Origin of the sequence: Actinacidiphila glaucinigra (assembly GCF_035918135.1) — a bacterium.
GTDB lineage: Bacteria > Actinomycetota > Actinomycetes > Streptomycetales > Streptomycetaceae > Actinacidiphila > Actinacidiphila glaucinigra.
In genome coordinates this window covers 1,141,742-1,369,623 of record NZ_CP109144.1, presented here as the reverse complement: position 1 = coordinate 1,369,623, position 227,882 = coordinate 1,141,742, and the positions used below count along the sequence as shown (strand labels likewise).

The 227,882-nt window shown below is 72.5% G+C and carries 199 protein-coding genes and 4 pseudogenes (1 of these 203 cut by a window edge); 120 read left to right on the top strand and 83 right to left on the bottom strand.

Annotated features, from left to right (window positions below):
* Positions 1-40: 40 nt before the first annotated feature.
* The 4 genes from asnB to OIE69_RS05965 all read left to right on the top strand — a co-directional run bounded on the left by asnB (position 41) and on the right by OIE69_RS05965 (position 3,792).
* Positions 41-1,885, top strand: coding sequence for an asparagine synthase (glutamine-hydrolyzing) (gene asnB / locus OIE69_RS05980; RefSeq protein WP_326570887.1), 1,845 nt, complete (start codon positions 41-43; stop codon positions 1,883-1,885).
* Positions 1,886-1,915: 30 nt separating this feature from the next.
* On the top strand, positions 1,916-2,344 hold the full coding sequence (locus OIE69_RS05975) for a MarR family winged helix-turn-helix transcriptional regulator (protein ID WP_326570886.1): 429 nt from the start codon (positions 1,916-1,918) through the stop codon (positions 2,342-2,344).
* A 160-nt stretch (positions 2,345-2,504) separates the two neighbouring features.
* Positions 2,505-3,077: a TetR/AcrR family transcriptional regulator gene (locus OIE69_RS05970; RefSeq protein WP_326570885.1), complete on the top strand. Its 573-nt coding sequence runs from the start codon at positions 2,505-2,507 to the stop codon at positions 3,075-3,077.
* 115 nt (positions 3,078-3,192) lie between these two features.
* Positions 3,193-3,792, top strand: coding sequence for a hypothetical protein (locus OIE69_RS05965; protein ID WP_326570884.1), 600 nt, complete (start codon positions 3,193-3,195; stop codon positions 3,790-3,792).
* Between the two features lie 12 nt (positions 3,793-3,804).
* On the opposite strand, the gene OIE69_RS05960 is transcribed toward OIE69_RS05965, so the two are convergent.
* Positions 3,805-6,618, bottom strand: coding sequence for a helix-turn-helix transcriptional regulator (locus tag OIE69_RS05960; protein ID WP_326570883.1), 2,814 nt, complete (start codon positions 6,616-6,618; stop codon positions 3,805-3,807).
* A gap of 242 nt (positions 6,619-6,860) precedes the next feature.
* On the opposite strand from OIE69_RS05960, the gene OIE69_RS05955 reads away from it, so the two are divergent.
* Entirely contained in the window at positions 6,861-8,060 is a 1,200-nt protein-coding gene (locus OIE69_RS05955) for an epoxide hydrolase family protein (RefSeq protein ID WP_326570882.1), read from the top strand.
* Between the two features lie 83 nt (positions 8,061-8,143).
* On the top strand, positions 8,144-8,332 hold the full coding sequence (locus OIE69_RS05950) for a bleomycin resistance protein (RefSeq protein WP_326570881.1): 189 nt from the start codon (positions 8,144-8,146) through the stop codon (positions 8,330-8,332).
* 17 nt (positions 8,333-8,349) lie between these two features.
* Here the strand turns inward: OIE69_RS05950 and OIE69_RS05945 are convergent, their stop codons facing one another.
* Positions 8,350-8,997 carry a DsbA family oxidoreductase gene (locus tag OIE69_RS05945; protein WP_326570880.1) on the bottom strand — a complete coding sequence of 216 codons (648 nt, stop codon included), beginning with the start codon at positions 8,995-8,997 and terminating at the stop codon, positions 8,350-8,352.
* 90 nt (positions 8,998-9,087) lie between these two features.
* Entirely contained in the window at positions 9,088-9,966 is an 879-nt protein-coding gene (locus OIE69_RS05940; protein WP_326570879.1) for an alpha/beta fold hydrolase, read from the bottom strand.
* 136 nt (positions 9,967-10,102) lie between these two features.
* Between OIE69_RS05940 and OIE69_RS05935 the strand changes: the two genes are divergently transcribed.
* Complete coding sequence (locus OIE69_RS05935) at positions 10,103-12,106, top strand: BTAD domain-containing putative transcriptional regulator (RefSeq protein ID WP_326570878.1); 2,004 nt, start codon at positions 10,103-10,105, stop codon at positions 12,104-12,106.
* Between the two features lie 75 nt (positions 12,107-12,181).
* Here the strand turns inward: OIE69_RS05935 and OIE69_RS05930 are convergent, their stop codons facing one another.
* The 3 genes from OIE69_RS05930 to OIE69_RS05920 all read right to left on the bottom strand — a co-directional run bounded on the left by OIE69_RS05930 (position 12,182) and on the right by OIE69_RS05920 (position 18,903).
* The gene (locus OIE69_RS05930; protein WP_326570877.1) at positions 12,182-12,385 is read right to left on the bottom strand and encodes a cold-shock protein; all 204 of its coding nucleotides are present in this window, start codon (positions 12,383-12,385) and stop codon (positions 12,182-12,184) included.
* A 241-nt stretch (positions 12,386-12,626) separates the two neighbouring features.
* Positions 12,627-16,595 carry a S8 family serine peptidase gene (locus OIE69_RS05925; RefSeq protein WP_326570876.1) on the bottom strand — a complete coding sequence of 1,323 codons (3,969 nt, stop codon included), beginning with the start codon at positions 16,593-16,595 and terminating at the stop codon, positions 12,627-12,629.
* Positions 16,596-16,764: 169 nt separating this feature from the next.
* Positions 16,765-18,903 (bottom strand): alpha-galactosidase, encoded by a 2,139-nt coding sequence (locus tag OIE69_RS05920; RefSeq protein ID WP_326570875.1) that lies wholly within the window; start codon positions 18,901-18,903, stop codon positions 16,765-16,767.
* A 179-nt stretch (positions 18,904-19,082) separates the two neighbouring features.
* Here OIE69_RS05920 and OIE69_RS05915 point away from each other — a divergent pair, with 179 nt between their 5' ends.
* From OIE69_RS05915 to OIE69_RS05895, 5 genes are all read left to right on the top strand, one after another.
* Positions 19,083-20,258 (top strand): ROK family transcriptional regulator, encoded by a 1,176-nt coding sequence (locus OIE69_RS05915; protein ID WP_326570874.1) that lies wholly within the window; start codon positions 19,083-19,085, stop codon positions 20,256-20,258.
* Positions 20,259-20,266: 8 nt separating this feature from the next.
* A complete protein-coding gene (locus OIE69_RS05910) occupies positions 20,267-21,580 on the top strand; it encodes an ABC transporter substrate-binding protein (RefSeq protein WP_326570873.1) in 1,314 nt (437 codons plus the stop codon).
* Positions 21,581-21,600: 20 nt separating this feature from the next.
* Positions 21,601-22,569, top strand: a complete 969-nt coding sequence (locus tag OIE69_RS05905; protein WP_326570872.1) for a carbohydrate ABC transporter permease — start codon at positions 21,601-21,603, stop codon at positions 22,567-22,569.
* On the top strand, positions 22,566-23,492 hold the full coding sequence (locus OIE69_RS05900; RefSeq protein ID WP_392567464.1) for a carbohydrate ABC transporter permease: 927 nt from the start codon (positions 22,566-22,568) through the stop codon (positions 23,490-23,492). Before OIE69_RS05905 ends, OIE69_RS05900 begins: the two co-directional genes overlap by 4 nt.
* 65 nt (positions 23,493-23,557) lie before the next feature.
* Positions 23,558-25,384 carry an alpha-galactosidase D gene (locus OIE69_RS05895; RefSeq protein WP_326570871.1) on the top strand — a complete coding sequence of 609 codons (1,827 nt, stop codon included), beginning with the start codon at positions 23,558-23,560 and terminating at the stop codon, positions 25,382-25,384.
* Positions 25,385-25,608: 224 nt separating this feature from the next.
* On the opposite strand, the gene OIE69_RS05890 is transcribed toward OIE69_RS05895, so the two are convergent.
* The 5 genes from OIE69_RS05890 to OIE69_RS05875 all read right to left on the bottom strand — a co-directional run bounded on the left by OIE69_RS05890 (position 25,609) and on the right by OIE69_RS05875 (position 28,680).
* On the bottom strand, positions 25,609-26,895 hold the full coding sequence (locus OIE69_RS05890) for an ATP-binding protein (RefSeq protein ID WP_326570870.1): 1,287 nt from the start codon (positions 26,893-26,895) through the stop codon (positions 25,609-25,611).
* A 45-nt stretch (positions 26,896-26,940) separates the two neighbouring features.
* Positions 26,941-27,315 (bottom strand): ArsR/SmtB family transcription factor, encoded by a 375-nt coding sequence (locus OIE69_RS05885; RefSeq protein WP_018563681.1) that lies wholly within the window; start codon positions 27,313-27,315, stop codon positions 26,941-26,943.
* A 200-nt stretch (positions 27,316-27,515) separates the two neighbouring features.
* Positions 27,516-27,890: a roadblock/LC7 domain-containing protein gene (locus tag OIE69_RS05880; protein WP_018563682.1), complete on the bottom strand. Its 375-nt coding sequence runs from the start codon at positions 27,888-27,890 to the stop codon at positions 27,516-27,518.
* The gene (locus OIE69_RS44740) at positions 27,854-28,525 is read right to left on the bottom strand and encodes a phosphotransferase (protein ID WP_392567463.1); all 672 of its coding nucleotides are present in this window, start codon (positions 28,523-28,525) and stop codon (positions 27,854-27,856) included. Before OIE69_RS44740 ends, OIE69_RS05880 begins: the two co-directional genes overlap by 37 nt.
* 14 nt (positions 28,526-28,539) lie before the next feature.
* Positions 28,540-28,680 carry a hypothetical protein gene (locus tag OIE69_RS05875; protein WP_326570869.1) on the bottom strand — a complete coding sequence of 47 codons (141 nt, stop codon included), beginning with the start codon at positions 28,678-28,680 and terminating at the stop codon, positions 28,540-28,542.
* A gap of 108 nt (positions 28,681-28,788) precedes the next feature.
* On the opposite strand from OIE69_RS05875, the gene OIE69_RS05870 reads away from it, so the two are divergent.
* Positions 28,789-29,481, top strand: a complete 693-nt coding sequence (locus tag OIE69_RS05870) for a hypothetical protein (RefSeq protein ID WP_326570868.1) — start codon at positions 28,789-28,791, stop codon at positions 29,479-29,481.
* A 7-nt stretch (positions 29,482-29,488) separates the two neighbouring features.
* On the opposite strand, the gene OIE69_RS05865 is transcribed toward OIE69_RS05870, so the two are convergent.
* Positions 29,489-30,403 carry a LysR family transcriptional regulator gene (locus OIE69_RS05865; RefSeq protein WP_326570867.1) on the bottom strand — a complete coding sequence of 305 codons (915 nt, stop codon included), beginning with the start codon at positions 30,401-30,403 and terminating at the stop codon, positions 29,489-29,491.
* 103 nt (positions 30,404-30,506) lie between these two features.
* Between OIE69_RS05865 and OIE69_RS05860 the strand changes: the two are divergent.
* A pseudogene (locus OIE69_RS05860) lies at positions 30,507-31,322 on the top strand (DMT family transporter); the annotation flags it as partial.
* A 78-nt stretch (positions 31,323-31,400) separates the two neighbouring features.
* On the opposite strand, the gene OIE69_RS44735 reads toward OIE69_RS05860, so the two are convergent.
* Both OIE69_RS44735 and OIE69_RS05855 read right to left on the bottom strand, forming a co-directional pair.
* A complete protein-coding gene (locus tag OIE69_RS44735) occupies positions 31,401-32,027 on the bottom strand; it encodes a hypothetical protein (protein ID WP_392567462.1) in 627 nt (208 codons plus the stop codon).
* 208 nt (positions 32,028-32,235) lie between these two features.
* Positions 32,236-33,390 carry an ROK family transcriptional regulator gene (locus OIE69_RS05855; RefSeq protein ID WP_326570866.1) on the bottom strand — a complete coding sequence of 385 codons (1,155 nt, stop codon included), beginning with the start codon at positions 33,388-33,390 and terminating at the stop codon, positions 32,236-32,238.
* A 420-nt stretch (positions 33,391-33,810) separates the two neighbouring features.
* On the opposite strand from OIE69_RS05855, the gene OIE69_RS05850 reads away from it, so the two are divergent.
* The 7 genes from OIE69_RS05850 to OIE69_RS05820 all read left to right on the top strand — a co-directional run bounded on the left by OIE69_RS05850 (position 33,811) and on the right by OIE69_RS05820 (position 45,029).
* Positions 33,811-35,889, top strand: coding sequence for a fibronectin type III domain-containing protein (locus tag OIE69_RS05850; protein WP_326570865.1), 2,079 nt, complete (start codon positions 33,811-33,813; stop codon positions 35,887-35,889).
* 85 nt (positions 35,890-35,974) lie between these two features.
* Complete coding sequence (locus tag OIE69_RS05845) at positions 35,975-37,018, top strand: carbohydrate ABC transporter permease (protein WP_326570864.1); 1,044 nt, start codon at positions 35,975-35,977, stop codon at positions 37,016-37,018.
* Between the two features lie 12 nt (positions 37,019-37,030).
* On the top strand, positions 37,031-37,957 hold the full coding sequence (locus OIE69_RS05840; protein WP_326570863.1) for a carbohydrate ABC transporter permease: 927 nt from the start codon (positions 37,031-37,033) through the stop codon (positions 37,955-37,957).
* A 28-nt stretch (positions 37,958-37,985) separates the two neighbouring features.
* On the top strand, positions 37,986-40,409 hold the full coding sequence (locus OIE69_RS05835) for a glycosyl hydrolase family 95 catalytic domain-containing protein (RefSeq protein ID WP_326570862.1): 2,424 nt from the start codon (positions 37,986-37,988) through the stop codon (positions 40,407-40,409).
* The gene (locus OIE69_RS05830) at positions 40,403-41,416 is read left to right on the top strand and encodes an acetylxylan esterase (protein ID WP_326570861.1); all 1,014 of its coding nucleotides are present in this window, start codon (positions 40,403-40,405) and stop codon (positions 41,414-41,416) included. The genes OIE69_RS05835 and OIE69_RS05830 overlap by 7 nt, the downstream gene beginning before the upstream one ends.
* Positions 41,413-42,762, top strand: coding sequence for an ABC transporter substrate-binding protein (locus OIE69_RS05825; protein ID WP_326570860.1), 1,350 nt, complete (start codon positions 41,413-41,415; stop codon positions 42,760-42,762). Before OIE69_RS05830 ends, OIE69_RS05825 begins: the two co-directional genes overlap by 4 nt.
* Positions 42,763-42,848: 86 nt before the next feature.
* Positions 42,849-45,029, top strand: a complete 2,181-nt coding sequence (locus OIE69_RS05820) for an alpha-galactosidase (RefSeq protein ID WP_326570859.1) — start codon at positions 42,849-42,851, stop codon at positions 45,027-45,029.
* A 41-nt stretch (positions 45,030-45,070) separates the two neighbouring features.
* Here the strand turns inward: OIE69_RS05820 and OIE69_RS05815 are convergent, their stop codons facing one another.
* Both OIE69_RS05815 and OIE69_RS05810 read right to left on the bottom strand, forming a co-directional pair.
* On the bottom strand, positions 45,071-45,703 hold the full coding sequence (locus OIE69_RS05815) for a hypothetical protein (protein WP_326570858.1): 633 nt from the start codon (positions 45,701-45,703) through the stop codon (positions 45,071-45,073).
* Between the two features lie 85 nt (positions 45,704-45,788).
* Positions 45,789-46,079: a LuxR C-terminal-related transcriptional regulator gene (locus OIE69_RS05810; protein ID WP_326570857.1), complete on the bottom strand. Its 291-nt coding sequence runs from the start codon at positions 46,077-46,079 to the stop codon at positions 45,789-45,791.
* Between OIE69_RS05810 and OIE69_RS05805 the strand changes: the two genes are divergently transcribed.
* Positions 46,074-47,126, top strand: a complete 1,053-nt coding sequence (locus tag OIE69_RS05805; protein WP_326570856.1) for a hypothetical protein — start codon at positions 46,074-46,076, stop codon at positions 47,124-47,126. The two genes, OIE69_RS05810 and OIE69_RS05805, sit on opposite strands and share 6 nt — an antisense overlap.
* A 76-nt stretch (positions 47,127-47,202) precedes the next feature.
* Here the strand turns inward: OIE69_RS05805 and OIE69_RS05800 are convergent, their stop codons facing one another.
* On the bottom strand, positions 47,203-47,997 hold the full coding sequence (locus tag OIE69_RS05800; RefSeq protein WP_326570855.1) for a hypothetical protein: 795 nt from the start codon (positions 47,995-47,997) through the stop codon (positions 47,203-47,205).
* Positions 47,998-48,190: 193 nt separating this feature from the next.
* Entirely contained in the window at positions 48,191-51,928 is a 3,738-nt protein-coding gene (locus OIE69_RS05795; RefSeq protein ID WP_326570854.1) for a S8 family serine peptidase, read from the bottom strand.
* A gap of 160 nt (positions 51,929-52,088) precedes the next feature.
* Here OIE69_RS05795 and OIE69_RS05790 point away from each other — a divergent pair, with 160 nt between their 5' ends.
* Positions 52,089-52,814, top strand: a complete 726-nt coding sequence (locus OIE69_RS05790) for a calcium-binding protein (protein ID WP_326570853.1) — start codon at positions 52,089-52,091, stop codon at positions 52,812-52,814.
* Here OIE69_RS05790 and OIE69_RS05785 read toward each other — a convergent pair.
* Positions 52,703-53,353 carry a TetR/AcrR family transcriptional regulator gene (locus tag OIE69_RS05785; protein WP_326570852.1) on the bottom strand — a complete coding sequence of 217 codons (651 nt, stop codon included), beginning with the start codon at positions 53,351-53,353 and terminating at the stop codon, positions 52,703-52,705. The genes OIE69_RS05790 and OIE69_RS05785 overlap by 112 nt on opposite strands.
* Before the next feature lie 110 nt (positions 53,354-53,463).
* Here OIE69_RS05785 and OIE69_RS05780 point away from each other — a divergent pair, with 110 nt between their 5' ends.
* From OIE69_RS05780 to OIE69_RS05770, 3 genes are all read left to right on the top strand, one after another.
* Positions 53,464-54,024: an NAD(P)H-dependent oxidoreductase gene (locus OIE69_RS05780; RefSeq protein ID WP_326570851.1), complete on the top strand. Its 561-nt coding sequence runs from the start codon at positions 53,464-53,466 to the stop codon at positions 54,022-54,024.
* A 65-nt stretch (positions 54,025-54,089) separates the two neighbouring features.
* Positions 54,090-54,608: a hypothetical protein gene (locus OIE69_RS05775; RefSeq protein ID WP_326570850.1), complete on the top strand. Its 519-nt coding sequence runs from the start codon at positions 54,090-54,092 to the stop codon at positions 54,606-54,608.
* Between the two features lie 189 nt (positions 54,609-54,797).
* Positions 54,798-55,172 (top strand): hypothetical protein, encoded by a 375-nt coding sequence (locus tag OIE69_RS05770; RefSeq protein WP_326570849.1) that lies wholly within the window; start codon positions 54,798-54,800, stop codon positions 55,170-55,172.
* A gap of 388 nt (positions 55,173-55,560) precedes the next feature.
* Here OIE69_RS05770 and OIE69_RS05765 read toward each other — a convergent pair whose 3' ends face one another.
* The 4 genes from OIE69_RS05765 to OIE69_RS05750 form a co-directional block, all read right to left on the bottom strand.
* Entirely contained in the window at positions 55,561-56,100 is a 540-nt protein-coding gene (locus tag OIE69_RS05765) for a hypothetical protein (protein WP_326570848.1), read from the bottom strand.
* 86 nt (positions 56,101-56,186) lie between these two features.
* Positions 56,187-58,163, bottom strand: a complete 1,977-nt coding sequence (locus tag OIE69_RS05760; protein ID WP_326570847.1) for a hypothetical protein — start codon at positions 58,161-58,163, stop codon at positions 56,187-56,189.
* Entirely contained in the window at positions 58,160-59,323 is a 1,164-nt protein-coding gene (locus OIE69_RS05755) for a 5'-methylthioadenosine/S-adenosylhomocysteine nucleosidase family protein (RefSeq protein WP_326570846.1), read from the bottom strand. The genes OIE69_RS05760 and OIE69_RS05755 overlap by 4 nt, the downstream gene beginning before the upstream one ends.
* A complete protein-coding gene (locus OIE69_RS05750) occupies positions 59,324-60,067 on the bottom strand; it encodes an NUDIX hydrolase (RefSeq protein ID WP_326570845.1) in 744 nt (247 codons plus the stop codon).
* Positions 60,068-60,541: 474 nt separating this feature from the next.
* Here OIE69_RS05750 and OIE69_RS05745 point away from each other — a divergent pair.
* Positions 60,542-60,637, top strand: a pseudogene (locus tag OIE69_RS05745) (SDR family NAD(P)-dependent oxidoreductase); the annotation flags it as partial.
* Between the two features lie 504 nt (positions 60,638-61,141).
* Here the strand turns inward: OIE69_RS05745 and OIE69_RS05740 are convergent.
* Positions 61,142-64,858 (bottom strand): S8 family serine peptidase, encoded by a 3,717-nt coding sequence (locus tag OIE69_RS05740; RefSeq protein WP_326570844.1) that lies wholly within the window; start codon positions 64,856-64,858, stop codon positions 61,142-61,144.
* Positions 64,859-65,238: 380 nt separating this feature from the next.
* Here OIE69_RS05740 and OIE69_RS05735 point away from each other — a divergent pair, with 380 nt between their 5' ends.
* Entirely contained in the window at positions 65,239-65,388 is a 150-nt protein-coding gene (locus OIE69_RS05735; RefSeq protein WP_326570843.1) for a DUF1427 family protein, read from the top strand.
* Positions 65,385-65,606 carry a DUF1427 family protein gene (locus OIE69_RS05730; RefSeq protein ID WP_326570842.1) on the top strand — a complete coding sequence of 74 codons (222 nt, stop codon included), beginning with the start codon at positions 65,385-65,387 and terminating at the stop codon, positions 65,604-65,606. Before OIE69_RS05735 ends, OIE69_RS05730 begins: the two co-directional genes overlap by 4 nt.
* Here the strand turns inward: OIE69_RS05730 and OIE69_RS05725 are convergent.
* The gene (locus tag OIE69_RS05725) at positions 65,596-66,771 is read right to left on the bottom strand and encodes a helix-turn-helix domain-containing protein (protein WP_326570841.1); all 1,176 of its coding nucleotides are present in this window, start codon (positions 66,769-66,771) and stop codon (positions 65,596-65,598) included. The two genes, OIE69_RS05730 and OIE69_RS05725, sit on opposite strands and share 11 nt — an antisense overlap.
* Positions 66,772-66,954: 183 nt before the next feature.
* Here OIE69_RS05725 and OIE69_RS05720 point away from each other — a divergent pair, with 183 nt between their 5' ends.
* The 3 genes from OIE69_RS05720 to OIE69_RS05710 all read left to right on the top strand — a co-directional run bounded on the left by OIE69_RS05720 (position 66,955) and on the right by OIE69_RS05710 (position 72,317).
* Entirely contained in the window at positions 66,955-68,742 is a 1,788-nt protein-coding gene (locus tag OIE69_RS05720) for an FAD-binding dehydrogenase (RefSeq protein ID WP_326570840.1), read from the top strand.
* Between the two features lie 267 nt (positions 68,743-69,009).
* A complete protein-coding gene (locus OIE69_RS05715; RefSeq protein WP_326570839.1) occupies positions 69,010-71,277 on the top strand; it encodes a M4 family metallopeptidase in 2,268 nt (755 codons plus the stop codon).
* Positions 71,278-71,390: 113 nt separating this feature from the next.
* A complete protein-coding gene (locus tag OIE69_RS05710) occupies positions 71,391-72,317 on the top strand; it encodes an aminoglycoside phosphotransferase family protein (protein WP_326570838.1) in 927 nt (308 codons plus the stop codon).
* A 52-nt stretch (positions 72,318-72,369) separates the two neighbouring features.
* Here the strand turns inward: OIE69_RS05710 and OIE69_RS05705 are convergent, their stop codons facing one another.
* On the bottom strand, positions 72,370-72,945 hold the full coding sequence (locus OIE69_RS05705) for a class I SAM-dependent methyltransferase (RefSeq protein ID WP_326570837.1): 576 nt from the start codon (positions 72,943-72,945) through the stop codon (positions 72,370-72,372).
* A gap of 204 nt (positions 72,946-73,149) precedes the next feature.
* Positions 73,150-73,527: a VOC family protein gene (locus OIE69_RS05700; protein ID WP_326570836.1), complete on the bottom strand. Its 378-nt coding sequence runs from the start codon at positions 73,525-73,527 to the stop codon at positions 73,150-73,152.
* 121 nt (positions 73,528-73,648) lie between these two features.
* Here OIE69_RS05700 and OIE69_RS05695 point away from each other — a divergent pair, with 121 nt between their 5' ends.
* A complete protein-coding gene (locus OIE69_RS05695; protein ID WP_326570835.1) occupies positions 73,649-74,116 on the top strand; it encodes a hypothetical protein in 468 nt (155 codons plus the stop codon).
* Positions 74,117-74,136: 20 nt separating this feature from the next.
* Here the strand turns inward: OIE69_RS05695 and OIE69_RS05690 are convergent, their stop codons facing one another.
* Positions 74,137-74,781, bottom strand: a complete 645-nt coding sequence (locus OIE69_RS05690) for a LysE family translocator (RefSeq protein ID WP_326570834.1) — start codon at positions 74,779-74,781, stop codon at positions 74,137-74,139.
* Positions 74,782-74,873: 92 nt separating this feature from the next.
* Positions 74,874-77,891, bottom strand: a complete 3,018-nt coding sequence (locus tag OIE69_RS05685) for a glycosyl hydrolase (protein WP_326570833.1) — start codon at positions 77,889-77,891, stop codon at positions 74,874-74,876.
* A 731-nt stretch (positions 77,892-78,622) separates the two neighbouring features.
* On the opposite strand from OIE69_RS05685, the gene OIE69_RS05680 reads away from it, so the two are divergent.
* The 7 genes from OIE69_RS05680 to OIE69_RS05650 all read left to right on the top strand — a co-directional run bounded on the left by OIE69_RS05680 (position 78,623) and on the right by OIE69_RS05650 (position 86,139).
* Positions 78,623-79,219, top strand: a complete 597-nt coding sequence (locus OIE69_RS05680) for an MBL fold metallo-hydrolase (RefSeq protein ID WP_326570832.1) — start codon at positions 78,623-78,625, stop codon at positions 79,217-79,219.
* A gap of 105 nt (positions 79,220-79,324) precedes the next feature.
* Positions 79,325-79,885: a GNAT family N-acetyltransferase gene (locus OIE69_RS05675; RefSeq protein ID WP_326570831.1), complete on the top strand. Its 561-nt coding sequence runs from the start codon at positions 79,325-79,327 to the stop codon at positions 79,883-79,885.
* Positions 79,886-79,941: 56 nt separating this feature from the next.
* Positions 79,942-80,319, top strand: a complete 378-nt coding sequence (locus tag OIE69_RS05670) for a cupin domain-containing protein (RefSeq protein WP_326570830.1) — start codon at positions 79,942-79,944, stop codon at positions 80,317-80,319.
* Between the two features lie 228 nt (positions 80,320-80,547).
* The gene (locus OIE69_RS05665) at positions 80,548-81,159 is read left to right on the top strand and encodes a DUF6461 domain-containing protein (RefSeq protein ID WP_326570829.1); all 612 of its coding nucleotides are present in this window, start codon (positions 80,548-80,550) and stop codon (positions 81,157-81,159) included.
* A 578-nt stretch (positions 81,160-81,737) separates the two neighbouring features.
* Positions 81,738-84,101: a M4 family metallopeptidase gene (locus OIE69_RS05660; protein WP_326570828.1), complete on the top strand. Its 2,364-nt coding sequence runs from the start codon at positions 81,738-81,740 to the stop codon at positions 84,099-84,101.
* 208 nt (positions 84,102-84,309) lie between these two features.
* The gene (locus OIE69_RS05655; protein ID WP_326570827.1) at positions 84,310-85,170 is read left to right on the top strand and encodes a helix-turn-helix transcriptional regulator; all 861 of its coding nucleotides are present in this window, start codon (positions 84,310-84,312) and stop codon (positions 85,168-85,170) included.
* Between the two features lie 135 nt (positions 85,171-85,305).
* On the top strand, positions 85,306-86,139 hold the full coding sequence (locus OIE69_RS05650) for an oxidoreductase (RefSeq protein WP_326570826.1): 834 nt from the start codon (positions 85,306-85,308) through the stop codon (positions 86,137-86,139).
* An 88-nt stretch (positions 86,140-86,227) separates the two neighbouring features.
* Here OIE69_RS05650 and OIE69_RS05645 read toward each other — a convergent pair whose 3' ends face one another.
* The 4 genes from OIE69_RS05645 to OIE69_RS05630 are packed head-to-tail and all read right to left on the bottom strand — an operon-like array spanning position 86,228 to position 91,408.
* A complete protein-coding gene (locus tag OIE69_RS05645; protein WP_326570825.1) occupies positions 86,228-88,183 on the bottom strand; it encodes an amylo-alpha-1,6-glucosidase in 1,956 nt (651 codons plus the stop codon).
* Positions 88,180-89,550 carry an MGH1-like glycoside hydrolase domain-containing protein gene (locus tag OIE69_RS05640; RefSeq protein ID WP_326570824.1) on the bottom strand — a complete coding sequence of 457 codons (1,371 nt, stop codon included), beginning with the start codon at positions 89,548-89,550 and terminating at the stop codon, positions 88,180-88,182. The genes OIE69_RS05645 and OIE69_RS05640 overlap by 4 nt, the downstream gene beginning before the upstream one ends.
* Positions 89,547-90,347, bottom strand: a complete 801-nt coding sequence (locus tag OIE69_RS05635) for a sugar phosphate isomerase/epimerase family protein (protein ID WP_326570823.1) — start codon at positions 90,345-90,347, stop codon at positions 89,547-89,549. Before OIE69_RS05635 ends, OIE69_RS05640 begins: the two co-directional genes overlap by 4 nt.
* Before the next feature lie 14 nt (positions 90,348-90,361).
* Positions 90,362-91,408 (bottom strand): zinc-dependent alcohol dehydrogenase, encoded by a 1,047-nt coding sequence (locus tag OIE69_RS05630; protein WP_326570822.1) that lies wholly within the window; start codon positions 91,406-91,408, stop codon positions 90,362-90,364.
* A gap of 152 nt (positions 91,409-91,560) precedes the next feature.
* Between OIE69_RS05630 and OIE69_RS05625 the strand changes: the two genes are divergently transcribed.
* The 10 genes from OIE69_RS05625 to OIE69_RS05580 all read left to right on the top strand — a co-directional run bounded on the left by OIE69_RS05625 (position 91,561) and on the right by OIE69_RS05580 (position 100,669).
* Positions 91,561-92,961 carry an ABC transporter substrate-binding protein gene (locus OIE69_RS05625; RefSeq protein ID WP_326570821.1) on the top strand — a complete coding sequence of 467 codons (1,401 nt, stop codon included), beginning with the start codon at positions 91,561-91,563 and terminating at the stop codon, positions 92,959-92,961.
* 34 nt (positions 92,962-92,995) lie between these two features.
* A complete protein-coding gene (locus OIE69_RS05620; protein WP_326570820.1) occupies positions 92,996-94,003 on the top strand; it encodes a carbohydrate ABC transporter permease in 1,008 nt (335 codons plus the stop codon).
* The gene (locus OIE69_RS05615; protein ID WP_326570819.1) at positions 94,003-94,872 is read left to right on the top strand and encodes a carbohydrate ABC transporter permease; all 870 of its coding nucleotides are present in this window, start codon (positions 94,003-94,005) and stop codon (positions 94,870-94,872) included. Before OIE69_RS05620 ends, OIE69_RS05615 begins: the two co-directional genes overlap by 1 nt.
* Positions 94,873-94,907: 35 nt before the next feature.
* Positions 94,908-96,122 (top strand): ROK family transcriptional regulator, encoded by a 1,215-nt coding sequence (locus OIE69_RS05610; RefSeq protein WP_326570818.1) that lies wholly within the window; start codon positions 94,908-94,910, stop codon positions 96,120-96,122.
* The gene (locus OIE69_RS05605; RefSeq protein ID WP_326570817.1) at positions 96,119-96,991 is read left to right on the top strand and encodes a Gfo/Idh/MocA family protein; all 873 of its coding nucleotides are present in this window, start codon (positions 96,119-96,121) and stop codon (positions 96,989-96,991) included. Before OIE69_RS05610 ends, OIE69_RS05605 begins: the two co-directional genes overlap by 4 nt.
* A 70-nt stretch (positions 96,992-97,061) precedes the next feature.
* Positions 97,062-97,961 carry an NAD-dependent epimerase/dehydratase family protein gene (locus OIE69_RS05600; protein WP_326570816.1) on the top strand — a complete coding sequence of 300 codons (900 nt, stop codon included), beginning with the start codon at positions 97,062-97,064 and terminating at the stop codon, positions 97,959-97,961.
* Between the two features lie 102 nt (positions 97,962-98,063).
* On the top strand, positions 98,064-98,939 hold the full coding sequence (locus OIE69_RS05595; RefSeq protein ID WP_326570815.1) for a LysR family transcriptional regulator: 876 nt from the start codon (positions 98,064-98,066) through the stop codon (positions 98,937-98,939).
* Positions 98,940-99,043: 104 nt separating this feature from the next.
* Positions 99,044-99,397, top strand: coding sequence for a WhiB family transcriptional regulator (locus OIE69_RS05590; protein ID WP_326570814.1), 354 nt, complete (start codon positions 99,044-99,046; stop codon positions 99,395-99,397).
* A gap of 428 nt (positions 99,398-99,825) precedes the next feature.
* Positions 99,826-100,158: a hypothetical protein gene (locus OIE69_RS05585; RefSeq protein ID WP_326570813.1), complete on the top strand. Its 333-nt coding sequence runs from the start codon at positions 99,826-99,828 to the stop codon at positions 100,156-100,158.
* Positions 100,159-100,228: 70 nt separating this feature from the next.
* A complete protein-coding gene (locus OIE69_RS05580; protein ID WP_326570812.1) occupies positions 100,229-100,669 on the top strand; it encodes a hypothetical protein in 441 nt (146 codons plus the stop codon).
* A 49-nt stretch (positions 100,670-100,718) separates the two neighbouring features.
* Here OIE69_RS05580 and OIE69_RS05575 read toward each other — a convergent pair whose 3' ends face one another.
* Positions 100,719-101,144 (bottom strand): nuclear transport factor 2 family protein, encoded by a 426-nt coding sequence (locus tag OIE69_RS05575; protein WP_326570811.1) that lies wholly within the window; start codon positions 101,142-101,144, stop codon positions 100,719-100,721.
* 323 nt (positions 101,145-101,467) lie between these two features.
* Positions 101,468-102,269 (bottom strand): annotated as a pseudogene (locus tag OIE69_RS05570) (alpha/beta fold hydrolase).
* A 252-nt stretch (positions 102,270-102,521) separates the two neighbouring features.
* Here OIE69_RS05570 and OIE69_RS05565 point away from each other — a divergent pair.
* From OIE69_RS05565 to OIE69_RS05470, 20 genes are all read left to right on the top strand, one after another.
* Positions 102,522-103,703 carry an ROK family transcriptional regulator gene (locus OIE69_RS05565; protein WP_326580992.1) on the top strand — a complete coding sequence of 394 codons (1,182 nt, stop codon included), beginning with the start codon at positions 102,522-102,524 and terminating at the stop codon, positions 103,701-103,703.
* A gap of 292 nt (positions 103,704-103,995) precedes the next feature.
* Positions 103,996-105,177, top strand: a complete 1,182-nt coding sequence (locus OIE69_RS05560; RefSeq protein ID WP_326570810.1) for an ROK family protein — start codon at positions 103,996-103,998, stop codon at positions 105,175-105,177.
* Positions 105,178-105,278: 101 nt separating this feature from the next.
* Entirely contained in the window at positions 105,279-106,823 is a 1,545-nt protein-coding gene (locus OIE69_RS05555; RefSeq protein ID WP_392567461.1) for a sugar ABC transporter ATP-binding protein, read from the top strand.
* Entirely contained in the window at positions 106,820-107,857 is a 1,038-nt protein-coding gene (locus OIE69_RS05550; protein WP_326570808.1) for an ABC transporter permease, read from the top strand. Before OIE69_RS05555 ends, OIE69_RS05550 begins: the two co-directional genes overlap by 4 nt.
* 77 nt (positions 107,858-107,934) lie before the next feature.
* Positions 107,935-108,981: a substrate-binding domain-containing protein gene (locus tag OIE69_RS05545; RefSeq protein WP_326570807.1), complete on the top strand. Its 1,047-nt coding sequence runs from the start codon at positions 107,935-107,937 to the stop codon at positions 108,979-108,981.
* A gap of 49 nt (positions 108,982-109,030) precedes the next feature.
* Positions 109,031-110,245: a Gfo/Idh/MocA family protein gene (locus OIE69_RS05540; protein ID WP_392567460.1), complete on the top strand. Its 1,215-nt coding sequence runs from the start codon at positions 109,031-109,033 to the stop codon at positions 110,243-110,245.
* A gap of 28 nt (positions 110,246-110,273) precedes the next feature.
* Positions 110,274-111,278, top strand: coding sequence for a sugar phosphate isomerase/epimerase family protein (locus OIE69_RS05535; protein ID WP_326570806.1), 1,005 nt, complete (start codon positions 110,274-110,276; stop codon positions 111,276-111,278).
* Between the two features lie 298 nt (positions 111,279-111,576).
* Complete coding sequence (locus OIE69_RS05530; RefSeq protein ID WP_326570805.1) at positions 111,577-115,296, top strand: ThuA domain-containing protein; 3,720 nt, start codon at positions 111,577-111,579, stop codon at positions 115,294-115,296.
* Positions 115,297-115,390: 94 nt separating this feature from the next.
* Entirely contained in the window at positions 115,391-116,545 is a 1,155-nt protein-coding gene (locus OIE69_RS05525) for an inositol-3-phosphate synthase (RefSeq protein ID WP_326570804.1), read from the top strand.
* Positions 116,542-117,762 (top strand): SCO3242 family prenyltransferase, encoded by a 1,221-nt coding sequence (locus OIE69_RS05520; RefSeq protein WP_326570803.1) that lies wholly within the window; start codon positions 116,542-116,544, stop codon positions 117,760-117,762. The genes OIE69_RS05525 and OIE69_RS05520 overlap by 4 nt, the downstream gene beginning before the upstream one ends.
* Positions 117,759-118,616 (top strand): sugar phosphate isomerase/epimerase family protein, encoded by an 858-nt coding sequence (locus OIE69_RS05515; RefSeq protein ID WP_326570802.1) that lies wholly within the window; start codon positions 117,759-117,761, stop codon positions 118,614-118,616. The genes OIE69_RS05520 and OIE69_RS05515 overlap by 4 nt, the downstream gene beginning before the upstream one ends.
* Complete coding sequence (locus OIE69_RS05510; protein WP_326570801.1) at positions 118,613-119,248, top strand: EboA domain-containing protein; 636 nt, start codon at positions 118,613-118,615, stop codon at positions 119,246-119,248. The genes OIE69_RS05515 and OIE69_RS05510 overlap by 4 nt, the downstream gene beginning before the upstream one ends.
* The gene (locus tag OIE69_RS05505; protein ID WP_326570800.1) at positions 119,248-120,096 is read left to right on the top strand and encodes a TatD family hydrolase; all 849 of its coding nucleotides are present in this window, start codon (positions 119,248-119,250) and stop codon (positions 120,094-120,096) included. The genes OIE69_RS05510 and OIE69_RS05505 overlap by 1 nt, the downstream gene beginning before the upstream one ends.
* Positions 120,097-120,109: 13 nt before the next feature.
* The gene (gene eboE / locus OIE69_RS05500) at positions 120,110-121,279 is read left to right on the top strand and encodes a metabolite traffic protein EboE (RefSeq protein ID WP_326570799.1); all 1,170 of its coding nucleotides are present in this window, start codon (positions 120,110-120,112) and stop codon (positions 121,277-121,279) included.
* A complete protein-coding gene (locus OIE69_RS05495; protein WP_326570798.1) occupies positions 121,276-122,664 on the top strand; it encodes a nucleotide pyrophosphatase/phosphodiesterase family protein in 1,389 nt (462 codons plus the stop codon). Before eboE ends, OIE69_RS05495 begins: the two co-directional genes overlap by 4 nt.
* A 34-nt stretch (positions 122,665-122,698) precedes the next feature.
* Positions 122,699-123,742, top strand: coding sequence for a sugar phosphate isomerase/epimerase family protein (locus tag OIE69_RS05490; protein ID WP_326570797.1), 1,044 nt, complete (start codon positions 122,699-122,701; stop codon positions 123,740-123,742).
* Positions 123,743-124,310: 568 nt separating this feature from the next.
* The gene (locus OIE69_RS05485) at positions 124,311-124,547 is read left to right on the top strand and encodes a hypothetical protein (RefSeq protein ID WP_326570796.1); all 237 of its coding nucleotides are present in this window, start codon (positions 124,311-124,313) and stop codon (positions 124,545-124,547) included.
* Between the two features lie 236 nt (positions 124,548-124,783).
* Positions 124,784-125,527 carry an SDR family oxidoreductase gene (locus OIE69_RS05480; protein ID WP_326570795.1) on the top strand — a complete coding sequence of 248 codons (744 nt, stop codon included), beginning with the start codon at positions 124,784-124,786 and terminating at the stop codon, positions 125,525-125,527.
* 200 nt (positions 125,528-125,727) lie between these two features.
* On the top strand, positions 125,728-126,633 hold the full coding sequence (locus OIE69_RS05475) for an SDR family NAD(P)-dependent oxidoreductase (protein ID WP_326570794.1): 906 nt from the start codon (positions 125,728-125,730) through the stop codon (positions 126,631-126,633).
* A gap of 146 nt (positions 126,634-126,779) precedes the next feature.
* Entirely contained in the window at positions 126,780-127,115 is a 336-nt protein-coding gene (locus OIE69_RS05470; protein ID WP_326570793.1) for a nuclear transport factor 2 family protein, read from the top strand.
* A 134-nt stretch (positions 127,116-127,249) separates the two neighbouring features.
* Here OIE69_RS05470 and OIE69_RS05465 read toward each other — a convergent pair whose 3' ends face one another.
* The 3 genes from OIE69_RS05465 to OIE69_RS05455 form a co-directional block, all read right to left on the bottom strand.
* Complete coding sequence (locus OIE69_RS05465) at positions 127,250-127,954, bottom strand: TetR/AcrR family transcriptional regulator (protein WP_326570792.1); 705 nt, start codon at positions 127,952-127,954, stop codon at positions 127,250-127,252.
* 109 nt (positions 127,955-128,063) lie between these two features.
* Complete coding sequence (locus OIE69_RS05460; protein ID WP_326570791.1) at positions 128,064-129,209, bottom strand: alpha/beta hydrolase; 1,146 nt, start codon at positions 129,207-129,209, stop codon at positions 128,064-128,066.
* Positions 129,210-129,347: 138 nt separating this feature from the next.
* Complete coding sequence (locus OIE69_RS05455) at positions 129,348-129,692, bottom strand: tetratricopeptide repeat protein (protein WP_326570790.1); 345 nt, start codon at positions 129,690-129,692, stop codon at positions 129,348-129,350.
* Positions 129,693-130,082: 390 nt separating this feature from the next.
* On the opposite strand from OIE69_RS05455, the gene OIE69_RS05450 reads away from it, so the two are divergent.
* Positions 130,083-130,550, top strand: coding sequence for a hypothetical protein (locus tag OIE69_RS05450; protein ID WP_326570789.1), 468 nt, complete (start codon positions 130,083-130,085; stop codon positions 130,548-130,550).
* A gap of 195 nt (positions 130,551-130,745) precedes the next feature.
* Positions 130,746-131,474, top strand: coding sequence for a ferritin-like domain-containing protein (locus OIE69_RS05445; RefSeq protein ID WP_326570788.1), 729 nt, complete (start codon positions 130,746-130,748; stop codon positions 131,472-131,474).
* Between the two features lie 135 nt (positions 131,475-131,609).
* On the opposite strand, the gene OIE69_RS05440 is transcribed toward OIE69_RS05445, so the two are convergent.
* Positions 131,610-131,951, bottom strand: coding sequence for a hypothetical protein (locus OIE69_RS05440; protein ID WP_326570787.1), 342 nt, complete (start codon positions 131,949-131,951; stop codon positions 131,610-131,612).
* Positions 131,952-132,671: 720 nt separating this feature from the next.
* On the opposite strand from OIE69_RS05440, the gene OIE69_RS05435 reads away from it, so the two are divergent.
* The 5 genes from OIE69_RS05435 to OIE69_RS05415 all read left to right on the top strand — a co-directional run bounded on the left by OIE69_RS05435 (position 132,672) and on the right by OIE69_RS05415 (position 139,193).
* Positions 132,672-133,967, top strand: coding sequence for an ABC transporter substrate-binding protein (locus OIE69_RS05435; protein ID WP_326570786.1), 1,296 nt, complete (start codon positions 132,672-132,674; stop codon positions 133,965-133,967).
* Entirely contained in the window at positions 133,964-134,866 is a 903-nt protein-coding gene (locus tag OIE69_RS05430) for a carbohydrate ABC transporter permease (RefSeq protein WP_326570785.1), read from the top strand. The genes OIE69_RS05435 and OIE69_RS05430 overlap by 4 nt, the downstream gene beginning before the upstream one ends.
* Before the next feature lie 32 nt (positions 134,867-134,898).
* Entirely contained in the window at positions 134,899-135,684 is a 786-nt protein-coding gene (locus OIE69_RS05425; RefSeq protein ID WP_326580988.1) for a carbohydrate ABC transporter permease, read from the top strand.
* Positions 135,685-135,854: 170 nt separating this feature from the next.
* Entirely contained in the window at positions 135,855-138,131 is a 2,277-nt protein-coding gene (gene yicI / locus OIE69_RS05420; RefSeq protein ID WP_326570784.1) for an alpha-xylosidase, read from the top strand.
* A gap of 42 nt (positions 138,132-138,173) precedes the next feature.
* A complete protein-coding gene (locus tag OIE69_RS05415; RefSeq protein ID WP_326570783.1) occupies positions 138,174-139,193 on the top strand; it encodes a LacI family DNA-binding transcriptional regulator in 1,020 nt (339 codons plus the stop codon).
* Between the two features lie 16 nt (positions 139,194-139,209).
* Here OIE69_RS05415 and OIE69_RS05410 read toward each other — a convergent pair whose 3' ends face one another.
* From OIE69_RS05410 to OIE69_RS05400, 3 genes are read right to left on the bottom strand one after another with little or no spacing between them, the layout of a single operon-like run.
* On the bottom strand, positions 139,210-141,570 hold the full coding sequence (locus OIE69_RS05410; RefSeq protein WP_326570782.1) for an ABC transporter permease: 2,361 nt from the start codon (positions 141,568-141,570) through the stop codon (positions 139,210-139,212).
* The gene (locus OIE69_RS05405; RefSeq protein WP_326570781.1) at positions 141,567-142,253 is read right to left on the bottom strand and encodes an ABC transporter ATP-binding protein; all 687 of its coding nucleotides are present in this window, start codon (positions 142,251-142,253) and stop codon (positions 141,567-141,569) included. The genes OIE69_RS05410 and OIE69_RS05405 overlap by 4 nt, the downstream gene beginning before the upstream one ends.
* Positions 142,250-142,774, bottom strand: coding sequence for a PadR family transcriptional regulator (locus OIE69_RS05400; RefSeq protein ID WP_089223863.1), 525 nt, complete (start codon positions 142,772-142,774; stop codon positions 142,250-142,252). Before OIE69_RS05400 ends, OIE69_RS05405 begins: the two co-directional genes overlap by 4 nt.
* Before the next feature lie 116 nt (positions 142,775-142,890).
* On the opposite strand from OIE69_RS05400, the gene OIE69_RS05395 reads away from it, so the two are divergent.
* Positions 142,891-143,727, top strand: coding sequence for a polysaccharide deacetylase family protein (locus tag OIE69_RS05395; protein WP_392567459.1), 837 nt, complete (start codon positions 142,891-142,893; stop codon positions 143,725-143,727).
* Between the two features lie 99 nt (positions 143,728-143,826).
* Complete coding sequence (locus tag OIE69_RS05390; RefSeq protein ID WP_326570780.1) at positions 143,827-144,147, top strand: hypothetical protein; 321 nt, start codon at positions 143,827-143,829, stop codon at positions 144,145-144,147.
* Between the two features lie 15 nt (positions 144,148-144,162).
* On the opposite strand, the gene OIE69_RS05385 is transcribed toward OIE69_RS05390, so the two are convergent.
* Positions 144,163-146,301 carry a SpoIIE family protein phosphatase gene (locus tag OIE69_RS05385; RefSeq protein ID WP_326570779.1) on the bottom strand — a complete coding sequence of 713 codons (2,139 nt, stop codon included), beginning with the start codon at positions 146,299-146,301 and terminating at the stop codon, positions 144,163-144,165.
* Positions 146,302-146,502: 201 nt separating this feature from the next.
* Between OIE69_RS05385 and OIE69_RS05380 the strand changes: the two genes are divergently transcribed.
* Positions 146,503-147,573, top strand: coding sequence for a TDT family transporter (locus OIE69_RS05380; protein ID WP_326570778.1), 1,071 nt, complete (start codon positions 146,503-146,505; stop codon positions 147,571-147,573).
* A 25-nt stretch (positions 147,574-147,598) separates the two neighbouring features.
* On the opposite strand, the gene OIE69_RS05375 is transcribed toward OIE69_RS05380, so the two are convergent.
* Together OIE69_RS05375 and OIE69_RS05370 are read right to left on the bottom strand one after the other, a co-directional pair.
* Complete coding sequence (locus OIE69_RS05375) at positions 147,599-148,456, bottom strand: alpha/beta fold hydrolase (protein ID WP_326570777.1); 858 nt, start codon at positions 148,454-148,456, stop codon at positions 147,599-147,601.
* Between the two features lie 121 nt (positions 148,457-148,577).
* A complete protein-coding gene (locus OIE69_RS05370; protein WP_326570776.1) occupies positions 148,578-149,951 on the bottom strand; it encodes an FAD-dependent oxidoreductase in 1,374 nt (457 codons plus the stop codon).
* Positions 149,952-150,022: 71 nt separating this feature from the next.
* On the opposite strand from OIE69_RS05370, the gene OIE69_RS05365 reads away from it, so the two are divergent.
* A complete protein-coding gene (locus OIE69_RS05365) occupies positions 150,023-151,000 on the top strand; it encodes an AraC family transcriptional regulator (RefSeq protein ID WP_326570775.1) in 978 nt (325 codons plus the stop codon).
* A 4-nt stretch (positions 151,001-151,004) separates the two neighbouring features.
* Here the strand turns inward: OIE69_RS05365 and OIE69_RS05360 are convergent, their stop codons facing one another.
* Positions 151,005-151,328 (bottom strand): hypothetical protein, encoded by a 324-nt coding sequence (locus OIE69_RS05360; protein WP_326570774.1) that lies wholly within the window; start codon positions 151,326-151,328, stop codon positions 151,005-151,007.
* 131 nt (positions 151,329-151,459) lie between these two features.
* Between OIE69_RS05360 and OIE69_RS05355 the strand changes: the two genes are divergently transcribed.
* From OIE69_RS05355 to tpg, 3 genes are read left to right on the top strand one after another with little or no spacing between them, the layout of a single operon-like run.
* Positions 151,460-151,816, top strand: a complete 357-nt coding sequence (locus tag OIE69_RS05355) for a hypothetical protein (protein ID WP_326570773.1) — start codon at positions 151,460-151,462, stop codon at positions 151,814-151,816.
* A 24-nt stretch (positions 151,817-151,840) separates the two neighbouring features.
* On the top strand, positions 151,841-153,907 hold the full coding sequence (gene tap, locus OIE69_RS05350; protein WP_326570772.1) for a telomere-associated protein Tap: 2,067 nt from the start codon (positions 151,841-151,843) through the stop codon (positions 153,905-153,907).
* Between the two features lie 15 nt (positions 153,908-153,922).
* The gene (tpg, locus tag OIE69_RS05345) at positions 153,923-154,471 is read left to right on the top strand and encodes a telomere-protecting terminal protein Tpg (RefSeq protein ID WP_392567651.1); all 549 of its coding nucleotides are present in this window, start codon (positions 153,923-153,925) and stop codon (positions 154,469-154,471) included.
* On the opposite strand, the gene OIE69_RS05340 is transcribed toward tpg, so the two are convergent.
* From OIE69_RS05340 to OIE69_RS05330, 3 genes are all read right to left on the bottom strand, one after another.
* A complete protein-coding gene (locus OIE69_RS05340) occupies positions 154,450-155,007 on the bottom strand; it encodes an AAA family ATPase (protein WP_326570770.1) in 558 nt (185 codons plus the stop codon). The two genes, tpg and OIE69_RS05340, sit on opposite strands and share 22 nt — an antisense overlap.
* Positions 155,008-155,158: 151 nt before the next feature.
* On the bottom strand, positions 155,159-155,737 hold the full coding sequence (locus OIE69_RS05335; protein WP_326570769.1) for a GNAT family N-acetyltransferase: 579 nt from the start codon (positions 155,735-155,737) through the stop codon (positions 155,159-155,161).
* Between the two features lie 153 nt (positions 155,738-155,890).
* Positions 155,891-156,994, bottom strand: a complete 1,104-nt coding sequence (locus tag OIE69_RS05330) for an NADH:flavin oxidoreductase/NADH oxidase (RefSeq protein WP_326570768.1) — start codon at positions 156,992-156,994, stop codon at positions 155,891-155,893.
* 346 nt (positions 156,995-157,340) lie between these two features.
* Between OIE69_RS05330 and OIE69_RS05325 the strand changes: the two genes are divergently transcribed.
* Both OIE69_RS05325 and OIE69_RS05320 read left to right on the top strand, forming a co-directional pair.
* Positions 157,341-158,351: an aldo/keto reductase gene (locus OIE69_RS05325; protein ID WP_326570767.1), complete on the top strand. Its 1,011-nt coding sequence runs from the start codon at positions 157,341-157,343 to the stop codon at positions 158,349-158,351.
* A gap of 52 nt (positions 158,352-158,403) precedes the next feature.
* Entirely contained in the window at positions 158,404-158,823 is a 420-nt protein-coding gene (locus tag OIE69_RS05320; protein WP_326570766.1) for an SRPBCC family protein, read from the top strand.
* Positions 158,824-158,895: 72 nt separating this feature from the next.
* Here OIE69_RS05320 and OIE69_RS05315 read toward each other — a convergent pair whose 3' ends face one another.
* Positions 158,896-161,238: an FdhF/YdeP family oxidoreductase gene (locus OIE69_RS05315; RefSeq protein ID WP_326570765.1), complete on the bottom strand. Its 2,343-nt coding sequence runs from the start codon at positions 161,236-161,238 to the stop codon at positions 158,896-158,898.
* A gap of 145 nt (positions 161,239-161,383) precedes the next feature.
* On the opposite strand from OIE69_RS05315, the gene OIE69_RS05310 reads away from it, so the two are divergent.
* The gene (locus OIE69_RS05310) at positions 161,384-161,722 is read left to right on the top strand and encodes a putative quinol monooxygenase (protein WP_326570764.1); all 339 of its coding nucleotides are present in this window, start codon (positions 161,384-161,386) and stop codon (positions 161,720-161,722) included.
* Between the two features lie 13 nt (positions 161,723-161,735).
* On the opposite strand, the gene OIE69_RS05305 is transcribed toward OIE69_RS05310, so the two are convergent.
* Positions 161,736-162,530 carry an SDR family NAD(P)-dependent oxidoreductase gene (locus OIE69_RS05305; protein ID WP_326570763.1) on the bottom strand — a complete coding sequence of 265 codons (795 nt, stop codon included), beginning with the start codon at positions 162,528-162,530 and terminating at the stop codon, positions 161,736-161,738.
* 191 nt (positions 162,531-162,721) lie between these two features.
* Here OIE69_RS05305 and OIE69_RS05300 point away from each other — a divergent pair, with 191 nt between their 5' ends.
* Positions 162,722-163,114 (top strand): hypothetical protein, encoded by a 393-nt coding sequence (locus OIE69_RS05300; RefSeq protein WP_326570762.1) that lies wholly within the window; start codon positions 162,722-162,724, stop codon positions 163,112-163,114.
* A 39-nt stretch (positions 163,115-163,153) separates the two neighbouring features.
* Complete coding sequence (locus OIE69_RS05295) at positions 163,154-164,017, top strand: alpha/beta fold hydrolase (protein WP_326570761.1); 864 nt, start codon at positions 163,154-163,156, stop codon at positions 164,015-164,017.
* Positions 164,018-164,103: 86 nt separating this feature from the next.
* Here the strand turns inward: OIE69_RS05295 and OIE69_RS05290 are convergent, their stop codons facing one another.
* Entirely contained in the window at positions 164,104-164,931 is an 828-nt protein-coding gene (locus OIE69_RS05290) for an aldo/keto reductase (RefSeq protein ID WP_326570760.1), read from the bottom strand.
* A 170-nt stretch (positions 164,932-165,101) separates the two neighbouring features.
* Positions 165,102-165,572: a MarR family winged helix-turn-helix transcriptional regulator gene (locus tag OIE69_RS05285; RefSeq protein WP_326570759.1), complete on the bottom strand. Its 471-nt coding sequence runs from the start codon at positions 165,570-165,572 to the stop codon at positions 165,102-165,104.
* A 160-nt stretch (positions 165,573-165,732) separates the two neighbouring features.
* Between OIE69_RS05285 and OIE69_RS05280 the strand changes: the two genes are divergently transcribed.
* Complete coding sequence (locus OIE69_RS05280; protein ID WP_326570758.1) at positions 165,733-166,947, top strand: MFS transporter; 1,215 nt, start codon at positions 165,733-165,735, stop codon at positions 166,945-166,947.
* Positions 166,948-167,009: 62 nt separating this feature from the next.
* On the top strand, positions 167,010-167,999 hold the full coding sequence (locus OIE69_RS05275) for an LLM class oxidoreductase (RefSeq protein ID WP_326570757.1): 990 nt from the start codon (positions 167,010-167,012) through the stop codon (positions 167,997-167,999).
* Positions 168,000-168,038: 39 nt separating this feature from the next.
* On the opposite strand, the gene OIE69_RS05270 is transcribed toward OIE69_RS05275, so the two are convergent.
* The 5 genes from OIE69_RS05270 to OIE69_RS05250 all read right to left on the bottom strand — a co-directional run bounded on the left by OIE69_RS05270 (position 168,039) and on the right by OIE69_RS05250 (position 173,203).
* The gene (locus OIE69_RS05270; protein WP_326570756.1) at positions 168,039-170,378 is read right to left on the bottom strand and encodes a glycoside hydrolase family 65 protein; all 2,340 of its coding nucleotides are present in this window, start codon (positions 170,376-170,378) and stop codon (positions 168,039-168,041) included.
* Positions 170,375-171,118, bottom strand: a complete 744-nt coding sequence (locus OIE69_RS05265) for an HAD family hydrolase (protein ID WP_326570755.1) — start codon at positions 171,116-171,118, stop codon at positions 170,375-170,377. The genes OIE69_RS05270 and OIE69_RS05265 overlap by 4 nt, the downstream gene beginning before the upstream one ends.
* A gap of 269 nt (positions 171,119-171,387) precedes the next feature.
* Positions 171,388-171,906 (bottom strand): YrhB domain-containing protein, encoded by a 519-nt coding sequence (locus OIE69_RS05260; RefSeq protein ID WP_326570754.1) that lies wholly within the window; start codon positions 171,904-171,906, stop codon positions 171,388-171,390.
* A gap of 97 nt (positions 171,907-172,003) precedes the next feature.
* The gene (locus OIE69_RS05255; protein WP_326570753.1) at positions 172,004-172,360 is read right to left on the bottom strand and encodes an SRPBCC family protein; all 357 of its coding nucleotides are present in this window, start codon (positions 172,358-172,360) and stop codon (positions 172,004-172,006) included.
* A gap of 201 nt (positions 172,361-172,561) precedes the next feature.
* Positions 172,562-173,203, bottom strand: coding sequence for a TetR family transcriptional regulator (locus OIE69_RS05250; protein WP_326570752.1), 642 nt, complete (start codon positions 173,201-173,203; stop codon positions 172,562-172,564).
* A gap of 123 nt (positions 173,204-173,326) precedes the next feature.
* On the opposite strand from OIE69_RS05250, the gene OIE69_RS05245 reads away from it, so the two are divergent.
* Complete coding sequence (locus OIE69_RS05245; protein WP_326570751.1) at positions 173,327-174,076, top strand: SDR family NAD(P)-dependent oxidoreductase; 750 nt, start codon at positions 173,327-173,329, stop codon at positions 174,074-174,076.
* Between the two features lie 88 nt (positions 174,077-174,164).
* On the opposite strand, the gene OIE69_RS05240 is transcribed toward OIE69_RS05245, so the two are convergent.
* A complete protein-coding gene (locus OIE69_RS05240) occupies positions 174,165-174,857 on the bottom strand; it encodes a FadR/GntR family transcriptional regulator (RefSeq protein ID WP_326570750.1) in 693 nt (230 codons plus the stop codon).
* Between the two features lie 195 nt (positions 174,858-175,052).
* On the opposite strand from OIE69_RS05240, the gene OIE69_RS05235 reads away from it, so the two are divergent.
* The 5 genes from OIE69_RS05235 (at position 175,053) to OIE69_RS05215 (ending at position 180,088) form a co-directional block, all read left to right on the top strand.
* Positions 175,053-175,646, top strand: coding sequence for a hypothetical protein (locus OIE69_RS05235; RefSeq protein WP_326570749.1), 594 nt, complete (start codon positions 175,053-175,055; stop codon positions 175,644-175,646).
* Positions 175,647-175,648: 2 nt separating this feature from the next.
* Positions 175,649-176,311 (top strand): DUF5987 family protein, encoded by a 663-nt coding sequence (locus OIE69_RS05230; RefSeq protein WP_326570748.1) that lies wholly within the window; start codon positions 175,649-175,651, stop codon positions 176,309-176,311.
* Positions 176,308-177,957 (top strand): GMC family oxidoreductase, encoded by a 1,650-nt coding sequence (locus OIE69_RS05225; RefSeq protein ID WP_326570747.1) that lies wholly within the window; start codon positions 176,308-176,310, stop codon positions 177,955-177,957. The genes OIE69_RS05230 and OIE69_RS05225 overlap by 4 nt, the downstream gene beginning before the upstream one ends.
* Before the next feature lie 34 nt (positions 177,958-177,991).
* Entirely contained in the window at positions 177,992-178,936 is a 945-nt protein-coding gene (locus OIE69_RS05220; RefSeq protein WP_326570746.1) for a MerR family transcriptional regulator, read from the top strand.
* A 174-nt stretch (positions 178,937-179,110) separates the two neighbouring features.
* Positions 179,111-180,088: an ABC transporter permease gene (locus tag OIE69_RS05215; RefSeq protein ID WP_326570745.1), complete on the top strand. Its 978-nt coding sequence runs from the start codon at positions 179,111-179,113 to the stop codon at positions 180,086-180,088.
* 19 nt (positions 180,089-180,107) lie between these two features.
* Here OIE69_RS05215 and OIE69_RS05210 read toward each other — a convergent pair whose 3' ends face one another.
* On the bottom strand, positions 180,108-180,902 hold the full coding sequence (locus OIE69_RS05210) for an SDR family NAD(P)-dependent oxidoreductase (protein ID WP_326570744.1): 795 nt from the start codon (positions 180,900-180,902) through the stop codon (positions 180,108-180,110).
* Between the two features lie 55 nt (positions 180,903-180,957).
* Between OIE69_RS05210 and OIE69_RS05205 the strand changes: the two genes are divergently transcribed.
* Both OIE69_RS05205 and OIE69_RS05200 read left to right on the top strand, forming a co-directional pair.
* Positions 180,958-182,364, top strand: coding sequence for an amidase (locus OIE69_RS05205; RefSeq protein WP_326570743.1), 1,407 nt, complete (start codon positions 180,958-180,960; stop codon positions 182,362-182,364).
* A 5-nt stretch (positions 182,365-182,369) separates the two neighbouring features.
* Positions 182,370-182,939, top strand: coding sequence for a TetR/AcrR family transcriptional regulator (locus OIE69_RS05200; RefSeq protein WP_018563802.1), 570 nt, complete (start codon positions 182,370-182,372; stop codon positions 182,937-182,939).
* A 12-nt stretch (positions 182,940-182,951) separates the two neighbouring features.
* Here OIE69_RS05200 and OIE69_RS05195 read toward each other — a convergent pair whose 3' ends face one another.
* Positions 182,952-183,512, bottom strand: a complete 561-nt coding sequence (locus OIE69_RS05195; protein WP_326570742.1) for an ester cyclase — start codon at positions 183,510-183,512, stop codon at positions 182,952-182,954.
* 131 nt (positions 183,513-183,643) lie between these two features.
* Between OIE69_RS05195 and OIE69_RS05190 the strand changes: the two genes are divergently transcribed.
* The 4 genes and pseudogenes from OIE69_RS05190 to OIE69_RS05175 all read left to right on the top strand — a co-directional run bounded on the left by OIE69_RS05190 (position 183,644) and on the right by OIE69_RS05175 (position 185,648).
* Positions 183,644-184,258, top strand: coding sequence for a TetR family transcriptional regulator (locus tag OIE69_RS05190; protein WP_326570741.1), 615 nt, complete (start codon positions 183,644-183,646; stop codon positions 184,256-184,258).
* Between the two features lie 148 nt (positions 184,259-184,406).
* The gene (locus OIE69_RS05185; protein WP_143681557.1) at positions 184,407-184,676 is read left to right on the top strand and encodes a hypothetical protein; all 270 of its coding nucleotides are present in this window, start codon (positions 184,407-184,409) and stop codon (positions 184,674-184,676) included.
* A gap of 209 nt (positions 184,677-184,885) precedes the next feature.
* On the top strand, positions 184,886-185,032 hold the full coding sequence (locus OIE69_RS05180) for a hypothetical protein (protein ID WP_326570740.1): 147 nt from the start codon (positions 184,886-184,888) through the stop codon (positions 185,030-185,032).
* Between the two features lie 48 nt (positions 185,033-185,080).
* Positions 185,081-185,648: pseudogene (locus tag OIE69_RS05175) on the top strand (chloramphenicol phosphotransferase CPT family protein).
* Here OIE69_RS05175 and OIE69_RS05170 read toward each other — a convergent pair.
* Together OIE69_RS05170 and OIE69_RS05165 are read right to left on the bottom strand one after the other, a co-directional pair.
* The gene (locus OIE69_RS05170; RefSeq protein ID WP_326570739.1) at positions 185,638-186,477 is read right to left on the bottom strand and encodes a helix-turn-helix transcriptional regulator; all 840 of its coding nucleotides are present in this window, start codon (positions 186,475-186,477) and stop codon (positions 185,638-185,640) included. The pseudogene OIE69_RS05175 and the gene OIE69_RS05170 overlap by 11 nt on opposite strands.
* Before the next feature lie 255 nt (positions 186,478-186,732).
* Positions 186,733-187,125 (bottom strand): SRPBCC family protein, encoded by a 393-nt coding sequence (locus OIE69_RS05165; protein ID WP_326570738.1) that lies wholly within the window; start codon positions 187,123-187,125, stop codon positions 186,733-186,735.
* A gap of 172 nt (positions 187,126-187,297) precedes the next feature.
* Between OIE69_RS05165 and OIE69_RS05160 the strand changes: the two genes are divergently transcribed.
* A complete protein-coding gene (locus OIE69_RS05160) occupies positions 187,298-188,278 on the top strand; it encodes a D-cysteine desulfhydrase family protein (protein WP_326570737.1) in 981 nt (326 codons plus the stop codon).
* A gap of 13 nt (positions 188,279-188,291) precedes the next feature.
* Here the strand turns inward: OIE69_RS05160 and OIE69_RS05155 are convergent, their stop codons facing one another.
* Both OIE69_RS05155 and OIE69_RS05150 read right to left on the bottom strand, forming a co-directional pair.
* On the bottom strand, positions 188,292-189,050 hold the full coding sequence (locus OIE69_RS05155; protein ID WP_326570736.1) for an alpha/beta hydrolase: 759 nt from the start codon (positions 189,048-189,050) through the stop codon (positions 188,292-188,294).
* Positions 189,047-190,210, bottom strand: a complete 1,164-nt coding sequence (locus tag OIE69_RS05150; protein WP_392567650.1) for an MFS transporter — start codon at positions 190,208-190,210, stop codon at positions 189,047-189,049. Before OIE69_RS05150 ends, OIE69_RS05155 begins: the two co-directional genes overlap by 4 nt.
* Before the next feature lie 99 nt (positions 190,211-190,309).
* Between OIE69_RS05150 and OIE69_RS05145 the strand changes: the two genes are divergently transcribed.
* Both OIE69_RS05145 and OIE69_RS05140 read left to right on the top strand, forming a co-directional pair.
* On the top strand, positions 190,310-191,068 hold the full coding sequence (locus OIE69_RS05145; protein ID WP_326570734.1) for a DeoR/GlpR family DNA-binding transcription regulator: 759 nt from the start codon (positions 190,310-190,312) through the stop codon (positions 191,066-191,068).
* A gap of 4 nt (positions 191,069-191,072) precedes the next feature.
* Positions 191,073-191,738: an HAD family hydrolase gene (locus tag OIE69_RS05140; RefSeq protein ID WP_326570733.1), complete on the top strand. Its 666-nt coding sequence runs from the start codon at positions 191,073-191,075 to the stop codon at positions 191,736-191,738.
* Between the two features lie 63 nt (positions 191,739-191,801).
* On the opposite strand, the gene OIE69_RS05135 is transcribed toward OIE69_RS05140, so the two are convergent.
* From OIE69_RS05135 to OIE69_RS05125, 3 genes are all read right to left on the bottom strand, one after another.
* Entirely contained in the window at positions 191,802-192,239 is a 438-nt protein-coding gene (locus OIE69_RS05135) for a Fur family transcriptional regulator (protein ID WP_326570732.1), read from the bottom strand.
* 130 nt (positions 192,240-192,369) lie between these two features.
* Positions 192,370-192,579, bottom strand: a complete 210-nt coding sequence (locus tag OIE69_RS05130) for a DUF2180 family protein (protein ID WP_179279760.1) — start codon at positions 192,577-192,579, stop codon at positions 192,370-192,372.
* Between the two features lie 195 nt (positions 192,580-192,774).
* Positions 192,775-193,263: a carboxymuconolactone decarboxylase family protein gene (locus tag OIE69_RS05125; RefSeq protein WP_089223813.1), complete on the bottom strand. Its 489-nt coding sequence runs from the start codon at positions 193,261-193,263 to the stop codon at positions 192,775-192,777.
* Between the two features lie 125 nt (positions 193,264-193,388).
* Between OIE69_RS05125 and OIE69_RS05120 the strand changes: the two genes are divergently transcribed.
* Entirely contained in the window at positions 193,389-194,315 is a 927-nt protein-coding gene (locus OIE69_RS05120) for a pirin family protein (protein WP_326570731.1), read from the top strand.
* 55 nt (positions 194,316-194,370) lie between these two features.
* Here the strand turns inward: OIE69_RS05120 and OIE69_RS05115 are convergent, their stop codons facing one another.
* The gene (locus OIE69_RS05115) at positions 194,371-195,222 is read right to left on the bottom strand and encodes a formate/nitrite transporter family protein (protein ID WP_326570730.1); all 852 of its coding nucleotides are present in this window, start codon (positions 195,220-195,222) and stop codon (positions 194,371-194,373) included.
* Positions 195,223-195,751: 529 nt separating this feature from the next.
* Here OIE69_RS05115 and OIE69_RS05110 point away from each other — a divergent pair.
* Positions 195,752-196,567 (top strand): IclR family transcriptional regulator domain-containing protein, encoded by an 816-nt coding sequence (locus tag OIE69_RS05110; protein ID WP_326570729.1) that lies wholly within the window; start codon positions 195,752-195,754, stop codon positions 196,565-196,567.
* Positions 196,568-196,660: 93 nt separating this feature from the next.
* Here OIE69_RS05110 and OIE69_RS05105 read toward each other — a convergent pair whose 3' ends face one another.
* The 3 genes from OIE69_RS05105 to OIE69_RS05095 are packed head-to-tail and all read right to left on the bottom strand — an operon-like array spanning position 196,661 to position 199,534.
* Positions 196,661-197,518 (bottom strand): dioxygenase family protein, encoded by an 858-nt coding sequence (locus OIE69_RS05105; protein WP_326570728.1) that lies wholly within the window; start codon positions 197,516-197,518, stop codon positions 196,661-196,663.
* Between the two features lie 2 nt (positions 197,519-197,520).
* Entirely contained in the window at positions 197,521-198,351 is an 831-nt protein-coding gene (locus OIE69_RS05100) for a citryl-CoA lyase (protein WP_326570727.1), read from the bottom strand.
* Positions 198,344-199,534, bottom strand: coding sequence for a CaiB/BaiF CoA transferase family protein (locus tag OIE69_RS05095; RefSeq protein ID WP_326570726.1), 1,191 nt, complete (start codon positions 199,532-199,534; stop codon positions 198,344-198,346). The genes OIE69_RS05100 and OIE69_RS05095 overlap by 8 nt, the downstream gene beginning before the upstream one ends.
* 255 nt (positions 199,535-199,789) lie before the next feature.
* On the opposite strand from OIE69_RS05095, the gene OIE69_RS05090 reads away from it, so the two are divergent.
* From OIE69_RS05090 to OIE69_RS05075, 4 genes are all read left to right on the top strand, one after another.
* Positions 199,790-201,241, top strand: coding sequence for an amidohydrolase family protein (locus OIE69_RS05090; RefSeq protein WP_326570725.1), 1,452 nt, complete (start codon positions 199,790-199,792; stop codon positions 201,239-201,241).
* A gap of 72 nt (positions 201,242-201,313) precedes the next feature.
* Positions 201,314-201,841 carry a DoxX family protein gene (locus OIE69_RS05085; protein WP_326570724.1) on the top strand — a complete coding sequence of 176 codons (528 nt, stop codon included), beginning with the start codon at positions 201,314-201,316 and terminating at the stop codon, positions 201,839-201,841.
* 107 nt (positions 201,842-201,948) lie between these two features.
* Positions 201,949-203,166 (top strand): phospholipase D-like domain-containing protein, encoded by a 1,218-nt coding sequence (locus OIE69_RS05080; protein ID WP_326570723.1) that lies wholly within the window; start codon positions 201,949-201,951, stop codon positions 203,164-203,166.
* A gap of 220 nt (positions 203,167-203,386) precedes the next feature.
* Positions 203,387-204,850, top strand: coding sequence for an amidase family protein (locus tag OIE69_RS05075; protein WP_326570722.1), 1,464 nt, complete (start codon positions 203,387-203,389; stop codon positions 204,848-204,850).
* Positions 204,851-204,898: 48 nt separating this feature from the next.
* Here the strand turns inward: OIE69_RS05075 and OIE69_RS05070 are convergent, their stop codons facing one another.
* A complete protein-coding gene (locus OIE69_RS05070; protein WP_326570721.1) occupies positions 204,899-206,560 on the bottom strand; it encodes an ABC-F family ATP-binding cassette domain-containing protein in 1,662 nt (553 codons plus the stop codon).
* A gap of 377 nt (positions 206,561-206,937) precedes the next feature.
* Here OIE69_RS05070 and OIE69_RS05065 point away from each other — a divergent pair, with 377 nt between their 5' ends.
* Complete coding sequence (locus OIE69_RS05065; RefSeq protein WP_326570720.1) at positions 206,938-207,978, top strand: serine/threonine-protein kinase; 1,041 nt, start codon at positions 206,938-206,940, stop codon at positions 207,976-207,978.
* 4 nt (positions 207,979-207,982) lie between these two features.
* Here the strand turns inward: OIE69_RS05065 and OIE69_RS05060 are convergent, their stop codons facing one another.
* Complete coding sequence (locus OIE69_RS05060; protein ID WP_326570719.1) at positions 207,983-209,149, bottom strand: right-handed parallel beta-helix repeat-containing protein; 1,167 nt, start codon at positions 209,147-209,149, stop codon at positions 207,983-207,985.
* A gap of 236 nt (positions 209,150-209,385) precedes the next feature.
* On the opposite strand from OIE69_RS05060, the gene OIE69_RS05055 reads away from it, so the two are divergent.
* A complete protein-coding gene (locus OIE69_RS05055) occupies positions 209,386-209,796 on the top strand; it encodes a DUF3662 domain-containing protein (protein WP_326570718.1) in 411 nt (136 codons plus the stop codon).
* Here OIE69_RS05055 and OIE69_RS44730 read toward each other — a convergent pair.
* The gene (locus OIE69_RS44730) at positions 209,678-210,187 is read right to left on the bottom strand and encodes a winged helix-turn-helix transcriptional regulator (protein WP_392567649.1); all 510 of its coding nucleotides are present in this window, start codon (positions 210,185-210,187) and stop codon (positions 209,678-209,680) included. The two genes, OIE69_RS05055 and OIE69_RS44730, sit on opposite strands and share 119 nt — an antisense overlap.
* 175 nt (positions 210,188-210,362) lie before the next feature.
* Positions 210,363-211,082 (bottom strand): SDR family oxidoreductase, encoded by a 720-nt coding sequence (locus tag OIE69_RS05050; protein WP_326570717.1) that lies wholly within the window; start codon positions 211,080-211,082, stop codon positions 210,363-210,365.
* A 119-nt stretch (positions 211,083-211,201) separates the two neighbouring features.
* On the opposite strand from OIE69_RS05050, the gene OIE69_RS05045 reads away from it, so the two are divergent.
* The 6 genes from OIE69_RS05045 to OIE69_RS05020 all read left to right on the top strand — a co-directional run bounded on the left by OIE69_RS05045 (position 211,202) and on the right by OIE69_RS05020 (position 219,864).
* Complete coding sequence (locus tag OIE69_RS05045; protein ID WP_326570716.1) at positions 211,202-211,750, top strand: GNAT family N-acetyltransferase; 549 nt, start codon at positions 211,202-211,204, stop codon at positions 211,748-211,750.
* A 58-nt stretch (positions 211,751-211,808) separates the two neighbouring features.
* Positions 211,809-212,774: a WGR domain-containing protein gene (locus OIE69_RS05040; RefSeq protein WP_326570715.1), complete on the top strand. Its 966-nt coding sequence runs from the start codon at positions 211,809-211,811 to the stop codon at positions 212,772-212,774.
* A 74-nt stretch (positions 212,775-212,848) separates the two neighbouring features.
* Positions 212,849-215,233 carry a SpoIIE family protein phosphatase gene (locus tag OIE69_RS05035; protein ID WP_326570714.1) on the top strand — a complete coding sequence of 795 codons (2,385 nt, stop codon included), beginning with the start codon at positions 212,849-212,851 and terminating at the stop codon, positions 215,231-215,233.
* 317 nt (positions 215,234-215,550) lie between these two features.
* Positions 215,551-217,845: an FdhF/YdeP family oxidoreductase gene (locus OIE69_RS05030; protein WP_326570713.1), complete on the top strand. Its 2,295-nt coding sequence runs from the start codon at positions 215,551-215,553 to the stop codon at positions 217,843-217,845.
* On the top strand, positions 217,833-218,672 hold the full coding sequence (fdhD, locus tag OIE69_RS05025) for a formate dehydrogenase accessory sulfurtransferase FdhD (RefSeq protein WP_326570712.1): 840 nt from the start codon (positions 217,833-217,835) through the stop codon (positions 218,670-218,672). Before OIE69_RS05030 ends, fdhD begins: the two co-directional genes overlap by 13 nt.
* Before the next feature lie 274 nt (positions 218,673-218,946).
* Positions 218,947-219,864 (top strand): LysR family transcriptional regulator, encoded by a 918-nt coding sequence (locus OIE69_RS05020; RefSeq protein WP_326570711.1) that lies wholly within the window; start codon positions 218,947-218,949, stop codon positions 219,862-219,864.
* Between the two features lie 98 nt (positions 219,865-219,962).
* Here OIE69_RS05020 and OIE69_RS05015 read toward each other — a convergent pair whose 3' ends face one another.
* The 7 genes from OIE69_RS05015 to OIE69_RS04985 all read right to left on the bottom strand — a co-directional run.
* Entirely contained in the window at positions 219,963-221,627 is a 1,665-nt protein-coding gene (locus OIE69_RS05015; protein WP_326570710.1) for a glycoside hydrolase family 13 protein, read from the bottom strand.
* Positions 221,624-222,820, bottom strand: a complete 1,197-nt coding sequence (locus OIE69_RS05010; protein WP_326570709.1) for a Gfo/Idh/MocA family protein — start codon at positions 222,818-222,820, stop codon at positions 221,624-221,626. The genes OIE69_RS05015 and OIE69_RS05010 overlap by 4 nt, the downstream gene beginning before the upstream one ends.
* A complete protein-coding gene (locus OIE69_RS05005) occupies positions 222,817-223,833 on the bottom strand; it encodes a glycoside hydrolase family 130 protein (RefSeq protein ID WP_326580984.1) in 1,017 nt (338 codons plus the stop codon). Before OIE69_RS05005 ends, OIE69_RS05010 begins: the two co-directional genes overlap by 4 nt.
* A 97-nt stretch (positions 223,834-223,930) precedes the next feature.
* Positions 223,931-224,824 (bottom strand): carbohydrate ABC transporter permease, encoded by an 894-nt coding sequence (locus tag OIE69_RS05000; RefSeq protein ID WP_326570708.1) that lies wholly within the window; start codon positions 224,822-224,824, stop codon positions 223,931-223,933.
* 1 nt (position 224,825) lies between these two features.
* On the bottom strand, positions 224,826-225,788 hold the full coding sequence (locus OIE69_RS04995; RefSeq protein WP_326570707.1) for a carbohydrate ABC transporter permease: 963 nt from the start codon (positions 225,786-225,788) through the stop codon (positions 224,826-224,828).
* A 9-nt stretch (positions 225,789-225,797) separates the two neighbouring features.
* Positions 225,798-227,069 carry an extracellular solute-binding protein gene (locus OIE69_RS04990; protein ID WP_326570706.1) on the bottom strand — a complete coding sequence of 424 codons (1,272 nt, stop codon included), beginning with the start codon at positions 227,067-227,069 and terminating at the stop codon, positions 225,798-225,800.
* Positions 227,070-227,197: 128 nt separating this feature from the next.
* Positions 227,198-227,882, bottom strand: partial view of a LacI family DNA-binding transcriptional regulator gene (locus OIE69_RS04985; RefSeq protein WP_326570705.1) — the 3' portion only. Its footprint extends 347 nt past the window's final position; 685 of the gene's 1,032 nt are visible here — the last part of the coding sequence; its start codon lies off the right edge, out of view; its stop codon occupies positions 227,198-227,200.

Here is a 227,882-nt window from a genome sequence, read left to right as displayed (position 1 = left end):
GGACGACGGTCGGGCACAGCTTGAGCCCGGAGGCATACGCATGTGCGGAATCGCCGGATGGATCTCGTTCCGCAGGGACCTGCGGAACGAGCAGGCAACAGTCGACGCGATGACCGAGACGATGGCCTGCCGCGGGCCTGACGACCGCGGCACCTGGGTGGACGGGCCCGCCGCGCTCGGACACCGAAGGCTCGCGATCATCGACCTGCCGGGCGGCCGGCAGCCGATGAGCGCCGAGGCACCCGAGGGCGGCGCGGTGGCGATGGTGTACTCGGGCGAGGCCTACAACTTCGCCGAACTGCGCGAGGAACTGACCGCGCGCGGCCACCGCTTCACCACCACCTCCGACACCGAAGTGGTGCTCCGCGGCTACCTGGAGTGGGGTGAGGGCGTCGCCGAACGGCTCAACGGCATGTACGCCTTCGCCATCTGGGACAGCCGTGAGCAGAAGCTCGTGATGATCCGCGACCGGATGGGGATCAAGCCGTTCTACTTCTACCCGACCGACGACGGCGTGCTGTTCGGGTCCGAGCCCAAGGCGATCCTGGCCAACCCCCTCGTCCCGCGCCGCGTGACCCTGGACGGGCTGCGGGAGCTCTTCGCCTTCGTCAAGACTCCCGGTCACGCGATCTGGGACGGCATGCGCGAGGTCGAGCCCGGCACGGTGGTCACCGTCGGGCGGGGCGGCATCCGCACCCACGTCTACTGGTCGCTGCGGACCGAGCCGCACACCGACGACAAGGAGACCTCGATCGCGCGCGTGCGCGAGCTGCTCGAGGACATCGTGCGCCGCCAGCTCGTCTCCGACGTGCCGCGCTGCACCCTGCTCTCCGGCGGCCTGGACTCCTCGGCGATGACCGCGCTCGCGGCGCGGCAGCTCGGCGAACAGGGCGAGAGGGTGCGCAGTTTCGCGGTCGACTTCGTCGGCCAGACCGAGCACTTCGTCCCCGACAGCCTGCGCGGGACGCCCGACACCCCGTTCGTCCACGACGTCGCCGAGCTGTGCGGGACGGAGCACCAGGACATCGTCCTCGACTCCGACCAGCTCGCCGATCCCGAGGTGCGGGCGAGGGTGATCCGCGCCCGCGACATCCCGGCCGGGCTCGGGGACATGGACTCCTCGCTCTACCTGCTGTTCAAGGCCATCCGGCAGCACTCCACCGTCGCCCTCTCGGGCGAGTCCGCGGACGAGGTCTTCGGCGGCTACCGCCAGTTCTTCGACGAGGAGGCCCGCAGGGCCGACACCTTCCCCTGGCTGGTGCGGTTCTCGACCGAGTTCGGCGACGACGGCAACATCCTCACCGACCAGGTGGCCAAGGCCCTGGACCTGGAGGGGTACGTCCACGACGGCTACCGGCGCGCGGTCGCCGGGGTCGATCGCCTCGACGGCGAGAGCGACTTCGAGTACCGGATGCGCGTCATCAGCCACCTGCACCTCACCCGCTTCGTGCGCATCCTCCTCGACCGCAAGGACCGGGCGAGCATGGCCAACGGGCTGGAGGTCAGGGTCCCGTTCTGCGACCACCGACTGGTCCAGTACGTCTACAACGCGCCCTGGTCGCTGAAGTCCTTCGACGGCAGGGAGAAGAGCCTGCTGCGCGAGGCCACCGCCGACGTGCTGCCCCGTTCCGTCTACGACCGGGTCAAGAGCCCCTATCCCTCCACCCAGGACCCGAAGTACTTCGTCGCGCTCCAGGAGAACGCCAAGGACCTGCTGGCCAAGCCCACGCACCCGGTGTTCGACCTGGTCAGCCGGACCTGGCTGGAGGACGCGGTGAGGACCGACACCCCGGTCAGCACCCACGCCGCCCGGCACGGCCTGGAACGCGCCCTCGACCTGGCGCTGTGGATGGACCTGTACGCGCCGACGATCGGGATTCCCTGACCCGACGCGGACGAAGCGAGGGGGCGGACGATGGCGGCGGTCGGCGAGGACGACGCCCTGGAATTCGTGGTCTCCCTGCACCGCCTGGTGCGGCTGCTGCGCCGGGCCCGCCCGGAGCCGCGGGTGCAGCCGACCCCGCTCATCGTCCTCGCCCTGCTCAACCAGTACGGCCCCTGCCGTGTCGGCGTCCTCGCCGGGCGGGCCGCGTGCACCCAGCCCACGATCACCGCCGCGGTGGGCCGGCTGGAGGCGGGCGGGCAGGTCCGCCGCGAACCCGACCCGGCCGACGGCCGTGCCACCCGGGTGGTCATGACCGCGCGGGGGAGGCGGGAACTCGTCCGGATGGCCCGCGGCGAGGCAGAGGCCCTCGCCGCGCGCCTCGCCACCCTGCCGCCGGAGGACGTGCGCAAGGTCCTCGAGGCGGGCCGGGTGCTGCGGCGCCTCACGGACTGCGACTGACACCCGGACGCGACTGACACCGGGACGCCGCGGCCACGCGCCACCGACCTGGCCGATCACCGCGGGTGACGGGCGATGGGCCTGGAGTACGCTCCCGGCGGGAGCACCCTCGCGGCGGGGCGGGCTCCACCGCACCCGACGACGCGATGGGGGAGGCCCCGTGACCGGTACGGACGCCCGCCGGCGCGCGGACGCGCTCCGGAACCGGGAGCACATCCTGCGGGTGGCCCGGGACACCTTCGCCGAATCGGGTACCGCCTCGCTCAACACCATCGCCAAGCGCGCGGGCGTCGGCGCGGGCACGCTGTACCGGCACTTCCCGAGCCGCGAGGCCCTCGTCCTGGCCGTCTACCGGCACGACGTCCAGCGCCTGATCGACTCCGTCGACGACGTCCTCGCCGCGCACTGCCCGTTGGAGGCGTTCCGCACCTGGTTCACGGCCGTCGCCGACTGCGTCCGCGACAGGCACGGACTCGGCGAGGCCCTGCACGGCGCGGCGGCCCAGGACACCGTCGTCCACGAGACCCGCGGCCGTGTCGTCGGCGCCGTCGGTACGCTGCTGCGCGCCTGCGAGGCGGACGGCAGCGTCCGCCCCGGGCTCGCCCCGGAGGACGTGCTCCTGCTGATGGGCTTCCTCTGGCGCGTCGGAGGCGACACCCTCGGCCGGGAACTGGACCGGGACCGCCGCGTCACCGACCTCGTGGTCAACGGTCTGCGGACCGCGGGCCGTTGACGAGCCGGGGCGCCGTGCGCGTGCCCGTCCCGCGATCACGGGCCCGGAGGGTCCGCTCCTTGATCGGCCGAGGCTAGTCTGTGCGCGTCCGGATGTCAGGGGTGGGGAGTCGGGTGTGGCCGAGATGACGGACCGTCGCCGGTGGGCGGCGGCGGTGGTGCTGGTCGGAGTCGCCGGGGTGCTGATCCTCGGCGCGTGGACCGGGCAGCGGGAGCGGCGCCGCTCGGGCGGGCTGCTGCTCGCGGCCCGACTCCTGGACCATCCCATGGTGTTCGCCGTCGCAGTGGGAGCGACCCTGACCGCGGCGCTGCTCCTCGCGGTGCGGGGCGCCATCCTGCGTTCCCTGATCCTGGTGGCGGGCGTCTTCGGCACCCTGGTGGTGACGCCGGCGGCCGGCCTGTTCGCATTCCCCGGCGGGCGGGAGAGCATGCGCGCCGGGGCGCCCGACCGCCCCGACCGGCACCTGGTGGTCGAGGAGGGAGGGGCCATGATCGACCCGCTGTGGTGGGTCTACGTCGACGACGGGTCCGGACTGACGACGCGCCGCTGGCACGTCGGCTTCGTCAACGGCGACTACTACGCCCTGCGCGCGGCGGAGTGGGACGGGCCGGACCGGGTCCGCCTGACGGTGGACACCGGCGAACGGGACGAGGTCCACGTGGTCGGACTCTCCCCGTCCGACGGCAGACCCCACCGCATGGTGGACAGGGGCTGACGAGCCCGCGGCTCAGACCCACTGCCCGGTCGCCGTCCCCCCGGGGGACAGCGCCGTGCGCAACTGCCGCCGCCCGGAGACACCGAGCTTGGTGAAGACGTTGCCGAGGTGCCACTCCACCGTGCGCGGACTGATGAACAACTGGGCGGCGATCTCGCAGTTGGTGTGCCCGTCCTTCGCCAGCCCCGCGATCTGGGACTCCTGGCCGGTCAGCCGGTACCGGTCCGCCGTGCCGACCGTCCGCTTGCGTACGGTCTCGCCGGTCGCCAGCAGCTCGCGGTGGGCGCGTTCGGCGAAGCCGTCCGCCTTGAGAGCGCTGAACACCTCGTGGGCGGCCCTCAGTTGGGTGCGGGCTTCCTGGCGGCGGTTGCGGCGGCGCAGCCACTCGCCGTACAGCAGCCGGGCGCGGGCCAGGTGCACCGCGATGCGGCAGCGGCCGAGGTGGTCGACCGCCTCCCGGTAGAACGCGTCGGCGGCGTGGTCGTCGTCGCTCAGCAGCGCGCGTGCGCAGGCCTCGGTACCCAGCGCCCACTCGGTGCCGCTGGCGCGGGTGCGTTCGCGGAGCCGTTCCAGCGCGGTGGCCGCCGCCTCGGGCCGGCCGCTGCGGGCGGCCGCCTCGATCAGCTCGAAGAGCGTCCACCCCAGGAAGCCCAGGTCCTCGTAACGGCAGGCGCGCGTCGCCGCCTGCAGCGCGGCGTCGTAGCGGCCGAGTCCGTTGTAGAGCACGGCGGTCGAGTACTCGGCGAGACCGAGGGCACGGCCCTCCCCGCGGTCGCCCACCTCCCGGATGTGGTGCTCGATCAGGTCCAGTGCCCGGGACTCCTGCCCCCGCCAGGCGGCGAGCAGGAGCGAGGTGTACATCATCGGCACACTGCCCGTCGCCTCCGAGATTGCCGCCGCCTCGTCGATCAGGGCCTGCGCGGTGTCGAACTCGCCGGCGTGCACGTGGAAGCACGCCTGGAAACTGAGCGCCATCGGGAGGACGGCGAGTGCTCCTCCCGCGCGGGCGATGCACACCGCTCCGGACGCCAGTTCGCGCCACGCGTCGTCGTCCCACAGCTCCAGCGCGAGGGGTTCGGGCGTCACCGGACAGGCCAGCCAGAGCCAGCGCCGGTCGCCGTCCGCGTGGACGGCTCCGGAGCGCAGCTCCTGGCGGACGTGGCCCAGCGCGTCCCTGAGGGCGTCCACGCTCGCCGCGAAGCCGTCGAGGACCAGAGCGGCCACGCTGTCCAGGAGCACGTCGAGCGTCCGCGGCACCGGGGGCGCGGGCGCCGCGCGGGCCTCCGCCGCGATCTCGCGCAGCCCGGGCCCCTCGCCGAGGCCGCCCGCGAAGATCGCCGCGCCGACCGCCTCGAGCAGCGTGTCCCGGGCCAGGGCACGGTCGAGCGGCTCCAGCCGGCGCGCCGCGTCGAGCAGGAGCCGCGGCGCGGCACTCCCGCGCACCTGCGAGAACTCCAGGCGGGCCCGCAGCCGCTCCAGCCGGGCGCGCTGCAGTGCGTCGAGCGGGCCGGCCTCGGCGGACGCCAGCAGGGTGCGGGCCCGGTCGACCCCGCCGGCGTCGATGGCGGCCTGGGCGGCGGCCAGGGCACGGCCGGCGCGGCGCGCGGGATCGGGGGTGAGCTCGACCGCCTGGCGCAGGAACGCGGCAGCGGCGGCGGCCCCTCCCCGGTCCTGTGCCCGGCACGCCGAACGTTCCAGGTCGAAGGCGACGCTCTCGTCGGGCCGCGCGGCGGCGTGGGCGCGGTGCCACGCCCGGCGATCGGGATCGAGGCGGGGATCGGTGGCCTCGGCCAGCGCGTGGTGCGCCGCCCGGCGCTCCGGCGCCGGCGTCCGCCGGTAGACGGCCGAGCGTGCCAGGGGGTGGGGGAAACGCACAGTGGCGCCGAACTCGACCAGCTCCGAGGCCTCCGCCGGCCCCGCGGCGTCCGCCGGTATGCCCTGCGCGGCGGCCGCGCGCCACAGCAGCGACGCGTCGCCGGTCGGCTCGGCCGCGGCGGTCAGCAGCAGTCGGCGGCTGTCCCGCGGCAGCGACAGGAACCGCTGGTGGAACACGCTCTCCACGTGGCCCGCCGCCGCACGCCTGCCCGGGAGCCAGAAGCCGCCCGCCAGTTCTGACGGGGTGAGCGTGCTCGGCAGGTGGAGCAGGACCATCGGGTTGCCGTGGGCTTCGGCGACGATCCGGTCCCGCACCAGCGGGTCGAGCGGCACGCGCACGGCCGACGCCAGCAGGGCGCGTGCGTCGGGTTCGCTGAGCCCCTTCACGGCCAGCTCGGGGAGTCCGGCCAGCTCCCGGTCGTCGTCGGGCTCGCGTACGGCCAGGACCAGGGCCACCGATTCGGCCATCAGCCGCCTGGCGACGAAGGCCAGCACCTGCCGGGACCCGTCGTCGAGCCACTGGGCGTCGTCGACGAAACACGCCAGCGGCCGCTCCTCCGCGGCCCCGGCCAGCAGGCTCAGTACGGCCAGGCCCACCAGGAACCGGTTGGGTGCGGTTCCCTCCCGCAGCCCGAACGCGACGGACAGGGCGTCCCGCTGCGGTCCGGGCAGCCCGTCGATTCGGTCCAGCAGGGGTGCGCACAACTGGTGGAGGCTGGCGAACGGCAGCTCCATCTCCGCCTCGACGCCCGCGATGGCGGCGGTGCGGAATCCGGCGGCGTGGGCCGCCGCGTGGTCGAGGAGCGCGGTCTTGCCGATCCCCGGTTCGCCGCGTACGACCAGGACAGCGCTGGTGCCCGACCGTGCCGTGGCCAGGACCCTCTCGAGCGCGGCCAGTTCCTGCTCCCGGCCCCGCAGCCCGAGCTGTGCGTCGATCGCGGGCACACCCATGGGTCGATCTTCCTGATCTCGCGCCTGACGTGGTCATTTTAGTCCATTCGCACCTTTCGGGTGGGTTGTTCCGGGCTGCGATCACCCGGGGACGGCCGTGGTGCCCCGGGGTGCGCTGCCGTCCCCCGGGGTGCGGCCCCGGGGCGATCCCCGGGGGTTTCCCCGGGGCGATGCCCACCCCTTGCGGGTCACTTTGGGTGAGCCGGCGACGCGGTGTCGCCGCAGACAACGAGGAGCCCCAGATGTCCTTCACTCCGCAGAACCCGGAGATCCGTCCGTTCACGTTCGAGTTCTCCGATGCGGAACTCGCTGACCTGCGCGCGCGCATCGAGGCGGCGCGCTTCCCCGAGAAGGAGACCGTCGGCGACCAGTCGCAGGGCACCCAGCTCGCCACGATCAAGGAACTCGCCCGCTACTGGGCCACGGAGTACGACTGGCGCAAGGTCGAGGCGAAGCTGAAGGCCCTGCCGCACTTCATCACCGAGATCGACGGGCTGGACATCCACTTCATCCACGTCCGCTCGAAGCACGCGGACGCCCTGCCGGTGATCGTGACGCACGGCTGGCCGGGCTCGATCGTCGAGCAGCTGAAGATCGTCGAGCCGCTCACCGACCCGACGGCCCACGGCGGCGACGCCTCCGACGCCTTCCACGTGGTGATCCCCTCGATGCCGGGCTACGGCTTCTCCGGCAAGCCCACCGCCAAGGGCTGGGGACCGGAGCGCATAGCTGCCGCCTGGGGCGAGCTGATGAAGCGCCTCGGCTACACCGAGTACGTCGCGCAGGGCGGCGACTGGGGCGCGGTCGTCACCGACCTCATGGGCGTGCAGGAGCCCGAGGGCCTGGTCGGCATCCACACCAACATGCCGAAGGTGATCCCGCCCGCCATCGAGGAGGCGATCGTGGCCGGCAACCCGCTGCCGTCCGACGTGGTCCTCGCCAACGACGAGGAGAAGGCCGCCGTCGAGCAGCTCGACTTCGTGTACCGGCATGTCTACTACGCGTACATGATGGGCTCGCGCCCGCAGTCGCTGACGGCCCTGGCGGACTCCCCGGTGGGCCTGGCGGCCTTCCTGCTCGACCACGACAAGGCCAGCCTGGAGCTGATCACCCGCTCCTTCAACGGCGTGAGCGAGGGCCTGTCCCGCGACGACGTCCTGGACAACATCACCCTGTTCTGGCTGACCAACACGGCGGTCTCCGCGGCACGTCTGTACGGGGAGAACACGACTCCGTTCTTCGGCGCGAAGGGCGTCAAGCTTCCCGTCGCCGTCAGCGTCTTCCCGGACGAGCTCTACCAGGCCCCCAGGAGCTGGGCCGAGCAGGCCTACCCGAACCTCGTCCACTACAACCGGCTCCCCAAGGGCGGGCACTTCGCCGCCTGGGAGCAGCCGGAGCTGTTCGTGAACGAGGTCCGCACGGGCTTCCGCCCGATGCGCTAGTCGCCCCGGGTTGCGGAATCCCACCGTTCGCGCGGACGGTGGGATTCCGGGCCCATGGGCCCCGCGACAGAGGAGGTGCCGCCATGGACGTCCCGACGCTGGCCGGGCTCCTGCACGAGACCGAGGACCGCCACGGCGCGTACGAGGCGACCGCGCCGGAGCACCACTGGTGGGACTGGTACGCCGCCTACCTGTTCGCCCGTGAGCAGGGCCGCACCCCGGACGAGGCCGCCCGGGAGGCCGCGGCCCACATGAAGGCGCTGCTGAAGTAGGCGGCCGCCGTCCCGGCTCAGGACGTGAGCGCCTCGGCCCAGTCCCGGAACCACTCCCGGGGCCGCAGCCCGGCGATCCCGTGCCGGCCGGAGACCCAGGTGGGCGTGGAGTGGACGCCGTACCGCGCGGCGAGCGACTTCGACGCGGCCAGCGCGCCGGTCATCGCCGGGGAGTCCCATGCCGCGCGCAGTCCGTCCGCGTCGCCGCCGGCCTCGGCCGCGAGGGAGAGCAGCAGTTCCCGGGACTCGATGTCGAGGCCGTCGGCGAAGTTCGCCGCGAAAACGGCGGCGGCGAAGCGGCAGGCGGCCTCCGGGGCGGTGCCGGCGAGCCACTCGTGGGCCGCCAGCGCCGGGCGGGAGCAGCGGATGCGGTCCGTCCAGCGCAGCGGGAGGCCGGCGGCCTCGGCCTCCCGGGCGAGGAGGGCGTAGCCCGGGCCGGTGCGCGGAGCGGCCGGTATGCCGCCGGGTCCGATCTCGGGGTGGATCTGCAGCGCGTGCCCGACCACGTGGACCCCGTGCTCCCGGAGGATCCGGGAGCGGTCCTGGGCGACGTAGCAGTAGGGGCAGATGAAGTCGAACCAGTGCTCGGCGGTCGCGATGCGCGGCGGCGAGCCGGTCCCGGGGGCGAGGGCGGCAGGCATCCGGTTCTCCTCGATGGGGTTCACGCGTTTCGTTACGATAGATACCTGTAACGAAGCGCTCCCCCGCGTTCTTCCCGGAACCGGCGCGCGAGTGCGTGCAGAGGTCAGGAGAGGTCAGGAGGCGACGAGCGTGCGCAGCGCCGTCGCGACGAGTTCCGGGTCCTCCTCCGCCATGAAGTGGCCGCAGCCGACCGTGGTGTGCGTCAGGTTCGGCGCCCAGGCCTGCCAGAGGGCGCGGGCGTCGTAGCCGAGGGCGGCACCCCAGTCCTGCTGGAGGACCGCGACCGGCATCCGCAGCCGCCGCCCCGCGGCCCGGTCGGCGCGGTCGTGGTCGATGTCGACCGTCGCCGAGGCGCGGTAGTCGGCCACGATCGAGGGGACGGCCGCGCGGCACGCGTCGAGGTACGCGGCGCGCACCGCGGGCGGGACGGCGTCCGGGGACGGGTTCCACACGTCGAGGAAGTGGCCGAAGAAGGCGTCGGGGGCGGCGGCGATCAACTCCTCGGGCAGGCCCGGAGGCTGGGCCATCAGATAGAGGTGGAAGGCGACCGCCGCGCCGGCGCCGCGCAGGACGTCCCACATGTCCAGGGTCGGCAGCACATCGAGACAGGCCAGCCGGCTGACCGCGTCGGGATGGTCGAGCCCGGTGCGGAAGGCGACCAGGGCGCCGCGGTCGTGGCCGGCGAGCGCGAAGCGGTCGTGACCGAGCGCGCGGGCCAGCGCGACGACGTCCGCGGCCATGGTGCGCTTGGCGTACGTGGCGGGTCCCGCGGCGGCCGGCTTGTCGCTGGCACCGTAACCCCGTAGGTCGGGGCAGATCACGGTGTGGTCGGCGGCCAGGTCGGCGGCGACGTGCCGCCACATGAGATGGGTCTGCGGGAAGCCGTGCAGCAGCACGAGGGGGCTCCCCGAGCCGCCGACGGCGACGTTGAGGGCGACGCCGTCGGCGACGGGGACGCGGTGGTGGGTGAAGCCGGGGACGAACGGTGTCATGGTGCGTTCTCTCGTTCCGTGGTCGGGGGAGTCGGGTGCCTGCCGGCGGCGGACGTCCCGAGCCTCCCGCCCGCGAATCAGCAACCGGTCAGCGCGTACCGTGGCAGCGGGGACGACGGCCGGAGAGGTGGGCAGGGTGCGGGTCGCGTTCGGTGTGCTCGGGCCGGTCGTCGCCTGGGACGGCGACGGTCGCGCGCTCGCGCTCAGGGGACCGCGGCACCGGGAGGTGCTGGCGAGGCTGGTTGTGGCACGCCGCCGCGTCGTGCCGGTGAACCGCCTGGTGGCGGATCTGTGGGACGAGCCGCCGGCCGGTGCCGTCGGGGCCGTGCAGACCTTCGTCGGCGCGCTGCGCCGCGAGCTGGAACCGGGGCGGCCGCCCCGGGCACCCGCCCGGCTCCTGGTCACCGCGGGCACCGGGTACGCCCTGCGGGCGGACCCGGACAGCGTGGACGCCTGGCGGTTCGAGGCCGCCGTCGACGCCGCCGCGGCTCTGCCGCCCGCGCCGGCGCTGGCACGGCTCGGCGAGGCACTGGAACTGTGGCGCGGCCCCTCGTACGGCGAGTACGCCCACCGGGAGTGGGCCCGCGGCGAGCGCTCCCGCCTCGCCGAACTCCGGTTGCGGGCCGTGGAGCGGCGTGCCGAGGCCCGGTTGCGACTCGGCCTGGCCGCCGAGGCGGTGCCCGACCTGGACGCGCACCTGACCGAGCACCCGTGGCGTGAGGACGCCTGGCGGCTCCTGGCGCTCGCGCTGTACCGCTCGGGCCGCCAGGGGGACGCGCTCGCCGTGCTGCGCAGGGCCCGGGCGATGCTGGCCCAGGGCCTGGGGCTCGACCCCGGACCGGCGCTGCGCCGCCTGGAGGCGGACGTACTCGCGCAGGACCCGCGCCTGGACCCCCAGGCGCCCCCGCCCGCCGACCCGGGCGACGCGGCCGCCGGCGTGTGGACGCGGGCGGCCGAGGCGTACGACCGCACCGTCGCCGCCGGGGCCCGCGCACGGCTGGAGTCGACGGTCGGCCTGCTGCGCAATCTCGCGCTGACCGGGGGCGGCGGCCTGGAAGCCGCCCGCGAACACCGCCTGGCGGCCGTCACCGCGGCGGAGGAGACCGGCGACCCGGAACTGACCGCCCGGGTGATCGGCGCGTACGACGTGCCCGCGATCTGGACCCGCGGCGACGACCCGGAACAGGCCCGGCGTATCGTCGCCGCGGCCGAGCGCACCCTGGCCGCACTGCCCGCCGACGCCGCGCACGAGACGGCCCGCTGCCGGCTGCTGGCCACGATCGCGGTGGAGACCCGCGGCATCCGCACCCCGCGCGGACCGCTGGCGGCGCGGCAGGCCGAGGAGGCGGCCCGCCGGCTCGACGACCCGGCGCTCCTCGCGTTCGCCCTCAACGGGGTGTTCATGCAGACGTGCACCCGGGCGGGCCTCGCCCCGCGCAGGGACGCGGTCGGCGCCGAACTGGTGGCGCTGGCCCGGCGGCACGGCCTGACGACGTACGAGGTGCTCGGGCACCTGATCCGCCTCCAGGCCCGCAGCGCCCTCGCCGACTTCCCCGCGGCCGACCTGCACGCCGCCGCGGTCGACGTCCTCGCCGAACGCCACGAACTGCCCCTGGCGGGCGTCTTCACCCAGTGGTACCGCGCGCTGCGTACGGCCGCCTCCGGGGGCGGGGGCGCCTCGCGGGCCGAAGCCGCCTACCGGGCCGCCGCGGCGCGGCTGGAGGGCGCCGGGATGCCGGGCGTCGAACGGGGCCTGCTCCCGCTCGCGCTGCTCTGCCTCGACCTGGCCGACGGCGCCGTCCCGGCGGCGCGGCTCGCCGAGCGCGTGGACCCGGCCGCGGACTGGGGGCCGTACCGGCCGTGGGCGGACCCCTTCGCCCTGCTGCGCGCCGGCCGCCGCGCCGAGGCCCTGGCGGCCCTGCGGGCGCTGCCCGAGCCACCCCCCGACCTGCTGTACGAGGCGCTGTGCTGTCTGCAGAGCGTGCTCGCCGTCGAGCTCGGCGATCGCGAGGTCCTCGAGGCACTCCACGCCCGCCTGCTCCCCGCCGCCGGCCAACTCGCGGGAGCCGGCAGCGGTCTGCTCACCGCGGGCCCGGTGGACCGCCACCTGGGCGCCGTCGCGGCGGCGCTCGCCCGGTAGACCCGGCGCCCGCGCCGCCCCCAAGAGGAAGGGCCGGCACCCCGAGAGGTGCCGGCCCCGTACATCCCCGGTGGATCAGATGGGGAGGATGTTCTCCGCCTGCGGGCCCTTCTGGCCCTGCGTGACGTCGAAGCTCACCTTCTGGCCCTCCTGGAGCTCACGGAAGCCCTGGGTGGCGATGTTGGAGTAGTGAGCGAAGACGTCGGCGCCGCCGCCGTCCTGCTCGATGAAGCCGAAGCCCTTTTCCGAGTTGAACCACTTCACGGTGCCGGTCGCCATGGGAATCTCCTTTGGGAGCAGTACATGAAGGCCGCACTTTGCGACCTCCCGTCGCCGCATTGACCCCTCCGGAAGGACCGGAAAACAAAAGTGCACCTGTCGGTTACATCCCGGCAGGTGCACGTAAAGTTCATGGGTACCAAAACTGCAACGCGCTTAACCTAGCACAGGTGTCACCTCGCGACCGTGGAGGCCGGGTCCGCCGGTTGTATGCGGCGGACCCGGCCCCGTCGGCCCTCGGTCAGTAGGTGAACCGCTGGAGCCCGTTGGCCCAGGGGTTCACCAGGAAGACCGTGCGCGTGTCGGGGTCGAGGAACAGCCCGCGCCGGCTGGTGAAGTCGAAGTTGCTGGTGCTGAGCGTGGAGTTGACGAGGTTGGCGACGGGGTGCCGGGCGAGCACCCTGCCCGTGTCGGGGTCGACGACGGTGATCTCGCTCAGGGCGTTGTTGTCGCCGGTGGTGGCCTCCTCGTAGAGATGGGCGACGAGGGCGACGTGGTGCCGGGTGTCGAGCACCGGCCACATGACGCCCCGGGTGCCCAGGTCGGCCGGGGCGGCGGTGGCCAGGGACTTCTGGTCGGCCGAACGCCAGGTGCTGGTGGGGAACTCGCCCGTGGTGTAGCTGGGGGTGGCCGGCCCGGCTGCGACGTAGACCCGGTCGCCCCTGCCGTCGGGCAGGAGCCCGGCGGTGCAGGCCGGCATGGTCGTCAGCGGCGACACCTTGCGGGTGCCGGGGTCGACCGACACGGCCCAGTAGGGCACGCGTCCGGACAGGCAGGGCCCCATGGTGCCGGTGGTGGCCGCGAAGAACGTGCCGGTCGACGCGTCGACGGAGACGTTGCCGAAGGTGCGCCCCGGGCTGTCCGCGTTGAGCGGGATCGGCGCGGAGACCTTGCCGGTGGCCATGTCGACGGTCCACAGCGACGCCACGCCCGAGACCCCGTCGAAGGTCGTCACGGCCGCCCGGTGACGGGCCGGGTCGACGGCTCCGCCCTGGAAGTACACCGACGTCGAGCCGGTGCCCGGGTCGAGCGTGCTGAGCTTCACGCGCCCACCGGTCGCGGTGTCGCGCAGGTCGACCTCGGGGAGCACGCCGCCGTCGAACGGCCGGTGGCCGATGAGGGTGTGTCCCGTGCCGGGGTCGGCCCCCAGCACCTCCTGCATCATCGAGGTGCCGGTCTCACGGGACACCGTGGTGCCGAGGGTGCCCTCGGAGAGCGAGTACGCGGTGGTGGCGGAGCTCTCCAGGTGGATCCAGCCGTCGTCGCCCTCGGCGAAGTCGTCGGTGGACAGCAGGGCCTTGCCGCCGCTCACCTCGATGTTCTCCAGGGTGCCGGAGACCGTGTCGCCGTCGAGGTACTGCACGAACGACGTGGGCGACGCCTGCCCCACGGGCTTGCCGGCCCGGGTGGGGAGGATCCGGACCGGGTACTGCAGTCCGGTCGGCAGACCGAGTGCCCTCAGGTCGAGCACGGTCCGGCCCTTCACCGACGGCAGGGGCCGGAAGAGGGTGGAGGCGTGGTCGACGCCGTTGTCGTCACGGCCGCTGCCGTTCTGGTTGGTGGCGGTGTTGAGCGCCCCGTACAGGGTGGGGGCCGGGGTGAGGAACTCGATGGCCGCGCCGTCGGCGTGCCGCACCGAGGAGGCGTCCCAGGAGACCGTCAGCCTCGGCTCCGGGCGGCTCAGCTCGATGGTGTGGGCCGTGGCGGAACTCCCCCGCCCCAGCAGCAGTGCCTGCGGCCGCTGGTCCGCGCCGGGCCCGACGCGCAGGGCGCGGAAGTCCCCGAAGACCTGGCCGTCGTAGAGCGTGACGCCGATGCCGTAGAGCCCGGCGCCACCCGGTCCGAAGGCGGAGGCGGGGATGGTCACCGTGCCCTTGGTGCCGGTGAGCGGGGTGCGCCACTGGGCACGCCACTTGTCGCTGGTCGTGAAGGGCGTCCAGTGGCCGACCGAGGAGAGCACCAGCTCGGGGGCGGTCGCGTCCCGCAGGCCGGTGAGGTCGTAGTGCACGGTGACGGGCTTGCCCAGCGGGGACGAGCCGGGCGCGGTCGGAGCCTTGGGCTGCACATACGTGCCGTCGGCCGCGCCGAAGGTGAGCCGCCGGCCGGTCGAGGCCACCACCTTGCTCCCGGAGAGCGCCTCGAACGTCACCTGCAGGGTGCGCGGTTCGCCGGAGGCGAGGGGCAGGCCGGCGGCGGCCAGCAGCTCGCGGGGCAGGACGCGCAGGCTCGGGCCCGCGGAGGGGATCGTGCCCTTGTCGCCGACGCGCAGACGGTATGTCAGCTTCCGGTGGGCGCCGGTGAGGTCGAGACCGAACGTGATGGGCGAGACCGCGTTCTGCCCGGACGGATTGCCCCAGGCGTCGGCGGGGCCCGCCAGGTCGATGGCGGAGGGGTCGGTGGCCTCGACGAAGGCGGTGGTCGGGCTCACCGACAGCAGTTGGCGCTCGGCGACGGACAGCCGCACCGCGGCCGGGGTGAGGTCGTGGCGCTCGGCGAGCACCTTCTCCACCGCCGCGGTCACGTCCAGTTGCGGGCCCATGCGCAGTTCCCGGTCGGCCTGCGGAGGCTGGGCGATCGGGCGGCCGGTGTCGACCAGCAGCTTCCTGACCTCACGCGGGCTGAGCCTCTGCCCGGTCGCCTCGGCGGCCGCCAGCACGTTGGCCGCCGCGGCGGCGATCATCGGGGCGGAGGCCGAGGTGCCGCCGTTGAGCACCACGCCCGGTCCGTCGGGTGTGTGGATCAGCGAGGGCAGGTTGTCGCCGGGCGCCGCCAGGTCGATCCGCGTGCCGAACCCCGAGGAGTAGCCGGCGGACCCGTTGTACCGGGTCGTCGGGTAGACGGCGGTGCGTACGTCGTCCGAGCTCAGGGTGTCGTCGACGGTGGTGCCGCCGGCGGCGATCACCCCGGTGTCGCGGACCAGGGTGGGGGTGGTGGTGGGGGCGACGTCGTCGATGGACGTCTGCGCGCGGCCGTTCGACGTCAGGTCGGTCGGGGTGCTGCCGCCGTCCGGGCCGACCGACACGGGCAGGCCCAGGCGGGTGCCGTCGTTGGACGAGACGACCACGACGATCCCCGAGTCCACGATCGAGCGCAGGGTGTCCCTGATCTCCGGGTCGTCCTCCAGCCACCGCGAGGGGAAGCCGATCGAGCCGTCCGTGCCGAATCCGAGGCTCGCGGTGATGACGTCCGGCCGGGGCTTCTGGGCGGCCGCGGCTCGCAGCGCGGCCGCGATGCCCACGGCGGAGGGCTCCTCGGGGATCACGAGCCGGTACTGCGCGCCCGGCGCGATGCCCAGCAGGTCCGTGGCGCCGCTCCCGGTGGCCTCCGGGCGCTGCCGGTCGTGCGGCAGCGGGGCCATCATCGAGAAGTCCAGGAGCACTTCGGCGAGGTTGGGGTCCTGGCCCTCGATGGCGCCGGCCGGGTCGAGGCGGCCCTTGTTGTCGCTGGTGTAGGTCGGTATCAGCGGCAGGGAGGGGAAGTCCAGATAGCGCTTGCCGTCGCGGAGCACCGTGGTCGGGCCGTTGAGGCGCACGTACTCGTCGCCCGCGTCGGCCATGCCCTGGTCGGTGAGGTCGCCCAGCGACACATTGGTGACGATCTGGCCCTCGCCCGGCAGCGCGCGCAGATATGTGGCGGTGTCCTGGAAGGCACCGACCGCGTTGACGCCGCCGGCGTTGAGGTACGACTGGAAGGACGTCGTCAGGCCCTCGTTGGCGGGCAGGTCCTTGGCGGCGGTGGAGGGAGCGGTGGTGCGGGCCGCCGCCCGGTCGCCGATGCCGTCGACGGCCGCGAGGACGTCCTTCGGGAGCGGCACGGCACCGGAGTTCATCGTGCGGGGCCGGACCGCGGAGCCGGGGCCGGTGGACGCGCCCACGCTGTACGGCGTCAGCGCGGCGGCGTCGGCCCGGCGCCGGAGGATCTCGGCCGAGGGGGTCAGCGGGTCGCCGAACGCGCTGCGGCCCTTGCCGGCCGCCACGGGGAAGGCCCGGGTGGTGCCGTCCTTGCGGGTCAGGGTGCCTGAGCCGTCGTCGGACCAGCGCAGCACCGAACCGTCGGAGAGGGTGAGGGAGTGTGCCGCGGGGGCCGCGTGGGCCGCGGACCGGGACGCAGGGGCGTCCGGGTCCGCGGCGTGGGCGACGGAAGGCGCGGCGATCGTGGACAGCAGGGCGGCGAGCGCCGTGAAGCGTGCTCGTCTGAAGCGGTGGGACATGCAACGCCCTTCGGGATCGGGTGAGGAACGTGCAGAGGGCCGGCGGGTCTTCGGGACGGGCGGACGGAGCTCACCTTGACGGTGTCACGTCACGTCGGACAAGCTCCGGCAGCTGCGGGTTTGTGCAGTTGCCCACATGCGCGGGGCGTGCCGTGGCCCGGCCGGGCGGTCACGCGCCGTCCCGCTCCGCGAGGCGGACCAGGTGCACCGCCGAGCTGGCCCAGTCCCCGGGCGGCAGGTCGAGTGAGAGCCCGTACCCGCCGAGCACGGTCGCGTGGTGCACGGTCCCCGTGCGCGTGTCGCGGTAGCGGGCCCCCGGCGTGAGACCGCCCAGCCGCACCGGTCCCCGCGGGCCGCCGTGCCGCTGGACGCACTGCCAGGCGAGCACCAGCGCCTCGCTCCCGTCGTGCGCGGCGTACTCCACCACGGTGGGGCCCTCGTCCCCGGGTCCGCGCAGGCGGTGCAGCGCGCCGTGCTGGACGAGGTGCCGGACCCGCTTGTACCCGGCCACCAGCTCGGCGCCTTCGGCCAGTTCCTCCTCGGACCAGCGGGTGAGGTCACCGCCGATGCCCAGCAGCCCGGCCGTCGCGACGTGGAAACGGAAGCGCAGCGGCACCGTGCGGTGCGTCAGCTGGTTGGGCACGTCGGTCACCCAGGCGGCCATCGTCCGCGCGGGGTAGACCTGGCCGTAGCCGTGCTGGATGGCCACGCGGTCGGCGGCGTCGGTGTTGTCCGAGGGCCACGCCTGGTCGGTGCGGGAGAGGATGCCGAGGTCCACCCGGCCCCCGCCGCCGCTGCAGGACTCGATCCGCAACTGCGGGTGGTCGGCGCGGAGCCGGTCGATCACCCCGTAGAGGTTGTGCACGTACCGCGTCCACAGCCGGTCCGCGCCGTCGTCGCGGCCGGGCCAGCCGGCCTCGCTGAAGGCGCGGTTCATGTCCCACTTGAGGAAGTCCACGCCGTTCTTCGCGACGAGCCGGGTGAGCCAGTCGTACGCCCAGTCGGCGACGTCCTGCCGCGCGAAGTTGAGGACCAGCTGGTTGCGCAGCTCGGTCCGGGTCCGGTCCGGCACGTGCAGCACCCAGTCCGGGTGCTCGCGGTACAGGTCGCTGTCGGGGTTGACCATCTCCGGCTCCACCCACAGGCCGAAGCGCATCCCGAGCCGGTGCACCTCGTCGGAGAGGGGGGCGAGCCCGGAGGGGAAGCGGTCGGCGGCCGGGACCCAGTCGCCCAGTCCCGCACGGTCGTCGCGCCGTGCCCCGAACCATCCGTCGTCGACGACGTACAGCTCCACGCCGAGCGCGGCGGCCCGGGCGGCGAGCGCCGTCTGGCCGGGTTCGTCGACGTCGAAGCCGGTGGCCTCCCAGGAGTTGTAGAGCACCGGCGCCGTCTCCCACGGGTGCGGCAGGACATGGGCCAGGGTGTGGGCGTGCCAGGCGCGGCTCGCGGCGCCGAAGCCACCGTCGGTGCACGCGGCGGCGAAGCCCGGCGTGGTGAACTCCTCGCCGGGGGCGAGCGGCACGCTCGTACCGTCGTGCCCGGCGCCCCCGGTGAAGCCGGCCCGGCCGTCGGGGGTCCGCTGCGCGGTGATCCGCCAACTGCCGCTCCAGGCCAGGGCGGCGCTCCACACCCGGCCGTGCGTCTCGGTGGCGTCGCCCGCGTCGAGCATCACCCAGGGGTTGGCGTGGTGACTGGTGATGCCGCGGCGGCTGGTCAGCACGGTCTCGCCGTACGGCAGCCGGTCCCGGCGCAGTTGGCTCTCCGCGGACCACTGGCCGGTCACGTGGCTGAGCCGGTAGTCGGGCAGGGGCGGCAGGCTCCACGCGGCGGAGTCGGCCCGGAGCACGGTGAGGCTCCGGTCGCCCGCGTTGCGCAGGACGGTGTACCGCTCGATGACGTCGCTGTCGTCGTGCACGCGGTACCGCAGGGTGACCTCCAGCGGGTGGACGCGGTCGCGGAACCGCAGTGACAACTCGGCCGCGCCGGGCGCGGGTTCGTGTACGTCGTGTCCCACCGGCCGCCACTCGAAGGCCCGGGTCCCGTCGTCGAAGCGGACCTGGAGCGACGGCGGCCCGAAGCGGGCCCCGCCGTCGACGGGGAGCTCCTCGCCCACCGGGGACCGGCCCTCGAAGCTGCTCGCGTCCGGCCCCGCGGGGACGGCGAGTTCCGCCGCCTCCTCGAGGGTCAGCCGCGGACCCCAGGCGACGTGGCAGGGGGCACCGGTGGCGTCGATGCGCAGCGCGTACGACGTGCGCGGGGTGCTCAGCAGCCAGATCCCGGTGTCCGGGGCATGGGAGATCACGGGCATGGGTCCTCACGTTCGGGTGGTGCCAGGGGACAGACGGCAGCCAATCCTTACCTTGGATCAGATGTCAACACCCACCATGGTCCGGGCTTTTCCAGCTGGCAGGGCCTCATAGGGGCAACTTCAGAGGAACCTTGATTCTTTTATTGACAGCAGAAAAGAACCCACCTAGGTTCCCGGCCATGCGCTCGATCCTGCCGGGGGAGGCGTTCCCGGCCCACACGCCGGCCGCCTCCCAGATCTTCACCACCGTCCTGTGCCACGGTCCGCTCACCCGCACCGAGGTCGCCAAGCGTGCCGGGCTGTCCGCGGCCGCGGTCACCAAGGCGGTCCGGCCGTTGATCGAGGCCGGTTACCTCGTCGAGGACGTGGACGAGGAGGCGCGTCCCTCCTTGGGGCGGCCGGCCAACCCCGTGCGGGTGGACGGCGGCCGGGCGCTGTTCATCGGCCTCAAGATCACCGGTGACGAGATCATCGGCGTGCTGACCGACCTGTGCTGCCGGATCCGCGCCTCCCGCCATGTGCCGCTGCCCGCCCCCGACCCCCGGGCCGTCCTGGAGTCGGCGGCGGCCCTGGTGCACGAACTGCTGGCGGAGGCCGACGGTTTCGGCGTCCCCGTCAGCGGCATGGGCATCGCGGTCTCCGGTGACGTGGACCGGGCCGGCGGCGCGGTGCGCTACTCGCCGTTCCTCGACTGGCGCGACATCCCGCTGGCCGAGCTGGCGGAGATGACCACGGGCCTGCCCGTCACCGTCGACAACGACGTCAGGGCGCTCACCGTCGCCGAGCAGTGGTTCGGCGCGGGGGTGGGCCTGTCCGACTTCGCCGTGGTGACGGTCGGCGCGGGCATCGGCTGCGGTCTCGTCGTGCACGGGCGGGTGGTCTCGGGCGCCTACGGGGTGGCCGGTGAGATCGGGCATCTGTCCATCGACCCGGCGGGACCGCTGTGCCACTGCGGCAACCGCGGCTGCGTGGAGGCGATCGCGGCCGACCCCGCCATCGTCCGCGCCGTCCGTGAGGCGACGGGCATCCCCGTGGCCGACGCCGCCGAGGCGCTGAGGCTGGCCCACGGGGGCGACCCGGGGGCCAGGGAGGTGTACGCGCGGGCCGGTGAGGCGATCGGCCGGGCCATCGGTTCGGTGGCCAACCTCTTCGGCCCCGAGCGAGTGATCATCTCGGGCGAGGGCCTGGTGGCCCACGACCTGTTCGCCGACCAGATCCTCGAGGCGTTCGCCTCCTCCGCCTTCGGCACCGCCGGGCAGTGCGACCTGCGGACGCGGCCGCTGCCCTTCGAGGAGTGGGCGCGCGGGGCCGCGGCCACCGCGATCCAGTCCTTCATCAGATCAGACACGTACTAGGAGTAGCGATGACGCTGCAGAGCCGCACCGTCCTGACCGCGCCTCAGCCCAGCCGCCGCACCATGGTCGGCGGGCTGTTCGGGCTCGGCGCCGCGGCGCTTGCCGCCCCCCTCCTCACCGCCTGCGGCGGGGGAGCGGCGGCCGACCCCAAGACGGTGACCTTCGGGTCCAACGGGGCCGACGCCACGCCCAAGTCCGCCTACGCGGCGGTGACCAAGGCCTTCGCCAAGGAGAGCGGCCTGACGGTCAAGACCAACACCGTCGACCACGACAGCTTCCAGAAGAGCATCTCCAGCTATCTGCAGGGCACCCCGGACGACGTCTTCACCTGGTTCGCCGGCTACCGCATGCAGTACTTCGCCAAGAAGGGCCTCGCCACCCCCCTCGACGACGTGTGGGAGAAGATAGGCGGCGGCTTCAGCGAGGCCACCAAGCAGCTCTCCCGCGGCGAGGACGGCAAGTTCTACTTCGTCCCGCTGTACAACTACCCCTGGGGTGTCTTCTACCGGAAGAGCCTCTTCCAGGAGCGCGGCTACACCGTTCCGCGCACCTGGTCCGAGTTCACCGCCCTCGCCAAGCGGATGAAGAAGGACGGCCTCTCCCCGATCGCCTCCGGCTACGGCGGCGGCGACGCCTGGAGCATCCTCGGCGCCTTCGACTACCTCAACCTGCGGGCCAACGGCTACGAGTTCCACATGTCCCTGATGCGGGGCGAGGTGTCCTGGACCGACAAGCGCGCCGCCACCACCCTCGACCTCTGGCGCGAGATCAGCCCGTACTACCAGCAGGGCGCCGGCGGACGCTCGTGGCAGGACGCGGCCCAGTCCCTGCTGGACAAGAAGTCCGGCATGGCGGTCATCGGCCTCTTCCTGGGCCAGCAGGTCTCCGACGAGGCGCTCCGCGCCGACATCGACTTCTTCCCCTTCCCCGAGATCGACCCGGCCAACGGGCAGGACGCCGTCGAGGCGCCCACGGACGGCTTCATGCTCAGCCGCCGTCCCAAGAACGAGAAGGGCGCCAAGAAGCTCCTGGAGTTCCTCGGCGGCGCCAAGGCCGAGGGCCTCTACATGGGCGTCGACCCCAGCAACGTGGCCGTCCACGCGCAGGCCGACACCGGCTCCTACAACCCGCTGCAGAAGAAGTCCGCGGAACTCATCGCCTCCGCCAAGCACATCACCCAGTTCGCCGACCGCGACAGCGACCCCGGCTTCATCTCCACGGTCGTCCTGCCCGGACTCACCCAGTGGCTCGGCCACCCGGACGACGGCGCCGCCCTGCTGAAGCGCATCGAGTCGCAGCGCTCGCGCTTCTTCACCTCCTGACCGGACCGGGAAGGTTCACCGTGCCCTCCGCGTCCCCCACCGCACCCCCCGCACCCGCGCCGCGGGCCCCCGCCACCGGGGCGTCCCGCCGCCGCCCCCGCCGGCTCGGTCCCGGTGACCGGCTCTTCCTGGCCGTCGTCATCGGCGTGCCGCTGCTCGCCCTGCTGGTCTTCGTCTGGCTGCCGGCACTGGCCTCCATGGGCCTGTCCTTCACCAGCTGGGACGGCATCTACCTGTCCGACATCCACTGGGTCGGGCTCGACAACTACCACCAGATCCTCACCAACTACCCGCCGTTCTGGCCGGCGGTGCGGCACAACGTCATCTGGCTGCTCTTCACCGCGCTGCTGCCCACCCCGTTCGGGATCTTCCTCGCCTACCAGCTCGACCGGAAGCTCCGCTTCACCCGGGTCTACCAGACGGCGATCTTCCTGCCGATGGTGCTCTCCCTGGCGGTCGTCGGCCTCATCTGGGAGATCATCTACAACCCCGACACGGGCCTGCTGGACGGCATCCTGGCCGCGGCGGCCCCCGGCCACCACGTCGACTGGCTGGGGGACCCCGACCTCAACCTGTGGGCCGTCCTGGTCGCCTCGGCCTGGCGGCACACCGGCTACATCATGATCCTCTACCTGGCCGGGCTGAAGGGCTTCGACCCGGCCCTGAAGGAGGCCGCCGCCCTCGACGGCGCCAACGGCCGCCAGACCTTCCTGAAGGTGGTCTTCCCCGCCCTCAAGCCCGTCAACGTCATCATCCTGGTCGTCACCGTCATGGAGTCCCTGAGGGCCTTCGACGTCGTCTACGTCCTCGGCGGCGGCGTCGGCAGCAAGCCCGGCATGGAACTGCTGTCCCTGCTGATCACCGACAACATCATCGGCGAGTCCAGCCACATCGGTTACGGCTCCGCCCTCGCGGTCGTCCTGCTCCTGGTCTCCCTCGCCGCCATCGGGACCTTCCTCGTCCAGAACTTCCGCAAGGAGGACCGGTGACCACGACCGCCACCCCGCCCGTCACCCCGGCCCGCCCCCGCGACGAACCGCCGTACGGCGGTGCCGTGTCCAAGCCCCCGCGGCAGACCGGCCGGCACCTGATGCTCGCCACGATCGCGCTGCTGTGGCTGCTGCCGCTGCTGTGGGCCGTCTACACCTCGCTGCGCCCCTACGCGGACACCAGCAAGCACGGCTACCTGTCCTGGCCGCGCGGCATCAGCCTGCAGAACTACACCGACGCCTGGAACCAGTCCGGCATGCCGCACTTCTTCTGGAACTCGGTCCTCATCACCGTCCCGTCCGTCCTGGGCACCCTGCTGTTCTCCGCGGCGGTCGCCTTCTTCGTCTCCCGCTTCGACTTCCGCTGGAACATCGTCCTGCTGATGCTCTTCACCGCGGGCAACCTGCTGCCCGCGCAGGTGCTCATCACCCCGCTCTACCGGCTCTACCTGCTGGTCCCGCTGCCTGCGTGGATGAGCGACTCGCTGCTCCTGTACAACTCGACGTGGGGCATCATCGCCATCCACATCGCCTACCAGTGCGGCTTCTGCACCTTCGTGCTGAGCAACTACATGAAGACGATCCCGGGGGAGATCTCCGAGGCGGCCCTCGTCGACGGCGCCCAGGTGTGGCGGCAGTTCTTCCAGATCATCCTGCCGCTGTGCCGGCCGGCCTTCGCCGCGCTGGCCACCCTGGAGTCCATCTGGATCTACAACGACTTCTTCTGGCCGCTCGCGCTCATCGAGACGGGCGACAAGCGCCCCATCACCTCAGCCCTGGCCAACCTGCAGGGCCAGTACTTCACCAACCCCAACCTCATCGCCGCCGGCGCGCTGATGACCGCCGTCCCCACCCTGCTCGTGTACTTCGCGCTCCAGCGGCAGTTCATCAGCGGTCTGACCATCGGCTCGGGCAAGGGCTGACGCCCGGCGCCCGGAACACCCCGCACCGCACCCGCCGTACCCCCCACCCCCAGGAGGCCCGACCCATGCGGTCACCCTCGCGCTCCACCCTGCCCTCGACCGCCGTCAGGACCCTGCTCGTCCTGGCCCTCACCGCCGGAGTGTTGGCGGCCGTACCGGCGGCCGGGGCGACCGGCCCGGACACCGCGCCCACCGCGACCGCGGCCACCGCTCACCAGGCCGCCGCCAAGCCCTACATGGGCTGGTCGAGCTGGAGCATGCAGTCCTCGAAGTACCCCGGTCTCAACCCCACCGGCGACTACAGCTACCTGACGGAGGCGAACGTCCTCAAGCAGGCCGACGCCATGGCCGCCAAGCTGAAGAAGTACGGCTACGACTACGTCAACCTGGACGCCGGCTGGTGGCGCGACCAGTCCTGGAAGCCCGAGTTCGACGCGTACGGCCGCCAGACCCCCGACCCCGAGCGCTTCCCGCGCGGCATGAAGGCGGTCGCCGACCACGTCCACGCCAAGGGCCTCAAGGCCGGCATCTACCTGCCCGTCGGCCTGGAGAAGGAGGGGTACGGCGACGGGAAGGTGCCGATCTGGAACACCACCGACTGCACCACCGCCGACATCGTCTACGACGACCTGCGCACCACCAACGGCTGGGACAGCTCCTACAAGATCGACTTCTCGAACCCGTGCGCGCAGAAGTACGTGGACTCCCAGGCGCGGATGATCGCCGACTGGGGCTACGACTTCCTGAAGATCGACGGCGTCGGCCCCGGCTCCTTCAAGAGCGGCGACAACTACGACAACCGCGCCGACATCGCCGCCTGGCAGAAGGCCATCGCCGCCACCGGCCGTCCCATCCACCTCGAACTGTCCTGGTCGCTGGACATCGGCCACGTCGCCGACTGGAAGAAGTACTCCGACGGCTGGCGCATCGACACCGACGTCGAGTGCTACTGCGACACCCTCGTCTCCTGGGAGAACTCGGTCGACGACCGCTTCGACGACGCCGCCGCCTGGAGCCGGCACGGCGGCCCCGGCGGGTGGAACGACCTGGACTCCCTCGACGTGGGCAACGGGGAGATGGACGGCCTCACCAAGGCCGAGCGGCAGAGCTACATGACGCTGTGGGCCATCGCCAAGTCCCCGCTGTACACCGGTGACGACCTCACCCGCCTCGACGACTACGGGCTCTCCCTGCTGACCAACCGCGAGGTCATCGCCCTCAACCAGTCGAGCACCCCGCCGGCCCGCCCCGTCACCCCCGCCGACGACCGGCAGGTCTGGGCCGCGAAGAACGCCGACGGCAGCTACACCGTCGCCCTGTTCAACCTCGCCGGCAGCCCCGCGGCCGTGACCGCAGACTGGACCTCGCTCGGCTTCTCCGGCCGCGCCTCCGTCCGCGACGTGTGGAGCCACGAGGACCTCGGCTCGTACAAGGACAAGGTCACCAAGTCCCTCCCGGCCCACGGCTCGCGCCTGTTCACCGTCACCCCGCACGGACCCGCCCAGCGCACCACCGGCTACGAGGCGGAGGCCGCCGGCAACACCCTGGCCGGCAACGCCTCCCTCGCCGACTGCTCCGCCTGCTCCGGCGGCCGCAAGGCCGGCAACCTCTACCTCGGTGGCTCGCTCACCTTCAACGACGTCGTGGTGAAGAAGCCCGGCACCTACCTGGTCAAGGTCGCCTACGTGAGCGGTGACATCCGCACCGTCCAGGTCTCCGCCAACGGCAATGGCGCCACGGGCCACCGGTTCCCCTCCACGGGCGACTGGGGCACCGTCGAGACCGTCAGCCTCCCCGTCACGCTCAAGGCGGGTGCCAACACCATCACCTTCGACAGCGGCACCTCGTACGCCCCGGACATCGACCGGATCGACGTGCCCAAGCAGTCCTGACACCCCGTGGGGCCCGGCACGCGCCGGGCCCCACGGCGGCCGGAAGCTATGACGGGCCGGCAGACACGGACGGGGGAGCGCGTATCTGCCGACCCACGATCACCATAGGGCCCCTCGGGGGGCGGCCGCCCGCTCATCGCGGATGTCCGCCGGTTTCGGCCACGAACCCGGCGGGAACGGCCGCCCCCCGTCGCTCGCCCCCCCTCAGCCGGGCTCCGCATGCCTCACACGCGGGCTGCGGAGCGCAGGTCGTGGTCGAAGGCGCGGATGTCCTCCGTCGTGAGGGTGGCGCGGGTGCGGGCGACGGCCTGCAGATAGTCCTCGGTGCGGTGCGTCAGGTCCGCGGTGCTGCGGGGGTCCGTCGCCAGGTGCCGCTCGAAGGCGGTCTGCGCGGCGGCCTGGGCCGCGTACTCGATGTCCGCCGGCGTGAAGCGGTCGCTGGCCTCGACCAGGGCGTCCAGGTCGATGTCCGCCACCCGGTCCGGCCCGATGTAGCGGACCCAGATGGCCCGGCGGGCCGCGGGGTCCGGCGGGCCGACCGGGATCAGGAAGTCGAAACGGCCGGGCCGCAGGAAGGCCGGGTCCAGCGAGCGCACCGCGTTGGTCGCGCAGATCAGCAGCCGGCGCTCGCCGCGCCGGAACTGCGGGATGAGCTTGAGGAGCTCGTTGGTCACCCGGTGGGCCAGGGTGGAAGGGTCCTGCCGCTCCGAGGCGATCTCCTCCGCCTCGTCGAAGAAGAGCACCACCTGCTCCAGGTGCTCGACCCGGGCGAAGAGCCGCCGCAGCCCGTCCGCCACGCCGTGCGCGTCCTCGGCCAGCTGGTACGGGAGCACCTCGATGAACGGCCACGCCAACCGGGACGCCACGGCCTTGGCGAACGTCGTCTTGCCCGTGCCCGGCGGACCGAAGAGGACCACGGCACGCGGCGGCACCAGGTGGTAGCGCTCCGCGACCCCCGGGTTCTCCAGCGGAAGCACCAGCCGCCGCTCGATGAGCGTCTTCTCCGCGGCCATGCCCGCGATGCGGTCCCACAGTCCTTGCTCCGGGACCGCCCCGCCGAGCTGGTCGAGCAGAGTGTCCTGCGCGGAGTCGGCCGACAGCAGCTTCTCGAAGTAGCCGAGCCCGGGGCGGAAGGAGTACCCGGAGTTCCGGAACGCCTGCTCACCGACCTCGCCCTCGGGCAGCAGCGCCCCGATCCGGCGCATCCCCGCCTGGCCCAGGCTGTCCTCCAGGGCGGCCAGCAGCGCCGAGCCCATCCCGTGGTGCCGCCACTGCCGGGCAATGGCGAGCCGCAGCACCCAGGCGCGCTCCTGGGCCGTCGAGGACACCGCGGCCCCCACGACCCGGTCGCCGACCATCGCCACCACGGCGGGCGCTCCCGCGCGCAGCGCGCCGACCACCTCCGCCAGGGTTACCGCGGGGTCCTCGGTCGTGTCGCGCGACTCCTCCCAGATGCGCACGACCTGGTCGAGGTCGCCTTCCTCCAGATCACGAACCCGCCAAGGCGTCATGGCGCTCACCTCCCGACCATTCTGGCCCAACCGGCGCCGGAACGCTCAGCCGGCGGGGTGGCTGACGTGCTCGTCCGCGTGCGCGGGCGGGGCGTCGGCCTGGCGGAGTTCCGCGAGCAGCTCGGTCTGGCCCGCGAGGAGTTCGGTGAGGATGCGGCGGGCCGCGCGCAGGAGTTCGGCGACGTCGCCGCCGGCGAGGGCGTAGCTGACGGTGGAGCCCTCGCGAATCGACACCACGATGCCGGACCGGCGCAGCACCGCGAGCTGCTGGGACAGGTTCGACGGTTCGATCTCGATCTCGTTCAGCAGGTCCCGAACCGGCACCGGACCGTTCTGGAGCAGCTCCAGGACCCTGATCCGCACGGGATGCCCGAGCATGCGGAAGAACTCCGCCTTGGCCTGGTACAGGGGTACCTGCATCGTCTGATAGCTCCTGCCCTGATTCCGACGGCCCTTCCCGCACCCGCCGGCGGCGGCTCCCGCTGCCACCGGCGCGACGCTGCGTCCAATCCTTCCCCCTCCGGGGCCCGTGCACCGCCGTGCTTGTGCGGATCAGGATGTGCCGAATTGAAGGAATCTTCAATTCCCGGGCGCACGGAGCCCCGAGGAAGGACCGGCGGCTACAACTCGAGGTCGGCCTCGATGCGCCTGAGGCGGTGCCGGGCCATCGCCAGGTTGGCGTTGCGCCGGTCGAGCACCAGGTAGAGGAACAGGCCGTTGCCGTCACGGCTCTTGAGCAGCCGGATCAGGTGGTACTGCGTGCCCATGGTGATCAGGACGTCCTCGATCTCCTCCTTGAGGCCCAGTTCCTTCATCGTCCGGGCCTTGGCGCGGATCACGTCGGTGTTGCCGGCGGCCGCGACGGTCAGGTCGAGGTCCTTGCCGCCACCGATCGTGCCCAGCGCCATGCCGCTGGTGTAGTCGACCAGGGCAGCACCCACGCTGCCCTCGATCGACGTCATCGTCTCCTTGAGGGAGGTCTCCACATTCGCCATCGGCGTTCGCTCCTTGCCGTCGCTATCCAGGCGTCCGCGCGTCCGTGCGCCGCCGCCCCGGTTGGTGACGGTGAAGCTACTGAAAGTGACGGGACCGGTGGGGGAATCGCCGATGCCGGCAAGCGGCCCGGCGGCCCCCGGTAGGATGCGCCGCCGCCTCGGGCCAGCGTCCCCTGCCGGCGGGCAGCTCGCCCAGGACGTGCCGGGCGATCGACGCCATCCGCTCGTGGGTGCCCCGGTAGTGCCGCAGCTCCATCAGCGCGATCGGCAGCGCCCGGCCGCGACCGCGCCCAGGTCGCGTCGTCGGTGCCCAGCGCCGCGCGGTCGCGGGCCGCGAGGGGCTCGCCGCGGTACGCGGGCGGGGCGCCGGCGGGGCCGACGTGCTGCAGGGCGGCGACGAACGCCGCCAAGTCCCCCGCGAGCGCGGCGGGCTCGGCGAGACGGCCCACGGCCGGGTTCTCGCCCTCCAGCCGGCCGTACACCGACCACGCCCAGGGGCAGCCGTCGACGGGAGCCCTCTTGCCCAGGGGCGCGGGGGCGGACGCGGGGAGCCCCGGCGCGAGCCGCGGCAGCCACCGGTGCTCCTTGTCGACGTCGCTCGCGGCACCCGCGGTCCCGGGCAGCCGCACGACCATGTCCGTTCCGGCCGTTACACGGCGTTGGAGGTGCCGGCCGACCCGGTGGGGGTGAGGGGGAGGTCCGCCCAGTGGGGGAACCGCGCCTGCGGCAGCCGGCGTACCAGGGCCGTGTCGGTCCCGGCCCCGTCGCCGTTCGGGGTGCGTGGGGGCATGTCCGCCTTCCGAAGTGGTTCCGCGGGACCGTGATGAGCGGACAGGGAGTGTGCGCGGCAACGCATCTCCGCGTGCCTCGGAGCCCCGGGTGCGGTGCTGCCGGGGCCATGGGCTTGGATGTGCGCGTGACCGTTCACGACGTGGCCCCGCTGCTGCCCTCCATCACCGAACTGCGCGACCACTGCCGCGCCCTGGCGATGCTCGACGCGATCCTGAGCCCCGACTGGGAGTCGCGTCACCACTCCTTCGACGCCGCGTGGGACACGGACGAGGAGATGGCCTCCCTGCGCAACGGCTCGGGCGACGAGTACGCGATCGTGTTCTGCGGCGCCGGGGCGTTCGTGCGCGGCTTCGACCACGAGTCCCCGGTGAGCCCCTACGGGTCGGAGGACCACGAGCCCTGGCCGGGTGTCGTCGACGAGGTCCCCGAGGCCTTCCGTCCGTACGTCGAGGAGCCGGCGTTCTGCGACGAGGACGGCGTGCCGGTCGCGACCGTCTGCCTGTGGCGCGGTACCGGCGACGAGGCGTGGCGGCACGGCTCCGTCGACCTGCCGGAGGGCCGCGAGGACGCCGACGGCGCGTCGTACCTGTTCGCGCTGCTGACCGACCGTTCCCCCGAGGCGTTCCGCGCTTTCGCCGAGGACTACCACGGGATGCCGGTCGACCTGGACGCCGTACGCCATGTCCACGCGCTGCGCCCGCTCACCCCGGAGGTCGTCGCGAAACTCAACCCGGAGGTCACACTGGAGGAGCTGGCCGAGGACGTCGCGGGCATCGGCTATCCGCAGAGCGCGGTCTGACGGCTGATCAGGATCGGGCGGGGCCGGCGGCGCCCCGCGCGACGTCCCGCAGCGCGTCGAGCAGCCCCCGCACCGGGGGCTGCCGCAGCGACGCCTCCCGCACGGCGGCGTGGACCGCCCGTACGGGCTCCGGGCCGCGTACCTTCCGCACGACGACCCCGGGATGGTGGTGCGCCAGTGCGGCCAGCGGCAACAGGCTCACCCCCAGCCCGGCGGCCACGAACCCCTGGGCGGTGGCGTAGTCCTCGCTCTGCACCACCACGTCGGGGCTGAAGCCGGCCGCGGCGCACGCCTGGAGGATCAGTTCCAGGCACGAGCCGTCCGGGGACTCGCTGCCCACCCACGGCTCACCGGCGAGGTCGTTGAGCTCGAGCACCCGCTTCGCGGCGAGGCGGTGGCCCTTGGGGAGGACCGCCCGGTAGGGGTCGTCCCGCAGATGCACCAGGCGCAGTCCCTCACGGCCCTGACCGCGCGGCCGCACCACGATCGCCAGGTCCGCGCGGCCCTTCTCCACCTCCGGCAGCGGATCGCCGGGGTCGACCAGGCCGAGGTCGATCCGTACCCCCGGGTGCTCGCGGCGCAGGCGCGCGACCGCGGGGGCCACCAGGTCGGCTCCCGCCGTCGGGAAGTAACGCACCGTCAGTGTGCCCGTGCGGCCCTCGCGCAGATCGGCCAGCGCCGTCTCGGCCTCGGCGACCTCCCTGCCGATACGGCCTGCGTACTCGGTGAGCAGCAGCCCTGCGGGCGTCGGCTGCACCCCGCGCCCGACCCGTTCGAGCAGCGGGATCCCGGCCTGTCTCTCCAGGACGGCGATCTGCTGGCTGACTGCCGAGGGGGTGTAGCCGAGGTGGGTGGCGGCCGCGGTGACCGACCCGCTGGTGACCACCGCCCGGAGGACCTGCATGCGGCGTACATCGAGCATGTAGGTCAGCTTAACGGTAGTTGTGTGAACCTTCGCTTGTGGTACCAGGACGCCGTGGAGGAGCGTCGGGGGGGACGGTGACGCGCGACGAGGGGAGACCGGGGTGTCCGTGGTGTCCGGTGGTGGGGGCGGTGCGAGGGCGCTGCTGCGCCTGGGGGTACTGGCGCTGCTGTGGGGGTCGACCTTCCTGTGGATCAAGATCGCGCTGGAGGGTCTGCCGCCCGCCTGGGTCACCTTCCTGCGCTGCGCTTTCGGTGCGGCCCTGCTGCTCGTACTCGCCCTGCGCGCGGGTCTGCGCCTGCCGCGGGGGCGGGCGCTGTGGGGCCGCCTCACGGTGGCGGCCCTGCTGTGCAACGCCGCACCCTTCCTCCTCTTCAGCGTCGGCGAGCAGAGCGTCGACTCCGGCGTCGCGGGCGTCCTCAACGCGACGACGCCGCTGTGGTCGCTGCTCATCGGTCTGGCCCTGGGCACGGAACGGGGCATCCGAGGACCCCGCCTCGGCGGGCTCCTCGCCGGCTTCGCGGGCGTCCTCCTGATCTTCGCCCCCTGGCACCGGTCGGGCCTCGTGAGCTGGGGCGCCCTGGCGCTGGTGGGCGCGGCGGCGAGCTACGCGCTGGCCTTCGCCTACATGGGGCGCAGGCTCGCCGCCGCGGGTACGGGCACGCTCCCGCTCGCCGCCGCGCAGTTGACCGCCGCGACCGCGCTGAGCGTGCCCGCCCTGTTCGTCACCGGCACCGGCGGGATCGCGGTGACGCTCCGTTCGTCCGTGGCGGTCCTCGTCCTCGGCGTCCTGTGCACGGGTGTCACCTTCCACCTGACGGTGCGCATCGTCGCGGACGAGGGACCGACCGACGCGGCCACCGTCGGCTACCTCCTCCCCGTCGTGTCCGTGGGGCTCGGCGCGCTCGTCCTCGACGAGCCGGTGGGCGGACGGGTGGTGGCCGGCATGCTCGTCGTCCTCGCCGGGGTCGGGCTCACACGGGTGCGCGGACTTCGGCTACCGCGGCGGCGGCATGTCGACGGCCCGGGCGAGCGCGCCGACGAGCGCGGGGGCGTGTTCGGGCAGCCGCACGGCGGCCCAGTCGGCGGCGGCACCGAGGAAACCCGCCAGATCCCGCTCGGCGCCGGCGACCCCGCGGCGCAGCACATCGACGGCGACCTCGAACGCCGGGCTGTCGTCCCGCCCGGCGTCGACGGTCAACCGGACGACGTCTCCGTGCCGTTCGGCGAGCGGTGAGGGGTCGTGGCCGAGCCACGCGTGGCCGCTGCCGTCGAGGAGGTCGAGCCATGCCTCCCGCCACTCCTCCAGGCCGCTGCAGCAGCCCGGCAGCAACGCCGCCCCGGTGGTGTCGGTGACCCGCAGTCCGCCCGGCGCCTGGACGTCCTCCGCGTCGAGCAGCGCCCGCACGAAGTGCCCGACGTGATCCACGGACCGGGTGGGCGCGGCCTCGTCGTCCGCCTGCCCCTGGTTGTACGCGGCGACGGTCATCACGGCCGCGCCGACCTCTGCCGTCGACAGGGCGCCGTGGAGCGGCATGAAGGTGAACGGCTTCCACTCCGCCACCGGCCAGAGGGCGAAGCCGTCCGCCCCTTCGATCTCCAGCACGGGCTGCACGACGATCACCGCCCGAGTCTGCACCCGGGCGCGGCGCGGCCGCCTCCCGTTTTTCGCGGGTCGCGTGCGTCGGGGGAAACGAAGCGGCGGGCTGCTGCCCGGCGTGAGTTGCCCGCGGCACCCCGGGCTCGGGGAGGGCCGTCCGGCACCCGGTCCTCGTGACGCGGGTCCCGGCGGCGACCGGCCCTCCGGAGGAGGGCAGTTCACACCGGGGAGGTCACTTCGCGGGGGCGAAGACCCGCTGCGCGGCGACGGCCGCGCCGCCGCGCGCCCACTCCTCGAAGGGCAGCGGACGCACGACGAGGTCGCAGTCCGCCGCGGCGCCGAAGGCGTGGTCGGCGAAGGTCTGCCGGATCTGGTCGGCGAACAGGTCGTAGGAGGCCGCGCCCTCGCCGGAGATGATGATGCGTTCCGGGCCGATGAGGTTGGCCACCGAGGCCATCGCCAGGCCCATCACGTGCCCGGCGCGGGAGAAGACCGCGCGGACGGCGGCGTTGTCGGCGTGGGCCAGCCGCACCGCCTCCTCCATCGTGAGCGCGGGGTCGCCGGTGGCCTGCCGGGCCTGTTCGGTGATGGCGTGCGTGGAGGCGACGGTCTCCACACACCCGGTGTTGCCGCAGGTGCAGGTGCGGTCGGTGCCGCCCACCGGCAGGTGCCCCACCTCGCCGGACACCCCGTGGGCCCCGGACACCACCCGGCCGCCGATGGACAGCCCGCAGCCGATGCCCGCGCCGACCGTGACCAGGGCGAACGAGGACAGTCCCACCCCGGCGCCGAACCACTGCTCGGCGACGGTCAGCGCGCGCACGTCGTTCTCGATCACGGTCGGGATGCCGGACGCCGACTCCACCAGCTGCGCGAGCGGCACTCGGCGCCAGTCGAGGAACGGCGAGTACTGCACGGTGCCGGTCTGCCCGTCCACGTCCCCGGAGAGCGTCACGCCGACGCTGTGGACGGCGTCGTCCCGCTCCGCCCCCGCGGCGGCGCGCAGTTGCCCGACGAGCCGGGCGATCGCCAGCACCACGGTCCCGACGTCGCGGGAGTCCAGCGGGGCGCGCCGGGAGGCGAGCGGCCGGGCGGTCAGGTCGGTGAGCACGCCGATGAGTTCGTCGCCGGTCACCTTCACGCCGACGAACCGCGCGCGGTCGGCGCGTACGGCCATCGGCGTCGCGGGGCGGCCGCTGGCCCGCTCGCCGGCCGGTCTGCCGAGTTCGGTGATCCAGCCGTCGGCCAGCAGAGGAGTGGCGGCCTTGGTCACCGCGCCCGCCGACAGCCCCGTGCGCCGCCCGATCTCGGCCCGGGTGAGGGAGCCGTGGACGAGCAGGGTCTGGAAGACCAGGACGGCGGCGGGGGGCTGGTCGGCGAGGCTCATGCCCGGGACCATACCTTTCCAAGGGAAAGTAAGGAAGAGGCCTACTCATCCCATCTTTGGGTGGGGGTGAAGGGATTCCGAGGCGGATTTTCCGGCGAGGGCTGCCATCCGGCGGATCAGACATCCGATTTTTGCCGCCGAATATGTTGACGCTGGAAGGAAAGCCTGGCTACATTCGCCGCACTCCTCGCCCGGAGCGGACGAAGTGCCCCGGCGAGGAGCGTGACCGGAGCCTCCCCCGGTCGCGGCACGCCCGCCCTCGGTGGTGTTCCGGGACGACCGCCACCGGGGGACCCCCTTGCCTCCCGTACCCCCTGCCCACTCGAAGCGGACGCCGTCGCGCCGGGATGGAGTGCCCCCATGGCCCCTTCAGCTGTACTCGCACGTCTCAGATGGCCCGTGACGCCCAGGCGCGGCGGCATGCGCAGGGCCGCCGTGCCCGCGCTCGTCGCCACCGCGCTCGCCACGGCCCTCGCCGTACCCGCCGCGGCGTCGCCCGCCGCGCCGCCCGCGTCCTCCGCCTCCTCTGCGTCCCCGGCGGAGGCCGCGGGCTCCGAGGCAGCCCCCGTGGTGGCCGCCAAGCCCTACATGGGCTGGAGCAGCTGGAGCCTGGAGTCCACCAACTTCCCCGGCTACGGCGGCTCCTGGCTCACCGAACCGCACGTGCTGCAGCAGGCCGACATCCTCGCCTCCAAGCTGAAGCGGCACGGCTACGAGTACGTCAACATCGACGCCGGCTGGAACGTCGGCAGCGAGACGAACAAGAGCCTCTCCGACGAGTACGGCCGGCCCGTCGCGGACCCCGTCAAGTTCCCGCACGGCATGAAGTGGCTCGGCGACCGACTGCACGCCAAGGGCCTGAAGTTCGGGCTCTACCTGGCGGTCGGCCTGTACATCGACACGTACAACGACGGCAGGACGCCGATCCACGGCGCGCCCGGGTGCACGACCAAGGACATCGTCTACCCCGACCTGCGCAAGACCAGCGGCTGGGACAACGTCTCCTACCAGCTGAACTTCGCCAGCCCGTGCACCGAGAAGTACATCCAGTCCGTGGCCGACCAACTGGCCGGCTGGGGAGTGGACTTCCTGAAGATCGACGGTGTCGGCCCCGGCTCCAACCAGGGCGACGCGGCACACGACAACGTCCCCGACATCAAGACCTGGCACGCCGCGCTGGAGCGGACGGGCCGGCCCATCCAGTTCGTCCTGTCCTGGTCGCTCAGCCACGACAAGGTGGACGTCTGGAAGGAGAACTCCAACGGCTGGCGCGTGGACACCGACGTCGAGTGCTACTGCGACACCCTGGTGACCTGGAACAACTCGGTCAAGCAGCGGTGGAACGACGTCGTCCCCTGGATCGACGACGCCGGGCCGGGGCACTGGAACAACCTCGACTCCCTCGACGTCGGCGCGGGCCCGCTCGACGGCCTCAACGAGGTCGAGCGGCAGAGCTACATGACGCTGTGGGCCATCGAGAGCGCCCCGCTCTACATCGGCGACGACCTCACCAAGCTCGACGCGTACGGCCTGTCGCTGCTCACCAACGACGAGGTCATCGCCGTCGACCAGGCCGGCAACCCCGCCAGGCCGCTCAGCCAGGACACCCCGCAGCAGGTCTGGTACGCCCGCAACGCCGACGGCAGTTACACGGTGGCCCTGTTCAACCTCGGCAAGGGCTACTCCGACGTGACCGCCGACTGGAGCGAGCTGGGCATCAGCGGCAAGCCCGCCGTCCGCGACCTGTGGAGCCGCAAGAACCTGGGGACGGTCAGCGACGGCTTCACCGACAACCTGCCGCCGCACGGCTCCCGGCTGCTGCGCGTCACCCCGGCGAAGACGACCGGAAAGCCCGGTGTCCCGCTCGGCGTTCGCGCCACCGCCTCCACGGCCGGCAGCGTCTCGCTCGCCTGGGACGCGGTGAACACCGGCACCGCCACCACCGGTTACGAGGTGTACGCCGACGGCGCCAGGGTCGCCACGGTCGACGGCACCTCCGCCACCGTCACCGGCCTGCACGCCGCCACCGGCTACGCGTTCACCGTCGTCGCCCACGACGCCAGGGGCCGTACGTCCGCACCGGCCAACGCCGTCTCCCTGACCACGCCCGCCGCCGACGGGCCCACCGCCTACGAGGCCGAGGCGTCCGGGAACCCCCGCACCGGCAACGCGAGCGTCGGCGACTGCTCCCGCTGCTCCGGCGGCAAGAAGGTCGGCAACCTGGGCGTCGACGCCTCCGTGACGATCAAGGACGTGACGGCGCCGAAGGACGGCACCTACCTGATGACCGTGGACTTCACCGACGGTTCCTCGGGCCGCACGGCCGTGGTCACCGTCAACGGCACCGCCTTCCAGCTGCCGCTGCACGGTGGCAACGACAACGACTGGGGCCGCCCGCGGTCGGTCACCGTGCCCGTCCGGCTGAAGGCCGGGGCCAACACGATCGCCTTCGGCAACCCGTCCGACTACGTGTCCGACGTCGACCGGATCACCGTCTGACCGACGGCCGGCCCGGCAGCGGGCCACCGTCCCACCCGTTCGACCCGACGCACGAGAAGGCCCGACGCACGAGAAGGAGAGTGCCGTGGTGGTCACATCGCAGGGCAGCCACACGACGCCGGTGGTACCACCGACCGGCGCAGCCGGTACGGGGGCCACCACGGCCTCTTCCAGCCCGAGGACCCGCGGACCCCTGAAGGTCCGCACGAACACCGGCGGCCCCCGGCCCCGGCGCGTGACAGCGACCCGGTCCGCGGCGGCCCGGCGGCGGGACCTGCCGGTCGCGCTGCTGCTGATCCTGCCCGCCGTGGTCGGGTTCGCGATCTTCTACGCCTACCCGACCCTGCGCGGCATCTACCTGGGCTTCACCGAGTTCCACGTCCTCACCCCGCCGCGCTGGGTGGGACTGGCCAACTTCCGCGAGATGGCCGGTGACGGGGTCTTCTGGCACTCCCTCCTCGTCACCCTCTGGTTCGTGGCCCTCTCCGTCGTCTTCGGCACCCTGATCTCCCTGGTGACCGCGGTGGTGCTGCACCGCGTCACCGACTCCTCGCTGCTGCGCGGCGTGATGCTGCTGCCGTTCCTGATCTCCAACGTGATCGCCGCGCTGGTGTGGCAGTGGATGCTCGACCCGCACCTCGGGGTCGTCAACATCGTGCTCGACCACCTGATCGGCCACCCGGTGCTCTTCCTCGGCAGCGGCCCCTGGGCGATCCCCTCGCTCGCCGCGATCAGCGTCTGGAAGTGGATGGGCTACTACTCCCTGCTGATCTTCGCCGGGCTGCAGACCATCCCGTCCACGATCTACGAGGCCGGCCGGGTGGACGGCGCGAGCGAGTTCCAGATGTTCCGCCGCCTCACCGTGCCGCTGCTGCGGCCGATCCTCGTGATGGTGGTCGTCCTGACGGTGATCAACGCCTTCCAGGTCTTCGACATCGTCGCCGTCACCACCAGGGGCGGCCCCGCCAACGCCTCGAACGTGCTGCAGATGTACATCTACGACAAGGCCTTCCGCCAGTTCGACTTCGGCTACGCGGCGACGATGTCGCTGGCCCTGTTCGCCCTGCTCATCACGGTCACCTTCACCCAGCTCCGGCTCGCGCGGGCCGACGAATCCGACCTGAACTGAAGGAGGCCCCCGATGACGCTCCCCCTCGCTCCCCGCACGACGAGCGTGCGGCGCCCCCGCACGCGCAAGGCGACCCCCGGCCGGATCGTGGCCTGGGCCTACCTCGGCCTCGTCTCGCTGATCACGCTCTTCCCCTTCTACTGGATCGTGCGCACCGCGCTGTCCAACAACTACCGGCTCGCCACCGACCCCTCCTCGCCGCTGCCCGTCGGCTTCACCTTCGGCGCCTTCAAACGGGCGCTGGGCCTGGCCTCCACCGCCGAGGCCCAGGCCCAGGGCGGCTCGGGCGCGTCCCTCGACATCGCGCTCTACCTGCGCAACTCGGTGATCTACGCATCGGTGCAGACCGTGCTCATCGTGCTGTTCTCCGCCTGCGCGGCCTACGCCTTCTCACGACTGCACTGGCGCGGCCGCAACCTGGTGTTCGGCGTCCTCATCAGCGCGCTGATGGTGCCGAGCGTCTTCACGCTGCTGCCGAACTTCGTGTTCATCAAGGACCTCGGCCTCACCAACACCTTCGCCGGACTCATCCTGCCCGGCGGGCTCTTCCAGGCGTTCACGGTGTTCTTCCTGCGCCAGTTCATGCTCGGCCTGAGCAGCGAGATCGAGGAGGCCGCGATCATCGACGGCGCGGGACCGCTGCGGATCCTCTACCGCATCGTCCTGCCGATGTCGGCGGCGCCGATCGCGACCGTGTCGCTGCTGATGTTCGTCAACGCCTGGAACGACTACATGTGGCCGCTGCTGGTCACCAACGACGCCGGGGTGCAGCCGCTGACGCTCGCGCTCGGTGTGTTCAAGCAGTCCTCGCCCCAGGCCGCCCCCGACTGGGCCGGGCTGATGGCCGCCTCCCTCATCGCGGCGCTGCCGATGCTGCTGCTCTTCCTCGCCTTCGGCAAGCGGATCGTCAACTCCATCGGCTTCTCCGGGCTCAAGTGACCGAGCACGCGCACCAGGACGGCACCCCATGAACCCCACTGACCTGCTGCTCGGCTGGCCCGCGCCCGCGGCCGACTGGAACGAGGCCGCCCCGGTCGGCAACGGCCGACTCGGCGCGATGGTCTTCGGCGGGACCCACCGTGCCCGGATCCAGATCAACGACTCCACCGTGTGGTCCGGCACCCCCGGCGGACCGGCGAAGGCGCTCGCCGACGTCGTCGCCGCCGGCGCCGGCCCGCGGCGGCTCGCGGAGGTCCGCGACGCGCTCCGCGCCGGCGACCCGCACCGCGCCGAGGAACTCCTGATGGCCTTCGAGGGCCCGTACAGCCAGGAGTACCTGCCCTACGCCGACCTGTGGCTGACGGTGTCCGGGGCGCAGGACGCCACGTACCGGGGCCGCACCCTCAACCTCGACAGCGGGATCGCCGAGGACGCCTTCGACCTGTCCTCCGGGGCCTCGGTCCGCCGCCGGACCTGGGCCGGCGCCGCCGACGGGACCCTGTGCACCGACCTGGCCGCGCGGGGCGGCACCGTGGACCTGCGCCTGGAACTCACCACCCCCCTCCGGGAGGTGCACCGCACCGCCGGCCCCGAAGGGGTCGTCATCGGCGTGGAGATCCCCGTCGACGGGGCACCCGCCCACGAACCGGACGTCCCGGAACCGCTGCGGTACGCCGACGGCCCCGTCGACGGTTACGACCCCTTCGGCGCGCTCGCCCTGCGCGTGGCCACCGACGGAGAGGCCACCGCCGACGGGGGAGTGCTGTGCGTCACCGGCGCCACCCGGCTCCTCGCGGTCGTGGCGAGCTCCACCGAGGCGCTGCGCCACTGGCGGGGCCTCGACGCCCCGGCCGGCCGCGCGGCGCACCTCGAAGCGGCCGCCGACAGCGCCGCCCGGGTCGTGGAACACGGCACCGACGACCTGCTCAAGGAGCACGAGGCCGACCTGCGCGCACTCCTCGGCGGCACCTCGCTGCGGATCGGACCGCGCCGCCCGGGCACCCACGACGTCGCCCGCGACATCCTCTCCGGCGACGACGAACTCCTCACCGCGACCGTGCTGTTCCAGCTCGGCCGCTACCTCCTGGCCGCCGCCTCCCGCCCCCACGCCGGACCGCCCGCCAACCTCCAGGGCATCTGGAACGCCGACCTGCGCCCCGCCTGGTCGTCCAACTACACGATCAACATCAACACCCAGATGAACTACTGGGGCGCGGAGGCCGCCGGCCTCGGCCCCTGCCACGAGCCGCTGTTCGACCTCCTCGACCGCGTCGCCGCGCACGGCCGGGACGTCGCCGGGCAGCTGTACGGCGCCCGCGGCTGGGTCGCCCACCACAACACCGACATGTGGGGGTGGGCGCTGCCCGTCGGCATGGGCCGCGGAGCCGCGTCCTGGGCGATCTGGCAGATGGGCGGCGCCTGGCTCGCCCAGCACCTGTGGGACCACTGGGAGTTCACCCAGGACACCGCCTTCCTGCGTGAACGCGCCTGGCCGCTGCTCAGCGGCTGCGCCGCGTTCCTGCTCGACTGGCTGGTGGACGACGGCACGGGGCGGCTGGGCACCCTCCCCTCCACCTCGCCGGAGAACCACTACCTCACCCCCGACGGCTCCATGGCCTCGCTCACCCGCTCCTCCACGATGGACACGGCACTCACCCGGGCCGTCCTCGAACGCACCCTGCGCGCCGCCGCGCTCCTCGGCATCGACACCCCGCTGAGCGGCCGCATCACCGCCACCCTGCCGCGCCTGCACCCGCCCCGGATCGCCGCGGGCGGCTGGCTGCGGGAATGGGCCGACGACCTCCCCGAGCAGGACCCCCACCACCGCCACCTCTCCCAGCTGGTCACCGTCCACCCGCTCGGCCAGATCGACCCCGACGGCACCCCGGAACTCGCGGCCGCCGCGGCGGCCCTGCTGGACAGACGCGGTCCCGGCGCGATGGGGTGGTCATGGGCCTGGAAGATCGCGCTGCGCGCCCGGCTGCGCGACGCCACGACGGCCCGTTCGCTCCTCCTCGAGGCGACCCGCCCGTTCGAGGGCGACCCGGACACCGACGCGCCCGTCGACGGCTCGGAGTGGGGCGGCCTGCTCCCCAACCTGTTCTCCACCCACCCGCCGTTCCAGATCGACGGCAACTACGGCCTCATGGCCGCGCTCACCGAGATGGTGCTGCAGAGCCACGCCGGCACCGTCCACCTGCTGCCCGCGCTCCCCGCGCAGTGGCGCGAGGGCGAGGCCACCGACCTGCGCTGCCGCGGCGGCCTGGCGGCCGACCTCACCTGGCACGACGGCGCCCTCACCTCCGTGACGGTGCGCCGTCATGCCGGGGACGACACCGAGCCGGTGACCGTCCGCCACCGCGACCGCACCACCCGGGTACGCGTCGCCACCGGCACCGCCGTCACCCTCGACGCCGACCTCACCCCGCGCGAGGAGGCCCGGCCGTGCTGACCGAGGACGACGTCCCCGAACTGTGGGCCTACCGCAGCGCATACCGCGAACCCGCCGACTTCGACGCCTTCTGGAAGGAAACCCTGGAGGCCGCCCGCGTCCACGAACCACGGCTCGAACTCACCCCGGTCGACACCGACCTGGAGACCGTGGACGTCTACGACGCCGTCTTCCCCGGCTTCGGCGGCCACCCTGTCCACGGCTGGCTGCGGCTGCCGCGCCACCGAAACGGCCCGCTGCCCGCGGTCGTGCAGTTCCACGGCTACGGCAGCGGACGTGGGGCCCCCGTCGAGGACCTGCTGTGGGCCTCCGCCGGCTACGCCCACCTGCTGGTGGACACCCGCGGTCAGGGCGGCGCCTGGGCGGGCGGCGGCGCCACCGCGGACCCGGTCGGCAGCGGCCCCTCGCACCCCGGGTTCCTCACCCGCGGCATCGAGGACAGGGACACGTACGTCTACCGCCGGGTCTTCACCGACGCCGTGCGCGCCGTCGAGGCCCTGCGCACCTCGCCGCACGCCGACCCCGACCGGGTCGCGGTGACCGGCCCCAGCCAGGGCGGCGGCATCGCCCTGGCGGTCGCCGGCCTCGTCCCCGGACTGCGCGCCGCGCACTTCCAGGCGCCGTTCCTGTGCGACATCCGGCAGGCCGCCCGGCTCACCGGCGAGCAGCCGTACGCCGAGCTCATCGGCTACCTCGGCGCCCGCCGGGACCGGGTCGAGCAGACCTTCCGGACCCTCGGCTACTTCGACGGACTCGCCTTCGCCCGCCGCGCCACCGCGCCCGCCTGGTTCTCCGCCGGGCTGCGCGACAAGGTCTGCCCGCCGGCCACCACGCTCGCCGCGTACCACCGCTACGGCGGGCCGAGGCAGATGCGGCTGTGGGAGTTCAACGGCCACGACGCCGGCGGCCCCGAGGACCTGGTCATCGCCCTGAGCGCCTTCCGCGCGCTCCTCAAGACGTCGTCCCACCACCCTCACCAGGAACCGTCCCGAAAGAAGGAATCATGAGAATGCGCAGAGTCGTCGCCCTCGGGGCCACGCTCACCCTCGCCGCGGTGCTGTCCGCCTGCTCCTCCGGCTCGGACACCGCGGGCGGTTCGCAGACCGTCAACTGGTGGACCTGGGACGACAAGCAGGCCGCCGCGTACAAGACCTGCGCCGCGGACTTCGAGAAGGCCAACCCCGGCACGACCGTCAAGATCTCGCAGTACAACGTCGACGACTACTTCACCAAGCTGACCGCGGGCTTCGTCGCGGGCAGCGCCCCCGACGCCTTCCAGAACAGCGTGCAGTTCTTCCAGGCGTACGCCGGCCAGAACCAGTTGCTGCCGATGGACGACTTCATCGCCAAGGACACGTTCGACCTGTCCCGCTTCTCCGTCGGCGTGAACGCCTGGAAGTTCACCGACGGCAAGCAGTACGCGCTGCCGCTGGACTGGGCCGCGGCCGGTCTCTACTACGACCAGGACGCCCTGACCAAGGCCGGCTACAGCAAGGCCGACGTCGAGTCCGTGACGTGGAACCCCGACGACGGCGGCGAGTTCGGCAAGATGATCGCCCACCTCACCGTGGACGAGAAGGGGCGCCGCGGCGACGAGCCCGGCTTCGACAAGGGCCACGTCAAGACCTTCGGCTTCGGCCAGATCGCCGCGAAGGACTTCATCGGGCAGACCTCCTGGAGCCCGTTCGCCTCCAGCACCGGGTGGCGGCTCGGCGACAAGGAGAGCTGGCCGACGGTCTTCAACTACAGCGACCCCCGCCTGGTGAAGACGCTGAAGTGGGCGCGCTCCCTGACGGAGAAGGGGTACGCGCCCAAGCTCGGCGAGTTCACCTCCAGCGTCAGCGACGTCGACCTGCTCTCCTCCCACCGGGTCGCCATGGAGATCGGCGGTTCCTGGTCCGCCTCGACCTTCGCCAAGATCCCCGGCGTCAAGACCGGCGTCGCGGCGCCCCCGTACGGCCCCGACGGCAAGACCCGCGCCGTGATGAGCAACTCCAACGGCAACAACATCTGGGCGGGCACCAAGCACCCCGAACTGACCTGGAAGTGGGTGTCCTACATGGGCTCCGAGGCCTGCCAGTCCAAGGCCTCCCGCACCGGCACGTTCTTCCCGTCCATCCCCGCCTCCATGGACGCCGCGACGAAGGCACTGGCCGCCGACGGGGTCGACCTGTCGGTCTTCACGAGCATGCTGAAGGACAAGGTCCTGTACCCGTCCCCGGTCTACGGCAACGGCGCCGCGGTGCAGGACGCGCTGAACCCGCTGTTCGAAGGCTACTTCGCCGGGCAGAAGGACGACTCCGTCTTCGCGGACATGGAGAAGCAGAGCAAGACCCTCCTCGCGAAGAACTGAGCCACCGCAAGCGAACCGAGCCGCCGCCGCCGGACCCGCCCCCATCCCGGGCCGTCCGGCGGCGGGGCACCACCGAAAGGACCCCCATGGCAGACACCACCGCGCGGATCGTCCCGCTGCGCGCGGCCGGCACCGCGTTCGTCGTCGAACTCACCGAGCCGGTGCCCAGGGTGCTCCACTGGGGGGCCGACCTCGGGCCGCTGTCCGCCGACGACCTGGCCGCCCTCAGCCTGACCGCCGAGGCAGCGGTCCTCAACAACTCCCTCGACGCGCCCCGCCGATTCACCGTCTGGCCCACCGAGGCGGACGGCTGGGCCGGCACCCCCGCGCACCAGGGGCACCTCGACGGCGGTGCCGCAGCCCCCCGGCTGACCACGACGGGCACCTCCGTCCGGCAGGACGCCGAGGGCGGCCAACTGGTCGTCTCCCTCACCGACGCCGCCGCGGGGCTCGACATCACGATCACCTACCGGCTGGAACCCTCCGGCGTTCTCGCCGTCCACAGCGAGATCACCCGGCAGCCGGCCGCGGACCCTGCCCCCTACGACCTCGCGCAGGTCACCGCGGTGCTCCCGCTGCCCCGCCGGGCCGGCGAGATCCTCGACTTCACCGGCAAGTGGAGCCGCGAACGATCCCCGCAACGCCGCCCGCTCGCCCACGGCACCTACGCCCGCGACGTCCGGCGCGGCAAGCCCGGCCTGGACTCGCCGTACCTCGTCGCCGTCGGTGTGCCCGGCTTCGGCTTCCGCGAGGGCGAGGTCTGGGGCCTGCACGTCGCCTGGAGCGGCGACCAGCGCTATCTCGTCGAGCAACTGCCCGAGGGCGCGGGCGTCCACGCCGCCGTGCTCGGCGGCGGGGAACTGCTGCGCGCCGGCGAGGTCCGGCTCGCACCCGGCGACACCCACCGCACGCCCGTCTGCCACTACGCATGGTCCGGCGCCGGCCTCGACGGGCTCGCCGACCGCTTCCACACCCTGCTCCGGGACCGCCCCGGTCATCCGCGCCGCCCGCGCCCGGTCATCCTCAACAGCTGGGAGGCCGTCTACTTCGACCACGCCCCGGAACGCCTCCTGCGGCTCGCCGACCGTGCGGCCGAGGCCGGCGTGGAGCGCTTCGTCCTGGACGACGGCTGGTTCCGCGGCCGCCGCTCCGACCGCGCGGGGCTCGGCGACTGGACGGTCGACCGGGAGGTGTGGCCCGACGGGCTGACGCCGCTCGCCGACCATGTGCGCTCCCTGGGCATGGAGTTCGGCCTGTGGGTCGAACCCGAGATGGTCAACCTCGACTCGGACCTGGCCCGGCAGCACCCGGAGTGGGTCCTCGCCCCCGGGCGCGGCGCCGGTCCCGCGGCCCGGCAGCAGCACGTCCTCGACCTCTCCCACCCCGGCGTCGTCGCCCACCTGCTCGGGGCACTGGACGCTTTGATCGGGGAGTACGGCATCGCCTACCTCAAGTGGGACCACAACCGCGAGGTGCACGAGGCCGTCAACGGCCCGGCCGACCGCCCGGTGGCGCATGCCCAGGTCGAGGCGCTCTACCGCCTGCTGGACACCCTCCGGCAGCGCCACCCCGCCCTGGAGATCGAGAGTTGCGCCAGCGGCGGAGGCCGCGTCGACCTGGGCATCCTCGCCAGGACCGACCGCGTGTGGGCCTCCGACTGCAACGACCCGGTGGAACGGCAGTCCATCCAGCGCTGGACGGGCCAACTGCTCCCCCCGGAACTCGTCGGCGCCCACGTGGGCGCCAACCCCAGCCACACCACCGGACGCGTCAGCTCCGACACCTTCCGCCTGGCCACCGCGCTCTTCGGCCACCCCGGCATCGAGCAGGACATCACCCGCTGCACGCCGGAGGAGTTGGCCCGGCTCGCCGCGTGGACCGCCCTGTACCGCGAGATGCGCCCCCTGCTGCACGGCGGACGCACCGTCCGCGCCGACCTCCCGGGCGACGCGACGCTGCTGCACGGCGTCGTCGCCCACGACGGCACGGCCGCGCTCTACTGCTGGGCCCGCGTGGCGACCTCCCCCGAGGGCCAGCCGGGCCGGACACCGCTGCCCGGCCTCGACCCCGCCCTCCGCTACCGCGTACGCGTCCGCACCGACATCGGCCTGCCGTCCTTCCACCAGAGGAGCGGCCCGGCCTGGCTCACCGAGGCGGTCGACGACCGCCTCACCCTCCCCGGCACCCTCCTCACCGCCGCGGGCCTGCCGATGCCGCAGCTCAACCCCGAACAGGCCCTGCTGATCGAGCTGCGCCAGGCCGACTGACCCGCCCCGAGCCCCGGATCGCTTCGCCCACGCCGGGCCCCCTACTCCTCCTCGGCGTCACCGGGCCCCGCCGCGGCCTGGCGGCCGAGCCAGTACAGGGCCGTGTCGACGTCGCGGGCGGTCCAGCCGTCCGCGTCGGGGCCGGAGCGGACGAGGAGGTCGTCGAGGAGGTCCATGTAGCGGCCGTAGCGGCCCGGTGCCGGCGTCAACTGGTAGCCCAGCCGCTCCAGGCCGAACTGCGCACGGCGGTCGTAGACGGCCATCCGGTCCGGCGCGGCCGCGGTGAGCAGTGCCGAGGCCAGTGCGTCGCCGTTGCGGCAGCCGGGCAGGGGGAGCAGGGCCCTGCGGCCCTCGCGGGCGGCCGCGCCGCGCGGGGCCTGCGGGTCGCGGACCGCGTCCACGGCTCCGGACGTGACGGCCCGGACCTCCGCGTCGCGCAGGTTCATCAGCTCGACGACCCACGCGGTGCTCGCCTGCAGCCGCTTCCACACCACCAGCGCGGCGATGTCCGTCTTGCCGAGGCTTCCGGTGTCCCGCGCGCGCTCCGCGACCTCCGTCAGCACCTCGTCGTACGCGGCCGGGACGGCGGCGCGGTACGCCTCGCGGGCGGCGGAAAGGGTGGACCAGACCCCGTCGGGGAGCGGGGTGAGGGCGGCGGTCGCGGATGCGTTCATACGCCGATGGTGACCCGTCTCGGCCCGCTCCGTGTGCACTTGACCGCTTGTGATCGGTTCCGGTGTGATGTGCCGTCAGGAAGGATCAGATCCAGCCACGCGCGTGGGCCTCCGCCCCGGCCTGGAAGCGCGTGCTCGCGTCCAGCCGTGCCATGAGCGCCGCGATGCGGCGTGTCGCCGTCCGTGTGCTCAACCCCAGCTGACGGGCGATCGCCTGGTCCTTGAGTCCGGCACGGAGCATCGTCAGCAGCGCGACCTCCTCCGTGGTGGGACCCTCCTCTCCGGCCGCCCGGGCCGGTGCGCCGATCGGTTCGGCCCGGGCCCAGTACGCCTCGTACAGCTCGATGAGGGCGTCCAGCAGACCGGACGGGTGCACGACGGCGAGGCTGTCGCGCAGGGCGCCGGTGAGGTGCGGCCGGCGGGCATGTTCGAGCCGGGCCTGGTCTACGACTCCACCGAGAAGGACTGGCTGGGCTACCTGGAGGGCCTGGGCGTCGACACCGGCAGCGGGGTGAAGGCCGTGGACCCCAGCGACCTCAACTACCCGTCGATCGCCATCGGCCGGATGGTCGGCTCGCAGACCGTGACCCGTACCGTCACCGCCGTGACGCCGGGCACCTACCGGGCCTCGATCTCGGTGCCCGGGGTGAAGGCCACCGTCCACCCGTCCGTACTGCACTTCAGCAGGGCGGGCCAGAAGGCCAGGTTCACCGTCAGCTTCGAGCTGACGACCGGGCGGTCCGGCGAGACCGTCACCGGTGACCTCACCTGGCGGCACGGCCGCACCGGCGTGCGCAGCCCGGTCGTCCTGACCCCGTGGAGCCTGATCGCCCCCGACCAGGTCTCCGGCACCGCGGGCAGCGGCAGCGTCTCCTTCGAGGTGACGCCGGGCACCACCTCGCTCGCACTGACCCCGCGCGGCCCGGTCGCGGGCACTCCCGTCCGCAACGCGGTGTCCACCGACAAGCCCGAGCAGGACTTCACCTTCACCGTGCCGGAGGGCACGCAGGCCGGGCAGTTCTTCGTCACGCCCGACAACCCCGAGGCCCGCCTCAGCCTGCTGCTCGCCTACGACCCGGGCGACGGCCAGGACCCGTACATCGTCGGTGACCTCGCCCTCGACCAGACGCGGCCGGTGGTGAGCCTGCCGAGCATGAAGGCCGGGAAGTACCTGGCCATCGTCATGACGCTGGGCAGCCAGCCGGAGCTGACGGACTTCCCGTTCTCCTTCCAGACCAACCTGATCGGCCCGGACAGCACTCCGACGCAGGGCACGTTCACGGTGACACCGCGCAACCCCGCCACGAAGCCCGGCGTCCCGCTGACGCTGACCGCCTCGTGGAGCGGCGTCCCGTCCGACCGTCCCGCGACCGCCTACATCGGTTACCCCAACGCCGCGGGCACCCTCGTCACCATCGGCTGACGGGCCCCACGCGACGGTGCCGGCCCCCTCGGTGACGAGGGGGCCGGCACCGTCTTCGTCATGGGGCCCGGCCGGATCAGGGACGTACGGTCCCCGGCTCCGAGCCCGCGCTCGGCAGGCCTTCCGGCGCCCGGGGCGACCCCGCCGTGGGCGAGGCGTCGCCGTCGGATTCGCCGCGGAGCGCCGCCCCGGCGAAAGCCGCCGCCGAGGCGAGAAGGAGCAGCGCCAACGGCCCCCAGACCGCCGGGATGGACCACATCGGCCAGTCGGCGGCGGCCTGCACCCAGAGCACCACGATGGCCGCGGCGCCCATGGCGACGCCGTGCCACCGCACGGTCCTCGCCGCACTCGCGTGCCGCGGTCCCGGCACGAAGAGCGACCACAGCGCCCCGGCGAGCGCCATCAGGCCGAACGAGAGGCCGGCGAGCGCGCCGCCGAGGCGGTCCTCGGGCCATTCCAGAGGACCGTCGCTCGTCTTCTGCCATGTTCCCGCGGCGTTCCGTACCTCGATGACCTGCCCCCGCCAGATCAGCCCGACGACCTTGTCGTCCGGCTCCAGCTGTGACACCACCGGGCCGGTCCGACGGAAGGTCACATGCCACTGCTCACCGGACGGCAGCAACAGATCCGCCTCGGGCGACTCCCGCTTACCGCTGTGCGCGTCCGCCGACCGCACGGTGAACCGCTGGTCCCACCGGCAGTCCGACACCTTGAGAGGTGCGGAGACACACCGCGGCGCGGCACGGAACTCGCGCTCCCGCTCCAGCGCCCCGCGTGTCTGGAAGACCATCACCACCCCGATGACCAGCGCCACCACGGCCACCAGCAGCCATAGACCGGTCGGTGACTTCCGCTCTTCCGCCGATCCCACTGTCTCTCCTCACCCCCGGGCGACCCCCGCACGCCCATCCGATCATGCCGCGCCGGGCGTCTCCCAGGCCCGCTGCCGGCAGCGGCCGACCCGTCCGGCCTGCCGGGTCGGGGCAATGAGGGGGGCGCCGTGAACAGCGGCGCGGCCGGCCCCTCCGTGCGGAGGGACCGGCCGCGCTGTGTGCGGACGCGGATCAGGCCAGGCCGGTCGCCCGGATCACCGTCTGCGTCACCGTGTTGCCCCGCTTGTCCGAGGCGCGCACGCGCAGCGACAGGAACTCGGCCCGCCGCGGCGCGTCCAGGCGGACGCGGGCGGCGCCGTCCTCCGCGCCGCGCAGCGAGAGCCGGTGCCACGTCCGGCCGTCGTCGTACGAGACCTCCACCGCGTCGGTGCTGACCCGTCCGGCCGACACGCCCGGCAACGGGGAGGCGCTCACCGTGAGTTCGGCGTCGCGCCGCGCGGTGCCGCCCGCATCGGTGCGGATCCCGTAGTCGAGCTGCAGGAGCGGGAGCACCTGCGGGTCGTCCGTGCCCGGCGTCGCCGAGGAGAAGCCCCACTCGGTGCGGGTCGCGGTGGAGTACGGGTACCCCTCCGTCCGCTCGGTGGACGTCACCAGCCGGTACCGGCCCGACGCCGCCGGGACGTCGCCGCCCAGCCAGCCGCCCTCGGTGCGGGTGACCAGGTCGCCGCCCCGGTAGAGCTCGTTCACCTGCGAAGTGGTGCCCGGACCGACCACACCCGCGTGGTCGCGGCCGCCGTCACCCCAGGCCGGGATGGTGACGTCGAGGACGTCACCGTTGCGCTGCGGCAGCCACTGGCTCTCGTTCATCCGCGGGTGCTCCACAGGCCCGAACCACTGGACGTCGGTGGTGCGCCCCGCCGGGTAGCCGACCAGCCCGGAGAACTGGATCGAGCGGATGCCGTTGGCGGCCTCCTCCATCCAGGTCGCCTCGCCCGACGGGGTGACCCAGTCGGTGCGCTCGGCGCCGGCGGACGACAGTCGGGTGCCGCCGACCTTGACGCCCAGGTAGGGCTGGATGTCGTAGCGGAACTCGTCGACCTCCGTGCCGGGTTCGTTGCGGAACCCGACGTCGACCCGGGCCAGCCGGTGCTCGGCCGGCGCGTAGCGCTGGGTCTGCGGGATCGTCCCGTGCCAGGTGTGCACCAGGTCGTACAGGTAGTCCGTCTCGGCGTGGCCGACGACCCGCATCGGCACCGAGCCGGAACGGCTGTCCTGGATGCGGCCGATCAGGGTCTCGCCCTCGGTGCGGGAGATGCCCGCGATGACGAGGGCGGTGCGGCGCACGGGCTCGCGCAGCCGGCCGTCCAGGTCGTTCACCACGACCAGCAGGGCGACGCCCGCCTTCTGCGCGTCGGTGATCTGGTCGTCGTCCCCCGTGTAGCGGACCACGGCCACCTTGCCCTTGGCGCCGGCGGCCGTGTACTCGGCCGCGGTGCCCTTGCCGGCGAAGACCGCGGGCAGGGTCCTGGTGCCCTCGGCGGGACGGCCGGAACCGGGCTGCAGCCACAGGTCGTCGAAGACCTGGTCGCCGGAGGAGAGCGCCAGCAGCGGCTGCTGCATGCGCCAGCGGACCGTGTACGCCAGGTCGCCGCCGGAGGCCTTCGGCATGGGGAGCGCCCACACGCTGTCGAAGCCGTCGCCGACCGTCGCGGTGTCCGTGATCGCCGGGGAGCCGTCCTTGAAGGACTGGTTGAAGTCCATGCGGATGTCGCTGTCCGTGGAGGTCTTCGGCGTGACGACCTCGGTCCTGCGCAGCTTCGTGCCGTCCAGCGTCGTGTCGGTGTCGGCGTTGCCGACCACGACGCCGGTCCTGGCCAGCAGCGCCCGCCCGTAGGAGGACTCGCCGTGGACGCCGCGCACGGCGCCCCAGGTCCAGACGGTGTAGGTGCCCGGCGGGACGACGGTGTCGAGCACGCCGTCGAGGTCGGTGTAGAGGGCCTGCGCGTACTCGTCGCCCTTGCGCTGGTACATCACCAGGCCGACCATCGGGTCGCCGGCGCGGTCGGTGACGTGGACGCGCAGGTGGTGGTACTCGTCACGGGTGCTGACCGCGAGCAGGGTGCGCGTGACGGCCTTGCCGTCGACGACGCCCTCGACGTGCCCGGTGAAGCGGGATCCCGCCGGGGCCCGGTCGAGAGTGGTGGTCACGGTGGTGGACGCGGTGCCGTGCGCGGGGACGGTGACCTGACGGTCCGCCACCGTGAACAGGCCCTCGGGTGCGTCCGCCGCGTCCAGGCGCGGAGTCACGGTGACCGCGGTGTCAGCGGAGTTGGCCCATTCCACGGTGCGGGTCACGGTCTCGCCGGCCGCGCCGCCCGGGGGGTGGATGCCGGCGTCGGCGGTGGCGGTGGCCACGAGCGTGCTGCTGGTGGCGGCCACCGCGTCGACGCGGCCGTTGCCGCCGGAGTCCGCGGGGATGTCCGGCGTCGCCACGGAGGTCGAGACCAGGGCGTCCTTGATCCGGGCCCCGTTCCAGTCGGGGTGCCTGGCCGCGACCAGGGCGGCGACGCCCGCGACGTGCGGGGTGGCCATCGACGTGCCGCTGAGGGTGGCGTACGAACCGGTGCCGAAGGGCGCCCACTGCGAGCGGGCGGCCAGGATGTCGACGCCGGGGGCGGTGATCTCCGGCTTCATCGCGTCGTCCCGGAAACGGGGGCCGCGGCTGGAGAAGTCGGCTATGGCGTCGGAGGAGTCGACGGCGCCGACGGTGAGCGCGGCGTCCGCGGCGCCGGGCGCCGCCACGGTGCCCTCGTACGGGCCGGAGTTGCCGGCGGCTATGGTGAACAGCGTGCCGGTCTCGGCGCTGAGTTCGTTCACCGCCTGGCTCATCGGGTCGGTGCCGTCGGTGGGCTGGTCGCTGCCGAGGCTCATGCTGACCACGCGGGCCTTGGCCTCGCGGGCGGCCCACTCCATGCCGCTGATGATCCAGGAGTCGGAACCGCTGCCGGCGTTGCTGAGGACCTTGCCCACGTGCAGCCGCACGCCGGGGGCGACGCCCTTCTCCTTGCCGTCGGACGCGGCGCCGCTGCCGGCGATGGTGGACGCCACGTGGGTGCCGTGGCCGTGGTGGTCGTCGACGTCCTCGTCGGGCACGAAGCTGCGGGAGTCGGTGACGACGCCGTCGAGGTCGGGGTGCCCCGGGTCGTAGCCCGTGTCGAGGACCGCGACGTCCACACCCTGGCCCGTGTCGCCGCCGGCCCACACGTCGGGGGCGCCGATCTGCGCGACGCTGTCCGCGAGGTCGGCCTTGACCTTGCCGTCCAGCCACACCTTGCGCACGCCGCCGGTGAGGGCGAGGCCGCCGGCCTTCGCCTTCGCGGCCGGCTGCGCCGCTGCCGGGCCGGTCAGGTCGGCCCAGAACTCCGTCGCCTGGTCGTGGTCCTGGGTGGTGGCGGTGCTGTCGATGCTGGTCAGCGCCCGTGCGCCGGTGGCCCCCTCGGGGAGGGAGGGCGCCGCGAGCCTGCGGCGGGCGTCGGAGGAGTAGGTCAGGATGACGGGCAGGCCCTTGGACCGCGCGTCGTCGTAACCGTCCGCGATGAGGCGCGTGACGTTGAAGAGGTCGGTGTCCAGCAGTCCGGCCGCCACGTACCGCTCGGCGGCGAACGGGTAGACGTAGGTGTCGCCTTGCTGCGTGGTGATGCGGGCGTCCGCGCGGTGGCCCCGGGGGCCCTCCACGGTCACGGAGGCGCGGCCGCCCCCGCCGGGCGTGACGGTGACCCGGTCGCCGGTGATGAGGGTGACGGTGCGCGGGGTGGAGCCGGCCGGGGCTCCGCCGGTCACGGTCACGCTGTCCGACGGGGAGCCGGCGGCGGCGTGGTCGCTGGCAGCCGCCGGTGGGATCGCCATCAGCACGGCCGCGACACCCGCGACGATCGGCAGGCCTGTTCGGCCTGGGAAGAGCGGTCTCACAGGGGATCCTTCACGTTAGATCCATCCAATGTCCGCCGCATGCTAGCGAGTTAAACGATTCAACGGGGCGGTGAACGAGAGTCGAACGGTGGCGTCTTTCCGCCCGCTGTCGGGATCACGACAGGGTGGGAATCCCGGGCCGTACGAACCCCCGCTGGACATGGGACTTCGTACCGGTCGATTGCGGGACCGTCTTCCGTGGATGCCCGGTCCTGCGTTCACCTTCACCGTGACCGCCTCCGAGACGGCCCCCGCGCAAACGGCGCAACAGGCCTTCACGCTGACGGTCTCCGCGGTGACATGCGCCACCGGCACCCCGACCGTCACCGGGACCAACGGCGCGAACGTCCTCCTCGGCACCCCCGGCGATGACGTGATCTTCGCCCTGGGCGGCAACGACGTCGTGGACGGCCGCGGCGGCAACGACCTGATCTGCGGAGGCGCCGGCAACGACACCCTGACCGGCGGCGCCGGCGACGACCGCGTCGAAGGCGGTGACGGAAACGACGCCCTGACCGGCGACACCGGAAACGACGCCCTCTTCGGCGACGCCGGCAACGACGCCCTCTCGGGTGGTCCCGGCACCACACCAACGACGGCGGACCCGGCGTCGACGTCTGCGTCAACCCGGCCACCGGTCCCGGCTGCAATCCCTGACCGCCCACCGCCCGCCGCCACGGCGGCGGGCCGGACGTCCGCGACGATCCGGGGAGGGCTCAACGGGGCTGACGGGCCGGGTATCGCACAGCGGCGCGGTGGCGTCCGGCGGCGGCGCTACCGCGGTGTGCCGAGGCGGTCGACGAGGTCGTGCCAGCCGGCGTCCAGCCGCTCGACGGGCATGCCGCGGGACGTGAGCAGGTACTCGACGAGCACGGTGTCGAGATAGCCCTGCAGGGTGTGCCCGGTCAGTTCGACGTCACCGGGGGCGCCCACCTGCCGGAGCAGCAGCGTCAGATGAGTGAGCCTGACCTGGTACGCCGGGTTGTAGCGGCGGCTCTGCTCCCGGTGCGCGGCCATGTACAGGTCGCGATGCGCGTGCTCGTGGCGGATCACGGCCGGGCCGAAGGCGCGCAGTCGCTCCAGCGGCGGGGCGTCCGGCCCCAGGGGCGGCGGGCCCGTGAGGAAGGCGGCCTGGATCTGCTGCTCGATGTGGTCGAGCAGCGACAGCATCAGCCCCGCGCGGTCGCCGAAGCGACGGAAGACCGTCCCCTTGCCGACCTCGGCCGCGGCGGCGACGGCCTCCATGGTGACGTTCGCCGTTCCGCGCTCGGCGGCGAGTTCGGCCGCCACCTCCAGCAGGCGCCTGCGGTTCCGCGCGGCGTCGGCGCGCAGCCGCGGCGGCTGGCCCGTCGGTGTGAGCGTGAGGTCCGCGGGTCCGGCGGAAGCGTCGCGCACGGGGAAGACGGCGCGGGGCGGCTCGGTCATGGCCACAGCGTAGCGGCGGGAATGAAAGTGGACCGTAGTCCGTTTAGCTGCTACAACTTCAACCGGACCACGGTCCGCTTTCAGTTTCCTAGCAGGCAGGGAGATCGCCCATGTCCGTCCGCATCCTCGCCCTGGTCGGCAGCCTCCGCGCCGGCTCGCACAACCGCCAGCTCGCCGAGGCCGCCATGAAGCACGCCCCCGAGGGCGTCGAGATCACGCTCTACGAGGGTCTGGCGGAGGTCCCCTTCTACAACGAGGACATCGACGTCGAGGGCACGGTGCCGGAGGCCGCCGCCCGCCTGCGGGCCACCGCCGCCGCGACCGACGCGTTCCTGCTCTTCTCGCCCGAGTACAACGGCACCATCCCGGCCGTCCTCAAGAACGCCATCGACTGGCTGTCGCGCCCCCACGGCGCCGGCGCCCTGTCCGGCAAGCCGGTCGCCGTGGTCGGCACCGCCTACGGCCAGTACGGCGGCGTGTGGGCGCAGGACGAGGCCCGCAAGGCCGCCGGCATCGCCGGTGCCGCGGTCCTCACGGACGTCAAGCTCTCCATCCCGGGCTCCGTGATCCGCTTCGCCGAGACCCACCCGGCCGACGACACCGAGGTCGTCGAGGGCCTGACCCGGGTCATCGACCAGCTCACCCGGGCAGGCGCCGCCGCCGCGGCCTGACCCCTTCTGCGCCGGGACCCCGAGGGCCGTCGCCCCCGGGGTCCCGGCGTTTCCCGTGTTACGGCGTGCCCGGGACCGGAGACCCGGTCGAGGACCTGCGGGCGGCATGGGACCTGCAGATCCGCTTCGGGCTGGGACAGCCGGCGTACTACACCCTGGTCTACGCGCGGGCCCGGCCCGGCCACCTGCCGCTCGCAGGCCGGCGGGCGGTGACCGAGCTGCAGAGCATGATCGCGCGAGTCGGAGCGGCCGGAAGGCTCCGCCTGAGCGTCGAGCGCGCCACGGCCGTCCTGCACGCCGCGGGGGTGGGGACGATCCTCACGATGTTCAGCACCCCGGCCGAGTCGAGGGACCTCGAAATCGCGGACGCGACCCGCGACCTGGTGATCGCCTCGATCACCGCACCTGTTGCCGCACACCCCACGCATCTGAGGCAGGAGGAGCAGGACGACACCGCGACCGCGGCAATGGCGCTGCGCGCCGCGCTCGCCCGGCGCGACACCTCGGCCCTGAGCGCGGCGGAGAAGGCCCTGTTGATCGACTGGCTCAACCGCTTGGCCGACGTGAAGCCAGCCCCCGGCTGAACAAGCCGCCGCCTCGGCGCCGGAGAGGGTTCCTGTGACCCATCAGGGTGGTGCGGTCGGAGCTGACTCCGCGTGGTGGAGAATCCATGCATGCGCACCTTCTCTGGCCATCCCGAGCCACGCCGTGTCTCACCGGGAGAGTATCCATGGTGGGACCGGGCTCTCGCTCTTCTCAACCGGGACCTGGCGGTGACCCTGCCCCAGCGGAAGCCCCTCCAGCTGATGATCGATCCGGACCAACCGGAGCACGTGTACGTCGCCATGGACAACGGCGAGTGGCACGCCACTTACCTGCTTCCGGACTCGACCGACGAGCCCGCTTCCGTGCTGGCAACCGTCGCCGAAGCCGCGCAGGACACTGTCACCGAGTGTCTGTGGCTGGCGCGGCCGCTGTGCCCCGAACACGGCCTGGGCATGCATCTGCGGGATGCGAACGGGCGCCTATCCTGGTGGTGCGCGGGAGACCGGCAGGGTGGGGACGGTCATGTCCTTGGGGACGTAGGCCTGCTTGACATGGTCGTTCCTGCGCCTCGCCCCGAAGGCAAGCGGAACCGGGCGGATTGACGTCCCACTGCGGCACCGGTGGGAGCGCGATGCGCTGCGGCTGATGCGAGCCGGTGGTCATTGAGAAGCCATCTCAATTGGCTGGTTCGGATCCTTGAGCGGCTGGTGCTGGATGAGACGTGGGCCTTGTTTCAGCGGGTGGTATCGCCCGCACTGACCGGGCCGCAAGGCGGTGGCTGGCGACGGCACGGGGCCACGGGCGGTCGCTCCCGGCGGCCCGAACGACGGTTCGGGTAACCGCCGCGAAGCGCCCGACCCCCTACGCGGCCATACGCCGACGCCGACGCCTCGGCGAATACCAACACGGAGCCTTGACTGCGCAGATGAGGATTTCGGCAAGGGCAGTGTTGGCGGTTAATTGAACGTAAAGCGGGGTGGCAGAGCAGCACTACGGCTCCGCATAGCGCAGAAACTGCCAGCCCAGTACGGCCAGGGCAAGTGTCTGTGCGAGGGAGGCGGTCACCAGGAGAGGCTGGACGCCGGGAGAGCACCAGAATGCGGTCACGCAGATCATCGGCAAGGCCAAGTACGTGAATAGATCCACAGCAGTCTGTAGTCGCTTGCGCGTGGTGCGGCTCGCATCGTCGCGGTGGTAGATCTCCCAGCCGAACACTCCATCGTGGGCGCCGCTGAGCTCGGCGAGCCGCGGTCCTAGCTGGTCGCGAATGTAGCAGCCGATCGCCGAGATCTTCTCGTCATTGACCAGGTAGGCCCAGCCCAGGACTAGGCAGACCACGGGGACGGCGAGCAGCAGTTGGGTCTGCGTGCTCTGGACGGTGATCGCCAGGACCGTAGTGACCGCGGCGAGTGTGAAGTAGAGCAGATTGTCACGGAATCCTATCCGGGTCTTCTGCTCCTCCTTGATGCGGTCGTACTCGGCCAGCAGCAGTCTGCTCTCGCTGATGTCTTCTGTGGAGGCCATGGCCATTCCTAGGCTCGAGTCCTGGCTGGGCTGGTGAGCGGGCGGGCAGGATCCGGCCTTCGTCCCCTACCCGCCTCGAAGGCGCCGAAGGCTCAGTCGGCAGCGCGGAAGGACGGCAGGTTGTTGGGGTTGTTTCGTTCGATCCAACCCTTTCCGTCTGCGGCAATTCCTTCCAGGAGGCGGAAGGTGTGAATGAAACCAGCCGCATTCAGATTGATTTCGGCGATTTCTTGGGCGTTTTCGTCCGGCGTCAGTTGATGGATGTCGGCGTCTTTGACGCGAATGTTCCTGGCCGGCCCGTTGGTGAGGACGAGCTCCAGGTCGTCTCCGGCGTGGGTGCGTTCTGTGACCTGCACGGAGGACAATGCGTCGAACCGATAGTTACTTCGCTGTCCGTTCCCGCGTTTCGCGTCGGTGAAGTCGAATTCCGCGCTGATTTCACGAACGCCATTTAGTGTGACCAGAAAAAGACGGAAGCTGTTGCGCGAGTATCGCCAAGGACCACCCTTCGTACGCCCTCGCTTATAGGGACGTGCGGGTGTCACCAGGATCGTGTGGGTGATCAGGTCGCGCCAGGTGAGCTGATAGTGGCGGAGTGCTTCGTCAACGAACAGCGTCTTGTCGTAGGTGAGCCAGATCTCCATTTCCAACTCACTGGGTCGCATGGTGTACAGAAACGACTTCCAGCTCTGGTACGCGACTTGCCGCGCGGTCATCTTCTCTTGATATTCCCGGGTTTCCTCGGCCAGTCGGTGCTCTTCACTCCGGGCCTCCAGCCACGAGGACGCAGCCGCGTGGCCGGACCAGACTGCACCAACTACGGCCAGGATGGCCAGCAGTATCTGCGTCGCGTCGCCGCCTGAGGCCACTGTTCCGAGTAGGGCCAGAGCCGTGATGCCGAGAGTGATGAGGGCGACCACGCTCACCGCCTCCGCCACCCCCGGCGTCTGGTTCTGGTGGCGGCGACCGAACAGAAGACCTTTGTGGTGGCGGTCTCGGGCATCCTCAGCGAGATAGCGGATCAGCCAGTTGACCCGATCCACGCTGATTCGGCTCTCGCGGTAGAGAAGCGCGATCTCGGCGGCGAGGCTGTTGCGGATGTGGACGGTATGACCGAGCCATAGGTTCGGGGCGAATCCGTGGGGCACGCAGGTGCTGAAGTAGTGGTCGAATGCATGACGGACGCGGTTGGTGAACCCGTCCCCGGTAGAGGCGGGATCGTTCGTTTGCGGAATGTGGAACAAACGGTTCTTGGCCTTCAGCTGATGTGCTTGGTACCACCATCGGCGGCCGAAGTGCGCCGCGGTCACGCCCGCACCGAGCGCCACCACTACCTCGATGACCGCCGCAGCCGGCTGCGCAACCAGTGCCAGGATCCAGAGGAATGCAGTGGCAACGACGAAAACGAACGCCCGGAGTGGGAGGGCTGCCTGGGCGGCAGCAGCGGTGCTCGGACGGGGCGGCAGGGCCCGTGGCCCGATGGGGTCGGGTTCGAAATAGGCCCAGACCCGTTGGACCCGGTTGTTGCTGAAGCGAGCTGTCTCGGCCCGATCGCGGTGCTCGGCCCAGAGGCTGTCCTTCAGTCCTCCTGTGAGTACGAGGTCGAGGTGGTGGAGGATTGCGTCACGCTGGCGAGGTGACAGGGCTCGTAACCGCTCCAGTACGCGTCCAGTTCCGCTATCCGCGGGCATCGCCAGCAGTTCGAAAGTGATGTGCAGGGCGTCTTGCCACGGCCCTTCGGCGTAGGTCCGTACGAGCCCGGAGGCGTGGTGGAGCCGCTGGAGTTCTTCGGTGCTGAGATCGTGGTAGGCGCGTGCGCTGAGCATGGCGAGCACCCAGTGGAAACGGACCTCCGCGTTGTCGTGTCCGTGGGCGATCGCGTCACTGATCATGTCGCGAGCACGACTCGGGACGCCTTCCTCCAGGAACCGCACACCGACCTTGTACTTTTCCTGAGGCGACGCATCCGGGTGGAGGATGGAAACGTTGGCGTTGTGTACGACTTCGGCCTGAATTCCGACGATGGAGTCGTCTGCGGAATTGTACGTGGCACTGCTGCCGTCGTTCATGACAAGTCACCCGCCGCAACAACCAGTGGTGCCAGCCTGGCCACCAGTTCGGGAGACTCTGCGATCAGACCGCGTAACCTCTTGAGCGCCATGGTCGTTCTCTTGGGCGATTCGGGAGTGTTCTCCCTTGCCGCCTGGCGGGCAAAGGCCAGCTCGGCCAGTGCCTCTCGGTAGGTGTCGTCGTCGAGGGCGCGCTCGGCGTGGTGCCGCTGAAGGTGCGCACGGAAACCGTCTAGTTCCGCGATCAGGTCCGCCGGACTGGTCACCTTCGGGGCCGCGTTTAAGTAGATGCTGCTCTCCTTGACTGAGCCGGCCATGACGCCAACGGTGCTGTTATGGGCGGTGTTGCTGACGTGCTTTTTGGGTCTGTCTGCCGTATGATATTTGTCTGCCTGAGACATTGCGATCTGCTCCTGTTCTTCCACCAGTTCCACGGACAGCCGTGTGGCGAATGCCGCCGCGTTCGCCGCGGCCCGTGGTTGCCAGTTGCGGTCCTTCGTGCTGTTCTTCGTGCCGTCCGCTCGGTCGCTGATTCCCCGGATGATGGCCACCGGTGCCCCGTTGAGATGACCGGCCTGCGCCACACCGGCGGCCTCCATCTCGATCGCGAGCGCATCGTTGTAGTGCTGCCGGATCCACCGCGCCTCGTCCGAAATCTTCGAATTCTGTACGATTTCGCCAGCGGCGATCGCGCCGAAGCGTACCTGTGGCGCGCGCCCATGACCGGGGGCGTTATCGGCCCAGTCGTTCACGCGAGCCAGATGCGACCCGAGTTGGCTGATACCGTGCGCCGTCTCCCACACCCGGGGACGGGCTTTGAGCCCGTCGTCCTCGCTGGTTCCGCCGTGGTACGCGTACACGTGTGTCGCCATCACCACGTCGCCCAGCCTGGCGCTGTCCCACAGCGCGCCGGCGACGCCGACGAACAACACGGCTGCCGGCGAGAACTCCTGTATCGCGCGCTCGGCGATCACCGCCGCGGAATGGTTCCCCTTGTTCGTCAGACCGAGCGCGACACGACATGAAGTGCCCTGCACGGTTCCCACTTCGAACAGCGTCCCACGCTCATGACGGTGCACCTCTGGGTCGGACAGTTTCCGGCGCACGGCCTGGTACTCGAGGTTGAGGGCGGTGAGAATTACCACCAGGTCCTTCGGCATCTATGCTCCTTCATCTCTCGTGTCCTCTTCCGTCCTGGACGGCGCAGGCCGGATCAGTGGGGGGGATAACACCGTCTTCGGTCCAGTCCGGTACAACCGCGCGGGCCGTCCTCCCGTGGCCCTATGTCCCGACCCGGCGGGGATAATGAATCCTTTTACGGCCTGGACTTTCCGGTAGAAATTACGTGTGTCGAGCTCGGTGCCCCAAACCGCCTCGTACACCTGCTGCAACTCGGCTATGGTGAAGAGATCTCCGCAGAATGCCGTGGCCAGCGCCGAGAATTCGAGCTTGGTGCGCGCGCGCTCGATTCCGTCCGTCACGATCCGGCGGTGATCGAAGGCCAGTTTTACCTCACCGGACAGGACGGCTTCTGCGGGAACCCACGCAGCATCCACGGCATCCGTTCCCGCGACCGGTTCGGGGAGTCCCGGCGCGATCGCCAAGTGGGCCACGGAAACGACTCGTCCTCGTGGGTCACGGCCCGTGTTCCCGTAGGTGGCCAACTGTTCAAGGTGCACCAACCCGGCAACCAGGGCAGTTTCCTCACTCAACTCACGGTGGGCGGCGTCCAGGATCTCCTCACCAGCGTGATTGAGGAATCCGCCAGGCAGAGCCAGCATGCCTTGAAAAGGATCTTCGCCCCGCTCCACGAGTAGGACGCACAGTTGCCCCTCGCGCAGCGTCAGGATCACGAGATCGACCGTCAGTAACACAGGCGTGGGTGACCACACGTCAGCTTGCATGTCCGGTACGGTACTTCAGTTCTTGTCGTTTTGACAAGAAGGGTGATGTGAGGGCCGCAGGTGCTGTATGGCGGAGGCGCTCCAGATTGTGAACTCGTCGTCCACTCCGCAGCCCGGAGTGGGCCGACCGCCGGTTGGTTCGGTGTTGCCTCGAAGCGGCTCGGGTGTCGACGTCCCAGGAAGGTGCGGGGGGCTGCTTGGTCTGCCGGTCAGGCGGACGGGGGTGCGTCCACGTCGGTGAGGTAGAAGAAGGCGATGTCCTCGCCCTGTACGGATCCAAAAGTCCCGTACGTGCTCTGAGCTGGGCTTTTGTCGTCCGTCGTGATGTTTTTCAGATAGCGTGCGGTAGTTCGTGGATGCGTCCGCCAACTGAGCCGGCTGTAGACCCAGGGCTTCGGCTCCATCGTCGGCATCGGTTCCGGGGCGAGCAACGTCGGAGCGCCGGGTTCCACCGGGTAATACGCGGCCAAGCATGCTGTCGTCGGTCTGACCTGGGCGGCCGCGCTGGATTACGGCCCGGATGGCATCCGGGTTTATGCCTTGGTCGTCGGCCTGGTCAACACCCCGTGATTGCCGAGGGGTGCTTGGCGGAGGTGATGGCGGCCCGGATGGCTGTCCATTCGATCGGGAGGATCGGCGAGCCGGAGGGGATCGCGGATGCCGTCCTGCAGCTGTCTTCCGGCAAGTTCAGCGTTGTCGCCAGCGCAGCCGTATCGGTCGACGGCAGATACAGGGCCCGCTGATCGAGAGGAGGTCATCGGCCGTGCTCGTGGTCTCCTCCGATCACATCGGGTTGTCCGTCGCTAACCATGAGCGGCACGCAAGCGCGATCGGGCCCGGCGGACGCCGGTACCGGCGTCCGCCGGGCCCGATGCCGGCTCTGACGTCAATCTGGTGAGCGCTTTTGCCGCACTGGCCGGGGTTGAGCTGATCCTCGTCACAACAGCGCAGCTCGCCTGGGTACTTCGGTCATGACCTCACCGGCGACGGCCCGGGCAGCCGGACTGGGACCTCTCACGGTGCGGGCGGGCCGTGGACGGCCCGCCCGCACCGGTGGGGATGTGACGCCTTCCGTCAGCGCAGGCCGAAGGCCCGGTTCACGGTCTGGGTGACCGCGTTGCCCGCGGAGTCGTGCGCACGCGCACGCAGCGAGACGAACCGGGCCTGCTTCGGGGCGGACAGCTTGAAGCGGCCGTCGTGCCCGCAGGCGGTCTTCCGCCAGGTGCGTCCGTCGTCGTAGGAGACCTCCAGCGAGACGGCCGAGAGGGTGCCCGCGCCCACCGCGCCCGGCAGGTGGGCGGCCGTCACGGACAGCGTGTCGTTCCGGGCGGCCCTGCCCTCCTCGTCCGTGGCGACGCGGTAGTCGATCTGCGGCAGCGGCAGCACCGCGGCGTCGTCGCCCGACGGCGCCTTGGACGTGAACTCCCACTCGGTGTGCGTGGCGGAGGAGTAGGGGCTCACCGACGCGTCACGGCTCGCGTCCAGCACCAGGCGGTAGGGCAGCTTGCCCGCGGCCGGGGCCGTGCCGCCCATGCTGGTGTTGGTCGTGCTCTGCCCGAGGCGCGTGCCGCCCTGGTAGAGCGTCAGCGTCTGCTGCGTGCGGTCGTAGTCCATCGACATGCCGACGTGGTCCGCGCCGCCCCAGGCGGGGATGTCGAAGGCCAGCCAACTCCCGCTGCGGGTGGGCAGCTTGTAGTTGTTGTTGAGGAACGGCCGCTCGACGGGCTTGAACCACTGCTGGGTGTGCCGGCTGCCCGCCCGGTACGTGGTGCGCGGCTCGATCTCGTACATCAGGCCGTCGACGTACGCCTCCTGGCCCCAGGAGTACCCGGGTCCGGTGGAGACCCAGTCGACCCGCCGGGAGTTCACCGGCTCCCGCATCGTCAGGCCGAGGCCCCAGTTGGAGTACACGGGCCAGTCGAAGCGGAACTCGCCGCCGCCCTTGGCCGGGTCGGGGCTGTCGAAGGTGACGTCGACCCGGGCCAGGTTCTTCGTGCCTCCCTTGACGACGAGCCGGCCCGGGATCTCGTTGTGCCACGTCCACATGAGGTCGTAGACGTACGGGCTGACCGGCTGAGAGCCGACCTTCAGCACGGCGCCCCGCGCCGACGCGCGGCGCATGAGCCGCTCGCCCTCGTCGGTGCTGAGCAGCGCGACGTCGACGGCGGCGGGCGGGAGGAAGGGGTCGCCGGTGTAGCTCCGCAGCTGGCGTCCCGGCTGGTCGTTCACGACGAGCAGGAGCCTGGCACCGGCCGCGACCGCCGCCGCGGCCTGCTCCGCGTCGCCCACGTTCCCGTTGCGGCGCACGACCACGGCCTTGCCGCGCGCGGAAAGGCCGGCGTAGTCCGCGCTCGCGCCTTCACCGGCGGCCACCAGCGGGAACGAGTAGTGGCCCTGGGGGAGTGCGGTGACGTCCTCCTGCCGCAGGACGTCGGTGAACTCGTCGTCGCCGGTCGTCACGGACAGGGCGGGCTGCTCCTTGCGCCAGCGGGCGCCGAGGTGGAAGTCGCCGTGGGTGACCTTGTGCGTGGTGGGCTGGGCCCAGAGGCTGTCGTAGCTGGTCTGGGTCTCCATGTAGTCGCGCCATGTGCCGCCGCCCATCGCGCGGTTGTACTCCAGGCGCTGGTACGTCGCCTCGGTCGGCTGCGGTGTCGTCATGTCGACGCGCTGGAGCTTCGTCGCGTCCAGCGTCACCGTCCGGTCGCGGTCCATGACGACCTCGGGGTCGCCGAGCAGCGCCATGCCCATCGAATGCGCGCCGTGCACCCCGCGCACGTCCTTGAAGGACAGCACCGAGTAGACGTCGTCCGGGATCCAGGTCTCCAGCCGCCCGGTCTGGTCGACGAGGTAGAACGCCGGGTCGAAGTCGCCGGAGCGCAGCACCTCGACGACGCCGGACATGGGCTTGCCGTCGCCGTCCTTGAGGACCATGGTCAGCTTGTGGGCGGCGTCGCCCAGCGACACCGCCGTGTGGGTGACGGCCTTCCCCGCCGTGTCGGCCGCGACGACCTGACCGGACCAGCGGCCGTTGCCCGTCACCTTCGAACCGTCGATGGCGACGGTGACCTCGGCGGTGCCGTGCGCCGGCACGACGACCCGCGACGCGGACAGCGCGAACAGCCCCGCGGGGGCGTTCGGGGCCTCGACGGACAGGGCGAGCGTCACCGCGGAGTCACCGGTGTTGGTGTACGTGACCGGGCGCCGGACCGCGGCCGTGCCGCCGCCCGCCTCCGCCTGGCCGGTGAACGCGGTCGCCGAGGCGAACACGCCGGCGCCGAGCGCCGAAGGGACGTCCACCCGGCCGCTGCCCGCCTGGAACGCGTCGTACTGCGGGGTGCGCTTCGAGCTGCTCACCAGCAGGTCCTTGAGCTGCGCGCCGGTCAGCCCGGGACGCGCCGCCGCGAGCAGGGCCGCCGCGCCCGCGACGTGCGGCGTGGCCATCGAGGTGCCGCTGAGCGTCTGGTAGCTGCCCTCGCCCTCCGGCGCGTACTGCGAGCGGGCGGCCAGGACGTCGACGCCCGGGGCGGTGATCTCCGGCTTGAGGCCGCCGTCGCCGACGCGCGGACCCTGGCTGGAGAACCAGGCCATGTCGTCGGAGGAGTCGACGGCTCCGACGGTGAGGGCGGCGTCCGCCGCGCCCGGTCCGCCGATGCTGCCGGGCGTGCCCATGTTGCCCGCGGCGATCACGAACAGCGCCCCGGTCTGCGCGCTCAGGCGGTCGACCGCGGCGCTGAGGGGGTCCGTGCCGTCGGAGGGGTTCTCGGAGCCCAGGCTCATGCTCACGATGTCCGCGTCCTGGTCGACCGCGGCCCACTCCATGCCCGCCAGCACCCAGGAGTCCTGGCCGGAGCCCGTGTCGGCCAGCACCTTGCCGACGTGGAGGTCCGCGCCGGGGGCGACACCCTTCTCCTTGCCGTCGGAGGCGGCGCCGGTGCCGGCGATGGTGGAGGCGACGTGGGTGCCGTGCCCGTTGCGGTCGGTCACGTCCTGGTCCGGGACGAAGCTGCGCGCGGCCGTGATCCGGCCCGACAGGTCGGGGTGCCCGGTGTCGACGCCGGTGTCGAGGACGGCGACGTCGACGCCCTTGCCCGTGTCGCCGGCCGACCACGCCTGCGGGGCGCCGATCTGGGCGGTGGTGTCGGCGAGATCGGCCTCGACCTTGCCGTCGAGCCAGATGCGGGCGATCCCCGAGCCGAAGGACGGGGCGGTGCCGGCGCCGGCCTTGGCGGCCCGCGCGCCGGCCCCGGACGCGGACACGGAGGTGACGGACCGCCAGAAGTCGGCGGAGAGGTCCCGGTCCTCGGTGAGGGCCGCGCCCTGGACGCTGCTGAGGTCCCTGACCCGGGTGGCGCCCCGGGGCGTCGTGGAACGCAGGCCCGCGGAGGCGCTGTCGTAGGAGACGATCAGCGGCAGGTGGTCGCGGTGCGCGTCGTCGTAGCCGTCCGCGACGAGCTTGCTGATGTTGAACAGACGCCGGTCCAGCGTGCCCGCCGCCACGTAGGGGAGGGCCGACTCGGGATAGACGTACAGGTCGCCGCGCGACTCCATGATGTGCGCGCGGGCCTTGGCCCCGTCGGCGCCGCGCAACTCGACGGTGCCTCCGGTGGCTCCGGACTGCCGGGTGATAACGATGTCACCGGTGATCAGGGTGACCGTGTGAACGCCCGGGGGGACGTTGCCCCGCGGCGCCGGGGCGTCGGACCCGGTGCTCGCGGGCGCGGCGGCGTGGGCGGCGGAGAGTGCGGCGGGCTGTGCCAATGACAGGAGGGCGGCGCCGGCGGCGGCGAACACGCCCCAGCGTCCTGGTGATGGTCTCAAGGGATTCCCTGGCAGTTCCGTCGGGCCGGGTCGGCCCGGAAACGGTTAGGACTGCCCCGGTGGGGGCGGTGGCATCCTGGCCCCAAATTCGTGGATGGAGGCCGGGCATGCACGGTGATCTTCGCCACGTCCGCTGTGCCACCGGGCGGGTTTGGGCCCGTCAACCCCGCTCCCACGTGCGGGAGTTGTCCGTCGCGCCGGTGGCGCGGCGCACGGGTTCCGCCCGGCCGGGCGCCGGAGCGCGAGCGGCTCGCCGCGGTCGCCCCGGCGTCGCGCTGCGTCGTCCGGCAGCACCCGTACTGCTAGAAAGGGGAGGAAATTCGTATACAGGGCAAAGAGGAAAGGGGGCGGGCGTGGACTACGCCGCGTCCTTCGGAGCCGGCCTGGTCGTCGGCATCATGTACGGCCTGCTCAGGGTGCCTTCCCCCGCGCCGCCGTTCGTCTGCCTCGTCGGCCTGGCAGGCATCCTGGTCGGATACTCCGTGCCCGGGTGGTTCGCGTGAGGACCCTGCTCTCCCGGTGTCTCCTCGCCTTCTCCGTGGGAGCACTGGCGGGTGTCCTGTACTGGCTGATGGGCGTCCTGGCGCCGGCCCCGCCGTGGGTCTCGCTCGCCGGTCTGCTCGGCATCCTCGCCGGTGAGGTGGCGACCCGGCACCTGCTGACGCGCTACCGGAAGCCGCCCGCCGACCCGGCGGAAGGGGCGCCCCCGGCTACTCCCTGAGGGGCGCTCCCCGGTCCGGACCCAGCCACGTCGTCAGGGCCCACCACCAGTGGAGGGCGTCCAGCGGGCCCGCGGTGGCGTCCGCGGGTGGCTCACCGGTGATCTGCCGGAGCCGGCCGAGCCGGTAGCGCACGGTGTTGGGGTGGGTGAACAGCGCCGCCGCCGTCTGGTCCAGGCGTCGCCCGTGTTCCAGGAACGCCAGCGCGGTGAGGGCGAGTTGGCGGTGGAAGGCGTCCGCCGGATCGAGGGTGCCCAGGAGCTCGCCGGCCAGGAACGAGCCCAGCAGCGGTTGTTCGGCGGTGGCGATCTCACCGGCGAAGTCCGTCAGCTCCCGCACCCCGCGCCGTCCACGCCGGCCCCCGGCGGTCACCGCGCGGACGCAGAGCCGGTGGACGGGGGGCAGTTGGTCCAGCGGAACGGCGGGGGAGAGGACGACCAGCCCGCCCGCCGCCTCCGGCCCGAACTCCCCGCTCGCCGGCATCCGCGGCAGCAGGCCCGCCGGCCGTCCCTCGACCCGAGCGGCGATCCCGCGCAGCGCGGCGATCGCGTCCGCGAGGCGGCGGGCGCCGGCGGCGTCGTGGCCGTCCGCGACGAGGCAGTGGTACCGGCCGCCGGGCCGCAGGCCGGCCCGCGCCAGGTCCCCGGCGGCCGGTGGCACGCCGCCGGTCAGGATCCTGCGCAGCAGCCGCGCCCGCAGGCCGTCGGACGCGGACGGCAGTTCCTGCTCGGCCGTGCGGTAGCCGTTGATCACATGGCGTTCGACGGCGTCGCCGTACTCCTTGAGCCGCAGGACGGCGGAGAGCAGCAGGCCGTCGGGCACGCCGGCCGACCTGCTGCGGTCGACGGCGATCTCCACCGTGCGGGTCAGGGCCGCCTGGACGCCGCGCAGCACCGAGGTGATGGGGACGCCCTGCTCGGCCCGGTCGGTGCCGAGCAGCAGCGCGGCGGCGAAGTCCTGCCCGTCCACGCCGCCGAACGTGCCGAGCCACGGGCCGGCCGCCGCGACGATGGCCGTGACGTGCCGCAGGGTCTCCGCCTCGCCGAGCCGGGCGACGTCGGGGGAGTGGGTCCGCGCGGCGTGGACGAGCTGGCCCCGTACGCCGGCGTCGCCGGCCATGTCCCGCAGGATCCCGGCGACGGGCTCGGGCTGGTGGGTGACCGTCAAGAGCCCCGCCCCTTCCGCGACCGAACGCTGTGGCCGGGCGACAACCGGGTGCGCGCGCATTGGCGGCCGGCCACTACCGCGTTGTCATGACCACCTGATTACCTGTCGGCTACCGAAGGTAACAGCAAGGTCATCCGGGCAACACCCTTCGCGCATCCCCCCGCACCCTCCGGAAGGCACGCCATGGAGACAGTGACAGACCCCGCCATGCCCAGCCGGCGCCGTGTCCTGACGGCGGCGGGAGGTGTGCTCGCCGGAGCCACCGCACTGGCGCAGGCCGTCCCGGCCCACGCCGCCGCCTCCCAGGACGCCGACGTGATCGTCATCGGCCACGGTCTGGCGGGCCTGGTCGCGACCGCCGAACTGGCCGACAAGGGGCGCAAGGTGCTCCTGCTCGACCAGGAACCGGAGACCAACCTGGGCGGCCAGGCGTTTTGGTCCTTCGGCGGGCTGTTCCTCGTCGACTCGGCCGAGCAGCGGCTGATGGGCATCAAGGACTCCCGCGACCTGGCGTGGCAGGACTGGCAGGGTGCGGCCGGCTTCGACCGCGACGTCGCCGACCTCCGAGGCCAGGACCACTGGGCCCACAAGTGGGCGGAGGCCTACGTGGACTTCGCCGCGGGGGAGAAGCGGTCCTGGCTCCACCAGCAGGGCGTGCGCTGGTTCCCGATCGTCGGCTGGGCCGAGCGGGGCGGCGGCCTCGCGGACGGCCACGGCAACTCGGTGCCCCGGTTCCACGTCACCTGGGGGACCGGCCCGGCCGTCGTCGAGCCCTTCGAGAAGCGGGTGCGGGCCGCGGCCGCCAGGGGGCTGGTGAGCTTCAGGTTCCGGCACCGCGTCGACGAGCTCGTGCGCACCGGCGGCGCCGTCACCGGGGTCCGCGGAGCCGTCCTGGAGCCGAGCAACGCCCCCCGCGGCACCCGCAGTTCGCGGACCGTCGTCGGCGACTTCGAGCTGCGCGCCGCGGTGGTGATCGTGACCTCGGGCGGCATCGGCGCCGACCACGACCTGGTGCGGCAGAGCTGGCCGGCGCGGCTCGGCGCGCCGCCGAAGAACATGATCTCCGGGGTGCCCGAGCACGTCGACGGCCGCATGCTCGCCATCACCGAGCGGGCCGGCGGGCGGATCGTCAACCCGGACCGCATGTGGCACTACACCGAGGGTCTGCAGAACTACGCCCCGATCTGGGCCAAGCACGGCATCCGCATCCTCCCCGGCCCCTCCTCACTGTGGCTGGACGCCACCGGCAGGCGCTTCTCCGCCCCCGACCTCCCCGGGTACGACACCCTCAGCACGCTCAAGGCGATCACCGACACCGGGTACGACTACTCCTGGTTCGTCACCACCCAGAAGATCCTGGCGAAGGAGTTCGCCCTCTCCGGCTCCGAGCAGAACCCGGACCTCACCAACAAGGACATCCCGCTCACCCTCTCCCGGCTGTGGCAGACCCCGGAGCCCATCGAGCGGTTCAAGAAGAACGGCGCCGACTTCGTGGTCTCCTCCTCGCTGCCCGCCCTCGTGGCCGGGATGAACCGGCTCACCGGCGAGGACCTCATCGACCTGGCCGACCTCAAGCGGCAGATCGACGCCCGGGACCGCGAGATCGACAACCCGTACACCAAGGACGTCCAGGTGATGGGGATCCGCAACGCCCTCGCCTACCCGGGCGACTTCCTCAGCCGCACCGCCACGGCGCACAAGATCATGGACCCGGCCGCGGGACCACTGGTCGCGGTGCGCCTGAACATCCTCACCCGCAAGACGCTCGGCGGTCTCCAGACCGACCTGTCCGGCCGGGTACTGGACGCGGACGGGGCGCCGGTGCCGGGTCTGTACGCCGCCGGCGAGGTCGCCGGTTTCGGCGGCGGCGGGGTCCACGGCTACCGCTCCCTGGAGGGCACGTTCCTCGGCGGCTGCCTCTTCTCCGGCCGCCAGGCCGGCCGTGCGGCGGCGGCCGCGACGGCGACCTGACGGGCGCTCCGTCCGCGGCGGGCCGGCGCCGGCCGGCCCGCCGCCCTCGCGCGACCGGCGTCCGGTGGCTGCCGGCTGCTCGACCGCTGATCGATTTCGGACAAGATTTGATGCCGCCATGACAAATGCATCGCCCTGCTGTCACGCTGTGTCGACACCCGCGCACGGACAGCGTCATCCCGCACTGCGAGCTCCGCCCCGACCGGCCCACCCCGCCGGCGGGACCGCACGGCCACCGTCAGCCGACCGCCGCAGGAGGAGAACCCCTTGTCCCACTTACGCACCCTGCCCCGTCACGCCAGGGCCGGCGTCGTCGCCCTGACCGCCGTCGCCGCACTCCTCGGCGCGGCCCTTCCCTCGGGCCAGGCGCTCGCCGCCGGCCGGGAACGGGGCAGCACGACGATCGTCGCATCCCCCCACACCGGTGCGTTCCCCGCGCGCCTCTCCCCGTCCGCCCGAGCCTCGCTGATCCGCGAGGCCGCCTCCGCGGCGCCCGTGACCGCCACGGCGCTGCGCCTCGGGCAGCAGGAAGGACTCGTCGTCAAGGACGTCGTCAAGGACGCCGACGGCACCGTGCACACACGCTACGAACGCACCTACGCGGGACTGCCCGTGCTCGGCGGCGACCTCGTCGTCCACCGTGACGGCAGCCGGCTGACCCAGGACCGCGCCACCGACGCGACGCTGGCCGTGCCGAGCACGCGGCCCGCGGTGGCCGCGGCCACCGCGGGGAGGAAGGCCCTCGCCGCCACGCCCCGGGCCGGCAAGCCCCGTTCGGCGGGTGACCCACGGCTCGTGGTCTGGGCCGCGACGGGCAGGCCGGTCCTGGCCTGGGAGACCGTGGTCGCCGCCACCCAGCCCGACGGCACCCCCAGCGAACTGCGTGTCGTCAGCGACGCCCGCACGGGCAAGGAGCTCTCCCGCTCCGAGGGCGTCAAGACCGGCACCGGCACCGGCGCCTTCGTCGGCACCGTCCCCCTGGGCACCACCGAGACAGGCGGCGCCTACCAGCTCAAGGACGGCACCCGCGGCGGCCACTACACCACCGACCTGAACAACACGACGACCTCCGGCACCGGCACCCTCTTCACCGACGCCGACGACGTCTGGGGCGACGGCACCGTCGCCAACCGCCAGTCCGCGGGCGTGGACGCGCACTTCGGCGCCGGCGCCACCTGGGACTACTACCAGGACACCTTCGGCCGGAACGGCATCTACAACGACGGCGACGGGCGCTACAGCCGCACCCACTACGGCAGCAACTACGTCAACGCCTACTGGAGCGACACCTGCCGCTGCATGACCTACGGTGACGGATCGGGCAACACCCACCCCCTGACCGCCATCGACGTGGCCGGGCACGAGATGAGCCACGGCGTCACCAGCGCCACCGCCGACCTCGACTACAGCGGGGAGTCGGGCGGCCTGAACGAGGCCACCTCCGACATCTTCGGCACCATGGTGGAGTTCCACGCGAACCTCGCGGCCGACACCCCCGACTACCTCATCGGCGAAGAGATCGACATCAACGGCGACGGCACCCCGCTGCGCTACATGGACAAGCCCTCCAGGGACGGCGACTCGCACGACTACTGGTCGTCCTCGCTCGGCGGCGTCGACGTCCACTACTCGTCGGGCCCGGCCAACCACTTCTTCTACCTGCTCGCCGAGGGCAGCGGCCCGAAGACGGTCAACGGCGTCGCCTACGACAGCCCGACCTACGACGGCGTCCCCGTGCCCGGCATCGGCGCCGACGCCGCCGCCGCGATCTGGTACCGCGCGCTGACCACGTACATGACCTCGACCACCGACTACGCCGGAGCCCGCACCGCCACCCTCCAGGCCGCGGCCGACCTCTTCGGTGCGTCCAGCCCGGCGTACGTCACCGTCGCCAACACCTGGGCGGCCGTCAACGTCGGCCGGCGCATCGTCGACGGCATCGACCTCATCCCGCCCGGCGACCAGATCAGCGGCGTCGGCCAGACGGTGTCCCTGCAGATCGAGGCGACCACGAGCAACGCCGGCGCCACCCTGGAGTACGGGGCCACCGGCCTGCCCTACGGTGTGAGCGTCGACCGCGACACCGGCCTGATCTCCGGCACCCCCGGCTCCACCGGTACGCACGAGGTCACGGTCACCGTCACCGACAGCACCGGCGACACGGCCTCCGCCGACTTCACCTGGACGGTCGCCCACGTCTACGGCAACAGCACCCGCGTCGACATCCCCGACGCCGGGGCCGCCGTCGAGTCGCCGATCACCGTGACCGGCCGCGGCGGCCACGCGTCCGCGGTCGCCCAGGTCCATGTGAAGATCGTCCACACCTGGCGCGGCGACCTCGTCGTCGACCTCGTCGGGCCCGGCGGCAGCACCTACTCGCTGCTCGACCGCACCGGCGGGTCCGCCGACAACGTCGACCAGACCTTCACGGTCGACGTCTCCGCCGAGACCATCGACGGCACCTGGAAGCTCCGGGTCCGGGACGCGGTCGCGCTCGACACCGGCTACATCGAGAACTGGACCATCACCCCGTAGCGGACCACACTCCGCTCCGCCGGCGGGCCGGGCCACCCCCCTCCCGGCCCGCCGGCGCCCCACACCCCGATAATCCGTTGCCCCCGGCCGACACGGCGGGTGATCATCGCCGGATGCTCACCACCCCGCCCGACGGCCGCGCCGGAATCGACGCCTCACTGGTCACGCGCCTTCTCGCGGCGCAGTTCCCGCAGTGGGGCCACCTGCCCGTCACCCCGGTGGCGGCCGACGGCTGGGACAACCGCACCTACCGCCTCGGCCACGCCATGACCGTCCGCCTGCCCACCGCCGAGGGGTACGTCCCCGCGGTCGCCAAGGAGCACGAGTGGCTGCCGCGCCTGGCGCCCTCGCTCCCCGTGGCCGTCCCGTCCGTCCTCGGCGTGGGCGCCCCGGGCGAGGGCTACCCCTACCCCTGGTCCGTACGCGGCTGGCTGCCCGGTGAGACGGCGGCCCCCGAACGCATCGCCGACCTCGCCCGGTTCGCCGGCGCCGTGGGCGAGTTCCTCCTCGCCCTTCAGAGCTGCGACCCCAGCGGCGGCCCGGCCGCCGGCCCGCACAGCTGGTACCGGGGCGCGTCGCCCGCCCACTACGACGAGGAAACCCGCCGCTGCCTGGCCCTCCTCGAAGGCCACGTCGACACCGCCCGCGCCCGCGCGGTCTGGGACGCCGCCCTCGCCGCCCGATGGCACGGCCGACCCGTCTGGTTCCACGGCGACATCGCCTCCGGAAACCTCCTCGTCAACAGTGGCGAACTCAGCGCCGTCATCGACTTCGGCACCTCCGGCGTCGGCGACCCCGCCTGCGATCTGGTCATCGCCTGGACGATGTTCTCCGGCGACAGCCGCGAGGCGTTCCGCCGCACCGTCCGCCAGGACGCCGCCACCTGGGCCCGCGCCCGCGGCTGGGCCCTGTGGAAGTCCCTGCTGGTGCTCTCCGATTCCCTCACCACCGACCCGGCCCGCGCCGAGGTCGACCGGCGCGTCATCGCCGAAGTCCTCGACGACCACGACCGGTTCGCGCGTGCGGTTGCGGCGGGGTGAGAGTGCTCCTGCCCGCGCTCGGCGCCGGGCCGGCTGCGCCCGGCGCTTCGGCTCACCCGGGAGGCCGGCGCAGCACGAGCACGGCGAGTCCCTCGGCGTCGAAGCGGTCCACCGAGGCCCACCCCTCGACGAGGGCGCCGATCTCGTCCTCGTCCAGGGCGATGCCCCTCCGCTCCTCGGGGGTGTTCACGGCCAGGGGCGTGATCACCACCAGGGCGCCCGCGGGCCGGAGCCGGGCGGTGAGACGGCGCAGTACGCGGCTGCGATCACGCAGGACCGCGACGACCAGGCGCAGCGTGACGAGGTCGTAGCCGGATTCGTCCAGCTCGGCGGGGACTTCGCGTTCGACGTCGCCGTACAACCAGCGCACGCCCTCGAAGGCCGCATGCCCGCGCGCTCTGGCCCGCTCCAGAGCGCTCTCGGCGAAGTCGACCCCGTCCACCGCGTAGCCGAGTTCCGCCAGGTGCAGGGCCAACTCGCCCGTGCCGCAGCCCACGTCCAGCGCCCGGGACCCGCTCCCGGGCGGAACGTGCTCGGCGAGCAGGTCGCGTTCCGATGCGGTGAGTCCACGGAAGTCCCGCCCCGCGGCGTAGTGCTCGTCCCATACCGTCCGGCTCGTGGAGGCCAACGGATCGCTCCTGTCGCGTGGGGTGACGGGCCGGCCGGGCAGGCCGCTCCACCGGACTCAACGAGCGGGCCCGGCGCGACGACCGCGCCTCTTTCGGCCGTCATGAGGACGTTGCCGCGCCAGGGGCACGGCGCTTCGCCGCGCACCGAACCTTGGTGCGCGCGTGCTCCGCCCGAGGCGACGATGGCCGAAACGCCGGCCGGCTCAGCCCGCGCGTTCCGCCGCGCTCCGCTCCACGCAGAACTCGTTGCCCTCAGGGTCGGCGAGCACCACCCAGCCCGTGCCGTCCGGCCGGCGCCGGTCGTCGACCTGCGTCGCGCCGAGCAGCAGGAGGCGCTCGACCTCCTCGTCGCGGGTGCGGTCCTGCGGCTGGACGTCCAGGTGCACGCGGTTCTTGACGGTCTTGGCGTCCGGCACGGTCACGAAGAGCAGACCGGGGCCGCCGTCGACCTCGATCAGGGCCTCCTCGTCACCGGGATGGTCGTCCTCGTGGAGCGGGCGGTCCAGGACGAGGGACCAGAAGCTCGCCAGACGGTGGGCGTCGGCGCAGTCGATCGTGATGTGGCGCATCGCGGAGGTCATGGGGCGGATTCTGGTCCACCGCGCGGGACCGGGGCAACGCGGGTCGTGTCGGAGGCGCCGGGTAGCGTTCCCCGTGTTCCCCCGTGCCGTTCCGCGAGTCCGGAAGCAGGTAGCGACAGCCGTGAGCGACGACGTCCTGTCGGTCATACCGACCGACCCACGCCGGCAGCCCGGTCGTGCCGCCGCGGAGCGCGCAGCCGCCCTGGTCGCCTCGCTGGAACCCGGGGATCCCGACGGCGCCGACGTCGAGATCGAGATCAGCTGGTACGACACCGTCACCCCGGTCGTCTGCGGGAGCAACCTGGCGGCCATCGGCTGCCCGTTGTGCGGCGGCTCCGTGGACACGCAGTGGTGGGCCGACCTGCTGGAAGCGCACGCTGACGAGGGCTTCGAGACCCTGGCGGTCGACGTCCCGTGCTGCGGCGGCGCCACCTCGCTGGACGCACTGCGCTACGACTGGCCGTGCGGGTTCGCACGCTTCGAGATCGCCGTGTGGAACCCCGCACGCGACTGGTTCGGCGCGCACGAACTGGCCGCCCTCGGCGAGGCGCTCGGCCACCCCGTACGGCAGATCAGGGCGCGCGTCTGAGCCGTCCGGGTGCCGGACCCTCAGTCCGTGCGGCCCGTCGCGGCGACCGTGACGCCGAGGCCGATCATCGCCAGCCCTCCGGCGCCGCCGATCGCGGAGAGGCGGCGGTCGGAGCGGCCCAGCCACACACGGGCGGCGGAGGCGGTCAGCCCCCACAGGGTGTCGCTGACGAGGCCGATGCCCATGGGGACGAGGCCCAGGAGCAGCATCTGCGCGGGCAGCGCCCCGGCGGAGTGGTCCACGAACTGGGGGAGCACGGCGGCGAAGAAGACGATGCCCTTGGGGTTGGTGACCCCGACCGCCAGGCCGTCCGCGACGGTCCGCAGGTCACCGCGGGCCGGCCGCTCGGGGCCGTCCATGGCGCCCACCGTGAGTTCCCGGCGGTGCCGGAACGCTTTCACGCCGAGGAACACCAGGTAGGCGGCCCCGGCCAGTTTCACCGTGAGGAAGAGCGTCAGGGACCGCTCGAACAGCGAGCCCAGGCCGAACGCCACGGCCACCACCAGCAGGTACGAGCCGATGAAGTTGCCCAGCACCGACGCGAGGGCGGTGCGCCGGCCGTGCGCCAGCGCGCGGCCGATGACGAAGAGCACGCTGGGCCCCGGGACGACGATGACGAGCAGGGACATCGCCGCGAACGCGAGCAGCCGGTCCGTGGACACCATGGTCCATCACCTCCGCGGCCATTGAACCAGGTGCCCGGGTTCCCCCGCCGGTCGTGCGGCGACCGGCGGGGGATCCGGGCGGGCCGGGACGCTCAGTCCCGGTCCACCACGGCCTCGCCGTACGGGACCAGCCGGACCGGCCCGACGAGCCCGGTGCGCTGCGAGGCGGCACCGCCGTACACGGACGGGTCGCTGACGCGCAGCCGGTTGATCAGCGGGGTGGCCACCTCGACCTCGATCGTGTTGGTGCCGCGGCGCAGCAGCCCGCCGAGGTCCACCACGGGGTTGATGTGGCTGGTGACCGGAGCCGGACGCCCGTTGACGCTGACCCGGAAGGTGTCGGTCACCTCGCCGAGGTCGAGCACGGCGCCGAACCCGCCGCTCCAGGAACCGTCGAGTTCGACGGTGGTGCGGTAACGGCCGATTCCCGCGGCGTCCGTGAGGTCCGGGACGGCGTTCCACGGAGCCAGCGCGTCGAGGGCGATCCGGTGCCGTACGACGGTGGTGCGGTCGGGGTCCGCGCCGGGTCGCCAGTCCTCGGCGTCCAGCGTCCAGGAGGTGAGCTCGCGCGGCGCGGGCACCTCCCGGACCACGGTGCCGACCGAGCCACCGCGCGACAGCCCCGTGGTGTAGGTGCCCGCCGCGCGGGCGCGCAGGACGAGCCGCCCGTCGTCGAAGCGCACGTCGTCCGCGTCCGTGGCGACGGCGTGCGTGCGGCCGGGCCTGCCGTGGAACCGTCCCGGCGGTGCGAAGGCCACGACCATCGACTCGGACGGCTGCAGGGCCACCCGGAAGGTGAACAGGTCGCCGTCCTGTGCGTACAGCGCCAGCGGCCGGGCCTCACCCGTCCACGGGTCCAGCAGGTAGGGCACCGCGCCCGAGCGGGTGCGGCGCACCGTGACGGCGTGGTCGATCGCGGCGACGGGCGGCTTCACGGTCTCGGCGTGCTTGCCGTTGACGAGGTAGAACCAGTCGACGCCCTCGTCGAAGCGGTGCATCGTCAGCAGCGTCGAGGGCACGGCGTGGCTCACGTCGGGCACCAGAGCGAGGTCCGCGAGCGCCTGGCCCACCGCGGTCTTGTCGGTGACCTGCCGGACCCGCGGCTGCGCCAGCAACTCGGAGACGAGGGAGCGGAGCTGCTGCAGTAGGGAGTCGTCCGCCACGCCGGGCGTCGTGACCGTCTTCCAGTCGCCGAGCAGGACGATCGGCAGGCCCGCTCGCGTCAGGCGCAGCAGGTGGCGCGCGTCCGCGAGCGTGAGGGTGACCGCCGAGCCGGAGAAGAAGTCGCCCTCGACGAACAGCGCGCGGTAGGCCGGGCCGTCGGGGGCCAGCCGGCCGTCGCGGACCTTGGCGGACGGCAGGTCCAGCAGGGGTCCGCTGACGAACTGGTGGGTCCAGCCGAGCGGCACGCCCGTCGAGGTGAACCAGGAGGCGCCGATCCCCGTCGCGGTGTACCCGGTCTGCCGGAAGACGGCGACGTCGATCCGGGAGGTGCCGCGCTGCATTGCGTGGTGCACCCGGGACAGGTACCCGGACACGTCGCCGACGTGCCGCCAGGTCGGGTGCCGCGGTCCCCATGACTCGCCGTAGCCGACGGTGCCGTTGTAGGGGGTGAAGGCCGCGTAGCCGGGCCACTTCACCCCGGGGAGCGTGGCGTAGGAGAAGCCGTGCACGACCGTCTGGTTGACGCCGGCCGCGTAGGCGCCGCCCATGGTGCGCAGGAACTTCTCCCACGTGGTGCTGTACGCGGAGCCGGTGTAGGCGCCGGACTCGCAGGACAGCACCGTGTGGCCCGCCATGTCCCGGCCGCCGGCCAGGCAGCGGTAGTCGTCGAGGTTCTTGAAGCCCAGCGACTCGCCCTCGGGGATGTCGAGCAGGGCTGCGGACTTGATCGCGTCGGTCTGCAGGCCGTACGGCTGGGCGCGCATCCCCAGGCCCAGCGCGTGCGCCCAGTCGCGGAGCGCCGTGAGGTGGTGGGTGTTGTACAGGTCGCTGACGGTGTCCCAGAAGTCGTGCCGTATCTGGCGGGTCGCGACGGCGTCGTAGACGTAGACCTGGTTGCCGCCGCTCATCGCTATCGCGGGGAGGACGGGCAGCAGCGGATAGCCGTTGCGCTTCTCGAAGGCGGCGGGGAGCCCCGGGGTCCAGGGCAGCGCCTTGGTCTCGATCTCCAGGGAGTCCTCGAACAGGACGCCGCCGGCGCTCTTGAGGAGCCGCCGGATGTCCTTGGTGAGGAGGTTGCGCTCCCAGAAGCCGGTGACCGCCGCGGTGCCGGCGGCGCTGAAGTGGTCCACGACGTACGCGGTGGGCGAGGTGTGCGGGCCGCCCTCGGGAGTCTGCCCGGTGCCGCGCTGCCAGAAGGCGGTCAGCACCCAGTCGCCCTCGGCGGGGGCGGTCCAGTCCACGGCGCCGTCGACGACCTGCGCGGTGAGGTCCCGGACGCTCGCCCGGTCCAGGCCGGTCTCCTTGCGGGTGGCGTTCTCGGGGGCGATCCGGGTGGCCAGCACGCCCAGCAGCCGCTGCCGGGTGACCCCGGACGCGGGGGCCGCGGAAGGCGGCGGCACGGGGCCCGAGTAGGCCGTGCCGGCAGCCACGGTGACGGCGCCGAGGGCGAGTTCCTGCACCGCGGCCTCGCTGTCGGGGGTGATCCCGGGGACGGCGGCGGGCCAGCTGGGGCCGACCGTGAGGTCGATGGTGACGCCCCGGCGGCGGGCCTGGTCCAGGGCGGCGTGGACGCCGGCCACCCAGGCGGGGCTGCCCCAGCCGTGGTGCTCGGTGTCCAGGACGGAGGTGTCCTTCACGCTGTGGTGGACGGCCGCGATCTCGGCGCCGCCGAACCCGGCGTCGGCGATCTGGTCGACCTCGCGTCTGATCTCGTCGGGGTCCACCAGCCCGTCCGGCCACCACCAGCGGAACTTGGGCCGCACCGCGCTGCCCGGCTCGGCGAACGCGCCGGCCGCACCGCCCGCGCCCGCGGCCCCGGTCCGCGCCTCGGCGGCGGCGGGCAGCGCGGGGGCGAGGGCCGCCGCGGTGCCCGCGACGGCGGTGGCGATCAGGAGGCTGCGGCGGGAAACCCCGCCGCCCTCGGGGCGGTTGCTGTCGTCGTGCATGGTTCCGTAGCTCCCCGGAGTGAGAGGTGGAGGTGCTTTTCATCCCGGAGTGATCAGTGCCGAGATGCAACGCGCTGACGTATTGAACCGTTTCAATCCTCGCGGAGGCTACAGCGAGTTCCCGGGCAAGGGCAAGGTCCCGGCGGGCATGAACCCCGACGGGTGTGGTCGGGACGCCGTGCGTGGCAATGGGGAGCGAGGGTGCCGGCGGCTCGCGCCGGGGTCTCGCGGCGCGTGTGGGCCGTGAGATGAGAACGTTTCAGAGAGGATTCCGTCGGAGGCGGCCCGAGGCCGCCGGGAAGGGGGGCGCGCGATCCGTCGCGCGGCCGCGTCACCCGACGTACGGGACGCCTGGCGCCCCGTTCCCACATTTCCACCGTTAGCGCACAGGGGGCCTTGCCACAAGGCCCCCAGGCGCCCGGGCCCGGTCCGTCGCCGGCGCCGTCCGCACGGACGGCGCGCGGACCGCCGCCCAGCGTCTGGTCGAGGCGGCCTAGCGCGGCGCGCCTCCTCGGGACCGGGGGCGCCCCCAACGGCCGTGCCTCCGCCCGCCCCTCGCGGCGGGCGGGGGCGAGGCGTCCGCCGACGAGAGGGGAAGGCCCTTCACGAGTGCCGCCCGTCGAAGAGGTCCCGCTCGTCGGCCAACGCCATGCCGGCGGCGAGCCGGTCACCGCTCCCCTCGGACGGCGGCCCACTGCCCGCGGCGATGCGCGGGCGCTACGTTCGGGGCCATGCGGATCACGAAGTACACCCACGCCTGCGTGCGCATCGAGCACGAGGGGCGCGTGCTCGTCATCGATCCCGGGACGTGGAGCGAGCCGGCCGCGCTGACCGGGGCGGACGCCGTGCTGGTCACGCACGAGCACATCGACCACGTCGACGTCCTCCGCCTGGCCGGGCTCGGCGTGCCGGTCCATGCCCCCGCCGGGGCGGACATCCCTCGGCTGGAGACGATCCGGGTCACCGCCGGCTCGGAGTTCACCGCCGGGGGCTTCCGCGTGCGCGCGGTGGGCGGCCGCCACGCGCCCATCCACGCCGGCCGGCCCGACTGCGCGAACCTCGGCTACGTGGTCGACGACGCCGCCTACCACCCCGGTGACGCTCTGCACCTGCCCGGGCAGCCGGTCGAGACGCTGATGGTCCCGCTCCAGGCCTCCTGGCTGAATACGGCCGAGGCGATCGACTTCGTCAACGCCGTGGCTCCGCGGCGGGCGTTCGGGATCCACGACGGCCAGATCAACGAACGCGGTCTCAGCAGTGTCAACGGGTGGCTCGCGGAACAGACCGACCACGGCTACCGGTACCTGCGGACCGGCCGATCGCTCTGACCGCGTCGCCGGCGGAGACGCACGGGTGGCCCGCGCATGGCCCACGGGTGAACGCCGTTCGCCGGGAGTCGGTACGGGGTGGGTCCGGCGCACTACGATCGCGCGATGGCTGACGACACCTTCCTCGCCCACGGTCCCCGGGTGGCCATCCGGCGGATCACCGTACGGGACCACGCGGAGATCGACGCGCTCGCCCGGGCCAGCGCCGCACTGCACGTGCCCTGGGTGCCCCGGTGGGAGCACACCCCCGATTCCTTCGCCGCCTACGTGGAGCGCTTCGACCACCCGACGCACAAGGGCTTCGTGATCTGCCTCCACGAGACGGGCGCCATCGTCGGCGGGGTCAACATCAACAACATCGTCAGGGGCACCATTCAGAGTGGCTCCCTGGGCTACGCCGCGTACGCGCCGACCACGGGTCGCGGCTACATGACGGAGGGGCTGCGGCTCCTGATGGCGTACGCCTTCGACGACCTCGGCCTGCACCGGCTGGAGGCCAACATCCAGCCCGCGAACGTCGCGTCGATCAGACTGGTGGAGCGGCTGGGCTTCGAGCGCGAGGGGTACTCCCCCCGCTTCCAGTACCTGGACGGCGCCTGGCGGGGCCACGAACGGTGGGCCGTGACGGCGGAGACGGCGCTCGGAGACCCCCGCGGCAGCGAGTGAGGCGGCACCCCGCCGGCCGGACGGGACGGCCGGGCCGCGGTGTTAGCGTCCCGGTCATGGACGACAGCGTTTACGTGGGAAATGCCGGTGAGGACGCGCCGCTCGACCGGGGCTGGCTGCTGGGGCACTTCAAGGAGGCCGGCGACCCCCGGCACAGTGACGCGGTGGAGATCAAGTGGGGCGTCCACCCGGCGGGGGACGAGCGCGGCGAGTGGGTGCGGGGCGAGGAGCGGACCGCGCTGCAGGTGCTCGTCAGCGGGCGGTTCCGGGTCGAGTTCCCGGGGCGGTCGGTGGTGCTGGCCCGTCAGGGGGACTACGTCGTGTGGGGCAAGGGCGTGGACCACTCGTGGGTGGCGGAGGAGGACTCGACGGTGCTGACCGTCCGCTGGCCGTCCGTGGCCGGGTACGCGGTCCCGGCCGCCGAGGAAGCGTAGGGCTTGTCCCGACGGGTCGGTCGTGCCGCCCTCGGGACCTTCCCGGCGACCGGCTCCGCTTCGCCCGGGCCCCTGGCTGGATCGACATGGACGCCGGGGGCTCCTGTCCCGGAAGGTCGGCTGCGCGGTGCCCCTGCTCAACGCCGCGGACGCCGCGGGCGGCGGACCCGGCGTGCGGCTCATGCCTCGGGGAGCGGCCCTGTCAGTGGCCCCTGCGATGCTGCGCACATGACCGACATGACCACCGCCGCCGGCTACGCATGGTTCCGTGAGCAGTACGAGGAGCTGATGGAGGCGTACTGCATCACACTGGTCCGAGGACTTGCTCCCGAGGAGCTGCTCGGGGCCCTCGGAGTCGAGTCCGCGTCGCGGATCGCGGGTGTGGCCGGGCTGTGTGAACCGTCGTACCGACTGGGCGGCGATGACGAGCTGTTCGTGGGCGCCGCTTCCCTCGACCGCTGGTCACTGATGGTCGAGTGCAACGGCTATCTGGGTGTCACCGATGAGGCGATGCTTCCGTTGTCACGCGGGCGCACAGTGGTCTCGCACTTCCGCAACGTCAATGCCGTGGACCATTTCTGCTGGTACCAGGACGGCGCGGTTCGCCTGCATTTCGAACCGCTCCTCCCCTACCACCGCGATGGGACTCATCCGGACGAACTGGTCGCGGCCATGCGGGAGTCGGGTTTCGACCTCAGCGATGCGGACGACCGGGACTTCGACGAGTGCAACGAAGCCGCCTCTGCGCTGGCTCACCGCATCACGGGTGTCCGTCCGGCGCCGGAGCTCTTCGCGTCCGCGGAATTCGTCTGCGGACTCGCCCCGGTGCCCCGCACGTAGCTTCGATCCACCGGAGCCGGCGGTCGGCCCGTCGGCTTCTCCCCCGTCCGCCCGGCCCTGCGTTCCTCGTAAGCGCGGGTCCCGTCCGGCCGCGTCATCATCAACAGGGCTGACTGCGGCACGAGTTGACTACGACGATCGGAATCCGGGACCGCCACTCGGCCCCGTGGACACTGGCTCGAAATTTTCGCCGCCGCCGCCGAATTGAGCCGCCCGATGTCGGTAGCGGCCTCATCGACACCGCAGTGATCAGGGAAAAGACCCTCAGATCCGCATCATTGGGGCGGCGAGGGGTGTCCGCCGCCGTGGCTGAATCTTTTCGGTCGCCACCGTCACCTCACTGTTGCCGCACAGTAAATCCGCACGTGGTCGGCACCGCGTGGGACCGCTCCCACGGTGCGCACTCGACCGACTTTCGGACAATGATCTCCGCAGTGATGACAGCGGACGAACATGCTGAAACGATCCACCACGTCGCGCGAGCATCACTCGCACGTCACCTCGCGGAGGCCTCATCGGCCTCCAATGTTCCCGTCCCCAGCGGCCGTTCGAACGGCCGCTCACAAGGAGCTCCACGAGTGACGAACCATCCCGCTGTCACGGGTGCCAGTTCACCGCAGAATCCCTCTCCCAACCGCCGTGCGCACGGCGCACGCAGCCGTGTCGCGGCGACCGCCGCGGTCACGCTCGCCGCACTGCTGACCCCCCTCCTCCCGGCCACCGGCGCCGTCGCAGCGTCCGAGGGGGACGGGACGGCGCCGCGCAGGATCGTGGCGGAATCCCGTCCCGAGGCGCGCGCCGTCGCCCTGTCCGCCGCGCAGCGCAAGCAGCTGCTCAAGGCGGCGTCCGACGGACGCGCCACGACCGCCCGCGCCCTCCGGCTGGGCGGCAAGGAGGCGCTGATACCCAAGGACGTCATCAAGGACGCCGACGGCACGGTGCACACGCGCTACGAGCGCACCTACGCGGGCCTCCCCGTCATCGGCGGCGACCTGGTGGTCCACGAGCGGGCGGGCGGCCGCACCGTCAGCAAGGCGTCGTCGGCGCCCGTCGCGGTGCCCAGCACGAAGGCCGCCGTCAGCGCCGCCAAGGCGCAGAAGTCCGCCCTCGCCGCGGCCAAGAGCGAGCGGACCCAGGCCCCGGCCGCCGACGGCGCCCCCCGCCTGGTCGTCTTCCTCGGCGACGGCAAGCCGACCCTGGCCTGGCAGTCGCACGTCACCGGCACCCAGAAGGACGGCACCCCCAGCCGGCTGAACGTCGTCACCGACGCCGCGACCGGCAAGGAGCTCCAGAGCGTCGAGGAGATCCGCTCGGGCACCGGCAACAGCCAGTACAGCGGGCAGGTGCAGATCGGCACCGTGAACAACGGCGGCGTCTACGAGCTGACCGACCCGGAGCGCGGCGGGCACAAGACCTACGACCTGACCGGCGTGGGCGGCATCGGCAACCTGGTCACCGACGACGACGACGTCTGGGGCGACGGCACGCTCGCCGACCGCCAGACCGCCGCCGTGGACGCCGCCTACGGCCAGCGCGAGACCTGGGACTTCTACAAGGAGCGCTTCGGCCGCAACGGCATCGCCGACAACGGCGTCGGGGCCTTCTCCCGCGTCCACTACGGCGACAACTACGCCAACGCCTTCTGGGACGACGGCTGCTTCTGCATGACGTACGGCGACGGCCGCGGCAACGAGCACCCGCTCACCGAACTCGACATCGCCGCCCATGAGATGACCCACGGCGTCACCTTCGCCACCGCCAACCTCACCTACACCGGGGAGTCCGGCGGCCTCAACGAGGCGACCAGCGACATCATGGCCACGGCCGTGGAGTTCTCCGCCGACAACCCCGCCGACGTCCCCGACTACATGATGGGCGAACTCGCCGACGTCCGCGGCACCGGCAAGCCGCTGCGCTACATGGACCAGCCGTCCAAGGACGCCGACCCCGTCAAGGGCACGTCGCTGGACTACTGGACGCCGCAGCTGAAGAAGGAGGACGTCCACCACAGCTCCGGCCCGGCGAACCACTTCTTCTACCTCCTCTCCGAGGGCAGCGGCAAGAAGACCATCAACGGCGTCGCCTACGACAGCCCGACCTACGACGGCCTGCCGGTCGCCGGCATCGGCCGGGACAACGCGACGGACATCTGGTACCGGGCGCTGACCACCTACATGACGAGCAGCACCGACTACGCCGGGGCCCGCACCGCCACCCTCCAGGCGGCCGCCGACCTGTTCGGGCAGGGCAGCGAGACCTACGAGGCCGTCGGCAACGCCTGGGCGGCGGTCAACGTCGGCGCCCGCTACGTCAACCACATCGCCGTCGTGACGCCCTCCAGCCGTCCCGTGGCCGTCGGTCAGCCGATGACCCGTCAGATCGAGGCCGTCGGCTCCAGCCCCGGGCGGCTGGTCTACTCCGCGCACAAGCTCCCCAAGGGCCTGTCCATCAACGCGCGTACCGGTCTGATCAGCGGCACCCCGAAGAAGGCCGGCACCTACGAGACGGCCGTCACCGTCGAGAACACCGCGCAGCACAAGGCCAAGCGCACGGTGCGCTTCGACTGGCCCGTCCTGGCCTCCGGCGGGCGCTTCTTCGTCAACCCGGCCCGCTACGACATCCCCAACTGGAAGACGATCGAGTCCCCGCTGATCGTGACCGGCCGCAAGGGCAAGGCGTCCAGCGACCTCAAGGTGACGATCGACCTCGTCCACCCGTGGGTCGGCGGCCAGATCGCCACCCTGGTCGCCGAGAACGGTACGGAGATCCCGGTGAAGCCCTGGTACTGGGACACCGGCGAGGGCGAGGTGCACGCCACGTACACCGTGGACGCCTCGGCGGTCCCCGCCAACGGCACCTGGAAGCTGCGGGTCACCGACAACACCCCCGGCATCTTCACCGTCGACCCCGGCTATCTCGACCGCTGGAGCCTGACCTTCTGACCCACCCGGCGCAGCCGGTGCCGCTCCGGCACCGGCTGCGCCGCCGTTCCACCAGGCCGATCCGGAAGGCACGGTTCGCTCGACCGGGTCCGCACCGTCGCCGGGCGCGCGGAGGCAGGTCCGAAGGAGGACCGCCCGCACAAGGCCGTGCCCGAGGGCTTGCGGCCGTGGCTCCCCGGTACGGTCCCACAGCGTCGATAATCGACATATGAGTCAGCGGAACGCTTCGAACACCACACTGGGTGACTTCCTGCGCGCGTGCCGTGCCCGGGTGAACCCCGGGGACGTGGGCCTGCAGGACGACGGGCGGCACCGCCGGGTCCCGGGGCTCAGGCGGGAGGAGCTGGCGCAGCTGGCGAACGTGAGCGTGGACTACGTGGTGCGCCTGGAGCAGGGCCGCACGGTGCACGTCTCGACGGCGGTGCTGGAGTCGCTCGCGCGGGCGCTGCGGCTGCGGCCCGACGAGCGCGCCTACCTGCTGCGGGTCGCCGCGGCCGGCGCCGCACCGCTCGCCTCCGCGCCCGGCCGCATCCGGCCGCAGACGCAGGCCCTGCTCGACGGTCTGCAGGAGTACCCGGCCCTGCTGCTGAGCCACCGGCTGGACGTCCTGGGCTGGAACGCGCTGGGCGCGGCGCTGCTCACCGACTTCTCGGCCGTCCCCGAACCGCAGCGCAACCTGGTGCGCATGGCGTTCCTGGACCCCGCCTTCCGCGAGCTGTACGTCGACTGGCGGACCGTCGCCCGCGAGTGCGTCGCCTACCTCCGCATGGGCACGGCGCGCGACCCGCAGGACCCGCGGCTGGGGGCGCTGGTGAAGGAACTCGCGGACGCCGACGCCGACTTCCGCCGCTGGTGGTCGGACCACCGGGTGCGGACCCGGGCGGCCGGCGAGAAGACCTTCCGGCACCCGGTGGCCGGCACCATGACGCTGGACTTCCAGAGCCTCGTCGTGGGCGACGACCCGGACCAGACCGTGTTCGTCTACACCGCGCAGCCCGGAACCCCGGCCCACGAGGCGCTGCGCTTCCTGGCCACCTGGTCGGCGAGCCCCGCGGCCGCCCGCCCGTGACCGGATCCGGCTGGTACTGCCGGTCCCAGGCAGGCGTCTCCTACGGTTGATCCTTCTCTGGTCCGCCCTCCGCCGGGCGCGGACGCTGGGACACGTCGACAGAACGACCCCCAGTGATCATGAGGAGCACATCACATGACGACGTGGTTCATCACCGGCGCATCCCGCGGGTTCGGCCTGGAAATCGCCCGGCAGGCCCTCGAGCGGGGCGACAACGTCGTGGCCACCGCCCGCACCCCCCGCGCCGTGGAGGACGCGCTCGCGGCCCACGCCGACCGGCTGCTGGCCGTACCGCTCGACGTGAACGACGAGGAGCAGACCCGGGCCGCCGTCGAGGCGGCGGTCGAGCGCTTCGGCACCATCGACGTCCTCGTCAACAACGCCGGCCGGGGCCTGCTCGGCGCGGTGGAGGAGACCAGCGACGCCGAGGCGCGCGCGGTGTTCGACACGAACGTCTTCGGACTGCTGACGGTGACCCGTGCCGTCCTGCCCGTCATGAGGGCCCGGCGCTCGGGCCGGATCGTCAACCTCAGCTCCGTCGGCGGCTTCGTCGGGTGGGCGGGCTGGGGCCTGTACTGCGCGACCAAGTTCTCCGTGGAGGCGGTGACCGAGTCGCTGCGGCTGGAGCTCGCGCCGCTCGGCATCCAGGCGACGGCCGTCGAGCCCGGCCCGTTCCGTACGGACTTCCTGGACTCCTCCTCCCTGCACCGCACCGAGCGGGTCATCGAGGACTACCGGGAGAGCGCGGGCGGCATGCGCGACTGGGCCGACAACAGCAACCACGCCCAGGACGGCGACCCGGTGAAGGCGGCGGCCGCCATCATCGCCGTCGCCGACGCGCAGGAGATGCCGGCCCGGATCCCGCTGGGCAAGGCCAGCGTCGCCGACGTGGAGGGCAAGCTCGCCGGTGTGGCCCGTGACGTCGAGACCTGGCGGGACCTCGCCCTGTCCACCGACTTCACCTCGTGACCCCGGCCGGGTCCGCGGCCTGGTGAAGGCCCCGGGTCCCCCGCCGTCACGGCGGGGGACCCGGGGCCCTTGGTGTGCCCGGCCCCCCTCAGCGCACCGCCTCGGGGCCGCCGTTGAGCGCGGTGAGCAGTGCCAGCGGCGTGGCCGCCGCCCAGGCCTGGGGCGAGCAGGAGTGCGGGTACGGCACGGGGACCGGGTGCTCGTCCCGTCCGTAGCCGGCCATCACCTCCGGCAGGCGCCAGTCGTGCGCGGCGGCCGCCTGGACCAGCCCGTGGGCGATCTCCGAGGCCTCCTCCGCCAGACCGCTGCGCGCCAGACCGAGGACGACGATCGCGTTGTCGTGCGGCCAGATGCTGCCGCGGTGGTACGACAGCGGGTGGTACGGGGCCTGGCCCGCCGCGAGCGTGCGCACCCCCCAGCCGGAGAAGAAGTCGGGCTGCAGCAGCCTCCGGCCCACCGTCCGCGCGTCGGCCGGGTCGAGGATGCCGGACCACAGCAGGTGCCCGGCGTCCGAGGCGAGCGCGTCCACCTGCCGGTTCTCACCGTCCAGCGCGAGGGCGGGGAAGTCCCGGCCGCTCATCCAGAAGTCCCGGCGGAACCGCTCCCGCAGGTCCGCCGCGGCCTTCTCGAGCCGGTCCGCCTCCTCGGCGTCGCCCCAGACCCCACGGGCCAGGCGCGCGGTGCGGATCAGTGCGTCGTAGGCGTAGCCCTGGACCTCGGCGACGGCGAGCGCGCCCTCGGGCCGGCGGCCGTCGGCGAAGCAGATCGCGCCCTCGGAGTCCTTCCAGTTCTGGTGCGCCAGCCCGCCGCGCGCGGCGTCGGAGGTGTAGCGGAGGTAGCCGCCCGCGCCCAGCCCGCCGTCGCGGAACATCCACTCCACCGCGGCACGCGCGTGCGGCTCCAGGCGCCGTGCGAGCCCGGGGTCGCCGGTCGCGGCGCTGTGGGCCTCCAGCAGCACCAGGAACAGCGGCGTGGCGTCGACACTGCCGTAGTAGCGGCCGTACGGCACCTGCCGGAAGTGGGCGAGCTCGCCGTGCCGGACCTCGTGCACGATCCTGCCCGGCTGCTCGAGACGGGCCGCGTCGTGACGGGTGCCCTGGGTCGCGGCGAGGGCGAGGAGCGTGTCCGCGGCCAGCTCCGGCCGGTACGGCAGCGCGAACAGCGAGGTCAGCAGGGAGTCACGGCCGAAGAGGGTGAGGAACCAGGGGATGCCGGCCGCGGGTACCAGCAGCGGCTCGCCCGCCGGGCCCGTCGCCGGCACGCGCAGCCGTGCCAGGTCGGCCAGGCCCGCCGTGCAGGCGCGCGCGAGCTCGTCCCAGTTGGTGAGCGAACGCGGCCGCGGGCGCGCCTGGACGAAGCCGTCCTCCTCGGCGGCATGCCGGTTGCGCACCGACATCGGGTCCGGGGGAGCGGCCGGTTCCGCGGCGCCGTGGGGCACCGCCCGGACACTGAGGGCGAGTTCGGCCGTACCGTGGCCGGGCAGCGACAGGCGCCAGGTCAGCAGGCGCGCGGTGCCGGCCGGCTCCAGCGGGCGGACGGCGGCGGGGGCGGGGGAGGCGGTGACGGTGGTGCGGGCGTCCCAGTCCTCGCCGCGCCGGTAGCGGAAGGTGACACCGTCCGGGCGGTCCTCGGCGGTGCGCCGGCCGTCGGCCTTGTCGTAGCGCCGGTGGTCGCCCCGCAGCTCGAACTGGTCCGCGAAGTCCGCGTCCACCTCCAGCGCGATCTCCACCGTGGCCGGTTCCGCGCGGTTGCTGACCACGCGGACGCGCTCGGTGAGCGCGCCCGCCTCGACGGCCTGCCTGCGGAAGAGCGAGTACGCCGGCGGTTCGTCCCGGCCGCCCTCCGGGGTGAGCACGAAACCGTCGTCGGAGGAGGTCAGCAGGGACGGTACGACACCGTCCGCGGTGAGCCGCCAGCGGCTCAGGTGGCGGGCGTCGCGGAGGAAGAGGCCGTCCGGGGTGTCGCCGCGGCGTCCCGTGATGTCGCCGGAGCGGCTGGTGGAGGCGAAGGTGCCGCGGTGGACCAGCAGACGTTCGACGCTCATCGGGCGGGCTCTCCTTGCGGTGTCCGGTGCAGCAGGTCCAGGGCCAGGGCTGCCGTCCAGCTGAAGCGGCGGATGCCGCGGCCCTGGCCGCTGTGCGGTTCGACGTACTCGGCGAAGCCGGTGCGAAGGGCGTCGTCGAGTGCCTGCTCGCGCAGGGCGTCGGCCGCCGGGGCCGCGCCGTGCTGCCGCAGTCCGCGGTGGACCAGCCAGGCGGTGTTGAACCAACTGGGGCCCCGCCAGTAGCGGTTGCCGTCGTACTCCGGGGCGGTGAGATCGTAGCTCGGTACCAGGTGCACCCGGCCGAGACCGAAGCGCTCGCCCTGCGCCGTCGCGATCAGCGACCGCGCGACGGCCTCCGGGAGGCCGGGCACGATCAGCGGCACCAGCCCCGCGACGCTGTGGCCGCCGACGGCCTCGCCGGTCGTCAGGTCACGGGCGAGGAAGATGCCCGCGGCGGGGTCCCACAGCCGCTCGACCAGGGCGGCCGTGGCCTCGGCAGCCTTGCGGCGGTGCGGTGCGGGGTCCGCGCCGGCCGCCGCGGCGATCTCGGCGAGGGCGTGCTCGGAGGCGATGAACAGGGCGTTGAAGCAGGGGTCCTCGAGGGCGAAGGCGTGCGGGGCGCGCGCGTCGTCGTAGCCGTGGTCGCGGTAGTCGGCGGCGAGCCGGACGTAGCGCCCGTAGTCGAGGTCGGTGGGGCGGTCGGCGGCCGAGCTGTGGTCGAGGTCCGCCCTGCGGAAGGACTCCGGCGCCGCCGGCTCGACCCGGGCGAGCGCCGCGTCCCACACCGGGCTGTTGTCCAGGCCCGGCTCCCAGGGGTGCACCACGGCCGCCAGTCCGCCGCCGCCCAGGTCGCGCGAGGCGGCGAGGTAGCGGTGCCAGGCGGCCAGCCGGGGGTACATCCGCCGCAGGAAGCCGCGGCGCCGGGACTCGGCCGGGTCCGCGAGGTGGACCTGCCAGGCGGCGAGGGCGTGCACCGGCGGCTGGACGATGCCGGAGGTCTCGATGTCCGCGGGCGCGCCCGAGGCGGCACCCGCGCCCGAACTGCGCCAGAAGTCGGGGCTCGGGAAGTACGCGTCCAGGGGCACCGAGGGGTTGAAGACGATGTGCGGCACACGGCCGTCGCGCCACTGAGCCCCCAGCAGGGTCTCCAGTTCCCGCTGGGCCCGGCGCGGGGCCAGCCGGGCCAGCCCGATGGCGATGAAGGCGGAGTCCCAGCTCCACTGGTGCGGATAGAGGGTGCGCGAGGGGACGGTCGCCGCGCCCGTCCAGTTGGACAGCAGGACGCGGGCGGCGGCCCGGCGCAGCGCGGCGTCCCGGTCCACTTCGCGGCCCGGGGACCGCAGGGCCGGTTCGAGGACGGCCGTCATCCGGCGGCCCGGTGCAGGAAGGCGGGCACGGAGCGCACGGCGTCGACGGGGTCGCCGGTGAGACGGCACTCGGCGGCGAGGTAGCCGTCGTACCCGGCGGCGTCCAGCGCCCCGAGCCAGGCGGGCCAGTCCAGGTGGCCGGCGCCGGGCTGGAAGCGGTTGGAGTCGCTGACCTGGGCGTGGCCGATCAGCGGTGCCACGGCCAGAATGGCCGCCGCCGGATCGGTCTCCTCGATGTTCATGTGGTAGCTGTCGATCCCGATGCGCACCGAGTCCAGACCGACGGTGCGGATCAGCTCGGCGGCCTGCTCCAGCCGGTTGACCATGTGGTCCTCGTAGCGGTTGAGGGGCTCCAGGAAGAGCGTGACACCCTCGGCGCGGGCGTGCTCGCCCAGTTCCGTCAGTCCCTTCAGGAGCACCTCGCGGTCCTCCTCCTCGCTGCGCGGCGGCTCGAAGGGCGGCAGCCGGCGGGAGAACATGCCGTACGAGGCGGGCGTCTGGGCACCCAGCCCGCCGAGTTCGGCGATGACGCTGAGCTGCGACTTCATCTGGGCCACGGCGTCGCGGCGCAGGTCGGGGTCGAAGGCGCCGAAGAAGTGCAGCATGTCGACGCAGACGGTCGGCATGACGACACCGTCGGCCTGGGCCCTGCGCAGCTCGGGGAGCCGGTCGCGGAAGTGGAAGTCGCCCTTCCCGCGCAGTTCGATGGCGTCGTAGCCGGCCTCCTGGGCGAACTCCCACTTCTGCTGGAGGGTGTCACCGGGCAGCAGCTGTTCCTGGCAAGCGGTCTTGAACATGATCGAGGGGCCTCTCAGAACTCCAGGACGACCTGGAGCGCGTCGGCGGGACGCTCATCCAGCAGGACGTAGGCTTCGGCCGCGTCGGCGACCGGGACGACATGACTGACGAGGGACCGGACGTCGACGCGGCCCTCGGCGACCAGCCGCAGGAAGGTCTGCTGCAGGCGCTCGACGGTCCAGCGCCCGCTGAGCTGCGGCGGGACCCCGCCGATCTGGGAGCAGATCAGCTGGACGCGGTTGTGGTGGAACTCGTCGCCGAGTCGCAGGCCCACGCCGTCGCCCTGGTAGAAGCCGGAGGCCACGACCCGGCCGCCGACCGCGACCGAGCGCAGGGCGTCGTGCAGGGCCGGGTAGGCGCCGCTGATCTCGATGGCGACGTCGGCGCCGCGGCCGTCGGTGGCGGCGCGGATCCGTTCGGCGACCGCGTCCGTGCGGGCGTTGAGCGTGGTCGTCGCGCCGTACTCGCCGGCCTTGTCGAGGCGGACGTCGAGCGCGTCGACGGCGGTGACGCGGGCGCCGTTCAGCTGGGCGAGGCGCGTGGTGAGCAGCCCGATGACGCCCTGGCCGAAGACGGCGACGTCCTCGCCGAGGTGGACGTCGGCGCCGAGGACGGCGTTGTACGCGATCGCGCCGACGCGGGCGAAGGCGCCGGCCAGCGGCTCCAGACCGGCCGGGAGCACGTGCCCGACCATGCGCTCGGCGGGTACGACGCCCTCGCTGCGGTGGCCCCAGATGCCCCAGACGAGGTCGCCGACGGCGGGCATGCCGGGTACGTCCGTGAGTTCGGGTGAGACTTCCGTCACCTCGCCGACCTCGGAGTACCCCCAGCCGGCCACGGGGTACTCGATGCCCGCCGCGCCGTCGCGGAACAGACGCGCCTCCGGGTCCCAGGTGCGGGTCAGGTACGGGTTGGTGCCGCGGTACGCGGTGAGTTCGGTGCCCGCCGAGATGCCGGAGTAGCGGGTTCGCACGCGCAGATGGCCAGGGGGCAGGGGGACTGACTCGCTCGGGGCGACCTCCACCTGACGGGGGCCGGTGAACTGGACTACGCGTTCCACAGGGGACTCCGGAAAGATCGGTTATGCGGTCCGTTCAGCCATCGAAGGCTGACTTACGTCGAAGATATCCGAGACTTAAGTCTTGTCAACAAGCAAAAGTGGTGCTCTGATGCAACGCGTACGTAACGCAAGGCTGACGATGAGGACGGTTGATGCGCATGTGGTCCCGACGGTCGAGGGCGCTGGCGAGCGGCTTGGCCGCCGTAGTGGGAATCGGGGTGATGTCCGGCTGCGCGGCGCAGGACAACGGGAAACCCGACAACAAGATCACCGTCTGGAGCCTGGAGAACCTCACCGACCGCGTGGAGGCGACGAAGAAGACCATCGCCGCCTTCGAGAAGGAGTCCGGGGTCGAGGTGAACCTGGTCGGGGTCGACGAGGGCCAGCTGCCGCAGCTGATCATGTCGGCCGCCGCCGCGGGCACCCTTCCCGACGTCATCGGGGGCATACCCCTCGCGCCGGTCTGGCAGATGTACAGCAACGGCCTGCTGAACACCGACGCCACGAAGAAGATCGTCGACGATCTGGGCTCCGGTACCTTCAACGCCAACGCCCTCAAGCTGACCGGCGACGGCGCCACCCGCCTCGGCGTGCCCAGCGACGCCTGGATGCAGATCCTCGTCTACCGCAAGGACCTCTTCGCCAAGGCAGGTCTCGCCGCCCCCGACAGCTACGACGCGATGCTCAAGGCCGCGCGCAAGCTCAACAGAGGCGGCACCAGCGGCATCTCGCTCTCCACCGACCCCAGCGACGTCTTCACGCAGCAGAGCTTCGAGGACATCGCCCTCGCCAACGGCTGCGAACTCGCCGACGCCAAGGGCGACGTCACCCTCGACAGCCCGCAGTGCGACCGCGCCTTCGACGCCTACGACAAGCTCGCCGGCGACTACGGCGCCCCCGGCACCCAGACCGTGGACACCACCAGGGCCGTCTACTTCGCCGGCCGGTCCTCCATGATCGTCTGGTCCACCTTCCTCCTCGACGAGCTGGCCGGCCTGCGAGGCGACGCACTGCCCAGCTGCGCCCAGTGCAAGAAGGACCCGCAGTACCTCTCCGACAACAGCGGGATCGTCACGGCGCTGAGCGGTCCCGACGCCGCCAAGCCCGCCCAGTTCGGCGAGGTCTCCTCCTGGGTGGTGACCAGGACCGCGGAGACCGCGGCCTCGGAGAAGTTCATCGAGTACATGATGGGCGACGGCTACCAGGGCTGGTTCGGCATGGCCCCCGAGGGCAAGATCCCCGTCCGGGCCGGAACCGCCGACGACCCGCAGAAGTACCTCAAGGCCTGGCGGGCCAGCGACATGGGCGTGGACACCAAGAAGTCCATGGAAGAGGTCTTCTCCCCGCAGCTGCTCGACGAACTCGCCGCCGGGGTCAGCAACATGAAGCGCTGGGGCATCACCCAGGGCCAGGGCGCACTCGTGGGCGCCACCATCGGCGAACTGCCCATCCCCAAGGCGGTGGGCGACATGACCACCGGCCAGACCTCCCCCCAGGAGGCGGCCGAGGAGGCCGACGAGGAAGTCGCGTCCCTGCAGAAGTCCCTCCAGTGAGCCGCCCCCGGCCTCGTCCTTCAAGGAAGCAGTGATGAGCACCGCACAGAGCACACAGCAGCGGAGAACGCCGGAGGCGGACACCGCGAACACCAAGTCCCAGCGCCCGCTGACCCTGGCCCAGCGGGAGAACCGCGCCGGACTCGCCTTCGTCTCGCCCACCCTGCTGGTGGTCCTGGTCGTCGTGGTCCTGCCGATCGCCTGGACCGTCCTGCTGGCCTTCCAGCACGCCCGGCTGGTCGACATCCAGGGCATGGGCTTCCTGTCCAACTGGACGTGGAGCAACTTCAGCGAGGTCTTCACCTCGCCCGGCTTCTGGACCTCGCTGTGGACCACCCTGGTCTACACCGTCGGCGCCACCGCCGGCTCCATCGTCCTCGGCCTGATCGCGGCACTCGCGCTGCGCCGCCCCTTCCGCGGCCGGGCCCTGCTGCGCGGCACCATGCTGCTGCCCTACGTCGCGCCCGTCGTCGCCGTGACCTTCGTCTGGGAGATCGCGCTCAGCCCGCAGTTCGGCGTCGTCAACGAGGTGGGCACCAAGCTGTTCGGCTGGGACGAGCCGGTCGCCTTCCTGTCCACCAGGTCCCAGGAGATATCCCTGCTCGGCTGGCACGTCCATGTGCCGCTGGCCCTGCTCACCGTGATCGCCTTCGAGACCTGGCGCTACTTCCCCTTCGCCTTCCTCTTCCTGATGGCCCGGCTGCAGGCCGTCCCGGAGGGACTGGAGGAGGCCGCCGTGGTCGACGGTGCCACCCTCACCCAGCGGTTCCGGCACATCCTGCTGCCCCAGCTGATGCCGGTCATCGCCCTGCTGTCGGTGCTGCGCTTCATCCTCACCTTCAACAAGTTCGACGACATCTACCTGCTCACCGGCGGCGGCTCGGGCACCGACGTGGTCGCGGTGCGCGTCTACGACTTCCTCACGGCCCGCTACGACGTGGGCGCGGCCGCGGCCCAGGCCCTCGTCCTCGCCGCGATCCTCGCCGTGCTGCTCGGCATCTACTTCAAGTTCTTCGCCAAGAAGGTTCAGGAGGAGGCGTGATGGCCAGTCGCGCACAGATCGAGGACCGCACCTTCGGGGTCCTTCGCTGGGTGGTGATCGCCGGACTCGCGGTCATCACGATCTTCCCCTTCTACTACATGCTGCTGCTCTCGGTGAAGCCGATCGACCAGCTGCTGCTCGACCCCGGCAAACTGTGGGTCGGCACCTCCGAGTTCACCCTCGACACCTACCGCACCGTCCTCAAGTCGGTGGACGACGGCGGCCAGGGCTTCCTGCGGATGCTCGGCAACTCCGCCCTGGTGGCGCTCGGCTCCATGCTGCTGACCCTGCTGGTGTCCGTCCCCGGCGCCTACGCCATCACCCGGCTCAGGTTCCTCGGCGGGCGGCAGGTCAGCGCGCTGTTCCTGGCCGTCTACCTCTTCCCGGCGACGCTGCTCGCGGTGCCGCTGTTCGTCATCTTCGCCCGGATCGGCCTGCAAGGCAGCCTGTTCGGCCTCGCGATCGTCTACATCGCGCAGACCGTGCCGGTGTCCATCTACATGCTCAAGAACTACTTCATCACCATCCCGGAGAGCATCGAGGAGGCCGCCGCCCTCGACGGCGCCTCACGGCTGCAGACCGTGCGCAAGGTCGTACTGCCGCTGGCCGCACCCTCGCTGATGGCCACCGGGCTGTACGTCTTCATGATCGCCTGGAACGAGTTCCTCTTCGCGCTGCTGTTCCTCGCCGCCGACCCGGACAAGTGGACGGTGTCGCTGGGGCTGCAGCAGCTCGCCAACGGCATCGAGGTGCCGAAGACCGTCCTCATGGCAGGCTCCGTCGTGCTGACGATTCCCGTGGTACTCCTTTTCTACGCGGCCGAACGGCTCCTCACCGAGGGCCTGACCAGCGGCGCGGACAAGAGCTGAGCACCATGGCCCGACACGAGGGGGAGCGAGGACGGATGGCTACGCCCTGGAGCACCGCCGGACACCTGCTGGAACTGATCAGGACCGGGCAGGCGACCACCCGTGGGGAGCTCCAGCGCGTGACGGGCCTGTCCCGCTCCACCGTCGGGCAGCGGCTGGACCAGCTCTTCGCCGCGGGCTGGCTGCGCACCGTACCCGGCCGGCAGTCCACCGGCGGACGGCCCTCCACCCACCTGCAGTTCGACTCCGGGCACGCCGCCGTGCTCGCCGCCGACCTGGACACCACCAGCGCCCGCGCCGCGGTGCAGGACCTGTCCGGGCGGGTACTCGCCGAGCACACCGGGGAGTTGCTGCTCGACCAGGGCCCTGACCGGGTGCTGGACGAGCTCGGCCGCTGGTTCGCCAAGCTCGTCGTCGCCGCCGGCGTCCCGGCGGCGACGGTGTGCGGTGTCGGCCTGTCGGTGCCCGGTCCCGTCGACTGGACCACCGGCGTGGTGGTCCGGCCGCCGATCATGCCCGGCTGGGACGGGTACCCCGTGCCGGCCCGGATGCAGGAGGAGCTCGCCCGCCACGCCGGACTGCCCGCCTCGGTGCCGGTCCTCGTCGACAACGACGCCAACCTGATGGCCCTGGGCGAACAGCGCGACTCCTGGCGCGACTGCTCGGCCTTCGTCCTCGTCAAGGTGTCCACCGGCATCGGCGCGGGCGTCGTCATCGACGGCACCGCCTTCCGCGGGATCGACGGCGGCGCAGGCGACCTCGGGCACATCCGTCTGCACGACGCGTCCGACGCCCTGTGCATGTGCGGGTCCCACGGCTGCCTCGCCGCCGTCGCCAGCGGCCGCGCGCTGGCCGGACAGCTCAGCGCCCTCGGCGTGCCGGCCGGCTCCGCCGCGCAGGTGCGCGAGCACCTCGACGCCGGCCACCCCGACGCGGTGCGTCTGGCCCGCGAGGCCGGCAGGCGCTGCGGCGAGGTGCTGGTCACGGTCGTGACCCTGCTCAACCCCGGTGTCCTGATGATCGCCGGGGACCTCGCCGAGACCCACTTCGTCACCGGGGTGCGCGAACTGCTCTACCAGCGCGCGCTGCCCCGGGCCACCCGCAACCTGCAGGTCGTGACCTCCCGGCTCGGTGACCGCGCCGCCCTCGCCGGCGCCACCGCCATGGTGGTCGAGCACCTCTACGCCCCGGACCAGGCCAACGAACGGCTGGCCGCCGCGGCCCCAACCGACCTTGGAGCACAACCGTGAACACCCCCGCCCCCGTCGAGGTCGGACTGATCGGCGCAGGCCCCTGGGCCCGCGCCATGCACGCGCGGATCCTGGCCGCCGGACCCGAGACCCGGCTCACCGCCGTCTGGGCCCGCCGGACCGAGGCCGCCCGCGAGATCGCCGACACCTACGGCGCGGTGACGGCCGGCAGCCCGGAGGAACTCTTCGACCGCTGCGAGGCCGTGGCCTTCGCCGTGCCGCCCGCCGTCCAGGCCGAACTCGCCGTACGGGCCGCCAAGGCCGGCAAGGCCCTGCTGCTGGAGAAGCCTCTCGGCCCCGACCTGGCCTCGGCACGCGCGGTCGCCGACGCCGTCGCGGAGGCCGGCGTCGTCTCCCAGATGGTGCTGACCAAGCGCTACCAGGCCGAGACCCGCGACTTCCTGCGGCGGGCACGGGAGGCCGAGGTCACCGGCGCGCGGTCCTGCTACCTGCACGGGGCCTTCCTCGGCGGGGAGTTCGCCACCGGCTGGCGCCTGGAGCAGGGCGCCCTGCTCGACCTCGGCCCGCACCTCATCGACCTCCTCGACGCGGCCGTCGGCCCCATCACCTCGATCCGCGCCACCGGCGACCCCCGGCGATGGGTGGAGGTCACCTGCGAGCACGAGAACGGGGCGGTGAGCCAGGCCTCCCTCTCCGGCAGCGTCCGGCTGCCGAAGCCCCGCACCCGGATCGAACTCCTCGGCCCCGGCGGGGAGCTCGTCTACGACACCTCCGTCATCGACCACGAGGAGGGCTGGCCCGTCCTGCGCGCCGAATTCGCCGCCGCCGTCCGGTCCGGCCGCCCGGGCGAGCTCGACGCGCGACGCGGACTGCGCCTGCAGGAACTCATCGACGCGGCCCTGCGCTGATACCCGGCGGGTATCACAGAGCGCGGAACAGGTCTTGGACGCGGCGCCCGCCCGGCCCGAAGACTCGGAGGTGTCACACGACACCACGAGAGAGGCGAGCGTCATGAAGGTCTTCCTCACCGGAGGCTCCGGCTACATCGGGCGGGCCACCATCGAGGCCCTGGTGCGCCGGGGGATCCAGGTCGCGGCCCTCGCGCGCAGCGAGGAATCGGCCCGGGTCCTCCGCGAGCTCGGAGCCGCACCCGTGCCGGGGGCCCTGACCGAGACGGACGTGCTGCGGGCCGCCGCCCGCGCCGCCGACGGGGTCATCCACATGGGCCAGCACTACGGTCCCGACACCGCCGAGGTCGACCGGGCGGCGGCCGAGGCGCTGCAGGACGGCGCCGGGCCGCGCCCGTACGTGCACACCGGCGGGGTGTGGGTCTACGGCGACACCGACGGGGTGGCCGACGAGGACGCCCCGCTGTCGCCGCCCCCCATCACCGCCTGGCGGACGGAGAACGAGAAGCGCGTCCTCGCCCGGGCCGGGACCGGCGAACGGCCCGTCGTGGTCATGCCCGGCCTGGTCCACGGCCGCTCCGGCGGGCTCGTCGAGATGTTCTACGCGGCCCCGGGCCGGGAGACCGGATCCGTGCCCTGCGTCGGCGACGGCGCCAACCACTGGTCGACCGTGCACGTCGACGACGTCGCCGAGCTGTACGTACTGGCCCTGAACGCCGCGCCCGGCTCGGTGTACGCGGGGGTCGGCGACCTCCACCCGACCCAGGCGGAGATCGCCCACGCGGTGAGCCGGGCGATCGGCCGCCCCGGAGCGGTCCGGCACCTGACGGAGGCGGAGGCCGAGGAGCGGATGGGCCCCATCGCCGAGGCCTTCGCCCTCGACCAGCGGCTCACCGGTGCCCGGGCCCGCCGGGAGCTGGGCTGGCGGCCCACCCGGTTCGACCTGCCGGCCGACCTCGCCCGCCCGTGAGCCCGCCCGTGAGTCCGCCCCTGAACCCGCCCCGCTGAGAAGCATGGGCCGGGCGGATACGCTCGGATGTGTCCGTCCCGTCGGGGATGCGAGGAGGGACCCGTGGACCTGGATCTCCGCAAGCTGCGGTACTTCGTCGCGGTGGCCGAGGAACTGCACTTCGGCAGGGCGGCGGAGCGCCTGCACATCGCGCAGCCCGTGCTGTCACGGCAGATCAGGGTGCTGGAGGACGAACTCGCGGTGCGGCTGTTCTCCCGCGACCGCCGCAGCACCGAGCTGACCGCGGCCGGCGCACAACTCCTCGCCGACGCAGTACCGCTCCTGGCGGCCGCCGACGCGACCCGGCGGCGCGTCGCCCGAGCGGCCCGGGGCGTGGCCTCCTTCACCGTGGGGTTCATGCCCGGACTGATCGTCACGGGTGCCGTGCGGGAGCTCTCCCGCCGGCACCCGGAGCTGTCGGTCGAGGTCGTCAGGACGAGCTGGGACGACCAGACGGAGGTGATCCTCGACGGACGCGTCGACGTCGGCTACGTCAGGATGCCCGTCGACACCCGGGGGCTGGCGACCCGCAGCCTCCTCGCGGAACCCCGCGTCGCGGTCCTGCCCGCGGACCACCCCTACGCCGGCAAGCCCGCCCTCGGCATCGCGGACCTGGCCGGCGAACACCTCCTGCAGGACCCCGCCGCCGTGCCCGAGTGGCGGGACATCGCCCGGGAGCTCGCCGACCCGCGGCAGCGGCCGGCCGTCCCGGGCTTCCGTTCCGTCGAGGAGAAGCTCGAGAGCGTGGCGGCCGGCCGCGGCGTCGTCGTGCTGCCGCTGTCCACCGCGACCTACTACACCCGCGCCGACATCGCCCATGTCGAGATCGAGGACATCGGCCCCAACCGGGTGTTCCTGGCCTGGGACGGCAGCCGGCACGACCCGCTCCTCGAGGAGTTCGCCGACATCGCGGTCGCCTGCGCCGAGTCGCCCGCCTGACCGCTGAACGGTTTCCGCACCCCGTCCGTACTGAGGGCACGGGGACGAGAGGAGAAGCCCCGCGCGAAGGCGCGACGGGGCGGCGGAGCGGGAGAGAGACGCCGATGAATCTTGACGTGGTGGGGGAGCCGGGGCCGACGGGCGTCACCGGCGAGGCCGACGTCTGGGTGGAGAACTGGGGAGCGCAGGCCATGTGCCGGATGGAGGACCCGGACGTGCTGTTCGTCCAGGGTGCCGCCCAGAAGCGCGTCAAGGCCGTGTGCGGCGGTTGCCCCGTGCGCACCGAGTGCCTGGCCGACGCACTCGACAACCGTACCGAGTTCGGGATCTGGGGCGGTATGACGGAGCGTGAGCGCCGCGCGCTGTTGCGCCGCCGCCCCACCGTCACGTCCTGGCGCACCCTGCTGCGGACGGCGCGTCAGGCCTACGAGCGGGGGCCGCGGCGGGCCTCGGCCTGAACGCGCCGCACACCGGAGGCGGCAGGGACCCAACACCGTTGTCGGACCATGCTGTTACGGTCACCGGCCATGGCAGCAGACGATGGAATCGCGTGGATCGGCGGGCGCTGGCCGGATTCCGACGACCCCCTCCTGGGGGTGCAGGCCGGTCTCGTGTTCGCGGAGGACGTCGCGCCGCAGGACCTGGCGGTGGTCTTCGGCGCCGTCCCCTGGGAGATCCCCGAGCCCGTCGGTGCCGAGGCCAAGGCCATCCACGACCGGACCCACCCCCGTATCCGGGTCCCCGACGAATCCCGCCTCACCGTCTACGGGAAGGAAGGGGACTGGTCCTTCCTCGCCGGGGGCTTCGACTACCTGATCCACTTCCGGGAAGACTTCGCGCTGCCGCGGGGAACGGGCCGGGCCGTCCTCCTCTACAACATCGCCGCATGGGCATGTACTGCATGGCCTGCTTCGAGGGCGGCCGCCGGGTGTGGAACGGCGAGATCCACGGCCGCTTCGGTGGCGCGGCCGAACCGGAGGGCGGACACTACTTCGACCACGCGCCGGAGATGTCCTTCCTCAACTGGGCCATGCACGACGCGGGATGCCGACCCGAGGTCCGCCATGCCGCCGGGCGTCCGCTCTTCGAGAACGAAGGCCGGATCACCGACTGGCGGGAGCGGTTCCTCAAGGGCCTGGAGATCGCCTTCGGGATCTCCGTGTGCCAGGAGGCCTTCGATGCGGGCCGGTACCCGCTGGCCTCTGTGTACGAGTCCTGATCACTGCCGGGCCGCCCCGCCCCGACGAGCCGGATGCAACCGGGGCCGGGCGATCGGGCATCATGGGCCGGTGAGCACCATCGTCGAGTTCTTCGTGGCGCCGAGTCACGAGACCGCGGCCACGGTCGTGGTCGGCGGCCCGGGCAGGGCTTTCGAATCGCTGAAGTACGGCAACTTCGACGCCGAGGAAGCGCTGATCGAATGGGAGGGCATCGTCACGGGCCGGAGCTTCGGCGAGCTCGTCGACGCCGGTGTGCCCGAAGCCGTTGCCGGCGCCGGCGACTGGGAAGGTCCCGTCGTCCTCGCCGTTTCCCGAACCCTTCAGGGCGCACTCGCCGCCGCCGGTGCGTCCCGGCTCGCCGAGATCGGCGAAGCGTGGATCCGGGAGCGGGCGGCGGACGGGGAGGAGTTCGACCACGAGATCGTGACCGAGATCCTGGGCGGTCTCGCCCGGCTGGCTCGCGGCATCGGCGGGCGAGACGGTTACCGCCTGTACTGCTGGACGGAGTAGGGGCGCGGACGGCACCGTCGATCAACGCCCGCTCGATCAAGGGCCTGTGTCAGTCCGACGCGCCGGGGCCGTCGATCGCCGTGGCGATGGGCCCGCCCTCGCCGTAGGCGTCGAACCCGACGATCCTGCCCTCCTCGACCGTGAAGACGTGCACGACCGCGGAGTCGAAGGGCCCGCCGGTCCCGTGGCCCACGCCCTGCGTCCGTCCCACGGCGACGACCTGGCCGCCCTCCTCGAAGAGCCGGTCGGTCTCGATGCGGCTCTCGATCATGTGGAACGTCTTCTTGAAGAACGCCGCGAAACCGGCGAGTCCCGGGTCCGCGCCCCCGCCGGGCAGCGCGTCCGTCACCCGGATCCGGATTCCCGGGGAGGCGATGGCCGCCAGCGTTTCCCGGTCGGACCGCAGCATGGCGTCGTACATCGCCTCGGCGACCTCCTGTGGGGCCGCGCTCCCGGATCCGGGTGTCTCGGGCATGGCGATCTCCTGAGGTGATTCAAGGATCAACTGTTGGGAAGGTTGTCGGATCGTAGGCGAGCATAGGGGAGTCGGGGGTTCCTTCGCCGGGTGGTCCGAACGGCGGAATCCGGCGGCTTCCGGAGACGTCCCGCGGTCAGCTCGGGGCGTGCCACATGTCAGGACCGAACACCTCGTGGCGGATCGCCGCGGGAGCCATCCCGCCCTGTACCAGCCCGGGCCGCAGTGCCCTGGTGAAGGAGGTGGGGCCGCACCGATAGGCGCGCGTCCCGGGTGCCGCCTCCACCTGGGACAGGTCGGGCGCCCTCTTCGGGTGGGGTCCGTCAGCCGAGCGCGTCGAGGAAGGCGGCCATCGCCTGGCGCAGCGCGTCCGGGCGCTCCAGGTGGACGTCGTGGCCCGCCCCGGGGACGCCGACGGCCACCGCCCGCGGCTGCCGGCGGCACATCTCCTCGGCCTCCTCGGCCCCGATGATCCCCTTCTCGGCGAGCACGACCAGCGTCGGGCACCGCAGCGCGTCCCACTCCTGCCAGAAGGCCCGCTCCGCGTTCTCCCGCAGGGACGCCACCATGACGTCGCGGTCGAAGCGCGGCCACCAGCCGTCCTCGCGCCGCTCCAGGCCCTCCGCCCAGCCCCTGCCGACCGGGCCGCCGCCGAGGAACGCGGCGGCGGACTCCACCGAGGGGAAGGGCACCGGCCAGGAGTCCAGCCACGCCCCGATGTCCGCGGGAACACCCGGGTTCGGTCCGCCGGGTCCCGCCTCGACCAGCACCAGGGCGCTGACCAGATCCGGGCGGGCCGCGGCCGTTCAGTATCGCGGTGTGGCCGCCGAGCGACTGGCCCACCAGGATCACCGGCCCGGTGCCCGACCGCGTGATGACGGCCACCGCGTCCTCCACGTAGGCCGCCCGGGAGACATCCCCGGGACGCCGCTCGGAGGCGCCGTGCCCCCGCTGGTCCACGGCGACCACGCGATGACGCGGGCTCAGCCACCGCGCGGTGTCGTCCCACTCGCCCGCGTGGCCGGCCAGGCCGTGCAGCAGGACCACCGACGGCCCCGGACCGGGCCGGTCCCGGCACTCGAGCCGTACGCCGTCGCGGACCACCGTCATCCGGGACCACGTCATCACGAACCCCCCTTCCCCCCGGCACGGCCGGCCCGCGCCGCGTCCTGTCGTCCCGCACCCTGCCGGACGGGGTGGGCGCCCGCAAACGGCGCCCCGCCGCTCGCCCGGAGAGGCGGCCTCCGGGTGCCTTTCGGCGGTTTCTTCCCGGCCGCCCACCCCGGTGGTACGGTCCGGTCCAGTCGTGGCCCCGTCCGGAGGGTGACGAGACGCACCCGAGGGTGACCGGCGAGGGAGAAGCGCGACGTGAGACGGATGACGGCCCGTCCGGCGAACGGGCATCAGGCGCGGGTGCTGCGCCTGCTGCGCGATGCGGGTCCGCTGTCGCGGGCCGTGCTCGGCGACCAGGTGGAGCTCTCCCGGTCCAAGCTGGCGGTCGAGGTCGACCGCCTGCTGGAGACGGGTCTCGTGGTCCCCGACGGACTCGCCGCCTCCCGTGGCGGACGGCCCTCCCACAATGTGCGCCTCGCCCCCTCGCTGCGCTTCCTGGGCGTGGACATCGGCGCCACCTCGGTCGACGTCGCGGTCACCAACGCCGAGTTGGAGGTGCTCGGCCACCGTGCCGCGCGGTACGACGTGCGCGAGGGACCGGTCGCGGTGTTCGAGCAGGTGCTGGCGATGGCGGCCGACCTGCGTGACGCCGGCGCCGCGGAGAGCTTCGACGGCGCGGGGATCGGGGTGCCGGGACCGGTGCGCTTTCCCGACGGCGTGCCGGTCGCCCCGCCGATCATGCCCGGCTGGGACGGGTTCCCCGTCCGGGAGGCGATGAGCCAGGAACTCGGCTGCCCCGTCCTGGTCGACAACGACGTGAACCTGATGGCGCTGGGGGAGCAGCACGCCGGGGTCGCCCGTTCCGTGCGGGACTTCCTCTTCGTCAAGATCGGGACCGGGATCGGCTGCGGCATCGTCGTGGGCGGACAGGTCTACCGCGGGGTCACCGGCAGCGCCGGGGACATCGGGCACATCCAGGTGGTGCCGGGCGGGCTCTCCTGCGCCTGCGGCAACCACGGCTGCCTCGAGGCCTACTTCGGCGGCAGCGCCCTGTCCCGGGACGCGGCCGCCACGGCGGCTGCGGGTGAATCGGCGGCGCTCGCCGACCGGTTGGCCTCGGCGGGGACGCTGACCTCCGCCGACGTGGCGGCCGCCGCGGCGTCCGGGGACGGCGCGGCCCTCGACCTCATCCGGCAGGGCGGCAACCGCACGGGACAGGTCATCGCGGGCCTGGTGAGCTTCTTCAACCCCGGACTCGTCGTGATCGGCGGCGGGCTCACCGGCCTGGGTCACGCCCTCCTGGCGAGCATCCGCAGCCAGGTGTACGGCCAGTCGCTGCCGCTGGCCACCGGCAACCTGCCGATCGTCCTCAGTGAACTCGGCCCGACCGCGGGAGTGGTCGGCGCCACCCGTCTGATCAGCGACCACGTCTTCTCGCCGGTGTGACCCCCGGCGGGCACGACCCGCCAGTACGCGGCAGTTCCCCTCCGTTCGCCCCGCCGTTGCCATGAGTTCGGCGTCGACCGTGTCCACGGCCCTTGTACGCCAGGTGAGTTGGCCCGCGTCCCGACTTTGTCCTGGAACCGGAAAAAGACCTTGCCGATTCATGCGCAACTTCTTCCCCCACTGGGCGGGCGCTGCTACTTTCCCATCGAAAGCCTGACGGAGCGGGACCGGCCGACGCCGGTCCGGTATCCCCATGCCGACGGCCGGGGGAGGTGAGGGACACGTGAGACGCATGACAGCTCGACCCGCCAACGCGCACCAGGCGCGGCTCCTGCGGCTGCTCCGTGACGGCGGACCCAACTCCCGTGCCCAGATGGGGGACCAGATCGACCTGTCCCGTTCCAAGCTCGCCGTCGAGGTCGACCGGCTGCTGGAGACGGGCCTCGTCGTGGCGGACGGCCTGGCCGCCTCGCGCGGCGGGCGGCGTTCGCACAACATCAGGCTCGCACCGGGCCTGCGCTTCCTCGGCGTCGACATCGGCGCCACCTCGGTCGACGTCGCGGTCACCAACGCCGAGCTGGAGGTGCTCGGCCACCTCAACCACCCGATGGACGTCCGCGAGGGACCGGTCGCCGTCTTCGAGCGGATCCTGGAGATGGCCGCCAAACTCCGGGCCGCCGGCCTCGCCGAGGGCTTCGACGGGGCGGGCATCGGGGTGCCGGGGCCGGTGCGCTTTCCCGAGGGCGTTCCCGTCGCCCCGCCGATCATGCCCGGCTGGGACGGCTTCCCGGTCCGCGAGGCGCTCAGCCAGGAACTGGGCTGCCCCGTCATGGTCGACAACGACGTGAACCTGATGGCCATGGGGGAGCAGCACGCCGGCGTCGCCCGATCCGTCGGCGACTTCCTCTGCGTCAAGATCGGCACCGGCATCGGCTGCGGCATCGTCGTCGGCGGTGAGGTGCACCGCGGTGTGACGGGCAGTGCCGGCGACATCGGCCACATCCGGGTCGAGGCCGACGGACGCGCCTGCGCCTGCGGCAACAAGGGCTGCCTGGAAGCCCACTTCAGCGGCGCCGCGCTCGCCCAGGACGCCCTGGAGGCGGCCAGGGCGGGGCGGTCCTCGGCCCTCGCGGCCCGGCTCGAGGCGGCCGGGCAGCTCTCCGCCGTCGACGTCGCCGCGGCGGCCGCGGTCGGCGACGCGGCGGCACTGGAACTCATCCGCGAGGGGGGCAACCGCCTCGGGCAGGTCATCGCCGGACTCGTCAGCTTCTTCAACCCCGCACTGGTCGTGATCGGCGGCGGCGTCACCGGTCTCGGCCACACGCTGCTCGCCAGCATCCGCAGTCAGGTCTACCGCCAGTCGCTGCCGCTCGCGACCGGCAACCTGCCCATCGTCCTGGGTGAACTGGGCCCCACCGCCGGCGTGATCGGCGCGGCCCGGCTCATCAGCGACCACGTGTTCTCCCCGGCCTGATCCCCCCACCGGCCAAGGCTCCACCGGCACCACGGCACCACCGGCTCCACCTGCACGCTTTGCACGCGCACGTGTCACCCGCACCCGCCGAGGGGATCGTCATGGCACCTGAACCACCGGCACAGCCGCCCCCGACAGCGCCTCCGCTGCTCACCATGTCCGGCATCACCAAGTCGTTCCCCGGCGTCCGCGCCCTGGACGGCGTCGACCTGGACGTCCAGGCCGGGGAGGTGCACTGCCTCCTCGGCCAGAACGGCGCGGGGAAGTCCACCCTCATCAAGGTTCTCGCCGGGGCCCACCAGCCCGACGACGGGGAGATCACCTGGAGCGGGGAGCCGGTGTCGCTGAGGTCGCCGATCGCCGCCATGCGGCTCGGCATCGCCACCATCTACCAGGAACTCGACCTGGTCGAGGGGCTGTCCGTCGCCGAGAACGTCTTCCTGGGCCACGAACCGACCACCGCCGGCTTCGTCGTGCGCGGACGCGACGCCCGCCGTGAGGCCGCCGTGCTGCTGCGCCGGCTCGGCCATGCCGAGATCGACCCCGCCCGCCGCGTCGGCGACCTCTCGGCCGCCCAGCAGCAGATCGTCTCGATGGCCCGGGCGCTCTCCCACGACGTGCGCCTCATCGTCATGGACGAGCCGTCCGCCGCGCTGGACCCCGAGGAGACGGACAACCTGCTGCGCATCGTCGGGCAGTTGACCGCCGACGGCGTCGCGGTCGTCTACATCTCCCACCGGCTGGAGGAGATCCGCCGCGTGGGCGACCGGGTCACCGTCCTGAAGGACGGCCGCGCGGTCGCCGGCGGGCTCCCCGCCAAGTCCATGCCCACGCGGGACATCGTCGCGCTCATGACGGGCCGTGACGTGGAGTACGTCTTCCCCCGGCGCCCCACGGGGCCGCGTTCCGGCGACCCCGTCCTCCGGGTCGAAGGGCTCGCCCGGGACGGCGAGTTCGCAGCGGTCGACCTGGAGGTGCGCCCGGGCGAGATCGTCGGGCTCGCCGGACTCGTGGGCTCCGGACGGTCGGAGATCCTCGAGACGCTCTACGGCGCCAGGAAGCCCACCGCCGGCCGGGTCACCGTCGACGGCCGGCTCCTCAAGCCCGGCAGCGTCCGCTCGGCCGTCCGCGCGGGGCTGGGGCTGGCGCCGGAGGAGCGCAAGGCGCAGGCACTGCTGATGCTGGAGTCCGTCACGCGCAACGTGTCGGTGTCCACGCTCGACCGCTTCTCCCGGGCCGGCTGGCTCGACCGCAGGGAGGAACGGCGGGCCGCCCGGGAGTCCACCCGGTCGCTTTCCCTGCGGCCCGACAACCCCGACGCCCGGGTGCGCACCCTGTCCGGGGGCAACCAGCAGAAGGCCGTCCTGGCCCGCTGGCTGCTGCGCGGCTGCCGGGTCCTGCTGCTCGACGAGCCGACCCGGGGCGTCGACGTGGGCGCCCGCGCCGAGCTGTACGCGGTGATCCGCCGGCTCGCCGACGACGGGCTCGCCGTACTCCTCGTCTCCAGCGAGGTCCCCGAGGTCCTGGGGCTCGCGGACCGGGTGCTGGTGCTCCGCGAGGGACGCGTCGTGCACGCGGCGCCCGCGACGGAGCTGGACGAACACCGCGTACTCGACCTAGTCATGGAAGGGAGCCCGAGCCGATGACGCAGCCCGCATCCGAGGCCCCGCAGGCACCGACGCCGCCCGTGGACGTACCTCCCGTCACGAAGGGCGGTGGCCGGCGCCCGGCGCTGGGGCTCCGCGCCGACGTCCGCAACCTGTCCCTGCTCGGCGTCCTCGCCGCCCTCGTCCTCGTCGGGGGCATCACGCAGCCCGACAGCTTCCTGGACGTCTCCAACCTCCAACTGGTGCTCACCCAGGCGTCCGTCATCGGTGTCGTCACCGTCGGCATGACCTTCGTTATCACCAGCGGGGGCATCGACCTGTCCGTCGGCGCGATCGTGGCGCTCGCCTCCGTGTGGGCGACGACGCTCGCCACCCAGGAGTACGGCTTCGCGGGCATCCTCTTCACCGCGATCGTCGTCGGCGTCGGCTGCGGGCTGGTCAACGGGGTGCTCATCGCCTACGGCGGCATGGTGCCGTTCATCGCGACCCTCGCCATGCTCGCCTCGGCACGCGGGCTCGCCCTGTACCTCACCGACGGCAAGACGCAGATCGTCACCGTGAACTCGGTGCTCGACCTCGGCCTTCCCGCCAGCTACGTCCTCGGCATCCCGCCGCTGGTGCTGGTCTTCGCCGGGGTCACCGTCATCGGCTGGCTGGTGCTGAACCGGACGACGTTCGGGCGCAGGACCGTGGCCGTCGGCGGCAACGCGGAGGCGGCTCGCCTCGCCGGCATCGACGTCCGCCGCCAGCGGCTCTACCTGTACCTGCTGTCCGGGCTGTGCTGCGGCATCGCGGCCTTCATGCTGATCATCCTGTCCGGCTCGGGCCAGAACACCAACGGCAACCTCTACGAACTCGACGCCATCGCCGCGGCGATCATCGGCGGCACGCTGCTCAGCGGCGGCCGCGGCACGATCGTCGGCTCCGTCCTCGGCGTCCTGGTGTTCATCACCATCCAGAACATCTTCGCCCTCAACAACCTGGAGAGCGCCGTCCAGCAGATCGCCAAGGGAGCGATCATCGTGGCCGCCGTCCTGGTCCAGCGCAGCACTGTGCGCAACGGCGACGGCTGACCCAGTCCGTCGCGCCCGGCTCCACCCGACAACCCGCACGCGCCCCGCACCGCCCTATCCCGAAGGGTTTCACCGTCATGCCACGAATCCCGGTCACCAGCCGCAGAGGACTGCTCTTCGGCGCCGCCGCCGTCTCCGCCGGAGCGGCCCTCACCGCCTGCACCAGCAACGAGCCGAAGAAGGCCGGCACGGCCGCCACCACGGCGGCGGCCGCCGACGACAAGCCCGGCACACCGGTCACGATCGGCTTCGCCGGCCCGCAGGCCGACCACGGCTGGCTCAACGCCATCAACCAGAACGCCAAGGACCGTGCCGCGAAGTACTCCGAGGTGACGCTGGAGATCACCGAGGGCTCCAACGACACCGCCGCCCAGATCGGGCAGATCCAGACGCTGATCAACAAGAAGGTCGACGTCCTGGTCATCCTGCCGGCCGACGGCAAGGCCCTCACCCAGGTGGGTCTGCAGGCCATGAAGGCCGGCATCCCGGTGATCAACCTGGACCGGGTCTTCGCCTCCCCGCAGGCGTACCGCTGCTGGATCGGCGGCGACAACTACGGCATGGGGCTCAACGCCGGCCGCTACATCGGCGAACAGCTCAAGGACAAGCCCGACGCCAAGGTCGTCGAGCTCGCCGGCATCGACAACCTGGAGCTGACCCGGCAGCGCACCCAGGGCTTCGACGACGCCCTGGAGAACTACCCCAACATCAAGAAGGTGGCCCGGCAGGCCGCCGAGTTCACCGTCGAGACCGGCCAGGCCAAGATGGCCCAGCTGCTGCAGGCGCAGAAGCAGTTCGACGCGCTGTGGAACCACGACGACGACCAGGGCGTCGGTGCCCTGCGCGCCATCGCGCAGGCGGGCCGCGACGACTTCTTCATGGTCGGCGGCGCCGGGTCCAAGTCGGCGATGGACGCCATCAAGGCCGACAACGGCGTGCTGAAGGCCACCGTCCTCTACCCGCCCACCATGGCCGCCTCCGCCATCGACCTGGCCCGTGCGCTCGGCCAGAAGAAGGGCGTCGGAGGGATGTCGGAGCTGGAGATCCCCGCGTCGATCACCCTGTACTCGGCCGTCGTCACCAAGGAGAACGTCGACGAGTACCTGCCGACGGGCTTCATCTAACAGATGCGCCCCGCCCGTCCGATCCGAGCAACCGACGAGGAGCAACGGCATGGCTGATATGGCCGGCAAGGAAGACAGTGAGGCAGGGGCCGCTTCGCCGGCGCTCGGCATCGGCATGGTCGGCTACGCCTTCATGGGCGCCACCCACTCCCACGCGTGGCGCACCGTGGGCCACGTGTTCGACCTGCCGATGAGGCCCGTCCTGGCCGCGATCGGGGGTCGGGACGCGGGCGCCGTCCGGGCCGCGGCCGCCCGGCACGGCTGGGCGGCCGCGGAGACGGACTGGCGGGCACTGGTGGACCGGGACGACGTCCAACTGGTGGACGTGTGCACACCCGGCGACAGCCATGCCGAGATCGCCGTCGCGGCGCTCGAGGCGGGCAAGCACGTGCTGTGCGAGAAGCCGCTGGCCAATTCGGTCGCCGAGGCCGAGGCCATGGCCGCGGCGGCCGAGCGGGCGGCCGCCCGCGGCCAGGTGGCCATGGTCGGCTTCAACTACCGGCGGGTGCCCGCGGTCGCGTACGCCCGGCGGCTCATCGCGGACGGGAGGGTCGGCACGATCCGCCACGTGCGGGTGACCTACCTCCAGGACTGGCTCGTGGACCCGGACTTCCCGCTGACCTGGCGGCTCAAGCGCGAGCACGCGGGCTCCGGGGCGCTCGGGGACCTCGGCGCGCACGCCGTCGACCTCGCCCAGTATCTGGCGGGGGAGGTCCTGGTGGGTGTCTCGGCGCTCACCGAGACCTTCGTCCGGGACCGGCCCGAGCTGGACGGCGCCTCGTCGGGGCTGTCGGGCTCCGGGAGCGCGCGCCGGGGGCCGGTGACGGTCGACGACGCGGCGGTGTTCACCGGGCGGCTCACCTCGGGGGCGCTCGCCTCGTTCGAGGCCACCCGGATGGCGTCGGGGCGCAAGAACGCCCTGCGGCTGGAGATCAACGGCGAGCGCGGCTCGCTCGCCTTCGACCTGGAGCGGCTGAACGAGCTGTCGTTCCACGACCACACGGAGTCCGCCGAAACGGCCGGCTTCCGGCGGATCCTGGTGACCGAGCCGGGCCATCCGTACCTGGAGGCGTGGTGGCCGCCCGGCCACGCGCTCGGCTACGAGCACACCTTCACCCACCAGGCGCGCGACCTCGTCGTCGGCATCGCCGAGGGGGCCGCCCCGGCGCCGTCGTTCGCCGACGGCCTGCAGGTGCAGCGCGTCCTGGCGGCGGTGGAGGAGAGCGCCGAGAAGAACGCCGTCTACACCCCCGTCCCCTCCTGACCACGCCCGCATCGAGGAGGCCCTCGCCGTGCCACGACCCTTCACACTCTTCACCGGCCAGTGGGCCGACCTGCCCCTGGAGGAGGTCTGCCGACTCGCCCGCGACTTCGGTTACGACGGGCTCGAACTCGCCTGCTGGGGCGACCACTTCGAGGTCGACAAGGCTCTCGCCGATCCCGCCTACCTGGACGGGCGGCGGGCGCTGCTCGACAAGTACGGACTGAAGTGCTGGGCGGTCTCCAACCACCTGGTCGGACAGGCCGTCTGCGACAACCCGATCGACGAGCGCCACAAGGGGATCCTGCCCGCCCGCATCTGGGGCGACGGTGAGCCGGAGGGCGTGCGGCAGCGCGCCGCGCGCGAGTTGGCCGACACCGCGCGCGCCGCGGCGGCCTTCGGGGTGCGCACCGTCATCGGCTTCACCGGCTCGTCGATCTGGCACCTGGTCGCCATGTTCCCGCCGGTCCCGGAGCGGATGATCGAGCGCGGCTTCGAGGACTTCGCCGAGCGGTGGAACCCCGTGCTGGACGTCTTCGACGCCGAAGGGGTCCGCTTCGCCCATGAGGTCCACCCGGCCGAGATCGCCTACGACTACTGGACCACGCACCGCGCGCTGGAGGCCGTCGGCCACCGGGCGGCGTTCGGGCTGAACTTCGATCCGAGCCACTTCGTGTGGCAGGACCTCGACCCCGTCGGGTTCCTGTGGGACTTCAAGGACCGCATCTACCACGTCGACTGCAAGGAGGCCCGCAAGCGCCTCGACGGCCGCAACGGGCGCATGGGCTCCCACCTGCCGTGGGGCGACCCGCGGCGCGGCTGGGACTTCGTCTCGGCCGGGCACGGCGACGTGCCGTGGGAGGACGTGTTCCGGATGCTGCGGTCGATCGGATACGACGGCCCGATCTCGGTCGAGTGGGAGGACGCCGGGATGGACCGCCTCGCCGGCGCACCGGAAGCGCTTTCCCTCCTGAAGCGCTATGACTTCGACCCGCCGGCGGCGTCCTTCGACGCCGCGTTCGGAGGCAACGACTAGGGCGTCGCCGCAGGTCACAGCCAGCAGTCCGCAGCCCGGCGGCCACCGCCGCCGGGCCAGTCGGGCTGCCCGGGCACGCCTTTGTCCTGATCCTGGAGAAAGTTCAACTTAACTGCCGCACAAGGGCTTTCGGTCCCGGACGAACCCGGCTACCGTCCCTGAGGTGTACAGGACACGGGCCTGAAACACGAGGCCGGTCCTGACGTGGCACCCCCGACCAGCGTGACGGCGCACGCCGGTCCCCGGATCTTCCGCACGGCAGCTGCATCCGCCCGTACGACCTTCCCGGAGGACACACGTGCACAGAAAACGGCCCGGAGCACCCAGAACCCGATTCCGGCAGGGACTCGCGCTCCTCACCGGCGGCCTCCTCGCCGCCACGTCCCTCGTCGTCTCCGCCCCCTTAGGCGCCTCGGCCCAGCCTCTCGATACGGAGCCCGCGGCCGCGGCGGCGGAGGAGTTCCAGCAGGTCACCCTCGCCAAGGGTGAGCCCGAGACCGGCGAGCCGATGTCGCTCGCGGTCCTGCCCGACCGCAGCGTGCTGCACACCTCGCGCGACGGCGAGCTGCGCAGGACCGACGCCGCCGGCGACACCACCGTGATCGGCACCGTCCCCGTCTACACGCACGACGAGGAGGGCCTCCAGGGCGTCGGCATCGACCCGGACTTCAGCGAGAACCGGGCGATCTTCCTCTACTACGCGCCCCCGCTCGACACCCCCGCGGGCGACGCCCCCGAGCAGGGGACCGCCGAGGACTTCGCCAAGTTCGACGGTGTCAACCGGCTCTCGCGCTTCACGCTCAACGCCGACTGGACCCTGAACAACGCCAGCGAGAAGAAGGTCCTCGACGTCGCCGCGACCCGCGGCATCTGCTGCCACGTCGGCGGTGACATCGACTTCGACGCGCAGGGGAACCTGTACCTGTCCACCGGCGACGACTCCAACCCCTTCGCCTCCGACGGCTTCGCGCCCATCGACGACCGGCCGGGCCGCAACCCCGCTTACGACGCGCGCCGCACCTCGGGCAACACCAACGACCTGCGCGGCAAGCTGCTGCGCGTCAAGGTCGCCGACGACGGGTCGTACACGATCCCCGACGGCAACCTCTTCGCCCCGGGCACGGACAAGACCCGTCCCGAGATCTACGCCATGGGCTTCCGCAACCCGTTCCGCTTCAGCATCGACAAGCAGACCGGCATCGCCTACGTCGGCGACTACGGCCCCGACGCCGGTGCGGCCGACCCGAAGCGCGGCCCCGGCGGCCAGGTCGAGTTCGCCCGCGTGACGAAGGCCGGCAACTTCGGCTGGCCCTTCTGCACCGGTGACAACGACCCGTACGTCGACTACGACTTCGCGACCGGGCAGTCCGGCGAGACCTTCGACTGCGCCGCCCCGAAGAACGAGTCCCCGTACAACACGGGCCTGACCGACCTGCCGCCCGCGCAGGCCGCGTGGATCCCCTACGACGGCGGCTCCGTGCCCGAGTTCGGCTCCGGCTCCGAGTCCCCGATGGGCGGCCCGGTCTACCGCTACGACCCCGAGCTCGACTCCCCGGTGAAGTTCCCCGAGGCCTACGACGGCGACTTCTTCGCCGGCGAGTTCGGGCGCCGCTGGATCAAGCGCATCGAGCAGGGCGAGGACGGCACCGTCCAGTCCATCAACAACGTCCCGTGGACCGGGACGCAGATCATGGACATGGCCTTCGGCCCGGACGGCGCGCTGTACGTCCTCGACTACGGCACCGCGTGGTTCGGCGGTGACGAGCACTCCGCCCTCTACCGGATCGAGAACGCCACCGACGGCCGCTCCCCGAGCGCCGAGGCGTCCGTCAACAAGACCTCGGGCACCGCGCCGCTGAAGGTCGCCTTCTCCTCGGCCGGGACCATCGACCCCGACGGCGACACGCTCACCTACAGCTGGGACTTCGGCGACGGCGGCACCTCCACCGCTGCCGACCCGGCGCACACCTACCGCAAGAACGGCACCTACACCGCGACCCTCACCGTGAAGGACCCGACCGGGCGCACCGCGTCCGCGAGCGTCCAGGTCGTCGTCGGCAACACCGCGCCCAAGGTGACGCTGGAACTGCCCGCCGAGGGAGCCCTGTTCAGCTTCGGCGACGAGATCCCGTTCAAGGTGACCGTCACCGACCCCGAGGACGGGACCGTCGACTGCTCCAAGGTCAAGGTCACCTACATCCTCGGCCACGACAGCCACGGTCACCCCGTGACCTCCGCCAACGGCTGCTCCGGTGCCATCAAGACCTCCGCCGACGGCGGCCACGACCCCAACGCCAACATCTTCGGCGTCTTCGACGCCGAGTACACCGACGGCGGAGGCGGCGGCCAGGAGGCGCTCACCAGCCACGACCAGGCGCAGCTGCAGCCGCGCCACCGGCAGGCCGAGCACTTCACCTCCTCGTCCGGCGTCGACCTCTTCGACAAGGCCGAGGCCCACGGCGGCCGTACCGTCGGCAACATCGACAACGACGACTGGATCTCCTTCAAGCCCTACAACCTCACCGGCTCCGTCCGGCTGACCGCCCGGGTCTCCTCCGGCGGCGCGGGCGGCTTCCTCGAGGTGCGCACCGGCTCGGCGACCGGCCCGATCCTGGGCTCCGCCCCCGTCCCGGTCACCGGCAGCTGGGAGAGCTTCCAGGAGATCGACGTACCGCTGCGCGCCGTGCCGAAGAAGACCACCGAGCTCTTCCTGGTCTTCAAGGGCGGCTCCGGAGCGCTCTACGACCTCGACGACTTCGAGCTCTCCAACGTCCCGGCCGACCGCGCCGCCAAGCGCGTCCTGGTCTTCTCCAGGACCGCCGGGTTCCGCCACGACTCCATTCCCACCGGCGTCGCCGCGCTGAAGGAGCTCGGCGCCACCGCCAACATCACCGTCGACTCCACCGAGGAGCCGCGCCAGTTCACCAGCAACAACCTGGCGCGCTACGACGCGGTGGTCTTCATGTCGACCACCGGTGACGTCCTCAACGCCGAGCAGCAGCAGGCGTTCGAGAACTACGTCAAGGGCGGGGGCGCCTACATGGGCGTCCACGCCGCCGCCGACACCGAGTACGACTGGCCCTTCTACGGTGGTCTCGTCGGCGCCTACTTCCAGGGGCACCCGCAGATCCAGAAGGCCACCGTCCGCGCCGAGGACCACGACCACCCGGCCACCGCGCACCTCGGCGAGGCCGGCTGGGAGCGCACGGACGAGTGGTACAACTACCGCACCAACCCGCGCGGCCAGGCCCGCATCCTCGCCACCCTGGACGAGACCACCTACCAGGGCGGCACGATGAAGGGCGACCACCCCATCGCGTGGTGCCAGACCTACCAGTCCGGCCGCTCCTTCTACACCGGTGGCGGCCACACCAAGGAGTCCTACGCCGAGCCGGCCTTCCGCCAGCACCTGCTGGGCGGACTGCGCTACGCCGTCGGACAGGTCAAGGCCGACTGCAAGCCGCAGACGGGCTACCGCGACCTGTTCAACGGGCACACCTCGGAGGGCTGGAAGCAGGCGGGCCCCGGCAAGTTCAACGTCGTCGACGGTGAACTGCGCACCGAGGGCGGCATGGGCCTGCTGTGGTACCAGGCCAAGGAGTTCGGCGCGTACTCGCTGAAGTTCGACTGGAAGATGGACGGCGACGACAACTCCGGCGTCTTCGTGGGCTTCCCGGCCTCCGACGACCCCTGGTCCGCGGTGGACAAGGGCTACGAGATCCAGATCGACGCCTCCGACGCCCCCGACCGGACCACCGGCTCCGTCTACAGCTTCAAGTCGGCCAACCTCAAGGCCCGCGACCAGGTGCTGCGTCCCCCGGGCCAGTGGAACAGCTACGAGATCAAGGTCCAGGGTGAACGGCTGCAGGTCTTCCTCAACGGAGTGAAGATCAACGACTTCACCAACACCGATCCGGTCCGCAGCCTGAAGGACGGCTACATCGGCCTGCAGAACCACGGGGCCGACGACCAGGTGTCCTTCCGGAACATCCAGATCAAGGAACTGCCCTCCTCGTAGGGCGGGTCCTGCCGGCACCCACGAGCCGGCGGCGGGCGGGGAGACGCCGTGCCCCCGCCCGCCGCCCCCCACCACTCGCACCAGGGAGGCAGCCGTGACGAACCCGCCCGCCCCGGCACCGGCATCGGACAACCAGTCGCCCCCGCGCACCGGAGTGTGGCTCATCGGAGCCCGCGGCTCCGTCGCCACCACCGCCGTCGCAGGATGCGCGGCGGTCACCGCCGGGCTCCACCCCGCGACGGGCATGGTGAGCGAGACGGCACCCTTCGCCCCGGCGGCACTCCCACCGCTGCCGTCCCTGGTCTTCGGCGGCCACGACACGGCCGCCTGCCCGCTCGGCAAACGGGCGGAACAGCTCGCGGAGGGCGGCGTGCTGCCGCACGGCCTGCCCGCCGCGCTCCACGCCGAACTCGCCGCCGCGGACCGGGAGATCCGCACCGGCGGCCCGCTCCCCGGCGACACCCGCGGCGACGAGGAGCTGATCGCGGCCTTCGCCGCGGACATCACCGCCTTCACCCGGCGCCACGACCTGGCCCGGACGGTCGTCGTCAACGTCGCCTCCACCGAGCCCGTGCCCGAGCCCGGGAGCGACCGCCTGCCGGCGAGCTCCCTCTACGCGGCGGCGGCGATCGAGGCCGGCTGCGCCTACGTGAACTTCACCCCCTCCACGGGGATACGGACCCGGGCCCTCGCCGAGGCGGCCGTCGCCCGCGGCCTCCCCCACGCGGGCCGGGACGGCAAGACCGGGCAGACCCTGCTGCGTTCCGTCCTCGCCCCGATGTTCGTGCAACGCGCCCTGTCGGTGCGGGCCTGGTCCGGCACCAACCTGCTCGGCGGCGGCGACGGCGCGGTCCTCGCCGACCCCGCGGCGGCCGCGGCGAAGAACGCGGGAAAGGAACGCGTCCTCGCCGACGCCCTCGGCGCCGCCCCCGAGGGCGAGGTGCACATCGACGACGTCCCGGCCCTCGGCGACTGGAAGACGGCCTGGGACCACATCGCCTTCGACGGATTCCTCGGCACCCGCATGGTGCTGCAGACCACCTGGCAGGGCTGCGACTCCGCCCTCGCCGCCCCGCTCGTCATCGACCTCGCCCGCTTCGCGGCGCGCGCCCACGAGGCCGGGCTGAGCGGTCCCCTCCCCGAACTGGGCTTCTACTTCAAGGACCCCGACCCGGGCGCCCCCGCCTCGCTCTCCGATCAGTACGGCGAGCTGCTGGCCTTCGCCGCCCGGCTGGGGGAGTCCCGGTGAGGGCTCCGGGAGCGCGGCGGCTGCGCGCCCTCGCCTTCGTGGCGGCCCTCGGCGCCGTGACGGCGTTCGCCGCACGCCGCCCGCCGCGCGGCGCGGCGCAGGAGGCCGTCCCGCGGAACGGGGCGCGTGGCATCCACCGGCCCGGGGCGGCGGAGGGGGCCGCCCCGGGCGGGTGCGGAAGCGGCGGTCAGGCCGACGCCGCCGGGGACACGGAGGGCTCCGAGGCGGAACGGCCCGCTCTCGGCACGCGGCTGTGGGACTGGGCCGAACTCTTCCGCGTCTCCGCCCTGTTCACCGTTCCGGGCGACGCCCTTGCGGGCGCCGCCGCGACCGGACGGGGGCCCGGTCGCGGCACATTCCTCGCCATCGGTACCTCGCTGTGCCTCTACCACGCCGGCATGGCGCTCAACGACTGGGCCGACCGCGACGAGGACGCCGTCGACCGCCCCCACCGCCCCCTCCCGTCGGGCCGGATCAGCCCGGCCGCCGCCCTGACGGCCGCCGGAGCCCTCACCGCGACCGGCCTGGCCCTCGCCGCCCGCGCGGGACGCGCCCCGCTCGCCCTCGCCACCACCCTCGCGGCGACGGTCTGGGCGTACGACCTGCGTCTGAAGCACACGGCAGCGGGCCCGGCCGCCATGGCCACGGCACGCGCCCTCGACCTGGTGCTCGGCGCGACGGCCACCCACCCCCGGGCACTGGCCGCGGCGCTGCCCCACGCCGCCCTGCTCGGTGCGCACACCTACGCGGTCACCACCGTCTCGCGCAACGAGACGCGGGGCGGCGCCGGCACCGCACCGCTCGCCGCGCTGGTCACGACCACGGCGATCGCCGCCGTCACCACCGACGCCGCCCGTTCGCTGCGCCGGCTGCGGGCGTCCGGACGCCCGCCGGCGGCCACCACCCGGCACGGGGCGGGCGGTGGCCGCCGTGCGCGACCGGTGGCACCGCCGACAGGGCGGCCACCGGACCTGCCCCACGCCATGACGGCACTGGCCTCCGCCGTCTACGCAGGCACCGCGCTCACCCCCTACCTGCACGCGGCTCTCAACCCGTCACCACCCCTCACCCAGCGCGCGGTGGGCGGCGGGATCCGCGCCATGATCCCGCTGCAGGCCGCCCTGGCGGCCCGATCCGGCTCGGGTGCCTCCGCGGTGGCCGTCCTCGCCCTCGGCCCCGTCGCCCGCCGGATCGCCAGGAAGGTGAGCCCCACATGAGCCTGCGCCTCGGATACGGGACCAACGGCCTCACCGACCTGCGTCTCGACGACGCCCTCGCCCTCCTCGCCGACCTCGGCTACGACGGCGTCGGACTCACCCTCGACCACATGCACCTCGACCCCCTCGAACCCGACCTCGGCCCCCGCACCCAACGCCTCGCGCAACGGCTGTCCGCCCTCGGCCTCGAGGTCACCGTCGAGACCGGCGCCCGCTACGTCCTCGACCCGCGCCGCAAGCACGGCCCCTCCCTCCTCGACCCGGACCCCGACGCCCGGGCCGCCCGCACCCGGCTGCTCGTGCGGGCCGTCCGGGTCGCCGCGGACCTCGGGGCCCACGCCGTGCACTGCTTCAGCGGGATCACGCCCGCCGGCACCTCGTCCGCCACCGCCTGGCAGCGGCTCCAGGACGCCCTCGCACCCGTCCTGGACGCGGCGTCCACCGCCGGGATCCCCCTCGCGGTCGAGCCCGAGCCCGGTCACCTCCTGGCGTGCCTCGACGACTTCCACCACCTGCGCGGCCTGCTCGGCGACCCCGAACCGCTCGGACTCACCCTCGACATCGGCCACTGCCAGTGCGTGGAACCGGAGTCCCCCGCCGACTGCGTCAAGCAGGCCGCGCCCTGGCTGCGCCACGTCCAGATCGAGGACATGCGCCGCGGCGTCCACGAACACCTCCCCTTCGGCGACGGGGAGATCGACTTCCCGCCCGTCCTCCGGGCCCTGGCGGACAGCGGCTACGAGGGCCTGACCGTCGTCGAACTTCCCCGCCACTCGCACGCCGGACCCGAGCTCGCCCGTACCTCCCTCGACTTCCTGCGCTCCCACACCCCCACGAACGGAGCCACGGCATGACGACACCCACCCGCGAGGTACTCCACGACCGGCTCGGCGACGCCGCCCGCGCCTGGCTCGACGCGGCCCTCGCCGAAGCCGGAGCCGCCCCTGGCGGCGCCACGGACGACGACACCCCCACCGCACCCTCCTCCCCGCCCGCCTGGGAACAGCACTTCGCCTCCGCGGGCCGCCACTGCGGCCAGGAGCACGCCGACTCCGCCCGTGTGCTGCTCCTGCGGGAGGCCCGCGCCGACGCCGCCACACTGACCCGCCTGTACCGGCAGGGCACCGCCGCGGAGCGCCGCGCCGTCCTCCTCGCGCTGCCCCACCTCGAGCCGGCCCCCGCCGACGGGGTGCCCCTCGTCGAGGACGCCCTGCGCACCAACGACACGCGGCTGGTCGCCGCCGCCGTCGGCCCGTACGCCGCAGAGCACCTCGATCCGCACACCTGGCGCCACGCCCTCCTCAAGTGCCTGTTCACCGGGGTGCCGGTGGACGCCGCCGCCCGGCTCGGGCAGCGGGCGCACGGCGACGCGGAACTGGCCCGCATGCTCGGCGACTACGCGGCGGAACGCACCGCCGCGGGCCGGTCCGTCCCCGCGGACCTCCACCACGTCCTCGCCCTGACGTCCCGGACGGAGGAGTCCTGATGCGCATCTTCGACCCCCACATCCACATGACCTCCCGCACCACGGACGACTACGAGGCGATGTACGCCGCCGGTGTCCGCGCCCTGGTCGAACCCTCCTTCTGGCTCGGTCAGCCCCGTACCTCTCCCGAGTCCTTCTTCGACTACTTCGACTCCCTCCTGGGCTGGGAACCCTTCCGCGCCGCGCAGTACGGCATCGCCCACCACTGCACCGTCGCCCTGAACCCCAAGGAGGCCAACGACCCGCGCTGCCTCCCCGTCCTCGACGCGCTGCCGCGCTTCCTCGTCAAGGACAACGTCGTCGCCGTCGGCGAGATCGGCTACGACTCGATGACCCCGGCCGAGGACACCGCACTCGCCACCCAGCTCCAGCTCGCCGCCGACCACGGACTGCCCGCCCTCGTCCACACCCCGCACCGCGACAAGCTCACCGGGATGCGCCGCACCATCGACGTCGTCCGCGAGTCGGCGCTCGACCCCGAGCTCGTCCTGCTCGACCACCTGAACGAGACCACGGTCAAGGAGGCCGCCGACAGCGGCTGCTGGCTCGGCTTCTCGATCTACCCCGACACCAAGATGGACGAGGACCGCATGGTCGCCGTGCTGAAGACCCACGGCACCGAGAAGATGCTGGTCAACTCGGCAGCCGACTGGGGCAAGAGCGACCCCCTCAAGACCCGCAGCACCGCCGACGCGATGCTCGCCGCGGGATTCACCGACGACGACGTCGACCAGGTCCTGTGGCGCAACCCCGTCGTCTTCTACGGCCGCAGCGGCAGGCTGCAGCTCGACGCCGCCGCCCCGGGGGACCTGCACGAGGGCAACTCCATCCTCCGCGGCGGGGAATGAGGAGGCGGGACCCATGCGCTTCCGGCACCCCGACGGCTCGGTCGTCCACCTGGCCTACTGCACCAACGTCCATCCCGCGGAGACGCTCGAGGGAGTCCTCTCCCAGCTCCGCGACCACTGCGAACCCGTCCGCAAGCGGCTGGGCCGGGACCGCCTCGGCATCGGGCTCTGGCTCGCCAAGGACGCCGCACACGCCCTCCACACCGATCCGGCGGCACTGCGCGGGCTGCGTACCGCCCTCGACCGCCGCGGCCTCGAGGTCGTCACCCTCAACGGCTTCCCCTACCAGGGCTTCGGGGCCGCCGAGGTCAAGTACCGGGTCTACCGCCCGGACTGGACCGAACCGGAACGGCTCGCCTACACCAGCGGCCTCGCCGACCTCCTCGCCGCCCTGCTCCCCGCCGACGTCACCGAGGGGTCGATCTCGACCCTTCCGCTCGCCTGGCGGACCCTCTGGAACGACCGTGCCGCGCGGACCGCCCGCAGCGCCCTCACCACCCTCGCCGGGCGGCTTGACGCGCTGGCCGAACTCACCGGGAAATCGATCAGGATCGCCCTGGAACCCGAACCCGGCTGCATCGTGGAGACCACCGCGGACGCGATCGAGCCCCTCGCCGCGATCGCGCACCCGCGCATCGGCGTGTGCGTCGACACCTGCCACCTCGCCACCTCCTTCGAAGAACCCGCCGCCGCGCTGGACGCGCTCACCGCGGCGGGCATCACCATTCCCAAGGTCCAGCTCTCCGCCGCCCTGCACGCCGAACACCCGCACCTGCAGGACGTACGCGACGCGCTCGCCGCCTTCTCCGAACCCCGCTTCCTCCACCAGACCCGCGCCCGCACCGCCGGCGGCCTGCACGGCACCGACGACCTGCACCAGGCGCTCACCGAGGGCCCACTCCCCACCGGCGCCCCCTGGCGCGCCCACTTCCACGTGCCGCTGCACGCACCGCCCGCGCCTCCGCTCACCTCCACCGTCCCGGTCCTGAAAGACGCCCTCGCCCGCCTCGTCGGCGGTCCGGCCCCACTGACCCACCACCTCGAGGTCGAGACCTACACCTGGCAGGCCCTTCCCGCCGAGCTGCGCCCGCGTACCCGCGCCCAGCTCGCCGACGGCATCGCCGCGGAACTCGGCCTCGCCCGCGACCTCCTCCACGACCTCGGCCTGAAGGAACTCCCATGACCGACACCGCCGGGCCGGCCCCCCTCCTCGTCCTGGACGTCGTCGGCCTCACCCCCCGTCTCCTGGACCACATGCCGCGCCTGAAACGCCTCGCCGACACCGGTTCACAGGCCCCGCTCGGCACCGTCCTCCCCGCGGTGACCTGCGCCGCCCAGTCCACCTTCCTCACCGGTGCGCCGCCCGCCGGACACGGCATCGTCGGCAACGGCTGGTACTTCCGCGAACTCGGCGACGTCCTGCTGTGGCGCCAGCACAACGGTCTCGTCGCCGGCGACAAGCTGTGGGACACCGCCCGCCGCGCGCACCCGGGCTACACCGTGGCCAACATCTGCTGGTGGTACGCCATGGGCGCCGACACCGATGTCACGGTCACCCCGCGCCCCGTCTACTACGCCGACGGCCGCAAGGAGCCCGACTGCTACACCCGGCCCCCCGAGCTCCACGACGAGCTCACCGACGCCTTCGGAACCTTCCCCCTCTTCCACTTCTGGGGTCCCGGCGCCGACATCGTCTCCAGCCGCTGGATCGTCGACGCCACCCGGCACATCCTGCGCACCCGCGCTCCCGACCTCGCCCTCTGCTACCTCCCGCACCTCGACTACGACCTGCAGCGCTTCGGCCCGGACGACCCCCGATCCCGTCGCGCGGCCACCGAACTGGACGAGGCACTCGCCCCGCTCCTGGACGACGCCCGCCGGGAGGGCCGGACGGTGGTGGCGCTCTCCGAGTACGCCATCACGCCGGTCAGCCGGGCCGTGGACATCAACCGCGAGCTGCGGCGCGCCGGGCTGCTGGAAGTCCACACCCAGGACGGCATGGAGTACCTCGACGCGATGGCCTCCCGCGCGTTCGCGGTCGCCGACCACCAGATCGCCCATGTGTACGTGCGCCGTCCCGAGGACCTCGAGGCCACCCGCAAGGTCCTCGCCACCCTGCCCGGAATCGCCGAACTCCTCGACGACGAGGGCAAGAAGCGACACGGCCTCGACCATCCGCGCTCCGGCGAGCTCGTCGCCGTCGCGGACCCGGACGCCTGGTTCACGTACTACTACTGGCTCGACGACGACAGGGCACCCGACTTCGCCCGGCTCGTCGAGATCCACCGCAAGCCCGGCTACGACCCCGTCGAGCTGTTCATGGACCCCGAGGACCCCTACGTCCGCGTCAAGGCCGCCACGGCCCTGGCCCGCAAGAAGCTCGGCATGCGCTACCGCATGGCGGTCGTGCCGCTCGACCCCTCGCCTATTCGCGGCAGCCACGGCCGCCTCCCGGCGAGCGACGAGGAAGGTCCGCTCATCATCTGCTCCGTCCCCCGTGCCGTCGGCGGCCGCGTCGCGGCCACCGAAGTGAAGTCCCTGCTCCTGCGCCTGGCAGGACTCCACTGAACCACACGTCACCGACGCCAAGGAGTTATCCACAATGACCAGCACGCGTCGTACCTCCGACCCGGAGCTCAGCCGCAAGCTCAGCAGACGCGGCATGCTCGGCGTCGCCGCCGGCGCCACCGCCGCCGCGCTCCTCGGCGCGACCGCCCCCACGGCCGCCGCCCACGGCAAGAGCCACGGCAAGGGTCACGGCCGCCCCGTCCTGCCCCCCGGCCGCCTCGGCATACAGCTGTACTCGCTGCGCGACAAGGTCTCCACCCTCGGCTTCGCCCCCGTCTTCGCCGAACTCGAGAAGTACGGATACGACGAGATCGAGTACGCCGGCTACACCCAGGGCTCCGCGGGCGCGATCACCCTCGCCCAGCTGCGCCGCCTCGCCCGCGACCACGGACTGCGCGCCATCGGCAGCCATGTCGGCTACTACAACGACGGCGACCCGGGCGCCTACACCTTCGCGCAGAACCTGACGAAGGTCCTCGACGACGCCCAGGCGCTCGGGCTGAAGCACATCGGTACCGCGTCCGGCCCCTGGCGGTACGGCAGCACCGTCGACGGCTGGAAGCGCTGCGCCGAGGAGTTCAACGAGTACGGCGCCGCCGCCAAGGCCCGCGGCATGAAGTTCTACCAGCACAACCACGCCGAGGAGTTCTCCTTCGCGACCGACCGCCCGAACGTGCGGCTGTACGACGTCCTCCTCGCGGAGACCGACCCCGACCTGGTCTTCCTGGAGATGGACATCTACTGGGCCTACGCCGGCCAGTTCCGCTTCTCCAAGCGGGTGGACGGCACCCCCGCCCCCTTCGACCCGCTGCGCTACGTCCTGAAGCAGCCCGACCGCTACCCCCTCTTCCACGTCAAGGACGGTGATCGCGACGAGACCACCCGCGACGGCTACCGCATGGTCGACGTCGGGGACGGCGACATCGACTACCAGCGGTTCATCTCGGCCGTGACGCGCACGCACGGCGGGCGCCTCGACCACCACTGGCAGACCGAGCACGACACGCCGACCGATTCCCTCAGCTTCGCGCGCAGGTCGAGCGCGTACCTGCACTCGCTGCGCGAGAAGGACTGCTGACGCCGTGTCGGTGACGATCTGACGCTTCGTCCGGCGCGTCGTCCGCGTGCCGTAGGGGCCCCGTACCCGCCGCTCGGGCGGGCCGGGGCCCTTCGTCTTCCCGAGAGGGGCCGGGCTTGCGCGTCGCCGTGACTTCGTGCAGTCCTGCGGCCGCGGCGATGCGCGAGCCCATGACCAGGGGCGGAGCCGTTCCCATCCGCTCCGGGCCCGCGGTCGGCTCGGTCGTCCCGGGGGATGGGTGGCCGCGTTGGCGTACGTTGTCGGTGACGAGGATTCACCCGTCGGGAGGTCCGGACGTGACGGTTCGTGATTACGGTGCGTGGTGGAGTGATTGAGGCCCCGTCGGGCCCGTGATCATCAGGAATTCGGCGCTGTGCACGCCGTCCTCAGTCCACCGTTCGCCGTATCTGACGCGGCGTCGCGTGACGGAGCGTGACGGGATTCCGTCGTGCGGCGCGGATGTCCGCGACGCACGCTCTCCATGTCGGAACCTTGCGGACGCCGCCACGGTGCCCGCCGAGACAGGAGAGTCAGTATGCGCGTTTCCCGTTTTGTGGCCGCTGCCGGTGTGGCCTCTGTCGTTCTGCTGGGTGGTGCCACTGCTGCCGGCGCCGCCACCCCGGACCTCGCCACCGCCAAGGGAACCCACGTCACGGGCGACCACGGTCGCGGCGGCTACGACCGTGGTCACGGTGGCCGCGGCCACAACCGTGACTTCTACCGCTTCGACCGCGGCTTCTTCGGCTCGTACCTCTTCGGGCCCTACCTCTTCGACCCCTTCTTCTTCGGCGGTCGCTTCCGCTGACCTCCGGCCGGCCTGAACGCCCACGCGTGACGGCCGTCGATTCCCGGGCCGCCGCCCCCGTCAGGGGGGTGGCGGCCCCGTCGTGTGCGGGATGGCGCACATCGCGGACTCTGTGTGAACGGCGCTAACGGAATCACGTTATCGCCGCTTGCGTTTCCGGCGATAACGTGGCACTGTTATCGACGGAAGCGGGGCGACGGAAGGAGCCGCCCCTCTCGCGTGATCAGGAGACCGCAATGACCGACACCACCACCGCCCGCCGCGTCGCGATCGTCACGGGCGGCTCCCGCGGCATCGGCCGCGAGGTCGCGCTGCGCCTGGCCGCCGACGGCCAGGCGGTCGTCATCGCCTACGCCGGCAACCAGGCCGACGCCGACGCGACCGTCGCGCAGATCGCCGCCGAGGGCGGTTCCGCCCTCGCGGTACGGGCCGACGTCGCCGACGAGAAGGCGGTCCTGGCGCTCTTCGACGCCGCGGAGCAGGAGTTCGGCGGTGTGGACGTGGTGGTCAACTCGGCCGGCCTCATGATCCTGAACACCGTGGCGGACTTCGACCTCGACGCCCTGGACCGCATGCACCGCACCAACATCCGCGGCACCTTCGTGGTCAACCAGCAGGCCGCCCGCAGGCTCCGCGAGGGCGGTGCCGTGATCAACGTGTCCTCGTCCCAGACCCGGATCGCCACGCCGACCTACGCCGCGTACGCCGCGTCGAAGGGCGCGGTCGAGGCCGTCAGCCTGATCCTGGCCCGGGAGCTGCGCGGCCGCGACATCACCGTGAACGCCGTCGCACCCGGCCCGGTCGCCACCGATCTGTTCCTGAACGGCAAGGACGAGGCGACCATAGAGCGGTTCGCGAAGATGAACCCCCTCGAGCGCCTCGGGTCCCCCGAGGACATCGCCGCGGTCGTCTCCTTCCTGGCCGGGCCCGGTCGCTGGATCAACGGCCAGACGATCTTCGCCAACGGCGGAGTGGCCTGACCCGCGGGCCGCACCTCGCGCGGCCCCTGCCGGGTGCCGAGCCGCGGGCCCACCCGCCGGGCACCGGTCGCCCGGCCCCTCCGCACCCCGAGCAGCACCCTGCCTCCCGGCAGATCCCGTACCTCGCGCCACCCACCCGATCCGTGACCCGGACACCACCTGAACCGGGAGCGGCCCCCAACAGCCCAAGGAGCTCCGAAATGTCCCCCGTGTCTTCCGTCGTCCTGGTCACCGGTGCGAGCTCCGGATTCGGCGCGCTCGCCGCCCACGCCCTCGCCTCCGCGGGTCACACCGTCTACGCGAGCATGCGCGACATATCCGGCCGCAACGCCGAACGCGCGGCGGACGTACGCGAACGGGCCGCCCGCGAGGGCATCGACCTGCGGGTCGTCGAACTCGACGTGCTCTCGCAGGACAGCGCGGACCGCGCCGTCGCCACCGTTCTGCGCGAGGCCGGCCGGCTGGACGTCCTGGTCCACAACGCGGGCCACATGGTGCTCGGCCCCACCGAGGCCTTCACCCCGGAGGAGATGGCCGCCGTCTACGACACCAACGTTCTGGGCACCCAGCGGGTGAACCGCGCGGCCCTGCCGCACCTGCGGGCCCAGGGGCACGGCCTGCTGCTCTGGGTCGGGTCCAGCAGCACCCGCGGTGGCACCCCGCCCTACCTGGCCCCGTACTTCGCCGCGAAGGCGGCCATGGACGCCGTCGCGGTCAGCTATGCCGCAGAGCTCGCCCGCTTCGGCATCGACACCTCCATCGTCGTTCCCGGCGCCTTCACCTCCGGCACGAACCACTTCGTCAACGCGGGGCACCCGGCCGACACCGGCACCGTCGCGGCCTACCAGACCCGCTACGAGGGCCTGACCGAGCAGGTCGGCCGCGCCCTGGCGGCCATCACCCCCGAGGACGCCGACGTCGCCGAGGTGGCACGCGAGATCGTCCGCGTCGTCGGGCTCCCCGCGGGCAAGCGGCCCTTCCGGACCCACATCGACCCCGCCGACGACGGCTCGGAGGCCGTCTCCGTGGTCGCCGACCGGATCCGTGAGGACTTCTACCACCGGATCGGCCTGGACGACCTGCTCGGCCCCCGCGCGCAGGCCTGACGCAGGCCCGCAGCCACGGCCGGCTGATCCCACGGCTGCCCGGCCCCATGACTGCCGGACCCCACAGGCGTCCGGCCACCGGCCTCCGGGCGCGCCGGCCCCTTCGGGGGCCGGTGCGCCGCCCGACACCGCCAAGGAGAACCGCCATGACCGCTTCCGAGTTTCCCGAGCTTCCCGAGCCCGTGCGGCGCGCCGTCGCCGCGGCGAACGCCCACGACACCGAGGCCTTCCTCGACCAGTTCACCGAGCACGGCGCGGTGGACGACTGGGGCCGCCGCTTCGAGGGCCGCGAGGCCGTCGAGGGGTGGAGCGACCGCGAGTTCATCGGCGTCAAGGTCTCCCTGAAGATCACCGGAGTGACCCGGCGCGGGGTCCAGGTGATCGTCTCCACCCGGGTCGGCGGCGACGGTTTCAACGGCCCGTCGGACTTCGCCTTCACGGTCGAGGGCGACAGGATCGCCCTGATGAGGATCACCGGCTGACCCGCCGGCGGCCGGGACGCCGAAACGCCCGGTGGGGAACCGTCGCACGACGGTTCCCCACCGGGCGTTTCCGCGCAGGGAGAGGGGACAGCCGCAAGGCGCCGCGGCAGGGCCACGGCCCCGCGCGCGGCGGCTCAGGCGGAGTGCGTGATGCGGTCCAGCAGCTCGTTCAGCAGGATGCGTTCACCGGGTGTGAGGATCTCCTCGATCTCGGGGAGCACGGCCTTGAAGGCGACGGTACGGGTGATCGTCCGGCGCTCCTCCCCGGCGGCGTCCTCGGGCCGCGCGGTGGTGATGGCGGCGAGAATGGCCTCGCGCGTCCGCGGTGACAGCTCCGGGTCGCGAGCCCCGGGCAGCGTGGCGATCAGCGTCAGGACGACCCCGCAGCCGGCCGAGTGGATCATCAGCATGGCGCGTTCCACGTCGACGCTCAGCCGGCCCGCCTCGGCGACCCGGGTCACCAGGCCGCGCAGGACGTTGAAGGACTCCGTCACGGCCGCCGGCTCGGCCCCGGGCCTGGGCTGACCGAACATCAGCTGGTATATCTCCGGGTTGGCCACACCGAACTCGATGTGCAGGTCCCAGCCCCAGCGCAGGTCCTCGACGGGATCGTCGGCCCGCGTCCGGTCGGTCTTGCGGTGCAGGTAGTCGGCGAAGCCCTCCGCCGCGACGGCGTCGAGCAGGCCCTGCATGTCGCCGAACTGCCGGTAGATGGTCGGCGGCTGAACGGCCGCCGCCTTGCTGACCGACCGGGTCGAGACCGCGTCGCGGCCGCCCTCGGCGAGCAGGCTGGCGGCAGCGGACATGATCCGCTCTCTGGTGGTCGCCCTCTCATCCATGAATCAACGATAACAGAAAAATGTTACCAAGGGAAACTTACCTGCCGAAAGGCCGTGAAGGGGCGGTGGGATGTGCCCGCCGCCCCTCCCCGTCCGGTGTGCCGAAGCCTCACTTGGCGGGGCCGGAATCCGCCCCGTGCAGCGCCTCGCGGAGCGCCGCGGTGACCTCGGCCACCGCCTTCTTGTTGGACTCCGTGTCGCGGAGGGCGTTGAGCATCATGAAGTCGTGCGTGATCTTGGGGTAGTGCGTCAACCGGACGGGCACACCGGCCTCCCGCAGTTTCTGCGCGTACGCGGTGCCCTCGTCGTAGAGCACGTCCGAGTCCGTGATCATCAAGGCCGGCGGCAGGCCGCGCAGCTGGTCGACCGTGGCGCGCAGCGGCGCTGCCAGCGGGTTCTGCCGGTCCTTCAGGTGGGGGGCGTACGCGTCCCAGAACCACTTCATCGCGGGTTTGGCGAGCCAGCAGTTCTCCGCGAAGCGGTTGTAGGAGGCGGTGTCGAAGTTCGCGTCCGTGACCGGGTACAGCATCACCTGGCGCCGGAAGTCGGGCCCCCCGCGCTGCTTGGCCATCATCGCCACGGCGGCGGTCATGTCGCCGCCCACGGAGTCGCCGGCGACGGCCAGCCGTGAGGGGTCGACGCCGATCCGGCCGCCGTTGTCGGCGACCCATTTGGCCACGGTGTAGGCCTGCTCGATCGGCACGGGGAACTGCGCCTCGGGAGAGGGGGTGTAGTCGACGAAGACCACCGCCGCCTGCGCGCCGTTGGCGAGCTCGCGCACCAGGCGCTCATGGGTCTTGAAGTTGCCCAGCACCCAGCCGCCGCCGTGGATGTAGACGATCCCGGGCAGGTCCCCCTTGGCGCCCTCGGGCCGTACGACGTGCACCGACACCGGGCCGGTCGGGCCGCCGGGCACCGTCCGCTCGCTGATCTGCGCCGGGAGCATCTCCACCGGACCCGCCTGCAGCTTGTCCAGCACGCCCCGGGCAGCCGTGTAGGAGAGCGTGTACAGCGGCGGGCCGTCCGCTGCCGCAAGCTGGTCGAGGAAGTCCTGGGCCTGTGGGTCGAGCTGCACCGGCGGGTTGCCGCAGGGCACCTTCGGCGCGGGCGTGTCCGCGGGCACCGCGTGGTCGACGCGCGCGGCGTTCGTCGTCTTCTCCCCGCAGGCGGTGAGGCTCGCGGCGGCCGCGAGGAGAACTGCGACGGCGTAGCGAGCCTTGCGTCGCGTTATGGACCGGACGTGCGGACAGGTCATTGCGGTCTCCGAACCGTGGTCGGTCATTGGCCCCCACGTGAGCAGCCTGCGGAGGCGGTACGGTCCGGACAACCGGGGATGGGCCGGGGGAGTGGCCCGCGGGCGCCGGGCGCCGCGCGGCCCTGCCGGGCCCGGGGGTCAGACGACGACGAGGTCCCAGGCCGTCATCGCGTCGGCGAGCCGCAGGTGGGGGGCCGCTTCCGCGAGCCGGCCCTGCCGCTCGAGCGTGCGACCGAGGAGGAGGTGGGCGTGCGCGTCCTGCGGCTCGGCGCGCAGGAGGTCGCGCAGCTCCGCCTCCGCCCGCGAGAGCTGCGCGGAGAAGTAGTACGACCTGGCCAGCAGCATGCGCACCGCCATGTTGCGGGGTGCCACGTCCACGATGGACGCGAGCGTCCGGGCCGCGGCGGCGTAGCGCTGCCGGTTGAAGAAGAGCACGGCGCGCTTGAACGTCTCCGTGGTCGGACTGCTCATCTCGGTGCCCACTGCTGCATCACCTCGGCGGAATGGCGATCTCGTTGTCAGGGCTTTCAACCGGGGCAAGTGTCGGATTTGTTCCGCGGTGCCCTCTTGATCTGGTCGCACTTCTCCGTACCCGACCGATCGCTGAGCGTGCTGGTCGGGCCTGAACGTGGCCCGGCCGGGTTGCGCGCCTCACCCTCCTGGAGGAACGTGACTTCGAGGCCGCACGGCCGCGCACCCGAGGACTCCGTGCCGTCCTCCGGCCTCCTCCGCCCCTCCACTCCCGCTCCGCGCCGGCCCGCCGGGACGCCCCGGCAGTCCTGCCTCCGGTCCCGCGGCCGTCGCGGCGGCACTCAGGACCGCACCCTCGCCCCCGACCGCCACCACCCCCGGCGGCCAGGAAGGCAGACCGAGATGCCACTCCTCCGCACCCTCGCCCTGACCGCCGCCTCCGCCGCCCTCGCGACCGTGGTCGCGGCCGCCCCCGCTTCGGCAGCCGCCGGTGTCCCGGCGGCGCTGGCCGCCCCCCGCGCGGCCGCTCCGACCTACGCCACGGTCCTGGTCACCTGCTTCGGCCGGGGGCTCGTCATGCCTCCCGACTTCCTGCTGGCCTGCGGGGACGGGAACGACCGGCTGGGCGGCCTGTACTGGTCGCACTGGGGCAGCGACTCGGCCGTGGGCACCGGTTACGAGGAGGCCAACGACTGCGACCCGTACTGCGCGGCGGGCCACTTCCACACCTTCCCGGTCAAGATCACGCTCTCCGACAGCAAGCCCTGGCCCGGGGACCCGGGCCTGCGGCACTTCACCAAGCTCACGATCAGCTACCCCGACACCGAGCCGTCCTGGCCGCACGACCCGGTCCGCGAGCTGTGGGACTGAGGGGCCGCGGGACCGTGTGACGGGAACGGCCCGCGGCCTTTCACGCGTCCTCCCCATCCGGGACACGAGGGAACGTGCCCCACGGAGGCGGGGAGGGACAGGACCGCGAGCGGATTCGCCGGGTGGACGGAGCGCTTCGAGGAGGAACGGGACCGACGGCGTGCGACGGGTGATCCCGGGTGGGCACGGGGAGCGGTGCTGCACGAGGCGGTACGCGCGAGCGTGCAGCGCTTCCAGGCCGGTGAGGACGGTGATGGGGCGCACCTGATCGCCAAGGCGGACGCGGCGGGGGACCGCGACTACGCGCAAGCGGTGCGGCTGTTCGTCGCCGAGGAGCAGAACCATGCCCGGTTGCTCGCCCGGCTGCTGGCCGCGGCCGGCGCGTCCACCATCGACGGCCACTGGACGGACCGGGCCTTCGTCGCCGTGCGCCGCCTGCTGGGGCTGCGTCTGGAGCTGCTGGTGCTGATGGTCGCCGAGGAGGTCGCGCTGCGCTACTACCGGGCCCTGAGGGAGGGTGCGGACGACCCGCTCACACGCGAGGTCGCGGGCCGGATCCTCGCCGACGAGCAGCGGCACGTGCCCTTCCACTGCGAGCGCCTGCGGGCGTCACTCGCGGCCCTGCCCGCGCCTTCGCGCCGTGTCGCGACGGCTGGATGGCGTGTGGCCGTGGCGGGGGCCGCGGTCCTGGTGGCGGTGGACCACGGCCGGGCGCTGCGCGTGCTGGGCGTGGGGCGGGCGCGGTTCGTCGCCGACGCGGTGGCGTCGTCGGCAGCCGCCGCCTCCGCGATGCTGCGCGAGCCCGCCGCGCCGGACCCGGGGGCGGGCGATGGCACGCCGGCGGCCCCCGCGTCACGGGGGCCGCTGGTGGTTCTGCGGGATACGCGGTGGTCCTTGCCGGGTCGGGCGGACCGCAGGACCTGACGGCCCTGGTCGGCCCCGCCTGCCGGATCGACGGCCCACACCGTGGGCCGTCACCGTCCGAGCCCGGGGGCCGGACGGCGGCGGTCTCGGTGGGGACGTCATCGGACGGGCCGGCAGGGCGCCGGCCCGACGACCTCAGCGGTAGAAGCCTCCGTAGAAGCCGGAACCGTAGAAGCCGGGGTAGAAGCCGTAATAGCCGCCGTAACCGCCATAGCCACCGTAACCGCCATAGCCGCCGTAACCGCCGTAACCGCCGTAACCGCCCCAGCCGTAACCGTTCCCCCAGCCCCAGCCGCCGTGTCCGCCACCCCAGCCGCCGTGTCCGCCGCCCCCGCCGCCGCCGTGGTCGACGACGGACTGCGCAGTGGCGGGTGCTGTCTGTGGCGTCGCCGCGCTGGCCGCGGTGGCTCCGGCGAAGGCGAGCAGGGGCGCCACCACAGCGGCGGCGGCGATCCTGCGGATGGTAAGCGTGCGCATGACTCCCCCTTCGGGGATCTGGACTTCGGGTCGCGGTCCGCGCGGAGCCGACCGCCGCCACGCGGGAACGTGCGTGATCCCGGCGCGGATGGGGGTGCGGACGCCTGGGCGCGGACGCACCTCACGGACGTGGAACGCCGGAACAGATGTCTGTAGTTGAAGACGTCCCTATATGAACGGTAGGCGCGTTTTGCGCCGCACGTCAAAGGAATCCGACAAAAAGTGCATATTGGTATCTTTTGCTCGACCGTGACGCCCCCTCAACCGTGTGTGCCGCGAAGGTTCCGTTGCGTCAGCGATGACCCAACCGAGCTTCGAGGCGCGGCGGTTGAAGCCGCGATGCGGCTCCCTCCGGCCAGAATCCTCCGTGGCCGCAGAGGCTGTCGTGGCACATGCGACGGAAGGTGCCATTGATGCCTATGGGGCGTAAAGGGAAATTCCGTCGAAATGCGGAAGCCCGCAAGTCCGCTTCGCCGTCAAGCGCTTGCGTCCCGCACGGGACACCGCTGCGTCCATGCGTCGTCACTCCGGGCATCCGTCGCACGTCACGCAGCCGTCAAGCGTCGGTAACGCTTCAAAAATCGCTGGTCGGCAATTTGTTAACACCATTGACATATCCGCGCCCGCTGCATACGGTCCTGCGTCGAAGCGCTTCGACGCGTCGCATCGAAACCATTCGATGGACGCCTCATTCGTTCGGCCCAGGTGGAGGTCACTTCAATGTTGAAGGTGCGCAGACCGCTGGCTCTCGCAGCAGCTGCCCTTGCGGGCGCCATGCTCATCACTTCGTGCGGTAGCTCGGACAGCGGTGCGGAGGGCGACGGCAAGACGCTGAAGCTCTGGCACTACGAAGCTCCGAACAGTGCCATGGGTATCGCCTGGAACCAGGCGATAGAGGAGTTCAAGAAGTCCCACCCCGGCGTCAAGGTCGAGTTCGAGGCGAAGGGCTTCGAGCAGATCCAGAAGACCGCCTCGATGGTGCTCAACTCCAGCAACGCCCCTGACCTCATGGAGTACAACAAGGGCAACGCCACGGCCGGCCTGCTGGCCAAGCAGGGCCTGCTCACCGACCTCACCCCGCAGGTCACCAAGTACGGCTGGGACAAGCTGCTCAGCCCCAGCGTCACCACCACCAGCCGCTACGACGCCAAGGGCGTCATGGGCTCCGGTAACTGGTACGGCATCCCGAACTTCGGTGAGTACACGATGGTGTACTACAACAAGGACCTCTTCGCGAAGAACGGCGTGAAGGTCCCGACCACGTTCAACGAGTTCGAGCAGGCCCTCGCCGCCTTCAAGGCAAAGGGCGTCACCCCGCTCGCCAACGGCGGCGCCGAGTACCCGGCCCACCAGTACCTGTACCAGCTGGCCCTGACCAAGGCCGACCGCAGCTGGGTGGACTCCTTCGAGCTCTACAAGGGCAAGGCGGACTTCCACGACGCCGCCTGGACGTACGCCGCGAACACCCTGTCGGACTGGGTGAAGAAGGGCTACATCGCCAAGACGACCAGCGGCGCCAAGGCCGAGGACGCCGGCGTCTCCTTCATCGGCGCCAAGTCCCCGATCTTCTTCTCGGGCAGCTGGTGGTACGGCCGCTTCCGCGACGAGAACAAGTTCAAGTGGGGCTCGTTCCTCTTCCCTGAGTCCAAGATGACCCTCGGCTCGGGCGGCAACCTCTGGGTCGTCCCGAAGAACGCCAAGAACAAGCAGCTGGCCTACGACTTCATTGACATCACGATGAAGAAGGGGATCCAGAACACCCTCGGCAACAACGGCGGCGTGCCCGTCGCGGCCGAGCCCTCGGCGATCACCGACCCCAGCTCCAAGGAGCTGATCGAGAACTTCAACAAGGTCTCGTCCCAGGACGGTCTCGCCTTCTACCCGGACTGGCCGGTCCCCGGCTTCTACGACGTGCTGGTCTCGGCCACCCAGAAGCTGATCACCGGCAGCGGCACCCCGGACCAGGTCCTGGACGAACTGCAGAAGGCCTATGACGCGGGTGCGCCCACGTCATGAGTGCCCGACCCCTCCGGCTGCGCAATCCCTACGCGCTGTACTTGATCCCGGGTGTCATCGCCTTCCTGGCCGTCGTGATCGTGCCGTTCGCGATGAACATCTACTTCAGCTTCACGCACTGGCAGGGCGTCGGCTCGCCCACCTGGGCGGGGCTGGAGAACTACCGGGAGCTGATGAAGGACTCGCGGTTCTGGGAGTCCTTCCGGCACAGCGTCGCCATGGTCCTGGCGATGGCGGTGATCCCCACCGCCGTCGGCCTCGTGGTGGCCGCGGCGCTGTTCGACTTCATCGGCAAGCACTTCGGTTCGAAGCTGGCCAGCGTGCTGCGTGCCTGCTTCTACCTGCCCCAGGTCCTGCCCATCACCGTCGCGGGCATCGTCTGGAGCTGGATCCTGGCCCCCGAGAACGGCTCGCTCAACGAGCTGCTGAAGGCGGTCGGCCTGGGTTCGCTCCAGCAGGACTGGCTGGGTGACCCGAAGTTCGCGCTCTACAGCGTGATGGCCGTCATGGTCTGGGTGCAGCTGGGGTTCCCCGTCGTGATCTTCATGGCGGGACTCCAGCGGGTCGATCCCTCGCTCTACGAGGCGGCCGAGCTGGACGGGACGAACTGGTGGCAGCGTTTCTGGCACGTGACGCTGCCACAGATCCGCCCCGAGATCTACGTGGTGATGCTGTGGTGCACCATCGCGGCCCTCAAGGTCTTCGGCGCGGTCTACGTCCTCACCAAGGGCGGACCCGCCGACTCGACCATCGTCCCGTCCTACTTCTCCTTCTCGACCTTCTTCGAGAAGACAGACGTCGGCTACGGCTCGGCGATCGCGACGGTCCTCACCCTGATCATCCTTGCGCTGACCACGGTCGGCCTCCGCTTCCAGACCCGATCGGAGGACGCACAGTGAAGGCGCTCAAGCGCTACCCCGTGCTGGTGGCCATGATCCTCGGCGCGATCTTCATGGTGCTGCCGCTCCTGATCGTGCTCATCAACGCGCTGAAGTCGCCCGCCGACTACTCCGCGCACGGCCCGCTCTCGCTGCCCCACGGCCTCCACCTGGACGGCCTGACGGACTTCTGGACCCGGGTCAACTTCGGGCACACGCTGCTCAACTCGATCGTGATCTCGGGCTCGGTGGCCGTGTTCGGCGTCATCCTCTCGGTGCTGAACGCCTACGCGATCGGCATCGGGAGGATCAAGGGCAAGGCGTACTTCCTGGCCTTCTTCGTGCTGGCCAACGTGCTGCCGCAGGAGGCCCTGGTCTACCCGCTGTACTACCTGTCCAAGCAGGTGGGGCTGTACGACACCAGGCTGAGCCTGATCATCGTCTTCAGCGTCGTGCAGGCGGCCTTCGGTACCTACCTCCTCTCCTCCGTGCTCGGGGCCTTCCCGAAGGAGATCATCGAGGCGGCCAGGATCGACGGCGCGAACAGCTGGCAGATCCTGTGGCGGATGGTGGTCCCGGTCAGCCGGCCCACCCTCGGCGTCCTGCTGGTGTTCTTCTTCATCTGGACCTGGAACGAGTTCCTGCTGCCGCTGGTCATGCTGCCGTCGAACGACAACCAGACCGTCTCGGTGGCGCTCGGCGTGCTCCAGGGCCAGCGACTGATGGACGCGACGATGACCAACGCGGCCGGCCTGCTCGGCGCGCTGCCCGCCATCGTCTTCTTCCTCCTCTTCCAGCGGACGCTCACCCGCGGCATCGCCGTCGGCGCCGTGAAGTGACCCGCGCCCGGACCACCGTGTCCGCGGCCCTCCACCCGGGCGGGTGACGTTCGCCCCGTTCCGCCCACGGCTCTGCCTCCCCCCTGCACGGGCAGGAGGCAGAGCCGGTCCCACCTGCTCCCACACGTACCGAGAACGCCGGTGGCCGCCCACCGGGAAAGGCATCGACCATGAAGTTCACCAACGGGTACTGGCTGCTGCGCGAAGGCGTCACGGCGGCGTATCCGGCCGAGGTCCTCGATGCCGTCCCGGGTCCCGGAACGCTTCGGGTCCACGCGCCCACCCAGCACATCCGGCACCGAGGCGACCTGCTCAAGGGCCCGCTCATCACCGTCGACTGCACCGCGCCGATGCCCGGTGTCATCGGCGTGCGCATCACCCACTTCGAGGGCGACGTCGAGACCGGGCCGCACTTCGAGCTGCGCCACGAGCCGCACGAGCCCGTCGTGTCCGTCGACGAGGAGCAGGCCGTCCTCACCTCCGGCGACCTGAGCGTCCGCTTCCGCCTCGACGGCGAGTGGCAAATGGAGTTCCAGGCCGACGGGCGCACCCTCACCAGCAGCGACGTCAAGGCCATGGCGCTGATGGAGACCGCCGAGGGCGAGCACCACGTCCGAGAGCAGCTCCGGCTGGCCGTCGGCACGTCCGTCTACGGCCTCGGCGAGCGCTTCGGCCCGCTGGTCAAGAACGGCCAGACCGTCGACATCTGGAACGCCGACGGCGGCACGAGCAGCGAACAGTCCTACAAGAACATCCCCTTCTACATGACCGACGCCGGCTACGGCGTCTTCGTCGACGACCCCGGAAAGGTCTCCTTCGAGGTCGCCTCCGAGCAGGTCTCGCGCGTCCAGTTCAGCGCCGAGCGCCAGCAGTTGCAGTACTACGTCATCCACGGCCCCACGCCGAAGGAGATCCTGCGCAAGTACACCGCGCTCACCGGCCGGCCCGCACTCCCGCCCGCCTGGTCGTTCGGGCTGTGGCTGACCACCTCCTTCACCACCTCCTACGACGAGCAGACCGTCACCGGGTTCGTCGACGGGATGGCCGAGCGCGACCTGCCGCTGTCGGCCTTCCACTTCGACTGCTTCTGGATGCGCGAGTTCAACTGGTGCGACTTCGAGTGGGACCCGCGCGTCTTCCCCGACCCCGAGGGGATGCTGCGGCGCCTGAAGGAGCGTGACCTGCACATCTGCGTGTGGATCAACCCCTACATCGCCCAGCGCTCCCCGCTCTTCGCCGAGGGCAAGGCGGCCGGCTACCTCCTCAAGCGCCCCGACGGCGGCGTCTGGCAGTGGGACCTGTGGCAGCCCGGCATGGCCCTGGTCGACTTCACCAACCCCGACGCCTGCGCCTGGTACGCCTCCAAGCTCGAAGCCCTCCTCGACCAGGGCGTCGACTGCTTCAAGACCGACTTCGGCGAGCGCGTGCCCACCGATGTCGCCTGGTTCGACGGCTCCGACCCGGAGCGCATGCACAACTACTACACGCAGCTGTACAACAAGACCGTCTTCGACGTGCTGCGCAAGCACCGCGGCGAAGGCGAGGCGGTGCTCTTCGCCCGCTCCGCCACGGCCGGCGGCCAGCAGTTCCCCGTGCACTGGGGCGGCGACTGCGAGTCCACGTACGAGTCGATGGCGGAGTCCCTGCGCGGCGGCCTCTCCCTGGGGCTGTCCGGCTTCGGCTACTGGAGCCACGACATCGGCGGCTTCGAGGGTCTGCCCGACGCCGGACTCTTCAAGCGCTGGACCGCCTTCGGCATGCTCTCCTCCCACAGCCGGCTGCACGGCTCCTCCTCCTACCGCGTGCCGTGGCTGTTCGACGAGGAGGCGGTGGACGTCCTCCGCCACTTCACCAAGCTCAAGCTCGGCCTCATGCCCTACCTCTACGGTGCCGCGCACCAGGCGCACACCGAGGGCGTCCCGATGATGCGCGCCATGGTGCTGGAGTTCCCCGACGACCCGGGCTGCGCCTCGCTGGAGCGCCAGTACATGCTCGGCGGGGACCTGCTCGTCGCGCCGGTGTTCTCCGAGGACGGTGAGGTGTCGTACTACGTGCCCGAGGGCACCTGGACCCACTTCACGACCGGCGAGAAGGTCACCGGCCCGCGCTGGGTGCGCGAGACCCACGACTACCTCAGCGTCCCGCTGCTGGCCCGGCCCGGTTCCGTGATCCCGGTCGGCTCGGTCGACGACCGTCCCGACTACGTGTGGGCGGACGACGTGACGGTCCGGGTCTTCGAGCCGGCCGACGGCTCCCGCACGACCGTGCGGATCCCCCGCGAGGACGGTACGGCCGCGGCCGAGATCACCGTCGTGCGCGAGGGATCCACGCTGCGGGCCGAGACCTCCGACGCGTCCCTGCCGTGGGGCGTCGAGGTCGCCGGCGGTCCCTCCGCGCGTGCGGCGGCCGGTACGGCCGTCCTCACCCTGGAGCTCTCCGGCTCCTGAGGGCGGTCCAGGCACAGCACGCACATAGGGGAAGGGAGTTGCATGGTCAAGATCACTGACGTCGCGCGGCACGCCAACGTGTCGCCGAGCACCGTCAGCTACGCCCTCAGCGGCAAACGGCCGATCTCCCCGGAGACCCGGCGGCGCATCGAGGACAGCATCCGTGAACTGGGCTACCGGCCGCACGCCGGTGCCCGGTCCCTGGCCAGCAGCAGGTCACGGGTGATCGGCCTCGTGCTGCCCCTCCGGAAGGGCATCCACGTGCCCGTGGTCATGCAATTCGCCACCTCCGTGCTGACCGCCGCCCGGGAGCACGACCACGATGTCCTCCTCCTCACGCAGAACGAGGGGGAGGAGGGCATCAACCGGGTCGCCCAGAGCGCGATGGCGGACGCCTTCATCATCATGGACGTCGAGACGGACGACCGGCGGCTGCCCCTGCTGCGCGTTCTCGACAAGCCGTCCGTGCTGATCGGTTTCCCCTCGGACACCGCCGGGCTGACCTGTGTCGACCTGGACTTCGCGGGCGCCGGCGAGGCGTGCGTCGAGCACCTCGCCGGGCTCGGCCACCGCACCGTGGCCCTCGTCGGCTCGCCCCCGGAGGTCTACGTACGCGGCACCGGCTTCGCCCGCCGGGTCGCCGCGGGGTTCACGGCCGCCGCCGACCGCCTCGGCCTGCGTTCGTCCGTCCACCCCTGCCCCGAGACGCCGGCGGCCGCACGGGCCATGGCCGAGCAACTGCTGCGCGAGCAGCCGGGGCTCACCGGGGTCGTCGTCCACAACGAGCCGATAACCCAGCCTCTGATCTCCGCGTTCCAGGCCATGGGACTGCGCGTCCCGGAGGATCTCTCCGTCGCCGCGATCTGCCCCGACGAGACCGCCGAGCAGGCACCCGTGCCGATCACGTCGGTCTCGATCCCCTCCGTCGAGATCGGCACCAGCGCGGTGGAGCTCCTGATGGCCAAGCTCGCCGGCCGCGACGACGTCCCGGAGACGACCGTGCTCTCCGCGCTCCTGACCCCCCGGGCCACCACCGCCCCGCCGGCGGTCGCGGCCCCCTGACCTGCTCCACCCGGCGTCACTCGGTGCGCAGCCCGTCCGGGCGCATCATGCGGACCAGGGCGGGAAGGCTGAGCGCGGTCACCAGCAGGACGACGGCCGCGCTGACACCGGTCATGGCGGCGACGTCGGCCCAGTCGACCGTGACGGGCGCGCCGACCATGCGGAGCAGCACCGCGCCCAGGGTCAGTCCCACCACGCACGCGAGGGCGAGGCCGAGACCGACGGGGAGGGCGGTCTGCCACAGCACCGACAGGCTGAGGGTGCTGCGGCGGGTGCCGAAGGCCACCAGGGTGGACAGCAGCTTCCTGCGCTCGCGCAACTGCTCAAGCTGGGAGACGAGCAGGCTCGCGCCGATCAGCAGGAGGACGCAGCAGCTGCCGACGAACACCCCGGTGCGGACCGAGGAGTAGCGCGCGGACGCGGTGTGGGTGACGTACTCCCGGGCGTCGGCCAGCGGGTCGACCGCCGCCACCGTGTTGCGCACGATCTCGGGCGCGTCCGGGACGGAGCGGTCGAGCGAGACGTAGACCCGGCCCGTGACCGCCCGGGCGGCGGCCGCGGGGAGGGCTTCGGGGGTGACCAGGACACCGCCGCGCGCGTAGCCGCTGGGATCGGCGCGCGTGTGGGCCTTCTTCAGGCCGGGCGGCAGGCGCCAGGCGACCGCGAGACCCGCCGAGCCGGCGGAGCCGGGGTCGACGTACACCACGCGCCCGGGCTTCGCCGTGCGGAGGGTGTCCTCGTCGTATGACCGGTCCTGGACGACGAAGACGTCACCGTCGCGGCAGGCGGACACTCTGGCGACCTCGCGCAGCGCGTCGCAGGTGCCCACGGTCAGTTCGAGGAACCGCTCCGGCTCCTGGGCGCGTTCGCCGAGCACCCCCACGGACAGCGGGGTCGCCCGGGCCGCGGCGTCGCCCGCGGTGAGCCGCCGGGCGGCGTCGGCGGGGGAGTCGGCCGCCGGGAGGTAGACCTCCATCTGGGCCCGGGAGAGGTCGTTGCCGGTGCTGCGGGTGTACGAGCCGTCGACCCCCGCGAAGAGCATGTGCAGCGCGATCGCCCCGGCGACGGCGACGGCGATGCCGTTCACCGTGCGGGCCGCGGTGCCGCTGTTCAGCTGGAGCCTGCGGACCGCGAGCTGCCAGGAGGGCGCACCGGTGCCGAGCCGGCCGACGGCCGCCTCGACGATCCACGGCAGCAGGGCCGTGACGCCCATCAGCAACAGGACGGTGCCGCCGACCACCAGCGCCTGGTTGAAGTCCCCGTGGTCCCGGCCCTGTCCGACCATCGGGTACAGGAGGGCGATCCCGCCCAGCGGCAGCAGCAGCCGCCACCACAGGCGGCGGCGCGGCGGCCTCGTCGCGCGGACGACACCGAGCGGCTCGATGACCACGCCGCGCAGCGCCAGCAGGGTCACGGCCACCGAGGCGGCCGGGACGGCGACGGCGACCAGGGCGGTGAGCGCGGGCGCGGGCGTGAGGTCGTCCGGGAAGACGCTGACGCGGTAGAAGCCGACCCGGCCCGCCAGGACGCGGCCGGCCGCGAACAGCACGGCACCGACGGCGAGTCCGCACAGGGCGCCGGCGAGGGCCTCGCCGGCGGCGACGCGTCGCGTGGTCGCCGCGTCCGCGCCGAGCAGACGCAGCGCGGCGAGCCGGCGGTCGCGGCGGTCCCCGCCGAAGCGGACCGCGGCCGCGATGAACACGCCGACCGGCATGAGCAGCGCCACGAAGACGATGAGCACGAGCAGCACGAGGACGGGGTCGGTCGTGCCGCCCTGGTCCACGGAGCCGAAGGCGTGGATGCGTTCGACACGGACGGTCTGCCCGGCCCCGGCGCCGACGGCCAGTCCCGTCGTGCCCGCGTAGTAGGCGAGGTCGTCCGGTCCGACCAGCCCGTCCTGGCCGATGGTGCCGGTGACGCGGTACGGAAGCCGCTCGCTCAGGAGCCTTCCCTCCGGGGCGGCGAGCAGCCGCTGCAGGGCGGGGGAGGCCACCATCGTCCCGCGCCCGGGCAGCCGGCCGACGCCCGGTGGCAGCGGCGACCGGCGGCCCTCGGGCTGCAGCAGGCGGCCCCGCACCTCCTGGTCGCGGTAGGTGGTGTCCACCGTGGCGATCAGCAGGGTGTCCTCGGCCCGGTGCTCGGCGAGCGAGGTGTACGTCATGTCGTTGCGGGCGCGTTCGCGGTCGTGACGCTGCGTCAGCGCGTTCGGCAGGGCGGCCGTGAGGAGCAGCAGGGCCACCCCCAGGCCGACGCCGACGGCGGTCAGGAGCGTACGCACCCAGGCCTCGCGGCCGCCGGTGACGGCGAACCGGACGCCCATCGCCAGGTCCTGGATCCGGCTCCGGCGGACGCCGCGGGGGGAGTCGCCGGGCCTCATGCCGCGCGTGCCGTGTCGCGGGCCTTCCCGTCGCGTACGACCACCTCGCGGTCGGAGTACGCGGCCACCCTCGCCTCGTGGGTGACCAGGACGACCGCGGCGTCGGTGTCCCGCGCAGCGTCGGTGAGCAGCTGCATCACACGTTCGCCGTTGAGGGAGTCCAGCGCGCCGGTGGGTTCGTCGGCGAACAGCACACGGGGGGCGGTGACCAGGGCACGGGCGACGGCCACCCGCTGCCCCTGCCCGCCGGAGATCGCCCCGGGGCGTTGCCCGGCGACGTCGTCGACCTCCAGCCGGCGCAGCCACTCCAGGGCGGTGCGCGCGGCCTCCTTGCGGGAGGTGCGGCCCAGCCGCAGCGGGAGCGCCACGTTCTCCGCGCAGGTGAGCTCGGGGACGAGCTGCCCGAACTGGAAGACGAAGCCGAAATCGCTCCGGCGCAGCGCGCTGCGCCGGGCGTCGTTCATCGCGGACAGCTCGCCACCGCGGTAGGTGATGGTGCCGGCGTCGGGGACGACGATTCCGGCGAGGCAGTGCAGCAGCGTGGACTTGCCGGAGCCGGAGGGGCCCATCACGGCGACGACCTCACCGGGGCGTATGGAGAAGTCGGCCCCGTCCAGCGCGGGCGTCGAGCCGTAGCTCTTGCACAGGCCCTCGGCGGTGAGCAGGGGCTCGGCGGCCGTCACGCGCTCACCTCCCGGGCGAGCCTGTCGAGGCGCGCCGCGGTCAGCTCCAGCCAGCGCAGGTCGGCTTCCAGGTGGAACAGGGCGTGGTCGCAGATCAACTGGTCGGCCAGGTCCCCGGTGCGCTTGCGTTCGGTCAGGTCGCGCATCAGCCGCAGGTGCTCGGCGCGCTGCACGTCCAGGATGTCGGCGGCGTCGCGTCGCGTGAGCAGCGCGAGGACGACCTTGGTGTAGAGCGTCGACTGCAGGTACGGCTCGGGCTTCTCCGGGGTCGCGAGCCACCGCGCGACGTCGGTGACGCCCGCCTCCGTGATCGCGTACCGCTTGCGCTCGGGCCCCTCGCCGGGCTCTATGGCCTCGACCTCGACCAGTCCGTGCTTCAGCAGTCGTGACATCGTGGAGTAGACCTGCCCGTAGTGCAGCGGGCGGTCGTGGCCGAATCGCTCGTCGAAGGCCCGCTTGAGGTCGTAGCCGTGACGCGGTCCGGATTCGAGCAGGCCGAGGAGGGTGTGACCGATGGACATGCGCGTCAATATACACATGACGTATACACCTCATGTAGACGCGATGTCGCGAGGTCGCAGACGGGGGGCACCCCTGATATGCATCGCATGTATACCCCATGTGTATAGTCGCGGTCATGCGATTCATCCGGCCTCGACGCCCCCTGCCCGCCCGACGTGACGCCTCCCACGCCCGGACCGTCCGCAGATGGGCGGCGCTCCCCGTGGCCGCGCTGGCGATCGCGCTCGCCCTCACCGGGTGCACCCGCGTGGAGACCACCTCCCCCGGCACCGTGCGGCAGGAGGCCGGCAAGACCGGCAAGGGCGCCTTCGGCAGCGTCGACTGCCGCGAGGCCAAGTGCATCGCGCTCACCTTCGACGCGGGACCGAGCAAGAACACCGCGCAGCTGCTCGACGTCCTCAAGGACAAGCAGGTGCCCGCCACCTTCTTCCTCCTCGGCAAGAACCACGTCGAGCGCTACCCGGACATGGTCAAGCGCATGGTGGCCGAGGGGCACGAGGTGGCCAGCCACACCTGGTCGCACAAGATCCTCACGGAGATCGACCCCAAGGAGATACGTGAGGAGCTGAGCCGCCCCGACGACGCGATAGAGCGGATCACGGGCCGCCGTCCCACCCTCATGCGCCCGCCGCAGGGACGCACCAACGACACCGTCCAGGGGATCGCACGCGAGATGGGCCTCTCCGAGGTGCTGTGGAGCGTCACCGCCAAGGACTACGAGACCAACGACCCCGACGTGATCACCAAGCGCGTCCTGGACCAGGCCGACCGCGACGGCATCATCCTGCTCCACGACGTCGTCCCCGGCCCGAAAGCCAAGGGCTACCGGGGCACCCTGCCGGCCGTGCCCGGGATCATCGACGCGCTCAAGAAGCGGGGCTTCACCTTCGTCACCGTTCCGCAGCTGCTCGCTCCGGGCACCCCGCAGCCCGGGACCGTCTACCGCCCCTGACCGAATCCGAGGGGTGCGCGGCAGGATGGACGTGGCCGCGACGCCGCCGCCTGCGCCACCGTGGAAGACGGGAGCCGGAGCATGTGGCGGGAGTGAGAGATGAGCAACACCCACCCTTCCGGGGCCGTCGGACGGGCTACCCGCCCGGACGGGGTCCCGTCCGGCGGTCACGAGGCCGGAGTGGTCTGGCTGGTCGGCCTGCGCCATCGCGCCGGTTCGGGTGTGCTCGTCCACCACTACTACGTGGTGGCCGGGACGGTCGCCGGCGTCGACGCGCTGCGCCGCGCCCGCTGGTGGGCGGCGCAGCCGGCGGAGTGCCAACTGCGCGGCGACGCGGCGGTCGACGGCACCTGGGCCGAGGTGCGCCGGCTGATCCGGGACGCCCTCGGCCGGTTCCGCCTCGCCGCACGGACGGGCTGACCGCGGTGCCGCCCCTCACTCACCGGGCCCCGGCCCCGGGCCCACCAGCAGCAGGGCGATGTCGTCGCGGCCGCCCGAGGTCCGCTGCGCCTCCCGCAGGAGTTCGTCGGCCAGATCGTCCAGCGACCCGACGGGTGCGGCGGCGAGCCGTCCGGCGAGTTCCCGGAGCGCCGTCTCCAGATCGGTGCCCGGGCGTTCGATCAGGCCGTCGGTGAACAGGGTGAGCACGCTTCCCGGCGGCATCGGCACCTCCGCCGCCCGGTAGTCCGCGGCGACGTCCACCCCGAGCAGGAGGCCGGGCGGGACGTCGAGGATCTCCGTTCGGCCCGATCGGTGGCGCAGCAGCGCGGGCAGGTGGCCGGCGCTCGCCAGCAGCGCCCGGTGCCCGGGCACGTCGAGCTGGGCGTACAGGCAACTGGTGAACAGGTCCGTGTCGAAGTCGCTGAACAGGCGGTTGATCCGGGTGAGCACGTCGGCCGGGGCCGCGCCGGTGCTCGCGTGGGCGTGCACCGCCGTGCGGATCTGGCCCATCAGCGCCGCCGCGCTGACGCTGTGCCCCTGGACGTCGCCGATGACCGCGGCGGCGGCCCCGGAGCCGTCCAGACGGATCAGGTCGTAGAAGTCGCCGCCGATGTCCATGCCGCTGGCGGCCGGGAGGTAGCGGGCGGCGACGCGCAGTCCGGGCACGTGCGGCAGGGAGTGCGGCAGCAGCGCGGTCTGCAGGGTGCGCGCGACCTGGCTCTTGGTGTCGTAGAGCCGGGCGCGTTCCAGCGCCTGGGCGATCATGCCGGCCAGCGAGGTCAGGGCTGCGCGTTCGTCGGGCGGGAAGGCGCGGGGGAGGGCGAAGCCCAGGACGCAGCAGCCGATCGTACGGCCCGAGGCGTTCAGCGGGAGGAACGCCCAGGCGCCCATCCGCGTGTAGGGGGTGACGAGGGGGAAGGCCTGCCGTATCGCGTCGATGTCGCTGAAGAACATCGGCGCACCCGTGGCGACGGCGCGCGAGCCCGCCGTGTCGACCGTCAGCGACAGGCCCCGGAAGAAGTCCTTGTGGGTCCGCGGGAAGCCGCGGGAGGCGACGTCCTGGAACCGCCCCTCGTCCGTGATCAGCAGTGACAGGCCGTCGGCCCCGAGGACGGGCATGATCTGCTCGGTGACGGACGCCGCCACGTCCCGGACGCCGACCGCCTCGGTGAGGGACGAGGCGATGTACAGCAGGTGGTACAGCGCGCCCGCGCGGGTCGGCGCGGTCCCGGAGGGAGTGGTGGGCGGAAGCCGGTTGCCCGCCGGGGCCGGGGCGGTCCGCAGGCGGATGCTGATCCCGGTGGTGTCGGGGTAGAGCCGGAAGGACAGCCAGTCGTCCGGGGGACGCAGCGCGGTGAAGTCCGTGGGGAGCCGGCTGAACAGGGCGGCCAGGTAGGGGTCTTCGTAGGCCGGGTCGATCAGCCAGGGCAGGGACTCCCAGAGACGGGTGTACATCAGTTGCCGCTTGTCGCGGCCGAGCAGTTCGGCGGCCCTGCTGTTGAGGAAGGTCACCCGCCCCTCCAGATCCAGCGCGAGCACCCCCTCGTTCAGGCGCTCCGTCAGGTCCGCCGCCGCCTGCGCCTCGGCGGGCGGCACGGACGGCCGAGGGTCCGGCGCGAGCACCCGGGGCACGACGCCCGGCCGCAGCGGCCGCCCCCGGGCGGCGGCCTGCGTCAGCAGCTCGCTCATCCGCTCCGCGGCGCGGGACACGGCGGCCCGTTCGTCCGGGGCGAGCCGGTCGGGACGGGTGTCGGGCCACAGCAGTTGCAGCACGCCCGACACCGTGGTGCCGGTGTGGAGCGGCACGACGTACATCGCCACCCGGTAGGGCAGGGCGAAGGCCGTGCGCGGGAACCGGCGGGCGAGTTCGTCGTGGCCGTGCACCCAGACCGGATGCCCTTCGCGCGCCACGACGGAGACGGGCGCCGGGGTCGCGAGCGCCAGCCGGGACCACGGCCGCACCGCACCCGCGGACAGTCCCGTCACCACCGCCAGCCGCAGCGCCTGGGCATGCGGCACGAGCAGGAAGACCCCGGCGGCGTGGGACGCGGTGATGCCCGCCACCTCCGCCAGAACCCGGTCGAGTGCGGCCTCCTCCTGCGGCGCGGCGCCGGGCGCCGCGCTTCCGCCCATCACCCACCGGCCCCGCGCGGTGCCCAACGGGCCGGTCGCCGCCGGGGAACGCCGTTTCGGCGCGGCCGGGGCGCTCCCATATGTGGACGATAGACCCCGCCGACAGGTGCGGGCATCTCGGCCGGGCCCGGCTCCGGGCCGGTGACGGTGGAACGAGGTCTGGTTTAAAGTTGAAACCACCCCACCCGAGGAGAACCCCGTATGCAGTCGGCCGCACTGGACGCACCCGTGATCGTCACGCCCGCGGACGCGCCCCCGGACACCCCCACGGACGCGTCGTCGCGGCCCGCGCACGCCGCGGCCGGGATCGGCGGGGGCGCCCGGCGTGCGACGCGCATCGGGCTGATGTCGGTCTCCCTCGGCACGGCGGGCCTGGGCGGGCTCTGGCAGTCGGCGGCGGCGACGGTGGACGCGCCCCTCGGCGTCAGCGACGTCCTGTTCGTGGTCAGCGCACTGGCGTGGGTGGTGCTGCTGGCGCAGTACCTGCGACACGGCGGGGCGCGCTGGCGCAATGTGCTGGACGATCTCCACCACCCCGGTCAGGGCTTCGCCCTCGCCTACGTCCCGATCATCGGCATGCTGGCCACCGGCCACTTCGCGCGCTTCGGTGTCGACGGCGCCCGTTGGTCCTACGCGCTGTTCGCGCTCGCCTCGGCCGTCATCGCCGCCCGGCTGCTCGCCCACTGGGTGAGCGGCGGCCTCGGCGCCGCCCCGCTCCACCCCGGCTACCTGCTGCCGGTGGTCTCCGGACCCTTCATCGCCAGCACCACCGCTTCCGCGGTCCGGCTCCCCGACGCGGCCGCGGCCGCCTTCGCGGTCGGCGTCGTGTACTGGCTCGCCTTCGGCACCGTCGTCCTGGGGCGCCTCGTCGCCGGCGGCCTGCCCGGACCCGCCCGCCCCACACTGACCGTCCTCACCATCCCGCCCGCCGTGGGAGGCCTCGCCTGGACCGCCGCGCACGGCGGCCGGGTCGACTCCGTGGGCCAGGGTTTCGCCGGGCTGGTGCTCTTCACCGTTCTGATCGTGCTGTTCCTCGTGCCGCACGTGCGCCAGGACGGGTTCCACGTCGGCTACTGGGTCTTCTCCTTCCCCGCGGCCGCCACGGGCAACTTCCTCGTCCGCTGGCTGCACGGCGCCGATGTCCCGGGCCGGCAGGGCCTGACCTGGCTGGTGGTCGCCCTGGTCAGCGGCGCGTTCCTCGTCCTGTACGCGGCGACCGTCCGGTACGCCGTCCGCGCCGCGGGCCGGCACCGGGCGGTCGTGGAGGCGTAGCGGTGGCGGCCGGCCCGCGGGAAGGTCAGGTGAAGGGCACTTCGCTGTCGAGGAAGCGGGCGACGTGGGCGCAGAAGAGCCGCGGGTACTGGAAGAGCGCCCCGTGCCCCGAGTCCGGGTAGACGACGAGCTGCGCGTGCGGGATGTGCTGCGCGAGGATCCACGAGTTGACCGTCTGGACCATGATGTCGTTCCGGCCGTTCACGACGAGCGTGGGCCGGGTGATCTGCCGCAGCTCGGTGAACCGCTCGCCCCGCGCGGTGTTCCAGTCGGCCCGCAGCGCCTGCTGTGCCCGGACGCTCTCCGGCCCCGACTCGGCGTCGGCGTCGGCGGTCCGCTCGTGACGACGCGCCCAGAAGTCCCGTCCGGCCCGTCGGCCGCCGGGGGAGTCGTCGAAGAAGAGGTACAGGCAGTCCTCCTCGGTCAGGACCTCGTGGGCGGCCACCTCCGCGACCCGTTCGCCGACGCCCGCCGTCTCGCCCGCCCGCGGCCTCGTTCCGACCAGGACCGGACGGCGCACCAGTTCGGGATGGGCCAGGACGAGTGCCTGGCTGACGTACCCGCCCACCGAGAACCCCAGCAGGTCGACCTCGCGGACGCCGAGGGCCCGGAGGAAGGCCACGGCGTTCGCGGCGAAACCCTCCGCCGACTCCGGCGTGCGGCCGCCCGAGTTCCCGACTCCGGCGTTGTCGAAGAGGATCACCGGCCGGTTCTCGGCGAGACCGTCCGTGACGAGCGGATCCCAGTGGTCCATGCCGGCGCGGAAGTGCGGCAGCATCAGCAGGGGCGTCCCGGTCTCCGCCCCGAAACGGCGGTATGCGTAGCGGTCCCCGTTCACCTCGGCGTACCGGGTCGGTGCCGTGGTGTGCACGTACGAAGGCATGATGCCGTCCCGCGGTCGGTGAGCCCCCCCGCCGCCGGTGTGGTAGCGCGTCCTGTGAACATTGTCCGGCAATGCGCGGTTCGCCTCAAAAGCCACCGGCGGCGGAAGGGCCCCACCGGGCTCACCGGACGGTGGCCAGCACCTCGTTGAAGGCTTCGGTCGAGCTCGGGTGCGTGTAGATGGCGTCGCGCAGCTCGGTCGCCGTGACCCCGTGGCGCATCGCCAACGCGACCGTGTTGACCAGTTCCTGGGAGTCCACGCTGAACAGGGCCGCGCCGAGCACCCGGTCCGTCGCCGTGTCGAGGACGAACTTCATCAGCCCCCGCGTCTCCCCGACGATCTTCGCCCGGGGCATCGCGGCGATCTCGCCGACCGCCTTCTCCGCGACCCCGACCGCGTACCCCTGCTCGCGCGCCTGCCGCTCGGTGAGACCGACGCGGGACAGCGGGGGCGTGGTGAAGACCGTGTACGGCACGGCCTCGCGGTCGCGGGTCGTGCGCGTGCCGGGGCCGGTCAGCTGGTCGCCCACGATCCGGCTGTCGTCGAGCGAGATGTAGGTGAACTGGGGCCCGCCGTTGACGTCCCCGACGGCGAAGACGTGCGGCTGGCTGGTGCGCAGGTACTCGTCCACGACGACCGCACCCGACTCCGTGGTCCGGATCTCCGCGGCCTCGAGGCCGAGCCCCGCGGTGGCGGGCCTGCGTCCCGTCGCGACCAGGACGGCATCGGCGTCGGCCGTCCGGTCCTGGCCGTCGACGCGGTAGTGCACGGTGGCGTGGTCCGCCGCGTCCGCGACGCCGGTGACCGTTGCCCCCGTCACGAGGGTGACCCCCTCGTCGGCCAGGACGGCCGCCACGGCGCCCGCGACGTCCTCGTCCTCACGCTGCAGCACCCGCGCCCCCGCCTCCAGGACGGTCACCTCGGTGCCGAACGCGCGGTACATCCCGGCGAACTCCAGGCCCAGGTAGCCCGCGCCGAGGATCACCATGCGGGCGGGACGCCGCGGGTTGCGCACCAGGTCTGTGCTGGTGCGCATGTACGCGCTGGTGCGCAGCCCCGGTACGTCGGGCACGACCGGTTCCGCGCCGGTGTTGACGACGACGGTGTCGGCGGTGACGAGCAGCCGGTCGGTGCCCGCGCTCACCTCCACGGTCTTCGGGTCGACGAACCGGGCGCGGCCCGTGAGGACCGTCACCGAGTCGACGGTGTCGAGCATCTCGAAGTTCTTCGCGCGGAGCGCTTCCGTCAGCCGGGTCGTGCTGTGCACGGCGTCACGGAACCCCGCCTCCGGCGGATCGTCCGGGCGGCGCTCGCCGGCGTGGTGGATCAGTGCCTTGGTCGGTACGCACCCCACGTTGACGCAGGTGCCGCCGTACATCGAGTCCGACTGCTCGACGATGGCGACGCGCCGGCCGAGACGGCCCATCCGCCCCGCCAGGGTCTTGCCGCCCTTGCCGAATCCGATCACGAGGAGATCGACATGCATGGTTTCCATGGCTCCCACCTTGCTGTCCGTGGGGCGAGATGCCAAGATCAGTCAGTGCCGATTTCTATCGAGAAAGTCTCATGGACACCCTGAGTCGTGTGGTCCATCTCGCCCGGCTGCGGGGCAGCGTCGACATCCGCTGCCTGATCGCCGGGAGCCACACCCTGGACAACCCCGCGGGCCGGACCGGCAGCTCGCCCTTCCATCTGCTGCTGGAAGGCGAGTGCACCCTCGAACTGCCCGGCCGGAGCATCGACCTGCGGGTGGGCGACATGGTGCTCCTGCCACGCGGCACCGCGCACCGCATCCACACGCACGGGCCCGGCCCGGCCGCGTCCGTCGAGCACCGGGACGTCGGCCCGTACGCCCTGGTGAGCGGGGCCGCACCGGACGACGACGTGGTGCCCGTCGACCTGTTCTGCGGCCACTACACGTGGGAGCCGGGCGCCGGCCAAGTTCTGATGGGCATGCTGCCCGAGGTGCTGCACGTCCCGCTCGGCGCCGGTGCGGGCAGCCCTCTCGCGCTGCTCAGCGCCTTCATGCGCGACGAGGCCCGCACCGCGGGCCCGGGCACGGAGGCCGTCCTCGACTCCCTCTGCGACGTGCTGCTGACGCTGGCCCTGCGCGGGGTGTCCGGCGTGAGCCGGGTGGCATGGCTCGCCTCAACCCGCGGCGTCGTGCGGACCGTCACCGACGCCGTCCTGCGCGACCCCGCCCACGACTGGGGCATCGAGAAGTTCGCCGCGCTCAACTCCATGTCGAGGGCCACCTTCATCCGGCACTTCGGCCGCGAGACAGGGATGAACGCCGGGGAGTTCCTGATGCGGCTGCGCATGCTCCTCGCCGCGGAACTCCTCACACAGACCGAGCAGCCGGTCGCCTCCGTGGCCGCCGCCGTGGGCTATGCCTCGGAATCCGCCTTCGGCCGTGCCTTCCGCCTCGCGGCGGGCGACACCCCCGCCCGGCTCCGCCGAGCCGCCCGTCAGGGCGTGCCCGGCGAGGAGGCCTCCGTCCTGCGCCTGCGCGCAGCGAACGGTGGGCAGACGCCGGGGCCATGACCGCTCAGCGGCGCCGCCGCAGACGGCGGACCCACCTGCGCGGCCCCCGCGCGGAGCGAGCGGCGGGCCGGGCCGCGAGGGCCGGCCGGGCCGGGCGCCACGGGTCGTCCGGCGACTCCAGGGGCAGCTTGCGCCCGGCCTGCGCGCGGATCTCCTGGTGCGCCTCGTAGGACGTGACACGGAACGCCTCCTCATAGGAGGCCAGCGCGGCGGCGACCGCGTGCCCGGCGACACCCCGGCGCCGGATCACCCGCGCCAGCCAGGCGAACGCGCCCATGATCACGGCCAGTACGGCCGCCAGGATCAGACAGCCCAGCAGGTCATCCACGGACCACACCCTACGTCGGCCCCCCGCGGGCGCGTCGGTGTCAACGGCTCGCTTTATCGGCCGATAAAGTCCGTCGAAGCGGGCTTGGAACGGGCCGCGGGCCGGGCAGAGCCGCGGAGGGAGGGCCGGAGATGCTGGCGGTGGACGTACGGCGGGCGCTGCGCGACGGGCGCACCGTCGAGGAGAGCGCGGCCCGGGCCTGGCGCTTCTCGGCCCGGACCGTCGACCAGCACGGGGACTTCCTGCTGGCGTTCGTCGACGGAGGGGTCTGCGTCGGCGCGTTCGAGATCCGCGGCAGCCGCAGTGACGACCGCAGCGGCGGGAAGTATGTATTCGACCTGGCACCCGCACGGCGCTTCCGCTGGGTACTGGGCCGCAGGCTTCCGCTGCCCCCGGGGCGCAACCCGGCCCGTATCCTCACGGGGCAGCACCTGCGCGAGTTCCTCGACGCGGAACCCCGCCGCGCCTTTGGAACAGGCCAGGACTGAAGCAGCGAAGGAGCCCACCGCCGCATGGCCAGCACGTCCGATCCCGTCGACGCCCTCCTGAAGTCGGGGCCGCGGCGGACCCGTCTGCCCGAGCCCGCCGAACGCGCCCGGCTGCGCACCGAGTACGGCCTGACCCAGGTGGAGGTCGCCGAGGCGCTCGACGTGACCCGGACGACCGTGGCCGGCTGGGAGGCCGGCCGCAGTGAGCCGCAGGGTGCCACCCGCGCCGCGTACGCCAAGCTGCTGGACGGGATCGCCGCTCAACTCGACGCCGCGCCGGAGCCCGCCCCCGTCCCGGCTGTGGTCCCGGCCGCCGCGCCCGAGCCCGTGGCCCCGCCCGCCGCTCCCGCGCGGCCGGCGCCCACCCCCGCGCGGAAGGGGACGGCGCCATCGCGGAAGGAGGCTGAGCCCGCGCCGGCCACGGCGGATCCGCGTTTCGCCAACGGCCCGCTCGCCGTGCTGGACGGCGATGGCACCGCCTACTGCGCCGGCGGCCTGGTGCTGTCGTGCCCGGCCACCGACGTACCGTCGCTCGTCGCCTGGACGCTCGCCGAGGCGAAGCTCGGTGCGCCGCGGCTGCACCGCAACGGCAAGGACGCCGACCCGCTGATCGTCCTGACCGCTCCGGCCGCCGAACGCCTCGGCCTGCCCGGCGTCCTGGAGGACCGCCGGGCCCTGCGCCTGCCCGCGGACCACAAGGCCGTCCGGCAGATCGCCCGCGCCAAGTGGCAGCTCACGCGCCGCGGCTTCGGCCCGTGGGCCCGCGTCTACCGCCCGGCGCAGGACGGCAGGCGCCATTGCGTGCAGCTCGCCGTCCTGCCCTGGGGCGCGCTCGACACCCGTTCCTGGGGCGGTGCGGAACATCTGCCGCCCCCCGAACTGGCCCAGCTGCTCGCGGACTACGCGCACCGCGTCCTCACCCCGCGCGGCTCGACCGCGGTGAGCGGCCTCGAACTCATGACGGCCCTGCGCCCACCGACCCGCGCGGTCAAGGACCATGCGACCGGAGCGTGGGTCTCCGGGCCGAACCCCGGCACCCTCACACAGCCCGTGGACCCGGCACCCCCCGAGGCACCCGACGAACACCCCGTCGTGGCCTCGCGGTTCGCGCGCGGCCACCGCCGCACCCCGGAGGAGGTCCTCGACGAGGAGGCCTTCGAGTGGATCCGGGACCCGCAACTGCTCACCGACGACGAGTGCGCCCGCACGTTCGCGGTCGGGATCGACGTCAACATGGCGTTCGCCGCCGCCGCGAACCGGCTGAACGTCGGCCTGGGCGCCGCCGTCCACGTCCGCGCCCCGGAGTTCGACAAGGCGCTGCCCGGCTCCTGGCTCGTCGACCTCTCGCACATCGACGTCGACCCGCGCCTGCCGAACCCGTTCACCCCGGACGGCGCCCGGCCCGTAGGCCCCGCCTGGTACGCCACCCCCACCGTGGCCTACGCCGCCGAACTCGGCCACGAGGTGCGCCCGGTCGAGGCGTACGTCCGCCCCGAGCACGGCGCGTACCTCGACGCCTGGTACGGCCGGCTGCGCGACGCCTACATGGCCACCATGGCCGAACTCGGCGTCGTCCCGGGCATGCCGGAGGCCGACTTCCTCGCCGCGATGGAACACCACAAGGAGGCCGACCCGTCCCGCGCGGCACTCCTCACGGCCGTCAAGGCCACCGTCAAGGGCGGCATCGGCAAGCTCCGCGAGCGCCCCCAGGGTGCCGGGTACCGTCCGGGGGAGCGCTGGCCCGCCCTCGACCGCCCCACATGGCGCCCCGACATCCGCGCCGCCGTCATCGCCACCGCGCGGGTCAACATGCACCGCAAGATGGTCAGGTTCGCCGCCGCGGGCCTCTTCCCGGTGGCCGTGCTGTCCGACTGCGCCGTCTACCTGTCCGACGGGCCGGGCCCGCTGGACTTCCTGCCGCGCACACCCGACGGCGCACCGCTGCCGGGCGGTTTCCGGCTCGGTGTCTCGCCCGGGATGGTCAAGCACGAGGGCACCCAGTCCCTCATGTGGGCCGTGGAGTTGCTCGAGGACGGACACAACCCCGCCCGCCACATCAAGGGCGGCGACGCCGCACTCGACGGAGAGTAGGAGAGCCCGGTGGGCATGCTCGGCGACGGCCTCGACAAGGCCACGGCGAAGACCTTCACACGGCCCGTGCCCAAGTCGGCGCAGGCCCAGATGCGGTTCCTGGTCAAGCAGGAGAAGGGCACCAGGGCCGTCGCCGCACTGCTCGGTGTCTCGCAGCGCACCGTCGAGCGCTACGTGACGGGCCAGATCAAACGCCCCCGCAAGGACCTCGCCGCCCGCCTCGAGGAAGAGGTCCGCAGGCGCTGGCAGCCCCGCGTCCGCGAGCGCGCCAGGCAGCGCGCGGCCACCACCGGCGGCATCGTCATCGAGACCCGCGCCCGCTTCGGCTTCACGGCCGCCCCGGGCTCCACCGACGACGCCCGCCTCCGCCTGGTCACCCAGGCGCTGCCCCCCGACTACGCCGCCCGCCTCTTCGCCGCCCAGTCCGCGGGCGCCGGCGAGGACCGACTGCGCGCCATCGCGGCGGAGGGCCTCCAGGAGATCTACTTCCAGGACCGCGGCCGCCGCGCCCAGGGACTGCGGGTCGACTTCACCGACATCGACTACGTCGAGTTCGAGTTCTGAGACCGGCCGGCGTGCCGGTCCTTGACGGCCTCGGCGATCCGCAGGGCCGCCTCGGCGGGCGTGAGGTGTGTGGTGTCGACGACCTCGGCCTCGTCGTGCAGCCAGGTACGGGCCGCCTCGGCGTAGGGCTCCAGGTGCTGGAGGCGGAATGTGGAGGGCCCGAGAACCGTGTCCCCCTCGATGCGCCCCCGGAGGGTTTCCCGGTCGGCATGGAGGACGAAGTGCCGCACCGGGATGGCGTGTTCGGCGAGGCCGGTGCGGATCTCGCGCCAGTACTGCTCGACCAGGACCGTCATGGGCATCACGAGGGTGCCACCGGTGTAGTCGAGCACCCGGCGGGCGGTCTCGACGACGAGCGGCCGCCACGGCGGCCAGTGCTGGAAGTTGCCCTTCTCGGGCAGCCCCGGCGTGATGTCCATGAGTGTCTCGCCGACCTTCTCGGCGTCGAGCACCCGTGAATCCGGGATCAGTTGCTGCACCAACGCGCTGGTCGTCGTCTTGCCCGCGCCGTGGGTGCCGTTGAGCCATACGATCATGGACCTCGACGCTAGCGCCGTTCAGGCCGTGGGAACAAGCACGGGAGGGTGCTCCCGCCGGCGGACGGTCCGTCGCGGACGGTGGGATCGGCCCGACCCCGCCCCGCCGGGCCTCGGGCCCTGCTGACGGGCGTCGCCGTCCGCCGGGGCGTCACACCGTCATCGAGAAGCGCCGGCACACGTGCACCCGGCTGAACTCCGCACGCAGGCGAACCTCGTCCTCCAGCTCGGCGTGCAGGAAGGCGCCCATGAGCCGCAGGCCGGGGCGGGGGGTGAGGATCGCGCGGTCCGGTTCGCCGGGGGCGGTGTAGCGGTGGGCGTACACGTGAAGGTAGTGGTCGCTCTCCGCGAAGTTCATGGCGCGGTACCAGGCCAGGGTGCCCGGGTCGTCACGGGTCCAGGCGTCGAGGGTCGTCGCGCCCTGCTCGCGGACCTCGGCGCGGGTGCGCTGCAGGAGGGCGCGGCCGAGGCCGCGGTGCTGGTGGTCGGGGTGGACGGCGACCGTGTCGATGGTCGCCAGTGCGGTGTCGCCGGCGTCGACGGTGGTGTCCATGATGGCGACGACCGCCCCCGATCCGTCGACGGCGACGAGTTCCAGACCGGGGGCCGGGATCGGCGGTTTGGCGCGGTCGACGTCGTCGTAGTAGGCGGTGCCCAGGAACGAGAGCACCCTGCAGCGCAGCCAGGAGGCCTCGTCGGCCGGGGTGTACTCACGCAGCGTGTAGCTCACGTCGCAGAACCTCGCGTGCCGTCGGCGGATGACGGAAGTGATGGTCCCGGCGCAGGACGTCGCCGCGCAACGTGATTTCGCCGCTCGACGCGCCGTCCCCGCCGCACGACGGTGCGACGGGGACAGGGACGAGGGAGGGGCGTGTTACTTCTGTCAGGCGCGGTGGTACTGAACCGGGGTGTTGACCGTCCCGCCCAGCGCGGATGCCGCGTGGCGCGCCCAGTACGGGTCGCGCAGCAGCTCGCGGCCGAGGAGGACCGCGTCGGCCCTGCCGGAGCCGACGATGGCCTGTGCCTGGTCGGGCTCGGTGATGAGACCGACGGCGGCGACGGGCATACCGGTCTCGTTGCGGACGCGCTCGGCGAACGGCACCTGGTAGTCGGGAGCGGCGGCGATCTTGGCGTTCGGGGCGTTGCCGCCCGTCGAGACGTCCATCAGGTCCACGCCCCGGGCCTGCAACTCCTTGGCGAGGCGGACGGTGTCGTCGGCGGTCCAGCCCTCCCGGTCGTCGTCGGCGTTCTCGCTCAGCCAGTCGGTCGCGGAGATGCGGAAGAAGACCGGCAGGTCCTGCGGCCACACCGCGCGGACGGCCTCGACGATCTCCAGCGCGAAACGGGTGCGGCCCTCGAAGTCCCCGCCGTAGCCGTCGGCGCGGTGGTTGCTGTGCGGGGAAAGGAACTGGTTGATGAGGTATCCGTGGGCCCCGTGGATCTCGGCGACCTGGAACCCGGCGGCCAGGGCGCGCCGGGCGGCGTCGGCGAAGTCCGCCACGATCCGGCCGATCTGCTCGGTGCCGAGCTCCTCCGGCGTGGTGGAGCCGGTGTCGAAGGGGACGGCGCTGGGGCCGGCCGGCGTCCAGCCGTGCTGTTCACCGGGGCCGATGGGGGCACCGCGGTCGACCCAGGTCCGCTCGGTGGAGGCCTTGCGCCCGGCGTGGGCGAGCTGGATGCCCGGCACGGTCCCCTGGGACTTCAGGAACGCGGTGATCCGCCGGAAGGCCTCGACCTGGGTGTCGTTCCAGATGCCGAGGTCGTACGGGCTGATCCGGCCGTCAGGGCTGACCGCGGTGGCCTCGGTGATGACGAGGCCGGTGCCGCCGGCCGCCCGCGCCGCGAGGTGCGTGAAGTGCCAGTCGTTCGGCACGCCAGCCAGTTCGCCGTCCGGCGCCGCGCTGTACTGGCACATGGCGGCCATCCAGATCCGGTTCGGAACGGTCAGGGACCGGAGGGTGAGAGGCTCGAACAGGGTGGTGGTCACGAAGCTGTCTCCTCTGGGGGCGGTCGGGGCCGGGCCGCGCGGCGACGAGTCGGTACATCGTTCATGCGCCTGCGCCCTACAGGCTCAATCAATAATTGCACACGCGGATTAATTCCCGTTACGCCAGATAGCCGCCGACATCCAGATGGCGCAGGTATCAAGCGTTTGCATTAGTCGGCGCCTGCAAGTAATCTCGATTCCGCAAGGCGCCGGACGTGGTGCACAACCCGTCCGACGCACCTCCGGCGGACGCCGGGCCCCGGCGCGCCGGAGGCGATCCCGCTCGCAAACCGGCCCCGCGGAGAAGCACCCCGCACCCCGCACAAGGTCGTCGAAAGGCACCATCATGTCGCTCAAGGAACTCATCCCCGGCCGCCTCGGCTTCGGTACCGCCCCCCTCGGCAACATGTTCCGCGCCATCCCCGAGGAGGAGGTGAGCGCCACCCTGGAGGCCGCCTGGGACCAGGGCATCCGCTTCTACGACACGGCCCCCTTCTACGGCGCGGGCCTCGCGGAGCTTCGGCTCGGCGAGCTGCTCTCGCGGCAGCCCCGCGACACGTTCGTACTGGCCAGCAAGGTCGGCCGCGTCATCCTGGACGAGCCCGAGCCGGGCGCCCGCGACCTCGGTGAGAAGGGCGGGTTGTTCGAGCACGGCCGTCCGAACGCGATGCTCCACGAGTGGACCGCCGACGCCACGGAGCGGTCGATCGAGGGCAGCCTGAAGCGCCTCGGCGTCGACCGCCTGGACATCGTCTGGGTGCACGACATCGCCCAGGACTTCCACGGCGACCTGTGGCTGAACAAGTTCGAGGAGGCCCGTACCGGCGCCTTCCGCGTGCTGTCCCGGCTCCGCGACGAGGGCGTCATCAAGGCCTGGGGCCTCGGCGTGAACCGGGTCGAGCCCATCGAGCTGACGCTGGACCTGGACGAGCCGCAGCCCGACGGGTTCCTGCTCGCGGGCCGCTACACCCTGCTGGACCACGCGCGCCCGCTGGAGCGGCTGCTGCCCAAGGCGCAGGAGCAGGGCGTCGGCATGGTCGTCGGCGGTCCCTACAGCTCCGGGGTACTCGCCGGCGGCACCCACTTCGAGTACCAGGACGCACCCCCGGAGGTCGTCGAGCGCGTACGGCGCATCAAGGAGATCACGGGCCGGCACGGGGTGAGCGTCAAGGCCGCGGCCCTGCAGTTCTCGCTCGCGCACCCGGTGGCCGTCGCGGCCGTCCCCGGCGCCACCAAGCCGGGCCGGATCGCCGAGGACATCGCCGCGCTCCACGAGGACGTCCCGGCCGACTTCTGGACCGAGCTGCGCGCCTCCGGCCTCGTCAGCCCGGCCGCGCCGCTCCCGAACGGCGCCTGAACCGCCCCTGCCCCCCTGCCCCCCCGCCCCCCGAAAGCCAAGGAGGAAGACCATGGCGTCCACCTCGGTCAGCCGTGTCGTACCCGCATCGCCCGAACGCGTCTGGAACCTGATCGGCGGCTTCCACGCGCTGCCCGACTGGCTCCCCTTCATTCCCGAGAGCAGCCCCCTGGAGGGCGGGCGGGCGCGCAGGCTCCGCACCCCCGAGGGCGACGTGATCGTCGAGCGCATGGTGGCCTTCAGCGAAGCCGAGCGCCACTACGCGTACGCGATCCTGGAAGCGCCCTTCCCTGTGACCGGGTACGTCTCCGACCTGCGGGTCCATGCCGTGCCCGGGCAGCCGGAGGCCGCCGAGGTCGTGTGGAGCGGCCGGTTCGTCCCGGACGGGGCCGGCGAGGCGGAGGTGGTCGAGCTGTTCACCGGCATCTACCGCGACGGCCTCGAAGCGCTCCACGGCACGCTCACCGGCTGACCCCGCGGCGACCCTCCCCCGCCGCGTCCGGTGGTGGGGGAGCGTCGCCGCGTCATGCCGCCGTGAGGCGCCTCAGGGGGTGGGGCCGATGGTGACCTTCACGTTCTTCATCAGCGGCTGGTCGCTCTGGCTGCTGTAGTCGTTCGCGGCGATGAGCACGTTCATCTCCGGCATGTAGCCGGCCGCGCAGCCGCGGGGCATGTCGTAGGGCAGTGCGCGGTAGCCGGTGAGGGCGCGCCTGCTGCCGTCCTTCGCCGTCGCCGTGATGTCGACGAGGGTGCCCGGCTCGATGTCCCGGGCGCGCATGTCGGCCGGGTTCATCAGGACGAGGGTGCGCAGGTTCTTCACGCCGCGGTAGCGGTCGTCGTCCGAGTAGATCGTGGTGTTCCACTGGTCGTGGGAGCGCATGGTCTGCAGCGCGAGCATCCCGTCGGGGGGCACCACGTCCGGCAGCGGCGCGCTGGAGAACTCGGCACGCCCGGAAGGGGTGAAGAAGACCAGTTCACGCGCGGGCTGGCGGATCCGGAAGCCCAGCGGGAGCCGGACGCGGCGGTTGAAGTCCTCGAACCCGTCGAGGACCTGGGCCATGGTGTCGCGGATCCGGTCGTAGTCCTCGACGTAGTGCTCCCACGGCGTCGCACTGCCGGGGAGGGCGGCGCGGGCCATGCCCGCGATGATGGCCGGCTCGGAGAGCAGGTGGGACGACGCGGGCCGCTTCATGCCGACGGACAGGTGGACCATGCTCATGGAGTCCTCGACGGACGTGGCCTGCAGACCCCGCCGCTGCTCGTCCTTCTCGGTGCGGCCCAGGCACGGCAGGATCAGGGCCCGCTCGCCGTGGACGAGGTGGCTGCGGTTGAGCTTCGTGCTCACCTGCACGGTCAGGGCGCACTTGGCGAGTCCCCGGGCGGTGTAGGGGGTGTCGGGCGCCGCGAGTGCGAAGTTGCCGCCCATCCCGACGAACACCTTGACCTTGCCCTCGTGCATGGCGGCGATGGTGCCCACCGTGTCCATCCCGTGCTCCCGCGGCGGGTCGATGCCGCAGACCGCGCCGAGCCGATCCAGGAAGGCCTCGGCCGGCCGGTGGTCGATGCCGCACGTACGGTTGCCCTGGACGTTGCTGTGACCGCGTACGGGGGAGGGGCCGGCGCCCTCGCGCCCCAGATTGCCGCGGAGCAGCAGGACGTTGACGATCTCGCGGACGGTGTCCACACCGTGCTCGTGCTGGCTGACACCGAGGCACCAGCTGATCAGGGTGCGGTCGGAGCGCGAGTAGACGGCCGCGGCCCTGAGGATGTCGGCGCGGGTCAGCCCGGACTGGCGCTCCAGCTCCTCCCAGGGCGTGGCCTCGCACAGGGCGCGGTACTCCTCGAACCCGTGGGTGTACCGCTCGATGAACTCCCGGTCCAGCGCCTTGGGGTCGCCGGCCGACTGCTCCAGCACGGCCTTGGCGATGCCCCGCATCAGCGCCATGTCCCCGCCGGAGCGCACCTGCAGATTGAGCGTGCCGGTCCGGGTCGACTTGAACAGGGCCATGTCCGTGATCTCGTGCGGCACGATCGTCCGGGTGGCCGCGGCCTCGATCAGCGGGTTGACGTGCACGATCTGGGCGCCGCGACGGTAGGCGTCGGCGAGGGCGGTCAGCATCCGCGGTGCGTTCGAGGCCGCGTTGACGCCCATGATGAACAGGGCCTCGGCGGACTCCCAGTCCTTGAGGTCGGCGGTGCCCTTGCCGGTGCCGAGGGCCGCCTGCAGCGCCCGGCCCGATGCCTCGTGGCACATGTTGGAGCAGTCCGGCAGGTTGTTCGTGCCGAACTCCCGGGCCATCAGCTGGTACAGGAAGGTGGCCTCGTTGCCGAGCCTGCCGGAGGTGTAGAAGGAGGCCTCGTGGGGGCTGTCCAGGGCGCGCAGTTCGCGGCCGACGAGATCGAAGGCGGCCTGCCAGGAGATGGGCACGTAGTGGTCCGTGCCGGGGTCGTACACCATGGGCTCGGTGAGCCGGCCCTGGTCCTCGAGCGCGAAGTCGGTCCAGGTCGACAGCTCGGTGACGGTGTGGGCGGCGAAGAAGTCCCGCGTCACGCGCTTGGGCGTCATCTCCCAGGTCACGTGTTTGATGCCGTTCTCGCAGATGTCGAGCTTGAGTCCCTTGGTGTCGTCGGGCCACGCGCATCCGGGACAGTCGAAGCCGCCGTTCTCGTGGTTCATCTTGAAGATCGCCCGGGGTCCGTCGACCAGCGCGCGTTCCTTCAGCAGCACCCGGGTGACGCTCTTGGCGGCGCCCCATCCGGCGGCCGGGTGGTGGTAGCCGTGCTGGGACGGCTGCTTGTCGTCGGCGGGACCCTCACCGCCGGTCGGCGGTACCTCGGGCCGGCCGTCGCCGGGTGCCGTCGGCTCGTTCACGCCCTGGACGCTCATTCCGACCACCTTCGGAGCAAATGTGGCATTTAAGGTTGATCATTATCCTATGGGGGTAGAGGGGCGCTGTCCTCCCCGGGCGGGCCCAGGGCGGCGGGCATGCCGCCGGCCCGGCGGCGCCCCGGACGGTGAGGTGAGGGAAGCCATGGACGACACCCACGCGAACGGCTGGCCGCTGGCCGGCGCGCGACCCGGCCAGATCGTCGTGATCGCCCGCTGGACTCCCGCACCCGGCAGCCACGATGAGGTCCGCGCCACGCTCGCCGATCTGGTGGGGGCCTCCCGGGCGGAGCCGGGATGCCTTGGCTACCAGGCCTTCCATCCCGACGGGCCCGGCCGGGGCGACATCGTGCTGGTCGAGCGCTACACCGACCGGGAGGCCCTGGACGCGCACCGCGGCAGCGTCCACTTCCGGAGTCTCGCGCTGGAGCGGATCGTCCCGCTGCTGCTGGACCGCCAGGCGGTCGTGACGACGGTCTCCTGAACGCCGGGGAGCCTCAGGGGAGGACGGCGTCGACGTAACCGCCGTCGACCCGCAGGGCGCCGCCGGTGGTGGCCGAGGCCAGGTCGGAGCTCAGGTAGACCACCATGTTGGCGATCTCCTCCGGCTCGATCAGGCGCTGCAGCAGGGACTGCGGGCGGTGCTCGCGCATGAACACCCGCTGCGCCTGGTCCCAGGGGAGGCCGGGGTCCACGAGCTGGTGGACGAAGTCCTCGACGCCCGCCGTGTGGGTGGGGCCGGCGATCACCGAGTTGACGGTGACGCCGCTGCCCGCGGCCCTCTTGGCGAAACCGCGGCCGAGGGCGAGCAGCGCGGTCTTGGACATGCCGTAATGGATCATCTCGTTCGGCGTCACGACCGCCGAGTCGCTGGCGATGTACAGGACGCGGCCCCAGTCCCGCTCGAGCATCCGGGGCAGGTAGACGCGCGTGAGGCGGGCCGCGGCGAGCACGTTGACCTCGAAGTAGCGGCGCCATTCGTCGTCGTCGATGTCGAGGGCGTCCCTGGCGCCGTAGACGCCGAGGTTGTTGACGAGGACGTCCACGTCCGGCGCCTGCTCGTACACGCGTGCGGCGCCCTCCGATGAGGCGACGTCGGCGCCGACGGCGAGGAAGTCGCCCTCCGGGACCTCGCCGCGCAGTCGTGCGACGGCCTCTTCCGCCCTGCCCGGATCGCGGCCGTTGACCACGACCCGGGCACCGGCCCCCGCGAGGCCCGCGGCGATCGCCGCCCCGATGCCCTGCGTCGACCCCGTCACCAAGGCGGTCCGTCCGGTGAGGTCGATGCGCATGTTCCGCTCCTTCGGCTGTCCCGGTCTCCGGTGGACGGTCGCGGCGCGGCCGTCCACCTCCAGCCTTCCCGGGCGCGGCCGCGGTGCTCGCCGGACGTGCCGTGCGGGGGACGTACCGGCGTGCCCGCGCCCGGCGTGCACCTGACGGTGTATTAGCTGTGAGCGAAGATCGGCGTCAGCGAGGAGTGGACATGACGACGGCAACGGCGCAGGGGCCCGTGGAGGAGTTCCGCAGGCTCAGTGACGGCGACGCGGAGCTGAGGGCGCACGGGGCGTACTTCAGCTGTACCTACCTGCTGGACATGGAACGGCACGCCTTCCTGGTGCGCATGCACCGCGGCGGGGTGGAGGACCTCGTCGTCGACCCCGAACCGCTCACGGCCTACGACTTCGCGATCAGGGCCGGTGCCGCGACCTGGCGGGAGTTCTGCACGCCGGTGCCGAAGCCGATGTACCACGGCATCTGGGCGGCGAGCTTCCAGCGGGACATGCGGCTGGAGGGAGACCTGCTGGTGCTCATGCAGAACCTGCGCTGCCTCACCCGTCAGCTGGAACTGCTCCGCCTCACCGGCCCGCTGGGCTGAACCACCGCTCCGGCCACGTACCGCCGAAAGGACCCCTTCATGGGCACCGCCTCCCGCATCTCCCCGGTGACCGGCCACTACGTCACGATCGACGTGGAGGACGTCCAGTACAAGGTCTTCTACCTGGAGAACGGCCAGGGGCAGCCGCTGGTGTGCCAGCACACGGCGGGCTGCCACAACCACCAGTGGCGCGGGCTCCTGGAGGACGAGGAGATCACCGCGAACCACCGCGTCATCGCCTACGACCTCGCGCGCCACGGGAAGTCGGACCCGCCGCTGAACAAGGACTGGTGGAAGGAGGAGTACAAGCTCACCGCCGACCACTACGTCGCCTTCATCACCGCGTTCTGCGACGCGCTCGGCCTGGAGGACCCGATCTTCATGGGCTCCTCCTTCGGCGGGAACGTGGCCCTGCAGCTGGCGCTGCGGCACCCGGACCGCTTCAAGGCGGTGATCCCCGTGGAGGGGGCGGACTACTCCCCGGGCTTCTACCTCGACTGGTGGCAGCATCCGCACGCCAACGCGGCGCAGGTCTGCGCCAGCGGGGTGTGGGACCTGATGGCCCCGCAGTCGCCCGACGCGGACCGCTGGGCGACCTGGTTCTACTACAGCCAGGGCTCGGAGGCGTTCAAGGGCGACCTGTACTTCTACTCCGTCGACCACGACCTGCGCGGCAGGCTGGGGGAGATCGACGGGGAGCGCTGCCCGGTCGTCATGCTCACCGGCGAGTACGACTACCTGACCACCCCCGCGGACGGGGCCCGTACCGCGGAGCAGATCCGTGGGGCCGAGTTCATCGAGATGAAGGAGATCGGGCATTTCCCGATGAGCGAGAACTACCCGCGCTTCGCCGGGTACCTCAAGCAGGCGCTGCGCCGCATCGAGGAGCGCACCGCTTCCTGAGCCATGTGCGCCATGTGTGTTTGAGGGCCGCCCGCCGGTTCGCGGGGTGCGGACCGGCGGACGGGACGGCCCCTGGTCCCCGGCGGTCAGTTGAAGGTGTCGGGGTCCGGGCCGATGCGGGTGCCGCTGTCGAGGGCGGTGATCGCCGCGATGTCGGCGTCGGAGAGCGCGAAGTCGAAGACGTCGATGTTCTGGCGGATCCGCTCGGGGGTCACCGACTTGGGGATGACCACGTTGCCGAGCTGCAGGTGCCAGCGCAGGATCACCTGGGCCGGGGTCCTGTCCAGGCGGCCGGCGATGCCGGTGACGACCGGGTCCCTCAGGACGGCGCCCTGGGCGAGCGGGCTCCACGCCTCCGTGGCGATGCCGTGCCGGGCGTGGAAGGCGCGCAGCTCTGCCTGCTGGAGCTGGGGGTGCAGCTCCACCTGGTTGACGGCGGGGACGACGTCGCTGTTGTCGATGAGGCGCTGCAGATGCGCGGGCTGGAAGTTGGAGACGCCGATGGCGCGGGCCCGGCCCTCGGCGTGGATCTTCTCGAAGGCCCGCCAGGTGTCCAGGTACGTGTCGCGGGCCGGGGCCGGCCAGTGGATCAGGTAGAGGTCCACGTGGTCGAGACCGAGCTTGGCGAGGGAGGCGTCGAAGGCCGCGAGGGTGCTGTCGTAGCCCTGTTCGCCGTTCCACAGCTTGGTGGTGACGAACAGTTCGTCGCGGGCGACGCCGGATGCGGCGAGGGCCTGGCCGACGCCGGCCTCGTTGCCGTAGATCGCCGCGGTGTCGATGCTGCGGTAGCCGCTCTCCAGGGCGGAGGTGACGGCGGCGGCGGTGTCGGCGTCGGGCACCTGGAAGACGCCGAAGCCGAGCTGCGGCATGGTGACGCCGTTGTTCAGGGTGATGTCCGGGGTGGGGGTGGTCATGGTGCTGATCCTTTCGCGTCGCGGCCGGCGGCGGGCGCCGGTGCGAGTGCGGACGGGTGAACGTCCCGGGAGGGGGCGGGGGACGCGCCCTTCCCGTGCTCCACGACCAGGTTAATTGCGTACGCGGTTAATTGCAAACGCCGAATAACTTCGTACGCCGATTGGCTGGGTCAGGAGGCGGGGACCTTGGCGCCCTGCAGGTCCTCCACCGCCCTGACCAGCGGTGCGAGCTCCGGGACGAGGGCCGCCTCGTCCATCGCCGCGCGCAGCGCCGTGTTGTTCGTCGGGCGCGCCTCCTCCAGCAGCTTCAGGCCGTCCTCGGTCACGTTCGTGTAGATGCCGCGCCGGTCGGTGGGGCAGAGGTAGCGCGCCAGCAGACCGCGGTCCTCCAGGCGGGTGACCAGGCGGGTCGTCGCCGACTGGCTGAGCACCACGGCGTCGGCGACCTGACGCATCTGCAGGTGCCCCCCCTCGCCGTCGTGCTGGCGGCTGAGGACGTCGAGCAGCGAGTACTCGCGCACGCTCAGGTCGTGGTGGGTCTGCAACTGCTTCTCGATCTGCCCTTCGATCCGGCCGTGCAGCAGGGACAGGGCGTGCCACCCCTGGGCGAGGGCGGTCAGTGCCGGATCGGTGGCGGTCATCGAAGTCCCCTTTGTGCGGCGGCTGCGGGCGGAGGCGGTGATCCTCCACTGGCCATGGTAAGCCGCCGCCCGAAGATGTCCAGCGTTTGACGTTATAGCGCGTCTGCAATTATTGTTTGCGCCTGTTAGGTGCCGCTGCAATTTCTGGAAGGTCTCCGCCATGCCTCTCGCGCTCCTGGCCCTCGCCATCGGGGCTTTCGGGATCGGAACCACCGAATTCGTGATCATGGGCCTGCTGCCCGAGGTCGCCACCGATTTCGGGGTCTCCGTCCCCACCGCCGGCCTGCTCGTGACGGGCTACGGACTCGGTGTCATGATCGGCGCGCCGATCATGACGCTGCTCGGCACCAAGGTGTCCCGCAAGAACATGCTCATGCTGCTCATGGGTGTGTTCGTGCTCGGCAACCTGGTCTCCGCCCTGGCCCCCGCCTTCGGCGTGATGATGGCCGGGCGCATCCTCGCGTCCTTCACCCACGGCGCCTTCTTCGGCATCGGCTCGGTCGTCGCCGCCGACCTCGTGGCCCCGGAGAAGAAGGCGCGTGCGATCTCCATGATGTTCGCCGGGCTCACCGTGGCCAACGTGATCGGCGTGCCGCTGGGCACCTTCATCGGGCAGAGCGCCGGCTGGCGCACGACCTTCTTCGTCGTCGCCGGCCTCGGCGTCGTCGGGCTGGCCGGTGTCCTCAAGCTGGTGCCCGACATGCCGAAGCCGCAGGGCGTGCGCCTCCGCCACGAACTGGGCGCCTTCCGCAACGTCCAGGTCCTGCTGGCCATGGCGATGACCGTGCTGGGCTTCGGGGGCGTCTTCGCGGCCATCACCTACATCGCCCCGATGATGACCGAGGTCACCGGTTTCGCCGACTCCTCCATCACCTGGCTGCTGGTGCTCTTCGGGGCCGGCATGGTCGTCGGCAACCTGATCGGCGGCAAGTACGCCGACCGCGCCCTGATGCCCATGCTGTACACGGCGCTGGGCGCCCTGGCCGCCGTGCTGGCGCTGTTCACCCTCACCGCGCACAACGAGTTCACCGCCGGGGTCACGATCTTCCTCATCGGCGCCCTGGGCTTCGCGACCGTGCCGCCGCTGCAGAAGCGGGTCCTGGACCAGGCCTCCGGGGCCCCCACCCTGGCCTCGGCCGTCAACATCGGCGCCTTCAACCTCGGCAACGCCCTGTCCGCCTGGCTGGGCGGGGTCGTGATCGCCGCGGGCCACGGCTACACCTCGCCGAACCTCGTCGGGGCGGTCCTGACGGCCTCCGCCCTCGTGCTCGCGGTCGTCTCCGCCGCACTGGAGAAGGGCCGCGGCGGCCGGAACGGCCGGATCGTGGCCGGGGCCGCGCCCACCGGGGAGCCTGCCCTCACCTCCCGGCACTGATCGCGCGCGCCGGGACCGCCGGCACCGCGGACCCGACACCGCACCCGAAGAAGGCCCGCTCCATGACCAGCACCGCCCTCACCCGCCTCACCGGTCCCCACCGGCGGCTCACCCTCGGACTCGAACTGCCCCTGGACAACGACTGGGGAGCCGGCCGCCTCGCCGCCGACCGGCAGGCCGGCCGCCCCTTCGGGGTGCCGGACCTGAGCGGCCACGCCGACCTCGCCCGACTCGCCGACCGCCTCGGCTTCGCCGCCCTGTGGCTGCGCGACGTGCCGCTGTACGACCCGCTCGCCTTCGGCGACGCCGGATCCGTCTTCGACGTCTTCGCGTACCTCGGCCACCTCGCCGCGCTCACCGAGCACGTCGTCCTCGGCACCTCCGCCGTCGTCCTCCCGCTGCGCAGCCCCCTGCACGTGGCCAAGGCCGCCGCCACCGTCGACGTGCTCTCCGGGGGACGGCTCGTCCTGGGCCTGGCCAGCGGGGACCGTCCCGTGGAGTACCCGCTGTTCGGCGCCGACTTCGACGGCCGCGGGCAGGCCTTCCGCGACGGCGTGCGGACCCTGCGCGCGGCCTGGGCCACCCCGGCACCCGGGCTCGGGCTGACCCTGCCAGGCACCGGACTACGGGCCGAGCGCAGGATCGACGTCCTGCCGAAACCCGTTGGCGGCGACATCCCGGTCGCGGTGGCCGGCAGTGCCCGTCAGAGCCCGGAGTGGATCGCCGAGCACGCCGACGCGAGCCTGAACTACCCCCGCCCGCTGGACGCCCTGGGGGACGACGTCCGCCGGTGGCGGGAGCTCACCGACGGACGGGACAGGCCCTACCTCACGCCCATGCTGCTCGACCTGCTCGCGGACCCCGCGGCCCCGGCCGAGCCGATCCGCCTCGGCCTGCGCACCGGCCGCACCGCCCTCCTCGACCACCTGGCGGTGATGGCGGACCTGGGCGTCGCCCATGTCTCCCTGAACCTCCGTCCGGGGGACCGCCCGGTCGCGGAGGTGCTGCACGAACTCGCCGAGGAGGTCCTTCCGCACTTCCCCGGCCGCTGACCCGGCACCGGGCGAGCCCCCGGGTCAGCGGTGCCGGGGTCAGCGGTGCCGGGGGCTGCGGCTCGGCGGCTGCTCCGGGGCCGTACGCGCGGGGAGGGTGGGCACCTTGTGCGTCTGCGGGCGGTCGATGCCGACGGTGAACAGGTCGTCGTAGTGCCGCAGCTCCAGCGGCTCCCCGTCCAGCAGGGTGTACGTCGCCGCCGCGCCGGTGATCTCCACCCTCAGCCGCCGTCCCCGCACCTGCACCGTGAAGGCGAGCCGCCGCAGCTTCTCCGGCAGCCGGGGCGCGAAGGCGGCGCAGCCGTTCCGGTACCGCATCCCGCCGAAGCCGCCGACCAGGGCGGCCCACGTCCCGGCGAGGGAGGCGATGTGCAGCCCGTCGCGGGTGTTGTTCTCCAGGTCGTGCAGGTCCATCAGCGCCGCCTCGCCCAGGTAGTCGTAGGCGAGGCGCAGATGGCCGACCTCGGCGGCCATGATCGCCTGCGTCGACGCGGACAGGGACGAGTCCCGCACCGTCAGGGGCTCGTAGTAGGCGAAGTTGCGGGCCTTCTGCTCCTCGTCGAAGGCCTGCGGCTGCTTGACCATCGCCAGTACGAGGTCCGCCTGCTTGACCACCTGCCTGCGGTACAGGTCGAAGTAGGGGAAGTGCAGCATCAGCGGGTACTGGTCGGGCTGCGTGGCGGAGAAGTCCCACACCTGGTGCCGGGTGAAGCCTGCCGACTGCTCGTGGACGCCGATCGCGCCGTCGTACGGCACGGTCATGGCCGCGGCCGCGTCCCGCCACGCCGCCGTCTCCTCGTCGTCGACGCCGAGGGCCGCGCCCTCCTTGGTGTGGCGTTCGACGATGTCGGCGGCGGCACGCAGGTTCGCCTGGGCCATCAGGTTGGTGTACACGTTGTCGTCCGCGATGGCGCTGTACTCGTCGGGCCCGGTGACCCCGTCGATGTGGAAGTTCCCGTGCGGGTCGTGGTGACCGAGGGAGTGCCACATGCGGGCGGTCTCCACCAGGATCTCCACGCCCGTCTCGCGCTCGAAGTCCACGTCACCGGTGAGGGAGACGTAGAGGATGACGGCGTCGGCGATGTCCGCGTTGATGTGGAACGCGGCCGTTCCGGCCGGCCAGTAGCCGGAGCCCTCAGAGCCGTCGATGGTGCGCCACGGGAAGGCGGCGCCCTTGAGACCGAGCTGGTGGGCACGCTCCCGGGCAGCGGGCAGCGTGGCCTGGCGCCAGCGCAGCGCCTCCGCGACGGACTCCGGAGAGGTCAGGGTGAGCAGCGGCAGGACGAAGGTCTCCGTGTCCCAGAAGGAGTGCCCGTCGTAGCCCGAGCCCGTCAGGCCCTTCGACGGGATCGCCCGCTGCTCGGCGCGCGCGCCCGCCTGCAGGACGTGGAACATGGCGAACCGGACCGCCTGCTGGATCTCGGCGTCGCCGTCGATCTCCACGTCCGCCCGGGACCAGAAGGCGTCGAGGTAGTCGCGCTGCTCGTCGCAGAGCCCCTGCCAGCCGGTGCTGCGGGCACCCGCGAGCGCCGCCTCCACCTGGTCGCGCACGGCGGGCAGCGAACGGACCTGGGACCAGCCGTAGGAGACCATCTTCTCCAGGCGCAGCTTCTCCCCGGCCGCCAGGGAACTGGTGACGGTGAGCCGGCTGGTGTCGTCGCCGCTCTCGCTGAAGCTCCGCGTCGACGGCGGTCCCTCCACGGCGTGGTCGGCCGCCACCGCGACCCGCAGACCGGTGACCGACGTGGAGTGCACCAGGCGCAGACGGTTGTTCAGCGCCTGGTTCTCCTCCGGCTGCAGGGGGGAGTCCAGCACGGCGGAGACCCGGGGGTCTCCCGACGTCCTCGGCAACTGCTCGTTGGCCACCAGCTCGGACTGGACGACCAGCCGCACGTCGTCCACGGCCTCGACCTCGTACACGACCGCGGCGATGGACCGCTGGGTGAGCGAGATCAGACGGGTCGAGGTCACCCGGACGGTGCAACCGGCCGGAGAGGTCCATTCGCAGGTCCGGCGCAGAAGCCCGGCGCGCAGGTCGAGGACGCGTTCGTGCGAGACGAGCCGCCCGTAGCGCACGTCGAAGGGCTCGTCGTTGACGAGCAGCCGGATGATCTTTCCGTTGGTGACGTTGATGACGGTCTGGCCGGCCTCCGGATAGCCGTAGCCCGCCTCCGCGTACGGCAGCGGATGGCGCTCGTGGACACCGTTCAGATAGGAGCCGGGCAGCCCGTGCGGCTCGCCCTCGTCGAGGTTGCCGCGCCAGCCGACGTGGCCGTTGGACAGGGCGAACACCGACTCGCTCTGGGCGAGCACCTCGAGGTCCAGCTCGGTCTCCCGCACGCACCACGGCTCGACCACATAGGAGGAGTGGCTGATCACGCGTCGGCCTCCAGCAGCTCGGCGAGGTCTTGCACGACGATGTCGGCGCCGTGCGCGCGCAGCGCGTCGGCCTGGCCCACCCGGTCCACCCCCACGACGTAGCCGAAGTGCCCGGAGCGGCCGGCGTCCATGCCGGCCAGCGCGTCCTCGAAGACCACCGCGGCCTTCGCCTCCAGGCCGAACTCGCGCGCCGCCTCCAGGAAGGTGTCCGGGTTCGGCTTGCCCGGGAGCTTGCGCTCGGCGGCCACCACGCCGTCGATGCGCACGTCGAAGAGGTCCTCGATGCCGACCGCGACCAGCACGTCGCGGCAGTTGGCGCTGGACGACACCACCGCCGTCCGCAGGCCGGCGGCCCGCACGGCGTTCACGTACCGGACGGAACCCGGATAGGCCTCGACGCCCTCGGTGCGGATCTTCTCCAGCAGGATCTCGTTCTTGCGGTTGCCCACCCCCTGCACGGTGTCGCGCTCCGGCGGGTCGTCCGCGGAGCCCTCGGGCAGTTCGATGCCCCGGGAGGCCAGGAAGGCCCGGACGCCGTCCGCGCGTGGACGGCCGTCGACGTACTCGTCGTAGTCGGCCACCTTGTCGAAGGGGCGGAAGTCCGCGCCCTCCCGGCGCCGCAGGAAGTCGTCGAACACCTCCTTCCAGGCGGCGGCGTGCACGACCGCGGTCTTGGTCAGCACTCCGTCGAGATCGAACAGGCAGGCCCGGATGCCCTCCGGGAGACCGGTCTTCGTCATGCAACGCGCTTCCCCGCAGCGGGCCACCGGCATGCCTTCCACGGCCGCGGACCACCGGGACGCGGGAACAATCCGGGCAGGTGCGTGGTTCCATCACATGCGGGTGCCGTGAGTGGGCCAGTGACCCCGGGCCTCATCCCTTCGCCCGTGGGGACGATCGTTCGGCTGAAGCCCCACGGAGCCCCCTGCCGGGGGCGACCGCCACCGCGGCCCCGCACAGCGGACCGGCGCCGGTCAGGTTTCCCCCGTCCTGACCGGCGTCTTCGCGTTCACCCGGCGACGGTCCTGACCACGGGCTCCCGGTACGGCACGAGCGCCCCGGTGACGACGGCGAGCGGACCCCGCGGAGCCGCACTCCCGGCCTGAAGGGCCGTCACGTAGGCCAGCGCTTCGGCCGGCCCGAGCGCCGGTATCCGCTCCCGCAGCTCGACCATGGCGAACACGCGGCCGTGAGCGGCCGCCGACGCGCGGACCCGGTCGTCCAGCTCGTCCACCGCGGTCCGCACGGGCAGCCCGCGGACGCAGGCGCGGTACTCCTCCTCCCATCCGCCCATGAGGTAGTCCACCGGACCGATCGTGTGCAGGCGGCCGTCGGCGCGATCCACGAGGTAGGGGCCGTTGCCGGCCAGCAGGTACCGCGAGTCCCCGGTCCTGACGTACTCCGCGGACTGGTAGACGACGACCCACGCGAGCTCGTGCTCCTCGGCCTCCACCACCGCCATGCGCCCCGGGAAGTGCACGTCCAGGTGCTCCTGGACCCTCCGGACCGCTTCCTCGCGCTCGATCATGGGGTGAGCATCCCGCAAGCGGCCCGGGCCGGGCCAGTCGTCCCTTCGTCCCGGGTCCCGGCCGGGTCGAGGCCCCCGCCCTCCTCCGCGGCGGCCTTCAGCATGCGAAGTATGTCCTCGTGGCCCTGCCGGAGCCGTGCGCTGTCGTAGAAGAGCGTGAGCAGTGGCCCGGTGAGCGACTCCTCGATCGTGACGACCGTCCGGCCGCCGCGGGCGCCATCCGCATCCGGTCGACCGCCTTCATCCACCCCATCGCCACACCGGTCCAGGACAGCTCCCGCTCGGGCGCCACCACGGCGAAGGAGGACGTGATGAGTGTCCCCCGCAGCCTCCAGCGGAAGCGCGCGTCCGGTTCCACTGCCCCCAGCTCGACGACGCGGGCGTCGGAGCGCCACGTGTCACAGGCGCGCAGGTCGCTGATCAGCCGCCACACCTCGGCGACCGGTGCGTCCACGGTGACCGAACTCGTCGAAGCGACCGGAGCGCGCTCGTCCAGCCGGCCCTTCTGGCGTACTCCTCGTGCAGTTCCCGCAGCGGCGGGCCCGCATGGAACGGCCTCATCGTCATCCCCGTCGAGAGCGTTGCTTACCGACGAGAGCAATGCTCTCTCTTCGGCGCGGGTGCAGTCAAGGCCCGACGGTGGGGTGTGCGTGATCTATGCCGGCGTCGTGGGCTCGGCGATCTCCAGGCGCGCGGGCGGCGGTTCCGGCAGGGGGCCGGCGTCGGTGGCGACCAGCCCGTCGAGGGTCAGCGCGAGGTAGCGGCGCCAGGCCTGCGGCTGCCTGGGCAGCAGCGGCGCCGCCGTCTGGTGGATCCCGCCGAGCAGCAGGACGACGTCGGTGCCCGTGATGTCGCCGCGCACGGCGCCTCGCTCGCGGGCCCGGGCCGTGAGGGCCTCGGCCGCGTCGCAGAGCTGGGCGATGCGGTCCCGGACCTCGGCGTGCTGCAGTGACGGGCGGCCGATCACCTCGCAGAACGCCCGGTCGGCGGCGAGCACCTCGACGCCGTCGCTCATGAACTCCCGCAGCGCCGCCGCCGAGTCATCGGCGCCGAGAAGGCGGTCCGCCGAGTCGATGAGCTGGTCGAGCATCTGGAGCATGATCGCCGCGAGGAGGTCCTCCTTCGAGGCGAAGTGGCGGAAGACCGTGCCCTTGGCGAGGCCGGCGCGCTGGGCGATCTCGCCGATCGGCACGTCCACCCCGCGTTCGGCGAACGCCGCCGTCGCCGCCTCGAGCAGCAGGCGTCGATTGCGCACCATGTCCGCCCGCTGGCCCGCGGGGGCCGTCGTCCCGCTCATCGCTGCCTCCTCCCAGGTGTGGAGCCTATCACCAACGTGACCAGACGGTCAGGTTAGCTGTTACGCTCAACATGACCCGGCGGTCACCTTCTGCCCGGGTCATGTACCGGCACCATCAACTCCTTGGAGAACAACGTGAGCGGCACCCTCGAAGGCAAGGTCGTCCTCGTCACCGGCGCGTCCTCGGGCATCGGCAGGGCCACGGCCCTCGCCCTGTCGAAGGCCGGCGCCCGGGTCGCGGTCGGGGCCCGGCGGGCCGACCGGCTGAAGGACCTTGTGCAGGACGCCCCCGGCGAGATGCTCGCCCTCGATCTGGACGTCACCGACCTGCAGTCGGTGCGGGACGCGGTGGCGGCGACCGCCGAGCGCTTCGGGGGCCTCGACATCCTCGTCAACAACGCGGGCGTCATGCTCAGCGGCCCGATCCTCGACGCGGACACCACGGAGTGGACGCGCATGGTCGAGACCAACCTGCTCGGCTCGATGTACGCGGTCCACGCCGCGCTGCCCCACCTGCTCGAGCGCAAGGGGGCCGTGGTCCAGGTCTCCTCGACCTCGGGACGCACGGCGACGGCCGCGAGCGGCGCCTACTCGGCCACCAAGTTCGGCGTCACCGCCTTCGCGGAGTCGCTCCGGCAGGAGGTCACCGAGCAGGGCGTCCGGGTCGTGCTCGTCGAACCCGGCTTCGTCTCGACCGAGCTGACCAGCCACATCACCCACCCGGGGATCCGGGCCATGGCGAAGAGCATGGCCGAGTCCATGCGGACCCTCCAGCCCGAGGACATCGCCGCGGCCGTCCTTTACGCGGTCACCCAGCCCGACCACGTCGCGGTCAACGAGATCCTGATCCGCCCCACCGACCAGGCCCGCTGACCCCGCCCCCGCCCCGAGCCCCGGCCCGCCCGCTCCCGTGCGAACCGGGGGCGGGCGGCGCGGCCTCCCAGGCGACCCCGTCCGGCCCTCAGGACGGTTCCAGTGCCCCCAGCATGATGCGCTGCGTCTCGGCGAGGTACGCCTGCGCCGCCGTGCGGGCCGCGGTCGCGTCGCCGTCGGCGACCGCCGTGACCAGGGGGTCCAGGCGGGCGGCGGCCTCGGCCGGGTCGTGGAAAGGGGCGACGAAGGGGGCGCGCAGGGGCAGGTAGGCCGCGAAGAGGGTGTTGGTGAGGAGTACGTAGACGCGGTTGCCGGTGGCCCGGGCGAGGGCGCGGTGGACCTCGGCGTCGGCCAGTTGGACGGCGTCGGGCTCGGCGGCCGCGGCGACGGCGTCCAGGAGGGTGCGCAGCCGGGCGCGTTGCGGGGGAGTGGCCTTCGCAGCCGCGCGTTCGGCGATCAACGCGCCGACGCCGGCGCGGACTTCGAAGATGTCGGCCAGCCATTCCGGGTTGTGCCGTACGAGCATGGGCAGCAGGTCCGCGCCGCCGAGGCGCAGGTAGTCGCGGACCCGGGTGCCGACGCCGTGGCGGGTCTCCAGGAGCCCGGCCTGGGTGAGCCGGCCGAAGGCGTGCTTCACCGTGGTGCGGGTGACGCCGTACCCCTCGGCCAGGCGCTGTTCGGGGGGCAGCAGGCTGCCTGCGGGGTGGGTGCCGTCCAGGATGTCCTCCTGCAGGCGGCGTTCCAGTACGTCGACGATGGTCTCGCGGGGCAGTGGCTCCACCGTGGTCGTCCTCTCGAAGCGGTCCGGCCCCAGCCCACCCGGCAACGGGGCGGCGCGTCAACACACTCAGGCAGTGGATGAGCCACTCATTCAATGAGTCTGTGTGCAACCTCTTGCCCTGACGTCCCGTCAGCGGCATCGTGCGTGGTGCCCAGGCCCCGTACGCCCCGCCCCCACGACCGCCGGAGTCTGCCCATGCCCCGCTTCCGCCGCCCCTCACGCCTGCTCACGTCCGCCCTGGCCGCCCTGCTCGCCGCGACCGCGGCCACCGCCGTCGCCACACCGGCCTCCGCGAACGCCCCCGAGCCGTACACCGAGCCGCCGTTCGCCGCCGCCTGCGACTGGCACGCGTACGGGGAGGGGGAGACGCCCGACCCCTGGCTGTGGCTCTCCGACCCGGTGTGCGTGGAGTACTCCAAGCGCGACATCACGCTCGACAACGGCGGCGCCGTCCGCTTCCTGCTCGCCGAACCCGCCCGCTTCGCGCTCGCCCTCCCCGTGTGCCGCTACTACCAGCGCGACCACTGGAGTGTGCAGTCCACCACCGGAGCCGTCCCGTACGTCTCCTGGGACGGCCGCTACTGGTTCGACAAGCGCGGCCGCCGCGCGGCGATGCTCCTGACGAACTTCAAGGTCGGCGGGGTCACCGCGGGCATCGGCGACCTGGTGGCCGCGCTGCGCCCGCAGCTGCCCGAACTCGCCGACGTCCTCGAGGCCTACGGCGACGAGGCGGGCGAGACAGGCCTGGCCGTCTTCCTGCCCTTCAGCCTGCTCTGCGCGGGACGGTGAGGATGCCCCCCGCCCCGGAGATCGACCGGCGCGCCGTGCTGCGCGGCCTTGCCGCCGCCGTCGCGGCCCTGCCCGCGCTGGGCACGGTGGCGGCGCCCGCCGCCTCCGCCGCCGCGCTCGGCTCCTGGCCGGTCTCCACCCTGGAGGCCTTCGCCGACACCCTCGTGCCGGGGGAGCGACGCTCGTCCTCCGACCGCGCCATCGCCGGCGCCGCACCCGGCCCCGGAGCCGTACAGGCCGGCGTGATCGCCCTCCTCACCTCGCCCGAGCTCCCGCTGAACCCGCTCCTGCCGGGCGTCGCGGCACTGCTGGACGCGCGTGCCACCGCCTACGCGATCAGCCGGCTGATCCTGCTGCCCATCGACCGCCCGCCCTTCGTCAGCCTCTCCTTCGACCACCGCACGACCCTGGTCGCCAGGCTCTTCCAGGCCGACGACCTCGACCGTGCGATCTGGCAGCTGCTCGCCTTCCTCGTCGGCCTGGCCTTCGACACCGCCGCGCACCGCCACACCGCACAGGCCCTCGCGGAGGGCCACCCCGGCCTGGTCTGGACCGGTTTCCCGCCGCCCGACGCCGACGGTCTGTGGCGCTACCCCGCCCACTCCTACGGCACGGCCCTCGCCGAGCCGCACCCCGCCACCACTCCCTCCGGGAGCCCCGCATGAGCCCCCAGACCACCGATGTCCTCGTCATCGGCAGCGGTTTCGGCGGCGCGATACCCGCCTACCACCTCGCCGCCGCGGGAGCCCGGGTCACCGTCCTCGAACGCGGACCGCGCCTTGCCACCGAGGACTTCACGCACGACCTCGACCTGGGCGCCTACCCCCGCATCGTCGACGTGATCAAGGGCGACGGCATCTCGGTCGTCGCGGGCAACTGCGTGGGCGGCGGCAGCGTCGTCTACTTCGCCGCGTCACTGCGCGCGCCCTCCTTCGTCTTCGACCGGCGAGACGCGGCCGGACGGCGGCTGTGGCCCGCATCCCTCAGCCGCGCCGCCCTCGACCCCTGGTACGAGCAGGTCGAGCAGGCCCTGCCCGTGACGAAGCTCGACTGGCCCGACGTCTCCTACGCGGGCGGTGTGCTGGCCGCGGCCTGCGACCGCGCCGGACACACCTGCAACCCGGTGCCCGTCGCCGTCGACCGGACCCGCTGCACCGACTGCAACTGGATGCTGTCCGGCTGCCGCTTCGGTGCCAAGCGCTCCATGCTGCTCAACTACCTGCCCGCCGCCGAGGCCCACGGCGCCGAGATCCGGCCGCTGCACGAGGTCCAGCTGATCCGCCCGTCCACGGTCCCCGGCTACCGCTACGCCGTCGACCACATCACCCTCGACCCGTCGGACTACACCTGCCCCACCGGAGCGGGCACCCTCCACACCAAGGTCCTGGTTCTGGCCGCGGGCGCCGTCGGCACACCCGTCCTCCTCCAGCGGTCGGCGCTCACCCTCGGCGGAGTCCCGCCGGCCGTCGGCGGCTACTTCTCCGGCAACGGCGACCGGGTCAGCGTCGCGGAGATGGACGAGGGCAAGGTCCGCTCCCTGCTCGGACTGTCGCGCAGCGCGACCGTGGCGTACGAGGCGCTGCACATCGGGATGCCGATCACCGCGGCGTCCTTCGACCGCCTCGACGCGAGCGCCCCGCAGTTCTCCCGCTTCACCCTCCAGCAGATCTACTTCCCGGCCGTCACCAACACCCTCGCCCAGACCGCCGGGCAGCGCTGGTCGGGCGTCGCCAAGAAGCAGATGCGGGCCCGCTGGCGCTCCTGGCTCACGGTGCTCGCCATGACGGAGGACGAGGCCGAGGGCAGCTTCGGCGTGCCGCCCCTGACCGGCAGCTTCACCCGGCTCGCCAACGGGCTGGGCCTGGGCACCATGCGGTTCGCGCCGACGTCCGGCACACGGCGCGGCTGGGCCGAGGCCGACACCCACACCCGGGCGGTGCTGGAGCGGGACGGCCTCGCCACCGTCCGTCCCTGGAGCGAGGACGTGGCGGGCACGGTGACCGCCCACCCCCTCGCCTCCTGCCGGCTCGGCGACTCCGCCGCGATCTCCGCGCTGACCGAGCTCAACGAGCTGCGCACCCACCCCGGGCTGTTCGTGACGGACGGCTCGGCCGTCCCCACCTCCCTCACCGTCAACCCCTCCCTGACCATCGCGGCCCTCGCCGAACGCGCCTGCCCCGCCATCGCCGCCCGCTGCGCCCAGTACGGCGTCGCCGTGCGCTACGCCCCGAGCGATCCGCTCACCGGCGCGACCCGCCGGGGCGAGGTCGCGGAGGCGGCACGGGCCGTGGCGGTCCGAGCGGGGGCTTGAGTCTCCCTCAGGGGGAGACGGAAGAGTGGGGGGTGTGAACGGCGACGCGCGCTATTCGATCGGAGACCTGGCCCGGCGCACCGGGCTGACGGTCAAGACCATCCGCTTCTACTCGGACCGGGGGATCGTGACGCCGGCCGCCCGCAGTCCGGCCGGCTACCGCCGTTACGACGGCCCGGCCCTGGCCCGGCTGGAGCTTGTGCGGACCCTGCGTGACCTGGGACTCGACCTGGCGACGATCCGGAGGGTCGTGGACCGGGAGCTGTCCCTGCCCGAGGTCGCGGCCGCCCACGCCGCGGCCCTGGAGGCGCAGATCCGCACGCTGCGGGTGCGGCGCGCGGTGCTGACGGCCGTGGCCCGGCGCGGATCCACCCCGGAGGAGACGGAACTCATGCACGAACTGGCCAGGCTGTCCGCGCAGGAGCGCGGCCGGCTCATCGACGACTTCCTCGACGCCGTGCTCGGCCCGCCGGGCGGCCTCGCGGACGATCCCGCGCTCGCGGGCCCGCGCCGCAGCCTCACCCCGGCGCTGCCCGACGATGCCCACCCGGACCAGCTCCAGGCCTGGGTGGAGCTGGCCGAACTCTCCCGTGACCCCGGATTCCGGGACGTGATGCGCAGGGCGGCCGAGGAATACGCCGCCGACCGCGCGCGTGCCGGGACCACGCCGCCGCGCCGTGATGTCGTCGCCTCGGCCGGAGAACAGGCCCTCGTCGCCGTGGCCGCCGGCGTCGACCCCGCCTCCGAGCGGGCACGTCCGGTCGTCGCGGCCGTCGCCGCCGAGTACGCCGACCAGATCGGCGTCGCGGACGGCGCCGAGCTCCGGCGACGGCTGCTGGCCCGTCTGCGGACCGCGTCCGACCCGCGCCGGGAGCGGTACGCCCGGCTGCTCGCGGTGGTCAACGGCTGGCCCGTGCCGGTGAGCCGCGGGCCCGCCCTGGACTGGGCCGTCCGGGCACTGGAGGCCGGCCGCGCGTGAGCCGGCGGCCACCCCGCGCCCGCCCCGCCGCCGCATCGCGGCCACGCCCCGTCAGGTAGCGGGGGGCGAACACCGGCAGTAATTTGGGCGGCGGGTTCGCCCCGCAGCCCAGGCCCTGCGCGACGCCGCCGGGACGGGGCCCGGCCTTTCGGAGGGCGCGATGAGGGTATGCCGATGACTCACCCCTCCGGGCTGTCACGTTTCCGGCCGGCCGTGGTCATCGTCCTGCTGCTGGCGGTGGGCGCGGGGCTGTTCGCCGGCTCGTACAGCTTCGCCATGGCGCATCCGACGCCGCATCACGTCCCGATCGGCGTCGTGGACGACTCCCCGCAGCTGCAGAGGTTCGTGGCGGGGATGGACTCGGACCTGAGCACCCAGCTGGTGCAGCGGCGCTTCGCCACACGCGCGGCCGCCGTCGACGCCGTCGACCGGCAGCGTGTGTTCGCCGTGGCGCAGACGAAGGCCGGAGGCGGCACCGTCGCGTTCGACCTGGTGCCGGCCGCGGGCGCCTCGGTGGCCCGCGTCCTGGCGGCGGCGGCCCCGACGGCGGCCGCGCAGGCCGGGGTGCGGCTCAGCCTGGGCAACCTCAAGCCGCTGCAGCCCGGTGATCCCCAGGGACTCGCGATCTTCTACATCACGCTCGCCGCGGTCATCGTGGGCTTCCTCGGCGCGGTGCAGCTGACCGTGCACGCGTCGGAGCTGAGACCGCTGGAGCGCTTCCTGACGATCGTCGTGTACTCCGTGCTCGGCAGCCTCTCCATCGTCGCGGTCGTCGACTGGGGCCTGCACGTGCTGCGGCTGCCCTTCCCGGAGTCCTGGGCGATCCTCACCCTGACCATGGTGACCTCGGGGCTGGTGTTCACCGCGTTCTACATGCTGTTCGGCAAGTGGGCCATCCTGCCGACGTGGTTGCTCATGGTGCTGTTGGGCAATCCGTCCTCGGGCGGGGCGGTCTCCTGGCTGCTCCTGCCCCAGCCGCTGGGGGCCGTCGGCCGCTGGCTGCCGCCCGGGGCGTCGGTGAACGCGCAGCACAACGCGATCTACTTCACGGGCAACCAGTACGCCTTCCCCTATCTCGTGCTCTTCGGCTGGGCGGTGGCCGCAGCCGCGATCGCGTGGACCTGGCGGCGCCGCCGGTATCCGGAGATGTGAACCGCCCGGCGGCGGCCGCTCAGCGGCGGTGCCGCTGGGCCGTCACGATGTCCCGCGTCGCGCGGTCCGCCGATCCGCTGAGCCGCTGGACGCGGGCCGCGAACACCGGGAACTGCCCGGCGACCGCGGTGAGCAGCCGCAGTTCGGGCGGGGCCACGTTCACCTCGCCGAGGTTGCGCTCCACGGCACGTACGACCCCCGCCGTGACCTGCCGCGGCGTCACCGTACGGGCACCGGCCGGCGCCTTGGCGCCCGTGTCGGCGAACATGCCCGCGTCCCTGACGAAGCCGGGCTGGACCAGCGACACCCCGACACCTGTGCCGTGCAGGTCCTCGCGGAAGCCGTGGGCGAAGCCGCGCAGGCCGAACTTGGTCGCGTTGTAGAGCGAGGTGGACCGCGAGGCGGCCTTGCCCGACAGCGATCCGATGAGGACGATGTGGCCCCGCCCGCCCTCGACCATGGCCGGCGCCAGCAGCCGGGCCAGCAGCACCGGTGCCCGCAGGTTCACCATCAGGGCCCGGTCGAGCTCGTCGGGGGCGTAGTCCAGCAGATCGCCGCTGCTCGGCAGGGCGGCGTTCGCCACGAGGACGTCGACGCCGGCGCACTCGGCGGCCAGCCTTTCCACATCGGACCGGACCGCGAGGTCGGCGGGGACGGCCCTCGCGTCCAGGCTCTTCGCCAGAGGTTCGAGGACGTCGGCACGGCGCCCGCTGAGGGTCAACCGCGCGCCCCTGGCCGCGAGTTCGCGTGCCATGTCCTGGCCCAGCCCGCCCGTGGCACCCGTGAGCAGAACAGTTGCACCGGCGATCCGCATCCGTCTAACCTCCCGACTTGTTCGTTCGAACGAACAATAGGGAGAGGGGGCGGCCGTGTCCACTGCCCGTACCGAGGGGCTGGCGGCGCAGGCGCGTGCGCTGCGAGAAGGCGATGTCACCGCCGCGGAACTGGTGCGCAGGACGCTCGAACGCGTCGACGCCACCCAGGCGACCGTCAACGCCTTCCGCCGCGTCCGCGCCGAGGCGGCCCTGGCGGAGGCCGAGGAGGCCGACCGGCGGCTGGAGCGCGGCGAGCGGCTGCCGCTGCTCGGTGTCCCCGTCGCGATCAAGGACGACACGGACCTGGCGGGCGAACCCACCGCGTTCGGCTGCGCCGGGGCGTTCCCGGCCAAGGCGCGGGACGGGGAGGCGGTACGGCGCCTGCGCGCGGCCGGCGCGATCGTCGTCGGCAAGACCAACACCTGCGAGCTGGGGCAGTGGCCGTTCACCGAGGGCCCCGCCTTTGGTGCCACCCGCAACCCGTGGGACCTCGGTCACACGCCCGGGGGTTCCTCCGGCGGCGCCGCGGCGGCGGTGGCCGCGGGAGTGGTCGCCGCGGCGCTCGGCTCGGACGGGGCGGGCTCGGTCCGCATCCCCGCGGCGTGGACGCGCCTGGTGGGTATCAAGCCGCAGCGCGGCCGGGTCTCCACCTGGCCGGACGCCGAGTCCTTCCACGGCCTGACCGTCAACGGCCCGCTCGCCCGCACCGTGGGCGACGCCGCGCTGCTGCTGGACGCCGCCGCCGGGCAGCACCCGGGCGACATCCACCGGCCCCCGGGCATCGCCGCCGTGGAAGCGGCCGGACGCGAACCGGGCCGGCTGCGGATCGCGGTGTCCTGGCGGCCCCCGTTCGTCGCCGCCCGCGCACCGCTCCACCCCGCCGTGCGCCGCGCGGTGGGCGACCTGGCCGACGCCCTCGCCCGGCTGGGCCACGAGGTGGAGGAGGCCGAGCCGCGTTACGGCCTGATCGGGCTGAGCTTCCTGCCCCGCGCGTTCGCCGGCATCAGCCAGTGGAGCGACCGCGTCCCGGACCGTACGCTTCTCGACCCCCGCACCCAGACCGCCTCCCGGAACGGGCGCCTGCTCGCCGGGGCCGCCCTGCGCCGGGCCCGCCGGGCGGAGGGCGGCCAGCACCGCCGGACAGGGGAGCTCTTCTCCCGCTTCGACGTGCTGCTCACCCCCGCCACCGCCACCCCGCCCCCGGCCGTCGGGGCCATGACCGAGCTGTCCGGCCGGCGGACCGATCGGGCGGTGATCGCGGCCTGCCCGTACGCCTGGCCCTGGAACGTGCTCGGCTGGCCGGGCATCAGCGTCCCGGCGGGCTTCGGCGACGGCCTGCCGGTGGGCGCCCAGCTCCTCGGGCCGGCCCACAGCGAGCCCCTGCTGATCTCGCTCGCCGCGCAGTTGGAGAGCGATCAGCGCTGGTACGAGCAGCGCGCCCCCGCCGCGGTGACAGAATGACGGACATGCCCAACCCCGCCGGCACCCGCCAGAACATCATCAGCGCCGTCCTGCGGATCATCGGTCAGGACGGTGTCGCCGCGGTCACCAACCGGCGCATCGCCCAGGAGGCCGGGGTGTCCCTCGGCTCGGTGACCTACCACTTCGCCACGCAGCACGACCTGTTGCGGGAGAGCCTGCTGCACTTCGTGGAGGAGGAGACCGGCCGCTTCACCGAACTGGCCGCTCGGGGTCGACAGGAGGGCATCGACCTCAAGGGCGCCGCCGCGCTGGTCGGGCAGGTCGCCGAGGGGGCGGGTTTCGACAGCACGCACCTCGCGCCCTTCGAGCTCTACGTCCAGGCAGGCCGCGACCCGGCGCTGCGGGAGGCCGCGGCCGAGTGCTTCGCCGCGTACGACCGCCTCGCCGCGTCCGTCCTGACCGCCCTCGGCGTGCCGGACGCAGAGGAGGCCGCCTCGACGGTCGTGGCCCTGGTGTTCGGCATGCAGATGCGACGCCTGGCCACCGGCAGCTCCGCCGAGAGCCTGGTCGACGCGCTGCTCCTGCTGGCGAGGGGCGCCTCGGGCGCCCGCTGAGGTACGGCAGGCTCAGCCGCGCGCCTGCCCGGCCGCCTCGGCGGCCAGCTTCGTGACCTCGTCGGCGGCCCGCTTGGCGCGTCCCGAGACCTTCCAGGCGATCATGCTCAGGGCGACGGCCGGCGACGGGGGGAAGACGCCGAGCTGGCCCAGCATCGTCACGTCGTCGCGCAGCGCCTCGTGGCGGACGACCTTGCCGTCGCGGAGGTCGAGCAGGTGCACCTGCTCGAAGTCGACCTCGCGCCCCGTGGGAGGGATCGCCTGGTCGAGGGCGCCGTCACGGAAGCGCACGAACGGGCCGGTGTGCCGTCCCTGCATGCGCAGCCGGATCCAGACCTGGTCGTCGTTGAGGGCGATGCCCAGCACCGGGAAGCGCAGGTCGCTGAAGGCCGAGCGGAGCCACGCGCCCGAGGCGAGCGTCCCCGCCGGGCCGGGTGTCGAGCAGGCCGCGGGCGAGACGGCCGCCTCACGGTTGTGGTTGTCGGGGCCCACGACCTCGTGGGCCAGTGCCGCGTCGCCCGTCTCCAGGATCCGGAAAAGCCCCTCGGCCAGGTCCTTGGCGTCCATCGCCATCGTTCCCACCTTTCGCCCGCCCGCCCCGCGGGCCGGTCTCACCCGATGCGCGCGCCGCGCATCCGATATTGAGGTTATAGAGGACCGATTGGATAGGTCAAAGCGGAACGGATGTCGCATAGGATGCCGCCATGTCCACCAAGCGCGCTTACGTCTCCCCGCTCCGAGAGCAGGCCGCGGCGCGGACGCGCGCGCTGATCCTCGAACAGGCCGAGCTGCTCTTCGCCGCACGCGGCTACGGGCGGGTGACCGTCGCGGACATCGCGGCGGCGGCCGGGGTCGCGTCGAAGACCGTCTTCGCCAGCATCGGCAGCAAGTCGGACATCCTCGACCGGATCGTCGACAAGGCCGTCGTCGGGTCCGGATACGAGGAGGCGGTCGCACGCATCCTGGACGTGCGGACGCCCGACGGAGTCCTCCAGGCGCTCGCCCGCGGCACCCGGGCGGGCAACGAGAGCCAGTTCAAGGCGCACGAGGCGATTCGCAAGGCGCTGCCCGTGCACGAGAACGGCGAGGCACTGTGGGAAAGGGCGACGGCCGACTACCGGGAGGCGCTGCGCGCGGTCGCACGGCATTTCCTGGAAGTCGGCGCACCTGCCCGGCGGTACTCGCCCGAGGAGACCGCCGACCTGCTCTGGTTCTGGTTCGGCCCGACCGGCTGGCGCACGCTCGTGGTGGAGAACGGCTGGTCGTGGGACCGGGCCGAGGAAGTCCTGTACCGCACCGCCGCGTCCGCCCTCGCCTGACACCGCGGCTCCCCGTCCGCGGCGGAATTCGGCGGGAAGGGCGTGATGAGACGTCACAAACCCGCCCCGGACGTCACTCGTTAAGGCGATCCGTGGATTGACAGACGTTCACCGGGGAATGCGTTCTTCCGAAAGGGAGTGATTCTTCATGGATTTGAAGATTCGCAGGCTCGTTTTCGGCGCGGGAATGCTGGGAGTCGTGCTGGGCGCCGTGGTCGGGGCGATCTCGGCGGGCACTTTCTACAGCGTCGTCGTCGGTGCGTTGCTGTGCGCGGCGGCCGGGGTCGTCGCGGTCCTCTACTGGGGTGAGCACGGGGGTGCCCGGCGCCGCCGTGCCCGGTGGGCCCAGCGGCCGGAGCAGATCCCGCATCCGCGGCGCTTCGGGCGGCTCGACGGCCCCGACGCCTTCCGCTACTGACCCGACGGGCGCCGCGCCCGGGACCGGAACGCGAGAGCGTGGGTGCCCGGGCGCCCCATACAACGCCCGAAGCGGGGAAGGCGGGCCTTCGACGCCGAAGTGGAGGTGCCCATGTCCCCCGTGTCCCACCGTGTCCACGTCCGCCGCCATCCGTCCGACATCGTCGCCCGCCGCCGGCGAACGCCCCTGCCGCACACGGAGGATCCGCGATGATCGCCGCGTTGATGCTCGGGCTGCCGGTGTTCCTGCTCGGGCTGATGCTCGTCCTGTCCGCGGTGGAGGACCGGATCGTGAGTCCTCCCCCCACCCCCCAGCCGTCGGCGAGCCCCAACGCGCCGGGCACGCACACGCCGTAGGGCGACCGCCCACCACGGCCGCGGCGGTCCGGCGACGGAGGAGGCACGTTGCCCGAAGCCGAAGCCGAAGCCGGCGGCCTCATCGTCTTCCTCAACGGGGCGTCCAGTTCGGGGAAGTCGAGCATCGCCAGGGAACTGCTGCTCACCCTGGACGACGCGTACTTCCACCTGCCCGTGGACGCCTTCCACGCCATGCGGTCCCGTCGCGAGGCGACCCCGGAGGAACTTCCGGGCGTGCTGCGGCGCACCTGGCGGGGCTTCCACCCGGGCGGTGGCCGGCATGGCCGCCGGAGGCGACAACGTCGTGGTCGACCACGTGCTCAGCGAGCCGTGGCGCCTGCGGGACCGCCTCGCGCTGTTCCCCGCGAGGGACGTCGTCCTGGTCGGGGTGCACTGCTCGCTCGCGGAACTGCGGGGGCGCGAGCGGGAGCGCGGGGACCGTCCCGCGGGTCTGGCGGCCCGCCAGTTCGGCCTCGTCCACGCCCACGGCCGCTATGACGTCGAGTGCGGTATGACCGAGGCCTCGGCGGCGGAGTGCGCCCGCCGCATCCGCGACTTCCTGCCCCGCAGGACGTTTCCGACGGCCTTCGAGCGGCTGGCGGCCGTCAGCCGGTGAGGGCCTGGGTGCCGAGGACGGTGAGCAGTGCCAGGCGGTCGGCGTCCTCACTGCCCGGTTCCGCGGTGTAGACCATGATGCGCAGGTCGCTGCCCGTCACGGTCAGCACGTCGCAGTCGAGGGTCAGCGGGCCCACGCGCGGGTGGTCGACGATCTTGCGTGACGCCTCGTGCCGGCCGACCGCGCCGGCGTCCCACAGTTCGGCGAAGCGGTCGCTGTGCGCGCGCAGGTCGGCGACGAGCCGGCGCACCTGCTGGTCGGACGGGTAGCGGTCGGCGGCGGTGCGGAGGTCGGCCACGAGCGCCGACTCGAAGCCGGCCAGGTACTCCCTGGTGCGCCGGATCCGCCCGGCCCGGCCGACGAAGTGGTTCCACACCCCGTTGCGCTCGTTGCCGCGCCATCCGGAGGGATCGCCCATCAGCGCCGCGTACGGGGGATTGGCCACCAGCAGCGTCCAGGAGGCGTCGTAGACGGCGACCGGGGTCCCGGTCAGCCGGTCGAGCAGCCGCTGGACGCTGGGGGTGATGTACGCGGGGACGTTGTCCGGCCCCGGGGGCGCCAGACCGGCCAGCTGGAACAGGTGCCCGCGCTCGTCCGGGGACAGCCGCAGCGCCCTGGCCAGGGCTTCCACGACCTGGCCCGACGGGTGGGAGGCCCGGCCCTGTTCGAGCCGGGTGACGTAGTCGACGGAGATCCCCGCGAGCTGGGCCAGTTCCTCCCGGCGCAGCCCCGGGGCACGCCGGTGCCCGCCGACCGGAAGACCGGCCGACTCGGGGGTCACCCGTTCACGCCACCGCCGCACCGCTCTGCCGAATTCCGTCGCCGCCATCTCCTCAGTGTGCTGCGCCGGACGCGACGCTGCCTGGTACCCCGAGTCCCAGGAAGCCCGGGGGCGGCGGCGCCGGGGCCGCTCCGGGCGGCAGCCGACATTTGACTCAGTCCAAACTGCGACCTAGGTTGGGGAGGAGCGGAGGGAGGGCTTCCGGGTCCGCAGGGACGTGCGTCGGCCCGGGAGCCGGCCTCTCGCACCGGCGGAGCGGTCCGCGCCGACAGTTGGCCCCGGCGCGCGGCCGCCCCGCCGGACTCACGCGGTGACGATGCCCGACAGACGGTGCAGGCTGTCGTCCAGTGCCCGGTCCACGACGCCCTCGGGCGGCACGATGCTCTCGTCGGTGAACGACAGGTGGATGGTCACCTCGCTGGTCCGCTCGCCGGTCCGGTCGACCTGCAGCCAGCCCGCGTAGCGGTCGTCCTCGCGGGTGCCCCACTCCAGCCGTCTGTGCGCGCGGTCGGCCCGGAAGAGCGCGGCCGCGTCCCGCCCGGTGTCGTCGTCGTGCACGGTGACGGCGGGCGGTTCGGCGGGGCGGACGTGCAGCTCGTCGGGGAGCCAGGACTCGATGCGGCCGAGGTCCTCCGCCCGGTCGAAGACACGGTCCGCGGAGGCCGTCATGTTCATGGAGCGCTCGAACTCACTCACGGCGATCCCACCTCCTCAGAGGGACACTTCGAGTGTCCCTCCGCCCCGTGACGGCAGCCACCGCGCCCCTCCCGCCCTCCCGGACCGGCGAGCCGCCGGGGAGCCCACAATGGAGTCCACCGGCGTCCCGGAGCGCCGGTCACCGTCGCCGTCAGACCCTGGAGCGCAGCCGATGCCCGGCAAGATCACGCTGTCCGCCTGGCCCACCCCCGTCGAAGCCATGCCCCGGCTGGCCGCCGCCCTCGGCCTGGACGCGGACGACCTGTGGGTCAAGCGTGACGACCTCATGGGGCTCGGTGGCGGCGGCAACAAGGTCCGCAAGCTGGAGTGGACGGTCGGCGAGGCACTCGAAGCCGGCGCGGACACCCTGGTGACGGTGGGCGCGGCGCAGAGCAACCACGCCCGCCTCACCGCCGCGGCCGGGGCGCGCCTCGGACTCGACACCGTCCTGGTCTTCCCCGGCAAGGAACCCGAAGCCGGGTCCGGCACCGGCAACCTCGTCCTCGACGGACTCTTCGGCGCCCGGGTCGTCTGGGCCGGTGACGCCGAGCCGGCCGAGCTCGCGGGTGCCGCCGAGGACGTCTGCGGGCGACTGCGCCGCGAGGGCGCGCGGCCCCACCTCATCCCCTTCGGCGGTTCCAGCGCCACCGGTGCCCGCGGCTACGTCGAGGGCGGCGAGGAGCTCCGCGCCCAACTGCCCGACGTCGCCCATGTGGTGGTGGCCCTCGGCTCCGGCGGCACCATGGCCGGTCTCGTCGCCGCGCTGGGCGAGGAGCGGGTGCTCGGCGTCCACTGCGGCGCCGTGACCGAGCCCGCCGCGATCGTCGCGGACCTGGCCGGGGAGGTCACCCGCCGTGCCGTCTCCCCGGACGCGCTGCGCATCCGTACCGACCAGGTCGGCGCCGGCTACGCGACGCTCCACGAACCGGCCCTGGAGGCGATGCGGACGGCGGCGGCCACCGAGGGCATCGCCCTCGACCCCACCTACACCGGCCGCGCCATGGCCGGTCTGGTCGCCGCCGTACGCGACGGCGACATCCGCCGCGGGCAGCGCACCGTCTTCCTTCACACCGGCGGGCTGCCCGGGCTGTTCGGGCACGCCGAGGCCGTGCGCCGCTCGGTCGCCGCGCTGCGGCCGTACGAACGGAGCTGACGGGCCCGGACGTTCACGCCCCGTCGTGCAGAACGGCGTCGACGAAGCGGCCGCGCGGCTGCGGGTTGCCGGTGAACCACAGGGCGAGCCGGTGCTCCGCGTCCGGGTAGGTGAGCCGGGTGAAGCGGGCGCGGGAGCCCCCGAGCGCGGTCGCGACGGCCTCGGTGACGGCCGGCGGGATCACCGCGTCCGAGGCGGGCGTCGCCAGCACCGCCCGGCCGGACAGGGACCGGAAGGTTTCGAGGGCGGGCGAGGTGCGCCAGCTCCCCGGTGTCCGGATGATCTCGGTGAAGCCCGCCCCGAACGGCACGGTCCAGGCCTCGGCCGCGTACACGGCGGGCGCGCACAGGCCGACGGACGCCACGCGGGCACCGTAGTGCCGCGCGAGGTCGGCGACGGTCTGCCCGCTCATGCTGAAGCCGATCACGGCCAGCCGGTGCCGGGCCGGGACGTGCCCGTCGATGACCGCCCTGGCCTGCAGGAACCGCCGCTTCAGGCTGGATTCGGCGAGCTGACCGGTGCTGTCGCCGTGCCCCGAGAAGTCGAGCGAGAGCGCGTGGTGACCCCGCACGGCGACGTCGGTGAGCAGTCCGGTGAGCCGCTGCCGGTCGCTGGTTCCCGCGCCGTGCAGGACGACTGCCGTCAGCGGGGCCGCCGGGCCCCGGTCCGCCGCGACCGGGCGCGCCGCCGTGCAACCGAGGGTCTCGCCGTCGCAGTTCACGGTGAAGGACTCGATCGCGGGGATCGTGTCCGTGTGGTCGGTGCCGGTCATGCCGTCGGTACCTCCTGGTGTGCCGCCGGGGCGGTGCGCGCGGGCGGGCGCAGGATGCCGGCCGTCGCGGCCGCGACGGCACAGCATGCCACGGGCAGCAGGAAGGTGAGGTTGAGCGGCATCAGGTGGGTCAGCGGTCCGATGACCGCCGGCCCCGCGAGCATGCCGAGGTAGCCGAGCCCGGCGACCCGGGAGACGTTGGCGCCCGCGGCGGCGGGATCGGCGTGGCCCGCCGCGCTGAACAACTGCGGTACGCAGCCGGACAGTCCGGCGCCGAACACGGCCCAGCCGGCCACCGCCAGCGGCACCCAGGGCGACAGGGCCGCCGTCAGCAGTCCGGCGGCGGCCACCGAGGCGCCGCCCCGCAGGACGGCCAGGGGACCGACCCGCGCCGCCAACCGGTCCACGACGAACCGGCCGACCGTCATGGCGGTGGCGAAGGCCCCGTAGGCGAGCGCGGCGGTGGCGGCCGGCGCGTCCAGCACGGTGCTCAGGTGGAGTGTGCTCCAGTCGTTGGCCACTCCCTCGCACATCATGATCATCAACGCGAGTACGGCGAGCGCCCAGATGCGCCGCGGGGTCTTCCTGCGCACCGGCGGGCCGGCGTCCACCGACTCCGGGGCACGGGCCGCGGGCCGCAGCAGGGCGGGTGCCGCCGCGACCGCGGCGACGACGCCCAGCGCCGCCACGGCCCCGAGCGTCCACGCCGGGCTCCAGCCCTGGCTGAGGGTGCGCGCGCCCACCAGCGCGGCCAGGACGCCGCCGACGGAGAAGGTGGCGTGGAAGGCCGACATGACGGGGCGTCCGTAGGCGTGCTCGACCTGGACGGCGTGGGCGTTCATGCTCACGTCCAGACAGCCGTTGCCGATGCCCAGCAGCAGGAGTCCCGCCCCCAGGGTCCATGCGTCGCCGGCCAGACCCGGCAGGACGACGGTGGCGCTGCACAGCGCCGCGCTGACCGGCACGACCGTACGGGCACCGAGACGGTCGGTGAGCGGACCGACGATCTGCATGCCCGCGAAGGCGCCCGCGCCGAGCAGCAGCAGGAGCCAGCCGAGGGTGGCGTGGCCGATCCCGGTGCGGTGCTCGATCTCCGGGATGTGCACGATCCACATCCCCAGCAGGAAACCGTTCAGCACGAAGTAGGCGAAGGTGGCCATCCGGGCGGCCCGAGGTGTTCCGTTCACACATCGAACATAGCGAACAGGAATCGGTTTCGAAACCTTGCCTTTCGAACGTGAAAGATGTTCAATGCCGTCATGGCTGGCACCGACCGACTCAGGCAGATCACCGAGGCCGTACAGGAGGCGGGACGCCTCGGCGTCGCCGAACTGGCCGCCCTCACGGGCGCCTCGGAGATGACCGTCCGCCGCGACCTGGAGGTGCTGGCCGCCCAGGGTGTGCTGGAGCGCTACCGGGGCGGCGCGCGGAGTCTGCTGCTGCGCGGCGAGGAGCCGCCCTTCGGGCTCAGGTCCCAGGAGGGGCAGGAGACCAAGCTGCGCATCGCCGCGGAGGTCGCCGGGCTGATCGCCGACGGCGAGGCCGTCGTGCTGGACAGCGGTACGACATGCCTGGAAGTGGCCAGGGCGCTCGAACAGCGCCGGCTGACGGTGATGCCGCTGTCCCTGCACTCCGTGAACGCCCTGACCGGTGCCCCGCACCTGACCATGCTCGTCCCCGGCGGGCGCCCGCGGCCCGGCGAACTGGCGCTCACCGGACCGCTGACGGAGGCCTCACTGGCCGCACTGCGCTTCGACACCGCCGTGATCGGCTGCTGCGGGCTCAACGCCGCCAACGGCCTCACGGCCTACGACCTGGACGACGCCGCCGTGAAGCGGGCCGCGATCGCCTCCGCCCGGCGCGTCATCGCCGTGACCGAGGGCGCCAAGCTCTCCCGTACCGCCCTCGCCTTCGTCGCCCCCGCCACCGCGCTGCACGCGGTCGTCACGGACGGGTCCGCGCCGCAGGACGCGGTCGGCGCGCTGTCCGCGGCGGGCGTCACGGTGCGGCAGGTGTGACCCCGTGCGCAGCACCGTTCTCTTCGACCTGTTCGGCGTCATCGCCTGCCGGCAGTCCGCCGAGGGCAGGGAGCGGCTGGAACGGCTGGTCCTCGCGCCGGGGGTGCCCGCCACCCGCTTCTGGGACGCCTACTGGGGGCTCCGCCCTCCCTATGACCGCGGCGAGCTGACCGGCTCCGCCTACTGGGGCGGCGTGGCGGCCGCCCTAGGGACCCGCTTCGACAGCCGGCGCGCGGAGACGCTCATCGCCGCCGACGTCGACAGCTGGAGCGCCGTCGATCCCCCGATGGTCGCCCTCGTCGAGGAACTCGCCTCCCAGGGGTGTCGCATCGGGCTGCTCTCCAACATCCCCGAAGAACTGGCCGCCCACTACGAGGCCCGCCACGCCTGGCTGCGGCACTTCCAGGTGCGCGCCCTCTCCTGCCGCACCGGTCAGGCCAAACCCGACCCGGCCGCCTATCACTGGTGCCGGGACGCGCTGCGGGAGGATCCCGCCCGCATCCTCTTCGTGGACGACCGCCCGGAGAACATCCACGCGGCGCGGGCGGCCGGCATGCGCGGCCACCTCTTCACCACCCCCGCGCGGTTCAGGAGGCACCTGTTGCGCGCTGCCCTGCTCCGGCCGTCCTCGGGCGATGCCGCCGAGGCGCGGGATCCGCACGGGACGTGAGGGGACGTCAGTCGCGGGAAGTTGTTGCCGCGCCGTGCGGGTCGTACGCGCCGTGCGGGTCGCTCACGCGACCGCGGTCGCCTTCCGGCACTCGGGACACAGGCCCCACCAGGTGATCTCGGCCTCGTCGACGACAAAGCCCTTGTCCTCCACGGGGTCCAGGCACGGGGGTGTGCCGACCGTGCAGTCGACGTCCTCGATGTGCCCGCACCTGCGGCACACCAGGTGGTGGTGGTTGTCGCCGACGCGCAATTCGTAGCGCGCGGCGGAACCGGCGGGCTCGATGCAACGGATCAGCCGTGCCCTGGTGAGGTCGTCGAGCACGTTGTAGAGGCCCTGCTTGGACAGTCCTCCCGTGCCCGGGGAGCCGACGCCCATCCTCGCCTCGAGTTCCGAGGCGGTGGAGTGGGGATGGCCTTTCAGGGCGGTGAGGATGGCGCGGCGCTGTGCCGTGCTGCGCAGCCCCTTGCTCTTGAGTAGGTCGCCCGCTGACTGCTCCATGGCCGGCGTCACACTCCTTCCCGGGTCGCCGTGCGGGTGCCGGCCCGCAGGCGGGTCGCGTCGCCCGGCGGTACGCGCGAGATTTGACAAGATCAATTCTAGTCGACGTGCCCCGCCGACGTGTCCGTACTCAGTCGGTGGTCTCGGCCGTGTGGCAGGTGGCGCAGACGACCCGGCGCGCGGGCAGGCGGCTGGTGGCCCGGCCGAGGCCCTTGGGCTGGTGGACGGGGAGGCGGACGACGCGGGAGTGGTCCGCGCAGGTGAACAGGCCGCAGCGGGTGCAGACGCCGATGCCTTCGCTGTCGTGGCGCGCTTCCTGGACGCAGTCGTAGCACTTCACGGGAGTTCGCTCCAGGGGGTGGGGGAGGGGCGCGGCTCTCGTCGCCCCGCCCCTCGAACGTAAAGGCGAGAATTGACTGAGTCAAATCTAGGCGGGCGTGCGTTCCGAGCCGATCCGCTGACCCCGACGGACCGGGAAGGGCGCGGACCGGCCGTCACCAACGGCGGGCCGCGCCCCTTCGCGTACGGTCGTGCCTCACTGCTTCGGGCCGGGACGGACCGGGTGCTTGCTGAGGATGGACACCCGGTTGAAGGAGTTGATGGTGATCGCCACCCAGATGAGGGCGGAGAGCTCGTCGTCGCCGAACACCTCGCGCGCGGCCTGATAGGCCTGCTCCTGGGCGGTGGCGTCGGTGGGGTCCGTGGTCACCTCGGCCACCGCGAGCGCGGCACGCTCGCGCGCGCTGAACAGCTCGGTGTCGCGCCAGGCGGGCAGCACGGTGAGCCGCTGCGGGGTCTCGCCCGCGTTGAGGGCGGCCCTGGTGTGCCGGTCGAGGCAGAAGGCGCAGCCGTTGAGCTGCGACACGCGTATGTTCACCAGCTCCACCAGGTCCCGTTCGAGCCCGGCCTCGGCGGCCACGGCGCGTACGGTCTCGGCGGCGGCCACCATCGCCTTGTAGGCCCGCGGACTCTGCTTGTCGATGAAGATCCGCCTGCTCGGCCGAACCGCCGTGGTGTCGCTCACCAGCACTCCTTCGCCGGGCCGTCTCCGGCCGCCGTGGGATGCACCGTCGTCCGTCGCGGGCATCGCCGTATCATCACCACCATGATTGTTGAAATTCGAAGCAGTCGTTGTGTGAGAAGCGCGACATGAGCGAGTCCCAGGCAGAGACAACTGTGGAGATCCTGTCCGCCCGCGACGTCCCGCTCGGCGGACCCCGCGCGATGACGGTGCGGCGCACCCTGCCGCAGCGGAACCGCTCGCTGATCGGCGCCTGGTGCTTCGCCGACCACTACGGTCCGGACGACGTCTCCGACACCGGGGGCATGGATGTCGCGCCCCACCCCCACACCGGGCTCCAGACCGTGAGCTGGCTCTTCAGCGGCGAGATCGAGCACCGCGACAGCCTCGGGACGCACGCCTACGTGCGGCCCGGCGAGCTCAACCTCATGACGGGCGGGCACGGGATCAGCCACTCGGAGGTCTCCACCGAGCGCACCACGGTCCTGCACGGCGTCCAGTTGTGGGTCGTGCTCCCCGAGCGGGACCGTGACACCGCCCCGGCCTTCCAGCACTACGTCCCGGAGCCCGTGGCACTCGGCGGGGGCGTGGCGCGGGTGTTCCTGGGGTCCCTGGCCGGCGACACCTCGCCGGTGACGACCTTCACCCCGCTGCTCGGCGCCGAACTCGCCCTCGATCCCGGTGCGACCGTCACCCTGGCGATCGACCCGGCCCACGAGCACGGCCTGCTCGTCGACAGCGGCGACGTCGAGATGGCCGGCACACGGCTGAGCCCGGCCGATCTCGGCTACCTGGCCCCCGGCGGCGACACCCTGACCCTGACCAACCACGCCGACGCCCCCGCCCGGGCGGTACTGCTCGGGGGTCCGCCCTTCGAGGAGCGGATCATCATGTGGTGGAACTTCATCGGCCGTACGCAGGAAGACATCGAACAGGCCCGCTCCGACTGGATGGCGGGCACCCGGTTCGGTGAGGTCAAGGGCTACGACGGTGAGGCGCTGCCCGCCCCGGAACTGCCGCGCGTGCCCCTGAAGTCGCGGGGGAACACGCACTGACCGGCGCGATCCGGCGGTGGACACCCCGGTCCGCCGCCGGACCGGCCCGCGTCGTTCAGACCGGGACCGACTCCGGAGCCTCGACCGGGGCGGCCCCGCCGGCGGGCCTCCCCGGCCTGCCGCGGCCCACGAACGCGTACGCGGCGCCGACCAGCAGGCCGCCGCCGACGAGGTTGCCGAGGCCCACGAACAGCAGGTTGCGCGCGAAGCCGGCGGCCGTCGCGTCCGGCACGTGCTCGAGCATCCCCAGCGAGTAGTACGTCATGTTGGCCACGACGTGCTCGAAACCGGAGCCGACGAACGCCAGCAGGGCCCAGAAGATCAGCGCGATCTTGGCGCCGTCCGACCTGGTCCGCGCGGCCATCCACACGCCCAGGCAGACCAGGAAGTTGCAGAGCACACCGCGGAAGAAGAGCGCCGAGCCGGACTCCGCGGCCTTCGTCTTGAGCAGGGTGGTGAGCAGCGCGAGGGCCGGCGCGGCGTGTCCGGGAGTGGCACCGGCGCCGATGACCCCGCTGCCGTGCACCACCAGGGCGAAGAGGGCGGACCCGATGAGGTTGCCCACGAACGAACCGACGATCAGGGCGGCCGCGTTGGCACCGCTGATGCTGCGGACGAGGACGCCCTGGACGCTCGTCATCATGTTGCCGGTGGTGAGTTCGGCGCCGGCGAAGACCACCAGGGTGAGTGCCACGGCGAACAGCAGGCCCTGGACGAGCTTCGTGAACGGCGACCCCGCGGCCGCCAGCGGTCCGGTGACCGTGAGCAGCAGCACCGCCGCGACCCCGATGAACGCGCCGGCCAGCAGGGAGCTGACCAGATAGCGGCCCGGACTGAGGAGGCCGGCGGCCTTGTCGGCGGCGGTCCGCCCCTGCTCGTCGAGGGCCTGGGACACGGGGATCGGCATGGTGTCACCTCTTCACTGATGTACCGGAATGTCCGTCCTGCATTTCCCGATGCTAGGTCGGAGGAAGCGTCGAAAAGGAAAAGGAGTTGCACGTCACAAGGGGAGGGGTGGGTTCTCCCATCGATGTGCAATCAGCGACGCAAGCCCGGGTCAACGAGAATTCAGCCATCGGTAAAGTGGCGCTCTGTGATGGGGGAGCGGCAGGTGGGGGTCGGTCTCCGGGGATTGCGGTGGAGAGAGGCGCCGAATGCTGGAGCGCATTGTCTTTTCTGGTGGATGGCACAGGAAACTACTGGTCGGTCATCTCCTTCCGTGGAATGTCGGCGGTCGCGCGGGCGACCGGGGCGCGACGGGTTCTCTCGGGCCCGGCAACCGCGGACGATCGTCCGTATAATGGCCGCCGAGAGGATGCCCGCGCGGTCGGGGCCGGCGAAGGGGAACGGACGCAGGCGCGACGCCGTCTGCGGGCGGTCCGCCCTGCGGTCACCGGTCGAGCGGGCATCGCCGACGAGGACGCGGGAGGCATCGGATGGCAGGGCGCGGAAGCGGTCCGGACTTCGTGGAGGCATTGGCCCGCGGGCTCGACGTGCTCGGCTGCTTCGACGCCCGGCACCGCCGGCTGACGCTCAGCGAGATCGCCGCCGCCACGGGGCTCGCGCGGCCGACCGCGCGTCGTCTGCTGCTGACGCTGGAGGAGCTCGGCTACGTCCGCACCGACCAGGGCGGGTTCACCCTCACGCCGCGCGTGCTGCGGCTGGGCATGTCCTACGTGGGCTCGCTCGGCCTGTGGGACGTGGCCCGCCCCCACATGGAGGCGCTGGTCACGCAGACCGGGGAGTCGTCCTCGATGGCGCAGCTGGACGGCTCGGACATCGTCTACGTGGCCCGGGTCTCCGTACCGAAGATCATCGCGCTGCGGGTGGACATCGGCACCCGGTTCCCCGCCCCGCAGACCTCCCAGGGCAAGGTGCTGCTCGCCGGCCTGGGTCCGGAGGAGCTGGAGGCCGTCCTGGCCGAGCCCAGCCGCTCCGGGCTTCCCGGCTTCCCGCGGCCGACGCCCGAGGAGTTCGCCGCGGAACTGCGCACGGTCCGGGCCCGCGGCTGGGCGCTGGCCGACGAGGAACTCGCGCCCGGCGTACGGTCGGTCGCCGTGCCCGTGCGGGACGGCGACGGGGTGGTCCGCGCGGCGATGAACGTCACCGTGCACGCCGCCGAGACCGGGGTGGACGTGCTCACCGGCACCTACCTCCCCCTGCTGCTGCGCGCGGCCGGGGACGTCTCGGCGGACTGGGCGCTGTGGCAGAGCCGCCCGCACGGCGAGGTCCGGCCGGCCGCCGCGGGCTGACGCGTTCGGCATCCGGCATCCGGCATCCGGCATCCGGCGTTCGGCAGCCGGCAACCGGCAACCGGCAACCGGTGGCCGGTGCAGGCCGGTCGGTCAGCCGGACTGCAGGACGAAGTCGAACTCGGCCTGCAGATACGGGACGTCGAGCGTCGTGCCGTCGGGGGCGGGTCCCGCCGGCCGTTCGGCGAACGTCACCACCAGCGCTTCCTTCGTGCCGAAGACGACGTCGCTGTCCAGGTACTCGCTGCCCTCCTGGAACAGATGGGTGATCAGCTTCCCGTACCCGGGCTCGTTGATCAGGAAGTGGATGTGCGCGGGGCGGAAGTGGCTGATGTCGGTGGTGCCGATCAGGTCGCCGACCGGTCCGTCCATGGGGATCGCGTATCCGCGCGGGGCGATGGTGCGGACGCAGTAGGTGCCGTCCTCCCGTGCCCGGTACTTGGCGCGCAGCCGGGCTTCGTCGATCTCGGGGAGCTGCGCCTCGTAGGCGCCGTCGGCGTCCGCCTGCCACACGTCGAGGACGGCCCCGGGGACGGGCTTGCCCTCCAGGTCGGTGACCTTGCCGGTGACGAACAGCGGTGTGCCGGCGATGCCGTCGGACATGTCGAAGCCGTACGGGGCGGCGGGCGATCCGTCGATGTGGAACGGGCCGAGGACGGTGGCGGGGGTGGCCTGGGGCGCGAACCTGTTGTTCAGCTGCACCACGAGGGTGCTCAGCCCGAACACGTCGGAGGCGAGGATCAGTTCCTGGCGCTTGGCGTCGCTGATCCGGCCCGCCTCCGTCAGCCACTGGATCGCGGCCATCCACTCGTCCTCGCCGAGTTCCACCTCGCGGGCGAACGCGTGGAGATGGCGGACCAGGGCGGACATCAGCTGCGCCTGGCGCGGGTCGTGGGAGGTCGCCCAGCGCTGGGCCGCCAGCTCGGTGAGGTTGTCCTCGTTGACGAACATGGTCACTCCTTGGTGTTCCCTGCGGATTCGGTGTCCGGCTGGGGCGGGACGGGCCGGTTGTTCAGGTCGACGGAGAGGAAGATGTCGTTCGCGACCGGGTTGCGCATCTCCTCGGCGAGTTGGCCGATGAGCCCGGCGGTGCGTGCGAGCAGGGCGAAGCCGCGCAGCAGCGGCAGCGGCAGTCCGAGGTCGGCGAGTGCGGCCCCGCAGACGCCCGCGCCGTTGAGCGGCAGGGTCCTGCCGAGGACCAGGGGGTGCACCCGGCCGATGGCCGCGAACAGCGACAGGTGCGGGCCGAACAGGCCCTCCTCGGCGGCGATGTCCATCAGCCGGGGCGTGCGCGGGTCGCCGTCCTTGTGCACGTGGTGGCCGAGGCCCGGGACGAAGCGGCCGGCCGCCCGCTGCTCGCGGACCAGACGCAGCGCCAGCTCGTCCCAGCCGGTGTCGTCGCGCGGCGGTTCGCCGTGCGCGGCCAGCGCCTCGTGCAGGAACGTCCCGGTGTCCTCGGTGACACCGAGGAAGCGGGAGCCGCCGCCGAGCAGGCCCGCGGCGAGCGCGCCCTGGACGGAGTCCGGCGCGGAAAGGTACGTGAGCCGGGTGACGATGGCCGTGGGCGTGAAGCCGTGGTCGGCCAGGGCCGCGAGAACGGCCTCGAAGACCCGGGTCTCGCCACGGCTCGGGCGGCGCTGCGTCGCCAGCCAGAAGGCGAGTTCGCCGAAGCCGACCTCGCCCATGACGTCCTGGGCGAGGTCCTGCCCGAGCAGGGTGATGCTGGTGCGGTCGGAGGCGCCCAGCGCGGTGGGGTAGCCGCCGGGTGCGGACGGGTCAGTCACGGGTGTCCTCCGGGTCCTGGGCCAGCCACGCCCGCAGTTCGGCGCCGTGCTCGTCGAGCCCCGGAGGCGGTAGCCGGTAGACGGCGGGAGTGGCCGAGAAGGTGACCGGGTGGCGGGTCGTGGGCACCGCGCGCTCTCCTTCGCCGACGGTGACGACCGGGTCGAGCCCGAACCGCTCGGCCATGGCGAAGCCGCCGTCGATGGTGTTGATCGGCCCGCTCGGCACGCCGGCCTCGACCAGCAGCTCGAACCATTCGTTCGCGCCGCGCTTGACCAGCTGCTCCACGAGCAGCGGCCGCAGCTCCTCGCGGTTCGCGGTGCGGTCGGCGTTCCGCGCGAACCGCGGGTCGTCGGGGACCCCGGGGATGCCGAGGACCTCGCACAGCTTGCGGAACTGGCCGTCGTTGGCGGCGGCCACGATCAGGTCGTTGTCGGCCGTGGGGAGGGGCTCGTACGGGAAGACACTCGGGTGTGCGTTGCCCATCCGGTACGGGACCTCGCCCCCGGCCACGTAGGCCGAGCTGTGGTTGACCAGTCCGGTCAGCGCCGACGACAGCAGGTTGACCTCGACGTGTTGGCCCTCGCCCGAGGCGTCGCGGTGCCGCAGGGCGGCGAGGATGCCGATGGCGGCGTGGTTGCCCGCCATGACGTCGAAGACGGAGATCCCGGCCCGGTACGGCGGGCCGCCGGGCTCGCCGGTGAGGCTCATCAGCCCGGAGACGGCCTGCACCATCAGGTCGTAGCCGGGCACATTGCGCCCGGCGCCGGAGCCGAAGCCGCTGATGGAGGCGTAGACGACGGCCGGGTTGCCGGTGCGCACCGACGCGTAGTCCAGGCCGTACTTGACGAGGCCGCCGGGCCGGAAGTTCTCGATGACGACGTCCGCCCGGCGCGCGAGTTCGCGCGCCGCCCCCCGATCGGCCTCGTCGCGCAGGTCGAGCGCGATGGAACGCTTCCCGCGGTTGATGCCGAGGTAGTAGGTGGACACCTCGTCGCGTACCGGGGGCGTCCAGCTGCGGGTGTCGTCCCCGTGCGGACCCTCGACCTTGACGACGTCCGCGCCGAGGTCCGCCAGCAGCATCGTGGCGTAGGGCCCGGCGAGGATCCGCGAGAAGTCGGCCACCAGCAGCCCGGACAGCGGGCCCGCCGGGCCCGGTCGTGCAGGCGCGGTGCTCTCTGACATCCAGGTTCACCTTTCATCTGACCGCAGGACGGACAGCCGTCCGTACCCGTGATTCTGTTGCGGGAACGCGGGGGCGTCAAGGGTGATCGCCAACGCCGTGGCCGGTCAGAGGCCTGTCGTTGCTGCGGCGTCTCGTTTTGCGACAGGGTCCGCGTCTCTTCGGGGACGCGTGATCCGTGAACTGCGTCTTGAGGCTAGCGCTCGGTCCGATGGCCGAATAGCGTACTCATGTCCGTCAAGCGGCCAAGGGAGTTCATGATGGATAAGGTCGAGGCATTCAGCCCGGGGCGGCCCATTGTTCTGCGCGGTGGGACCGTGCTGCCCGTCAACCGTGAGCGCGAGGTTTTCGCGGACACCGACGTGCTCGTCGTCGACGACCGGATCGCGGCGGTCGGTCCGCGACTGGCCGTTCCCGACGGGACGGCGGAGATCGACGCCACGGGCGGCGTCGTCATGCCGGGCATGATCGACACGCACCGGCACATGTGGCAGACCGCGATGCGCGGGTACGGCGCCGACTGGACCCTCACGCAGTACTTCGTCTGGTACTACCTGGAGCACGGCAGGAAGTTCCGCCCCGAGGACGTGCACGCCGGCAACCGGCTCGCCGCCGTGGAGGCCCTCGACGCGGGCGTCACGACCGTCGTCGACTGGTCCCACGGCCTGCAGACCGTGGACCACGCCGACGCCGCCGTGGACGCCCTGCGGTCCGTGCCCGGCCGCTTCGTCCTGGCCTACGGCAACATCCAGCAGGCGCCCGCGGAATGGACCGCAGCGCCGGAGTTCCGCGACTTCGTCAGCCGCCGCGTCGACGGCGACGACATGCTCGGCTTCCAGCTCGCCTTCGACGTCACGGGCGACCCCGCCTTCCCCGAGAAGCCCGCCTTCGAGGTGGCCCGCGACCTGGGCGTCGCCGTCACCACCCACGCCGGGGTGTGGGGTGCCACCAACGACGACGGCATCCGCCTGATGTACGAGAACGGCTTCATGACCCCGGAGACGGTGTACGTCCACGCCTCGACGCTCAGCGCCGACTCCTACCACCGCATCGCGGCCACCGGCGGCTCGGTCTCCGTGTCGACCGAGAGCGAGCAGAGCGCCGGCCAGGGCTACCCGACGACCTGGGCCATCCGCTCGCACGACATCCCCGTATCCCTGTCGATGGACACCAGCGTGTGGTGGAGCGGCGACCTCTTCTCCGCCATGCGCACCACCCTCGGCGCCGACCGCGCCCGCGCGCACCTGGAGGCGCACGCCCAGGGGGAGACCGTCACCCACTGCGCGCTGCGCGCCGACCAGGTGGTGGAGTGGGCCACCCTCGGCGGAGCCCGGGCCCTCGGCCGCGAGCGGGACCTGGGCAGCCTGGAGGCCGGCAAGAAGGCCGACATCGTCCTGCTGAAGAACGACCACTCGCCGGTCTCCTTCCCGCTGCTCAACCCGTACGGGCAGGTGGCCTTCCAGGCGCAGCGCGGCGACGTGCACACCGTGCTCGTCGACGGACGGGTCGTCAAGCACGAGCACCGCCTGCTCGGCGTCGACCTGGCCGCGGTGCGGCGCGAGGTCGAGCAGACCGTCGACCACCTGCGGTCCGCCATGGGCGAGGAGGAGTGGCGCAAGGGGATGAACCCCGACGTCCCCGAGACGAAGGTGCTCGACAACCCCTACACCTACACCGACTACCGCAGCGCCTCGACGCACGGCCAGTGACCCGGGGGAATCGGGTGACACGGTGACACGGGTGACACGGTTGACACGGGTGACACGAAGGAGAACCGAGAGATGAACCTGGGGCTGCTGCTGCTCCGACTGCTGCTCGCCGCACTGCTCTTCGGCCACGCCACGCAGAAACTGCGCGGCTGGTTCGGCGGGGCGGGCCTGGCCCGCACCGGCGCCGTCTTCGAGGGCTACGGCGTCGTCCCCGGGCCGCGGATGGCGCTGGTCGCCGGGGTGGCCGAGCTGACCGGAGCGGCATCGGTCGCGGCCGGACTGCTGACGCCGGGCGGCTGCGCGGTCGTCGTCGGCACGATGACGGTGGCAGCCGCCGCGACGGCGCCCAACGGCTTCTGGGCGCTCAAGGGCGGCTGCGAGGTGCCGTTCCTCTATGGCGCGGTCGCCGCGTGCCTCGGCTTCACCGGGCCGGGGGAGTGGTCGCTCGACCACGTCCTCGGCCTGAGCTGGCGGCCCGCCCCCGCCTGGGGCGCTGCCGCGCTCGCGGCCGGGCTCCTCGCGGCGACGGTGCCGCTGGCCGGCCGCGCGAAGGTGCTGCGCGGCAGGAAGGAGTCCCGCGAGCCCCACGGGAACGCGTAGTCACTCCGGATAAGCCGCCTCCGGCCGGGCATACGGCTGGAGTACGTCACGCAGACGCCGCGGCCGGACGGGCCGCGGCGGCACCGGAACCGGGGGGGCACGACGGCATGGGCGCTTCGCTGGAGGAGACCGACCGCGCGGACGGAGACCGGCCGGAGCGCTCCGCCGCCGACCGCAAGCAGGAGCTGCGCCGCCGCCTGGAACGGCTGATCGGCATCGCCGCGACCGAGGGCAACTGCCTGCAGGCGCTGCGGAACGGGGACGAGATCTTCCCCGCGATGCTGGACGCGATCCGTGCGGCGAAGCACACCGTCGACATGACCACCTTCGTCTACTGGCGCGGTCAGATCGCGCGCGACTTCGCGCACGCGCTGGCCGCCAAGGCGGCGGAGGGGGTGCGGGTGCGGCTGCTGCTGGACGGCTTCGGGGGGCGGCTGATCGAGCAGGAACTGCTCGACGGTCTGGACCGGGCCGGCGTGGACGTCGCCTGGTTCCGCAAGCCGGTGCGGCTCTCGCCGTTGAAGCAGAACCACCGCTGTCACCGCAAGGTCCTGGTGGTCGACGCCGAGGTGGCCTTCACCGGCGGCGTCGGCATCGCCGAGGAGTGGTGCGGCGACGCCCGGCACCCCGGGGAATGGCGGGACACCCACGTACGGGTCACCGGCCCCGCCGTGGACGGGCTGGCCGCGGCCTTCGCCCAGAACTGGGCCGAGTGCCGGCGCGACGGGCTCTTCGACGAACGCGACCGCTTCGCCGAGCACGAGCAGAGCGGAGGCGCGATCGTCCAGGTCGTACGCGGCTCGGCGAGCGTCGGCTGGCAGGACATGCGCACCCTGCTCCGCGTGGTGATCGCCTCCGCCGAGCAGCGCATCCGGCTCGCCACCGCGTACTTCGCGCCCGATCCGTACTTCGTCGGCCTGCTCTGCCACGCGGCGGCGCGCGGGGTGGAGGTCGAGATCCTGCTGCCGGGTCCGCACACCGACAAGCGCGTCTGCCAGCTTGCCGGGCAGCGCTACTACCAGCGGCTCCTCGACTGTGGCGTGCGGATCTGGCACTACCAGCCGACGATGATGCACGCCAAGGTCATCACCATGGACGGCGTGGCCACCCTGATCGGCTCGACCAACTTCAACCGCCGCTCCCTCGACCACGACGAGGAGGTCATGCTGGCGGTGCTCGACGACTCCTTCACCTCCGTCCTCGACGCCCACTTCGACGAGGACCTGCTGCGCAGCGACCCCGTCGACGGCACCCGCTGGCGCGGCCGGTCGGCACTGGAGCGCGCCCAGGAGGTGGCGACCGCGCCCATCCGCCGCTTCCTTTGAGGACGGCGAGGATGATGGTGACGCCCCGCGGGACGGCCGAGCGGGGCGTACGGACCCCGGTCGCGTCAGCGCACCGTTCACCCTGGAGGGCGACATCAACGTCAACACCGGCACCGAACCGGCTGCGACAGGCAGCCGGACCGACGCCACCGGCGCCGCTCGGCACGAGGCGTTCCCCGCCGACCTGGAGGTCGCGACGGTCGCGGAGCTGTCCGCCCTGATGGCCTCGGGCCGCATCACGAGCGTCTCCCTCACCCGCGCCTACCTGCGGCGCATCGAGGACCTGGACGTCGGCGGACCGGCCCTGAACGCGGTGCGGTGCGTCAATCCCGCCGCCCTGGACGAGGCCGCGGCGGCCGACGCGCGCAGGGCCGACGGCGACCCCGGCGGCCCGCTGCTGGGCATACCGGTGCTCGTGAAGGACAACATCGACGTCCTCGGCATGCCGACCACCGCCTGCTCGGTGGTGCTCGCCGACTCCCACCCCGCGCAGGACGCGCCCCTGGTGACCCGGCTGCGAGAGGCGGGGGCGGTGGTCCTCGGCAAGGCGAACCTCACCGAGTTCGCCAACTACCTCACCGTCGGCATGCCCAGCGGTTACAGCTCGCTGGCCGGCCAGGTGCTCAACCCGTACGACCTGAGCGAGACGCCGAGCGGCTCCAGCGCCGGTTCGGGGGTCGCCGCCGCGGCGGGACTGGCCGCCGTCACCATCGGCACCGAGACCGACGGCTCCATCCTCAGCCCGGCGTCGGCCACGTCGGGGGTCGGGGTGAAGCCCACCCTGGGACTGGTCAGCCGCACGGGCATCGTGCCCATCGCCTCCAGCCAGGACACCGCGGGCCCGATGACGCGGACCGTCGCGGACGCCGCCGCCCTGCTCACCGTCGTCACCGGCACCGATCCCGAGGACCCGGCCACCGCCGGCAACCCCCTCGAAGGCCACGACTTCACCGCCGACCTGTCACCCGACGCCCTGCGCGGCGCGCGCATCGGCGTCGTCGTGGAACAGGCGCCCGAGGACGGCACGGACGAACGGGTCCTGTGGGACGCGGCCCTGGACGCACTGGCGCGACGCGGCGCCGAACTCGTCGACGTCCGTATCGAGGCGCGCCGCCGGTACGACGTCGCCTCCCCGGTGCTGAGCCACGAGTTCAAGCGCGACCTCGACGCATACCTCGCGCGGCTGCCCGAGGGCGCACCGGTGCGCACCCTCGCCGACGTGATCGCCCGCAACGAGGCCCACGCGGACCTCGCCCTGAAGTTCGGGCAGACGCTCGCCCTCGCCGCGCAGGCCAGGGACCTCGGGCCGGACAGCGCGGACACCGTCGAGTACAAGGCCGCCCGCGCCCGGGACCTGGAGGAGAGCAAGGACCGCATCGACGCCCTCATGGCCGAACACGACGTCACCGCCCTGCTGTTCGTGAACAGCGGCAGCTCCTCCATCGGCGCCAAGGCGGGCTACCCCTCGGTCACCGTCCCCGCGGGCTACCGGGCGGCCAACCGCAGGCCGTTCAACATCACCTTCCTCGGACGGGCGTGGAGCGAGCCGCTGCTCCTCGGCTACGCGTACGACTACGAGCAGGCGACCCGGCTGCGCAGGCCGCCGTCCGCCGTCAACCCCACCCTTCTGCGCCGCCGTTCCCCGGCCGTACCGGCGCCGAGGACGGCGGACGCGGAGCGCTGACGGCGTCAGCGCGTGGGACCGCCCCGCACGGGCGGGGCGGTCCCACGGTCAGCCCTCCCCGGCGTCCTCCAACAGGCCGCGCACCTCCTCGGCGGTGGTCTCGTGGAGTTCCTCGCCCACGAGCAGCCAGCGCGTGATCCCGACGGACTCCAGGAACGGCAGGTCGTGGCCGGCGATGACGAGTGCGCCCCGGAAGGACGTGAGGGCGGTCGTCAGCTGACGGACGCTGTCCATGTCGAGGTTGTTGGTGGGCTCGTCCAGGATCAGCAGTTGCGGGGCAGGCGTGGCGAGCATCGAGGCCGCCAGGGCGGCGCGGAAGCGTTCCCCGCCGGAGAGGGTGCCCGCGGGCTGTTCGGCGCGGGCCCCCCGGAACAGGAACCGCGCCAGCTGCGCGCGGATCTCGTTCTCGGAGACCCCGGGGGCCCCGCGGGCGACGTTGGCGGCCACGCTCAGCTCCTCGTCCAGGACGTCGAGGCGCTGCGGCAGGAACCGCAGCGGCACGTGCGTCCTCGCCTCTCCGGACAGCGGGGCGAGCTCCCCGGTGAGCGTGCGCAGCAGCGTCGTCTTGCCTGCCCCGTTGCGGCCGACCAGCGCCACACGTTCCGGCCCCCGGAGTCGGAGGTCGCCCGCCCGCAGCGAACCGAAGCGCGGCCGCAGTTCCCGCAGGGTCAGCACGGTGCGGCCGGCCGGGACCGCGGTGTGCGGCAGGTCGACCCGGATCTCCGCGTCGTCGCGGAGCGCGTCCGCGGCAGCCTCACGGCGTTCGTGCGCCTGGGCGAGCCGGTCCTCCTGCACACCGCGGAGCCGGTCGGCGGACTCCTGTGCGGAGCGCTTGCGCTCACCGGCGACGATGCGCGGGGCGCGCCGCTGGGCGTCCATCTTCCGGCTGTGCCGGCGGCGGCGGTCCGCCGCGATCCGTGCCTCCTCCAGCTCGCGCCGCTGGCGGCGCACGTCGGCCTCGGCGGCACGCAGCGCGCGCCCGGCCGTCTCCTGCTGGGCGGCCACGGCCTCCTCGTAGTCCGACCACCCTCCGCCGTACCAGGTGACGGAGCCCGCGCGCAGTTCGGCGACGCGGTCCACGCGCTCCAGCAGCTCGCGGTCGTGGCTGACCACGACCAGGACGCCGGAACGCCAGGAACCGACGGTCTCGTGGAGCCGGCGGCGTGCGAAGAGGTCGAGGTTGTTGGTGGGTTCGTCGAGCAGGAGGACGCCGGGTCGGCGCAGCAGCAGTGCGGCCAGGCGCAGCAGCACGGTCTCGCCGCCGGACATCCGGCCGACGGTGCGGTCCAGTTCGATACCGCCGAGCCCGAGGGAACCCAGGGTCGCCAGGGCGCGTTCCTCGACGTCCCAGTCGTCGCCGACGGTCTCGAAGTGCTCCTCGCCGACGTCCCCCGTCTCGATGGCCCGCAGGGCGGCGCGCCGCTCCGCGATGCCGAGGGCCTGGTCGACGCGGAGTCCGGTGTCGAGGGTGACGTCCTGGGGCAGGTAGGCGAGGCTGCCGCCGACGCTCACCGACCCCCGGGTGGGGCGCAGCCGGCCGGCCAGCAGCTTCAACAGGGTGGACTTTCCGGTGCCGTTGGCGCCGACGAGCCCGGTGCGGCCGCGCCCGATGGTCAGGGAGAGCCCGTCGACCACGGGTGTGCCGTCCGGCCACCGGAAGGACAGGGCGGAGCAGCCCAGGGACGGGCCGGTCGTGGTGGGGGTGGACATGATGGTCCTCGCAGTCGCGGGCGCAGGGATGGCGGGCTTCGTGTGCGAGCACCACGTGGCGACCGTGCCGGGACGGGAAAGGGTGCGGTCCTCCGGGGGACGGGGACGGCTCGTGCACCGAGGTCGCAAGCGCGCGGGGTCACGGGCGCCGGGAAGACCGGCTGCGGCGTGACCGGCGTACGGCGGGGCCGTGCGCGCGATGATCGCGGACCTCAGATGAGCAACGTCCACCTCTATCGGAGACGACAGGACCCAGGAACTGTACCTCAGGCCGCCGGGGAAACGCGTGGCCGCGAATTGCCGCGGCCCGGTCGATACACTTCAGGAAAGGGACGGGGAAGGTTCTCCGGTGTCCGGCCGCGTGGCGGTGGTACGCGATGAATTCGATTCCGCATGACGTGAGCGTGTACGCCGGGCGGTCCTCCGGGCTCATCGGGGCCCAGATCGCCGGGTACCGCGTGGAGCGGGAGATCGGCCGCGGCGGAATGGCCGTGGTGTACTGCGCCCGGGACCTGCGGCTCGACCGCATGGTGGCGCTGAAGCTGCTCGCACCCGAGCTGGCCCGCAACGACACCTTCCGCCGCCGTTTCACGCACGAGTCGCGGGTGGCGGCCGCCATCGACCACCCCCACATCGTGCCGATCTTCGAGGCCGGGGAGACCGACGGTGTCCTCTACATCGCGATGCGTTACGTGTCGGGCCTCGACCTGCGGGCGCTGTTCGACCGGGACGGTCCGCTCCCCGTCCCCACCGCCCTGCGCATCGCCACGCAGGTGGCCTCGGCGCTGGACGCGGCGCACGAGCACGACCTGGTGCACCGCGACGTGAAACCGGGGAACGTGCTCGTCGCCAAGGGCACCGACAGCGACCACCCCGAGTACGTCTACCTCACGGATTTCGGGCTGACGAAGAAATCGCTGTCGCTGACCGGATTCACCACCGTCGGCGAGTTCGTCGGCACCCTGGACTACGTGGCGCCGGAGCAGATATCGGGGCGCCCGGTGGACGGCCGCTGTGATCTGTACAGCCTGGCCTGCGTCGTCTACGAGAGCCTGACCGGGGGCCTGCCCTTCGAGCGTGAGGAGGACATGGCACTGCTGTGGGCGCACCAGTACGACCAGCCGCCACCCCTGACCGAGCGGCGGCCGGACATCCCGCCGGGCATGGACGACGCGATGGCAAAGGCGCTCGCGAAGGTGCCCGAGGACCGTTTCGATTCCTGCCTGGAGTTCGTGGGCGCCCTGCGGGCGGCCGCGGCCGCGGCCGGGCCGGACGAGGCGGCTTCGCGGGGGAGTGCCTCCGACGACCAGGTCACCCGGGTGACGCCCCGGGCGGCGGCGGTCCCCGCGCCGCCGGGACCGCCGCCGGACCCGCCGATGTGGGCCCGGGCGGTCTTCCGTCGTCTGTCGGGTCTCTAGGACGTCAGCTGCTGGGGGCGACGCTGGGCGCGGTGCTCGGCGCGACGCTGGGCGAGCTGTTGGGCAGCTGCTTGGGTTCGGTGGTCTCCATCGTGTTGTTGACGAACGTGTTGCCCTTGCCCTTGAGATCGCGGTTGGCGAGGTCGGCCGGCTTGTTGCCGCGAGCGACGTTGTCGCGAATGGTGTTCTCGGAGTTGGACGTCCCCACGACGCTGCCGAACAGCACGATGCCCCCGGACATGGGGGACTTGCCGCTGTTGTCGCGCACGTCGTTGTTGGTCACGACGGTCTTCTCGACGCCCGTGAGCAGGATGCCCGTGCCCTGGATGAACGGCAGGCGGGCGCTGGGCGCGCAGTACTTGTTGTTCCCGGTCACCGTGTTGTGGCTGACGGTCAGCGCGCCGCCGCGCGGGACGCCCTCGTCGCCGACGACGAAGACGCCGCCGCAGTTGCCGGTGATCTGGTTGTTCTCGACCTTGACGCCCCGGACGCGGCGCAGACCGACGCCGATCCGGTTCTCCGACAGCTTGTTGCCCTCGATGACGGCGCCCTTGGTGTCGAGGGCACCGCCCTCGGTGTCCATGGAGTTGGCGAGGAAGATGCCGGAATCGGCGTTGTTGCGGGCGGTGTTGTCGCGGAAGACGGTGCGGACCGACTTCTCCACGAGGATGCCCTGCACCTTGTTGTCCCGCGCCGTGACGCGGACGACCTGCAGTCCGTCGGCCCCGGTCGCGTGGATGCCGGCCTTCTTGAACCCGGCGACGGTCAGCGACTCCAGCGTCACGTCGGAGGGCTTCTTCTGCGCCGTACCGCTGACGCAGATGCCCTCGCCCGCCTTGGCGCAGGCGTTCTCGTCGCCCTTCGCGCTCGGGGAGATGACGGTGCCCGTGCCCGCTCCGCGCAGCGTCAGCCGCGGCGTGCTGATCTGGACGCTCTCGTGGTACGTGCCGGCCGCGATGTCGATGACCTGGCCGGGCTCGGCACGGTCCACCGCCGACTGGATGGATTCCCCCGCGCGGACGGAGATCTTCTTCTGCGCGTCCGCGGACTGTGAGGCCGCGGGCTGCGAGGCCGTGGGCTGCGACTCGCCGCCGCACGCGACCGCGCCCCCCACGATGGTCGCCGTGGCGGCCGCCGCGACGACGGCCCTGCGGGACCGACAGAGCTTCATGTGTGTGCACCTGCTTCCCGTGATATGTGATCAGCATCAGCCGGAAACAGACGCTATGGACGGATGTGACACCTCGCCACTCCAGAGCGCACGGCACGCGGGTGACGATGCCCTGATCGGCCGATGGTCCCGGCAGCCACGGGGGCGCCGGGTCCGGTGGCCGGGAATCGACCCGGTACGGCTGATGGGGTGGCCGCACCGGCATCACTGCCCGCGCCCCGGGCAGGCGCATCGTCATGGGAACGCTGACGCGATGGGAACGGGTGATCGAGCACTGGGAACGGGCGCTGGTGGGGAGGGTGCGCCGGCGGGAGCCGGTGGAACTGCTGGACGCCCTGCGCCGCGAGTGTGACGGACGGGCGGTGGTGTGCAGTCCGACCCGTGTGGTGGTGCCGAACGTGTACACGGTCGAACTCGCCGACACCCCGCACCGGGAACTGGTTCCGCACCGTTCCCGCGTGGGGGAGGCGCTGACGGATTCCCTGCTGCGGCACGCCGACCGGCGCGGCTACGAGTGGGCGGGCCCGGTCACCGTGCGCATCGTGCGGTCGGCACACGTGCCCAACGGGCGCTACCGGGTGAGCAGCAACCCCATGAGCCGGATCCGCGCGGACGCGCTGGCCCGGATCGCGCCCGGGCTGCCGTGAACGACCCGCCGCGTGCGGAGGGCCGAGGTCGGCGCGCGATGCCCCGCGAGGGGGCGAACTCCACGTCCGTCACCGGGAGTACGGTGCCGGCGTCGTCGACGAAGGCGACGCTGACCGGGCGGCCCCCGGCCCCCGAGGCTGCGCAGGTGGCCCGGGCCCCGCGCGTCGCCCACTGCTGGAGCGCCGCGAGGACCAGCCGCAGTTCCTCGCCCGCCGGGGTCAGGTGGTAGGCACACCGGGTGCGGCTGCCCGGCTCCCGGTACGGCCGCCTCTCCATGATTCCCTCGTCCACGAGCGAGCCCAGGCCGCCGGTCAGCAGATCGGGGGCGATGCCGAGCTCCCGGCGGAAGTCCGCGAAGCGCGTCCCCTTCCGCGGCGCCGCCTCGCGCAGGATCAGGAGCGTCCACTTGTCGCCGACGACTCGAGGGTCCGGGCGATCGAGCGGACGGTCTCTTCCCTGCCGGTGCGCTTGGCGCCGGCTATGGGCTCAATCCACCTCTGGATCGGTATTGCCAAGTCAGCGCTTCTGAGGCGGTGGCCGGCGGGTGACCCGCGTCCGTCCCCGGTCAGAGGGCCTGCGGGGCGGGCAGGCCGGGGTAGAGCAGTTCGAGCCCGCCGGACAGGGCGGCCCGCACGGCGCGGCTCCGGTCGTCGACGACGACCTCCAGCGCCCGCTCCTCGATGCCGTCCAGGGCCAGGCCCGCCACCCAGGCGGGGTCCACCTTGTCGGCGGGGGCGACGTAGTCGGCCATCTCGGTGTTCATGTAGCCGACGTGGAGCGCGGTGACGTCGACGCCGGACGCGGCGAGCTCCTGCCGGATGACGTTGGTCATCGCCCACTCCGCGGCCTTGGCCGAGCTGTAGCCGCCGTATCCAGGGCGGTGGACCCAGGAAAGGATCGACAGGACGTTGAGGACGGCGCCGCCGCCGTTCGCCGCGATCAGGGGCGCGAAGGCCCGCGTGACGCCCAGGGTGCCGAAGAAGTGGGTCTCCATCTCCAGACGGATGTCGGCCATGTTCCCGTCGGTGAGTCCCACGTGGGTGCTGACACCCGCGTTGTTGATCACGAGGGTGGCGTCGGAGGCGGTCCTGGCCGCGACCGCGATCGACTCGGGGTCGGTGATGTCCAGCCGGAGCGGCTCCACGCCCGGCAGGTCGAGGGTGTCGGGGTTGCGGACGCCCGCGTAGACCTTGGCGGCGCCCCGGTCGAGCAGTTGGGTGGCCAGGTGGCGGCCGAGGCCGCGGCCGGCTCCGGTCACGACGGCGACGGAGTTCTTGATGTCCATGGGGCGCTCATTCCGTTGTGCTGGGTTTCCATCTCCAATCTAGGTCTCCTGAGTTCTGAAAAGCAACTCAGCTCTAAAATCTCTTGCCCGCGGGCCGTGGTTCCCGTTGGCTTGGCGGCGTGATCGAACTGCGCACCGAACGCCTGCTCCTCCGCCGCTGGCACGACCGCGACCTCGCGCCCTGGGCGGCGATGAACGCCGACCCCGAGGTGCGCGAGCACCTGGGGGAGCCGCTGACCAGGGAGCAGAGCGATGCCTCCGTGGCCCGGTTCCTGGCCGAGTTCGAGGAGCGCGGCTACGGCTGGTGGGCGGTCGAGGTCCGGACGAGCGGGGAGTTCGCCGGCTTCGCGGGCCTGGACCGGGTGGACGACGGCCTGCCCTTCACGGGAGTGGAGATCGGCTGGCGCCTGGCCCGTGGGGCCTGGGGCAAGGGCTACGCCACCGAGGCCGCCCGGGCCGTCCTGGCCTTCGGCTTCGGCACCCTCGGGCTTCCCGAGATCCTCGCGGTGACCACCGCCGGGAACCTCCGTTCCCAGGCCGTCATGGGCCGCATCGGCATGACCCGCGACCCCGCGGGCGACTTCGACGACCCCACCGCCCCCGCGGGGCCGCTGCGCCCCAACGTGCTGTACCGGATCGCCGCGGGCACGCCCGACGCGGCGCTCTAGCATGGCCGCTGTGAGGCGGCGCGGAGCGCACGGCGGCGCCGCGGACGCTGGAGGACCGATGACGACGTGGCGGCGGTTCGAGTCCCCGGGAGCGGCAAGGCCGGAGTACCGGGAGATCCGCCAGGAGGGGATCCGCTGCTTCCTGCGCTGGGGACCCGTCGGCGGGAGGGGCAAGGGGAGCACCTCGACGCTGAACGACGAGGAGCACGCCCGGCGCCATGCCGCGCGCAAGGCCGGGGAGTGGCTGCGCAAGGGCTTCACGGAGGTCGACCCGCCGCACGACGGGACCGGACCCGACCCGGAGGCGAAGGTCCTCGACGTGCTCCGGGCGGGCACCCGGCCGCACGCCCCGGCCTCGGAGTACCTGCCGGTCGAGGGCTTCGAGGAGGTGTACCGCCATGTGATCGCGCCCGGCCGGCCGGGGGGATTCCACGAGTACGTGGTCCTGCGCGACGACGGACGCAGCGCCGTCCGCTTCGCCGTACGGGCAGACCGGAGCGACGCGGCGGCGGTGTCCGCCTTCCTGGGCTTCGTGTCCACCCGTCGCGACCTGGCCTTCGACGGGAGCTCGCACCACAAGGTGCCGCTGCCGGAGCCGGTCGGGGCGTTCACCCACGCGCTGTTCTGCGCACCGGCGCTCGGACAGGGCTGCGTCGCGTACCCCGCCGTCGCCGACCGCGTCGCCGCGGCCTTCCCGGTCTTCGACTGCGAGATCGGTGACGCGGATCCCGAGGTCCTGGTCGACGCGCGGATCCACGGGCACGGCTCGCTGCCCTACGCCGACTGGGCCCGGCCGCCGCAGCCGGTCGTGGACCTCCGCTTCGACGTCCGGCCCTCCCATTACCGGGGGACACGGACGTTCAAGGTGTTCGGCACGGCCGATCTCGAGGCCCTCATGGCGGCGCTGCCGGGTGCGGAACCCGCGAGCCGGCTGGACGTGCGTTCGTTCCGGGGCGAGATCCGGCGCTTCACCCCCGCCGAGGTCCCTTCCCTCACCGAGGTGAGGTCCTTCCTGCACGGCTGAGGCCGCCCCGAGTGGTGACCTCGCGCGCCTGCGCAAGACTGGGAACCGGAGGACCGGAACGTGATGGGACGGTCATGGGCACTGGGGCATCGCGAGGACACGGCGAAGAGGACGAGGAGCCGGCCGGACGCACCGCGGCGCGGTTGGTGATCGACGCCCACGGCACCGTCGTCGTGTGGAGCCCGGGGGCGGAGCGGCTCCTCGGCCATGCCGCGGGCGACGTGCTCGGCCGGCCGGTGACGGAGCTGCTCGCCCCGGATCCCGGCACCGGTCCCGCCGATGGCAGCGGCACGGGGTCCGGGTACGTCCTCCTGCGGCACCGCGACGGCACCACGGTGGCCTGCCGGCCGGCCCTGCGGACCGTACGCGACGACGGGACGGGCCTGCGCCTGACCGTCGACCTGCTCACCGGGGCGGCGGGACTCACCCCGGACATCGAAGGCGCCCTCCTGGAGGCCCTGTTCACGCGCTCTCCTATCGGCCTGTTCGTGCTGGACCCGCAGCTCAGGCTGATGCGCTTCAACGCGGCGGCGGAGGGTATGCACGACCATCGGTCGCGGCTCGCCCTGGGGCGGCGGCCGACCGAGGTGTGGCCCGACTTCAGCGCGGAGCTCGCCGAGCAGGTGATGGGCCGGGTGCTCAGGACCGGCGAGGCCGCGATCTCGTTCGAGAAGCGCGGCCGTCCGCCCGGCGACACCGCCCGGGAACACGTCTACTCGGCGTCCGCCTTCCGGCTCGAGGCGGAGGACGGCCGCATCCTCGGCGTGGCCGACGCCTTGGTCGACGTCACCGAGCGCCACCTCGCCGAACAGCGCCTGGCCATGATGGCCGAGGCCGGCCGGCGGATCGGCACCACGCTGGACCCGGTCCGTACGGCGCAGGAACTGGCCGAAGTGGCCGTACCCGGGCTCGCCGACTGCGTGAGCGTGGACCTGCTGGCCCCCCTCCTCGGCGGCGAGGACATGGCGGTGGGCCCCGTCGAGGACGACACCGGGCTGCGGCGCGCCGCGACCTCCGCCCGCTGCGGCCGGACCGGCCCGTACACCACGGGTGCGGTCGGCACGCACCTGGCGCGCACGCCCGCCCTGCAGGTGCTCGCCGACCACGAGCCGCGCCTGGTTCCCCGGCTCGCCGAGGACGGGGCGTGGATCCGGGACGACCCCGTGCGGGGCGGCAGGATGCTGGAGGAGCGGGTGCACTCCCTGATGGTGGTGCCGCTGCTGGTCCGCGACTGCGTGCTGGGCCTCGTCACCTTCCACCGGTGGGACCAGGACCTGGGGCCCTTCGGTGACGACGACCTCTCGCTCGCCGTCGACCTCGCCGGTCGCGGCGCCATGGCGCTGGACAACGCCCATCGCTACGTGCGCGAGCGCAACGCCGTCCTCGCGCTGCAGCGCGGCATGCTGCCCCAGCGGCTGCCCGCGCCCAGCGCAGTGGAGTGGGCCCATCACCTGGTGCGCTCCGGCGCCGGCGGGGACTGGACGGAGGTCATCCCGCTGCCCGGCGCGCGGGTCGCCCTCGTCAGCGGCAGCACCCCCGGCCGCGGCATGCGCACCGCGGCCACCATGGGCCGGCTGCGGGCGGCCGTGCACACCCTGGCCAACCTGGACCAGGCGCCGGACGAGGTCCTCGCCCGCCTGGACGAGCTGGTGCGCAACCTCGCCGAGGAGCACGCGGGCCCGGGCTCCGGTTCCCCGGTGGGCGCCACCTGCCTCTACCTCGTCTACGACCCCGTGACCCGGCTGAGCACCATGGCCTCGGCGGGCCACCCGCCGCCGAGCGTCGTCCACCCCGACCACACCGTGCGGACCCCGCAGGCCCCCGAGGGCGAGCCCCTCGGCAGCCCCGGACCGTCGTTCGGGATGACCACCCTGGAACTGCCGGAGGGGTGCATGCTGGTGCTCCGCACCCCCGGGCTCCTGCAGAGCCGGCCTGAGGGGACCGGGCAGGCGGAGTTCGAAAGGCTGCTGGCCACACCCTGCGACTCCCTGCAGGACTTGAGCCTGCTGCTCACCGAGGCCCTGGTCCCCGCGGACCCGGACCGCGACGCCTCCGTGCTGGTGGCCTGCCCCCGTCCCCTCGGCTCCGACTGCGTCGTGACGTGGGACCTGCCCTGCGACCCCGCCGCGGTGGCCACCGCCCGTACGCTGGCGACGCGTCAGCTCTCCGCGTGGGCCCTGCAGGAGGAGTGCTTCGCCACCGAGCTGATCGTCAGCGAGCTCGTCACCAACGCCATCCGGTACGCGGCACCGCCCATCCAGCTGCGGCTCATCCGCGACCGAGCGCTGACCTGCGAGGTCTCCGACACCAGCAGCGCCGCCCCCTTCCTGCGGCACGCCCGCACCACCGACGAGGGCGGCCGCGGCCTGCTGCTGGTCTCCCAGTTCGCGGAGCGCTGGGGCACCCGCTACCGGGAGCGCGGCAAGACCATCTGGACCGAGCAGACGATCGCCGTCTAGACGTCCAAGGGCTGTGGACGCGCGGAGTCCACGGCGCGGTGCCGGTACTGAATTCTCGTTGCAGTGGAACGAACGGCCCCGGGAAAATTTCCGGATGGTGAGGCCATTTGTTTTTGCACGCGCCTTTCGCCGCGTTCCCCGTATGTGAACGGTGCCGCGCCGAGCAGGGGGTTCGCCCCCGGGTTCCTTCATCGGCGCCGCCTATCAAGCAACAGGAACGGCCTCTTTGACGGGCCGGTGAAGCGGGTCTAGCTTTTCTGCGAATCGGTATTCGCGGCGGTTTCCGCGGAGTCGGAGGCCGGGAAGGCAGGGCAGGCATGAGCGCTCTGGAGGACCCAACGGACGAGCACCTGGAGATCACCTCGCCCAAGACCTGGGCGACCGGTCTCCCCGCAGTCACGCACGCACTGCAGTACTCGCTGAGCCAGACCTCGCCCCGCCGGACCATGCTGACCCTGCTGAACATCAACCAGGCCAAGGGCATCGACTGCCCCGGCTGCGCCTGGCCGGAGGCGGCGCCGGGCAAGCGGCACATGAACGAGTACTGCGAGAACGGCGCCAAGCACATCAACGACGAGGCGACGTCGCACCGCGTACGGCGCGAGTTCTTCGAGCAGCACACCGTCGACGAACTGGGCCGCAAGTCCGACTACTGGCTCAACCAGCAGGGCAGGCTGACCGAACCGATGGTCAAGCGGCCGGGTGCGGAGCACTACGAGCCCATCTCCTGGGACGACGCCATCGCCCTGATGGCCGAGGAGCTGCGGGCCCTGGACTCCCCGGACGAAGCGCTGTTCTACACCTCCGGACGGGTGGGTAACGAGGCCGCCTTCCTCCTCCAGCTCTTCGCCCGCGCCTACGGCACCAACAACCTGCCGGACTGCAGCAACATGTGCCACGAGTCCAGCGGCGCCGCGATGAACGAGACCCTCGGCGTCGGCAAGGGCACCGTCAGCCTGGACGACATCCACGAGGCCGACCTGATCTTCGTCGTCGGCCAGAACCCCGGCACCAACCACCCGCGCATGCTGTCCGCACTGGAGGAGACCAAGCGGGGCGGCGGAAGCGTCGTCGCCGTCAACACCCTGCCCGAGGCCGGGCTGATGCGGTTCAAGCACCCGCAGAAGGCGCGCGGCGTCGTCGGGCGCGGCACGGTCATCGCCGACCAGTTCCTCCACATCCGCGCGGGCGGCGACCTCGCCCTCTTCCAGGCCCTGAACCTGCTGCTCCTGGAGGCCGAGGACGCCGCTCCCGGTACGGTCCTGGACCACGACTTCATCCGCGAGCACAGCACGGGCTTCCAGGAGTTCGCCGAGCAGGCGCGCAAGACGTCGTGGGACGACGTGCTGACGGCCACCGGTCTGACGCGCGAGGAGATAGTGCAGGTCCACGAACGCGTCCTGGCCGCCAAGAGCGTCATCGTCTGCTGGGCCATGGGCGTCACGCAGCAGAAGCACGGTGTGCCGACCATCCGCGAGATCGTCAACTTCCTGATGCTGCGGGGCAACCTGGGCAGGCCCGGCGCGGGGGCGTGCCCGGTGCGCGGCCACAGCAACGTCCAGGGCGATCGCACCATGGGCATCTGGGAGAAGATGCCGCAGGGCTTCCTCGACTCCCTGGGACGGGAGTTCGGCTTCACACCCCCCGCCAAGCACGGCCACGACTCCGTCAACGCCATCCGTGCCATGCGCGACGGCGAGGCGAAGTTCTTCCTCGGGGTGGCGGGGAACTTCATCCGGGCCACCCCCGACAGCGATGTCACCGAGCAGGCGATGCGCCGCTGCCGGCTGACGGCGCACATCTCCACCAAGCTCAACCGCTCGCACACCGTGTGCGGTGACACGGCGCTGATCCTGCCCACCCTGGGCCGCAGCGACCGGGACGTGCAGGCGGGCGGCGAGCAGTTCGTCACCGTCGAGGACTCCATGAGCATGGTGCACGCCTCCCGCGGCAAGCTGGCCCCCGCCTCCCCCGACCTGCTGAGCGAGGTGGCGATCATCAGCCGGCTGGCCCGGGCCACCCTCGGCGGGACCCCGGAGATCGGCTGGGAGGAGTTCGAGGCCGACTACGGCACCGTCCGGGACCGGATCTCCCGGGTCGTGCCGGGGTTCGAGGACTTCAACCGGCGCGTCGCAGAACCGGGCGGATTCCAGCTGCCGAACCCGGTGAACACGATGACCTTCCGGACGCCCAGCGGCAAGGCCGTCTTCACCCGCAACGACTTCGAGATGCCGCGGGCGCCCAAGGGCCACCTCATCCTGCAGTCCCTGCGGTCGCACGACCAGTGGAACACCATCCCGTACGCCATGGACGACCGCTACCGGGGCATCCGGGGCGGCCGCCGGATCGTCATGGTCAACCCCGAGGACATCGAGGCCCTGGGGCTCACCGAGATGCAGATGGTGGACCTGGTGAGCGTCTGGACCGACGGCAGCGAGCGCCGGGCCGAGTCCTTCCGCCTGGTGCCCTACCCCACCTCCCGGGGGTCGGCCGCCGCCTACTACCCGGAGACCAACGTCCTGGTCCCGCTGGACAGCGTCGCGGACGTCAGCAACTGCCCCACCTCCAAGGCCGTCGTCGTACGACTGGAGGCGGCGGCATGGGCCGGGTGACCGCGCGGCGGCGGGTGCTGCGGATCAGGGACGGGGTGCCCGGGCACCGCTCGGACACGCTGGCCGCCGAGGAACCGATGGAGATCCGCGTCGGCGGCCGCGCGCTGACGATCACCATGCGCACCCCGGGCAGCGACTTCGACCTCGCGGTGGGCTTCCTCGTCAGCGAAGGGGTCGTCCACGGTCCGGACGAGGTGCTGGGCATCCGCTACTGCGCCGGAGCCACGGCCGACGACGGCAACACCTACAACATCGTCGACGTCGTCCTGGCACCTGGTGTGCGGCTCCCGGACCTCTCCCTGGAGCGCAACTTCTACACCACCTCCTCCTGCGGTCTGTGCGGCAAGGCGAGCCTGGACGCGGTGCGGACCACGCAGCACTGGAGCGTGGCGGACGACGACGCGGAGATCGACTCCGAGGTGCTCTTCACCCTCCCCGACCGCCTGCGCGCGGCGCAGCGGGTCTTCGACAGCACGGGCGGGCTGCACGCGGCCGGGCTGTTCACGACGGACGGCGAGATGCTGTGCCTGCGTGAGGACGTGGGCCGCCACAACGCCGTCGACAAGGTGGTCGGCCACGCGCTGCAGGAGGGGCTGCTGCCGCTGCGGGGCACCGTGCTCATGGTCAGCGGGCGGGCGTCCTTCGAACTCGTGCAGAAGGCGGCCATGGCGGGCATCCCGGTGCTGGCCGCGGTGTCCGCGCCGTCCTCGCTCGCCGTGGACCTGGCCGACGAGACGGGGATGACCCTGGTGGGCTTCCTGCGCGGCCGCTCGGCGAACGTGTACACCCGCGCCGAGCGGTTGCGCGCGGGTCAACCCGTCGCCTGATACGCGGGACGTGGGCGCGCTCTGCCCGAGTGCGCCCACCGCCGCAGGGGTGCGTGCTCGCGCCGGCCGTCCGGGTGGCACCCGTTCCGCGCGCGGACCGCATCCACGACTCGCCCCGCACGGCACTGACCGGTTCACTGGGAACAGGAGCGCTCCGGGCACTTCGCGGGGTCGGGCGCCGTCGGCCCGCCGGGAGCGACTTGGTATACAGCTCGGAACCGGCAACAAGCCCGACGCGTATCCCGGCCGGCGGAATCCTGAGAGGTGCTCAGCCGTGCTCTTCCGGCAGCTCCAATACCTGGTGGCCCTGGCACAGGAGGGGCACTTCGCCCGCGCCGCGCAGAGATGCGGGGTGTCCCAGCCCTCACTGTCCGAGGGCATCCGCAAGCTGGAGGAGGAGATGCGGGTCCCGCTGATCCAGCGGGGCCGGCGGTTCGACGGCCTCACCGCCGAGGGCGAGCGCGTCGTGGTGTGGGCGCGGCAGATCCTGGCCGACCGGGACGCCATGGAGGGCGAGGTCGCCGCCATGCGCACCGGACTGAGCGGCCGTATCCGCATCGGCGTCGTGCCCAGCGCCGCCACCGCCGTGCCGCGCCTGGTCGACCCGCTGTGCACGCGGCACCCGCTGCTCACCGCGCACATCGTCAACGACCTGACGTCGAGCGACATCCTCACGATGCTCAGGGACTTCACCCTCGACGCCGCCGTCACCTATCTGGACGACGAGGTGCGCGCCGCCTTTCGTACCGTGCCGCTGTACCGGGAGAAGTACGCGCTGCTCACCGACGCCTCGTGGGCCCCGGTCGGCGGCGCCACGGTGTCCTGGGCGGAGGCGGCGGCCCTGCCGCTGTGCCTGCTCACACCGACCATGCGGGGACGGCGCACCATGGACGCCCTGTTCGCCGCGGCCGGGGCCGAACCGGTGGCGAGGGTGGAGACCGACTCGTTCGCCTCGCTGATCGCGCACGTCGTGCCCGGGCGGTGGGCCGCGATCGCCCCCCTGGCGTGGATCCATGCCCTCGGGGTGCCGCCCGGGGTGCGGGCCGTCCCGATGGTGGCGTCCGCCCGGGCCGCCGAGATAGGGCTGGTCGCCTTCCGCCGGGATCCCGAGTCCGTGATGGTGCAGGCGCTGGTCGCCACCGCGCAGCACGCCGACTTCAAGCCGCTGGAGTCGCTTCCCCGGATGCAGTGAGACCGGTGCCCGCGGCCGACGGCGCCCGACGGCGGCGGGACCGCGGACGCACGTCCCCCGTGCACCCGCGAGTCCCGGTCCGCCCTGGAGCCGCCGCGCTAAGACGGGGTCGCGGTCGTGCCTGCGGCGGTGCCGAGCCAGACGGTGGTGTCCGCGGGCACCGTGCGGCCGTCGAGCGGGGCGCTGGCCAGCAGCACCTCGTCGCCGTCCGCGAGGGGCAGCGCATCGGGGCCGAAGTTGGTCAGGCACCGCAGCCCCGGTGCGCGGTCGAAGGCGAACCAGGAACCGTCCGCCGGCCCCTTCGGGGCCGCCACCGCGTCCGCCGGGACCGGCGCTCCGCGCCGCAGCCGCAGCGCGGAGCGGTACAGGGCGAGCATCGACGCGGGGTCGTCCTCCTGGGCCCGGACGGTGAGGTCCGCCCAGTCGTCGGGCTGCGGGAACCAGCAGGCGTCCGGGGCGGCGGTGCTGAACCCGTACGGTGCCGACGTGCCCTCCCAGGGCAGCGGCACCCGGCAGCCGTCGCGGCCGCGCTCACGGTGGCCGGAACGCTCCCAGAGGGGATCACGCAGCCGGTCGTCCGGCACGTGGGCCTGCGGCAGGCCCAGTTCCTCGCCCTGGTAGACGTAGGCGGCGCCGGGCAGCGCGAGCATGAGCAGCGCGGCGGCCCGGGCACGGCGCCGGCCGCGCTGCCCGCCGCCGTAGCGGGTGACCGGGCGGACCGCGTCGTGGCTGGACAGGACCCAGGTGACCGGTGCCCCGACGGCCCGCATCGACGCGACGGACCGCTCGATGACCGCGCGCATCTCCGTCCCGTCCCAGGCGGACTCCAGGAAGGCGAAGTTGAAGGCCTGCTGCATCTCGCCGGGGCTGACGTACCGGGCCAGCCGGGCCGGTTCGAAGACGGCGGCCTCGGCCACCATCACCCGCTGCTCCGGAGGGACCGCGCCGGGCGGGGCCGGGTGGGTGTCCAGCAGCCGGCGCCAGGTGCGGAACAGCGGGTGCAGTTCCTCCTGGTCGTGGTAGGGCATCAGGTGGTTGCGCAGGATGTCCTGGTGCTGCCCGGGCCCGGCGTCGGGGAGGCCGGGAGCCTTGAAGAGGGTGTGGGCCACGTCGATGCGGAAGCCGTCGACGCCGCGGTCGAGCCAGTGCCGCAGGATCCGCTCGAAGTCGGCGACGACCTCCGGGTGCCGCCAGTCGAGGTCCGGCTGCTCGGGCGCGTGCAGGTGCAGGTACCACTCGCCCGGGCCGCCGTCCGGTGCGGGGACACGGGTCCACGCCGGGCCCCCGAACGCGGACTCCCAGTCGTTCGGGGGGAGTTCACCGTCCGCGCCGCGTCCGGTACGGAAGAGGTAGCGGTGCCTTGCCGCGCTCCCCGGGCCGGCCGCGAGGGCCTCCCGGAACCAGGGGTGCGTGTCGGAGGTGTGGTTGGGGACGAGGTCGATCAGGACTCGCAGCCCCAGGCCGTGGGCGCGCGCGACCAGGGCGTCGAAGTCCGCTTCGGTGCCGAGGTCGGGGGCGACGGCGGTGTGGTCGGCGATGTCGTAGCCGCCGTCGGCCAGCGGGGACGGGTAGAACGGGGTGATCCACACCGCGTCCGCCCCCAGCCGGGCCACATGGTCCAGGCGGGCGGCGGCGCCGGCGAGGTCGCCGACGCCGTCCCCGTCGCCGTCGGCGAACGCGCGCGGGTGGATCTCGTAGCAGACCGCGTCCCGCCACCAGGGCGCGTCCGGTGCGGGATTGGTGGTGCTCACGGTGCTCCTCATGCTCCTGTCGGGCCGGACGGGACCGGCAGGGTACGGCCGGTCTCCGCGGAGCGCGTGGCCGCCTCGGCCACCGCGACCGCGGTCCGCCCGGACCGCGCGTCGGCCACCGGGGTGCCGCCCCCGGTCGCGCAGCGCAGCAGGTCGGTGAAGGCGGCACGCACGCTCTCCGCGTACACGTGCTGCTTGCGCGCCTCGCCGCCCAGGTCGACCACGCAGGTCACCCGGTGCGGGACGCTGCGCTCGACACCGCGGCCGCGGGCGGGCGCCGCCGGGCCCGCGTCGCGTTCCACGGTGACGGTGATCCGCTCCTCGCCGTGCGGCCGGAGCCCGGGTACGGCCAGCAGATCGGCGGCGCGCGCGGGCAGTTCCTCCCAGCGGCGGGCGCTCTGCTCGTCCGTCCAGGCCGTGACCGTCGCGTGGGCCGGGATCCAGCCGGTGACCCGGGCCTCGGCGAAGCCGTAGTCCAGGCGCATCAACTGCCGTTCGGCGCGGTGGGCGTGGGTGAAGGAATGGGTGTGGGTGGCGACGGCGCCGCCGGGGTGGGTGGCGGTGGCCACGACGATGTCGACCGGGCCGCCCTCGCGGCGCACGGCCGTGCCGTGCACCTCGACGGGCTCGCTGCCCATGAGGGCGCGGGCGGCGTCGAAGAAGTGCACACCGTGCTCGACGTGGATGCCGCCGCTGTGGGCGGGGTCCCAGAACCAGTGGCCGGAGCCCAGGTCCTCGTCGGCTGCGTCGTTCTCGAAGGCGAAGCGCACCAGCGGGTCCAGCAGTCCCTCGTCGCGCAGTCGCTGCAGCATCCGCAGGACGGGGTTGTAGCGCAGGACGTGGTCGACGACGAGGACCCCGGCGGAGCGCTCGGCCTCCGCCTCCACCCGCAGGGCGTCCTCCAGCGTCACGGCCAGCGGCTTCTCGCAGAAGACGTGCCGGCCCACGCGCAGCGCGCCGACGGCGAGTTCCGCGTGGGTGGCCGGGGGAGTGGCGATCGCCACGACGTCCACACCCGGGAAGCCGGCGAGCGCCGCGGCGTCGGTGGCGACGGCGGCGCCGTGCCGCCGCGCGAGGGCGGCGGCACGGTCACCGTCGGGGTCGGCGCACGCCACGACGCGTACGCCGGGGAGGTCGGCCACGGCGTCCAGCAGGTAGGCGCCGAACGCACCGCAGCCGGCCAGGCCCAGACCGAGCGTGGTCACTCGGCACGGTCCAGGCGGGCGACGCCGATGTGGGCGTCGGCCATGCCGTAGAACACGTAGCGCACGCCGTCGATCTCCTCGATCGCGGTCGGGAAGACGACGTTCGGCACGGTGCCGGAACGCTCCTCCTCCGTCTCCGGCTCCATCAGCGGCTCGTCGGTGCGGGCCAGGATCCGGGACGGGTCCTGCGGGTCGAGGATCATCGCGCCCGCCGCGTAGCTGACCTTCTGCTGCTGGGCGAAGGGGTCGTCGATCGTGCCGGACACCCCGTGGTGGATGAGCAGCCAGCCCTCCTCGACGCGGATCGGGGCCGGGCCGGCGCCGATCTTGAGCTCCTCCCAGGGGTGCTCGGACAGCGCCACCAGGCGGTGGTCGCGGGGACGGACCAGGGCGCTGAGGTCCTTCTCGACCTCGGCCACGGGGACGTAGGAGATCCAGATGCCGGGGCGCTCGTCGGTCACGCCGGCCGGCAGGTGCACGCCCTCGCCGGGGCGGAACCAGCCCAGGTCCCACATCGGGCGGTGCAGCATCGCGAAGGAGGGCTCGCCGTCCGGGCCCGGGACGGGCTCGGGGAAGTGCACCACGTCCTTGTTCGGGAAGAGGTTGAGGTCGGTGTCGAGGTCGGCCTGGTAGGCGAACTGGACCGGGCCCAGACGCTCCCAGGTCACCAGGTCCTTCGAGACGGCCAGCGCCGGCTTGGGGCCGAGCGGGCCGTAGGCCACGTACGACATGACGTGCAGCCCGAGCGCCTCGATCCACGTCGTGCGCGGGTCCTCCACGCCGGCGTTGTTCTTGCCGCGCTCCCAGCCGGCGTCGGGGGCGAGGACGACGCCGCGGCGCTCGACGCCGGTGGGCACACCGTCCTCGATCACGACCTCGGCCAGGCCCACGCGGGAGACGTTGCCCTCCGAGACGAGGCGGGGCAGCAGGTGCAGGGTGCCGTCCGGGGTGCGGCCGGACGCGGGATTGAGCACGCCCTCGGCCTCGTTGGCCTCGCCGGCCAGCGGGGACATCACGACGCCGACGCGGGTCAGGCGGTAGGGCACGGTGGTGGAGCCGGTCGTACGGGTGGAGCCGGTGGAGCCGGTGGTGCGGTCGTTCACAGCGAGTTCAGCCCTTCGTGGCGGAATCGAGATCGGTGGAGGTGAAGCGGCTCTGGAAGACGAGGTACAGGGCCACCGCGGGCGCGGCCAGCACGCAGGCGCCGGCGAGGATGGCACCGAAGGGGTTGGCGGCGGCGGAGGAGACGGTGCTGATGTAGTTGGCCAGCGAGACGGCCAGCGGCTGCATGTCCTGCTCCTTGGTGACCAGGAACGGCCACAGGAACTCGTTCCACGGCCCGGTGAAGCTCAGCAGCACCACGGAGGCGAGCGCGGGCTTGCACAGCGGGATCGCGATCCGGAACAGGATCTGCAGCTCGCCCGCGCCGTCGATGCGCGCGGCCTCGAACATCGCCTGCGGCAGTTGCAGGAAGAACTGCCGGAAGATGAAGACCGCGCTGGTGTTGATGGCGAACGGCAGGATGATCCCGATGTAGGAGTCGGCCAGGCCGTAGTCGCGGACGATCAGCACGTACAGCGGGATCATCAGCAGCTGGAACGGGATGACCTGCACCAGCAGCACCAGGGCGAAGGTGGACCCCTTGCCCCGGAAGTGGAGCCGCGCCAGGGCGTATCCCGCCAGCAGACCGAAGACGGTGGTGCAGACGATCACGCCGCCGGTGAAGATCCCGGAGTTGATCAGGGAACGGCCCAGCGAGATGGCCGAGTTGATCTCGGCGTAGTTGTGCAGGGAGAGGTTCCCCGGCTGCGGGAAGGCCCCGGCGGGGCTGCTGTCGGGCTCGCGCTGCAGCGAGCCGACGAGCATGTAGTAGAAGGGGAAGAGGAAGGCGAAGGCGCCGGCGAGCAGCGCCAGTCGCGACAGGATCCGGCGGGCGCGGGAGTGCGTGTGCGGACTGTGCCCTGCCGGGCGGCGATGGTGCGCGGGAGCGTGGACGTCGGTCATGTCAGTCCCTCTCCAGCACTCGACGGTAGACGAGGGAGATGCCGGTGATCAGCACGACGAGGATCACGCCGATCGCCGCCGCCTCGTCCGGGTGGCCCTGCTGCAGACCGCGCTGGTACATCAGCAGCACCGGTGAGGTGGTCGCCCCGTCCGGTCCGCCGCCGCTGGTCAGCAGGTAGGGCTCGGTGAACAGGTTCGCCCCGGTCACCGTCGCCAGGACCAGCACGAGCAGAGTGGCGGTGCGCACCGCCGGCACGGTGATCGACCAGAACATCCGCACCTTGCCCGCGCCGTCGAGCGCGGCGGACTCGTACAGCTCGCCGGGCACGTTCTGCAGCGCCGACAGGTAGAGCACGACGAAGAAGCCGAGCTGCTTCCAGGCGACGAACAGCGCGATGGTCGGCATCGCCAGATGCGAGTTGACCAGCCACGACGGGTCCGGTGCGAGCGGCCCGAGCGCCTTGTTGACCAGGCCGTTGGAGTTGAACAGGAACAGCCACACGCCGACGACCGCGACGCTGGCGGTGATGTACGGGACGTAGTAGGCGGTGCGGAAGAACGTACGCGCCCGCAGCTTGGAGTTGAGGGCGGTGGCGAGTACGAGGGACGCCGCCACCGTCAGCGGCACGTTGATGACGAGGAAGACCGCGATGTTGCCGAAGGAACGCCACACGTCCGGATCGGTCAGGACGGAGGTGTAGTTGGCGAACCCCACGAAGGGACGGTCCACCTGGGCGCCCGGCGCGGCGAAGAAGTAGTCGTGGAAGGAGATCCACACCGCGAAGCCGAGCGGGTACAGGAAGATCGCGGCCAGGTACAGGAGGTACGGGGAGACGAAGGCCAGACCGATGGGCTGCCGGCCCGCGAACCGCGACCTGCGCGGCCGTGGCCCGCGGTCGGTCCGGGGGCGGTCCCCGCCCCGGGCGGACCCGGGGCGGAGGACGTCAGGGTGCGTGGAGGACATGGCCGTGACTCACTGCTTCGCCAGGCCGTCGACCTTGCCCGCGGCCTCGCGGAAGGCGCTCTCGACGTCGCCCTTCCCGAAGATCACGGACTTGGTGTAGGCGTCGCGGAACGTCTGCCAGATCTCGACGGAGTTCGGCACGTTCGGGGCTTCGACGGTGCGGTCGGCCTGCTCGGCGAAGGTCTTGTAGTCCGGGTGCGAGGCGAAGTAGTCGGGGTACGCGGCCGCGAGGCCCTGCCGCATCGGCATCTGGCCGGTGGCCTCCAGCAGCTTGCCGTCCTGCTCCTTGCTGGTGGCGAACTTCAGCACGTCCCAGGCCGTGCCCTTGTTCTTGCAGGCGGTGAACATGCCGATGGACTTCTCGTCGCTGAAGGTGCCCTTGGCCTCGGCGCCGGTCGCGGTCGGCACCGGCACGGCACCCCACTTGACCTTGTCGCCGTAGACCGAGACGGCCCACGGGCCGACGATCGCCATGGCGGACTTGCCGTCGGCGAAGGCGTCACCGTTGTACTGCTCGTTGGGGGCCAGGCGGTCCGCGTACATCGTCTTCCAGAACTCGGCGGCCTTGACGCCGTCGGGCGAGGCGAACTGGGCCTTGCCGTCCTCGACGAGCTGCTTGCCGGTCTGGGCGGCGAAGAGCGGGTAGAAGTCGAACCAGGACTGGTAGAACTCCGAGGTGGGCGCCGGCCAGATGGCGGCGTGCGCACCACCCTTCACCAGGGCGCGCGAGGTGGTCAGGAAGTCCTGGTAGGTGGAGAGCTTGGGGTGCTCGGCGTCGAGCCCGGCCTTCTTGAACAGGTCCTTGTTGTAGAAGACCATGACGGGGTTGCTCTTCCAGGGCATCTGGTAGTGCTTGCCGTCGGGCGACGCGTACTGCGAGAGCCGTTCGCCGGTCCGCTCCTCGAGGTACTTCTTCCCACCCGGGAAGTCGTCCAGGGCCACCAGGCCGCCCTGCTTCTGGAAGCCCGGCACGGCCGCGGGAGCGGTGTTGAGGATCAGGCACGGGGCGTTGCCGGCCGTGATGGCCGCGCCGATGACCTCCTCGGAGCTCTTGCCCGCGGGTATCTCCTGCGCCTTCACCTTCTCGTCGGGGTGGGCGGCGTTCCAGGACGCGACCATGCTCTTGCCCCAGGCGACCTCCTGGGCGTTGTTGGAATACCAGACCGTGATCGGGCCGTGGGCGTCGCCGCCCGCGGCGGAGTCCGACCCGCCGCTGCCGCACGCTGCGAGCGGCACGGTCAGGGCGACGGCGGAGAGGACGGTCAGGACGGTTTTCTTCATTGCGGTGGCTCCGTGTTCTCAAGGGGTGGGAAGCGGCCGTTCCGGGGCGTCGTCCTGCCTCGGTGACGGCCCTCCGGGGAGCGGAGAACGTCGTGGGCGCGACGGGCGCGCGTCGGGGGGTGAGGTGGTCAGGGGCGGGCGGCCGCGGCGGGGGCCGGGCCGGTGGAGTCGCGCACCATGAGGGCGGCCGGGTCCAGTTCCACGTGCGGGGTGGTGCCGTGCTCGATCGTCTCGATCAGCGCGAGTGTGGCGGCGCGGCCCCAGCTGGCCGCGTCGGCGCGGCAGGTGGTCAGCGAGGGCCGGGTCCAGGAGGCCAGCGGTACGTCGTCGAAGCCGACCACCGACAGGTCGTCGGGCAGTCTCAGCCCGGCCTCCTGCGCCACGGCCATGCCAGCGGTCGCGGAGAGGTCGTTGGCGTACACGATGGCGGTGGGCCGGTCGCCCCGCGTGATCAGCGCCTGCGTCGCGAGCGCGCCGCCCTCGGCGGTGAAGCCGCCCGGCAGCACCGGGCCCTGGGGCAGGCCCGCCTCCGCGAGCGCGTCCCGCCAGGCGCCGAGCCGCCGCTTGGCGTGCAGGTACTCCTCGGGGCCCGCGACATAGGCGATGCGGCGGTGGCCGAGTCCGACGAGGTGGTGGACGGCGCCCGCGACGACCGGACGGTCGTCCAGGTTGACCGTGGCGATGCCCTCGACACCGTCGTCGGCGCCGACGGCCACGGCGGGCAGACCGAGTTCCCGCAGCAGCTCCGGGCGCGGGTCGCCCACCCGCAGGTCGGTGAGGAACACCCCGTCCACGCGCTGGTCGTCCACCAGG

Excerpts from the sequence above, each read along its gene's own strand:
- tap (WP_326570772.1), top strand. The coding sequence starts at position 151,841 with ATGGCCAGCACGTCCGATCCCGTCGACGCCCTCCTGAAGTCGGGGCCG.
- OIE69_RS05215 (WP_326570745.1), top strand. The coding sequence starts at position 179,111 with ATGACTCACCCCTCCGGGCTGTCACGTTTCCGGCCGGCCGTGGTCATC.
- OIE69_RS05090 (WP_326570725.1), top strand. The coding sequence starts at position 199,790 with ATGATGGATAAGGTCGAGGCATTCAGCCCGGGGCGGCCCATTGTTCTG.
- OIE69_RS05785 (WP_326570852.1), bottom strand. The coding sequence starts at position 53,353 with ATGACCGAGCCGCCCCGCGCCGTCTTCCCCGTGCGCGACGCTTCCGCC.
- OIE69_RS05250 (WP_326570752.1), bottom strand. The coding sequence starts at position 173,203 with ATGAGCGGGACGACGGCCCCCGCGGGCCAGCGGGCGGACATGGTGCGC.
- OIE69_RS05375 (WP_326570777.1), bottom strand. The coding sequence starts at position 148,456 with ATGCCTTCGTACGTGCACACCACGGCACCGACCCGGTACGCCGAGGTG.
- OIE69_RS05160 (WP_326570737.1), top strand. The coding sequence starts at position 187,298 with ATGCCCGGCAAGATCACGCTGTCCGCCTGGCCCACCCCCGTCGAAGCC.
- OIE69_RS05460 (WP_326570791.1), bottom strand. The coding sequence starts at position 129,209 with ATGACCTGTCCGCACGTCCGGTCCATAACGCGACGCAAGGCTCGCTAC.
- OIE69_RS05185 (WP_143681557.1), top strand. The coding sequence starts at position 184,407 with ATGGATTTGAAGATTCGCAGGCTCGTTTTCGGCGCGGGAATGCTGGGA.
- OIE69_RS05615 (WP_326570819.1), top strand. The coding sequence starts at position 94,003 with ATGGCCAGTCGCGCACAGATCGAGGACCGCACCTTCGGGGTCCTTCGC.
- OIE69_RS05370 (WP_326570776.1), bottom strand. The coding sequence starts at position 149,951 with ATGGAAACCATGCATGTCGATCTCCTCGTGATCGGATTCGGCAAGGGC.
- OIE69_RS05325 (WP_326570767.1), top strand. The coding sequence starts at position 157,341 with ATGTCGCTCAAGGAACTCATCCCCGGCCGCCTCGGCTTCGGTACCGCC.
- OIE69_RS05490 (WP_326570797.1), top strand. The coding sequence starts at position 122,699 with ATGACCAGCACGCGTCGTACCTCCGACCCGGAGCTCAGCCGCAAGCTC.
- OIE69_RS05645 (WP_326570825.1), bottom strand. The coding sequence starts at position 88,183 with ATGAGCGTCGAACGTCTGCTGGTCCACCGCGGCACCTTCGCCTCCACC.
- OIE69_RS05410 (WP_326570782.1), bottom strand. The coding sequence starts at position 141,570 with ATGAGGCCCGGCGACTCCCCCCGCGGCGTCCGCCGGAGCCGGATCCAG.
- OIE69_RS05720 (WP_326570840.1), top strand. The coding sequence starts at position 66,955 with ATGGAGACAGTGACAGACCCCGCCATGCCCAGCCGGCGCCGTGTCCTG.
- OIE69_RS05780 (WP_326570851.1), top strand. The coding sequence starts at position 53,464 with ATGTCCGTCCGCATCCTCGCCCTGGTCGGCAGCCTCCGCGCCGGCTCG.
- OIE69_RS05395 (WP_392567459.1), top strand. The coding sequence starts at position 142,891 with ATGCGATTCATCCGGCCTCGACGCCCCCTGCCCGCCCGACGTGACGCC.
- OIE69_RS05685 (WP_326570833.1), bottom strand. The coding sequence starts at position 77,891 with ATGCACGACGACAGCAACCGCCCCGAGGGCGGCGGGGTTTCCCGCCGC.
- OIE69_RS05585 (WP_326570813.1), top strand. The coding sequence starts at position 99,826 with ATGGGCATGTACTGCATGGCCTGCTTCGAGGGCGGCCGCCGGGTGTGG.
- OIE69_RS05550 (WP_326570808.1), top strand. The coding sequence starts at position 106,820 with ATGACGCAGCCCGCATCCGAGGCCCCGCAGGCACCGACGCCGCCCGTG.
- OIE69_RS05635 (WP_326570823.1), bottom strand. The coding sequence starts at position 90,347 with ATGTTCAAGACCGCTTGCCAGGAACAGCTGCTGCCCGGTGACACCCTC.
- OIE69_RS05625 (WP_326570821.1), top strand. The coding sequence starts at position 91,561 with ATGCGCATGTGGTCCCGACGGTCGAGGGCGCTGGCGAGCGGCTTGGCC.
- OIE69_RS05875 (WP_326570869.1), bottom strand. The coding sequence starts at position 28,680 with ATGCCCCCACGCACCCCGAACGGCGACGGGGCCGGGACCGACACGGCC.
- OIE69_RS05470 (WP_326570793.1), top strand. The coding sequence starts at position 126,780 with ATGACCGCTTCCGAGTTTCCCGAGCTTCCCGAGCCCGTGCGGCGCGCC.
- OIE69_RS05280 (WP_326570758.1), top strand. The coding sequence starts at position 165,733 with ATGCCTCTCGCGCTCCTGGCCCTCGCCATCGGGGCTTTCGGGATCGGA.
- OIE69_RS05825 (WP_326570860.1), top strand. The coding sequence starts at position 41,413 with ATGAGAATGCGCAGAGTCGTCGCCCTCGGGGCCACGCTCACCCTCGCC.
- OIE69_RS05835 (WP_326570862.1), top strand. The coding sequence starts at position 37,986 with ATGAACCCCACTGACCTGCTGCTCGGCTGGCCCGCGCCCGCGGCCGAC.
- OIE69_RS05380 (WP_326570778.1), top strand. The coding sequence starts at position 146,503 with ATGCAGTCGGCCGCACTGGACGCACCCGTGATCGTCACGCCCGCGGAC.
- OIE69_RS05150 (WP_392567650.1), bottom strand. The coding sequence starts at position 190,210 with ATGGCCACCTTCGCCTACTTCGTGCTGAACGGTTTCCTGCTGGGGATG.
- OIE69_RS05340 (WP_326570770.1), bottom strand. The coding sequence starts at position 155,007 with ATGATCGTATGGCTCAACGGCACCCACGGCGCGGGCAAGACGACGACC.
- OIE69_RS05870 (WP_326570868.1), top strand. The coding sequence starts at position 28,789 with ATGGGCTTGGATGTGCGCGTGACCGTTCACGACGTGGCCCCGCTGCTG.
- OIE69_RS05895 (WP_326570871.1), top strand. The coding sequence starts at position 23,558 with ATGCGGTCACCCTCGCGCTCCACCCTGCCCTCGACCGCCGTCAGGACC.
- OIE69_RS05575 (WP_326570811.1), bottom strand. The coding sequence starts at position 101,144 with ATGCCCGAGACACCCGGATCCGGGAGCGCGGCCCCACAGGAGGTCGCC.
- OIE69_RS05415 (WP_326570783.1), top strand. The coding sequence starts at position 138,174 with ATGGTCAAGATCACTGACGTCGCGCGGCACGCCAACGTGTCGCCGAGC.
- OIE69_RS05385 (WP_326570779.1), bottom strand. The coding sequence starts at position 146,301 with ATGGGCGGAAGCGCGGCGCCCGGCGCCGCGCCGCAGGAGGAGGCCGCA.
- OIE69_RS05920 (WP_326570875.1), bottom strand. The coding sequence starts at position 18,903 with ATGCCCGTGATCTCCCATGCCCCGGACACCGGGATCTGGCTGCTGAGC.
- OIE69_RS44740 (WP_392567463.1), bottom strand. The coding sequence starts at position 28,525 with ATGGTCGTGCGGCTGCCCGGGACCGCGGGTGCCGCGAGCGACGTCGAC.
- OIE69_RS05120 (WP_326570731.1), top strand. The coding sequence starts at position 193,389 with ATGAGCGAGTCCCAGGCAGAGACAACTGTGGAGATCCTGTCCGCCCGC.
- OIE69_RS05650 (WP_326570826.1), top strand. The coding sequence starts at position 85,306 with ATGACGACGTGGTTCATCACCGGCGCATCCCGCGGGTTCGGCCTGGAA.
- OIE69_RS05960 (WP_326570883.1), bottom strand. The coding sequence starts at position 6,618 with ATGGGTGTGCCCGCGATCGACGCACAGCTCGGGCTGCGGGGCCGGGAG.
- OIE69_RS05750 (WP_326570845.1), bottom strand. The coding sequence starts at position 60,067 with ATGCAAGCTGACGTGTGGTCACCCACGCCTGTGTTACTGACGGTCGAT.
- OIE69_RS05680 (WP_326570832.1), top strand. The coding sequence starts at position 78,623 with ATGCGGATCACGAAGTACACCCACGCCTGCGTGCGCATCGAGCACGAG.
- OIE69_RS05310 (WP_326570764.1), top strand. The coding sequence starts at position 161,384 with ATGGACGACACCCACGCGAACGGCTGGCCGCTGGCCGGCGCGCGACCC.
- OIE69_RS05840 (WP_326570863.1), top strand. The coding sequence starts at position 37,031 with ATGACGCTCCCCCTCGCTCCCCGCACGACGAGCGTGCGGCGCCCCCGC.
- OIE69_RS05390 (WP_326570780.1), top strand. The coding sequence starts at position 143,827 with ATGAGCAACACCCACCCTTCCGGGGCCGTCGGACGGGCTACCCGCCCG.
- OIE69_RS05115 (WP_326570730.1), bottom strand. The coding sequence starts at position 195,222 with ATGCCGATCCCCGTGTCCCAGGCCCTCGACGAGCAGGGGCGGACCGCC.
- OIE69_RS05465 (WP_326570792.1), bottom strand. The coding sequence starts at position 127,954 with ATGGATGAGAGGGCGACCACCAGAGAGCGGATCATGTCCGCTGCCGCC.
- OIE69_RS05815 (WP_326570858.1), bottom strand. The coding sequence starts at position 45,703 with ATGAACGCATCCGCGACCGCCGCCCTCACCCCGCTCCCCGACGGGGTC.
- OIE69_RS05015 (WP_326570710.1), bottom strand. The coding sequence starts at position 221,627 with ATGAGGAGCACCGTGAGCACCACCAATCCCGCACCGGACGCGCCCTGG.
- OIE69_RS05110 (WP_326570729.1), top strand. The coding sequence starts at position 195,752 with ATGGCAGGGCGCGGAAGCGGTCCGGACTTCGTGGAGGCATTGGCCCGC.
- OIE69_RS05040 (WP_326570715.1), top strand. The coding sequence starts at position 211,809 with ATGACGACGTGGCGGCGGTTCGAGTCCCCGGGAGCGGCAAGGCCGGAG.
- OIE69_RS05320 (WP_326570766.1), top strand. The coding sequence starts at position 158,404 with ATGGCGTCCACCTCGGTCAGCCGTGTCGTACCCGCATCGCCCGAACGC.
- OIE69_RS05590 (WP_326570814.1), top strand. The coding sequence starts at position 99,044 with ATGAATCTTGACGTGGTGGGGGAGCCGGGGCCGACGGGCGTCACCGGC.
- OIE69_RS05055 (WP_326570718.1), top strand. The coding sequence starts at position 209,386 with ATGGGAACGCTGACGCGATGGGAACGGGTGATCGAGCACTGGGAACGG.
- OIE69_RS05700 (WP_326570836.1), bottom strand. The coding sequence starts at position 73,527 with ATGACCTCCGCGATGCGCCACATCACGATCGACTGCGCCGACGCCCAC.
- OIE69_RS05145 (WP_326570734.1), top strand. The coding sequence starts at position 190,310 with ATGGCTGGCACCGACCGACTCAGGCAGATCACCGAGGCCGTACAGGAG.
- OIE69_RS05565 (WP_326580992.1), top strand. The coding sequence starts at position 102,522 with ATGACGGCCCGTCCGGCGAACGGGCATCAGGCGCGGGTGCTGCGCCTG.
- OIE69_RS05555 (WP_392567461.1), top strand. The coding sequence starts at position 105,279 with ATGGCACCTGAACCACCGGCACAGCCGCCCCCGACAGCGCCTCCGCTG.
- OIE69_RS05850 (WP_326570865.1), top strand. The coding sequence starts at position 33,811 with ATGCGCAGGGCCGCCGTGCCCGCGCTCGTCGCCACCGCGCTCGCCACG.
- OIE69_RS05820 (WP_326570859.1), top strand. The coding sequence starts at position 42,849 with ATGGCAGACACCACCGCGCGGATCGTCCCGCTGCGCGCGGCCGGCACC.
- OIE69_RS05070 (WP_326570721.1), bottom strand. The coding sequence starts at position 206,560 with ATGTCCACCCCCACCACGACCGGCCCGTCCCTGGGCTGCTCCGCCCTG.
- OIE69_RS05035 (WP_326570714.1), top strand. The coding sequence starts at position 212,849 with ATGGGCACTGGGGCATCGCGAGGACACGGCGAAGAGGACGAGGAGCCG.
- OIE69_RS05260 (WP_326570754.1), bottom strand. The coding sequence starts at position 171,906 with ATGATCGAGCGCGAGGAAGCGGTCCGGAGGGTCCAGGAGCACCTGGAC.
- OIE69_RS05910 (WP_326570873.1), top strand. The coding sequence starts at position 20,267 with ATGACGCTGCAGAGCCGCACCGTCCTGACCGCGCCTCAGCCCAGCCGC.
- OIE69_RS05030 (WP_326570713.1), top strand. The coding sequence starts at position 215,551 with ATGAGCGCTCTGGAGGACCCAACGGACGAGCACCTGGAGATCACCTCG.
- OIE69_RS05085 (WP_326570724.1), top strand. The coding sequence starts at position 201,314 with ATGAACCTGGGGCTGCTGCTGCTCCGACTGCTGCTCGCCGCACTGCTC.
- fdhD (WP_326570712.1), top strand. The coding sequence starts at position 217,833 with ATGGGCCGGGTGACCGCGCGGCGGCGGGTGCTGCGGATCAGGGACGGG.
- OIE69_RS05265 (WP_326570755.1), bottom strand. The coding sequence starts at position 171,118 with ATGACGAAGACCGGTCTCCCGGAGGGCATCCGGGCCTGCCTGTTCGAT.
- OIE69_RS05655 (WP_326570827.1), top strand. The coding sequence starts at position 84,310 with ATGAGTCAGCGGAACGCTTCGAACACCACACTGGGTGACTTCCTGCGC.
- OIE69_RS05865 (WP_326570867.1), bottom strand. The coding sequence starts at position 30,403 with ATGCTCGATGTACGCCGCATGCAGGTCCTCCGGGCGGTGGTCACCAGC.
- OIE69_RS05610 (WP_326570818.1), top strand. The coding sequence starts at position 94,908 with ATGGCTACGCCCTGGAGCACCGCCGGACACCTGCTGGAACTGATCAGG.
- OIE69_RS05305 (WP_326570763.1), bottom strand. The coding sequence starts at position 162,530 with ATGCGCATCGACCTCACCGGACGGACCGCCTTGGTGACGGGGTCGACG.
- OIE69_RS05885 (WP_018563681.1), bottom strand. The coding sequence starts at position 27,315 with ATGCAGGTACCCCTGTACCAGGCCAAGGCGGAGTTCTTCCGCATGCTC.
- OIE69_RS05105 (WP_326570728.1), bottom strand. The coding sequence starts at position 197,518 with ATGTTCGTCAACGAGGACAACCTCACCGAGCTGGCGGCCCAGCGCTGG.
- OIE69_RS05235 (WP_326570749.1), top strand. The coding sequence starts at position 175,053 with ATGCCCCGCTTCCGCCGCCCCTCACGCCTGCTCACGTCCGCCCTGGCC.
- OIE69_RS05285 (WP_326570759.1), bottom strand. The coding sequence starts at position 165,572 with ATGACCGCCACCGATCCGGCACTGACCGCCCTCGCCCAGGGGTGGCAC.
- OIE69_RS05155 (WP_326570736.1), bottom strand. The coding sequence starts at position 189,050 with ATGACCGGCACCGACCACACGGACACGATCCCCGCGATCGAGTCCTTC.
- OIE69_RS05515 (WP_326570802.1), top strand. The coding sequence starts at position 117,759 with ATGAGCCTGCGCCTCGGATACGGGACCAACGGCCTCACCGACCTGCGT.
- OIE69_RS05545 (WP_326570807.1), top strand. The coding sequence starts at position 107,935 with ATGCCACGAATCCCGGTCACCAGCCGCAGAGGACTGCTCTTCGGCGCC.
- OIE69_RS05195 (WP_326570742.1), bottom strand. The coding sequence starts at position 183,512 with ATGGCGATGGACGCCAAGGACCTGGCCGAGGGGCTTTTCCGGATCCTG.
- eboE (WP_326570799.1), top strand. The coding sequence starts at position 120,110 with ATGCGCTTCCGGCACCCCGACGGCTCGGTCGTCCACCTGGCCTACTGC.
- OIE69_RS05430 (WP_326570785.1), top strand. The coding sequence starts at position 133,964 with ATGAGTGCCCGACCCCTCCGGCTGCGCAATCCCTACGCGCTGTACTTG.
- OIE69_RS05640 (WP_326570824.1), bottom strand. The coding sequence starts at position 89,550 with ATGACGGCCGTCCTCGAACCGGCCCTGCGGTCCCCGGGCCGCGAAGTG.
- OIE69_RS05440 (WP_326570787.1), bottom strand. The coding sequence starts at position 131,951 with ATGCGCACGCTTACCATCCGCAGGATCGCCGCCGCCGCTGTGGTGGCG.
- OIE69_RS05915 (WP_326570874.1), top strand. The coding sequence starts at position 19,083 with ATGCGCTCGATCCTGCCGGGGGAGGCGTTCCCGGCCCACACGCCGGCC.
- OIE69_RS05170 (WP_326570739.1), bottom strand. The coding sequence starts at position 186,477 with ATGGCGGCGACGGAATTCGGCAGAGCGGTGCGGCGGTGGCGTGAACGG.
- OIE69_RS05790 (WP_326570853.1), top strand. The coding sequence starts at position 52,089 with ATGGGACTTCGTACCGGTCGATTGCGGGACCGTCTTCCGTGGATGCCC.
- OIE69_RS05690 (WP_326570834.1), bottom strand. The coding sequence starts at position 74,781 with ATGGTGTCCACGGACCGGCTGCTCGCGTTCGCGGCGATGTCCCTGCTC.
- OIE69_RS04990 (WP_326570706.1), bottom strand. The coding sequence starts at position 227,069 with ATGAAGAAAACCGTCCTGACCGTCCTCTCCGCCGTCGCCCTGACCGTG.
- OIE69_RS05925 (WP_326570876.1), bottom strand. The coding sequence starts at position 16,595 with ATGTCCCACCGCTTCAGACGAGCACGCTTCACGGCGCTCGCCGCCCTG.
- OIE69_RS05930 (WP_326570877.1), bottom strand. The coding sequence starts at position 12,385 with ATGGCGACCGGCACCGTGAAGTGGTTCAACTCGGAAAAGGGCTTCGGC.
- OIE69_RS05300 (WP_326570762.1), top strand. The coding sequence starts at position 162,722 with ATGACGACGGCAACGGCGCAGGGGCCCGTGGAGGAGTTCCGCAGGCTC.
- OIE69_RS05210 (WP_326570744.1), bottom strand. The coding sequence starts at position 180,902 with ATGCGGATCGCCGGTGCAACTGTTCTGCTCACGGGTGCCACGGGCGGG.
- OIE69_RS05890 (WP_326570870.1), bottom strand. The coding sequence starts at position 26,895 with ATGACGCCTTGGCGGGTTCGTGATCTGGAGGAAGGCGACCTCGACCAG.
- OIE69_RS05435 (WP_326570786.1), top strand. The coding sequence starts at position 132,672 with ATGTTGAAGGTGCGCAGACCGCTGGCTCTCGCAGCAGCTGCCCTTGCG.
- OIE69_RS05005 (WP_326580984.1), bottom strand. The coding sequence starts at position 223,833 with ATGTCCCCGCTGGCCGGCGAGGCCAACGAGGCCGAGGGCGTGCTCAAT.
- OIE69_RS05880 (WP_018563682.1), bottom strand. The coding sequence starts at position 27,890 with ATGGCGAATGTGGAGACCTCCCTCAAGGAGACGATGACGTCGATCGAG.
- OIE69_RS05230 (WP_326570748.1), top strand. The coding sequence starts at position 175,649 with ATGCCCCCCGCCCCGGAGATCGACCGGCGCGCCGTGCTGCGCGGCCTT.
- OIE69_RS05315 (WP_326570765.1), bottom strand. The coding sequence starts at position 161,238 with ATGAGCGTCCAGGGCGTGAACGAGCCGACGGCACCCGGCGACGGCCGG.
- OIE69_RS05225 (WP_326570747.1), top strand. The coding sequence starts at position 176,308 with ATGAGCCCCCAGACCACCGATGTCCTCGTCATCGGCAGCGGTTTCGGC.
- OIE69_RS05480 (WP_326570795.1), top strand. The coding sequence starts at position 124,784 with ATGACCGACACCACCACCGCCCGCCGCGTCGCGATCGTCACGGGCGGC.
- OIE69_RS05975 (WP_326570886.1), top strand. The coding sequence starts at position 1,916 with ATGGCGGCGGTCGGCGAGGACGACGCCCTGGAATTCGTGGTCTCCCTG.
- OIE69_RS05675 (WP_326570831.1), top strand. The coding sequence starts at position 79,325 with ATGGCTGACGACACCTTCCTCGCCCACGGTCCCCGGGTGGCCATCCGG.
- tpg (WP_392567651.1), top strand. The coding sequence starts at position 153,923 with ATGCTCGGCGACGGCCTCGACAAGGCCACGGCGAAGACCTTCACACGG.
- OIE69_RS05190 (WP_326570741.1), top strand. The coding sequence starts at position 183,644 with ATGTCCACCAAGCGCGCTTACGTCTCCCCGCTCCGAGAGCAGGCCGCG.
- OIE69_RS05510 (WP_326570801.1), top strand. The coding sequence starts at position 118,613 with ATGACGACACCCACCCGCGAGGTACTCCACGACCGGCTCGGCGACGCC.
- OIE69_RS05765 (WP_326570848.1), bottom strand. The coding sequence starts at position 56,100 with ATGGCCATGGCCTCCACAGAAGACATCAGCGAGAGCAGACTGCTGCTG.
- OIE69_RS05200 (WP_018563802.1), top strand. The coding sequence starts at position 182,370 with ATGCCCAACCCCGCCGGCACCCGCCAGAACATCATCAGCGCCGTCCTG.
- OIE69_RS05080 (WP_326570723.1), top strand. The coding sequence starts at position 201,949 with ATGGGCGCTTCGCTGGAGGAGACCGACCGCGCGGACGGAGACCGGCCG.
- OIE69_RS05355 (WP_326570773.1), top strand. The coding sequence starts at position 151,460 with ATGCTGGCGGTGGACGTACGGCGGGCGCTGCGCGACGGGCGCACCGTC.
- OIE69_RS05095 (WP_326570726.1), bottom strand. The coding sequence starts at position 199,534 with ATGTCAGAGAGCACCGCGCCTGCACGACCGGGCCCGGCGGGCCCGCTG.
- OIE69_RS05495 (WP_326570798.1), top strand. The coding sequence starts at position 121,276 with ATGACCGACACCGCCGGGCCGGCCCCCCTCCTCGTCCTGGACGTCGTC.
- OIE69_RS05060 (WP_326570719.1), bottom strand. The coding sequence starts at position 209,149 with ATGAAGCTCTGTCGGTCCCGCAGGGCCGTCGTCGCGGCGGCCGCCACG.
- OIE69_RS05400 (WP_089223863.1), bottom strand. The coding sequence starts at position 142,774 with ATGTCCATCGGTCACACCCTCCTCGGCCTGCTCGAATCCGGACCGCGT.
- OIE69_RS05135 (WP_326570732.1), bottom strand. The coding sequence starts at position 192,239 with ATGGAGCAGTCAGCGGGCGACCTACTCAAGAGCAAGGGGCTGCGCAGC.
- OIE69_RS05365 (WP_326570775.1), top strand. The coding sequence starts at position 150,023 with ATGGACACCCTGAGTCGTGTGGTCCATCTCGCCCGGCTGCGGGGCAGC.
- OIE69_RS05275 (WP_326570757.1), top strand. The coding sequence starts at position 167,010 with ATGACCAGCACCGCCCTCACCCGCCTCACCGGTCCCCACCGGCGGCTC.
- OIE69_RS05755 (WP_326570846.1), bottom strand. The coding sequence starts at position 59,323 with ATGCCGAAGGACCTGGTGGTAATTCTCACCGCCCTCAACCTCGAGTAC.
- OIE69_RS05295 (WP_326570761.1), top strand. The coding sequence starts at position 163,154 with ATGGGCACCGCCTCCCGCATCTCCCCGGTGACCGGCCACTACGTCACG.
- OIE69_RS05955 (WP_326570882.1), top strand. The coding sequence starts at position 6,861 with ATGTCCTTCACTCCGCAGAACCCGGAGATCCGTCCGTTCACGTTCGAG.
- OIE69_RS05065 (WP_326570720.1), top strand. The coding sequence starts at position 206,938 with ATGAATTCGATTCCGCATGACGTGAGCGTGTACGCCGGGCGGTCCTCC.
- OIE69_RS05620 (WP_326570820.1), top strand. The coding sequence starts at position 92,996 with ATGAGCACCGCACAGAGCACACAGCAGCGGAGAACGCCGGAGGCGGAC.
- OIE69_RS05560 (WP_326570810.1), top strand. The coding sequence starts at position 103,996 with ATGACAGCTCGACCCGCCAACGCGCACCAGGCGCGGCTCCTGCGGCTG.
- OIE69_RS05450 (WP_326570789.1), top strand. The coding sequence starts at position 130,083 with ATGCCACTCCTCCGCACCCTCGCCCTGACCGCCGCCTCCGCCGCCCTC.
- OIE69_RS05075 (WP_326570722.1), top strand. The coding sequence starts at position 203,387 with ATGGCCTCGGGCCGCATCACGAGCGTCTCCCTCACCCGCGCCTACCTG.
- OIE69_RS05425 (WP_326580988.1), top strand. The coding sequence starts at position 134,899 with ATGATCCTCGGCGCGATCTTCATGGTGCTGCCGCTCCTGATCGTGCTC.
- OIE69_RS05475 (WP_326570794.1), top strand. The coding sequence starts at position 125,728 with ATGTCCCCCGTGTCTTCCGTCGTCCTGGTCACCGGTGCGAGCTCCGGA.
- OIE69_RS05180 (WP_326570740.1), top strand. The coding sequence starts at position 184,886 with ATGATCGCCGCGTTGATGCTCGGGCTGCCGGTGTTCCTGCTCGGGCTG.
- OIE69_RS05710 (WP_326570838.1), top strand. The coding sequence starts at position 71,391 with ATGCTCACCACCCCGCCCGACGGCCGCGCCGGAATCGACGCCTCACTG.
- OIE69_RS05855 (WP_326570866.1), bottom strand. The coding sequence starts at position 33,390 with ATGAGCCTCGCCGACCAGCCCCCCGCCGCCGTCCTGGTCTTCCAGACC.
- asnB (WP_326570887.1), top strand. The coding sequence starts at position 41 with ATGTGCGGAATCGCCGGATGGATCTCGTTCCGCAGGGACCTGCGGAAC.
- OIE69_RS04995 (WP_326570707.1), bottom strand. The coding sequence starts at position 225,788 with ATGTCCTCCACGCACCCTGACGTCCTCCGCCCCGGGTCCGCCCGGGGC.
- OIE69_RS05665 (WP_326570829.1), top strand. The coding sequence starts at position 80,548 with ATGACCGACATGACCACCGCCGCCGGCTACGCATGGTTCCGTGAGCAG.
- OIE69_RS05000 (WP_326570708.1), bottom strand. The coding sequence starts at position 224,824 with ATGACCGACGTCCACGCTCCCGCGCACCATCGCCGCCCGGCAGGGCAC.
- OIE69_RS05940 (WP_326570879.1), bottom strand. The coding sequence starts at position 9,966 with ATGACACCGTTCGTCCCCGGCTTCACCCACCACCGCGTCCCCGTCGCC.
- OIE69_RS05050 (WP_326570717.1), bottom strand. The coding sequence starts at position 211,082 with ATGGACATCAAGAACTCCGTCGCCGTCGTGACCGGAGCCGGCCGCGGC.
- OIE69_RS05670 (WP_326570830.1), top strand. The coding sequence starts at position 79,942 with ATGGACGACAGCGTTTACGTGGGAAATGCCGGTGAGGACGCGCCGCTC.
- OIE69_RS05290 (WP_326570760.1), bottom strand. The coding sequence starts at position 164,931 with ATGACCACCCCCACCCCGGACATCACCCTGAACAACGGCGTCACCATG.
- OIE69_RS05950 (WP_326570881.1), top strand. The coding sequence starts at position 8,144 with ATGGACGTCCCGACGCTGGCCGGGCTCCTGCACGAGACCGAGGACCGC.
- OIE69_RS05540 (WP_392567460.1), top strand. The coding sequence starts at position 109,031 with ATGGCTGATATGGCCGGCAAGGAAGACAGTGAGGCAGGGGCCGCTTCG.
- OIE69_RS05760 (WP_326570847.1), bottom strand. The coding sequence starts at position 58,163 with ATGAACGACGGCAGCAGTGCCACGTACAATTCCGCAGACGACTCCATC.
- yicI (WP_326570784.1), top strand. The coding sequence starts at position 135,855 with ATGAAGTTCACCAACGGGTACTGGCTGCTGCGCGAAGGCGTCACGGCG.
- OIE69_RS05505 (WP_326570800.1), top strand. The coding sequence starts at position 119,248 with ATGCGCATCTTCGACCCCCACATCCACATGACCTCCCGCACCACGGAC.